Here is a 220,076-nt window from a genome sequence, read left to right on the forward strand (position 1 = left end):
GGTGCGGCCCTCGGCGATCCGCCCGCAGGCCACCCACAGGAACCACAGGGAGACCGCGATCTCGACGGACGTCTCGGCCTCGGCGTTCGGCGAGAGCGGCGCGGTCGTCGGGTCCATGGCGGCGGCCAGGTCGGGGAGTTCGCGCAGCGCGAGGTCCCGGGCGTCGAGCTGACGGCCCCGCTGCCACCAGTCGGCGGCCCGCCGGGCGACCTTCACGCACCACCTGCGGTGGTGCAGGAGGACGGCCCAGCGGTCGCCGCGCGCGGTGAGCCGGCGGGCACCGACGGCCCGCATCGGGTGCGGCATCCAGTACCGGGGCAGGCCGTCCTCGCCGTCGAAGAGGTCGTCGACGGGCAGCAGGGCGAGGGGCGCCAGCCGGTCGAGGACCGCCTCGATCCGCCCCGCGGGCAGCGTGCCGGAGGCGCAGACCTCGCGGACGGCCTCCCGGCCGAAGGCGCCCTCGAAGACGGAGAGCCGCTCCCACAGGAGCCGTTCGGCCGGCCCGCAGCTCTCGTAGCCGCGTTCGGCCGCGGCGATCTGGTCGAGGCCGACCGATTCGCCCCACAGGCGTTCGGTCTCCGGTGGTTCTCCTGTCCACATGTGGTCCAGCCCCCGTGTCACTTCTCCGCCCTTCTCCTGTGACATAGGACGGATTTAATGGAAATCGGCCAGGTTCGCGGCTTGAATGCATGAGCCCTGGTCCACATCCTGGGGCCTTCCCGTGCCCGCACCCAGGGTTTCCCCGGGATCGACCAAGGAGGCACATGCATACCAGGGAATCCGTCCTGGGGGAGGTGGATCTGGCGCTGATCCACGCACTGCAGATAGCGCCCCGCGCCAGCTGGACCCAGCTCTCCACCGTCCTCGCCGTGAGCCCCGACACCCTCGCCCGGCGCTGGGAGACCCTCACCACCGGCGGATACGCGTGGAGTTCGATGCTCAGCGCCCGCCGCGGCACGGAAGCCACCCTCTACGCGTGGGTCGAGCTGGAGTGCGTGGCCGGCGACGCCGAGGCCACCGCGGTCGAGCTCGCGGAGGATCCGTACACCCTAGGCGTCCACCAGGTGACCGGCGACTCCGATCTGATCCTGCTCGTCAACTGCCCCGACCTCCACGCCCTCGACGGCTACCTCGCCGGCCGGGTGCGGCGGCTCCCCGGCGTGCTGAGGGCGCGCACCCAGGTCGTCACCCAGCTGCACAACCGGCCGTACCGCTCGCGGATCGAGCAGCTCACCCCGGGACAGGTGCAGCACCTCGCCGAGCTCACCGGCGGGGAACGGCGGGTCCGGCCCCCCGCGCGCGCGTACCCGCACGTCACGGAGCTCGACCAGCGGATCGTCGCGGAGCTGGCGGGGGACGCCCGGCGCAGCGCCGCCGAACTGGCCCGGCAGTGCGGCACGAGCGAGTCGACCGTGCGCCGCAGGCTGGACGCCCTCGGCGCGGCCGGCGCCTGCCACCACCACTGCCTGCCGGCCCCGCGGTTCTCCGGGCGGCCGGTGTGGGCGCTGGTCACGGCGGACGTACCGCCCCTGGACGTGGCCGAGTCGGTGGCCGCGCTCGGCAGGCTGCGGCAGACCCGGGTGGTCACCTCGGTCACCGGGCGGCACAACCTGGCCCTCGCCATGTGGCTCGGCACCGTCGAGGAACTCCACGACGTGACGGCGGCGCTCGTGCGGGCGGCGCCGGCGCTGCGGATCACGGGCACCGCGGTGTCGTTGCGCACCCACAAGATCGGCGCGCAGGTCCTCGGCGCGGACGGGCGGCGCACCCACCACATCAGGCCCACGACCGCCCCCTGACAGCGCGCCGGGGGCGTGCTCTGATGGAGGCATGGAGTTCGCCGTGTTCGTGACGCTGCCCGGTCTGGTCATCCTGCTGACCGTGATCGCCTTCGCCGACCAGTTCCTCCGCATGACCGGACGCGGCAAGCGCACCGGCCAGCTCTCCTCGACGGGCTTCGAGCAGCTGCACGCCACCTTCTCGCAGGGCAAGCAGAACGAACTCAAGGAACGGCAGAGCGCCCTCGTGCTGCGCGACGACGAGGAGGACGGCGCCCCGCCGCGCCACTCGACGGTGGACCTCGGCGGCGGACGGGCCGTCATCCGCATCCAGCGGTGACGCGGGTGGGGCCGGGCGGGAAGCCCGGCCCTGGCATCAGGCCGGGCGGGTCGCCTTGATCGAGTACATCAGGGGGATGCGGGGGCGGTCCGCCGGGAAGCGGTAGTAGCCGTCCTCGTGCCGCTGGAGGGCTCCGTACCGCGGGAAGAGCGAGGCGTCGTGCTCGTGCAGGAACTCGATGCGCAGGCCCGCCTTCGCGAGCGCCGTGACGACCTCGCCGACCGGGTGCACCCACTCCACGCTGCGGTTGTTCACGGTGACGGCGTCGAGGTCGGCGTACGTCCCCGGGCTGGTGTCCACCCACGGGTCGCGGACGAAGTAGTCGTGCACGACCCGGCTGCCGGTCTCGTCGTCGAGCGAGTCGGTCAGCGGATGGAACTCGGCCACGTAGAGGAAGCCGCCCGGGGCGACGAGGGAGGCCGCGGTCTCCGCCCAGCGGTCGAGGTCGGGGAGCCAGCACAGCGCCCCGAGGCCGGTGTAGACGATGTCGTACGAGGCGTCCGGGACGGCCTCGGCGGCGTCGTACACGTCGGCGGCGACGAAGGCGGCCCGCTCCTGCGGGAGGCCCAGGTCGGCGGCGAGCGCGCGGGCGGTGTCGACGGCCGGCTCGGAGAAGTCCAGGCCGACGACGTGCGAGGCGCCGTGCCGGGCCCAGGAGAGGGTGTCCAGGCCGATGTGGCACTGGAGGTGCAGCAGGGAGCGGCCCGTGACGTCGCCGACCTCCGCGAGCTCGAAGTCCCGCAGGGCGTCCTTGCCCGCGCGGAAGGCGTCGAGGTCGTAGAACTCGCTGGCGGCATGGATCGGGACGCGCTCGTCCCACTTCGCGCGGTTGGCCTCGAGCCAGTCCTCGGGCGTCGGAGAGTACATGCCGGGGAGGTTATCCACAGGCTGCGGACGACGCGACCCGTTTGTCGGCGGCGCGGAGCATGATGGTTGCCATGACTACCGAGAGCAAGCACAGCGACGCCCCCGTCTGGGAGCAGCGCTTCCGGGCACCCCGCGTCTCCCTGCCGGAATGGGCCGAGGAGGCCCCGGACCGCTCACTGTTCGTGTCCAACGCGACGGGGACGTACGAGCTGTACGCCTGGGACCGGGCGAGCGGTGAGCAGCGCCAGGTCACGGACCGGCCGAACGGGACGACGGACGGCACGCTGTCGCCGGACGGCGCCTCGATCTGGTGGTTCGCGGACACCGACGGGGACGAGTTCGGGGTGTGGATGCGCCAGCCGTTCGCGGGCGGCCCCGACGAGCCGGCCGTGCCCGGTCTCGCCGCCTCCTATCCGGCGGGGCTCGCCATCGGCCGGGAGGGCACGCTGGTGGTGGGCCGCTCCACGGACGAGGACGGCTCGACGGTCCATCTCGTACGGCCGGGGGCCGCCGCCCCGGTCGAGATCTACCGGCACCGGGAGTCGGCCGGTGTCGGCGACCTGTCGTACGACGGCTCGCTGATCGCGATCGAGCACACCGAGCACGGGGACGCGATGCACTCGTCGCTGCGGGTGCTGCGCGCCTCGGACGCGGGTGTGGTGGCCGAGCTCGACGACACCAAGGGCGGCACGGAGGAGCTGGGCCTCACCGTCCTCGGTTTCGCGCCGCTGGCCGGGGACACCCGGCTGCTCGTCGGCCACCAGCGGCGGGGCCGCTGGGAGCCGCTGCTGTGGGACGTGGCGACGGGCACCGAGACCGATCTGCGGCTCGATCTGCCGGGCGACGTGTCGGCGGAGTGGTACCCGGACGGCTCGGGGCTGCTGATCGTGCACGGCTTCGAGGCCCGCAGCGAGCTGTGGCGGTACGAGATCGCGACCGGCGCGCTGGTCCGGGTGGAGACCCCGGCCGGTTCGGTGTCGAGCGCGACGGCCCGGCCCGACGGCTCCGTGGAGTACCTGTGGTCCTCGGCCGCCGAGCCGCCGGTGGTGCGGTCCACGGCCGGCGGTGTGGTCCTGGACCCGCCCGGCCCGAAGGCACCGCCGTCCGTGCCCGTGGCGGACGTGTGGGTGGAGGGACCCGGCGGCAGGGTCCACGCGCTCGTGCAGCGCCCGGCGGAGGGCGAGGGCCCCTTCCCGACGATCTTCGAGGTGCACGGCGGCCCGGCCTGGCACGACAGCGACGCCTTCGCCTCGGGCCCGGCGGCCTGGGTGGACCACGGGTACGCGGTGGTGCGGGTCAACTACCGGGGATCCACGGGGTACGGCCGGGAGTGGACGGACGCCCTGAAGCACCGGGTCGGTCTGATCGAGCTGGAGGACATCGCGGCGGTCCGCGCCTGGGCGGTGGCGAGCGGCCTCGCCGACCCGGAGCGCCTGGTCCTGTCCGGCGGCTCCTGGGGCGGGTATCTGACGCTGCTCGGTCTGGGCACGCAGCCGGACGACTGGGCGGTGGGTCTCGCGGCGGTGCCCGTCGCGGACTACGTCACGGCGTACGAGGACGAGATGGAGGCCCTCAAGGCGCTGGACCGGACGCTCCTCGGCGGCTCTCCGGAGGAGGTGCCCGAGCGGTACGCGGCCTCGTCGCCGCTGACGTACGTGGACGCGGTGAAGGCCCCGGTGCACGTGTCGGCCGGCGTCAACGACCCGCGCTGCCCGATCCGCCAGATCGACAACTACGTGGACCGGCTCGCGGCCCGGGGCGCGGTGCACGAGGTCTACCGGTACGACGCGGGCCACGGCTCGCTGGTGGTGGAGGAGCGGATCAAGCAGGTCGCCCTGGACCTGGACTTCGCGGCCAGACACCTGGGGACCCGGCCGTCGGAGGGCTGAGGCGGCTTGCGTACCGTGGGGGGGGTGTACCGGTTCCTGAGAACGCCCCGCTGGTGGGGGATCAACGTCTTCGTCCTCCTCGCGATCCCGTTCTGCGTGTTCATGGGGACCTGGCAGCTCGGCAAGTTCGAGGACCGCGTCGACTCCCACCGGGAGGCCGAGCAGCGGCCCGCGGCGAGCTCGCTGAAGGCCGAGCCGCTGGACTCCCTGCTGCCGGTGGACCAGGAGACCTCGGGCCGTTCGGCTCAGGCGCGCGGCCGGTTCGGGGAGCAGTTCCTCGTGCCGGACCGCGAGCTGGACGGCCGGACCGGCTCGTACGTCCTGACGCTCCTCAGGACCGATGGCGGCCGCTCGCTGCCGGTGGTCCGGGGCTGGCTCCCCACGGGCGCGAAGGCCCCGGCCCCGCCGACCGGCGAGGTCACGGTGGTGGGCGCGCTCCAGGCCTCGGAGAACCCGGGCACGAAGGGCGTCCGCGCGGCGGGCGGGCTGCCCGAGGGGCAGCTCGGGATGATCAGCGCGGCGTCCCTGGTGAACGTGGTGACGGACGACGTCTACGACGCCTGGATCACCCTCGCCGACTCCCCCACCGGTCTCACGCCGGTGCCGGCGGCGGCCGCGGCGGGCACGAGCCTGGACGCCAAGGCCTTCCAGAACCTCGGCTACACGGCGGAGTGGTTCGTCTTCGCGGGCTTCGTGGTCTTCATGTGGTTCCGCCTCGTCCGCCGCGAGGCGGAGGCCTCCCGCGACGAGGCGCTGGGCCTGTAGGACCGGCCGGTAAGACAGAGGGCCCGGAGGACTTCCGTCCCACAGGCCCACCCACCACCCGGTGCCGGCTCAGGAGCCCGCCAGGACTCCCGTCCGGATGATCATGCCCGCGCAGGCGTTCGTCACCACGGCCGAGGCCGTCGCGCCGCCCGGTTCCGCGGTGTGGCTGACCACGACGCTGCCGTCCGCCGGAGCGCCGTCCTCGTGGAGCAGCTGGGGAGCCATGCCGGCGCCCGAGCCCGCCTCCGGACCGGTGCCGGGGTTGGTGCCCGCGCCACCGGAGTCGGTGCCGCCCGCCCCGCTCGTCGGGTCGGTCGTCGGGGTCTGCGTCGGCGTCGGGGTCGGCGAGGGCGGCGGCTCGGTCGGGGTGGTCGGCGTCGGCGTCGGGGTGCCACCGCCGCCCGTCGGGCAGGTCTCGCTGGGGATCCAGACGAACTTCACCTCGTAGCTGGCCTGCGGCTTCAGGACGAGCGCGAAGGATTCCTGCGAGGGGTCGGGGAGCCCGCTGCCGTCGCCCGAGGTGTGCCGGGCGACCGAGATCCGCGCGGGGTCGGCCGCCCCGCGGGCCTCGAAGCCGACCGTGCCCGCGCCGTCGACCAGGCAGGCCTTCTCGGAGAAGTTGGCGATGCGGAAGGTGCCGTAGACCTTGCCCTCGGCATTGGCGGCCTCGGCGCCCTCCCGGCTGACGCCGAGCTGGCCGGCGGTGCACCGGGGGGCGCCGTCGGGGCCCGTGCCCTGGGACTGCTTCGGGCCGTTGCCGCCGGAGCCCGGGCTCTGCGGTCCGCCCGAGGCGCCGATGGCGCCGGGGCTCGGCGAGACGCCGCTCGCGGGGCCCTGGGAGCTCTTGCCGCCCTCGGTGCCGGTCTCGGAGCCGGTGCCGCCCTGGGCCTGCTCGCCGTGGCCCGCGTTCACGGAGTTGGTGGCGGAGAGGCCGCCCGACGCGGCGACGTGCACGAAGGCGGGGACGGCCGTGCCGATGAGGACGGCGGCGGCCGCGGCGCCGACGACGGCCTGCCGCTTGCGGGCGCGCCGCGCGGGCACGGCCCGGCGCAGGTGCTCAAGGGAGCCGAGCGAGGGCTCAAGGCCGCCGACGGCGTCCTGGAACAGCTTCCGCACCGCGAGTTCGTCGTCGCCCTCGTGGGGTCCGGGCTCGATCTTCACCATGCGCTGTCCACTCGGCTCGTCACGTACATCCAGGGCGTCAGGGGTCTCGGAGGCTCCGCCGTCCGTCTCGGCGGCATGCCTCTCGGGGACGTCGTCGCCGTCACGGTTCTCGTGGGCCACGCCGTCCCCGCCGGGTGCCTCGCTCATGTCGTCGCTCCCATCGCGACGCGCAGCGCCGCGATGCCCCGCGAACCGTACGCCTTCACCGAGCCCAGGGATATGCCGAGCGTCTCGGCGACCTGGACCTCGGTCATGTCGGAGAAGTACCGCAGGGCGAGCACCTCGCGCTGGCGCCGCTGGAGGCCGCGCATGGCCTTGATCAGGTCCTCGCGCTCCAGCTGCTCGTACGCCCCCTCCTCCGCGCTGGCCATGTCCGGCATCGGCTTGGACAGCAGCTTCAGGCCGAGGATGCGGCGCCGCAGCGCGGACCGGGAGAGGTTCACCACGGTCTGGCGCAGGTAGGCGAGCGTCTTCTCGGGCTCGCGGACCCGCTTGCGCGCCGAGTGGACGCGGATGAAGGCCTCCTGGACGACGTCCTCGCAGGAGGCCGTGTCGTCGAGGAGCAGCGCGGCGAGACCGAGCAGCGACCGGTAGTGGGCGCGGTAGGTCTCGGTGAGGTGGTCGACGGTGGTTCCGGCGGCCGGGGCGGCCTCGGCGCTCTTACGAGGCGAGGGGATGCCGTCCACGGAGCCGGTGCGGGATCCGGTGGGCACGGGGGCGATCACCGGCAGTCCGCCGAGCGCGCGGGGGCGTCTGAGCGGACGCACAGCGGAGCCGCGTACGGGTGCGCCGGCGGTGCTCCGCACGGGGAGCACCGCCGTGCCCCCGCCGCGCAGCGGGGCGATGGTCGCGATGTCGAGTACCTCTGCCACGCCTGTTGGACACGTTTCCCCCCGACAGGGTTGTACGCGTTCGCCACCCTTTTCGGCGGCGAGTTCTTCGCCCTCATGCGTAACCGTTCTCCCCCGATGCCCCGCTTTGAGCGTGTCCCGTGCCACACGGTCGTGGGTGCACGCAGAGACGCGCCCCGCCCAACTCTGGTTGCAGTACGGGGGAAGTGCATCGTCGACCACCGCATCACCGCAGTTCAAGAGGTATCTGACGCCTTTTTGCTCACAGGTCGTTCACAGATCCCACAAATCCGTGACAAGGGATTCCGCGATCTGAAGGGCATTCAGGGCCGCGCCCTTGCGGAGGTTGTCGGCGCAGACGAAGAAGTCGAGCGCGCGCTCGTCGTCGAGGGAGCGCCTGACCCGGCCGACCCAGGCGGGGTCGGTGCCGACGACGTCGGCGGGGGTGGGGAAGTCGCCGGCGGCCGGGTCGTCGTAGAGCACGACCCCGGGCGAGGTCGCCAGGACCTCGTGGGCGCGGCCGACCGGGACGGGGTGTTCGAAGCGGGCGTGCACGGAGACGGAGTGCCCGGTGACGACGGGGACGCGGACGCAGGTGGCGGCGATCCGGAGGCCGGGCAGGCCGAGGATGCGGCGGGTCTCGTCGCGGACGTGCTCCTCCTCGGAGGAGGCTCCGTCGGCGCCGGGCGTGCCCGACCAGGGGAGGACGTTGAGCGCGAGGGGGCCGGAGAAGGGGCCGGTGTTCTCGCCGACGGCCCGCCGTACGTCGCCGGGGTGGGTGCCCAGGTCGTCGTCGGCGGCGACCAGGCCGAGCTGGGCGCGGAGCGCGTCGACGCCGGCCTGGCCGGCTCCGGCGCCGCTGGCGGCCTGCTGGGCGGTGACGACCAGTTCGGCGAGCCCGAACTCGGCGTGCAGGGAGCCCACGGCGACGATCAGCGCGAGGGTGGTGGAGCCGGGTCCGGCGACGATGCCCCGGGGGCGTACCCGTGCGGCGTGCGCGTTGAGCTCGGGGACGACGAGCGGCACGTCGGGGTCGGCCCGGAAGGCCGCGGAGGTGTCCACGACGACGGCGCCCTTGGAGACGGCGACGGGCGCCCAGCGGGCGGCGACGTCCTCGGGCACCAGGAAGAGCGCCAGGTCGACGCCGTCGAAGACGTCCTCGCCCAGCGCGAGGATCTCGCACTCCTCCCCGCGCACGGAGGCCTTGGAGCCGGCCGAGCGCGGGGAGGAGACGAGGCGGATCTCGCCCCAGACGTCCGCGTGGTGCGTGAGCATCTGGAGCATCACCGAGCCGACCGCCCCGGTCGCTCCCACGACCGCGAGCGTCGGCTTCGGCGTCATCGGCCGGTGCCTCCGTAGACGACGGCCTCGTCCGAGTCGCTGTCCAGACCGAAGGCGGTGTGGACGGCGCGCACGGCCTCGTTGACGTCGTCGGCGCGGGTGACGACCGAGATGCGGATCTCGGAGGTCGAGATGAGCTCGATGTTCACGCCCGCGTCGGAGAGCGCGCGGAAGAAGTCCGCGGTGACGCCCGGGTTGGTCTTCATCCCGGCGCCGACCAGGGAGATCTTGCCGATCTGGTCGTCGTAGCGCAGCGAGTCGAAGCCGATCGCGGTCTTCGCCTTCTCCAGGGCGTCGATGGCCTTGCGGCCCTCGGCCTTGGGGAGGGTGAAGGAGATGTCCGTGAGGCCGGTGGAGGCGGCGGACACGTTCTGCACGATCATGTCGATGTTGATCTCGGCGTCCGCGACGGCGCGGAAGATGGCCGCGGCCTCGCCCGGCTTGTCCGGCACGCCGACGACGGTGATCTTCGCCTCGGAGGTGTCGTGGGCGACGCCCGAGATGATGGCCTGCTCCACCTTGCGGTCCCCTTGCGGCTCGTTGCTGACCCAGGTGCCCTGCAGCCCCGAGAAGGACGAGCGGACGTGGATCGGGATGTTGTAACGGCGTGCGTACTCGACGCAGCGGTGCAGCAGCACCTTGGAGCCGGAGGCGGCGAGCTCCAGCATGTCCTCGAAGGAGATCCAGTCGATCTTCTTCGCCTTCTTCACGACGCGCGGGTCGGCCGTGAACACACCGTCGACGTCGGTGTAGATCTCGCAGACCTCGGCGTCGAGCGCCGCGGCGAGCGCGACGGCGGTGGTGTCGGAGCCGCCGCGGCCCAGCGTGGTGATGTCCTTCTTGTCCTGGGACACACCCTGGAAGCCGGCGACGATGGCGATGTTGCCCTCGTCGAGGGCGGTGCGGATCCGGCCCGGCGTGACATCGATGATGCGCGCTTTGTTGTGGACCGAGTCGGTGATGACACCGGCCTGGCTGCCCGTGAACGACTGGGCCTCGTGGCCCAGGTTTTTGATCGCCATGGCCAGCAGGGCCATGGAGATCCGCTCTCCGGCGGTCAGCAGCATGTCGAACTCACGCCCGGCAGGGATCGGGGATACCTGCTCGGCGAGATCGATCAACTCGTCCGTCGTGTCGCCCATCGCGGAAACCACGACGACCACCTGGTGGCCGTTCTTCTTGGCGTCCACGATCCGCTTGGCGACGCGCTTGATGCCTTCGGCATCGGCAACGGAGGAGCCTCCGTACTTCTGCACGACAAGGCCCACGTGCGCTCCTCGCTCAGTCTGTGCCGCAGCCGGCGCTGCGATCGGCTCAGTCTATCGAGGGACCCGGAAACGCCACCGTGATATCGCATGGTGAGACGAGCGGCTCAGGGAGTGATCATCGGCGGGTTGTCGACCATCGGTCGGCGATCTGTCGGTACGCCCCGCCACGGTGGGACCACAGACAGCACCGAGCAGAGGAGCCGATCATGGACGAGACCCTGGTGGACCGGATGCGCGCCTACCTGGACGCGGGCCTCGCGATGGACGTCGAGGCACTGGACGCGACGTACGACCCCGCCTTCGAGAACGTCCGCTGCGACGAGGAGGGCCGGACCGTGACGCTCACGAAGGACATGTTCATGGGCCGGTTCCGCGCCCTGAAGGCGCGGGGCGTGAGCATCGGGGAGTCCGTCGACGACGCGACGTTCCTCACGACGAGCACGTACGACGCGTACGGCTCGATCGTCATGCGCCGCGTGCAGGACGGCCTGCCCGTGTTCTACACCTTCGTCTGGCGGCGCGCCCCCCACGGCGGCTGGGGGACGCTGCTGCGCGAGTTCACGTACGAGAAGGACATCAGCGCCCTTCTGAAGCTCACTGCCTGAAGCTCACTGCCTGAAGCTCAAGCTCACTTCGCGAGCGGGCGGCCGCGCAGGCCCAGGGGGGTCGCGATCTCCTCCAGCATCACGCGACCCGCCTCCTCGGCGAGGTCGTCCTCGGTGAGGTCCTCGTCCGTGTCGAGGCCGTCGAGGGCCGCGAGGGGCTGGTCGAGGCGGACGTGGGCGACGAGGGACTGAAGGGCGCGGAGGGTGGCCGAGGCGGTCGGGCCCCAGTTGGAGAAGTACGAGAACTGCCACCACCACAGCGCCTCGCTGGTGCGGCCCGCCCGGTAGTGGGCGAGGCCGTGGCGCAGGTCGGTGACGATGTCGGCGAGGTTGTCGGAGATCCGCGCCGGGACGGGGGCCTTGCGCGGCTCGTACGGGTCGAAGACCTCGGAGAACACGTCGACCGGGTCCAGCATCACCGCGAACCGCTCGCGCAGCTCGTCGACGTCCGGCTCCGGGCCCGTGTCCGTCTCGTACCGCTCGTCCGGGACGATGTCCGCGTGCGCGCCGAGCCGGCCGCCCGCCAGGAGCAGCTGGGAGATCTCCAGGAGCAGGAAGGGGACGGCGCTGTCCGGCTCGTCGCCCTTGGCGACCTCGGTCGTGGCGACGATGAAGCTCTCGATCGAGTCGGAGATCTGGACCGCGAAGTCGTCCGGATCCTGCGTGACGGAGTGCAGTGTGGCGTCAGACATCGAGCAGCCTCCCTGAGAGCGCACCGGCCCTGTCGTCATACATCTAGCAGCCTCCGCCCCTCGAAGGCACGGCCGAGGGTCACCTCGTCGGCGTACTCCAGGTCGCCGCCGACCGGGAGGCCGCTCGCGAGCCGGGTCACCCTGAGCCCCATGGGCTTGATCATCCGCGCCAGGTACGTCGCGGTGGCCTCGCCCTCCAGGTTCGGGTCGGTCGCGAGGATCAGCTCGGTGACGGTGCCGTCCGCGAGCCGCGCGAGCAGCTCGCGGATGCGCAGGTCGTCCGGGCCGACGCCCTCGATCGGGCTGATCGCGCCGCCGAGGACGTGGTACCGCCCCCGGAACTCGCGGGTCCGCTCGATCGCGACGACGTCCTTGGGCTCCTCGACCACGCAGATGACGGTCAGGTCGCGGCGCGGGTCGCGGCAGATGTTGCACTGCTCCTGCTGCGCCACGTTCCCGCAGACCGCGCAGAACCGGACCTTCTCCTTGACCTCCAGGAGCGCGTGCGCGAGACGGCGGACGTCCGTGGGCTCCGCCTGGAGGACGTGGAAGGCGATCCGCTGCGCGCTCTTGGGACCGACGCCGGGCAGCCTGCCCAGTTCGTCGATGAGGTCCTGAACCACGCCTTCGTACACCGGAACGCCCTTCTCGGGAGTGCTTGATTCTTACGGTAGTGGCTGGAAGCGAGCCTTAGAAGGGCTTCAGAAGCCCAGGCCCGGCATCCCGCCCATGCCCTGGGTCAGCGGGCCGAGCTTGGCCTGCTGGAGCTGCTGCGCGTTGTCGTTGGCGGCCTGGACGGCGGCGACGATCAGGTCGGCCAGCGTCTCGGTGTCCTCCGGGTCGACGGCCTTCGGGTCGATGACCAGGCCGCGCAGCTCGCCGGAGCCGGTGACCGTCGCCTTGACGAGACCGCCGCCCGCCTGGCCGTCGACCTCGGTCGCGGCGAGCTCCGCCTGCGCCCGGGCCAGGTCCTGCTGCATCTTCTGGGCCTGCTGGAGGAGCTGCTGCATGTTGGGCTGGCCACCACCGGGGATCACGGTCACTCACTCCTGCTGGTCGGAACGTCCTGGTCATCGGAACGTCGGTATGCCGAGCCTACGTGCTCCTCGACCGGGGTGCCGACGCAACTCTTTCGAGTGAGAAACTGCGGGCCTCTCTACCTGATCAAGACCCTCTTGCGGGCGGAAATCCCGGGATTCCGGGCCCATCGCCCACCATTCGGCGGTAGGAAGGGCAGGCACCACGTGCACCGCACGTCACAGAAGGACACGAGCGCTGAGCTGAACAGAGGAGTCCCCCGGTGAGCCAGCAGCCGGAGATGCAGCCGCCGGGGCCCCCCGGGGGAGACGTCACCCGTGATCTGACCGGTACGCCGTTCCCCCTGGGCGACTGGGGCGAGCCGGCCGAACGGCTCGACGAGCTGTACCGCTGGGTCGAGGCGAACGCCCTGCGCACCGCCGAGTGGTACCTCTCCGACCGCGTCTGGAAGCGCCGCGCCGCCCGGATCCTGCGGATCGGCACGGCCGCCGGGGTGATCGCGGGTGCCGCGCTCCCGCTGCTCGACCTGACCGGGGTCGCCGAGGGCACCGCGGGCTGGGGCTATCTGTCGCTGCTGCTCGGCGCCGCCTGCCTGGCCTGCGACCGGTACTTCGGCCTCACGTCCGGCTGGATAAGGGACGTGGCGACCGCCCAGGCCGTGCAGCGCCGCCTCCAGGCGCTCCAGTTCGACTGGGCCTCGGAGAGCGTCCGGGAGGTCCTCGGTCCCACGGAGGGCACGGCCAGCGAGGCGGCCGAACGCTGTCTCGGCGTGCTGCGCCGCTTCTCCGAGGACGTGACGGAGCTGGTACGGGCGGAGACCGCGGACTGGATGGTCGAGTTCCGTTCGGGCCCGGCGCCGCTGGCGCTCCAGTCGGTCGGCGTCGTCCCGGCCAGGGCGGAGAGCTCGCACCCCTCGGGCCGCTTCCCGCTGCCGCCGGGCACCCGCCCGAACATGCCGCGCCAGCGGCCCCCGGAGGCCCGCTAGGGCGATCCGGGGGCCGGACGGACTCAGCTCAGCTCAGCTCAGCTCAGCTCAGCTCAGGATGATCATCGAGCCCTGGGCGAGGCTCCGGGTCGCCGCCGCGTGCAGCCCCAGCCACACGTGCCGCTCCCGGGCGAAGGGGTGGTCCTCGTACGGCACGGCCGCGGCCGGCTCCTCCAGGGTGGTGGGCCGGTCCGGCGGCTGCGGGGCCGCCGGCGGGTTCGCCGGGTCGATGCCGAGGGCGGGCGCCACGAACTCCAGCTCCCGCAGGAGCCCGTACGAGGAGCCGAGCGGCCCGCCGCCTTCCAGCAGCTCGTCGCTGGCCAGCGGCACCGGGAAGTCCACCGGCACGTACGCGCCCGCGTGGTCGTAGTGCCAGACCAGGTGGGACTGCTGGGCGGTCGCCTCGAACATCTCCAGGAGCTGCTCGTAGTCCCCGCCGAGCTCGCCGACCGGCTCGACCGGCAGCCCGCACATCTGGAGCAGGTAGGCGCGGCGCAGGAAGTGCAGGGCCTCGTAGTCGAAGCCGGCGACCGGGGCGACGTCGCCGGACAGCCCCGGCATGTACGCGTAGACGGGCACGGTCGGCAGGCCCGAGGCGGTCAGCACGGCGTCGTAGGCCGCTATCTCTTCGGCGAAGGGGTTGTCGGGGCTGTGGCACAGCACGTCGACGAGGGGGACCAGCCACAGGTCACAGGCCAAGGGAGGCTCGCTCTCCGTCAGTTGCAGGGACGGCCAGGGTAGTCGGCCGGGCCGACGACGCCCACCCGCTGACCACCTGCCCCCGGAGCCCCCGCCTCAACCCGGATCACCGGATCAGCGGACGGTCCGAGCCTCCAGCCTGTCCGCCCATTCCAGCGAGTGCGCGTTGTAGTCCCGTACGACCTGGACGGCGGCCTCCGCGTCGCCGCGGGTGATCGCGTCGACCAGCTCCACGTGTCCGCTCCACAGCCAGCCGAGGACGTCCCGCTCGGAGCGCAGGAAGGGCACCGAGAAGACCCAGGCCTGGACGCGGAGCTTGTGCAGGAAGTCGGCGATGTAGTCGTTGGCGGAGACGAGCCGCCCCAGCTCGCGCCAGTAGCGGATGTCGTAGCCGATGAGGATGTCGAGGTCCCCGGCGCGGGCGGCGCGGGCGGCGGCCTCGCCCCGGCGCCTTATGGAGACGAGCGCGACGCCGATGTTGTGGTCGGGCTCCGGCGGCGGGGTCGTCGCGGGCGCGTGGCGGCGGAAGATGCCGTCGACGACGAGCATCCGGGCCTCGACCATGCCCCGGTAGTCGGCGATCGAGTACTGGTGGACCCGGAAGCCGCGGTGCTGGTCGGAGTCGAGGAGGCCCTGCGCGCACAGGTCGACGAGGGCTTCGCGGACGGGCGTCGCGGAGACGCCGTACTGCTCGGCGATCTGCTTGACGGTGAATTCCTCGCCCGGCTGGAGACGCCCTGCGAGCACCTCGTCACGCAGCGCGTCCGCGATCTGCTGTCGCAAGGTGTTGCGAGTGACAGCTCCGCTCGCGGGCATGGGTCGGGCCCCCTCCGTCCGGTTCCGGACACCCTAGTCCAGACGGAAGGGGCCTCTCCGTTCCGCGGTCAGACGGTGTGTTCGTCGGCCACCGAGAGCGCCGCGTCCAGGGCCGCCAGGCCCTCCTTGGCCTCCGCCTCGGAGACGTTGCAGGCGGGAACGGCGTGGGTGCGGTTCATGTTGATGAAGGGCCACAGGCCCTGCTTCTTCGCCGCGGCACCGAAGGCGGCCATCGGGGCGTTGGCCTCGCCGGCCGCGTTGTACGGGACGAGCGGCTCGCGGGTCTCCTTGTTCTTGACCAGGTCGAGCGCCCAGAAGACGCCCATGCCGCGGACCTCGCCGACGGACGGGTGGCGCTCGGCCAGCTCGCGCAGGCCGGGGCCGAGGACGTTCTCGCCGATGTGGGCGGCGTGCTCGACGACCTTCTCGTCGGCCATCACGTCGATGGTGGCGACGGCGGCGGCGCAGGCCAGCGGGTGACCGGAGTAGGTCAGGCCGCCGGGGTAGGGCCGCTTCTCGAAGGTGGCGGCGATCTCGGCGTTGATGGCGACGCCGCCGAGCGGCACGTAGCCGGAGTTCACGCCCTTGGCGAAGGTCATCAGGTCGGGCACGACGTCGAAGTGCTCGGCGGCGAACCACTTGCCGGTGCGGCCGAAGCCGGCCATGACCTCGTCGAGGACGAAGACGATGCCGTACTTGTCGCAGATCTCGCGGACGCCGGCGAGGTAGCCGGGCGGCGGGGTCATGATGCCGGCGGTGCCGGGCACGGTCTCCAGGATGATCGCGGCGATCGTCGCCGGACCCTCGAAGGCGATCGTGTCCTCCAGGTGCTGGAGGGCCCGCGCGCTCTCCTCCGCCTCGGTGGTGGCGTAGAAGGGCGAGCGGTACAGGAACGGCGCCCAGAAGCGCACGACGCCCGCGGAGCCGGTGTCGGAGGCCCAGCGGCGCGGGTCACCGGTCAGGTTGATCGCGGTCGAGGTCGCGCCGTGGTACGAGCGGAAGGCCGAGAGCACCTTGTGGCGGCCCGTGTGCAGACGGGCCATGCGGACGGCGTTCTCGACGGCCTCGGCGCCGCCGTTGGTGAAGAAGATCTTGTCCAGGTCGCCCGGGGTGCGCTCGGCGATGAGGCGTGCGGCCTCGGAGCGGACGTCCACGGCGAAGGCGGGCGCGAAGGTCGCGAGCTTCCCGGCCTGCTCCTGGATGGCGGCGACGACCTTGGGGTGCTGGTAGCCGATGTTGGTGTAGACGAGGCCGCTGGTGAAGTCGAGGTAGCGGTTGCCGTCGTAGTCCCAGAAGTACGAACCCTCCGCGCCGGCGACGGCGAGCGGGTCGATCAGTCCCTGTGCGGACCAGGAGTGGAAGACGTGCGCGCGGTCGGCGGCCTTGACGGCCGCGCCGGCCTGAGGATCGGGTTCGACATGAGGGGTCATGGGACCGAGGGTAAGGAACCGCAGGTGGGACGGGCCATCACCATCTTGTCCACCGAGACCGTGGCGGACCCGACACGTTGCCGGTCGGGGCGGTGAGCGGCGCGGCGGGCGCTCAGCCGACGATCACGTCCACGGGGCAGCGAATGCCGGACGCACGGGCCAGGCGGCCGTCCGCGGTGACCAGCGCACAGCTGTACGCCTCCGCCGCCGCGGCGTAGGCCGCGTCGTAGGCGGTGAGGTTTCCCCGCAGCTCCCAGATCCGGGGGAGAAGCACCCGCGACAACGGCACGACAGGTTCCAACTTGGCAAGGGCGGCGACGGCGTCCTCCGCGTGCTCCTTGGAGATCTTTCCGCCCAGCAGGTTGCCCCGAATCACCGAGAGCACCTCGATCGTCCAGTGCTCCGGCGCGATCCACCTGCTGTCGGCTGCGAGGGCGGCGCGACACCGGTCCCCGATCGGCCCCTCGTCGAGCAGCGAGAACGCGAAGACGGACGCGTCGACGACGATCACTCGTCATCTCCAGGCACACCGAGTCCCGCATCCCGTTCGGCACGCTCGGCGCGCAGCACCCCCAGAACGTCGGCGGTACCGAGCCGAGTGCCGTACCGCCCACGGGAGAAGCCCTGGAGGACGGCCAGATTGTCCCGGCGCCGCACTTCGTCCGTCAGCACGTCGAACAGGTACGCCTGCAACGACTGGCCGCGCTCACCCGCTATGGCCGCCAGCCGGTCGCGCATCTCCTCCGGCACATCACGAATCTGCAGTGCAACCATGCCCCGATGATTGCATGCATATCTGCATGCATACAATCGAACGACCCGCCCCGTCTAGGCTCCGCGCCATGAGCACGTCAGCGCGCAGTGCCGCCACCGCCTTCACCGGCTGGGGCATGGTCCTCAGCGGGGCGGCCGCCGTCGTGGCCGCCCTCTGGGGGGTCTCCCCGCACCCGCCGCTCGTCCCCGAGCTGGCCCTCGCGGGGCTCGCGGCGCTCTTCGCGGCGGGCTGGGTCCTCGCCTCGTACCGCGCCGGGGCCCGCGAGCGCGACCCGCTCCACAAGCCCCGCCCGGACACCCGGAAGCCGAACCCCGTCCTGCGGTACGTGCTCTGCTTCGGCGTCCCCTTCGCCACCTTCGCCGCCTTCCTGACGGCCTTCACCGTCAGCGGCTCCTACGGCCGCGAGACCGAGCGCCTGGAGCGCGCCGGGTACGCCGAGTACGAGGTCACCGTCGTCCGCCTCGCCGGCGAGCCGGAGTTCCACGAGGGCGACGAGGACCACGATCCGTACTACCTCACCGACCTCACCCTGCGGATCCCGTACGAGGCCGGCCCCCGCGAGGTGACCGTCCGGGGCATGTACACCCGCTTCAAGGCGCCCCGGCCCGGCCGCAAGGTCGACGTCTACTTCGCGCCCCGCGACCCGAACACCCCCGTCGTCGAGGACGGCAGACGCTCCACGGTCCGCCTCTTCCTCGTCGCCTTCCTCGGGCTCTGGATCTGGCCCCTCATCCTGGTCGCGGGCTTCACCATCAAGGCGATGGGCGACGCGAACGACCTGCACCGACTGCGCCGCTTCGACCCCGGCGTCCACCTGCCCGCCCTCGCCGTCCTGCTGACCGGCCTGGTCCTGCTCCTCCCGAAGGCCCTGGACTTCCAGGTGGCGGGCCACGACCAGCTGTACGCCCTCGTCTCCAGCCTGACCCCCGCCCTGGCCCTGACCTGGGTCGTCAAGAGGGTGTGAACAGCTCGCTCACCGCACTCCGCAGCAGCAGCGGATGCACGAAACGGTCCGGGCACGTCGGCGGGAAGCGCCACGCCAGGGGCCAGGTGCGGCCGGTGAGGGCCGGGACCGGTACGTAACTCACATGCGCCGGGCTCGCGTTGAAGCGCGTCACCCCGCGGGGCCAGGGGCGGCGGGCCGTCGAGCCGGGCGGTACGAGGAAATAGACCCCGCGCCGGCCGTTCGCCTCGATGACGACGGGCCCCGGGTCTCCCCCGGTGAGCGCCTCCATCCAGTCGGCGAGCCGGCGCCCTTCGTCACCGTCCACTCGAACGGCGTCGAATTGTACGCCCGCCTTGCGGAGTTGGAATCCGGAAACAGGAATCCAACTCACATCAACTTCCCGATTCTCTGCATTCACAGCACCATGTTCCCGCGTCGGCGCTAGCGTTTTCCACGACTGCGGCGGGCGCGTCGGCAACCCCTTGACCTGCGCCAACACACCCTCAACGCAGTCGAATTCGGCGGGGAGCAGTTGAGACCGGTTGAGATCGGTTGAGTCCGAATGGGGAGCGTGAATGGCGCGAGCCGAGAACAAGGAAACGGTGGGCCCTGCGGCCAGGACGGCGGCCGCCGTGGCGAAGAGAATGCGGCAGAAGAAGGGCTGGACACAGGAGTACCTGGGAAGCCAGACAGGCTTCACGGGAGCGGCGATCAGCGCGATGGAACGGCTCATCCATCCGGTGAGCGACGACATGCTGGTCCAGCTCGAACGGGGCCTCGGCGGCGGCACGGGCTTCTTCGAGGAGCTGAGGGAACTCGTACGCCTGGAGAAGCTGCCGGAGCAGTTCCGGGGGTACGCGCCGATCGAGCAGAAGGCGGTGAGCCTGCGGCTCTATGCGAACCATGTCGTCCACGGACTCTTCCAGACGGAGGCGTACGCGCGGGCGTTGATCGCGGGCGGGTGCCCGGAGCCCACGCAGGAGCGCACTGAGGAGCTCGTCGCGGGTCGAATGGCCCGCAAGGCGTTGTTCGACCGGAAGCCGGTATGCGAGATCGAGCTGGTGCTTGACGAGTCGGTGCTCCTGCGGGCGATCGGGAACGCGGAGATCATGCGGGAGCAGTTGACCTACCTGGCAGAGTGCGCCCGGAGGAGAAACGTGGTTCTTCAGGTACTGCCGTTGGACGCGGGGTTGGGTGGCGAGTACGCAGGTGCGCGAGGGGAAGTGAACGTGGTGGAGACTCCGGCCCACGACCTCGTCACCTACCTGGAGATCGGGGACGAGAGCCTGCTGATCACCGACCGGACGAAGGTCAGTACGTACAGGCAGCGGTATGCGAAGATCCGGGCACAGGCCCTGGATCCGCGCAGGTCGCTGGGCGTCATCGAGGAGTTGGCGGGAGTACGGAGATGAGCGAGACCCTGCACTGGTTCAAGTCCAGCTACAGCGACAGCGGTGGCGGCAACTGCGTCGAGGTCGCCTTCGCCTGGCGCAAGTCCTCCTACAGCAGTGACAGCGGCGGCAATTGCGTAGAGGTCGCCACCTGCGCCCACGCCGTCCACCTCCGGGACTCCAAAGTCAGCGACGGGCCCACGTTCGTCGTGGAGCCCGCCGCCTGGACCGCTTTTGTCGCCGGCCTGACCCTCTAGCAGTACAGGTTCGCCCCCGCGGGCACGCCCAGGATCTGGGTGAACTGCTGGTACTTGGTGACCCGGCTCTGGACCTGGGCCGGGTTGCCGCCGTTGCACTCCAGGCTGCCGTTGATCGCCCAGATGGTCTGGCCGAAGCCGGCGCCGTTGACCATCGCGTTGTGCGCGGTCATCGTGCCCGGGCCGTTCTGCGTGTTCCAGTACCAGAGGCCCGTCTGCATCGCGACGGCCGGATCCTGCTCCACCCGCCACGGGTTGTTCAGCAGGTCGATGCCGAGGGCGTCACCGGCCGCCTTGTAGTTGAAGTTCCACGAGAGCTGGATCGGGCCCCGGCCGTAGTACGCGGCCTGGCCGGCCGGGCAGCCGTAGGGCCGGGTCGTGTCGCAGTAGTGGGGGTAGTTGGCCGTGTTCTGCTCGACGATGTAGTAGAGCCCGCCCGTCTCGTGGGAGACGTTCGCGAGGAACGCCGCCGCCTCCTGCTTCTTCACCGTGTCGCTGCCGGTGGTGGCGAAGCCGGGGTAGGACTTGAGGGCGGCCACGAGGCCCGCGTACGTGTAGAAGGGGTTCCGGTTCGGGAACATCTGGTTGAACTGGGCCTCGGAGACCACGAATCCGGAGGGGTTCGGGTCCGTGCCGCCCCCGCCGGTGCCGCAGGCGCCCTCGTCGCGCCAGACGTCCGAGGAGCCGGGGCGCTCGTTCTGGGTCCACCACTTGGCGTACCAGTTGTGGCCGTTGTACGAGGCGGTCATGCCGCCCGTGTAGACGCTGCCCGAGTTCCAGGCGGCGACGCAGGCGGGGGCGGCGCCCGCCGAGGCGGTGGGGAGGAGGACCGCGAGGCCGACGGCCGTACAGAGCGCGGCCATCAGGGTGACCAACTTGCGCAGCATGGTGCGTACTTCCTTCCGGGTGGGGTCCGGGTGGGAAGCCACAGCGAAGCGCGATTGGTCTGAACCTGTCAAGGTCTAGACCAGAAAACGACCCCACGGCGCCACCGTGGGGTCGTCCTCCGAAGGTGCGGCCTTACGCGGCCACCCGCACCGCCAGTTCCTTCGCCAGGGACTCGGCCGCCGCGATGGACTCCGTGCGGGAGGACTCGAAGAGCGGGACGAGCCCGGCCATCGCCGGGACGTGCGGGGCCAGGGTCAGCTCGGGGGCGATGAAGGTGACGTCCAGGCCGAACATCTCCCCCAGGGCGAGCCGGAGGTAGTTCTCGACGTAGTCGTTGCCGTGCTGGGGCGTGCCCTCACGGTAGGAGCCGCCCCGGCTGGTGACGACGACGGCCCGCTTGCCGGCGAGCGAGGGGTGCTCGGCGATCGAGGTGCGGCCCACGAGGAAGACGTGGTCGAGCCACGCCTTCAGGGTGGAGGGGATCGTGTAGTTGTACATCGGCGCGGCGAGCAGGATCACGTCCGCCCGCTCGGCCTCCTCGATCAGTCTCCCGCGCAGTGCGAAGGCGGGCGCCGTACTGTCCGCGTAGTAGGCGGCGGCCTCCAGGTGGGGGATCGGTTCCTCCGCGAGGTCGCGGTAGATCACCGTCCCCTCGGGGTGCTCCGCCTCCCAGGCCTTGCGGAAGGCGGCGGTGACGGCGCGGGAGTGGGAGTCGTCGCCGTTGAAGGACGTGTCGATGTGCAGCAGCGTGGCCATGGGGATCGTCTCCTGGGGAGTCGCGGGGGCTGGTGAAAGAGATCTTTCTTCCTCAACCAAAGTTGAGGTCCAGCCCCTTCTCCCTGTGACCCCGGTCACCCTCAGATCATCAGGATGATCCGGCCCGGCCGGTGCCCCGCCTCGGCCCTGCGGTGCGCCTCCGCGACCTCCTCCAGGGGCATCACGTCCGCCACCCGGGTGATCAGCTCCCGGTCCGCCACCTTCCGCAGGCTCTCCGTGAGCCCGGCCGCGTCCGGGACGGCCCGTACGGTCTCGACGCGGATGTCCCGCTCGGCGGCCGGCACCCGGTCGGGGGCCAGCGCGGCGAACGCGCCGCCGTCCTTGACCACCGGGAGCAGCTCGGCGCCGATGAGTCCCCCGTCGAAGACGGCGTCGACCCCGTCCGGGTCGCCCGCGTGGACCTTCGCGACGATGTCCTCCGGGATGCCGCGCGGCACGACGTGGTCCGCGCCGATGACCCGCAGTTCGGGCTCGTCGCCCTCGTGGGCGACGCCCACGACACGCAGCCCGGCCGCATGGGCGTACTGGACGGCCAGGCGGCCCACCACCGCGCTCGCGCCGGTCACGAGCACGCTCGCGCCCGCCGGAAGGTTCAGCCGTTCGAGGCCCTGCTGGGCGGTGGCCGAGGCCAGCGGCAGCGACGCGGCCACCGTGAAGTCCACGTCCTCCGGGATCGGGGCCAGCCACTCCGGGTCGGCCCAGATGATCTCGGCGTACGTGCCGTCGCCCGTCAGCATCTCGAACCAGGGCACGAATCCGGCCACACGGGTGCCGACCGTCATCCCCGGCTCTCCGGGCACGGGATCGAGCAGCTTGCCCGCGAAGTCCGTCCCGAGGACGAACGGGGGCCTGAGATCGCCGACCGCGTCGGCGTACCGGCCCGCGCGGATCCGCAGATCGGCCTGGTTCACCCCGGCCGCCCTCAGGGCCACCCGCACCTTGCCCGGGACGGCCCCGGCCTCCGGCTTCGGCCGGCGGGCCATGCGGAGAACCTCGGGTCCGCCGTAGGCGGTCACTTCGACGACGCGCATGGGGTACTCCTCAGACGGAAGGCCCCCTCGTGGCCATTACACCCACGCTCCGCAGCCCCGGGCAACCTCTGTCGGTCCACCTGGGGAGGTGTCCGCGGGAAGGCGTCTGAACGAACGGCGAAGTCCAGGTGGCGGCCCGCTACGCCGCCCCCGCCCTCGTACAGGCGTCCGTACCGTCCCGGCCATGGAGTGGATAACCGCAGAGAACGTCATCGCCGTGGGAACGGCCCTCGTCGGTGTCCTGGTCACGCTCGCCGTCGTCTGGATCGACCGGTTCTCGCCGCAGCGCAAGCGGCTCGGTTACCGCGTGCAGCTCAACACCCCGCTCCACCGGGAGGAGAACCAGGACAGCGAGGTCATGACGGTGCGGGAGGGCCAGGTCGTGGGGATGGCCGCGCCCGCCGACGGTTCCACGCTCGTCCTCCTCCGCATCGAGAACGACCGCGAGCTCGACATCGCCTCCGAGGACTACGGCGCCTCCGCCGACCCCCACGGACTGAAGATCACCTTCGGTGAGCGGACCGTCCAGGGCGTCGTCGCCACCATCCCCTCCGCCTGGGACTCCGTACGGGAGGACCTGGAGCGCTCCCCCAAGCTCGGCCGGAACGGCAGCGCCGTCCTCGTCCCCAAGGTGGCCCTCGAACGCGGCCAGTACTTCAAGCTGCTCGTCCAGCTCTCCGGCGGCGTCGCCGACCGCGACATCAAGATCGACGGAAGCCTCCAGGGCGGCTCCATCCGGCGCAACCGGAGCACCACCCCCGACGAGAAACCGGCCAGGTTCAGCCCCACCGCCCGGACCGTCACCATCGTCCTCACCGCCTGCGTCATGGCCCTCGCCGCGATCATCGTCCGCGAGCAGAACCCGCCGCCCATCGGCTGCGCCCGCGGCACCCTCACCGTCACCGGCTCGACGGCCTTCGCGCCCGCCCTGCGCGAGGCGGCGAAGCGGTACGAGAAGGACTGTGAGGGCTCCACGGTCACCGTCGACGTGCACGGCTCCACCGCCGGCATCCGGGAGCTGGCCGCGGCCGGACCCGACAAGGGCTCCGTCATCGCCTTCTCCGACGGGCGCAAGCCCGGCGGCTTCCCCGAACTGCGGGAGAACATGGTCGCCGTCTCCCTCTTCACCGTCGTCGTGAACGACGGCGTGCCCCTCGACGACCTCACCCTCGACCAGATCCGGCGCGTCTACCGGGGCGACATCCACAACTGGGGCGAGCTCGTCCCCGGCCTCGACCGGCCCGTCCTCCTCGTCAGCCGCGACGCCAACTCCGGGACCCGGCAGGTCTTCCAGCGCCGTGTCCTCGAACGCAACGAGCCCGCCAACTCCTCCCAGGACTGCCAGACCTCCGACGACCCCGAGTCGAAGGTCATCCGCTGCGAACTCGACTCCACCGAACAGGTCCTCGCCACCGTCGCCCAGCTCCCCGGTGCCCTCGGCTACTCCGAACTCCGCGCGACCGACGGGCGCAAGGGCCTGCACCGGGTGGCCGTCGACGGGCGGCGGCCCGTCGTGGCGGAACTGGGCGAGTCCGGCTACCCGTACCGGGAGATCGAGTACGCCTACACCCGGGGCCTGCCCCCGACCGACTCCCTGACCGCCAGCTTCCTCACGTACCTCCGGTCGGGGCGCGGCCAGGACGTCATCAGCGCGCACGGGCACCTGCCCTGCGCGACCCCGAAGGGACTTCCGGTGTGCGGAGAGGGCTGATCGCCGATCTCCTCGTCTGGCATGCTCTGGCGACGTGGAGTCATTGAACGCGGAAGATCCGGTCAGCGTCGGCCCGTTCCGTCTGATCGGCCGCCTCGGGGTCGGCGGGATGGGCCGGGTGTTCCTGGCGCGCTCGGCCGGCGGGCGGACCGTCGCGGTCAAGGTGGTGCACGCGGAACTGGCCGCCCAGGACGAGTTCCGGCGCCGGTTCGCCCGCGAGGTCGCCGCCCTCGAACGGGTCGGCGGCACCGGAACCGCGCCCGTCCTCGGCTCCGACACCACCGCCGAGTCGCCGTGGGTCGCCATCGGCTACGTGCCGGGGCCCTCGCTGCGGACCGTGGTCGGCGACGAGTTCGGGCCGCTGCCGCCCGCGACCGTCCGGGCCCTCGCCTCCGGGCTCGCCCGCGCCCTCGACCACATCCACGCCGCCGGACTCGTCCACCGCGACCTCAAGCCGTCGAACGTGCTGCTCACCGTCGACGGGCCGCGGATCATCGACTTCGGCATCGCCCGCGCCGTCGACCACGTCTCCGACGGCGGCAACCTCACCACCACCGGGGCCGTCGTCGGCTCCCCCGGCTTCATGTCGCCCGAACAGGTCCGCGGCGACCAGGTCTCGCCCGCCTCGGACATCTTCTGCCTCGGGTCCGTGCTCGCGTACGCGGCGACCGGCCGCGCCCCCTTCGGCACCGTGGACAGCGGCGTCCACGCCACCATGTTCCGCATCGCGCACGACGAGCCCGACCTGACGGACCTCCCGCCCGAACTCTCCGGACTCATCCGCGCCTGCCTCGCCAAGGACCCGGCGGCCCGGCCCACGGCCACCGAGATCGTCGAGACGCTCCCGGTCGCCGACCCGTGGCTCCCGGCGGACGTCCTGGCCCGGCTCGGACGGCACGCGGCACAGCTCCTGGAGGCGGAGGGCAGCAGCGCGGAGGCTTCGGAGACTCCCCCGCCGCCCACGGGGACCACCTCCCCCACCGCGCCCGCCGCGCCCCGGCGCCGGGGCCGTACCGCGCTGCTCGCGGCCGTCACGGCGCTCGTGGTGGTGGCGGCGGCCGGCGCCGCCTACACGTACTGGCCCAGGAACGGCGGCACCACCGGCGGCGGGGGCGGGGGCAGGAACGTCACCACCGGCCCCACCCGGCCCGCCGCCGGGATCGTCCCCGCCGCCTTCCTCGGCGCCTGGGAGGGCGTCCTCAAGGGCAAGCCGGACGCCCCGTACGAGACCAGCCGGATCGAGATCACCCAGGGCGCGGCCGGCGCCAAGGCCGCCGTCTACACCCACGTCACCGGGGAACAGCTCTGCATCGGCCGGGCGACCCTGATCTCCGCCACCGACAGCGAACTCGTCCTCGGCGAGGCCGAGATCACCGAGAGCGTGCCCGCCCAGCGCTGCACCCCGGCCGCCCGCCAGACCCTCACACTGCGCTCGACCGACGTCGTCGAATGGGGCTCCGGCGTCGCCAAGAGCACCTTCCAGCGGGTCAGGACCGGCACGAACATCGTCCCCGCCGCGTTCGTCGGCACCTGGAAGCAGGCGCCGGACACGGTGACCCAGCCCGACCCCGACCGCTGGTCCTACGTGGTCACCGTCACCCAGGGCCCGGTCGGCGCGCCGCTCGTACGCTTCGAGCAGGCGTATCCGCGCACGGACGACCAGGGGAACCAGCTCTCCGGCACCATCCGCTGCGCGACCACCGCCCTCGTCGGCGGCGCGGGCTCCCTCCTCGTCATCGGCCCCGAGACCCGCGACCCGGACACCTGGGACCCGGACTGCGCCGAGAACGGCTCCAGCAACCTCCGCATCGTCCGCTACCAGGGCAAGGAACGGCTCCAGGTCTACGGGATGAGCGCGGACGGGGAACCGGCGGAGTTCGTCCGGGACTAGTCACCTCGCGAGCAGCTCCAGGGCCGCCCTGACCGAGTCCAGGAGCGGCTGCCCGATCGCGCCGACCGTGGCCGCGACGGCCGCGAGGGCCATCAGCGAGCGGCGCCGGGACCCTGCCTCGGCGGACGGGCCGGCGGCGAGAACGGGCAGCGCGTCGTCGATGGAGGACCGGTCCTCCTCCGGCACCTCGCCGCGCAGCGCCCGCGCGAGCTCCACGACGGCCCGGAGCGTCTCCTCCAGGCTCGCCTGCGGGGCGTGGTGGTGGACGATGCCGGTGTGGCCCTGGCCGCCGTTGATGTTGACCGCGTCCCCGTAGTAGTGGTGGTTCCCGCTCGTCACTTGGACACTCCCGTGTTGCCGCTGCCGCCGTAGATGTTCACGGCGTCGCCGAAGTAGTAGTTGCTGGGGTTGCTGATCGTGAGCGCCCCCACCGTGACGGTGAGCTCCGCGTCCGGTTCGTCGATCGCGGACGCGATCCGTACGACGAGTTCGTTCAGGTACCGGCGGTCCCCGGAGACCATCGCGGTCGACCGGCCGTTCGTCTCGATGGCCAGCACGTCGTGGGCGGACGCGGTGACGACGGCCAGCATGTCGACCGTGAACCAGATCAGGGCACCGATGACGCCCAGGATGGAGATCTGGTACAGGAATGCGGTGAAGCCGCCCGGCCCCTCTCCCCGGGCGAAGACCTGGCCCAGGAAGGCGACGAGGCCGATCGCGAGCGCCGCGAGCAGCGTGAGCACCACCCGTTTCACGAACACGCGGACGGCATCAGCCTTACGGGGCCGGAGCACGAAGGTGTAGACGCGGACGATGTTCTCCAGCGGATAGGCCGCGCCGCTCACCCAGAGCAGCCGCTTGCTGATGACCAGCGGAAGAGCCGCCGACGCGGCGATTCCGGAATGCGGCGGGTGGGACGGCGGTGGTGGCGGTGTGGGCGGCGGTGCTGGTGTTCCCATGCTTCCCCCTGTGCTGTGGCGGGCCGAAGTGGAGCCCCATTAAGCACTCGACTCTCCCGCAGAACAAGGCGAGTTCAGGCCTCCCGTGAGACGACTTCGGACACCGCACGGGCATAGTCGTGCACCAGGGGGCGGGAGTCGTCGGCGCGCCAGGCGAGGGCGAAGCTGGTCGGGGAGACGCCGTCGACGGGGCGGACGACGACGCCGCCACGGGTGAGCAGCGGGGCGTTGCCCTCGGCGACCAGGCAGATGCCGAGGCCGTCGACGAGGGCTTCGTACGTCTCGTCGGTGGATCCGATCTCGGCGCCGATCCGGGCCGGGCGGCCGTCCCGCGCGTCCAGGGCCAGCCAGTGGTCGCGGAGTTCGGGGGCCACGGCGCCGGGCAGCGCGAGGAAGGGCTCGTCGAGTAGGTCGGCGAACGCGATCCGCTCGCGGCCGGCCAGCGGGTGCCGCTCGGACAGGGCGATCAGACGCGACTCGGTGGCGACGACGACCCAGCGGAAGCGCTCGGCGCCGACCAGCGGGAGCCAGACGAACGCCAGGTCGCTGGTGCGGTCGGCGAGCCCGGCGGTCGGGTCGTCCCAGCCGATCTGGCGCAGCCGGAGCCGGGCCGCCGGGTGCTTCTCGGTGAAGCGGGAGCGGATCGCGGGAAGCAGGCCGCTCCGGCCGGGGCTGGTCGACATGCCGATGCTGAGCGTGGCCTCCCGCTCGGCCCGGGCGGCGCGCACCGCGCCCTCCCCCTCCGCCCACGCGGCGAGCACCGCGTGGGCGTGCGGCAGCAGGGCCGCACCGACCGGCGTGAGGGCCACGCCCTGCCGGTCCCGGTCGAAGAGGGGTGCGCCGAGCTGCCGCTCCAGGGCCCGGATCTGCTTGCTGAGCGCGGGCTGCGAGACGTACAGCCGCTCGGCGGCCCGCGTGAAGTGGAGCTCCTCGGCGACCGCGAGGAAATACCGAAGATCCCGCCCGTGCACGTCCATGCCCTCTGGCTATCACGGCGGATCTTGGACGGACAACGTCCCACTGTCCCAAGCTTGTTGGGACAGCGAGCAATCGAGCAGCAGGGGAACACGCACATGAGCAAGGTCTGGCTGATCACCGGTGCGAACAGCGGATTCGGGCGCGCCTTCACCGAGGCGGCGGTCGCCGCCGGGGACGTGGTGGTCGCCGCCGCGCGCCGCGCGGGCACCCTGGACGACCTGGTCGCCGCCCACCCCGACCAGGTCCACGCCGTCACCCTGGACGTCACCGACCTGGCCGCCGTCGACCGTGTGGTGGCCGAGGTCGCCGAGCGGCACGGCCGCATCGACGTCCTGGTCAACAACGCGGGCCGCACCCACGTCGGTTCGGTCGAGGAGACCGGCGACGACGAACTGCGCTCGCTCTTCGACGTGCACGTCTTCGCGCCCGCGGCCCTCACCCGCGCCGTCCTGCCCCACATGCGGGCCCGCCGCTCCGGCGCGATCGTGCAGCTCAGCAGTGTCGGCGGCCAGGGTTCGATGCCCGGCTTCGGCGCCTACAGCGCGACGAAGTTCGCCCTCGAAGGCCTGTCGGAGGCGCTGGCCGCCGAGGTGAAGCCGCTCGGCATCCACGTCCTCATCGTCGAGCCCGGCGCCTTCCGGACGTCCCTCTTCGGCAACGGCAGCCTCAGCGTGGACACCATCGCCGACTACGCCGACACGGTCGGCGCCACCCGTGCCTTCGTCGAAGGCGGCGACGGCGGCCAGGCCGGCGACCCGGCGAAGGCCGCTGCGGCGGTCCTGACCGCGCTCGCCGCCGACGAGCCGCCGCTGCGGCTGGCCCTCGGCGACGACTCCATCGACATGATCCACGCCCACCTCGACCAGGTCCGGGCGGACCTGAACGCGTGGGACAAGGTCGGCCGGGACACGAAGTTCGACGCCTGACCGGACACACGGAAGGGCCCGCACCCTCCCTCGGGTGCGGGCCCTTCCGGCGTGCCTAGAGGCCTACAGGCCTACAGGAACGAGTTGATCTCGATCGTCTCCGTGCGGCCGGGGCCGACGCCGATCGCGGAGATCGGGGCGCCCGACATCTCCTCCAGCGCCTTCACGTACGCCTGCGCGTTCTTCGGGAGGTCCGCGAAGGTCTTCGCCTTCGTGATGTCCTCCGACCAGCCCGGCAGCATCTCGTAGATCGGCTTCGCGTGGTGGAAGTCGGTCTGCGAGTACGGCAGCTCCTCGACGCGCTTGCCGTCGATCTCGTACGCGACACAGACCGGGATCTGCTCCCAGCCGGTGAGGACGTCGAGCTTGGTGAGGAAGAAGTCCGTCAGGCCGTTCACACGGGTCGCGTAGCGCGCGATGACCGCGTCGAACCAGCCGCAGCGACGGTCACGGCCGGTGGTGACACCGCGCTCGCCACCGATGCGGCGCAGCGCCTCGCCGTCCTCGTCGAAGAGCTCCGTCGGGAACGGGCCGGCGCCGACGCGGGTCGTGTACGCCTTGAGGATGCCGATGACGCGGGAGATCTTCGTCGGGCCCACGCCCGCACCCGTGCAGGCGCCGCCCGCGGTCGGGTTCGAGGAGGTGACGAAGGGGTACGTGCCGTGGTCGACGTCGAGCAGGGTGCCCTGGCCGCCCTCGAAGAGCACGACCTTGTCCTCGTCGAGCGCCTTGTTGAGGATCAGCGTCGTGTCGGCGACGAAGGGCTTGATCTGCTCCGCGTACTGGAGCATCTCCTCGACGATCTGCTCCGCCTCGATCGCGCGGCGGTTGTACAGCTTGGCGAGCAGCTGGTTCTTGCCCTCCAGCGCCGCCTCGACCTTCTGCTCCAGGATCGACTCGTCGTACAGGTCCTGGACCCGGATGCCGACGCGGTTGATCTTGTCGGCGTAGGTCGGGCCGATGCCGCGGCCCGTGGTGCCGATCTTGCGCTTACCGAGGAACCGTTCCGTCACCTTGTCGAGGGTGACGTTGTACGGGGTGATCAGGTGGGCGTTGCCGCTGATCAGGAGCTTCGACGTGTCGACGCCGCGCTCGTTCAGTCCGCTCAGCTCGGAGAGCAGGACCGCCGGGTCGACGACGACACCGTTTCCGATCACCGGGGTGCACCCCGGGGAGAGGATTCCGGAAGGGAGGAGATGCAGCGCGTACTTCTGGTCGCCGACGACGACCGTGTGGCCGGCATTGTTGCCGCCCTGGTAACGCACCACGTAGTCCACGGATCCACCGAGCAGGTCGGTGGCCTTTCCCTTGCCCTCGTCACCCCACTGAGCACCGAGCAGCACAAGTGCGGGCACAGGCGTACACCCCTTCCGGGTGGGGCATGTCCAAGGTCAGGGGGCGTACGCCGCCTCACCGGTGTGCCCCGGAATAGACGAAGCCCCTGGCGCAATAGCGCAAGGGGCTCTTGCACAAAGATGCTACCCGAGGAAGGACCGAGGTGTCGGATCACGACCAGCTGCTGGTCATCGTCGACCCGGTCGCCCGCCGAATGGACGGCGAGTCCGTACGGATCGCGAAAGATGTGCTGTCCGCGGGCGCGGAGGCGAAGATCTGCCTGCCGGACAGCCCGGAAGAATTCTCCCGGGCCCTGGCCCGGCGCGGCTCCCGGCGCCCCGTCGTGCTCGGCGACGACCGTGCGCTGCTCCGCACGGTCGCCCTGCTGCACCGCGAGCGGGAGCTCGCCGAGGGGGCCCTCTCGCTCGTCCCGATCGGCCCCCAGGACGCCCTGGAAGTGGCCCACGCGCTCGGCGTGCCGCGCTCCACGCCGGCAGCGGCCCGGGTCGCCCTGCACGGGGCCGTACGCCGCCTCGACCTGCTCGTCGACGACAGCGACGGCGTCGTCCTCGGCGACCTCCTGGTCCCGGGCGTGCCCCTCCCCGTCGCCGCCGCGCCGTCCGTGTGGGGCACCTGCCGCTCCCTCGTCCGCACCCTGGTCCGCCCGGCTCCCGCGCCCGTCGCCCGGCTGCGGGTAGAGGCGGACGGGATCCTCCTCGCCGACGTCGACGCTCCCCTTGAGGGCCTCACGGTCCGGCCCGTCGGCGGTACGGCCGAGGTGACCGTCCACCCGGCCTCCGCCCCCACGCGGCACGCGACCGCCGGGACGGTCACGGTCTCGGGCCCGGACTTCCGCTACCGCGCGGACGGGCGGCTGACGGGGCCGGTGCGGCGGCGCACCTGGACGGTGCGGGCGGGGGCCTGGGGGCTGACACTGCCCGTCGAGGCCGCATAACCTCACGAGCGGGGACACGTACTCAGGGGTGGGGGAAGTGCGATGACGCGTGCGGAGACGCGTGCGGTGACGTCCGCGCTGGACGTCGAGACGACGGCGCGGGCGCTGGACGAGTACCGGGGGAAGATCTTCGGGCTGATGTGCGCGGGGGTGGTGCTGCTCCTCCTCGCCCTCGCCGCGGGAGAGCTGCTCGGGGAGGAGTGGGCCGAGCAGGTCGCGGCCATGTTCACCGCGTTCGGGATCCTCTCGCTGGGCGCCGGGATCGGCTCGTGGATCATCGCGCGGCGGATGCGGCGGGCCCTCGGCTCGGGCACCTGGTCGGCACACCCCGCCGTGGCGATCGGCCACGGCCGGACCGCGACGACCGTCGTGCTGCGCTCCCCGGACCGCTCCGAGGCGTGGCCGCTGACCGTGATCGCGACCCGGCAGCGCTACGAGCTGGTGCGGCCGGGCCCGGACGGCGTGCTGTGGTGGTGCGGCGACCCGCGCGTGGGCGGGGTCCTGGCGCCGCCCGGCGGCGGCGAGCTGATCTGGGCGAAGCAGATGCGCGGCGGGCACGTGCGACGCCGGGTCGTCGCGCGTGCGGAGGCGGAGGGCCTGATGCACCGGGCGACGCCACGACAGCCGCAGTGGCAGGGGGCGGTGCCGGAGCGGGTGCTGGGTGTGGATTCCGTGGAGGGCCTGGATTCTGTAGAGGGCCTGGATTCGGTACGGGGCCTGGATTCCGCGCAGGCCCCTGATCCCGTACAGGGCCTGGATCCCGTCACCGGCCGCGATTCCGTCACCGACCGCGATTCCGTCACCGGTCCCGGTCCCGGCACCGTCGACGGCTCCCCCGACGGCCCTCCCGTGCGACTCGACAAGGCGCCTCCCGCGCCGGCCCTGCCCACGTACGCCGAGCTCGTCGAGCACGCCCGTCGGCAGGCCGGGCCCAAGGCCGCCCGGGCGCCGCGTCGGGAGGCGGACGTGCGCGAGGTGGCGTGGTGGCGGGTGCGGGGCCTGCGGCGGGCCGCCGGGCTGCACCGGGTGCTGATCGCGCTGACCTTCTGCGCGGCCGTGGGCGCCGTCGCGCTGACCGGGCCGCCGGAGGAGGACCGGCTGAAGCTGTACGCCGTCGGCGCGGTGGTCGTGCTCGCGCTCGTCTACTCCGTCTACCGGTTCCTGGCCTTCGGCAGGCGGTCCGCGCGGGTGCTGGCCCGGGCCGCGACCGCGCCCGTCCACCTACTGCGCCGGTACGTCCTGCTGTACGACCCGCAGGGTGGCGGGCCCGTCCTGGTGCTCTTCCCGATGTACGGCGGCTGGGGCGCCGGGCCCGAGGCGGTGCTCCCGCTGATTCCGCCCGGCCCGCAGAAGGATCCGCGCCGCGGCCTGCCCGCCGCACCCGCCGGCAAGGTCGCGCTGCACGGCTGGCTGGACTTCGTCGAGCGCCGGTCGTTCGTGGTGCCGTGGATCGAAGGGCGCCCGCTGTGGCCGGCGGGGACGTACCACGAGCCGGACGGGCAGGAGTTCGCCGCGCTCCTCGACCGGCTCGCCCCGCCGCTGGAGGCTCAGGCCTCCTGAGGGGCCTCGGCCGCCCGGCCCTGCTTGTGGGCGCGCCAGCGGTCCATGATCCCGGCCATCTCGCCGTGCAGGAAGGCGAAGAACTCCGCCGTCTCGGCCGTCCGGCGCCCCGCCGCGGTGTCGGGGCCCAGGGTCTCCGCGCCGTCCTGGAGGACCTTCTCCCACCGCACCAGTACCTGGTCGCGGCGGGTGAAGGTCTCGTACCAGAGCTCGTTGTGGAGGACGTACCGCTCGCGGCGCGTGCCGGGGTCGCGCTCGCGGCTGACCATGCCGACCCGGGTGAGGTAGCCGATCGCGCCGGAGACCGCCGCGGGGCTGATCCGCAGGCGCTCGGCGAGTTCGGCCGAGGTCAGGGAGGCCGTCTCCGAGGCGAGGAGCGCCGCGAAGACGCGGCTCGCCATGCGCTGCATGCCGGCCGCGGTCATCTCCCCCGCGAAGCGTTCGACGAAGCGGGACACCGCTTCCTCGTCGCCGCCGTCGGTCTTCGTCATCTCGCTCTCACCCATCCTCTGACTCTATCTCCGGCTTTCCGCCGTTCCTTAACTTCACAAATTTGTGAAACTACCGTACGTTCAGAACCATGACGAAGGCAATCAGCGTCGTCGGACTCCACAAGTCCTTCGGGCGCACCCACGCGCTCGACGGCCTCGACCTCACGGTCGAGACCGGCGAGGTCCACGGCTTCCTCGGCCCCAACGGCGCCGGGAAGTCCACCACCATCCGGGTCCTCCTGGGCCTGCTGCGGCCCGACTCCGGCGCCGCCCAGCTCCTCGGCCGCGACCCCTGGCGGGACGCCGTCGAGCTGCACCGCCGCATCGCGTACGTCCCCGGCGACGTCACCCTCTGGCGCAATCTGTCCGGAGGCGAGGTCATCGACCTGTACGGGCGGCTGCGCGGCGGCGGAGGCCTCGACAAGGCTCGGCGCGCCGAGCTCATCGAGCGCTTCGAGCTCGACCCCACCAAGAAGGGCCGCACCTACTCCAAGGGCAACCGGCAGAAGGTCGCCCTGGTCGCCGCGTTCGCCGCCGACGTCGACCTGCTCGTCCTCGACGAACCGACCAGCGGCCTCGACCCCCTGATGGAGGAGGTGTTCCAGGACTGCGTGGAGGAGGCCCGCCGGCAGGGGCGGACGGTGCTGCTGTCCTCGCACATCCTCAGCGAGGTCGAGGCGCTCTGCGACCGGATCAGCATCGTCCGCAAGGGCCGGACCGTCGAGTCGGGCTCGCTCGCGGAGCTGCGGCACCTGACCCGTACCAGCGTCACCGCCGAACTCGCCGGACCGCCCAACGGTCTCGCCCACCTCCCCGGCGTCCACGGCTTCGACCTGCGGGGCGACCGCGTGTCGTTCCAGGTCGACACCGACAAGCTCGACGCCGTCCTGCGCTCCCTGACCGCCTCGGGCGTACGGAGCCTGACCTCCACCCCGCCCACCCTGGAGGAGCTCTTCCTCCGGCACTACACCGACGAGGCGGCGTCATGAGCCTCGCCGGCACCGGACCGCTCACCCGGCTCGCCCTGCACCGCGACCGGCTGATGCTCCCCGTCTGGGCGGTCGTCACCGGCGGCATGGTCGCGAGCGGCGCCGGCTCCCTGGAGGGGCTGTACGGGACAGCCGCCGAACGCGCCGAGGTCGCGGCCTCGATGACCGCCAACAGCTCGATGCGCGCCCTGTACGGGCCGGTCTTCGGCGACTCCCTCGGCGGGCTCGTCGCCTGGCGCTTCGGCACCTTCGGCGCGGTCCTCGCCGCCGTCGCGAGCCTGATCGTGGTCGTCCGGCACACCCGCGAGGAGGAGGAGACGGGCCGTCAGGAGATGCTGTCCGCCGGGGCGGTGGGCCGCAGGGCCCCGCTGACGGCGGCCCTCCTCGCCGCGCTCACCCTCAACACGGCCGTCGCCCTCGTCGTCACCGCCGGCCTCGCCGGACAGGGAGCGGCCGGGGCGCTCGCGCTCGGCCTGGCGATCGGCGGCACCGGCATGGTCTTCGCGACCACGGCCGCGCTCGCCGCCCAGTTCACCGAGAGCGCCCGGCTCGCGAAGGGCCTGTCGGCCGGCGTCCTGGGGCTGGCGTTCGCCCTGCGGGCGGCGGGGGACTCCGGAAGCGCCGACGGCGACTCGGTCCTCACCTGGATCTCGCCGATCGGCTGGGCCGAGCACGTCCGCGCCTTCGCCGGCGAACGCTGGTGGGTGCTGCTCCTGATCGCCGCGGCCGTCCTGGTCCAGACGACGGCGGCGTACGCGCTGACCGCCCGCCGGGACGTCGGCGCGAGCTTCCTCGCGACCCGGCCCGGCCCGGCGGAGGGGCGGCTCGGGTCGGCCGGGGCGCTCGCGTGGCGGCTCCAGCGCGGCACGCTCCTCGGCTGGTCGCTCGGCTTCCTGCTCGCCGGGCTCGTCTTCGGCGGGATGGTCGAGGGCGCGGCCGACATCGTCGGCGACAACGAACGGGCCCGGGAGATCTTCGAGCGGATGGGCGGCCAGAACGCGCTGACCGACGCGTTCCTCGCCACCATGGTGTCCCTCTTCGGGATGCTCGCGGCGCTGTACGCGGTCGGGTCCGTGCTGCGGCCGCACGGCGAGGAGACCTCGGGCCGGGCCGAACCGCTCCTCGCGAACGCCCTGGGCCGGGTCCGCTGGGCCGCCGGGCACCTGGTCATCGCCTTCGGCGGCTCCGTGCTGATCCTGGCCCTCGCCGGGCTCGGCCTCGCCCTGTCGTACGGGCACGACCTCGGGCCCGTCCTGGGCGCCGCGCTCGTCCAGCTCCCGGCCGTGTGGACACTCGCCGGACTCGCGGTCCTGCTCTGGGGCGCGGCCCCGAAGGCGGCGGCCGCCGGGTGGGGCGTGGCCGGTCTCTGCCTGGCCCTCGGCTGGATCGGCCCGGCGCTCGGGCTGCCGCAGGGCGTCCTGGACCTCTCCCCCTTCGGCCACCTGCCGAAGCTGCCGGGCCCGGAGATGGCCTGGGGGCCGGTCCTGGTCCTGACGGCCCTGGCGGCGGCCCTGACGGCGGCGGGGCTTGCGGGGCTGCGGCGGCGGGATGTGGCCGGGGGCTGAGGCTCCCCTCGGCCGATCCGTCAGGAGCGGGCCGGTGAGGCCGGCATGAGCGTGCGGGCCAGTACTTCCAGCGCCTGGGTGACCTCACCCAGGCGCTGCGGGTCGTCGGACCCCAGCGCCGCGGCGAGCGCGCCTTCGATCCGGGTGGCCCGCACCTCCGCCACGCGCTCGGACGCCTCCGCGGCCGGGCGCACGAGCACCCGGCGCCGGTCGGCGGGGTCCGGCACGGCCCGCACCGAGCCGGCCTCCTTCAGCCGGGCCACGGCGGTGGACACCTGACTCTGCGGCAGACCGGTCCGGGCGGCGATCTCGCCGACGGCGCTGTCGGGGTGGGCGGCGATGTCACCGGCGACGATCAGGACCAGCCGGGCGCTGCCGGCGTACCGGCCCTCGCCGCCGGGAGGCTCGGGCAGCGCGTCCTCGCCGATCTTCATCAGGAGGCGGCCCAGCAGGAACAGTTCGGCTCCATTCACCCCGCCAACATACATCGAACTGGATTCATCCGAACTGATGCATCTGAATTGATGCATCGGGATTGATGTATCGAGTTGGATGGAATAACGTTGTTGAGGAGGACGGGGGGCGAGAAGCCCGCCGCACACGAAGGGGGAGCATCATGACCACGACCACTGCCGCCACCACTGCCGTCACCGTCGGCACGCTGGACGTTCCCGGCGCGGTCCTGCACTACCGGGTCGAGGGCGCCGGACCGACGCTGCTGATCTCGCAGAGCGGGGAGGGCGACGCCGACCGCACCACCGACCTCGTCGCCCGGCTCACCGACTCCTACCGCGTGATCACCTACGACCGCCGCGGCCTCTCCCGGAGCCGGCTCGACGACCCGGAGCGGGGGGCGACGCTGGTGGAGCACGCCGACGACGTCCAGCGCCTCCTCGCCGCCCTCGCTGACGGGCCCGCCCTCATGCTGGGCTGCAGCCTGGGAGCGGTCATCGGGCTGCACGCGGCCGTGCGCCACCCCGGCCTCCTTCACACGCTCGTCGCCCACGAGCCCGTCGCCCCGCGCCTGCTGCCCGACGAGGAGCGCGCCCACCACGAGGGCGAACTGGCCGCTCTCCAGGACCTGTACGGCCAGGGAGGTCTCGGCGCCGTGCTGCCGGAGATCGCCCGGACCCTGGGCATCGACACCACCGGCACCGATGCCGAACCCGGCCTCACGCCCCAGCCGATGAACGCGCAGCGGATCGCGAACTTCGACCACTTCATCCGCCGCGACTTCAGCGCGATCGTCCACGACACGCTCGACACCACCGCACTGGCGAGCACCGGCACCCGCATAGTCCCCGCCGTCGGCCGCACCACCCCGCACACCGTCTTCGACCGCCTGTGCGCGGCCTCCCTGGCCGAGCTCGTCGGCGGGGAGCTCGTCGAGTTCCCCGGCGGCCACAACGGCAACACGAGCCACCCGGAGGCGTACGCGGCCCGCCTCCGCCAGGTCCTGGCGGAGACATGCTGAGCCGCAGGGCCGGGTCACACCTCCACGAGCAGCTCCTCGAAGCCCCGGATGACGTAACCGGGTTTCCACACCGGCTCCGCCGAGAGCTTCAGGCCCGGCGCCTGGCGCAGCAACTCGCCGAAGACGGCGGTCAGTTCGAGGCGGGCGAGCGGGGCGCCCAGGCAGTAGTGGATGCCGGCACCGAAGGTGATGTGCGGATTGTCGGCCCGTTCGAGGTCGAGGACGTCGGCGGTGGGGCCGAAGCGGGCGGGGTCACGGTTGGCGGAACCGAAGAGGAGGGCGACCTCGGAGCCGCGCGGGAGGGTGACGCCACCGAGCTCGATGTCGTCGAGGACCCAGCGCTCGAACATCTGGAGCGGGGTGTCGTAGCGCAGAAGTTCTTCCACAGCTGTGGACAACTTTTCGGGATCGGGACGTACGCCCTGCTTGAGGAGCGTCCGGCAGCCGTTGACCGTGGTGTTCACGGTGGCCTCGTGGCCGGCGTTGAGGAGCAGGACACAGGTGGAGATCATCTCCTGTTCCGTCAGCTCCTCCACCGCGATCAGGGACGAGATCAGGTCCTCCCCCGGGGCCTTCCGCCGACGGGCGATCAGTTCCCGCAGGTAGTCCGAGAATTCGACGGAGGCCTGCACCGCGCGCCGGGCCGTCCCCTCAGAGGGGTTCAGCTCGAACATCCCGCAGATCGCCGCCGACCAGGGCCGCAGCCGCGCCCGCTCCTCGTCCTCGGCCGGGATGCCGAGCATCTCGGCGATCACCGCGACCGGGAGCGGCTCGGCGACGGCGGACAGCAGGTCGCCACCGCCCGCCGCGACCAGATCACCGACGAGCCCGGCGGCGAGGCGCCGTACCGTCGGGGCCAGGTTCTCCACGGTCCTCGGCGTGAATGCCTTGGAGACCAGCCGCCGGATCCGGGTGTGGTCGGCGGCCTCCAGATCGAGCAGCCCGTGGTCGTTGAGCGTGTGGAACGGCTCGTACGCGGCGTCCGGCGCCGTCCGCCCGAACTCCTCGTGCGTGAAGCGATGGGTGTACGTCCGGCCGAGCCGCCGGTCCCGCAGCAGCGCGGACACGTCCTCGTAGTGCGGGACGAGCCACTGGCGGGTGGGGGCGTGCCAGTGGGCGCGGCCGGCGGCGCGGAGCCGGGCGTAGGCGGGATAGGGGTCGGCGACGAACTCGGCCGACCAGGGGTCGTACACAGCGTCAACAGCGTCCATGACCGGACGCTACCCCTCCCGCCCCGTCACGCACCGGCTCGGCGGAAGCGGCACCGGCGCCGTCACGGACCGCGGCCGGCCGCCGACGCGCGAGGGCGCCGTCACGGACCGGCTCAGCCGCCGACGCGTACCAGGCCCGCCTCGTACGCGAAGACGGCCGCCTGGGTGCGGTCGCGGAGGCCCAGCTTCACCAGGATCCGGCTGACGTGGGTCTTGATCGTCGACTCGGCGACGACGAGGTGGTCGGCGATCTCGGCGTTCGACAGGCCCTGCGCGATGAGGACCAGGACCTCCGTCTCCCGCTCGGTCAGCTCCCCGATGCGCGCCATCGCCGGCGGGCGCGGAGCGCTCCCCGGGGCCTTCGCGAACTCGGTGATCAGCCGCTTCGTGACGGTCGGCGCGAGCAGCGCCTCGCCCGCCGCGACCACCCGCACCCCGTCCGCGAGCTGGCGGGCCGAGGCGTCCTTCAGGAGGAAGCCGGAGGCCCCGGCGCGCAGTGCCTGGTACACGTACTCGTCGAGGTCGAAGGTCGTCAGGACCAGCACCTTCGCGTCCGCGTCGGCGGCGACGATCTCCCGGGTGGCCTCGATGCCGTTCAGCTCGGGCATCCGAATGTCCATGAGGACCACGTCGGGGTGGAGGGCGGCGACCTGCGTGATCGCCTCCCGGCCGTTGACGGCCTCGCCGACGACCTCGATGTCCGGCATCGCGCCGAGCAGCACGGAGAAGCCCTCACGGACCATCATCTGGTCGTCGACGATCAGTACCCGGATCACGCCTGCTGCTCCTCACGGCTCACGGGGACGAAGGCGGTCACCTCGTAGCCACCGTCCTCGGTCGCCTCCGCCGTCATCTCCCCGCCCAGCATCGTCACACGCTCCCGCATGCCGGTGATGCCGTGCCCAGCGCCCGGGGAGGGCTTGACCAGGCCGCGCGCGGGGCCGTTGGCGACGCGCAGGCCGAGGCCGCCGAGGACATAGCTGACCTCGACCTTCGCGGCCGCGCCCGGGGCGTGCCGCAGGACGTTCGACAGGGCCTCCTGGACGATCCGGTACGCGGAGAGTTCGACGCCCTGCGGCAGCTCGCGCACGGCGCCGGTCACCGTCTTCTCGACGTCGAGCCCGGCCTCACGGACGTTGGCGACGAGCGCGTCGAGGTCGGCGAGGGTCGGCTGCGGGGCGTCGGGGGCCTCGTAGTCCTCGGCCCGGACGACCCCGAGGATGCGGCGCAGCTCGGTCAGCGCGGCGACGGCGTTCTCCCGGATGGTGAGGAAGGCCTGCTCCAGCTCGGGCGGCGGGTTCTCCACCCGGTAGGGCGCGGCCTCCGCCTGGATGGCGACCACGGACATGTGGTGGGCGACGACGTCGTGCAGCTCGCGGGCGATGGTCGTCCGCTCCTCCAGGACCGTCCGCTTCGAGATCTCCTGGGCGGTGACGGTCTGCTGGGCGCTGACGTCGCGGTCGGCCTGGCGGCGGACCTGGAAGACGGTGACGGTGAGCAGGACGAGGGCCGCGACGAACAGCAGCGGTACCGAGTCGGAGCTGCGTCCGACCCCGAGGAACATCTCGGCGAAGAAGGAGTAGGCGGCCGTCACCACCCACATCCACGCGGCGGTACGGGGCCGGGTGCGGGCGGCGACGACGGCGAGGACCACCAGATGGGCGGCGAGCGAGTTCGCCGCCCAGGGCCAGCCGCCGTCGTAGCCGGCGATGTATCCCACGAAGGGGGTCGACGCCAGCGAGGCCCAGAAGGCGAGGACGGGCCGGACCAGGGTGAGCAGCACGATCGCGGCCGGTGCGGCGGCGGTGACGAAGGCCAGGGGGCCGAAGGCGTAGTAGATGCGGTCGTACCCCATGGCGAAGACGATCACCGCGCAGAACGCGACGAAGGCGTGCGGCAGGAGGCCCGCGTAGATCCGTATGCGCTTCGGCAGGAAGCGGGTCGGACCCCGCTCCACGTCCATGCGCGACAGCGGGCGGTAGGCGAAGGCGTCGTGGAAGAGGTCGGCGCGCAGCCCACCGAGCGCGTCCTGCGCCAGGCGGAGCTCGGGGCTGCGGCTCGTGTCGGTGGTCTGCGTCTCGGTCACGCGAACCACCGTACGGGCGGCGGGGGACCCGGTCGTCCCGCTGGATGCGGATCCTTCCGGGTCCCCCTTGAGGACTAGCGTCCTTACAGGACGTGGTTGAACTTCGAGCCCTCGCCCGCGTACAGCGAGGTCGTCTGACGGCTGAAGGGGGCGGTCGCGGAGCCCGTCGAGCGGTAGACGTACGTGGCGTTCGCGCCGTACGCGATCAGGTCCGGGCGGCCGTCGTTGTCGAGGTCGCCGGCGCCGACGAGCTGGGAGAACGCGCCCCAGCCGGCACCGACCTTCACGCGCGTGGCGAAGCCGCCGCGGCCGTTGCCCTGGTACAGCCAGAGGACGCCGGTGGTGTCGCGGGCGATCAGGTCACCCGTGGCCGTGCCGGCGATGTCGCCGACGGCGGTGATGTGGTTGTAGGCCTGCCAGCCGCCGCCGACCTTGGCCCGGGTCCCGAACGGCTTCGTGTAGTCGCCCGTGCCCTTGTAGAACCACAGGTCGCCGGCGCCGTCCGTGGCCACCAGGTCGGCGCGGCCGTCGCCGTCGAGGTCCGAGCCCCCGGCCAGCTTGTTGTAGCCCTGCCACCCCGTGCCGACCTTCACCCGGGTGGCGAACGTGCCGTCGCCCTTGCCGAGGTAGAGCCACAGCACGCCCGAGCCGTCGACCGCGATCAGGTCGCCGGTGGCGGCACCGCCGAGGTTGCCGACGGCCTCGATCTGCTTGTAGATCCCCCAGCCGCTGCCGATCGACGCGCGCTGTGCCCGGGTCACCTGGCCGTTCACCGGCCGGTCCCGCAGGTCGTCGCGCCACAGCACGCCGGAGGCGTCCCGGGCGAGGACGTCGGTGGAGCCGTTGTTCGTGTAGTCGTGCGGGTTGGGGGTGCGGGTGACGTTCAGAAGCCAGCCGTCGTAGGCGGTCACGCCGGTGTCGGCGAGCAGCGTCGCCTCGGCCTCCACACCGTAGGTGCCGTTCGGCGCGTCCACCCCGGCGATGACGCCGTCCCAGTCGAAGGAGAACAGCGTGCCGCTCGCGGGAGCGGTCAGGCGCTTCTTGAACTCCTTGCCGGTGGCGGTGTGCGTGAGGGTGACGTCCACGACGGCGTCGGCACGCGACAGCGTCCAGCCGAGGGTCACCTTGCCGCCGGTCTGGTCGAGGTTCACCGCGTCGGGGACGTGGGTCTGCTCGAACTGCAGCCGCTGCTCGGTCACCGGGGCGCCGATCTCCGCGACCTTGGTGACGGTCGGGGCGCCGTCCGCGCCGGCCACGACGCGGAACAGTCCTTCGCCGTCCGCGGTCCGGGTGCCGCGCAGCACGACGCTGCCGTCGCCCACGGACACCGCGCGCGAGGCCGAGACGCCGAGCTCGATGGTCTCGTCGCTGGTGCTGGTCAGGTTGCGGGCCTTGGCGGGGTGATAGGCGTTGCCGTAGACCAGCCATTCGCCCACGAGCGTGCCGTACCACTCCTCGTCGTGACGGCCCAGGACGGTCTTCTTCTGCTCGCCCGTCTTGCGGTCCACGGACGTGATGTAGTCGCCGGTGCCGGACTCGTAGCCGTACCAGGTCACGTGCGAGGCCGAGAAGCCCAGAGCGCTCATGCCGTACCCGGACTCGGGTGCGGCGTACGTCGCGGTGACCGTCGCGCCCTTCAGGTCGACCATGGCCCGGCCACCGACCCTCTTGTCCGCCGGCCCCGTCTCGTACCCGACGAAGACCTGGTCGTCGTGGGCCTGCGAGCCGAAGAAGTCGGTGGCTTCCGCGGGCAGGCCCGCGATCTTGGTGGTGGTGGTCGTGGCGCCGTCCTTGGTCACGACGTGCAGTTCCGCCGTGCCGTCTTCGTTCTTGATCTGCGCGAGGACGCTCGTCGGGCTCAGCACGGCCACGTAGTTGCCGTTCAGCGCGCCGAGGTCGATGGACACCACGGGCGCGGCGGGGTCGGCCATGTTCCGCAGGGTGATCGCCTTGAACTCGGCGGTCCAGTTGTGGTCGCCGAGGACGACCACGTCACCGGCCCCCAGGTCCCAGCCCGTGGGGTCCTGGAGCGGGATCGCGGCGCTGCCGTCGTACGGCGTCCACAGCAGGTTCCTGTTCAGGTCCTGGTCGAAGGAGTAGCTCAGGAAGCCGGAAGTGGCGGCGCCGCCGAGGTCGGAGCCCTTCGGGAAGACGGGAAGGGCGGTGTCCTGGGTGGCCGAGACGCCCGCCGGGACCGCCGCGAAGGCGGTCGGGGCGGTGGCCAGGGTGCCCGCGCCCAGCGCCGTGACGGCGAGGACGGCCGTGACGGCCGAGGCGAGGCGGATGCCGGTGGTGCGGAACTGCAAGGTGAACCCCCACGAAGAAGATCGGACACGGGAGTGCCGTGCCCGATGAGACTCGTGATCCGTTCGAAGGGTTGTACGGGCGGCGGACGGAATTCCGGTTCACCAGGCGAGCTGGGCGATCTCCTCCGCCACCACCGCGCACGCGTCCGCCGCCGGGTCGATCAGCGGGAAGTGGCCGATCCCCTCCAGGAGCGTCAGGCCGACCTCCTCGCCCGCCTTCGCCGCCGCCTCCGCGTACGCCTCGGCCACCGCGTACGGGACGACGATGTCCTCGCGGCCCTGGACCAGGGTCGTCGCGATGCCGGTCGGCAGGAGGACCGACGGGTCCGTGACCGCCGCGCGCGCCGCGTACTCCGTCTCTCCGCCCAGGAGTTCGGTGACCGCGCCGCCGCACACCCCGAGCTCCACCGACCGGCCGAAGTGGGCGATCGGGGCGAGGGCGACGACCCCGCGCAGCTCCGGCGGGGACGGCAGGCGCCAGGGCGCGTCCGCGGGCAGGACGTGCCGGGCGGCCGCCCACAGCGCGAGGTGGCCGCCCGCCGAGTGGCCGGTGAGGACCGTACGCCGCGGATCGGCCTGCGGAAGGTGCGTCGCGGCCAGCTCCGGTACGGCGTCGAGCGCCGCCGCCACGTCGTCGAAGGTCTCCGGCCAGCGCCCCGCCACCGGAGCCGTACCGCCCTGGTGGGGCAGGCCGGGGCCGCGGCGGTACTCGACGCTCGCCACGGCGAAGCCCCGGCGGGCCAGGAAGTCCACGAACGGGGTCAGGTGCTGCCGGTCGTACGGTGCCCGCCAGGCGCCGCCGTGCAGGGCGACGACGAGCGGGGCCCGGGTGCGCCCGTCACGCGGGGCGTAGAAGTCGACCACCTGGTCCGGGTGGTCGCCGTACGCGGCGGTGGCGTCCGGGGCGACGGCCGGGTGCGAGAAGGCCGACGCCTCTTCGGCGGCATCGCGCGCGGCGGGGTCCGGCATGCTGTTCCAACCTCTCGGGTACGCGGCCGAATTGGCCTGACCTGCGGGGACGGTACCAGCACCGGAACCCCCGCAGATCAGGCGATCATCCGACCTACGCAAGAACCTCCGCGAGGATCCTCGCCGCCCGCTCCGCGTCCGCGAAGCCCACGTACAGCGGCGTGAAGCCGAACCGCAGGATGTCCGGACGGCGCAGGTCCCCGACGATCCCGCGCTTGATCAGCTCGGTCATCACGGCCGGCGCGTCCGCGCAGCGCAGCGCCACCTGGCTGCCGCGCTCCCCGTGCGCCCCGGGGGTCACGGAGGTGACGCGGCCCTCGGGGACGTACGCCTCGACGCACTCCAGGAAGAAGTCCGTCAGCGCGAGGGACTTGGCGCGCACGTCCTCGACGGCGACCCCGTCCCAGACGTCGAGGGCCGCTTCGAGGGCCAGCATGGAGAGGATGTCGGGCGTGCCGACCCGGCCCCGGAGCGCGCCGTCCGCCGCCTCGTAGCCGGGGGTCATGCCGAACGGGTCGGCGTGCGAGTTCCAGCCGGGCAGCGGCGAGTCGAAGGCCCCCTGGTGGCGCTCGGCCACGTAGAGGTAGGCCGGTGAACCCGGGCCGCCGTTCAGGTACTTGTACGTGCAGCCGACCGCCAGGTCCACCCCGTGCGCGTCCAGGCCGACGGGCAGGGCGCCCGCGCTGTGGCACAGGTCCCAGACGGCGAGCGCGCCCGCCGCGTGGAGCGCGGCGGTGATGCCGGGCAGGTCCTGGAGCCGGCCCGTGCGGTAGTCGACGTGGTTGACGAGCGCGAGGGCCGTCCGGTCGCCGGCCGCGGCCGCCATGTCGGCCGGGTCGCAGGGCACGATCTCGTGACCCGTCATCCGCGCGGCGGACTGCGCGATGTACCCGTCCGTGGGAAAGGTCGTCGCGTCGACGAGGATCTCGTCCCGGTCGTCACCGTTCAGCCGGGCCGCGGCGACGACCGCCTTGAAGACGTTCACGCTCGTCGAGTCGCCGACCACGATCTGCCCCGGGGCGGCGCCGACGATCGGGGCGATCCGGTCGCCGATCCGCTCGGGGGCGGTCCACCAGCCGGACTCGTCCCAGGAGCGGATGCGCAGTTCGCCCCACTCCCGGGTGATGACGTCGGCCATGCGGGCCGGGACGTGCGCCGGCAGGGCGCCCAGTGAGTTGCCGTCGAGGTAGACGGTCCCCTCGTCGAGGGCGAACTTCGCGCGGTGCCCGGACAGGGCGTCGGCCGCGTCGAGTCGCGCGGCCCTCTCCTCGTACGACTCAGACATGGCTGCGGGCCGTCCAGAGCTCGGGGAACACGTTCTTCTGGGCCCGCTTCTCCAGCCAGGCCACGCCCGCGGAGCCGCCGGTGCCGGTCTTCGCGCCCATCGCGCGCCGGGTCGCCACCAGGTGGTCGTTGCGCCAGCGCCAGACCAGCTCGGCGACGTCGCTCAGGGCCTCGCCGAGCCGGACGAGCTCGGCGTTCTGGTCGGTGTCCGCGTAGATCCCGGCCCAGACCGCCTCGACCTCGGGCGAGGGCTCGTACCGCTGGGAGAGGTCGCGGGAGAGGGCCGACGCCGGCACGGGCAGACCGCGGCGGGCGAGGAGGCCGAGGACCTCGTCGTACAGGCTCGGCTCCTGGAGCGCCTTCTCCAGCTCGGCGTGGACGCGGGGCGCGCCCCGGTGCGGGACGAGCATCGACGCGGACTTCTCGCCGAGCAGGAACTCCATGCGCCGGTACATCGCCGACTGGAAGCCGGAGCCCTCGCCGAGCGCCGCCCGGTAGGCGTTGAACTGGCCGGGGGTGAGCTGGGCGAGCGGGCGCCAGGAGTGGTTGAGTGCCTCCAGCTCGCGGACGGAGCGCTTGAGCGCGTCCATCGCGACCGGGACCCGGTCCTCGCGCAGGGCGCGGCTCGCGGTCTCCCACTCGTGGACGATCACCGTGAACCACAGCTCCATGACCTGGGTGGTGACCAGGAAGACCATCTCGCCGGGGTCGTCCGAGCGGAGGTGCTGGAGGTGGGTGAGGACGTCCGCCTGGACGTAGTCCTCGTACGGCGTCGTGCCCGCGAAGTCGAGGTTCGGGTCGTCGACGACCGAGCCGGCTCCGGAGGCATCGGGGAAGGTGGACATTTCTGTCTCCTCGATACGTGCTACCGGGTAGCGGTCCGCTCCACCGTGTGCACGCTGCGATGCCCTACGGGAGCTCCGGTCCCCTCGGGAGGCGCGCTCCTTCGCGCGCGTCCCAAGCGCATCATGACACGATCGGGCCCGTGATGTAGCTCCCGTCTTCGTCATACGGAAAAGCGTTCGACCGGCAGCCGTCGAGGCCCTTGATCTGCTGCATCATCGCGGGCGCGAGCCTGCCCGGACCCGGGCAGCCCATGTGCGTGTGGATGCCGATCTCGTGCCCGACCTCGTGGTTGATGATCAGGTGCCGGTACTCCGCGGCCGGCCCCGCGAAGGTCGGCGAGCCGAGCATCCACCGCTTGAGGTTCACGACGACGCCGTCGGCGGTCTCGCAGTTCAGCTCGCCGTGGGTGCGGAGCCCCTGCCGCAGGCAGAGCGCGTCGGCGGTGTCCGGGGTGGCGATCCGGATGACGAAGTCGGCGTTCTCCGAGACCAGCTGGAAGCGGCCCCGGCCGTGCGCGGCCCAGCTGCGCGGATGCGCCAGGATCCGCTGGATCTCGGCGGCCGTCTCGCGCGCCGACAGGTCGATGCCGTCCTCGACCTGGACCCGGTAGCGGCGCAGCGTGCCGGTGTCCCCGACGGGCGATCCGGAGGCCCGCGCGGTGGTGAAGGTGCCGGCCCCGGACTGCGGGACGGTGCCCTTCTTCCTGGTCGCCGTGGGCTTGGGGGCCGGCTTCGTCGTCTTCCTGGGCGTCGGCTTCGGCGCCGGCTTCGCCGTCGTGGGGCGGGGGCGCGGCGCAGCGGTCGTCGGTTCCACCGCGCCGGGTGCCGCCGTCGTCGCCTCGTCGGCGGCCCTGCCCTGGTAGTGCGCGAGGGCGGCCCCGGCACCGAGCGAGACCGTCATCAGGACCAGGGCCGGCAGGACGAGCCCGGACCTGGACCTGGATCTGCGCTGTTTCCTCTTTCCCCGCCTTCCGGCGGGTAAGGCACGTTTCCCCATGGCAGAGTTCCCCCCCCTGGTCCGGTCCCGGGATCGTACCCGCCACTTCGAACACCTTCGAACGGAACGGGGGGATCGCACAGGCCTCCGGGGACGACCGCAGCTCGATCACGCTGATGTCCGGGGCGGCGCCGACCCACGGAACTCGGCACCGAACCGGGCCGCGCCCTGCAGGAGCTCCAACGGCGCGTGCTCCGAATGCCGCAGCTGAAACGGCCCGCCGGCCGCCGGTTCCCTGATGGCAGACTGCAGGCATGGACATTCACCAGAACCTGCTGAGCGGGCCGAACCCGACCTACCTGCCGGAGAACGAGGAGGCGAACCGCCTGCTCGTCGAGGAGTCGAAGCCGGCGGTCGAGGTCGTCGCCGCCCACCCCACCTTCTCCCTGGCCTGGGCGCTGCTCGCCGACGAGGCGTGGGAGGCGGGCCGCGTGGTCGAGTCGTACGCCTACGCCCGCACCGGCTACCACCGGGGCCTCGACGCGCTGCGCCGCGCGGGCTGGAAGGGCCACGGCCCGATCCCCTGGGAGCACGAGGCCAACCGCGGTTTCCTGCGCTGCCTGGCCGCGCTCGCCCGCGCCGCCGAGGCGATCGGTGAGCAGGACGAGGCGGAGCGCTGCGGGCAGTTCCTGAAGGACAGCAGCGCCGAGGCGTACGCCGAGCTCTCGCGGTAACAGCGGCCGGAACCGGTCAGGGAGCCACGTCCCGCCGCCCCGGGTCGAGCGGCGGGGACTGCACCCCGCAGTGGACCTTGCACTCCGGGTGGCAGTCCCCCGCCGCGGCGGGGGTCCGCATCGTCGTCCAGGCGAGGACCGCGCCCACCACCAGGATCCCCGCGCACATCGGCATCGCCCGCCGGAACGTGTCCCCGAACTCTTCCGCCGAGCGGTACGCCTCCGGGCCCATCCCGGCGAGCAGCGGCAGCGCGGCCACCGCGATCAGCCCGGCGGCGCGCGCGGCCGCGTTGTTGATGCCGCTCGCGAGACCCGCCCGGGACACGTCCACGGAGGCGAGGACGGTCGCGGTCAGCGGGGCGACCAGGGTCGTCATGCCGAGCCCGAGGACGAGCATCGCCGGCAGCACGTCGGTCACGTACGAGGCGTCCTCCCCGACCCGCAGCATCAGCAGCATCCCGCCGGCGCACAGCAGCGGCCCCACCGTGAGCGGGATCCTCGGCCCGATCTTCTCCCCCAGCTCCCCGGACTTCGCGGAGAGCAGCAGCATCAGCACGGTCGTCGGCAGCAGCGCCACTCCCGCGCCGAGCGCCGAGTAGCCGGCGACCACCTGGAGCTGGAGCGCCGCCAGGAAGAAGAAACCGGCGAACGCCGCGTACACACAGAGGGTCACCAGGTTGACCGCGGTGAACAGGCGCGAGCGGAAGATCGACGGCGGCACCATCGCCCGCTCCCCGCGCCGCCGCTCCACCACCACGAACCCGGCGCCGGCCACGAACCCGGCCACCCCGGCCCACCAGGCCGCGCCGATCAGCGCGTACGTGACGAGCGCGAGCGCCACCGCGCCCAGGACCGCGCCGAGCACGTCGAAGCGGCCGTGCGCGGTCTCGTCCCGCGACTCCGGCACGTGCCGCAGGGCCACCGGTACGCAGAGCGCGGCGAGCGGCACGTTCAGCAGGAACACCCACCGCCAGCCGGGACCGTCCACCAGCCAGCCGCCCACGAACGGCCCGATCGCCGCGCCCACACCGCCGAAGCCCGACCAGAGCCCGACGGCTCGCGCCCGGTCGTCCGGGTGGAAGCTCGCCTGGATCAGCGCGAGGGAGCCGGGCGTGAGCAGCGCCCCGCCGACACCTTGGAGGGCGCGGGCCGCGATCAGCACCCCGGCGTTCGGGGCGAGCCCGCACAGCAGGGAGGCGAGGGCGAACCAGACCACGCCGAGGACGAAGACCTTCCGCCGCCCGTACCGGTCGCCGAGGGAGCCGCCGAGCAGGATCAGCCCGGCGAGGGTCAGCATGTAGGCGTTGACGGTCCACTGGAGGACGGCGAGGTCGGCGCCCAGGTCCTCGCCGATGTGCGGCAGGGCGACATTGACGACGGTCGAGTCGAGCAGCGCCATCCCGGAGCCGAGGACCGTGGTGAACACGATCCACCGGCCGGTCCCCGTGGCCATCCGCACGTCCCGCACGCCCGTAGCCGCACCCATGTCTGCATGGTCCCGCGAAGCGGGGGCCTCCGCGCGCCGGGACCGGCCCGTACGCAGCGGGTTCGCCGTGCCCCCGCTCAGGCCGTACGCAGCGGGTTCGTCGCGCCGGGACCGGGCCGTACGCAGCCGGTTCGCCGCGCCGGGACCGGGCCGTACGCAGGCCGGTTCGCCACGCCCCCCGCTCAGGCCGTACGCAGCCGGTTCGCCGCCCGGACCAGCGCGTCCACGCCCCGCTCGGCCTTGCCGCGCGGGCAGCCGACGTTCAGCCGGACGAAGCCGGGCGTGCCGTACACCCCGCCCGGCATGATCGCGACCTTCTCCACCGCCACCAGCTCCTCCTGGAGCCGGGTCTCCTCGATCCCGAGCGGCCGCAGGTCGATCCAGGCCAGATAGCCGGCCTGCGGCGGCGCCCAGTCGACCTCGGGCAGCCCGTCCGCGAGGCGCTCCCGGACCAGCCCCATCGTGCCCGCGACGTATCCGCGCAGCTCGTCGAGCCAGGGAGCGCCCTGCCGGTACGCGGCGATGTGGGCCGTCAGGGAGAGCACGGCGGGCGAGGCGAGGCCCTCGCCGGTCTCCATGCGCCGCACGAAGGCCTCGCGCTCGTCGGGGTCGCCGACCATGCCGTACGAACCGGAGAGCGCCGGGAAGTTGAAGGCCTTCGTGCCGGAGGTGACCAGCGCCCAGCGGCGGCCCCGGCCCGGCTCGGCGATCCGGGTCCAGGGGATGTGCCGGTGGCCGTCGGTCGTCAGGTCGGCGTGGATCTCGTCGCTGACGACGGCCGCGCCGTGCCGCTCGGCCAGCTCGGCGAAGCCCCTGAGCTCCTCCTCCGTCCACACCCGGCCGGTCGGGTTGTGCGGGGAGCAGAGCAGCAGCATCCGGCTGTCCGGCCGGGCGAGCTCCCGCTCCAGGGCCTCCGGGTCGCCGACGGGGACGCCCCGCAGCTCGCGCCCGAGCCCGGTGACGGCCTTTCGGAAGCCGTCGTACGTGGGGGTGTGGACGACGACGCCGTCGCCGGGTTCCGTCCACATCTGGAGGAGCTGCGAGAGCTGGGAGAGCACCGAGGGCGCGTACACCAGCGTCTCCGGGTCGATCTCGGTGCCGTACCGGCTCGCGTACCAGTGGCGGATCGCCTCCCGGAACTCGCCGAGCCGCCAGTCGGTGTAGCCGAAGACCCCGTGGTCGACGCGCTCGCGCAGGGCCGCGAGGACCTCCGGCGGGGAGGCGAAGTCCATGTCGGAGATGGTGAAGGGCAGCAGGTCGGAGACGCCGAAGCGGTCCGCGATGCCGTCCCACTGCACGGACCAGGTCCCGTGCCGGTCTATCTCACGGTCGAAGTCGTACATCAGCCCTCCAGGGACGCACGAGGGCCCGGCACCTCGGGAGGTACCGGGCCCCGTCGTGCACGGTCCTACTTCAGCTTCGTGCCGGCCGAGCGCAGCGCGACACAGGCCTCGCCGACGCGCTGGGCCATGCCGGCCTCGGCCAGCTTGCCCCAGGTGCGCGGGTCGTAGGTGGACTTCTTGCCGACCTCGCCGTCGACCTTCAGGACACCGTCGTAGTTGCGGAACATGTGGTCCACGACCGGGCGGGTGAAGGCGTACTGGGTGTCGGTGTCGAGGTTCATCTTCACGACGCCGTTCTCCAGCGCGGTGGCGATCTCCTCGGCCGTCGAGCCCGAGCCGCCGTGGAAGACGAAGTCGAACGGGTCGGCCTTGCCGAACTTGGCGGCGACGCCGGCCTGGAGGTCCTTGAGGAGCTCGGGGCGGAGCACGACGTTGCCCGGCTTGTAGACGCCGTGCACGTTGCCGAAGGACGCGGCGAGCAGGTAGCGGCCCTTCTCGCCCAGGCCGAGCGCCTCGGCGGTGCGGATGGCGTCCTCGACGGTGGTGTACAGCTCGTCGTTGATCTCGTGGCTGACGCCGTCCTCCTCGCCGCCGGTCGGGGTGATCTCGACCTCAAGGATGATCTTGGCGGCGGCGGCCTTCGCGAGCAGCTCCTGGCCGATGGCCAGGTTGTCGGCGAGGGTCTCGGCGGAGCCGTCCCACATGTGCGACTGGAACAGCGGGTTCAGACCCTTGGCGACGCGCTCGGCGGAGACGTCGAGCAGCGGACGGACGTAGCCGTCCAGCTTGTCCTTCGGGCAGTGGTCGGTGTGGAGGGCGACCGTGATGTCGTACTTCGCGGCGACGATGTGCGCGAACTCGGCCAGGGCAACGGCGCCCGTGACCATGTCCTTGTTGTACTGACCGCCCAGGAACTCGGCACCGCCGGTCGAGATCTGGATGATGCCGTCGCTCTCGGCCTCCGCGAAGCCGCGCAGCGCAGCGTGCAGGGTCTGGGACGAGGTCACGTTGATGGCCGGGTAGGCGAACTTGCCTGCCTTCGCCCGGTCGAGCATCTCGGTGTAGACCTCGGGGGTTGCGATGGGCATTCGTCCGCTCCTTGTGATGTGCGGGGTGTGTGCGTTGCTGTCCCTGACCTAGGGGCGACGTCATCGTCGCGGCCCATCTTTCCAGACTCTTGTGCGGGCTCCCACGGGCGCGGCATGACGAAGGGCGGGGTGTTTCACGTGAAACACCCCGCCCTTCGGTGAAATCGCAGGTCAGGACCGTTCTGGCGGGGGTCCGGGACCTAAGTCACGACTTCGCGGCGGTTACGCCAGGCCGAGCTCGTCCAGCGCGTACGCGTAGAGGTACGGAACGCCCGCCGTGCCGCTGATCTTCTCGCCGGCTCCGGTGGCCCGGTCCACGATCGTGGCGACGGCGACGACCTCGGCGCCGGCGGCGCGCGCCGCCTCGACGGCGGTCAGCGGCGAGCCGCCGGTGGTGGAGGTGTCCTCGACGATCAGGACGCGACGGCCCTTGATGTCCGGGCCCTCGACCTGGCGCTGCATCCCGTGGGCCTTGGCGGCCTTGCGGACGACGAAGGCGTCGAGCCGCTCGCCCCGCGCGGCGGCGGCGTGCAGCATCGACGTCGCGACCGGGTCGGCGCCCAGCGTGAGGCCGCCGACCGCGTCGAAGTCGAGGTCCTTGGTCAGTTCGAGCATGACCTGGCCGACCAGCGGCGAAGCCGCACCGTCCAGCGTGATCCGGCGCAGGTCCACGTAGTAGTCGGCTTCCAGACCCGAGGAGAGGGTCACCTTGCCGTGCACCACGGCCTTGTCCTTGATCTGCTGGAGCAGCTCAGCGCGTACGTCAGTCATGCCCCTGAGCTTAAAGCCGCCGCCAGGTCCAGGTGCTCTCGACCTCCAGGGGGTCGATCGGGGTGACCAGGCGCGGATGCGTGTTGAGGCCGTTCGGCGGGCCGGACTGCGGCTCGACGCAGACCGCCTCGGCGGGCTCGTCGTAGATCACGACCCACTCGGCGCGGCTCGCGAGCTTGAGCTCCAGCTCCTCCGGCCAGACGAGGGTGACGTCGACGCCGTCGGGCATGCCGAAGCAGTCGTCCCAGGGGCCCGGGAGGGGGTCGATGCGGTGGCCGGTGGGGAGGTGGTTCTCCCCGCGCTCCTCCTGCCAGGCGGGCGTGAAGTCGATCCGTACGTCCTGACCGCCCTGCCCGAGGTTGCGCAGGAACCAGGGGTGCCAGCCGGCCTGCGCCGGGAAGGAGTCGTCGTAGGTCTCGACGCCGAAGCGGAGGGTGAGGGAGTCCTCGGCCAGCTCGAAGACCTGGGTGACCCGGCCCTTGTACGGCCAGGGGTCGCCGAGCTCGCAGGTGAAGACGGCCTCGGTCGCGGAGGTCCGGGCGGTCTTCCAGGCGAGGTCGCGGACGGTGCCGTGGATGGCGTGCGGGGCGGCGTTGACCGGGAGCTGGTGGGTGGTGGCGCCGTTGCGGAAGCGGCCGTTCTCGGTCCGCCCGCACCAGGGCACCATCGGGAAGCTTCCGTAGCGCTCGCCCTGGCGCAGCACCTCGGTGCCGGCGATGCGCAGGCTCTCGATCCGGCAGCCGTGGTCGGGGTTGATGGTCAACTCGGCGTCGCCCGCCGTCAGTCGCGTCTGCATGCTCACGTCCTGAGCCTAGGGCCTGTCCGACCATTCGCGCCGGATCAGGCCGGGCCGTCCGGTGCGTGCGATCGGCGTGCGGCCGGGGCGCCCTCGTAGCGGAGCTACTTGGGCGTTTCGGCCGTGCGGCGAGCGTGCGTGCCGGACGGGCCGGACCCGGCGGGAATGGTCGGACAGGCCCTGGGGCCTGTCCGACCATTCGCGCCGGATCAGGCCGGGCCGTCCGGGCCGGTCAGCGGCGGCGGCGCAGGGCCCGGCCGACGACGACGGCGGAGGCGAGGGCGAGGGCGGCGGCCGGGGCGATCCACCGAAGGGTGGCGCCGGCGCTCGTCGCCTCGGGGGCGGGGACGGGGGCGTAGCGGCCGCGCGGCGGGGCGTGGTCGACCTCCTCCGCGCTCCGCCCGATCATGGTCCGGCGGGCGTGGGCGGCCTCGGCGGCGGGCTGCGGGGCGGGGAACTCGATCGGGCTGTCGGCGAAGTCCTCGTCGAGGAGCGGGTCGAGGGAGGGCGGCGGTACGGGCACGTCGAAGGCGGCGGTACGGGCGGGCTCCTCCACCCCGTCGTCGACCCCGTCGTCGTCGGTGGCCTCTTCGAGGGCCTCGGGCTCCTCGGCGAGCGCCGCGACCGCCTCCACGAACTTGTCGAGGAGTCGGACGCCGGCCGTGGAGCGTGCCTCGTCCGTGGCGTCGGCGAGCCGGCCGACGGCGGTGAGGGCGCCGGTGAAGCTCAGGCTGGTCCCCTCAGCCACCGGGGTGAGGACGACGGTGAGGGACAGCTCGGCCGAGCCCTTGCCGCGGGCCTCGGTGCCCTCGCCCTCGTAGGTGATGGCACCGTCCCGCTCGACGACCCGCAGGGCGCCCCGGTAGGTGATGGTGTTGCCGCCGACCCGCACCTTCAGCCGGCCCGTGAGGGGGCCCGCCTCCGCGTCGGCGTCCCGCTGGAGACCGGGCACGCAGCGCACCACTCGGGCCGGGTCCGTGAGCGTCGCGCGCAGGGCCTCGGCCGGGACGGGTACGAACACCTCATGCTCCATGGAAGCCGAGCCTACTCAGGGCGGGGCGCGGCGTCGCCTGTTTGCGCCCGGCAGACGGGTCCCGGCAGTCGTCCCGGCAGACGGGTCAGGCTCCGTACCGCGGGTGCACCAGGGTCGAGGGCGGCGGTTCGGCGCCCCGGGTCCGTTCGGCGCGGCGCGCCGCGCTCTCCAGGGTCCCGGCGCCGAGCGAGCGCAGCCGGGGCGCGTCGGCGGCGAGGCGGAGGGCGGGCGGCCGCTCGCCCCGTACGGCCAGGAGGAAGCCCCAGTCCCCCGGCCCGCGCTCCGTGCCGCTGGTGCGGTCGGCGCGGTCGGGTCCCGCGGCGAAGCCGGGGGCGCGGCCGCTCGCGCTGTAGGGCCGGGTCGCGAAGCCGGCGGCGCGCAGGGTGGCGTCGACGGTCCAGTAGGTGCGGGGCCGGTCGGTGACCGATCCGGCGTGCACGGCGAACCGTCCGGACGCGGTGAGCACCCGGGCCACGAGGCCGTAGAACTCCTCCGAGTAGAGCTTGGTGCTGGGGGTGATCCCGGGGTCGGGCAGATCGGAGATCACCACGTCGTACCGTTCCTGCAGGCGATCGGCGGCCCCCCTCAGCCAGCGGAACGCGTCCGCGTAGACCACCCGGACGCGGGGGTCGCGGAAGGCCTGGGCGTTGAGGGCGGCGAGCGCCGGGTCCGTACGGGCGAGGCGGACGACTCCCGGGTCGAGCTCGACGACGGTGACGGAGCGGACCCCGGCGTAGCGCAGGACCTCGCGGGCGGCCATGCCGTCGCCGCCGCCGACGATCAGTACGCGCGCGTGGGCGCCGTTCATCGCGGGGTGGACGAGCGCCTCGTGGTAGCGGTACTCGTCCCGGCCGGCCACCCGGAGGCGTCCGTCGAGGAACAGGTCGGGCAGCTCCTCGACGCCCCCGGTCACCACGACCTCCTGGAGCTCGGTGTGGACGGCGACCCGTACCCGTTCCCCGTAGACGGCCCGGCGCGCGGCCTGTTCGAAGTCGTCGACGAGGACGGTCGCGGTGGCGAGGACGGCGAGGACGCCCACGTTCACGGCCACGAGCAGCGCACGGGACCGACCGGTCAGGTCGCGGCGGAACACCCACAGCACGAGGCCGCCGCCCGCGACGGCGTTGACCGCGCCGGTGACGAGCGCGCCGGTGAGCTGGCCGAGCCAGGGCAGCAGCAGGAAGGGGAAGGCGAGGCCGCCGACGAGCGCGCCGACGTAGTCGGCGGCGAAGAGGTCGGCGACCGTCCCCGCGGCGTCGTCCCGCTCCCCGAGCGAGGTCTGCCGCCCGGCCCGACCGGAGCCGGCGGCGCGCGCGGCCCGATCGGCCCCCGCCGCCTGGCCCCGCTGTATCAGCGACATCAGGAGCGGGATCTCGGCGCCGATGAGCACACCGATCGCGAGCGAGAACGCCACGAGCACGTACCGCGATTCGCCGAGCCAGGCGAAGGACGCGTACAGCACCATCGCCGAGCAGCCGCCGATCAGCGCGAGTCCGGCCTCGACCAGGCCGAAGCCGACGGCGGCGCGGCAGCGCAGCCGCTTGGCGAGGAGCGAGCCCACCCCCATCGCGAAGACCATCACGGAGAGCACGACGGAGGCCTGGGTGACCGAGTCGCCGATCAAGTACGAGGCGAGGGCCACCAGTTCGAGCTCGTAGACCAGGCCGCAGGCGGCGCAGACGAAGACGACCGCGAGGACCGGGAACCGCACCGCCTCGCGCGGCGGCCGCACGGAGCGCCGCGCGGGCGGCCGGCGCACCCGCTTGGGCGGCATGGTCACGGTCGGCTCGATCATGCCCGTAACGCTACGTCACGATTCTCACACCCCTTGTCACCCACACGAGTGCACATGGGGTGCCGGGAGGGCGCATCAGAGCGTTGCGGGCATACGTGCGCCGATACGGGTCCTGGTCACCACCAACTGCCCCTCCTGCGGGTAGGCGTGCCAGGTGCGCCACCGCACCTGACCCTCATGACGCTGCGCCAGCATCGCGGTGAAGGCGTGCGGGGAACCGGGGAAGGTCCCCGCGAGCCCGTTCGGGTGGTCGGCGACGAGCGCGAGGAGCTCCTGCGCACGGCCCGCGAAGGAGCCGTGCGAGAGCGTCTCGACGCGCGCCGCGAATTCGTACTCCCACTCGCCGACGCGCTTGGAGACGCCGAGCGGGAGCGGGGTGCTGCTGCCGGGCATGCAGGCCACGGTCTCCGAGCAGTGGCGCCCCTCCTCCTCCAGGAGGACCTGGTGGGAGGCGCCGAGCAGCCTCAACTGGAGCTTGGCTCCGGAGAGTTCGAGATCGAGCACGGCGAGCGCGGGCAGCGGCTCGCGCCCGAGGGCCCAGGCCAGATCGGCCGCGCGCGTATCGGTGTAGGAGGTCTTCAGGGTGGTGAGCATGGGTCGGCTCCGCAAACACGGTTTGACGGGTGGGCCGGGGGCGCCCCGGAGAAGGGTTCTACGGGAGTGGGGAATCGCCGGCTCGGGTCCACACACGGTCCGAGGGCTGTCTCTGTCAGGAGCGAGAGAACCACGGACCCCGGGCGACTCGCAGCGTTTTTACCCAACTTGCTGTGTTTTCCAACCCCTTCGGGGCCCCAACAGTTCACTTGTTCAGTCAGCTGCCGCCGCCGCAGCCACCACCGCCACAGCCGGACCCGCAGGAGCCGCCCGATCCACAGGAGCTGTTGCTGCCGCAGCCGCCGCCCCCGCCGTCGGCCCAGGAGCTGCCGCCCCGCCGCCCGCCGCGCCGCTTGCCTCCACCGCGCGCCTTCCGGCCTCCTTTGAAGAGCGCGAAGACCACCATCGCGATGACGACGAAGATGAAGATTTCCATCTGTACTACCCCCGTTCTTCTGTGCGAGGGGGATGCCCGGTCCGACACCCCGTCAAAGCCGACTTGAGCGAGTCCAGAGCTTCAGCTGCAGGAGGACGAACTGGAGCAGCTGGAGCACGAGGACGACGAGCAGGAAGAGCTCGAACAGGAGGTGCTGGAGCAGGAGAACGAGGACGAGGAGCAGGAGGTGGAGGACGACGAGGAGGAGGACGAGGAGGACGATCCCGCCCACCAGCTGTCGCCCCCGTTGCCCCCGCGCTTCGCCCCGCCCGTCCCCCTCATCCCGCTCACGATGAGCCACACCCCGAGCGCGAGCACGGCCGCGATCCCGAGAATGAAGAATGCGATGTCCATGCCAGGGCGATCCCCGCCCCGGCCGGCCGTCAAAGCGCACTTGAGCAAGTCCAGAGCTTGGCCCCAGGATGGCGGTCATGACACGACCGCTGCTCAATCGCCGCCTCGCCGAGTTCGGGACGACGATCTTCGCCGAGATGTCCGCGCTCGCCGCCAGGACCGGGTCGATCAACCTCGGCCAGGGCTTCCCCGACACCGACGGCCCGGAGGAGATCCGGGAGGCTGCGGTCCGCGCGCTGCGGGACGGCCTCGGCAACCAGTACCCGCCCGGCCCCGGCATCCCCGAGCTGCGGACGGCGATCGCCGACCACCAGCGGGAGCGGTACGGCCTGGCGTACGACCCCGACACCGAGGTCCTCGTCACGGCGGGCGCCACCGAGGCGATCGCGGCGGCCCTGCTCGCCCTGGTCGAGCCCGGCGACGAGGTCATCGCCCTGGAGCCGTACTACGACTCGTACGCCGCCTGCATCGCGATGGCCGGCGGCACCCGCGTCCCCGTCACCCTCCGCCCCCACGAGGGCAGCTACGTCCTCGACCTCGACGAGCTGCGGGCCGCCGTCACCGACCGGACCCGGCTGATCCTGCTCAACACCCCGCACAACCCCACCGGCACCGTCCTCACCCGCGCCGAACTGACCGCCGTCGCCGAGCTCGCGATCGAGCGGGACCTGCTCGTCGTCACGGACGAGGTGTACGAGCACCTGGTCTTCGACGACGCCGAGCACCTGCCGATCGCGAGCCTCCCGGGCATGCGGGAGCGCACGGTCACCATCGGCTCGGCCGGCAAGACGTTCTCCTTCACCGGCTGGAAGGTCGGCTGGATCACCGCGAGCCCCGGGCTGACCTCCGCCGTCCGCTCGGCCAAGCAGTTCCTCACCTACGTCTCCTCGGGCCCGTTCCAGTACGCGATCGCCGAGGCCCTGCGCCTCCCGGCCGCCTACTTCGACACCCTCAGGGCCGAGCTGCGCGCCAAGCGGGACCTGCTGAGCGAGGGCCTCGCGCAGGCGGGCTTCGAGGTCTACCGCCCGGCCGGCACCTACTTCGTCACCACCGACATCCGCCCCCTCGGCGCCACCGACGGCTTCGCCTTCTGCCGCTCCCTCCCGGAGCGCGCCGGCGTCGTCGCCATCCCCAACGCCGTCTTCTATGACCACCGCGAGGCCGGCGCCCCCTTCGTCCGCTTCGCCTTCTGCAAGCGGACCGAGGTCCTGGAGGAGGCCGTCTCGCGCCTGAAGCGGCTGGGCTGAACGGCGGGGTGTTCGGCCGGGTGGGGTGTGGGCGCCCGCACCCGCGCGCGCCCTCCGGGCGCCGGGACGATCGTCGGGTAGACCGATTTACCGGGTAAGAATCGGTTTCCCGCGCCCGGAGGTGCACCCTGTCCGCCGAGACCCTCGACCGCCCGGCGGCCCCGGCCGCGGTCCGGAGCGGCCCCCGCGACCGCAGGCCGCCCCGGAGCGCACTGCGCCGGGCCGCCCCCGCGCTCGGGCTCTTCGCCGCCGCCCGGCTCACCGGTCTGCTCGTCCTCACCCTGTGGGCCCGGCACACCGGCCGCTCGCCCCGGGCGCTCCTCGCGACCTCCTGGGACTCCGAGTGGTACACCGGGATCGCCGCGCACGGCTACGGGCGCGTCCTTCACGGCGCCCACGGCATGGTCCTGAACGACCTGGCCTTCTTCCCGCTCTACCCGGCGCTCGTCCGGGCCGTGACCACCGTGCTGCCCGTCACCGGGGGCACCGCCGGGCTGCTCCTGTCCTGGCTGGCCGCCGGGGCCGCCGCCTGGGGCGTCTACCTGGTCGGGGAGCGACTGCGCGGGCGCCGGACCGCCACGGTGCTCGTCCTGCTGTGGGGCCTGCTGCCGCACTCGGTCGTGCTGACCATGGCGTACACGGAGCCGGTGATGACCGCGTTCGCCGCCTGGGCGCTGTACGCGCTGCTCACCCGGCGCTGGCTGTGGGCCGCCGCCCTCGCGGCCCTCGCCGGGCTCACCCGGCCGAACGGCGTCGCGGTCGCCGCCGCCGTCCTGACCGCCGTCGCCTGCGAGCTGTGGCGGACCCGGGGCCGGTCCGGGCCGCGCGTATGGGCGGCGGGCCTGCTCGCGCCCACGGGCTGGCTCTCGTACGTCCTCTGGGTCGGCGTCCGCAGCGGCGATCCGCTCGGCGGCTACTTCGCCGTGCAAAAGGGCTGGACGTCCCGGTTCGACTTCGGCAAGGGCGCGCTCGTCTTCGTACGGGACATGCTCGGCGGCCCGACCCAGTTCGGGTTCGCGATGGCGCTGCTCATCACCGGCGCCGGGGTGCTGCTCTTCGCGCTCCTCGTGTGCGGGGAGCGGCTGCCGCTGCCCGTCCTCGCCTACACGGCGGTGCTCGTGGTCATCGCCGTCGGCGGCTCGGGCTTCTTCGAGTCCAAACCGCGCTTCCTGCTGCCGGCCTTCCCGCTTCTGCTCCCGCTCGCGGCGGCACTGACGAAAGCCCGGCCGAGGGCCGCGGTCCTGGTGATCGCGGCCCTGGCCGGGCTCTCGTGCTGCTACGGGGCGTACGCCCTGACGCTCGCACGCATGGCGATCTGAGCGGCAGGGGTACGGGGAGGACTCAGGCCTCGTCGTCGCCCGTGGCCTTCTCCTCGGGAGACTCCAGGCCGAACTGCTCGACGATCCACTTGTCGAACTCGATGGAGGCGCGGACCCAGCTGACCGTGGAGGACACGAAGTGCTCCAGGGCGACGCCGGTGCCGATCAGCATCTGCGCCTCGCCGATGAGGCGGAGGGTGGCGGAGCCGTCCTCCTCCTCGTGCAGGTGCGTGTAGACCTTGGGCCACAGGGTGCGGCGGTTCCAGTCGTCGATCGCGTCGAGGATCTTGGCGCGGTCGTCGGCGGCGTGCGGACGGTCGTAGAACGTCCGCACCGAGAAGACCTGCTGCTCGCCCTCGCCGCGGAACATGAAGTACGTGCGGAACTCCTCCCACGGCGCCGCGAGGTCACCCTCGTCGTCGACGACGTACTTGAGTTCCATCTGCTCGAGGAGCTGCTTGACGAGGTCCTGGTCGGGGACGACGGGGCCCGCCGGTCCTGCGGCCTGAGGCTGGGGCTGGCCCCCGAAATTCGGAATCGAGGACGGGTCGATGCTCACCGTTATTTCCCTTCGTACGGATGCTCGCCATCCTCCCCCATGCCGGGCGGTACGTGGCAAGCCCCGCTGGTCCGGAAGCGGCAAGATCCGCTGCGAGCTGACATGATCTCGTGCCCATGGGGGACGCGAAGAGGAAATCCCGGTGGTGGATCTGGCTGCTCGTGGGGCTCGTCGCCCTCTGCGGTCTGCCGGTCACGCTACTGGCCTGGGGCGCCTACTCCATCAGTGAGAGCGCAAGGACCCAGACGGTGGACTGCGCCAAGGCGATGGAGTTCGCCCACGGCAGGCTTCCGGCGGACGCCGAGGACGCCCGGTGCACCGGGACGCACTGGCAGGACTCGTACATCACCGCGGATTTCCGCATGCCGCGCGCCGACGTCGCCGACTGGCTGAGAACCACCTATCCGGAGGGCAAGCCGTCGATCGGCTGCGACAAGGACCTGTGCGTGTCGGTCGACTACGACCAGGCGCTCTACGTCGACGTGGAGGTGGTGTACGAGGGCTCCACCGCCCTCGTACACCTCAGCTCCTACGACATGTAGCCGGCACGGCTACTGGGCCGCGCCGACGATCAGGCCGTCCTCGAAGCGGTCCACCCGGACCGTGTCGCCGTCCACGACCTCGCCCGCGAGGATCTCCTTCGCGAGCCGGTCGCCGATCGCCGTCTGGATCAGGCGGCGCAGCGGCCGCGCGCCGTACGCGGGGTCGTTGCCCTCCTCGGCGAGCCACTCCAGGGCCGCCGGGGTGACGTCCAGGGTGAGGCGCCGCTCGGCGAGCCGCTTCGCGAGCCGGTCGATCTGGAGCTGCGCGATCCGGCCCAGCTCGGCCCGGTCGAGCGCCGAGAAGACGACCAGGTCGTCCAGACGGTTGAGGAACTCGGGCTTGAAGCTCGCCCGCACGACGTCCAGGACCTGCTGCTTCTTCACGTCCTCCGAGGTCAGCGGCTCCACCAGGAACTGGCTGCCCAGGTTCGAGGTGAGGATCAGGATGGTGTTGCGGAAGTCCACCGTCCGGCCCTGCCCGTCGGTCAGGCGTCCGTCGTCCAGGACCTGGAGCAGGACGTCGAAGACCTCCGGGTGCGCCTTCTCCACCTCGTCGAGCAGGACCACGCTGTACGGGCGGCGGCGGACCGCCTCCGTGAGCTGGCCGCCCTCCTCGTAGCCGACGTAGCCGGGAGGCGCGCCGACGAGGCGGGCGACGGAGTGCTTCTCGCCGTACTCCGACATGTCGATGCGGATCATGGCCCGCTCGTCGTCGAAGAGGAAGTCCGCGAGCGCCTTCGCCAGCTCGGTCTTGCCGACGCCGGTCGGGCCGAGGAAGAGGAAGGAGCCGGTGGGCCGGTCGGGGTCGGCGATCCCGGCGCGGGTGCGGCGCACCGCGTCGGAGACGGCCTGCACGGCCTCGGACTGGCCGATCAGCCGCTTGCCGAGCTCGTCCTCCATGCGGAGCAGCTTCTGCGTCTCGCCCTCCAGGAGGCGGCCGGCGGGGATCCCGGTCCAGGAGCCGACCACGTCCGCGATGTCGTCGGGGCCGACCTCGTCCTTGACCATGGTGTCCTTGGCCGACTCCTGCTGGGCCTCGGCTTCGGAGGCCTCCGCCAGCTCCCGCTCCAGGCCCGGGATCTCCCCGTACAGCAGCTTGGAGGCGGTGTCGAAGTCGCCGTCGCGCTGGGCGCGCTCGGCGCGGCCGCGGGTCTCGTCGAGACGCTCCTTCAGCTCGCCGACCCGGTTGAGGGACTGCTTCTCCTTCTCCCAGCGGGCGGTCAGGCCGCGCAGCTCCTCCTCGCGGTCGGCGAGGTCGCGCCGGAGCTTCTCCAGGCGCTGCTTGCTCGCCGCGTCCGTCTCGTTCTTGAGGGCCAGCTCCTCCATGCGGAGCCGGTCCACGGAGCGCTGGAGCTCGTCGATCTCGACGGGCGAGGAGTCGATCTCCATGCGGAGCCGGGACGCGGCCTCGTCGACGAGGTCGATGGCCTTGTCGGGGAGGAAGCGGGAGGTGATGTACCGGTCGGAGAGGGTCGCGGCGGCCACCAGGGCGGAGTCGTTGATCTGCACCTTGTGGTGGGCCTCGTACCGGCCCTTGAGGCCGCGGAGGATCGCGATGGTGTCCTCGACGGTCGGCTCGGCGACCAGGACCTGCTGGAAGCGGCGCTCCAGGGCGGGGTCCTTCTCGATCCGCTCGCGGTACTCGTCGAGGGTGGTCGCGCCGACCATGCGGAGCTCGCCGCGGGCCAGCATCGGCTTCAGCATGTTGCCGGCGTCCATGGCGGAGTCGCCGCCGGCGCCCGCGCCGACGACGGTGTGCAGCTCGTCGATGAAGGTGATGATCTGGCCGTCGCTCTCCTTGATCTCGGAGAGGACGGTCTTCAGGCGCTCCTCGAACTCGCCGCGGTACTTCGCGCCGGCGACCATCGCGCCGAGGTCGAGCGAGACGAGCCGCTTGTTCTTCAGGGACTCCGGGACGTCGCCCTTCACGATCCGCTGGGCGAGGCCCTCGACGACGGCGGTCTTGCCGACGCCGGGCTCGCCGATGAGGACCGGGTTGTTCTTGGTGCGGCGGGACAGCACCTGGACGACGCGCCGGATCTCGTGGTCGCGGCCGATGACCGGGTCCAGCTTTCCCTCGCGCGCGGCGGCGGTGAAGTCCGTGCCGAACTTCTCCAGCGCCTTGTACTGCCCCTCCGGGTCGGGTGTGGTCACCCGGCGTCCTCCCCTGCTCTTCTCGAACGCGTCGAGCAGCTTCGATGCGCTCGCGCCCTGCGCGTCGAGGATCTCACCGGTCTGGCCGCCCTTGGCGGCGATCGCGGCGAGAAGGTGCTCGGTCGACAGGTAGTCGTCGCCGAGCTCCTTGGCGCGCTTGTCGGCGTCGGCGATGACGGCGAGGAACTCACGGTTGGGCTGCGGGGGCGCGACCGTGGACCCGGTGACGCTCGGCAGGGCGGCGAGCAGCCGCTCCGCGCCGCCGCGGACGACGGCCTGGTCGGCGCCGACGGCGGCCAGCAGGTCGATGATGTTCTCGTTGTCCTGACCGGCCAGGAGGGCGAGCAGGAGATGGGCCGGGGTCAGGTCGGCGTGTCCCTCGGACACGGCGCGGCTGCTCGCCGCGTTGATCGCGTCCCGGCTCCTGTTGGTCAGTTCGGCGTCCACGTGCGGTGCTCCTCCTCGAACGTCGTGGGTCGTCTCTCTCTATGACCCTTCCAACGTACACAAAGTTGAGTCCATTCCGCTCAAGGTATCGGAGGGAGTCCCGTCACAGGTAGTTTCCGGGCATGGCCACAGACCCCAGGAACCCCTCCGACTCGTACCTGAGCTTCTGGCGCGAGTACCACATGTGCACCCTGACCACCCCGCGCGCGGACGGCACGCCGCACGTCGTCGCGGTCGGCGTGACGTACGACCCCGAGGGCGGGTACGCGCGCGTGATCACCAACAAGAACAGCCGGAAGGTCGCCAACGTCCTGGCGGCGGGCGCGGACGGCGCGCGGGTCGCGGTCTGCCAGGTCGACAAGGGGCGCTGGGCCACCCTGGAGGGCGTCGCCCGCATCCGTACGGAGGCCGAGACCGTCGCGGACGCCGTCGCCCGCTACGCCGAGCGGTACGGGCGCACGCCGGCCCCGAACCCGGACCGGGTCGTCATCGAGATCGCCCTCACCCGGGCGATGGGCCGCGCCTGAGCGACCCGCACGCAGACGCACAGCGGCGCCATCGCGTTTCAGGTCCGCGATGGCGCCGCTGTGTGGGGGAAGTGCCGGAGCGATCTACAACGACGGGGGAATCGCTCAGGCACTGCGGGGGGTGGCGGTGATGGCCTCTGGTTCGATCAGCTGGTGGTCCCGCTGATCGAGATTGACGAAGATCATGCCGTACCGGATGGCACAGCGGATGGGCTGCGGAGCGCCGCGGGGACGGCGCAGACAGCGGTACGCGCGGACGTCTTCGTCCTGCTCACGGGCGACGACGATCGGCTCTCCGAAGAGCGTGACCTTCAGCGAGTCACCACGGTGGGGGATGGCCGTGGCGAGATCGACGAAGTGCCAGCCGGAGCGATAGGCCGAGGCCATCTCCCGGCGGAACCTGGGGTCATCGGGAACATTCATGCGCCCGACTAGCTCCAGCCGGGGTCCTGCGCGGGGGCCACGCTCCAGCCCGGGTCATCGAGGAGCGTGGGGGCAGAGAAGTGCCAGCCCGGGTCGAGCGGAGCAGCCTGCACATGGGCCGGCTCCGAGTGCCAGCCCGGGTCCGGAACCACTCCCACCGCGCCCACTGTGGCGGCCGCGATGAAGGCGACTCCGGCCGCCGCGCGTATGAGCTTCTTCATCATCACCGAGCAACCTCACTTGAAGGCAACGTCTACTTCCAACCCCCGCGAGTAAGACGATGGCTTACTCTCTGCGCCTGCACCACCAAACCCAGGCATCATGTTCCTGAGATGCAGGAGCCTGGGGGTGTACATATGCGGAAACAAGCGGACGAAACAGGTCACCCTCATTCGCATGCCGAACTGTGCGCAGCGGGCTCCGAGCTGTACGCGGCCGCTCTGCGGACCGGGCGAATACCCCGGTCAGAGGCGGTCGAGGCACCGTGCCTCCTCGATCTGTCGCTGCTCCACCCCGACCCCGACGACGCGCAGTGGCTCCGCCCGGTTCCCCCCTCCGCGGCGCTCGCCCAGCTGCTCCAGCCGATCGAGCGGGAGATACTCGACCGCCGGCGGCGCACCGTCGCCCTGTCGGACGCCTTCGAGCCCTTCATGGCCCTCAGCGCCCACGACTCGCCCGCCACACACGCCATCACCGTGCTCGAGGGCATCGACCGCATCAACTCGACCCTCGACCGCGTCGTGGCCGACTGCCGCAGCGAACTCCTCACCGTCCAGCCGGGCGGCGGCCGCCCCGCACAGGCCCTCAGCGAGGCCCTGGACCGCGTCTCCCCGCTGCTCGGGCGCGGCATCAGCATGCGCACGCTCTACCAGCACACCGCGCGCCACACCGAACTCACGCTGACCTATCTGGAGCACGTCGGCCCCGAGGTCCAGGTCCGCACCCTCGAAGAGATCATCGACCGGCTGATCATCGTCGACCGCGAGGTCGCCTTCATCCCGGCCCGCAGCGACCGCCAGGTCGCCCTGGAGCTGCGCCACCCCGGCCTGGTCGCCTACCTCGGCGGCGTCTTCGACCAGTTCTGGCAGCTGGCGGTGCCGATACGGGAGGAGATCCCGTACGACATCAAGACCGACGGCATCGGCGGCGTCCAGCGCTCCATCGCCAAGCTCCTCGTCGAAGGACACGTCGACGAGGCCATCGCCCGCCGGCTCGGGATGAACGTGCGGACCTGCCGCGCGCACATCGCCAAGCTCGCCGCCGCCCTCGGCAGCGGGAGCCGGGCCCAGCTCGGCTATCTGATCGCCCAGTCCGGGATCCTCGAACGGGACAGCTGAACGACGAGGCCCCCTCCACCGCGGTGGAGGGGGCCTCATGGCTCTGCGTGTACCCGGGGATGCACCAGGAGCTACTCGCCGCGCTTCGGGCGCCACACCACGAGGGCGCTCGCCTGCTGCACGTCGGTGTACGGCACCAGGTCCCGGCGGTACGAGGCGTGCACCTGGGCCTCGCGCTGGCGCAGCGTCGCCGCCGCGCCCTCGACCGCCGCCGACAGCTCGGACACCCGTGCCTGGAGCGCCGCGACCTGGTTCTCCAGTTCGATGATCCGCTTGATTCCGGCCAGGTTGATGCCCTCGTCCTGCGACAGCTGCTGCACCTGACGGAGCAGCTCGATGTCACGGGCCGAGTAGCGCCGTCCGCGGCCTGCCGTGCGGTCCGGGGAGACCAGACCGAGCCGGTCGTACTGCCGGAGGGTCTGCGGGTGCAGACCGGAGAGCTGGGCCGCCACCGAGATGACGTACACGGGGCTCTCGTCGGTCAGCTCGTACGGATTGCGTCTCACCGGGTCACGCTCCCTTCGCGGCCTGGAACAGCTCGGCCCGCGGGTCCTCGGAGGCGGTCGCCTCGCGGAAGGTCTCCAGGGCCTCGCGTGCCTTGTCGTCCAGCTCCTTCGGCACCGCCACCTCGACCGTCACGAGGAGGTCGCCGCGCGTGCCGTCCTTGCGGACCGCGCCCTTGCCCCGGGCGCGCATCGTCCGGCCGTTCGGGGTGCCCGCGGGCAGCTTGAGCGTGACCGCGGGGCCGCCGAGGGTCGGCACCTTGATCTCGCCGCCGAGCGCCGCCTCCGAGAAGGAGACCGGCACCGTGACGGTGAGGTTGTCGTCCCTGCGGCCGAAGACCGGGTGGTCGTCGACGTGCACGACGACGTACAGGTCGCCGTTCTGCCCGCCGCGCTCGCCCGGCGCTCCCTTGCCGCGGAGACGGATCTTCTGGTTGTCGCTGACGCCCGCGGGGATGCGGACCTGCATGGTGCGGGAGGACTTGGCCCGGCCGCTGCCCTTGCAGACCTCGCAGGGGTTCTCGGCGATCAGGCCGCGGCCCTTGCAGTCCACGCAGGGGTCGGTGAGCGAGAAGGAGCCGCTGCCGCCGCGCGAGACCTGCCCGGTGCCGACGCAGGTCGGGCACACCCGGGGGGTGCCGTTCTTGTCGCCGGTGCCCGAGCACGCCGTGCACGGCTGCTGGCTGGACATCCGCAGCGGTACGGTCGCGCCCTCGATGGCCTCGGTGAAGCTGAGCGTCACCTCGGACTCGATGTCCTGGCCGCGCCGCGGCTGGGTGCGGGTGCCCGCGCTCCCGCCGCGGTTGAACAGGCCGCCGAAGACGTCCCCGATCCCGCCGCCGCTCCCGAAGCCGCCACCCGCCCCGCCCTGGGCGCCGCCGAAGAGGTCGCCCAGGTCGAAGTTGAACGAGCCGCCGCCGGGGCCGCCGGCCCGGAAGCCGCCGTTCCCGAAGAGGGCGCGGGCGTCGTCGTACTCCTTGCGCTTCTTGGGGTCGCCGATGACGTCATTCGCCTCGGAGATCTCCTTGAAGCGCGCCTCGGCGCTCGCGTCACCCTTGTTGGCGTCCGGATGGTTCTCGCGTGCGAGCTTCCGGTACGCCTTCTTGATCTCGGCCTCGGTGGCGTCCTTGGGGACGCCGAGAACCTTGTAGTAGTCCTTCTCGACGAAGTCCTTCGTGTTCATCGACGTCCCTCCTCCCGCGTACGGGTACGGCTGTTACTCGCTGTCCTTCTCGGACGTGTCGGACTTGTTGGGGTCTTCCGACTCCTCGGCCTTGCCCTGCGCCCCGGGCTGGGGCTCGGCGACGGCCACGCGGGCGGGCCGGATGGTCCGCTCGCCGATCCGGTACCCCGGCTGCAGGATCGCCACGCAGGTCGTCTCGGTGACGTCCGGCGCGTACGAGTGCATCAGGGCCTCGTGGATCGTCGGGTCGAAGGGCTCGCCCTCCTTGCCGAACTGCTGCAGACCCATCTTGGCGACGACGGTCTCCAGCGATTCGGCCACCGACTTGAACCCGCCCACGAGCTCTCCGTGGTCCCGGGCCCGGCCGACGTCGTCGAGGACGGGCAGGAGCTCGGACAGGAGGCTCGCAACGGCGATCTCCTTGACCGTGACCCGGTCCCGCTCCACGCGGCGGCGGTAGTTCTGGTACTCGGCCTGGAGCCGCTGGAGGTCGCCCGTGCGCTCGGTGAGCGCGGTGCGGGCCTGGTCCAGCTGCGCCAGCATGGCTACGTCCGTAGCGTCCCCGGCCGGGGCCGTCGAGTCCTCCTCGGGGGAGTTCTCGACGGCCTCGGCGGCGTCGTCAGCGGTGGCGCCGGAGGGGACGTCGGGCTTCTCCTCGAAGCCCGGGGTCTCCTCGGTCACGCCTGGCCACCCTTCGGCTTGTCCTCGTCGACGATCTCGGCGTCGACGACGTCGTCGTCCTGGGCCTGGGCCTGGCCGGCGTCGCCGGCGGCCGGGGCGCCCTGGGCGTCGGCGTACAGCGCCTGACCGAGCTTCTGCGAGACGGCCGCGACCTTCTCGGTGGCGGTGCGGATCTCGGCGGTGTCCTCGCCCTTGAGCTTCTCCTTCAGCTCGACGAGCGCGGCCTCGACCTCGGCCTTGACGTCACCGGGGAGCTTGTCCTCGTTGTCCTTGATGAACTTCTCCGTCTGGTAGACGAGCTGCTCACCCTGGTTGCGGGACTCGGCGGCCTCGCGGCGACGGTGGTCCTCGTCCGCGTACTGCTCGGCCTCCTGGCGCATCCGGTCGACCTCGTCCTTCGGCAGCGAGGAGCCGCCGGTGACGGTCATCTTCTGCTCCTTGCCCGTGCCCAGGTCCTTCGCGGTCACGTGCATGATGCCGTTGGCGTCGATGTCGAAGGCGACCTCGATCTGCGGGACGCCACGCGGGGCCGGCGGCAGACCGGTCAGCTCGAACATGCCGAGCTTCTTGTTGTACGCCGCGATCTCGCGCTCGCCCTGGTAGACCTGGATCTGCACGGACGGCTGGTTGTCCTCGGCCGTCGTGAAGATCTCGGACCGCTTGGTCGGGATCGTGGTGTTGCGCTCGATGAGCTTGGTCATGATGCCGCCCTTGGTCTCGATGCCGAGGGACAGCGGGGTCACGTCGAGGAGCAGGACGTCCTTGACCTCACCCTTGAGGACACCGGCCTGGAGGGCGGCGCCGATGGCGACGACCTCGTCCGGGTTGACGCCCTTGTTGGCGTCCTGACCGCCGGTCAGCTCCTTGACGAGCTCGGCGACGGCCGGCATACGGGTCGAGCCACCGACGAGGACGACGTGGTCGATCTCGGAGAGCTGGATGCCCGCGTCCTTGATGACGTTGTGGAACGGCACCTTGCAGCGGTCGAGCAGGTCGGAGGTGAGCTGCTGGAACTGGGCGCGCGTGAGCTTCTCGTCCAGGTGCAGCGGGCCCTCGGCGGAGGCCGTGATGTAGGGCAGGTTGATCGAGGTCTCCGTGGAGGAGGACAGCTCGATCTTCGCCTTCTCGGCGGCCTCGCGCAGACGCTGGAGGGCCATCTTGTCCTTGGCCAGGTCCACGCCGTGACCGTTCTGGAACTGCGTCACCAGGTAGTCGACGACGCGCTGGTCCCAGTCGTCACCACCGAGGTGGTTGTCACCGTTGGTGGCCTTCACCTCGACGACGCCGTCGCCGATCTCCAGGAGGGACACGTCGAAGGTGCCGCCACCGAGGTCGAAGACGAGGATCGTCTGGTCGTCCTTGTCCAGGCCGTAGGCCAGGGCGGCCGCGGTCGGCTCGTTGACGATGCGCAGGACGTTGAGGCCCGCGATCTCACCGGCCTCCTTGGTGGCCTGACGCTCGGAGTCGTTGAAGTACGCCGGGACGGTGATGACCGCGTCGACGACCTTCTCGCCCAGGTACGCCTCGGCGTCACGCTTGAGCTTCTGCAGGATGAAGGCGCTCATCTGCTGCGGGTTGAAGTTCTTGCCGTCGATCTCGATCTTCCAGTCGGTGCCCATGTGGCGCTTGACCGACCGGATGGTCCTGTCGACGTTGGTGACGGCCTGACGCTTGGCCACCTCGCCGACGAGCACCTCGCCGTTCTTCGCGAAGGCGACGACGGACGGCGTGGTCCTGGCGCCCTCGGCGTTGGTGATGACGGTGGGCTCGCCGCCTTCCAGAACGCTGACGACGGAGTTAGTCGTGCCCAGGTCGATGCCGACCGCACGTGCCATTTCGATTCCTCCAGCTGACTGACTTGAGTGGAACTGACTCAAGGATGCACGAGGAGGTCTCTCGCGTCAACAGACCTGAGCGGGGTCGACTCAACTCTTCGTCGGCCAGGCCACTCAAAGGGCGTGCCGCTCCCCCGTTTGACCAGGTTCGCATGAGAGGGTCCGGACATACTCAGGACATGTCCGGGATTCCCGATCCCAGGATTCCCGCCGAAGGGTGTGAGCGCATGACGGCGAAGCGCGCGTTCGACGTGGCGGGCGGGCTCGTCCTGCTCCTCGCCCTCGCGCCCCTGATCGCCGGGACCGCCCTGTCCGTCTCCCTCGGCGGCAGCGGGGCGGTGCTGCGCCGCCGGACGGTGGCCGGCCTTGAGGGGCGGCCCTTCACGATGCTGACCTTCCGCACCAGGAGCCCGCTGGCCGCGCTGCCGCTGCTGCTGCACGTCGTCGCGGGCCGGATGTCGCTGGTCGGACCGTGCCCGCTGACCCCGGCCCACCGCGAGTGCGCGGGCGAGGGCCGCCGCCGGCTCTCCGTACGCCCGGGGGTGACCGGACCGTGGCAGATCAGCGGCCGCTCGGACCTGCCGTGGGAGGAGCGCGAGCTGCTCGATCTCCACTATGTGGACCACCACTGGCTGGGGATGGATCTGCTGATCCTTGCGCGTACGCTTCCAGCTGTACGCAGGCGTCGCGCGGCAAGGTTTACCTGAGAGGGCAAGGTTTGCCTGAGCGACACATATCACCGCGAGCGCCGCTACAGCGCGGCGCCGTGACCGGGTAATCTCAGCAGGAACTCAATAAGTTACCGCTTAGTAGGCCCGCCCGAGGAGCCCGTCATGCAACTCGCCGCGATCATCGTGTCGATCGCCATCACGGTGGTGGCCGTCGCGCTGTTCGGCCGCGCCATCGTGCAGATCTACCGCTTCGTGCAGCTCGGCCAGCCGGTCCCCGCCGGCACGCGCACCGGAGACCCCAAGGCCCGCACCATCACGCTGGTCAAGGAATTCCTCGGCCACACCCGCATGAACCGCTGGGGCATCGTCGGCTTCGCGCACTGGTTCGTCGCGGTGGGCTTCTTCTCGCTGCTCCTCACGATCGTCAACGCCTTCGGCCAGCTCTTCCAGGCCGACTGGCTCATCCCGATCATCGGCGACTGGCTGCCGTACGAGATCTTCACCGAGTTCCTCGGCCTGATGACGGTCCTCGGCATCGTGACCCTCATCGTCATCCGCCAGCTGAGCAAGCCGACCAAGGCCGGCCGCAAGTCCCGCTTCGCCGGCTCCAAGACCGGCCAGGCGTACTTCGTCGAGGCCGTCATCCTGATCGTCGGCGTCTGCATCATGACGCTCCGCGCCCTCGAAGGCGTCCAGCACCACGTGACGAGCTGGGAGCCGGGCTTCTTCGCCTCGTACCCGCTGATCGCGCTCCTGGACGGCCTGGACCTGAGCACGATCCAGTACCTCACCTACTTCTTCGCGTGCCTCAAGATCGTCACGTCCTTCACCTGGATGATCACGGTCTCGCTCAACACCAACATGGGCGTCGCCTGGCACCGCTTCCTCGGCTTCCCGAACATCTGGTTCAAGCGCAACGCCGACGGCTCCACCGCCCTGGGCGCGCTCCAGCCGATGAGCACCGGCGGCAAGGAGATCGACTGGGAGGACCCGGCCGAGGACGCCGTCTTCGGTGTCTCCCAGGTCGAGCAGTTCTCCTGGAAGGGCATCCTCGACTTCTCCACCTGCACCGAGTGCGGCCGCTGCCAGTCGCAGTGCCCCGCCTGGAACACCGGCAAGCCGCTCTCCCCGAAGCTCCTCATCATGTCGCTGCGCGACCACGCGCACGCCAAGGCGCCGTACCTGCTCGCGGGCGGCGGCAAGGACATGGAGGGCAACGAGAAGGCTTCCGAGGAGCAGCTCAAGGACGTCCCCGCCGCCGCCCTCGCCGAGGCCGAGCGCCCCCTCATCGGCACCGCCGAGGAGAACGGCGTCATCGACCCGGACGTCCTGTGGTCCTGCACCACCTGCGGCGCCTGCGTCGAGCAGTGCCCGGTCGACATCGAGCACATCGACCACATCGTCGACATGCGCCGCTACCAGGTGATGATCGAGTCCGCGTTCCCGTCCGAGGCGGGCACGATGCTCAAGAACCTGGAGAAGAAGGGCAACCCCTGGGGTCTCGCCAAGAAGCAGCGCGTCGAGTGGACCAAGGAGGTCGACTTCGAGGTCCCGATCATCGGGAAGGACGCGGAGGACCTCTCCGAGTTCGACTACCTCTACTGGGTCGGCTGCGCCGGCGCCCTGGAGGACCGGGCCAAGAAGACCACCAAGGCCTTCGCGGAGCTCCTCCACATCGCGGGCGTCAAGTTCGCGATCATGGGCGGCGACGAGAAGTGCACCGGTGACTCCCCCCGCCGCCTGGGCAACGAGCCGCTGTTCCAGCAGCTCGCCGCGGAGAACGTCGCGATGCTGAACATGGCGTTCGGCGAGGACGACGAGGACGAGTCGACGAAGAAGCCGAAGTCGGCCAAGAAGATCGTCTCGACCTGCCCGCACTGCTTCAACACCATCGCCAACGAGTACCCGCAGCTCGGCGGCGAGTACGAGGTCATCCACCACACCCAGCTGCTCCAGCACCTCATCGACGAGGGCAAGCTGATCCCGGTGACCCCGGTCGAGGGCCTCATCACCTACCACGACCCCTGCTACCTGGGCCGTCACAACAAGGTCTACACGCCGCCGCGCGAGATCATGTCCGCCGTCCCCGGCCTGCGCCAGCAGGAGATGCACCGCCACAAGGAGCGCGGCTTCTGCTGCGGCGCCGGTGGTGCCCGGATGTGGATGGAGGAGCGGATCGGCAAGCGCATCAACAACGAGCGCGTCGACGAGGCCCTGTCCCTCAACCCGGACATCGTCTCCACCGCCTGCCCGTTCTGCCTCGTCATGCTCACGGACTCCGTGAACGGCAAGAAGAACGAGGGCAAGGCCAAGGAGTCGGTCACGGTCGTCGACGTCGCCCAGCTCCTCCTCGACTCGGTGAAGACCCCGGTCGAGCCGGAGGAGCAGCCGGCGGCCGAGGAGCCGGAGCCGGCCGTCTGATCCCGGACACCTGAAAGGGCCGCCCCGCGCGAGAAGCGCGAGGCGGCCCTTTTCGCTACTTCTGGCCCACGAGAACGCCATGGAAGTCGTAGGTCCAGCTCGTGCCGCCGGGGACGGAGAGCTTGACGTAGGGCCGCCCGTCCTTGCCGGCGAAGAAGGTGGCGGTGTGCCCGTCGGGCAGCTTGACGACCTTGGCGGCCTTGGCGAGGGACCCGTCGGCGAGGTCGACGTTCCGCCAGAAGACCGCCTGGTCGCTCGCGGTCTGGTCGCTCGTGGTCTGGCCGCTGCCGGAATCGGCGGCGAAGGCGGCCCCGGTGGCCGGCAGGAGGAGGGCGGCGGCCCCGGTGGCGACGGCGGCGGTACGGACGGAACGACGGGTGACACGCATCGGAAGAACTCCTTGCTCGGGTCGCTGAGATCTCCGAAGCTACGAGTACGACATTCAGGTGATATGTCGGATTCGTAACAGCGCTCCCGCGCCTCCCCCACAGCCACGTCACGCCCGTCGGGTCCCCTAGGGGATGTCACAGCTCAGTGGCAAGCACCGGCCTGTGGAGCAACCACCCGGCAGAACCGGGTACGTTCGACGACGTGGCTGGATTCAGGAACGGACGCGGCCGGGACAACCGCCCCCCGCAACAACAACCGCAGCAGGCGCCGTACGGGTACAACGCGGCCCCGCCGCCCTACCCGCAGCAGCAGTGGCAGCAGCCGCCGCAGGGGCAGTCGTACGGGCAGCAGGGGCAGCAGGGGCAGCAGCCCTACGGGGAGCCGGAGTACTTCGGCGAGCCGTACGGCGGGCAGCAGCACGCGGCGGCGGCGAACAACCCGGGCCACACCCAGATGTTCAGCGTCGACGACCCGTACGGGCAGCAGGGGCCGGCCCCCGCCCCCGTACCGACGGGCCCCCGGCTCCCGTGGAAGGCGCTCCTGAGCGGCATCGTGCTCCGCCCGGCGGACACGTTCCTGCGGATGCGGGACCACGCCGTCTGGGGACCGGCGCTCATCGTCACGTTCCTCTACGGACTCCTCGCGATCTTCGGCTTCGAGAAGGCCCGCGAAGAGGCGATCAACGCGACGCTGTCGACGGCGATCCCGTACGTCCTGATGACCGCCCTCGGCTTCGTGCTCGGCGGCCTGATCCTGGGCGCGGTCACCCACACCCTGGCGCGCCAGCTGGGCGGCGACGGCGCCTGGCAGCCCACGGTCGGCCTGTCGATGCTGATCATGTCGATCACGGACGCGCCGCGCCTGCTCTTCGCCCTCTTCCTGGGCGGCGAGAACGGCCTGGTGCAGGTCCTCGGCTGGGCGACCTGGCTGGCGGCGGGCGCCCTGTTCACCGTGATGGTGAGCCGCTCGCACGACCTGCCGTGGCCGAAGGCGCTGGGAGCGTCGGCGATCCAGCTGGTGGCACTGCTGAGCCTGATCAAGCTGGGCATGCTGTAGACGACGTACGCAGACGGAAAAGGCCCCCACCGGGGACGGTGGGGGCCTTCTCCTTTGCGCATATGGGGGGCTCAGGCGTCGAGAACCTGACCCTCGCGCTTCACGACGGGCGGTTCGACCGACCAGGGGAAGTTGATCCACTCGTCGGTCTTCTTCCACACGTACTCGCACTTCACGAGGGAGTGGGACTTCTCGTAGATGACGGCGGAGCGGACCTCGGCGACGTGGTCGACGCAGAAGTCGTGGACGAGCTTCAGGGTCTTGCCGGTGTCGGCGACGTCGTCGGTGATCAGCACCTTCTTGTCGCTGAAGTCGATCGCGTTGGGCACGGGCGCCAGCATGACCGGCATCTCCAGCGTCGTCCCCACACCGGTGTAGAACTCCACGTTCACCAGGTGGATGTTCTTGCAGTCGAGGGCGTAGGCGAGCCCGCCGGCGACGAACACCCCGCCACGGGCGATGGAGAGCACGAGGTCGGGCTCGTAGCCGTCGTCGGCGATGGTCTGCGCGAGCTCGCGGATGGCGGTCCCGAAGCCCTCGTACGTCAGGTTCTCGCGTACTTCACTCATGCCTGCGACCGCCTCACACCTGGGTCCGATGGAAGTTCATGTAGGAACGGGAGGCCGTCGGCCCCCGCTGACCCTGGTACCGCGAGCCGTACCGCTCGCTCCCGTACGGGAACTCGGCGGGCGAGCTCAGCCGGAACATGCACAGCTGGCCGATCTTCATGCCGGGCCAGAGCTTGATCGGCAGGGTGGCGAGGTTCGACAGCTCCAGGGTCACGTGCCCCGAGAAACCGGGGTCGATGAACCCGGCGGTCGAGTGCGTGACGAGCCCGAGCCGCCCGAGGGAACTCTTCCCCTCCAGACGCGACGCGATGTCGTCCGGCAGGGTGATGACCTCGTAGGTCGAGGCGAGCACGAACTCGCCCGGATGCAGGATGAACGCCTCGTCGCCCTCCGGCTCGACCTCACGGGTGAGGTCCAGCTGCTCGACGGCGGGGTCGATGTGGGGGTAGCGGTGGTTCTCGAACACCCGGAAAAAGCGGTCGAGACGCACGTCGATGCTCGACGGCTGCACCATGGATTCGTCGTACGGGTCGATGCGCACCCGTCCGGCGTCGATCTCGGCCCGGATGTCCTTGTCTGAGAGAAGCACGCCCCCACGATACGCAGAGGGCGCGGACCTGCCCCAATCGGCAGCCGTCCGCGCCCGGCACCGCACGGCTCAGCGCCGCCCGACCTCCACCGGCACCGCGTGCCGCAACCGCGCACACCGCGGACAGCGGATGAGCCGCCCGGGCCCGATGCGCCCGGCACCGAGCTGCTGAAGCGGGAACGAGGCGGTACTGAACACATGCCCTTCGGCACAACGGACGACGGTGCGCTCCATCGAAGCCATCAAGTCCCTTCCCCTACACATGTGGTGGACGATCAGCCACATTAGGGGATGAAGGGGGCGCCCTCCACGCGGCACTCCGCACGGCCGAAGCGGTGAGCTTCGCCTCAAGTGGCGCATGGGGTACAGTGTGCAACGATGCGGCACGGATCATCCGGCCGCTGTGCGGATGTAGTTTAATGGTAGAACATGAGCTTCCCAAGCTTATAGCGCGGGTTCGATTCCCGTCATCCGCTCCACAGTAAAGCCCCAGGTCAGCGACCTGGGGCTTGTTTGTTGTCTAGACCTCTCGGGGCCTGCGTGCCATTCGCGTGCCATAAGTGCCGTAACGGTGCGTCAGATTGGGCCCCGAACCGTCACTCGCGGCCACCGCACGCCGAGTGGTCTTGAATCCCGAGACGGATTTCGAGTGACCTGCACCACACGCCGCAGGGAGTGCGGCCCGGGTAGGTTCCGGGACCGCACCCCCTGTGCGTCACCTCCGCCGGGCCACTCCGGCAGGAGCCGCGAGCGGGGGAACGATCCGGTGGACGGTGGCGGTCGCGCTGTTGCCCGACTCGCGGTCCGCCGACGCGAGCTGGCTCCGGACGGTGGCGTCGATGTCACCGGCGAGCTTGCGCTGGTGCTCCTTGGTGGAGTGCTGGTAGATCAGCTGCGCACGCTCGGACGACTGACCCGCGCGGACCATCAGGTCCTTGAGCTTGGCGCCGGTGTCGGCGGCGAGGGTGTTTCCGGTGTGCCGGAGGTCGTAGAAGCGGAACTCCTTCGGCATGCCGACCGCGTCACGGGCCTTGCGCCACTTCCGACCGAAGGTGGTGCCACGGAGGGCGGCACCCCTCTCCCCTACGAAGACGAGGCCGTCGGGTCCGTCCTGGGCGAACCACTCCAGGTGCCGGCGGACGTCGAGGAGGATGAAGCCGGGCAGCATGATCTCCCGTTTGCCCGCTCGGGACTTGGGGTCGCCGATGACCCTTCTGCCGGTGTTGAGTTCCGGAGCGGCTCGCCGCACCCGAACCGAACCGGTGTCGAGGTCGATGTCGCCTCGGCGTAGCTCGGCCAGTTCCTCGGGCCGCATGGAGGCGAAGGCGCCGAGCAGAACCATCAGCCGCCAGCGGATGCCGATGGCCTCGGCGAGAGCGAAGACCTGCCCGACGGTGGCCACGGGGCGTTCGTCCGCATCCTCGCGCCCTGCCCCGCGGATCGAGCAGGGGTTCCGCCGGATCAGGTCGTCCTCGACTGCCGTCTGCATGATGGCCTTCAGCAGCCGGTACGACTTGGCGGTCGTCGTGGCACCGGTCGCGTTCCGCCGTTCCGCGCGCCAGGTCCTGACCTTGGCGGGGCTGATGGCGTTGACGTACTGGCTGCCAAACGTCGGCTCCAGGTGGAGGCGGAGCAGCCGCCGGTACAGCTCGTCGGTCGTGGCCGCGACGCCGCGCTCGTCGATCCAGCGCGTGGCGTACTCGGCGAACAGGACCTCGCCAGCGGCCGGGTCGATCCAGTCGCCCCGGGCCTGTTCGGCCTGGATCTGAGCGAGGAACAGCTCGGCTTCGCGCTTGGTCTCGTAGGTCTGCGGCGCCGCGCGCAGTACGCCGCCCGCTCCGGGATAGCGGGCCTGGTAGCGGCCCGAGGGCAGCTTGCGGATCGCGCCGAAGCTGCGGCGCGGGGCCTTCCTGCGAGATCGCGTCATGTCAGGCCACCAGCCCGAAGCCCGTGCGGCGGGCGCGGACGGGTTCGACCGTGCGCTCCTCTACATACGCGGTCAGGACGCTGTCGGCGATGCGGACGTGCTTGCCGAGCTTGACGTAGCGGATGCGGCGCTCGGAGATGAGGCGTCGGATGAAGCGGACGCCGGTGCCGAGGCGTTCGGCGGCCTCGTCGACCGTGAGCAGGCGGTCGTTGTTGTTCACCTCCTTCGCCGTGCGGGGCCGGGTGGAGGCGTGGGGTATCGCCGTGTGGCGCAAGCGGGGTCCTCTCCTGGCCTCGGCTGGTGGGGCGGCAACCCCCGGCCGGGCCGGTGTCGTTCAGGGATGGGATGGGCGTGTGACTGGCCGGGTCCTGGGGTTTGCGGTCCAGGGGCGGCCGGAGGAGCCGGCTACGGCTCGGGCGGCAGGCCGAACTCCTCCTGGTTGATCTTCATGGTGCTCTCGGCGATGGCGTTGCTGACCACCGCGTTGGCCTCCTCGCGGATGTCCGGGTGCTCGTCGAGGTAGGCGATGAGTTCGGCGTTGACCCGGCGGTACGTGTGCTGAGCGCGCTGGGCGGCCGCGCTGGCGGCCACCACGGTGTCGATCAGCTCCATGGCGCGGCCGGCGGCGGCCAGGGCGGGCGGGCCGACGAGGTTGGACAGGGAGACCCCGAAGACCTCGGCGAAGCCGATGGCCTCGTCGAGGTTGATGCGGCGCTTGCCGTTCTCGATCCGCCACACCCCTGACGGGTTCATCTCGTAGCCGGCCTCGTTGAGGCGGTCGGAGAGCGTGGTGGTGCTCCAGCCGCGCTGCTCGCGCTCGGCCTTGATCCGCTTGGCGGCGTTGTCCTCGCCCTTGAGCAGGACGCCCTCGGACGCGTTCTCGTGGTCGTCGTCGGACATTCCCCCTCCTTCCTGTCGCAGCACGTTCCTGCAATTCGCAGCAGCCTAAACAGTACACCATGCTCTGCCGCTTGCATAGTCGCTCTGCGTGTGGCATGGTTGTTGTGCTGGACCGCTGCTGTCCGCAGGAGACCGCCAGCACCTAGCCAGACATGCAAAAAGCCCCCCAGTGCTTGCGACACCGAGGGGCTCAAAGCGCAAACCTCACGCCGCCCATCCCTGAACGACTAGCTGCAAGGCCGGGATTGCCGTCCCGTATGGCCCGCAGATTGAGGAGCTCGATGTCCAGTATGGACGAAGCCACCCCGAACACGCCATCGCTTCCCGTCGAGTGGCCGCCGACAGCGATCCCCGGCCAGCCGACCGCCCCGCCGCCCGCCGCAGACCCCGAGGGCGTAGAGGTCCTGGACCTGCTCCGGGACGCGATCCGGCGCTACGTCGTGATGCCGAGCGACGAAGCCCTGACCGCGACCACGCTCTGGGCCGCGGCGACCCACCTGCAGACGGTGTGGCAGCACGCACCGCGCCTGGCGGTGGTCGGGCCCGCCAAGCGCTGCGGGAAATCGCGGCTGCTCGAAGTCCTGATCGAGGCGGTCCACGAGCCGCTGATCACGGTCAACGCCTCCGCCGCGGCGATCTTCCGGTCGATCGGCGAGGGCAACCCGCCCACGCTCCTGGTCGACGAAGTCGACACGATCTTCGGCAGCGCGAAGGTCGCGGAGAAGAACGAGGAGATGCGCGGCCTGCTCAACGCCGGCCACCAGCGCAACCGGCCCACCCTGCGCGTCACCGGCCCCAACCACGAGGTGGTCAAGTTCGACACCTTCGCCATGGCCGCCCTCGCCGGAATCGGCGACCTCCCCGACACGATCATGGACCGGTCGGTCGTCATCCGCATGCGCCGCCGAGCCGAGACCGAGAAGGTCAGCGCCTGGCGCTACGGCCGCGACGACCTGACCGTACGCGAGCTCCGGACCCGGCTGGCGGCCTGGCTCGCCTCCGTACGCGAGAAGGCACTCGCCCTGGAACCGAAGATGCCGGTCGAGGACCGCGCCGCCGACACCTGGGCGCCGCTGATCAGCGTCGCCGACCTCGCGGGCGGACACTGGCCCGTCCTCGCCCGCACCGCGTGCACGGCCATGACCGACTACGAGGCCGGGCGCGACGAGGACGGCGGACTGAAGATCCGCATCCTCGCCGACATCCGCCGCGCCTTCGCCTCCGAAGGAGACCAGCCGGCGATCCGCACCGGCCGCCTCCTGGAGATCCTCAACGCCGACCCAGAGGCGCCCTGGGCCGAGCACAGCCCCAACGGGCTCACGCCGCGCGGCCTGCAGATCCTGCTCCAGGACTACGGCATCAAGTCGGCCAACCGCCGCTTCCCCGGCGGCCACCAGGCCAAGGGCTTCACCCGCGCCCAGTTCACCGACGCCTGGACCCGCTACTGCCCGCCCGAGGCAACCGCGACCCTCCCGGTCGAGCCCGGCGCCTGACCCTCCCCGACTCGTCCCACTCGTCCCCGCGCAGGTCAGCGCGGGGACGAGTCAGCGACCCGCAACGAGTCGACTCGACATCACCGCCCCACCCGTACCAGCCCTGACCAGCAGCGGGACGGGTGGGACGAGTCCCCACCGCTCACGGCCGCCCACGCCGGCGGCCACACCCAGCCCTGGAGCCCTCCACCTTGCACCTCCCTGCTCCAAGCGCCCCGGCAGCCATGCGCAGCATCCGCGCCGGTATCGCGCGGTTCGCCTCCGGCGCCAAGAACGACGACCTCAAGCGGCGTGCCGACCCTGGCAACACTCGCCGAGCACCCACACCCGCTGGGAGTCGGCGCGTGAACCGCACGGGACGCATCGCCCTCGTCATCGGCCTGGTGGCCGTCGTCCTCATGGCCTTCCGAGTCTCGTGGAACGCGCTGTCCGACGTGGCCCGCGCCATCGGCGCCGACTCCACCGCCGCCCTGCTCTACCCGATCGTGGTCGACGGGCTCATGGCCCTCGCGCTGATCGCCACGCTCGTGCTGACCGGGGCCGACCGGAAGTTCGCGCTACGGGTCCTGGCGACCTACACGATCGCCAGCCTCCTACTGAACTACGTGCACGGCCTCGTACCGGCCCTGCACACCGACTCGATCCAGTGGGGCCGACTGACCGACTTGGACTACGCGAACTGGGCCCTCGTCCTGCTGGCGACCTCACTGCCGGTCGGGTCGATCTACTTCGGGTCGGACCTCGTGGCCAAGGTGCTGCACCACAACCCCGAGTCGGCCGACTCCTCCGAACTGGCCTCTGGCCAGTCGGCTGGCGAGCAGGCCCCGCAGTCGACGCCTGACCGGGCCGAATCGGTCCCCCAGCAGTTGCCCGAGTCGACCCGCATGGAGGTCACCGAAGCGCCCGTGACGGGGCCGGCCGAGGGAGCCGAATCGTCCCCCGCCACCCGGCCGCCCCGATCGGCCGCAGTGGCGGAGTCGACCGGAGCCTCCCCACGTCGGGCGACCGGTCAGGTCCCCGCTCCCGCCAAGTCGACCACCGACCAGACCGGCATCTCGCCCGAACTCCTCGATCGGGCCCGACTCCTGACCGCCGACTGGACCGACGAACAGCTCACCGCCGTGCGGCTGCGTACCGAACTACGGATCGGCCAGAAACCCTCCCGACTCCTGCGCGACCAACTGCAGGCCGACCGCACCGGTCAGGTCCAACCCGTCACGTACAACGCCTTCGAGGCCGGGTCGCTCGACGAAGGCGCCTCCCCCGCGCGCACCGTCTGATCCTGCCCTTCGGCGCATCCCGTGTCCCCGTGCAGCCGAGCACGGGGACACGGGGCCTCGCACAGCCAAGCCCCAGGCACTATCACCCCACGGAGAACCGACCCATGCACGACCCGCACCACGAACTCCCCACCACCCAGCAGGAGACGATCACCGGCCTCAACAGCGCAGCAAGTTGTCGGGTAAGGAGTCCTTACCCGGCCTCCGCCCCAGGGGAGGCGGAGGCGTCCGGCGCTGAGGGGACGCCGCTGTCGGCCGGCCCGGGGGAGCCGACTCAGGGAGAAGCCACACAGCCGTCCGCGCCGCGCCGCCGTCTTCGCGAACCCACGCTGCGCGAGAAGCGCGTCCACCCCCGTTACAGCCACGATGAGTTCGCCCTCCTCGCAACCGCCGCTCACCTCAGCCGCATGCAGATCGGCGGCTACGTCGCCGAGACCTCGCTCGCCGCCGCCCGCTCCGACGACCCCACCGCCGCGGTCGCCGACTACCGCGCCATGGTCAAGGCGCTGATGGCCGCCAATCGCCAGCTCGCACTGATCGGCAACAACCTCAACCAGCTCGCCTGCCACCTCAACAAGGACGGCGCCTGGCCCGCGCCGGACATCGTGGCGAGGCTGCTGGACCGGGTCGAGACATCGGTCGACGATGTGGACCTGGCCGTCGCCCAGGTGATCTCGGGGCGGTGACCGCGTGATACCGAAGATCATCCTTGGCAAGGGTGCGCGTGCCACCCGCCGCCTGATCGGCTACCTCTACGGCCCGGGCTCCGCCAACGAGCACACCGACCCGCACCTGGTGGCGTCCTGGAACGGCTTCGCCCCCGACCCCGGCCGCAGCCCCCGCCGCAATCCCAGGGACGTCGAGGACCAGCTCGCCGCGCAGCTCGACCAGCCCGTGAAGATGCTCGGCGACAAGGCCCCGACGACCACGGTGTGGCACTGCCCCATGCGTGCCGCGCCCGAGGACCCGATCCTGACCGACGCCCAGTGGGCGGACATCGCCCGCCGGATCGTGGCCGTCGCCGGCATCGCCCCCGAAGGCGACGAGGAAGCCTGCCGCTGGGTCGCGGTCCGCCACGCCGACGACCACATCCACATCGCCGCCACCCTCGTACGCCAGGACGGACGCCGCCCCCGCCGCGACCACGACATCCGCGCCGTCCAGCGCGAAGCCCGCCAGATCGAAGCCGACCTCGGCCTGCGCCGCCTCAACCCCGGCGACGGCACCGCCGCCAAACGCCCCACCAGCAAGGAGCACTTCAAGGCCAAGCGCCAGGGCCAGGACACCACCACCCGCGAGATCCTGCGCATGCGCGTCCGCCGCGCCGTGGCAGCCGCCTCCAGCGAGACCGAGTTCTTCGCCCTGCTGGAGGCGACCGGCGTAGACGTCCGGCCCAAGGTCGGACCGTCCGGCGACATCCTCGGCTACAGCGTCGCCCTGGCCGGCGACCTCAACAAACACGGGGAACCGGTGTGGTTCTCCGGCTCCACCCTTGCCGGCGACCTCTCCCTGCCCAAGATCCGCCACCGCCTCACCGACACCACACCCGAACCGGTCACCGCCCGGCCGGCCGACCCCTGGCACCAGGCCACCGCCGCCACCGAACGCATCCCCCACCGCCTCACGCACAGCAGCGACCACATCGCCCAAGGCCAGCTCGTCGCCCTCGGTGGAGCCCTCGACCTGCTGCCACTCACCGCACCAGCCGCGGCGAGGACCGAACTCGAACGGGCCGCCGCCCTCTTCGAGCGCGCCACCCGCTCCCGCCTCACCGCCGACCTCGACAGCGCCCGCGTCCTGCGCCGCAGCGTCCAGGCGATCCTGCGCACCCCCGCCGCGACGCGCGACGGGGCCGGGCTGGCGATGTTGCTGGACGCCGCCCTCATCGCCGTGGCCTTCGCGAAGCATTGGCACCGCACCCACCAGCACGCCCAGCAGGAGGCGGCAGCCCAGCAGGCCCTCGTCCACCTCCAGACCGCCTATGCCCAGGTCGCCGTCCCGGTCCTGGACGGCCTCGCCCGCCGCACCCCCGGCATCCAGACCAAACAGCGCTACGCCCGTCACCTCCAGCAGGCCGCCCCCGAGCACGCCGACCGCATCCTGAAGGACCCCGCCTGGGACGCCCTCGCCACCGTCCTCGCCGACGCGGAAACGGCGGGCCACAACCCGACCACTCTCCTCGACCAGGCCCTCGGCCAACGCACCCTCGACGACGCCCGCAACCCCGCCCGCGCCCTGACCTGGCGCATCCACCGCCTCGGCCAACGCCACGCACCCGGCCCTCTCGCCCAGGCAGCCATGTCCCGCAGCACCACACGCCGTCCCAGCGCCCAGATCCACCCGCCGACGGCCACACCAGCCGCTGCACCGCAGCAGCCACACGTGCGGCGACGTTGACCGGCCGATGTGTTCCCCGAAGGAACATCGAATGCGTTCCCTTGGGGAACAGCCGTCGCGTTCCCCAAGGGAACGGCGATCACCGTCCGGAAGAGCCTGCGATCTTGCCGTCCAGCAGCTCCAGCGCCTCCTCCCAACGGAAGCGGTCCGCTCCACCGCCTGCCTTGGGGCGGTGAGGCTCGTACGACCCGACCAGCACACCCATCTCGCGCAGCTGGTCCAGGCTCCGGCCGTAGGCCGGGTGTGCGGCCATGGCGGCGTTCACGTACGGCAGGACGGCAATCGGAATGCCCATCCCGTACGCCTCGCACAGGATGCCGAGGGCGAGGGTGTCGGCGATGCCTGCCGCCCACTTGTTGATCGTGTTGAACGTAGCCGGCGCGACAGCGATGGCGTCGGCCGGCGGGAGCGGGCGCGGGTCACCCGGGCTGCGCCAGGCCGAGCGGATCGGGTAGCCGGTCTGGGCCTCGATCGCCTCGGTGTCGAGGAAGCCGAGCCCTTGGGGTGTGGCTATGACGCCGACGCCCCAGCCCTGCTCCTGCGCGGCGGTGATCAGCTTGTGGGCGTCGCCCGCGATGCCGGCGGCGCAGACGACGACGTACAGGAACGGCTGTGCGGTCACGCGGGGACTCCCAGTCGGCGGCTGAAGTGGTGGAGCTCGGGCAGCGTACGTCGCCGGTCGCGGGCGGCCATGTCGGCGACCAGGTCGCGGACGGCGGGGCGGCGTACGTCCTGGGCGGCGCAGGTCTCGGCGATGCGGAGGGCCTGGTAGCCCTCGGCAAGGCGGCCCTGCTGGTTGTAGGCACGCGCGGCTTCGACCCAGAGCGCTGCTCGTCGTTCGGGCGCGGGAATGTGTCGGCGCATAAGGGGTGCCGCGGCGTTCAGGGCGATACCGGCGTCGCCGAAGGACACCGAGGCGCTGACGGCATGGATCGCGACGTTGGTCGGGCTGAAGTTGGCCCAGGCGTCGGGCTGGTCGAGCGCGACGTACCGGGCGACCTCCCGTGCCTCGTCGAGGAACTCCCGGGTGGCGGCGCGGTCACCGCCGCGGCTGGCCGCGGTCGCTCCCCGTAGAAGCAGCAGACCGACGGCGGCGAGGTATCGGGGCGGGTGCCGATCGTAGGAGCCGGCGAGCTGGCCCGCGGTGTGGCGGACGAGGGTGACGGCCTGGGCGGTGTGTTTCTCGCGGGTCAGGACGTGGGCGTGAAGGCGGACGCTGGAGGCGAGGACGACGGGATCACCGGAGCGCTCGGCCTCTGCCATGGCACGTCCCACCGCCAACCAGGCGTTGCCCTGGTCGCCCTGCTTGAGCAGCAGGCTCGTCGAGGTCCGGTAAGCGGTGGCCAGAAGCCCGGCCGTCTCCTCGGCGTTGCGGTGATCGCCTGTCGCCTCCCGCAGATCGGCGATGAGACCAGGCAGCATCGCCTCCAGCTCCGCGTAGTCGCAGGTGCAGAAGAGGCGGCGGGCGGTGGTGAGTCTGTCCCGCAGGGGCTGCATCTCTCCGTTCCACGAAGAGGCGGAGCCTGCTCTGGGGCCAGGGAGAAGTGCGCGTACAAGGTCGTCATGGGCGGCGGTGGCGGGCGTCGCCGGGGCCGTGAGGGAGGCGATGCTCGCGGCGAGGAAGGTTCGGCGGCGCATGTCTTCTGTCTCGGGATCGTCGGTCGTTTCTACGGACGGGCCGGGGCCGCTCAGGCCAAGAAGATGGAGGGCGATGCCCAGTTCGGAGGCGACAGCACGTAAGACCCGGGTGTCTTCCGTACCCCGTCCGTTCTCCAGGCGGCTGAGCTTCGACTGGTGGTAGCCCAGCGCGGTGGCAACGTCCGTCTGCGAGCGGCCGGTGCGCTGTCGGGCGTGTTTGATCGTCTCGCCGATCTTCTCGGCCTCGGTCTTCACTTCTGCCATCCATGCCCTTCCGTCCGCGTCGAGCATGCCCCTGCGGTCGAGCGTAGGCGAGCGACGCAGGGGCTTCATGCAGCTTCTGCATAGAAGATGCGGGACGGGCACACGGCGTCGCGAACGAGGCTGACCGCGCGGTTCCTTGGGGTGGTCGATCCGACTCCTGGAGGCCGCTCGTGGAAGCGCACCAGCTCACCTTGACTCTCCCTCCCGCACCGGTCGCCGTGCCCACGGCACGACGCCAGGTGCGGGAGGCCATAACCGCCTGCCCCACGGTGACAGCGGCGTCGGAAGCCATCCAGACGGCCGAGCTGGTCGTCAGCGAGCTCGTCACGAACGCGGTCCGATACGCCGGCCACCAGCCGATCAGCTTCGTCATCCAATTCTGCGCCACGGCCTTGCGGGTGGAGGTCAGCGACGCGAGCCGCACTCTGCCGAGACCGGCGCTACCTGACGAAGACAGCGAGGGCGGACGTGGTCTCTTCCTCGTCGGTGTCCTCGCAGACCGCTTCGGCACGACGCCGACCGACTCCGGCAAGTGCTGCTGGGCCGAGATCGACTTGGCCGCCCCGCCTCCGGCCGGGGCTGCTGCCGCCTTGTCCCTTCCCACGCAGAGGAGTTGTACGTGAGTACCCGCGTCCCCGCCGTCATGTCCCAGGTGATCGCGATCCGGCCCGGCCGGCCCCTCACCGGTGCCGTGACGGTCGATGGTTCGAAGAACGCCGCGCTCCCGCTCGTAGCCGCTGCGGCAGCCCTCCTTCGCCCCGTCCGTCTCGACAACGTGCCCGCCAGCTCGGACGTCCAGACCCTTCTGGATCTGCTGCGGCAGTCGGGCTGGAACACCGCCCATCCGGTCGGTGACGACCACACCGTCCTTGTCCTTCCCCGCGAGACGGCCCCGATGCCCGACGGCCTGCGCGAGGCCGCGTCCAGCATCCGGGCCTCGTACTACCTCGTCCCCGCTCTGATCGCCCTGTGCGGCCAGGCCCGGCTTCCCTGGCCAGGCGGTTGCCGGATCGGCGACCGCGGGATGGAGCAGCACTTCAAGGTGTACGAAGCCTTCGGCGATCGCGTCCGCGTAGATGACAACGGGTACGTCGTCGAAGCCGGCAAGGCCGTCCGTGGCACGGTGTCGCTGGTCCTGCCGTTCCGGTCGCGCGGGGCGACGATCGCCGCGGTCCTGCGCGCTGTGGTTGCCGGTACGCCGCTGCGGCTCGGGCAGCCGAACCTCTCCCCGGAGGTCCTCGGCGTCCTGAACGCGCTGATGGCCGTGGGGTACGAGTGCCGTGCCCGCGAGCGCGTCCTGACTCTCGTGCCGCCGTCTTCCGTCCCGGAAGAGGATGTACCCGTCTGGAAGGTGCCTGGAGACAAGATCGAGGCCGGGACCTTGGCCTGCGCCGTGGCCGCAACCGGCGGAACCGCGCGGGTCGAGGGCGTCCACGGACCCGATGTCGCGCCGCTGGTCGGCGCCCTCCACCGGATGGGCATCCCCACGACCAACGAACCGGAGACCCTGGTCGTCCACGGACGGGACACCCAGCCGACCGGCCGCCCCCTGCGGGCCATGGCCACCCTCGCCCCCAACGGCCTCGACGCCGACTTCGAGCCGCCGCTCCTCGGGCTCGCCCTGGGCTTCCCCGGCACCCACCTCTTCTCGGACCCGATCAACCCCGGGCGCCACAGCAACCTCATTCCCCAGCTCGTCCGCATGGGCGGCGAGATCACCGAACTGTCCTCCACCGAATGCCGGTTCACTGGCCCGCAGCGGCTGACGGGTGCAGGAGTGGAGGCAACCGACATCCGCACGGGTTCAGCGCTGATGGTCGCCGGCCTCACCGCCCGCGGCGTCACGACGCTCGGCGGGGTCAACCAAATCCGCCGCGGCCACGCCGACCTGCCCGGAAAGCTCCTCGCTCTGGGAGCCGACATCTGCGAGGTCACCCCATGACCGCGACCGGGCGCTTCGAGCGCATCATCGCTACCACCGATGTCCACTCGGCCTTCGACGACGCCCTGCCGATGCTCGCGTACCTGCACACGATGAGGCACGACAGCCTCGTCGTCGACTGTGGGGACTTCTTCGAGGGCACGGGCTACTACCGCCTGGGCAAGGGCGCCATCGAGCGGGAGATCGTCACGACGCTGTACGACGTGCTCGCTCCCGGCAACCACGGCTGGCCCCACTACTTCGAGCCCGGCCTGCGCGAGATGACGGTCTGCGCCAACGTCGTCGACGACGCCACCGGACGACCGCTGTTCGACCGTCTCCGTGTCGTCGAGGTACACGGCCGCCGGGTCGCCGTCACCGCGGTCATCGGCGTGAGCGCGTTCCACACCGTCCCTGCCGTCCAGCGGGCCGGACACCACGTCACCGACCCCGTGACCGCGCTGCGCGAGCTGATGCTGGAACACCATCACCACGTGGACTCGTGGATCGTGCTGTCCCACTCCGGCTTCGACGAGGACCTCAAGCTCGCCGAGGCTTGTCCGTTCGTGGACGTCATCTTCGCCGGTCACTGCCACAGCGACACCTACGGTCCGGTGCACGTCGGCGACACCCTCGTGGTCAAGGGCCGTGAGCTGGCCGCCGGATACGCCGCCGCCGAACCCGTCGGCTCCGGCTGGGCCGCCCGTACCGCCGTCTTCCCCACCCCACCGGACGTCCCGAACGACCTCGCAGCCCTGGACGAGAGGGTCAGCTCCACCTGCCGGATGCTCGCCACTCCCCTCGGCACCCTCGACGAGCCCTACCGCGACACCGTCCTCGACCGCCGCCAGCTCCTCCAGGACATCACCGCCCGGCTGCACACGGGCCTCGGCGCCGACGCCGTCCTCCTCAACGAAACCGCCCTGCGCTCCACCCGCCTGGGCGACGTCCTGACGCTCGGGGACCTGCTGGCCATCGAGCCGTTCGACAACCAGCTCGTCCACGCCTACCTCCCCAACGGGTACGCGGAGGATCCGGACAGCCTGCTCAAGCACCTGACCCAGCAGACCGGCCCACTGGCCCTCGCCCCCCGGCCGCTGCCGCAGGGCATCCGGTCCGTCCTGACCACGGACTACCTCGCCGACACCTACCTCGGCGGACGCACCCACCAGGCCGGCCTCCGCCTCGGCGAGGCCGTCCGCGGAACCATCGCCACGCCCTTACCCCGGAGCGAGAACAAGGACGGTGCCCGATGATCCTCACCGGCCCCGAGATCACTGCCGCCGCCCACGACGGCCGCCTGACGATCAGCCCGTTCGAACCCGGGCAGGTCAACCCCAACAGCTACAACGTCCGCCTCGGCCCCACCCTGCTGACCTACACGACCGCCGTCATCGACGCCCACCAGCCCAACCCGACCGCCACGGTCGAGATCGGCGAGGACGGGTACGTCCTGCAGCCCGGCGAGCTCTACCTCGGCCACACCCTCGAACAGGTCGGCTCCGACACCTTCGTCCCGCTGCTGTTCGGCCGCTCCTCCGTCGGCCGACTCGGCCTGTTCGTCGAGATCACCGCCCCCATCGGCGACATCGGCTTCCACGGCCAGTGGACCCTGATGCTCTCCCCGATCCGGCCTCTGCGCGTGTACGCGGGCATGAAGATCGGGCAGATCATGTTCTTCGTCTCCACCGGCGACATCGACCTGTACGCGGGCAAGTACCAGGCCGCCGACGGCCCCCAGCCCTCCCGCTACTGGCGGGACACCGCCCGCGTCGGGGCGGTCGCCTCGTGATCCTCACCGGCCCCGCGATCACCGCCGCCATCCGAGTCGGCGCGATCACCATCGCCCCGTACGACCCCACCCGTGTCTCCCCGAACGCCTACGACTGGCGCCTCGGCGACACCCTCCGCGTGTGCGACGGCGACCTCGACGCCGCCGCCCCCACCGCCTACACCGAGCAGACGATCCCCAGCACCGGCCTGGTCCTCCAGCCCGGACTGCTCTACCTCGGCGTCACCCACGAGCGCACCGGCTCGGAGACGTACGCGCAGATGCTCAACGGTGACCGCACCATCGGCGCCCTCGGCATCTGGGTCCACGTCTCCGCCCCGCTCGGGCACCAGGGACACGCGATCCGCTGGACCCTGGAGATCCGCGCCGCCCGCCCCGTCCGCGTATATCCGGGCATGACGTTCGGCAAGCTGGTCTTCCTAGCCACCCAGGGCACACCGGCCAGCTACCAGCAGCAGCTGGCGAAGTACGCCGCCACCGAGGGCATCGACATCTCCCGCCTCTACGAGGAGATCGCCGGAGGCAGCCGATGAACTCCCTCGCCAGTCCCGCCCAGGAACCGATGACCGCCACCTTCCTGGACCTGCCTGCCGGCAGCCCCGGCGGCAGCGTCGAACTCTTCCTCGACCTCTACACCGGCGAAAAGCCCCTCATCCCTGCGAGGGCCTTCATGCTCACCCCGGCCGGACCCGGCCCCCGAACGCCAGCCGGCCTCGAACTGCTCAGCGCGGGCGGCAAGTGCCTGGAGGGGCCGGCCTTCGGCCGCTACGTCGCCGCCCTGCGCAGGGCTCTGACGGCCGCGCTCGACCCCTCCCAGATCGACGTCCTCCACCTGCACCACCTCGCCTTCGGTGCCACCCCCGCCTTGATCCGGGCCCTGCCCGCGCACCCCCGCATCGCCCTGGTCCACGGCACCGACCTGATCTTCGCCGAAGCCCACCGCGACCAGCTCCAGGCCCTGCGGGCGACTGCCCGGGCCGCCGACGCCATCGTCGTCCCCACCGGCGCCATGGCCGACCACCTCCTCAAGCTCGCCCCGCAGACCGACCGCCGCAAGATCACCCACATCCCCTGGGGCATCCCCGACCGGCTCCTCACTCACCCGCCCAGCCGCACCGCCCGCACGTCCAAGAGCCACCTCCGCCTGCTGTACGCGGGTCGGCTGACCGCGGAGAAGGGCGCCGAGGCCCTGCTCCGGGGCGTGGCCCCGCTCCAGGGCGTCGAGCTGTCGATCGCCGCCCCCGGCGCCCAGTTCCGCGCGCTGGCCCCAAGGCTGCAACGAGCCGGGGTGAGGGCCCGTTATCTCGGCTGGCTCCGCCGTCCCCAGCTGTGGAAAACGTTCGCCGAGCACGACGTGCTCGTCATGCCATCCACGACCCTGGAGGCCATGGGCCTGGTCGCCCTGGAAGCCCAAGCCTGCGGCCTCCCCGTCCTCTACCAGCCCGTCCCCGGCCTCAGCGAAGCTCTCGCCCGCTCTGGGTTGGCCACGGACTTCACCCATCCCACCGCCCTCGCCCGGGACCTCGACCGCCTGCGAACCGAACCCGGCCTCCTCCCCACCCTGCAGCAGGCGGGATACGCCAACGCCGCCCGGTACCCCCTGTCGAAGACCGCCCGAGAACTGGCCGGCCTCGGCCACCAGCTCACCTGAACACCAGTCGGGGCCGGGCAACGCCCCCACGACCAGCGGCACGCCGTTGCCCGGCCCACCCGTCTCACGTCATTACGCTGGCCGCTGGGATACCCAGACGAAGAGGGAGACCATGGCGTACCGCACCGACCGCATCGAGAACCTTCTGAGCGAAGGCGTCCGCGACAAGGTCTACCCGGGTGCGGTGTGGGCCGTCGGCGACTCCGGCGGAGTCCGGGCGTCGGGTGCCACCGGGGTCCTGGAGCCCGACGAACCGGACGTGAGGATGCGGCCGGACACTGTCTTCGACGCTGCCAGCCTCACCAAGATCCTCGCTGTCTGGGCCTCCATCGGCGCCCTGTGGGAGGACAGCGTCCTCGACCTCGACGCCCCGCTCGGCACCTTCTGGGACGAGGTCACCGGCCACCCCCTCGGGGCCGTAAGCGCCCGCCAGCTCCTGACCCACACCGCCGGCCTCCCCCTCCGGGCCCAGCTGAAGAACCTCTACGGCACCGACCCCGCCGGCATCCGCCGCGGAGTCCTGCACGAAGCCCTCAACCAGCCACCCGGCGAAGCCGTCGAGTACACCGACCGGGCCGCCCTCATCCTCGGCTACCTCGCCGAGCACCTCTCCGGCCAACCTCTCGATCAGCTCTGCGAGACGAGGACCTGGCACCCACTGGGCATGGACTCGACCCGGTTCGGCCCGCTGCCGGCCGACATCGCGTCCCGATGCGCTCCCACCGAACTGGACCAGGACACCGGCACCCACCTCAAGGGCACCGCACACGACTTCTCCGCCCGGCTCCTCGGCGGAGTCTGCGGCATCGCCGGCACCTTCACCGTCCTCGACGACTTGGCCGTCTTCCTGCGCTACATGCTCGACCACACCACGGCCCCCGGCGAGGCCGGCTTCGGTGCCGAGTGGAGCGCCCACTCCGTCACCGTGCAGACCGGCGGCCTCCAGCCCGAGCGCGGCCTGTTCTGGCATCCGGCGCCCGGCACCACCGACGAACAGGACGTCTGGGTCCACTACGGCTTCACCGGCACCGGCATGTGGATCTCCCCCACCCAGGACCGGTGGGCGGTGCTACTGACCAACAAGCTCTACTACACCCGCGACCGCCAGCCGCTGACCGATGTCCGCAACGCCTTCCGCGAGTTGGCGTTCGCCTGAGGCAGCCCTGGCATGTTCCCCAAGGGAACAGCAGCCTGTTTCCTCAGGAAACACCCCCTCTATCCCCCGAGGAAACGGCGGATCCTCTCCGTCTCGGAACACCGATCCCGTTCCGTCTTGGAACGCTCCTGCCGTTCCGAGACGGAACGGCAGGAACAGCCGGCCTCGCCCCGTCTCCCAACAGGGAGCCTTTGTCGGTGCCCTCGTACACAGTCAACTCATGCCCTTGATCGAAGGTCCAGGTCAGCGACTTGGACCTTCTTCGTTGTCCAGGGCGGTGCCGATCGACGGGGCTGCGGCGTGGGGGAGTTCGGCGAGGAGGATCTCGGCGGCCTGGGTGACGTTGTCGGCGTGGACGGCGCGTGCCATGGCCCTGCGGGCGGCCTCGGGCGTGGTGGCGGGCGGGACGACCATGAGGGAGAAGTGGTCGTTGTCGCCGCGGGTGATCAGGACGGTGTCGTCGCCGACGGGGAAGGAGTCGAGGTGCACGACCCGGTCGTCGACGGTCAGGCGAGTGGGGATGTCGTTCCAGGCGGAGGCGTCCAGGCCGACTCGGGTGATGGGCCCGAGGTGTTCGGTCAGGGCGGTGATCAGCGGGGGGATCTCCCGCTCGACGTCACGCGAGCGCGGCCACCAGGCGCCGTCGAGGAGGCTCTGCCGGGACCCCGTCGTCTCCAGCCGGAGCAGCGCGGTGCCCGGTCCGACGGCCCGGTGGACCTCGTCCGGCAGGAGGCGTGACGGCGTGTGGGGAATGCCTGTGTCGGTCATGGTCGGTCCGCCCGTCCACGGATGGTGCCGCTGCCGCCCGAACCGGTGCCACGGCGGACGCCGGGCCGGTGAGCGGGGCGACGGCCCCGTTCTTTCACCGTACTCCGGGAGAACCCGCGGACGCGCCGCTCCCCGCTGCGGAGCCGATCGGCACCGGCGGCTTCGGACGTACCGTGGACGTACCGAGGCATGCCCGCTCCGGGCGTGCGCGGGCGGGTCGCCGATGGGAAAGGACGGTGCCGCCTTGGACCGCAACGAGCCGGAAGCCGAAGCCCTGCCGCCGCCGGGGTACGCCGAAGTCCGCATCGTCGCCGCCACCCCGGACGCCGCCCGGATGGTGACCGATGTCCTCCGTCACTGCTTCGCCGGTGACGAGCAGCGCAGCTACCCCGCCCCCGGCGGAGGCACCCGCCTCCACCTCACCGTCGACACCGCCCACACCGCCGAACCGGCCCGGTCCTGGCTGGCCACCAGCAGGCCCCCGAGCGGCACGGGGCCCCACTCCCAGGAACCCTGACCAGGGGGCGGAGCCTACGGCGCGCGTGGCGGCCCCGGTCGCCGCGGAGCATCCTGGAAGCCGCACCGCGATACCGACGGATCGGCCCGTCGGCACCGGACCAGGGCGTTGCCCCGCCGCCCGCCTGGAGGCCCCCGGATGACCGTCGGACCGCACGAGGACGGGGACCCCGACCGCTCGGAGAGCTTCGGGGAGATGCTGCTGGGCGGGCTCCTGGACCACGCCCACGCGTTGCCGCCCGACCGGGTCGGATCGGCCCTCGCCGACGCGATCGCCCGAATCGGGGGCCGCGAGGTACAGATCCTGCTCCAGGACTACGGGCAGCAGAGCCTGGTCCCCCTCGCCGGGGGCGGACTGGAGGACGGCGAGCCCCTGCCCATCGACGGTTCGGCGGCCGGCCGCTGCTTTCTCACCTCGCGCCCGGTCGAGGTGCCGCTGGCCGACGGGGTGCGGGTCCACGTCCCGCTGCTGGACGGCGGCGACCAGGCCGGCGTCCTGGCCGTCACCCTGGAGGCGGTCGACGACGACGCCCGCCGTATCCTGCGCAGGCTCGCGGCCCTGGCCGCCGACACGATGCGGACCAAGAACGGCTACACCGACCTCTTCTTCCGCACCCGTCGCAGCGAACCGATGAGCGTCGCCGCCGAGATCCAGTGGTCGCTCCTGCCGCCCCTGGCCATGACGATGCCCCACGTCGCGGTCGCCGGAGTCCTGGAACCCGCCTACGACGTGGCCGGCGACAGCTTCGACTACGCCCTGAACGGCGACGTCCTCCACCTCGCCATGATCGACGCCATGGGCCACGGCCTGGACGCGGCGACCATGGCGACCGTGGCCATCGGCGCGTACCGGCACGCCCGCCGGACCAGCGTCGAACTGTCGGAGATCTACCTCTTCATGGACCGGGCCGTCGCCGAGCAGTTCGCCCCCGACCACTTCGTCACTGCGCAGATGATGCGGCTCGACACCGGCACCGGCCGCCTCCAGTGGGTCAACGCCGGACACCCCGCCCCCATGCTGATCCGCGACCACCGCGTCGTACGCCGCCTCGACAGCCCCACCACCCTCCCCGTCGGCTTCGGCGGAGACCAGCCGCAGGTCAGCGAAGTGACGCTCGCGCCCGGGGACCGGATCCTCTGCTTCACCGACGGACTGATCGAGGAACACGAGACCGGGCAGGAGGAGTTCGGCGAGGACCAGCTGATCGACTGGGTCCACCGGTTGGACCGGGCCGACCGGGGCGTACGGGCCGTGGCACGCGACCTGTCCCACACGCTCAGACGGGCCCGCGGCGAGACCACCACCGACGACGCCACCCTCGTCCTCGTCGAGTGGCGCGGACGAAGGTGACGGGGCCTCCGGGCGTCCGGCGGCCCGGCCCACCGGAAGAACCGGCCCGGCCCACCGCCCCCGTCCAGCTACGGCACGGAGTACGTTGGAGGTACCGGGAGCACTTCGTACACCCGCCGTCACGCGGACGTCGTTCCTGGCGATCACTAAGCCGGGGTGCCCGCAGGCGCCCCGGGGACAGGTCCCGGTCTCATGACCAGCACCACCGCTCCCACCCGCCAGGCGCGCCTGGCACTCACACCGCGCACCTCCATGGCCGGGCTGCTGGACGGCGCCTGGTGGCCCTACTCACGCGATCTCGCCACCGAGCTGCCGCCCCTGGTGAACGCGCTGCGGGACCGCTTCGGACGCGTCACGCGCATCACCGCGAACCCCATGCCCTGGCCCGTCGCCCCGTACCAGGTCCCCGTCGGCGGATACGCCGTGCACGTCGGCTGGTTCACCGACCAGGCTCCCGACACGATGATCCTGCTCTCGTACAACCTCGGCCGCTGCGACCTGCTCGTGATTCCCCCGGAGACCGAACCCTCCTCCGCCGCGCGTCTGATGGCTGCCGCGTCCGCCCCGGGCAACGTCCACACCACCGGCACCCTGATGTCCGAGGAGCACGAGACCGGTCGTCTCCTGCGGGGGGCAGGGGCCGGTGAGGACGCCTGGGAAACGGACGGCGGCGCCTCCCGGCAGCCCCAGCCCCGATCCCACCCCCGACCCGTCGTCGGGGCACGCATGATCTACCTGCCCCAGGGCATGCGGAGATGACACCTGCCGTTCCCGCGACCACGCTGATCCCTTGTCTCGTCCAGGAAGTGCCGCCGCTGCGCCCCGCCCTCCGCTCCCGTGCCCGGGGGGCGGTGAACAGCCGTCAACACGGTTGTCGCCGAGCCGACAAGAAGCCCCGCAACTGAGGCCGTTTTCGCAGGTCAGGAACCTGATTCTCCAGCTGGGCGCCGGTGGTTCCACAGCTCATAGCGCGGGTTCGATTGCCGCCATCCGCTCCACAGCAAAGCCCCAGGTCAGCGACCTGGGGCTGCTGCTTTTCGGCGAGACGCTTCTCAGCTACCGCGCGCTGCGGACGGGAACGGCCGTAGCGGATATGCGTGGGCGCATACTGGCAGCAATGACAAAGCCACGTGCACCGAAGCGCTTTTTGCCCACCAGCCCCTTCAAAGCCCCGGTCACGCCGCCTCCTAAGCAGTTCGCCGTAGGCGACCAGGTCACACACGACGTGCACGGCCTCGGCCGGGTCATCGGCATCGAGGACGGGATCGCGGCGTTCGTGGATTTCGGCTCGACGCAAGAGCGGATCTTGAGTCCGTACGCCAAGATGAGCAAGCTGTAGGACCGCCGTGCCCGGTCATGGCACACCAGATCCGTTCATGGACCCGCAATGAAGAGGACTCCTCTCATCGACTTGACCTCGCCGTTCTCCGCTCCGGAAGGGGCGTCCCCCCGCACCGCTGCAGCATCACCGCATCCCACCACAAATCCCTTCCAGGAGCCCGACTTCGGAGAGACCGAAGCCTTCCTGCTCGACGAGGATGCGTAAGCGTCCGCCTCTGGCACGAGTGCGGCTCGACGCGAGGCAGGCCGACTCCCACTCGTGACGATGGCTTCGGCATCGGGTCACGAGGCGTATCCGTTTCCGTCTCCCTCCACGGCGTGCGCCGACCAGCTCCGTGCGGGTGCGACGGACTCTGATCCGTCACCGGACGAGGCGGCGGTGAGCGGGCGCATCCGCATGGCGGCATGGATGAGGTCGGCCACGAACAGCACGATGCCGATGAAGAGCAGGAAGAGGAGCCCGTCGACGACGGCGCCGATGGTGCCGAGCGCGATCGCGATCGCGACGATGATCAGGGCCCGGAAAAGGCGGCACGAGGGGCGCCTCCTCGGCCGGACGGGAAGCTCAGCGGCAGGCTGGCCGGCCCGGTCCCACCGTCGCACCGTCCAGGTGAACGAACACCAGACGGTGGCGCGTGGGCAGACCGACCCGGATCGCGGCCATGGCCGGCTCGTCGGTGCTGGTGTCGACGTAGATCGCTTCCAGGCTCTGGCAGCGTGCCCCGGCCGTGCCCTTCAGGGCGGTGCGCAGCGGTCAACACGGGCGTCTCGGGATCGGCGAGGAATGCCATACCAAGGAGCGTTTCCGCAGGTCAGGCCACAGATGATCGAGACGGGCGTCGGTGATTCCCAAGCTTATGGCGCGGGTTCGATTCCCGTCATCCGCTCTTCTGCGAAGCCCCAGGTCGGCGACCTGGGGCTTCGTCGTTGTCCGGACGGCCCGCAGCGCGCGACGGCTACGGCCGGGTGCCGGTGCGCGCCGAGCCGATGAAGATGAACGGCATCACCATGCGGGCGGCGATGGCCCTATCGACGCTGAGCTCCCTCGCTCTCGCGACCCGCCGCAAACCACCCCAGCCCGGGAACTCGTCGACCAGGGCACTCCCATCGAGGCCGCCTGCCGCATCATCATCCTCGAGGACCAGCTCGAAGAAGCCCAGCGCATCAACGCCGAGTACCGCCGCGCAGCAGCCGAGGGCCGGCCTCCCGCCGCGGACTGACCGGGGCGAAAGGCTGGCCGGCCCCGATGCCGAGGCCGGCCAGGCCGCAGCCGCCAAGCGCCCCTGGGGCAACCGGCGATGGGTCACCGGCGGGCTCCGCATCCTTGGGCGTGCGGCGGGGCGCGAAGAGGCTTTCCCCGGGGCCCGCAACCGTTGGTCGTCAGGGTTGCTGCCGCGCCCGGGGGGACGGAGGGAGGGCGAGGTCGGCCCAGACGGTCTTGCCGGAACCGTCGGGCCGGGTGCCCCACTGGCGGGCGAGGTGTTCGACGAGGAAGACGCCGTGGCCGCCGATGCCCTCGGGCCGGTGCATGTCGCGGCGTGGTGGTGCCGGGTCGGAGTCGGTGACGGCGATCCGCAGGAGGTCGCCGGTGTGGTCGACGGCCAGGTGCAGCGGGCCGCCGGCGTGTTTGGCGGCGTTGGAGAGGAGTTCCGCAGCGACCAGCGTCACGTCCCCGGCGGCCTCGGCGGCGCCGGTCAAGTCCCAGTCGGCGAGGGCCTGGCGTACGCACGTCAGACCCTGGCGGCACGCCCAGGTGTCCCCGGGCTGGAAGTCGAGCTCACGGTGGTGTGACAGGCCGGACGGGGCAAACCCCATGACGGTTCCCTTGGGCGGGGTTGGGGTCCTTGGACGGACCGCATGTCCCGCGCCTGCCCGCCTCTCGCGGGTCCATACCCAGCGGGCCCGCCCAGTTACGGCTCGTACGCCGCAAGGGCCTCTTCGACCGTGCCGAAGGCGTGGAAGAGGGCGTCGGCACCGGTCAGCTCCAGTACGCGCAGCACGGGCCGGCTCGGGGAGAGCAGCGCCGGCGGGACACCCCGTGCGCGGGCGTCCTGTCGCAGGGCCGGCAGGACGTCGAGCCCCTCGGCGGTATGGAGGGTGGCAGCGGCGAGGTCGACGGCCAGCAGGGCCGGCTTCCGCTCCAGGGTCGAGGCGAGATCCCGGGCGGCGGCGCCGGCGGTGTCCCCGTACGGGTCGCCGGCCGGCACGCAGACCACCGCATCGCCCGCGACGGCCTTAGCGATCTTCGGTTCCGGTGCCGGGGATGGCAGAGCCCCGGCCTGCAACAGGTCCTTGTCTCCTGCGCAGTAACCCGCAACGGCCCGATGACGGGATCGTGATTCCGGTCTGGCGAAACCGGAATCGCAAATCGTATAATTTCGGGCATGGAGTCCATGGAGCCTCGGAGCAGCTGGACGTTCGTCACGAACCACGCCCGGATCCTCGCCATGATCCTGCGTGATCCGGAGGTCCGGCTGCGCGATCTGGCCGCAAGCTGCCTGGTCACCGAACGGGCGGCCCAGGCCATCGTCGGTGATCTCGAGAGCGCGGGATACCTCACCCGGGGGCGCCACGGCCGCCGCAACCACTACGAAGTCACGCCGGGGACGCTCTTCCGCCACCCGGCCGAGGGGCACCACGAGATCGCGAGCCTCCTGAACCTGCTGGTCGACCTCGACCCGCCTGGCCGAGGTCCCTCACCCCCCGCCGACCGTGATCGCGATGAACGCGACCCAGGCGCCTGACCGGGATCACCCCGTCGCTGCCCTTTCCAAGCCTTCTTTCCCCGCGTTTGGGGGTTGTGAAGGGAGCAAGGCCATGACTTCTCTTCCCAACGGCCTCCCCGCCACTGCGGAACCTCTCGACGTCGCCCTTCGCCTTCCCGTTGTCGCCGTGCTGTTCGAGCCGGGTCCGGACCGGGTGCTGGCGCGCGTGAGCGGCGAGATCGACATGGACGACGCCGGCAGCCTGCGTCAGGACCTCACCACGGCTCTGGACTCCAGCAGCCTGGGCCTCGACATCGACCTGTCCGCCGTGACCTTCATGGACAGCTCGGGCCTGCACCTCCTCGTGGACCTGAACCGGCTGGCCCTCAAGAACGGGAAATCCCTCGTGCTGACCGCCCTCAGCCGCCCCGTCGCCCGCCTCCTGGAACTGACCGGAGCCGACCACGTAGTCACCGTCCGCGGCTGGACCGCGTTGAAACCCCCTCCGATCGGTGGCGGCCGGCACCCGCGGCCATGACGCCCGCCCGCATACGGCGGCCGGCCGCTCGCTCGGCGCGACTCACGGCGCCGGGTCGGAACGGCGACGCCACCGCAGCGATCCGACGCGAAGGACGACTGCCGGGGATGGCGGCTCACAACGGTTCGGGCCGATTCGATCTTCATTTGACGGGTCAGCGTGACGGGCGTGCCCCAGCCGTGCCCTTGAGGGCGGTCAACAGCGGTCAGCGGCGGGCTCCGAAGCCTCCTCCAGAGGGGCCGACCAGGGCACGTTTACACAGGTCAGGCGTAGTGCGGTCCTGTTCCGCACAGTGGATTCCAACCGCCGGCACCACCGCTGCCGGGGCAGCGGTCACGCATGTCGATCACCGGCAGCCGCTGCCACGCTTCCATCCGATGCACGACGAGCGGTTACCTCGGCACCTTCGGGCCCGTCATGACCATGACGGAGTACGAGCGAGGAAGGTAACAACATGACCGGATCAGGTCCGCACGAAACGCTGGCGGGAGCCTTCGAAGAGCAGCGTGAGCGCCTGGTAGCGGTCGCCTATCGGATGCTCGGGTCGCGGGGCGACGCCGAGGACGCGGTGCAGGAGGCGTGGATCCGGCTGGCGCGACAGGACGCGGCCGCGATCGACAACCTGGCCGGCTGGCTGACCACCGTGGTCGGCCGGGTCTGCATCGACGTGCTGCGCTCACGCAAGACCCGGGCCGAGCTGTCATACGACGACCGCCTGCCCGAGCTGGTGGTGACCGTGGACGGCGGACGCTGTTGGTCAATTCGGGTTCCGCTCCCCGGCTGATCCCCTGAACCACGGCAGGGGACACGATCGACTGGAACCGCACCTTCCGTGCACGACTGCCCGGGCCGGGGGCGGAATGACAAGGGCCGTGCCACAACGTGCCAGTAGGGGCGGTAAACAGCGGTCAACGAGGGATCGAAAGAGGCCGACCGGACTGGATAGCCAGCAGCCGTTTTCGCAGGTCAGCGGCTACATCGACATCCAAGTACCGGGTGATTCCCAAGCTTATAGCGCGGGTTCGATTCCCGTCATCCGCTCTTCTACGAAGCCCCAGGTCAGCGACCTGGGGCTTCGTCGTTGTCTAGACATGCCAGGGCACGCCATGCCCTCCGCGTGCTCCATCCCGCACAAGCTCCCTGCCCGGAGGGCACGCGGTGCACCACCTCGCACCACGCCGACGTGGAGGCCGGGCTCGCGGCGCAAAGTGATCACAGTTAGCGATCTTCCTGTGACAGGTTGTCAGTGGCGGGTGCTTTCATGGGCCGGTCACGCAGGGAGGCGTGACTCGACTGGTGAGGGGGACACGGCTGTGCCCGTGATCGAGGAGTACGAGAGGTCCGACGGGACCGTGGTGAGGAGACACGTCCGTCTGCCGGCAGGCGCCCGTCGGCAGACGGCGATCGCGGGGATGATCGTGGTGGGGGTGTTCCTCTTCGGCAGTGGCAACACGACCACCGGCGTCGGGACCCAGCCGGGGCAGCACCGGTTACCCCAGCCACAGTCGACGGTGGTCTATCCGATCAAGTGGCCCGGATGGGACAAGCCAGTGGTCCGCCCCACGCCAACGGTCTCGTATCCGATCACCTTCCCCACCACGGGGAGTGGACGATGAGCCGCCGCCCGACCCGTCGCCGGCCCAACCAGAAGCGTGGTTCCGACGGGAAGCTCCTGTTGATGCTGGGTCTGATCGGCGTAGTGGCTCAGGGGCTCTTGGCAGCCACGCTGTCCTGGCTGGCCGAGCACCCCTGGACCCTCGCCCTTCCGGTCCTGGCAGTGGCCGGGGCAGGTATCGCCCTTGTACTTCTGCGGCGGGAGGCGACTCGCCGGGAGCAGGTCCGTTTGCGGGGTCTTCGATACCTGGTTGAGCACCTTGACGGCCTGCACTACACCCAGTTCGAGTACGCCGTCCGCGATTTGATGCGACGCGACGGCTATCAGGACGCCCAACAGGTCGGCGGAAGCGGCGACAACGGAGCCGATGTGAAGGCTACCGATCCGTTCGGGAGACGCTGGGTGATCCAATGCAAGCATCGCAAGGCCGGCTGGTCGGGGGCGGCCGTCGGCACCCCCGACCTCCAACGCCTCAATGGCACCGGCCGCCAGATCCACGACGGCGATGTCATCGTCATGCTCACCAACGGTCGCTTCTCCAAGAAGGCCCCCGACTTCGCCAAGTCCCAGCGCCTCCACCTGGTCGATCGCCACCTCCTGGCCCGATGGGCCGCCGGCTCCACCCCACTGTGGGAATTGCTGCGAGCCGTACCGCCACCGCGGAGACCCGCCTCACTGTCCTGATCCGCCACCGTGGACGTCCAGGCGACGAAAGCCACGCCGCCCCCTGAGGAGAGCGAGGCCCCTCGGAGAGTGAGGCAGTCCGCCCACGATGCGCTTCAATCTGCCCCGTCACCCATGTAGGTGATGGGCCCCGCAGAAACCGCATGGCCTGCAGGGAAGCCGCTATTGCCTGGCTCAAGGGCCCACCCCCGCCGTCCGACGGCGACGTCAAGTCGTTCTATGCGACGACGCCCGATGGTGAGCCCAGCGGCAGGAGCGTGAGCAAGAAGCTGGATGGCAATCCAGACGACCTGTCGGATTACAAGCGGGGCGGCATGAAGGCCAAGGCGTACGACGTGAACGGCATCGACACGCGGATCCGGTACGACAGCAGCAGGAACCCGCCGTTCACCGTCATGACGTCGATGCCTTCCAAGTCCTAGCGTCCCGCCGAGAAAGGCCAGCACCACATGTCCGTCGACCAAGCCGCCTGGGAAGCCGCAGTGCACCACCTGTACGAGGACGCGTCCCCGTACGACGCCACGGGCCCGCGCCGGCACGAGGACTGGGTCCTCGACGTCCTGGCCCTGATGGCACGGGTCCCTGACCCTCGGGGCTGGGCCGGTCTCGACGACGAGGCACATGACCCGGAGCGCACGGTTTCCCCCATGTACCCCTTCGTCGACCACCCTCCGGAGTACGTCGCCGTACGTCTCCAGGAGATCGACCGGGGCAGCGCCGAGAACCTGCTCCTGGCCCTCACGGACGACCGCTGCACCTTGTCCAACCTGCGGCGCTTCAGGGAGAGCGAGGAGGAACTGCGGGCCATGGCACGCACGATCCTCGCCCGTTACGGGGACAGGGCCACCTATCACACCAACGTCCAGAAGCCCGGACACATGCGCGGCACACTCGATTTCACAGCGTCGGGCTGGGCGTACAGCCCGCTCAGCGTCTACTCGGAGGACTACGGCCTGATCGTCGTCTCGGAAACCGAGGTCGGCATGTTCTGGAACTTCTCCGACTACTGAGCCGTACGAGCCTCGACCAGGTGCTTTGAGAGGATGCCCCCGTGCTGACCCGTTCCGCTGCCTACCCCGACCGGGACACCGCCCACTGGGCCACCCAGCAGGTGGTGAACGCCAACGAGCAGGCCATCCACCGCTGGCTCGCCCAGAACACCCGGGCCCGCCTCACCATCGAGGCCGCCTGGCCCTCCCGCGAAGAGCCCGTAGGACGGGTCCAGCTGGAAGCCGAGCTGCTGGCAGGCCGCGGGCCCGTCGACGTCCGCGCGGCGCGTGTGGTCCTGCGCCGCGAGCCGTCGAGCCCGCACGGCTTCGTCGTCCACACCACCGTCCCGTTCTACCTGTAGGGGCCGCACGCACATGTCCATGAAGCCCCTCGAACACGACCGCCGGTACGGCGAGCTGGACCAGGTGATGCGCGCGTACCTGGGGCAGCCGGCCGACGACACCCCGGAGCGACGCAGCCGCGCCCTCGACGCGTACCTCCGTCACACCTGGCACACCCGCCCCTCGGCCATCGCGGAGGCGGAGCGCCAGCTGCGCGAGTACAGCCGCAACCCTCCGGGACGCATCCGGCAGGAACTGGGCGAGTTCTACGCGATCCCCGATACCGGGATGCCCCAGTCGGAGATCGGCGGCTGGCTGACGGTGCTGGCCGACCACCTGAAGAAGAGCATCGAGGAAGGCGACGTCCCGGAGCCGGCATCCCCGCAGACGCACTGGGAGTGGCACGCGCGCTTCCCGGAGACCGCGCAACTGCTCGGCGGCTGGTTCTCGCAGGACATCGTCGACGAGTTCCCCGACCACGAGGCCGCCGTCGCCGACTACGCCGCCACCACCCACCCCCAACTGGTCGCCCGCCTCGTGGGCGAACTCCACGAACTGCTCGCCCTCCCCCTGGACGAGGGCGACTACGCCCTGGCCGCCGCCGAACTCGGCATGGAGGTCGGCCCGCCCGAGCCGTTCTCCCATGGTGCCTGGTTCCAGTCGGTGGCGACGACGCTCTCCGGCTGATTCAACCCTGCGGCCGGCCTCCCTCTCCTCTCGGTACGAGAGGGGCCCGTGCCACAACGTGCCAGTAGGGGCGGTGAACAGCGGTCAACAGCAGACGCCGGAAGGCAATCGAGAGCCCTACCGAGAGTGCCCGTTTCCGCAGGTCAGATGCCTTTTTCAGGTCCAAGTGCCGGGTGATTCCCCAGCTTATGGCGCGGGTTCGATTCCCGTCATCCGCTCTTGAACGAAGCCCCAGGTCAGCGACCTGGGGCTTCGTCGTTGTCCCGACCTTTCGGGGCCTGCGATGGCGCGCCCTGACGCCGAAGCGCATCCTGGTGGCGAGATCGCCGGTAACGGGCCCGGCTCCCGTGTCCGCAGGACAGCGGCGCAGGCGCCGCAGCCCGTCCGTCGCCCTGTGGGAGGGAGCGGGATGAAAGTCCGATCGGCCGGTGATCCTGATCGCTCGGAGAGCTTCGGAGAGGGGTTGCTGGGCGGGCTCCTGGACCGGGCCCACGAGCTGCCACCACATCTGGTCGGGCCGGTGCTCGCCGACACGGTGGCGCGGCTGGGGGGCCGGGATCCGCAGATCCTGCTCCAGGACTACGGGCAGCAGAGGCTGGTCCCCCTGCCGGGCGAAGGGCTGGCGGGCGGGGAACCGCAGGTCATCGACGGCTCCGAGGCCGGCCGGTGCTTCCTCACCTCGCGCCCGGTGGAACTCGTGCTGGCCGACGGCGTACGGGTCCTGCTGCCCTTGCTGGACGGGGGCGACCAGTCGGGCGTTCTGGCGGTCACGCTGGACGCCGTCGATGACGACGACCGCCGCCTGCTGCGCAGGATCGCCGAGCTGATCGCCGACATGATGCAGACCAAGAACGGCTACACCGACCTCTTCTTCCGCACCCGTCGCAGCGAACCGATGAGCGTCGCCGCCGAGATCCAGTGGTCACTGCTGCCGCCGCTGTCGATGGTGACGCCGCGCGTCACCATCGCCGGCGTCCTGGAGCCCGCCTACGACGTGGCGGGCGACAGCTTCGACTACGCCCTGAACGGGGACACCTTCCACCTCGCCATGATCGATGCCATGGGCCATGGCCTGGACGCGGCCACGATGGCCACCGTGGCCATCGGCGCGTACCGGCACGCCCGCCGGATCAGCATCGAGCTGTCCGAGATCTACCTCTTCATGGACCGGGCCATTGCCGAGCAGTTCGCCCCCGACCACTTCGTGACCGCGCAGATGATGCGGCTGGACACGAACACCGGCCGCCTCCAGTGGGTCAACGCCGGGCACCCCGCCCCCCTTCTGATCCGCAGCCACCGCGTCGTAGGCCGCCTGGACAGCCCCACGACCCTGCCCGTCGGCTTCGGAGGAGCACAGCCGCAGATCAGCGAAGTCACCCTCGACGCGGGGGATCGCGTCCTCTGCTTCACCGACGGTTTGATCGAGGAACACGAGAGCGGACAGGAGGAGTTCGGGGAGGACCAGCTGATCGACTGGGTGAACCAACTGGAGCGGGCGGACCGAGAGGTCCGAGCAGTGGTGCGGGACCTCTCCCACACCCTCAAGCGGGCACGGGGCGAAGCCACTTCGGACGACGCCACGCTGGTCCTGGTCGAGTGGCGCGGGTGACGGAGGAGCGTGCCGGGAGGTGCCGGTGAAGCGTCTCGGCGGCCTGGGTGACGTTGCCGGCGTCGACCGCACGGGCCTGGCGCCCCGTGCCGCGTCGGATGTCATGTCCGGGGGTGCCACCAGGAGGGCCAAGTGGTCTTTGTCGCCACGGGTGGTGAGCCGCCGATGCCTCATGGCCGGCGGAACACCGCCGTGGTCACACCGCACTCCGCGGGCCTGCGGTCATGCCCGCGGCCATCGGCCGGGCGGCGTGCCCGGTGGGAAATGACCTGGTCAGAGCGGCTCGTCCGGCCGCTGGGCGGAGTACGCTGAAAGTACCGGGAGTAAGTCGAGCACCCGCTCCCACGCGGACGTCGTTTCCGGCGATCAAGACACTGGGCCGCCCTGCAGGGCGGCCCGGAGACGGGTCCGCGATCATGAACGCCACCGTCGCACCCCTGCTTTCGGCACGCCTTTCACTGACACCGAAGACCACCCTCGCCGGCCTCCTGGACGGTGCCTGGTGGCCTCGTACGCATGACCTGGCCGTCGAACTTCCGCCTCTGGTCGACGCGCTGGAGGAGCACTTCGGACGCATCACGCGCGTCGCGGTGAACCCCACCCGCTGGCCCGTCGTCCCGCACAAGGTCGCCGTCGCCGGGCACACCCTGCACATCGGCTGGTTCACCGAACAGGATCCCGACAAGATGATCCTGCTCTCCTACACCGTAGGCCGCTGCGATCTCCTGGTGATCCCGCCCGAGACCGAACCCGCCGCAGCCGCCCGGCTGATGACCGCCGCCGCCCTCCCCGGCAGTGTCCTGGCCGCCGGTGTCCTGATGTCCGACGAGGCCGCGACCGACCGCCGCATGCGGGACGCCCGAAGCAGTGAGGACGCCTGGGAGACCGATGGCGGGGCCGCCCCGGCGCCCCCGCGACACCCACTCATCGGTGCGCGGATGATCCCGCTGCCGAGGAACATGCGGAGGTGACGTCGTGGAGACCCTGATCGCACTCGCGGCGGTCACCCTGCTGATCGCGCTCGGCACACGCCTGATCCACCGGCTCAACGACCAGCACGACGCACGCATCGCCGCCCACCACTTCGGCGACCCCTTCCCGGCCATTCGCCGGCCGCCCGGCCACAGCCACCCCACGCCGACGGAACGAGCCACCCGTCGCCGGCTCACGGGCACCTGGCCCTGACCACCTCAGACCATTCCTCCGACCGAAGGCGGCGGGTGGGGCACCCGACACCCGGGACAACCCGCCCGCCGGCCTCTCGCCCGCCCGTGAAGGGACCACACACCTTGCACCCCACCGACACCGCGATGCCGCCCTCGGCCGGACACGCCGAGATCCGCATCGTCGCCGCCACCCCCGAAGCCGCCCGCGCGGTCGCCCAGGTGATCCGCCGCTCCTTCGCCGGGGCGGAACAGCGCAGCTACCCCGTACCCGAAGGCGGCACACGGCTCCACCTCACCGTCGACACCGGATCCGGCGCGGAACCCGCCCTCTCCTGGCTCGCCACCAGCAGACCGTCCTCTCGCACCGGCACCCACGACGACGAGGTGTGAGGAGCGTCGGCCGTTCCTCACACGCATGAAAGGACTCGGTCATGGCGACGCTCCGCGAGCGACAGGTCTACCGCGAACGGGTCCTGACCGCCCTCTACGAAGCCACCGAAGGCAACCGTCTCCTCGGAGTCCCGGGGCGGAAGCTGCGGAACGACCTGCGCATCCCGGAGGAGGACCTGGCCGCCGCCTGCACCTACCTCGCCGGCGAGGGCCTGATCACCGTCGACTGGGAACCGGGCAACACACCCGAGATGGTCTCCCTGACCCACCAGGGAATCCGCCGTATGGAGGCCGAAGAGGAAGAACGCGGCTGAGCCGGACTGCCCGATGGCCCGCCCCCCGACGTCATGTCGCCGCCCGGTGCTGGTGACCCACCTCGCGCGCGAGGTCCAGTCCGAGGACGCGGTCGAGAAACGCGAACGTCTCGAACCTGGCACCGGCCGGTACGTCGGCGCGCGTCGCCACGGTGACCAGCTCGTCCAGGACGGCGGGGACATCGAGATCATCAGCCAGCACGGCATGGGCGTGTCGCAGCACATCGGCGGGGATCGGCCTGGACGGCTCCTGCGCCCAGTCGGCCACCAGCTGCCGCCAGTCCCCCAGCATCCGCCGGGCCTCTTCGAGCGCAGTACCGGTGACCGTGATCGGCGCCCGGTGAGCGTGCCCGAGCATCAGCATCCTCACGGCCAGCGGATCGGTCCCCTCCGGGGCGACGGCGTCCAGGAGGCGGGAACGGTCCGGGACACCCCTCTCCCTGGATGCCGGGCCGAACTGGCCCACGTCGATACGGACCCCGCCGACCGCGTCCTGTGCCGCGGTCCCGTACGCGTGGACGTGTACGTCGGCAGCCGCGCAGAGCGTTCCGCTCGAATGGTGCACACCGACGGTGGCGGGCGGGTGGATGCCAAGGGCGGACATGGCGTGATCAAGCGCCTCGGCCTGCTCGTGCGGCAGGTCCGACGTGGTGAGGAACGTGCGGGACTGCAGGCCGTGCAGCTCCGCCGTGCGCGCCAGTACGTCACCGACGAGGAGCGCCCGCAGGTCCACCAGGCCGATCCCGGCCTGGTGGACCGACAGGTGGACGCAGATGCTCAGCAGATGCCGGCGTACGGAGGGAATCTCCACGAGGTGGCCGGTACGGGTGTCGACGATACGCAGCATGATGCGGAGGCTAGTCGCGGAAGCCGCCGGCACCGGGGAGGACCTGACCAGGCGCTCGACATCGGCAAGGCAGCGGGCGCGTGCCCCATCCGTGCTCTCAGCGGCGGTGAACAGCGGTCGACACGGGAGCGTCAGAGTCCTCGTCACGAGTCGCCCGACAGTCGATATGCGCAGGTCAGAGGGCACATCGCTACCCCTGGGCGTCGGTGATTCCCAAGCTTATAGCGCGGGTTCGATTCCCGTCATCCGCTCCCCAGCAAAGCCCCAGGTCAGCGACCTGGGGCTGCTGCTTTTCGGCGAGACGCTTCTCAGCTACCGCGCGCTGCGGACGGGAACGGCCGTAGCGGATATGCGTGGGCGCATACTGGCAGCAATGACAAAGCCACGTGCACCGAAGCGCTTTTTGCCCACCAGCCCCTTCAAAGCCCCGGTCACGCCGCCTCCTAAGCAGTTCGCCGTAGGCGACCAGGTCACACACGACGTGCACGGCCTCGGCCGGGTCATCGGCATCGAGGACGGGATCGCGGCGTTCGTGGATTTCGGCTCGACGCAAGAGCGGATCTTGAGTCCGTACGCCAAGATGAGCAAGCTGTAGGACCGCCGTGCCCGGTCACGGCACACCAGATCCGTTCATGGACCCGCAATGAAGAGGACTCCTCTCATCGACCTGACCTCGCCGTTCTCCGCTCCGGAAGGGGCGTCCCCCCGCACCGCTGCAGCATCACCGCATCCCACCACAAATCCCTTCCAGGAGCCCGACTTCGGAGAGACCGAAGCCTTCCTGCTCGACGAGGATGCGTAAGCGTCCGCCTCTGGCACGAGTGCGGCTCGACGCGAGGCAGGCCGACTCCCACTCGTGACGATGGCTTCGGCATCGGGTCACGAGGCGTATCCGTTTCCGTCTCCCTCCACGGCCTGCGCCGACCAGCTCCGTGCGGGTGCGACGGACTCTGATCCGTCACCAGACGAGGCGGCGGTGAGCGGGCGCATCCGCATGGCGGCATGGATGAGGTCGGCCACGAACAGCACGATGCCGATGAAGAGCAGGAAGAGGAGCCCGTCGACGACGGCGCCGATGATGCCGAGCGCGATCGCGACGATGATCAGGGCCAGGAAAAGGCGGCACGAGGGGCGCCTCCTCGGTCGGACGGGAAGCTCAACGGCAGGCTAGCGAGCCCGGTCCCACCGTCCCACCGTCGCACCGTCCAGGTGAGCGAACACCAGACGGTGGCGCGTGGGCAGACCGACCCGGATCGCGGCCATGGCCGGCTCGTCGGTGCTGGTGTCGACGTAGATCGCTTCCAGGCTCTGGCAGCGTGCGCGGCGTCGGGGTTGTCGATGAAGGGCTGGGCGGCCAGCGCCCCGTCGGTCACGGAGGATCGCGTAGGAGCTGTACAGCAGTACGGCTCTCCTCGGTCGGCAGCGAGGCCAGCAGCAGCGCCTCCACCGTGGCGCGCGGGCCCGGGTCCGGGCCGACAGCGGCCGGCCGGGCGCCCACCCTCGCGGTGAAGCGTCGGTCAGGTGCCGGAGGCCGTAGAAGAGCAGCTTCTCCTTGGTCTCGAGTAGTACTGCACGAGCCGGAGCGACACACCGGCCTCCGCGGCCACGTCCCGCATGCCGACCGCATGCAGCCCGCGCCGCCCCGCGACCCGCCGCGAGCCCATGTGGCAGCCCGAGCGTGCCGCCCAGTGGATGGACGAGGCCCTCGACGTGCTCGGTCTCGACCGGGTCCACCTCGTCGGCTCGTCGTACGGCGGCCGGCTGGTGCTCAACCAGGCCCACGTCCGACCCCGACGACTCGCCTCCGTCACCGCCCTCGACCCCGGCGGCCTGGAGAAGGTCGGCCTGCGCTTCTTCGCCTGGGTCTTCGCGAGTCTCTTCGCCACCTTGGCCCCCGAGGCCCGGCGCCCGCGCATACCAGATCCGTCGCCCCGCTCCCCTGCCGCTGACCGAGGACGAGCTGCGGTCCATCCGGAGCCCGCGCGGAGATCATCGCCGCGACCGGACACGGCTCGCAGATCGACCACCGGGACGTGGTCAACGCCCGGATGCTGTCCTTCATGGGGGACGTCGATTCCCTCGGCCCTGCCGGGTCGACGCAGAGAACTGTGGCGGGGAGAAACGGCCGTCGGCGGTCCGCACTCCGTGCCTCGACGTGCCGTCCCGTGCGGATGACCGGGGCTCAGCGTGGTGACAGCCGGACCGGCGCCTCCCGTGCGTCGGGGCCTTCTTCGGCGAGGGACGGAGGAGAACGGCATGAGGACATCGAGGCACGCGTGAGCGTGGAGGAGTCGGAGAGTTCCGGGGGACGCCCTCCCCGGCTCCGGCCCACAGGCACAGGGCCCGCCGGCCGCCGACGCCGCGTCGACCGTCCCGCTTCCGGGAACGCCGCATTCGGGGAGCACGAATACCTGTGTTCGCGGCCTGAGATTTTAGCGGCCATCGCAGACAGAATCTTTACCGGTGACACGGAGGGAGAAATTTTCGCAGCACACAGGCTGCGGTGACGTGCTACTGTCGAAGTCAGTTGCAGTTTTGGTACCCAAAAATTTCAAGCGCATCCCGTCGGCCGCGCGCCACAAGGAAACGCTTCGTATTTCCGGTCACCTTCCGGGCAGGGCATCATCGCGGCGACACGGCGTCCGTACGGTACGGATTCCGTCGTACTGCCCAGAGGAGAAATGACATGGCTACTGGCACCGTGAAGTGGTTCAACGCGGAAAAGGGTTTCGGCTTCATCGAGCAGGACGGTGGCGGCCCTGACGTGTTCGCCCACTACTCGAACATCGCCGCGCAGGGCTTCCGCGAGCTCCAGGAGGGCCAGAAGGTCTCCTTCGACATCGCGCAGGGCCAGAAGGGCCCGACGGCCGAGAACATCGTTCCCGCCTGACGCTGACGCGCAATAAGCAGCTGGGGCCCGCATCCCTCGGGGTGCGGGCCCCAGCTTTCTTCGTTTTGCTTGACTCTCGCCTCCCCTGCCTCGCCGATATCAATTTCGCGACCCGGTGAGTTGCCGTCGATTATCCCCTGCCGAGGCGCTCTCCTCCTCATTCCATTCGGCCGTCCCCGTGATTCCAGAGGCTGTTCACCTGCTGCCGGAATTCCTCGATACGCGCCGTTTCCAGGAAGGTTCTGAATGAACCCCGCACGCACGGACGGCCGCACCTCCCGCACCCGCCGCAACGGCGGTCACGCGTACGAATTCTCCGCCGGAACGGGCCGGGGTGGTCGCCCCGGTTCGTCCGCGAGCCGATCGGGCGGCCCGAGCCGGTCGGGCGGATACGGCAGGCGTTTCACCTCCGTACAGGGGGAGTTCGCCCCGCCGAAGACGATCACTCCGGCGCTGCCCGCCGTCGAGACCTTCGCCGACCTGGCCCTGGACCGGCGCCTCCTGACCGAGCTCACCGCACAGGGCCTGTCCGTCCCGTTCCCCATCCAGGGCGCGACCCTGCCGAACTCCCTGGCGGGCCGCGACGTCCTGGGCCGCGGCCGGACCGGCTCCGGCAAGACCCTCGCCTTCGGCCTGGCCCTGCTGGCCCGCACCGCCGGACAGCTCGCCGAGCCCCGCCTGCCGTTGGCGCTGGTGCTGGTCCCCACCCGGGAACTCGCCCAGCAGGTCACCGACGCCCTCACTCCCTACGCCCGCGCCGTGAAGCTGCGCCTGGCCACCGTCGTCGGCGGAATGCCGATCGGCCGACAGGCGAACGCGCTGCGCGGGGGCGCCGAGGTCGTCGTGGCCACACCCGGCCGCCTCAAGGACCTCATCGACCGCGGTGACTGCCGGCTGAACCAGGTCGCGATCACCGTCCTCGACGAGGCCGACCAGATGGCCGACATGGGCTTCATGCCCCAGGTCACCGCGCTCCTGAACCAGGTCCGTCCCGAGGGCCAGCGCATGCTGTTCTCCGCGACCCTGGACCGCAACGTCGACCTCCTGGTCCGCCGCTACCTCATCGACCCCGTCGTCCACTCCGTGGACCCCTCACAGGGCGCGGTCACCACGATGGAGCACCACATCCTGCACGTGCACGGCGCCGACAAGCAGCGGCTGACGACCGAGATCGCGGCGCGCGACGGCCGGGTGATCATGTTCCTGGACACCAAGCACGCCGTGGACCGCCTCACCGAGGACCTCCTCCGCTGCGGTGTCCGGGCCGCCGCCCTGCACGGCGGGAAGTCGCAGCCGCAGCGCACCCGTACCCTCGACCGGTTCAAGGCCGGGCACGTCACCGTCCTGGTCGCCACGAACGTCGCGGCCCGCGGCATCCACGTCGACAACCTCGACCTCGTCGTCAACGTGGACCCGCCCACCGATCACAAGGACTACCTCCACCGCGGCGGCCGGACCGCCCGGGCCGGCGAGTCCGGCAGCGTCGTCACCCTGGTCACCACCAACCAGCGGCGCGACATGACCCGCCTCATGTCGGCCGCCGGCATCGTGCCCACGACCACCCAGGTCCGCTCCGGCGAGGAGGCGCTGCGCCGGATCACGGGCGCCCGGACCCCTTCCGGCATCCCCGTGACGATCACCGCGCCGCCGGCCGAGCAGCGCAAACGCGGCTCGGCCCCCCGCGGTCGGCGCGGTCCCGCCTCGGCGACGAGGCGCGCCGGCGGACGGCGTTCCGCCGGCGACGTGGCGGCCTGAGCCGTACACCGTCCGGAAGCCGACCCATCTCAGCAGGAGGCACGTTGTGACGCCGGTACAGATCCAGCCCCGCCCCACGCACCCCGCCCCAGCGCACCTCACGCCGGCCGACACCGTGGACACGGCACCACGGGTCTGCGACGACATGACCGTCGAGGTGGCCCTGTCGGTCATGGCCGGCGCCCGCACCGGTCACCTGCTCGTCTGCGACGACGACGGCCTGTGCACCGGCCTGGTCACCCGGGCCCAGCTGACCACCGTCCGCGAGAGCGCCACCTACACGGACCGGCTCCAGCTGCGCGACCTCTCCGGCGACGGCGAGCCGCTCACCCCGGCCACCCCCCTGACGCCCGGGCGGGCCGTACGTCCCCGGGTCGTCACCTCGTCCGGCGCGGGCGGACAGGACGACACTCCGGGCGCGCTCACTCCCGCCCTCGTCCTCGCGTGAACCGCCTCACCCCGGCGGAACCATCCCCTTCCTCTCCCTGTGAGGCATCGTGCGCTGTGTCATCGCCCGCTACCCCTTCGACCTCACCAAGAGCGGCGTCCTGGACTCCATGAAGGGCGTCAAGCCCGAGGAGATCACCGGCGAGTCCGTGATCATCGGCCGCCGCGCCTACCCCGTCATGCAGGTCGGCCAGGTCATCACCCGCCAGGACCGCCGCGACTTCAGCGCGGGTGAAGTCCTCCGTGCCATGACCAAGCTCGGCTTCACCTGCCGCGGCCTGCCCGAGAACACCACGCCCACCTGTGCCTCCGACGCGTTCCAGCAGGCCTCCGCGATGCACGGCGCCCCGGCTGCGGCCTGACCGTGACCCACGGGCGAACGTGAGCCGACACCCGAACAGCCAACCCAAGAGGGCCCGACCGGCACCCGCCGGTCGGGCCCTCTCGCGTATCGGTGGGCAGGTTTCTCCCCGGGCGCCGGGTCAGTGATCGGAGTAGCTGAAGTCCCCATGGTCCAGGCGCCGACGTCCGCGATCGAAACGCGGTGCATCCCGCCCGTATTCAAGGATCCCCCGACCGAGGCGTGTGCCCGGAAACGCGGCGGTCAACCTGGCGGTGACCGCCCCGCGACCCTCCGCGTCACCGCTGGAGGTCGATTATCTGCTCACCAGACACTCAAAAATCTATATCGGCCGAGGTAGACATTGAGCAGTGGCCTGGTTATGGTTTCTCTCGTAGCCCATGGAGAAAGCAGGGCCTGGCAGAGACGAACTGCCGGCCGGCAGTACAGGTAGGTGCAGTGAGCAGGACGGTGCGGCGGTGGAGTTTCGAAGCCAGGGCTTTCGCAGGACGGCGACGGGACTGACGGCCGGACCGGGTGGCCCGCAGTGATCAGGGGCCGCCGCAAGCGGGACGGTGGCCATGCCAGGCGCGGTACCCGTGAGTGCAGTACGCAGTACCCAGCAGTGAAGTCAGTGAGCGGTACGCGTTCCCCGTAGTAGGCAGTTCGATCACCGAGGAAGAACGGAGGAACCCGCGCCATCAGGATCGCCCGGGCGTAAGCCTGAGCCCGGGTACCGCAGGACATCGCGACAGTGAGGTGGTCTCCGGTCAAGCAACCGCGATCCCCGCGAACCCGACAGCCACTGGGTCGGTTCAGCGGACATAGAAGGCCGGCGCAGTATCAGGGCCGGCAGGTGGTGTAGTAGTTCCTTCGGGGCCCTGGTGCCGGTACGGCGCCAGGGCCCCTCAACGCGTTTCCCGGAGAGGTGCAAATGACAGCAGATGACTCGTACGACCGTCTCGACGACGACGACTACCCCGCCTATACCATGGGCAGGGCTGCCGAAATGCTCGGCACCACCCAGGGTTTCCTCCGCGCCATCGGCGAAGCCCGCCTCATCACCCCGCTCCGCTCCGCGGGCGGCCACCGCCGCTACTCCCGCTACCAGTTGCGGATCGCCGCACGTGCCCGGGAACTCGTCGACCAGGGCACCCCCATCGAAGCCGCCTGCCGCATCATCATCCTCGAAGACCAACTCGAAGAAGCCCAGCGCATCAACGCCGAGTACCGCCGCGCCGCGGAATCAGCCGCGCCACCGGCCTCGGACTGAGACGGGGTCGCCTGCCGGCGATTCCGCCGGAGCTTGACGGAGAACCACCCAAGCGCGCATGCGCGGGCGAGGCCCCCTTCAGTATCCGTGCCGCGGGGCCCAGGGCCGTCCATTCGGCGAGCCATCCAACGCTGCCGGTGCTGCTCGGACCGGCACGCACGGATCCGGTGCCGGGGCGCGAGCCGGGCCGACTCCTCCGACGGACCCGTGACACCACCGGGTCCACCTCGGTGGTCGGGGGTGTCGAGCGACCGTCCACGGCGACGCGCGGCCCACCCCGTCCGTCGGACGGCCCTGCACATCGCTGTCCGTACCGGCGCCGGGAGCCCGCCGAGACCGCGCGGGCCGGAAAACGGGCGGGGCCACGTCGTCGATCCGGGGCGGGGGTCTGGTCGACGTCACCTCTTCGGGCAGAGCCACGGACGCCTCGGCCGCCGCCGGGTGCGGGAAGCGCAGAACGGCCTCGGTGACCTCCGGGTCGCCCCCCTGCGGCCGCCGCCCCTGGCCCGTACCGTACCGAAACTCGGAAAACAGCTGGTCAGCGACCTGGATCTGTTGTTTTCGTCGAGCCCCTTCTCGGCTGCCTCGCGCTGCGGACGTGAACGGCCACAGCGAACGGATGTGCGTGGGGCGCATACTGGCGGCAATGACAAAGCCCAGTGCACCGAAGCGCTATCTGCCCACCAGCCCCTTCAAGGCCCCGGTCACGCTGCCTCCCCGGCACTTCGCCGTAGGCGACCAGGTCACGCACGACGTGTACGGCCTCGGCAGGGTCATCGGCATCGAGGGCGGGATCGCGGCGCTCGTGGATTTCGGCTCGACGCAAGAGCGGATCCTGAGTCCGTACGCCAAGATGAGCAAGTTGTAGGGCCGCCGCCGTGCCCGGTCACGGCGTACCGGAGCCAGACAGCCCTTGCAGACGGCCAAGTGCCGGGTGATTCCCAAGCGCCGGTTCGATTCCCGTCATCCGCTCTTGAACGAAGGCCCTGGTCAGAGACCAGGGCCTTCGTCGTCGTCCTCCTGATCGGCCGGCCGACGTCCGGCGTCGAGCGGACCGTCCCCGTGCGAGGGAGGCCGAGCGTGTGGCAACCGAGCCCGCACAACGGTTGGACGGTTGGTCGCCGTCCCGATCCCGTCGCGTCCGCCTGCTGATCACCACGATCGTCGCGAAGGGGGTTGGTCTAGGTTGCCCGGCGGTCCGTACAGGCGGAGGACAGGGGGACAGAGCGGTGACATGGGACGGCCGTGCGGCCGGCGAGCAGGACCCGTGGTGGGATCCGGAGGCCACCGAGCTCCTCCCGCACATCGCGCCCGGCCCGGCGGAGGCGGAACCGTGGCGTGCCGATGGGGATGTCGCGGACACCCGTCCGCTCGCTCGGATCGACGCTGCCCCGGGCACACCGCTGCCGCCCGCCCCGGCCTCACGCCGGGCACCGCGTGGCAGACCCCGGCGCGGCACCTGGGTCGTCGCCGCGCTCGCGGCCTCCGCCGTGGGCGGTCTCGCGGTCGGCGCCGTGCTGACCGCCGCGACCGGACGCAGCGCCGCGACACCTCCGCCGGGCCCCACCTCTCCCGACCAGGCTGTCCCCCAGCCGACGCGGACGGGCCCGGCCGCCTACGAGGTGACCGTGGCAACGGCGAACGCCGCGGGGGCGGGGACGGACAGCGACGTCCAGGCACGGCTCACCGACGAGTCGGGCCGCACGTCCCCGTGGACCGCACTGGACACGCCCGACCACAACGACTTCGAGGCAGGCAGCCGGGACACGTACGTCGTGGGCGTGCCCGCGGGCTTCGGTCGCCCGGCCTCCCTCCAGCTGTGGAAGGACGGCACCGACGCCTGGGCCGTCGAGGCGGACGTACGCGTCACCGGACCTGACGGGTACGCAGCGCTGTGGCACCCCGCCGAAAGCGCGTCCCGCCTCTGGATCACCGGAAGCGATCCCGTCCCCGAGGACGCCGCACCCCGGTTCACGCAGTACAGCCCGAACGGCACACTCGCGCCCGCCGGGCAGTGAGCGACGGCACGCCCCTGCCCGCTGAAGAGGGCGGCCTTTCCGCCCGGATCGGCTGCCCCAGGTCAGAGAGCTGGGGCTTTGTCGCTGCCGAGACCTGCGGGGGGTACTCCCTTCGAGTGAGGCGGTTTCGAGGACCGCACAGGAGTTGTGCTGAACATGTCCGCACCCGTCGTCGACGTCTGGGGCCCGGTCGCCCCCGGTACCCGCTCCTCGATCCCCTCCGCGCCGGAGCCGCATGACACATGGCCCCTCGCCGGCGGAACGGCCTGGGTCTACTACAGCCCGCTGAACCGCAGGCAGCTCGTCCGGCCCGTCATCCTCTCCGACGGCTTCTCCGGCGGATCGAGCAGCCTCGACCAGCTCTGGAACGGCCTGGAGGAGAACGGAAACTTCCGCTTCATCTCCGAACTCCACGCGGCCGGCCGGGACGTGATCATCCTGGGCTACGACGACCGTACGGCCTCGATCACGGCCAACGCGGACACCGCCGTCGACTGCATCCGCCGGGCCGTCAACGAGCGCATCGGCCGGGCGAAGCTGGTCGTGGGCGGATTCAGCATGGGCGGCCTGGTCACCCGCTACGCGCTGGCCAAGATGGAGAACGACCCCTCGCTCCCCGACCACGAGACGTCCCTCTACCTCTCCTACGACACCCCCCACGGGGGCGCGTGGTTCCCCGTCGCCCTCCAGGCGTTCACCCACTTCGCGACGGACCACTGGGGTGACGACCCCGACCTCGGGCAGGCCCTGCGCCAGCTCTCCGGGCTGCTCAACAGCCCGGCCGCCAAGCAGATGGCACGATGGCACATCGGCAAGGTCGGCGACACCCCGGCGCAGGCGTCGGAACGGGTGGCCTTCCTCGAGGCGCTCGACGAGGTCGGCGGCTGGCCTCGTACCCTCCGCACGATCGGCGTCGCCAACGGCGTGGACACCGGCACCGGCAACGGCATCAAGGCCGACACGACCGCGGTGAGGTCCGACGGCGGCACTCTGCGGGACACCGATCACCCCGGGCACCGGCTGGCTCGACACCTTCCGCTGCGCCAACCGCAACGAAGGACACACCACCATCACCGAAGAACTCGGCGCATGGATCGTGAACGAGATCGTCGCGACCGACTGACCACCGGTGGGCGGGCCTCGGACGATGCCCGCCCACCGAGGAGCTCACCGGGCTGCCGTGCCAAGCAGCGCGCTCCACCCGCTCGTGCACGCCTTCCGTCCGGACCGGCTCTACCGCACGCGAACGCCGCAACTCCATAATGGGGGCCCTGGTTTCCGGGTGGGGGAGTCTTGGGTGTCCTCGAAACGTAGTGCCGCACGGGTCCCGGACGCGTTACGTGTCGCAGCGCAGGAGCACGGGCTGGGGGCCCGCAAGGGGCTGGTGCAGAACGAGCCGAAGCGCTTCCCGTGGGGTGGTGTGCTGCCCGTGGGCGTGCTCGGCGCGTTCCTGGGGTGGCTGGCCCTGTCGTACGCGATCGAGGACCAGCGGGAGCAGGGCGCCTGGTACTACTCGCTTCCGCTGCTCGTTCTCGCGGCGATCCCGCTGGGGTTCGTCGGGTTCTTCCTCTTCGCCTGGCTGTTCCGTCCCCGGCCGCCCCAGGTCTGGGTGGCCTGGTACGAGCACGGTGCCCTCTGGCACATCGACCGCGGGGAGACGCGGGCATACACCTGGGACGAGATCGCCTCTGTCACCCGGCAGGACATCAAGGTGACCAACGGGGTCACCAGCGCCACCACGCACCGGCTGACCATCACGTCCGAGCAAGGTGCCGCGATCGTGGTGGGGGACGAGTTCAGCGGGATGGTCCCGTTCGCCGAGGGCCTCGGCGACGCGTTCAGCCGCGCACGGGTGCCGCGGGACGCTGCCCGGCTGGAAGCCGGTGAACGGATCGACTTCGGCGTGGTCGACATCAACATCTCCGGCATCGGGCAGGGCAGCAACCGCATCGGCTGGCGGGAGGTGGAACGGGTCGATGTGAAGCAGGGCCGCGTGGAGATCCGCCGTCACGGCGACCGCAAGCCGTGGATGACGCTTGCGGCTCCCGGCTTCCCCAACCTGCCCGTCTTCCTGACCCTCGCCGACGCGCTGCGGCGGCAGCACGAGTCCTGAGGAGCTTAGGCCGGGGGCCTGAGCGGCCGCGGGTCTGCCGTTCAGGAGAGTGCCCGGCGGAGTGCGTGCTTGTCGGGCTTGCCGATGCCGCTGAGCGGGATGGCCTTCAAGATGTGGAACGTGTGCGGGACATGGAGAGCGCTCCTACGGGCGGCGACGAAGTCGCGCAGCTCGTCGATGTCGGCGCGGTGACCGCGGGCGGGCACGATGGCGGCGTGGACGCGCTCGAACTCGTCGTCATGGCGCATGCCGAAGACGGCGCACTGGGCGACGGCGGGGTGGGCCGTCAGCACCTCCTCGATCTCGCTGGGGTAGACCCGGGTGCCGTCGACGGTGATCGTGTCGTGGCCCCGGTCGGCGAGGAAGAGGTAGCCGTCGTCGTCGAGGTAGCCGATGTCGCCGGTGCGCACCCAGCCGTCGTGCAGCACGCGGGCGGTCAGCTCGGGCTGCTTCCAGTAGCCGCTCATGGCGCTGTGCGCGCGGGCGTGGATCTCGCCTTCGCTGCCGGTCGGGAGAGCACGGCCGTCCGGGTCGACGATGCGGAGTTCGACGCCGGGCATGGCGCGGCCGACGGTGATCTGCCCGTGCCGGCCGACGCGGTCGTGTTCCTCGGGCAGGACTTCGGTGAGCCCGAGCGTCTCGTTCTGCCCGTACCAGCTCTGCAGCACCTTGCCGAAGACGCTTTCGGCCTGCCGCAGCCTGGCCGTCGACGCGGGGCTGCCGCCATAGGTGACCCGCCGGACGCTGGACGTGTCCGTGGCGGGCAGCGCGGGATGGTCGAGGAGCTGGTGCAGGAGGGGCGGCTGGAGGAACAGCCGGGTGATCCGCTCGCGCTCGATCGCCGCGAGGGCCTCGCCGGGTTCGAAGGCGGGCTGCAGGACGACGGATCCGCCCTGCAGGAGCGCCAGGTCCGCCCAGAGACCCGCGATGTGGGTGAGCGGCGTGCATGCCAGGTAGCGGAGCGGGGTGTCCGTGGGGGAAGACAGGTCGGCCAGGGTGCGGCGGTACGGGCCGTGCTTCATCTGCAGGCTTTTCGGCAGCCCGGTCGTGGTGCCGCCGGTGTGGCGGATGCACCAGTCGTCATCGGCGCCGACGGGCACGGCGACGGGCGCCGGCGGCTGCCCGGCCGCCGCCGCGCAGATGTCGTCGGCGTGCGGGTGCGGGCCCAGGGTCGCCAGCATCGGCACGTGGAGAAGCGGCTTCAGCCGGTCCAGGTCCGCGTACCGGGTCGGGTCGGCCAGCAGCAGCTCGGTGTCGGCGACGTCCACCAGGTGCGCCAGGGCGTCCGGGTTCAGCCCGTCGTACAGGGGTGTCACGCGCGCACCGGCCAGGTTGGCCGCGTAGCGCGCGACGAGCGCCTGAGGGGTGTTGCCGGTGAGCAGGGAGACGGTCTGCCCGGGCCGGACGCCGCGCGCGATCAGCTCTCGGGCGAGCCGGTGGATGCTGTCGCGCAGCTCGCCCGCGGTGATCCGCCGGCGGTCGGGGCAGATGATCACGGGCAGGGCGGGATGGCGGGCCAGGGTGTGGAGGATGGATTCCGCGTAGGTGACGAAGCCCTGGTCGGCGGACTCGGGCGTCACGGCCGTCTCGGGCCGGAGGTCGGACATCGGTGTCCCTTGGGAGGTGGGGCGAGAGGTGTGCGGTGGCGGACTGCTGGTCGTGGGGCGCCGGGGAGCCGTCACGGGACCAGGGCGGCCGGCCTGACATGGCGTTCGAGGGGCGTGAGGTACGGCAGGTCGTCGAGGGGCTGATCGGTGAAGAAGCGATCCAGCAACTCGGACATCTCCAACGGTCGTTCGAGATGACAGATGTGGTCGGCGCCCCGGATCAGGGTGAAGACGCTTCCGGCGATGGTGGCGGCGACCTCGCGCCCGAGGTCGGGGTGGGTGAGGCTGTCGTGTTCACCGGTGAAGACCAGCGCCGGAACGTCCCGGACACCGCCGGGACGTAGCCCCTGCCAGTCGATGACACGGTAGGTGGAGGCCAGATGCCGGGGGATGTCGGCCCGCGTGACCGACCCCATCGTGCGGGCGAGGACGCGGGTGACGACCGTGCGCTTGTGGACGTCCCGCTCGCCGGGGGACAGCAGGGCCGCGATGCTCATACGGGCGTAGGCGCCGGCGTCACCGGACTCCAGGGCGTCGGCCATCGTCCGCAGCGCGGCGCGTTGGTCCGGCGGGTAGACGGGAGCGGCGCCCACCAGGGCCAGGCGGGCGACGCGCTCGGGATGCTCCTGGGCGAGACCGTAGGCGATCGGCATGGCGTAGGAGGCCCCGAAGAGGTTCACCCGTCCCAGGCCCAGCCGGTCCAGCAGGTCCGCCAGCGCGCCGGTGAGGAAGTCGAAGCCGTACGAGGCGGGCAGCACGTCGGCCGCACCCGATCCCGGCAGGTCCACGCTGATGACGGTCGCGGACGCCCCCCAGCGCGCTTCGAGCCGCTGGTAGGCGTACATGTCCTGGAAAGCGCCGCCGAGTACGACGACGGGCTCGGTGGCGGGAGCGGCGTTCTCGACGATCCGGCACCGGTAGCCGAAGCCGTCGAAGGTGAGGTGACGGATCCTCTCAATGTTCATGCCGGGTCAACAGGGACGCGCGGGCATAAGTCACGCGATGGGTGATCATCTGACCGGTCCTGAGGGCCGTCAGGACCGTCCTTCCGCCGTCGCCAGAGGTGCTGAGGCCGCGGCTCGGTGGCCGGGCAGCAGGGCTGCCGCGATGACGGCGCAGAGGGTGAGGGCGGCCGTCAGGCCGAAGGCGTGGGCGAAGGCCGTGGCCGTGTGGCCGCCGCGCTGGAGCAGGACGGCGAGGGCGGCGATGCCGAAGGAGCCGCCGAGCTGCTGGAGGATGCGCGTCGTGGTGCTGGCGTCCGCGACCTGGGAGTCGTCCAGTCCCTGATAGGCACCGACCGTGACGGCGAGGTTGACGGCGCTCGTACCGAGACCACGGAAGAACAGTGCGACAGCGATGACCGAGCCCTCACCCACCGAGCCGGCGAAGGGCCACGTCGCGACCGCGCTCAGCAGCAGGCCGGTCACCACGACCGGACGCGGCCCGATCCTGTCGGTGAGCACGCCGGCCACCCGCGCCGCCAGCGCGCCGATGCCCTGCGGAACGAGCAGGAGACCGGTGGCGACGACGCCCTTGTCGAGTACGAGCTGGCAGTACAGGGGCAGCAGGAACATCCCGCCGTACATGGTCGAACCGCCGACGAACATCAGCACCGACGTCGCGGCGAAGGAGCGCAGCCGAAACAGACGCATGTCGATGAGGGGCGCGCCGCTCCGCAGGCTCCGTCCGACGAACGCGGCGACCAGGACCACCCCGGCCGCCATCGGCAGGAGTACCCGCCCTCCTGCCGCACCGTCCTGGCCGCCGCACTGCGAGAGCCCGTACACGAGCGCGGTCAGGCCCGGACAGACCAGCACCAGCCCCACGACATCGAGGCGGGAGGCACGCTGCCGACGATCCCTGGGCACGCCCCGCCAGGCGAGGAACAGCGCGAGCGCGCAGACGGGCAGATTGACGTAGAAGATCCAGCGCCAGTCGAGATGCCCGAGCAGCAGCCCGCCGAACACCGGCCCCAGGACCGGGCCGAGGAGAGCCGGCAACGAGACGACCGCGATGAGCCGCCCGACCTGTCGGCCGCCGCAGGCGCGGATGACGATGGTCTGCAGGACCGGCATCATCAGCCCACCGCCGGCCCCCTGCACCGTTCGGAACACGATCAGCGAGCCGGCGCTCCAGGCGCAGGCGCACAGCAGCGAGCCGACGGAGAACAGGGCCAGCGCGCCCAGCCAGACCCGCCGCGTCCCGAGCCGGTCACCGGCCCAGCCGCTCACCGGCATGACCATCGCGAACGCCAGCAGGTAGGCGGTACTCACCCACTGCACGGTCGTCGTCGGGACACCGAGGTCGTCGGCGAGGGCGTCGACCGCGACGGAGACGATGGTGCTGTCGAGCAGCGGAGCGAAGGCACCCACAGCGAGAACGCCGCACAGCCTGAGCAGGGCGGGATCAAGACGTTCCCTGGGCATGTGGCCCCCTCGGTCGACACGGATGCGCCCCGACAACGATCAGAAGACCGATGCCGTCACGGGCCGCCCGCCCCGACGGCCCTCGCCGTCCTCTCGGTCCCTCGGTCGATGGGGTCCAACGGCCCCCTGGCCTACCCCTTCCGGCCTCTGTCGGTCCGTGCGCGCCGCACCGAGGATCGGAGGTGAAGGTGAGGTCACCTCACCGCCCAGGAGGCGAGAACGATGGACGAGATCGGGCGGGCGGAATGGTTCGGCATCGGTGTCATCGGCATGGCGCTCGCCGGAACCGCCCATGCCGCGGTCGGCGCGATGCACATCGCCAGGGACATGCTGCGTGCGCCGACCGAGAACCCTGCGTCGGGTGTTTCGGACCTCGAGGTGATGAGTGGGCCGGGCGGGTGGATCCTCTTCGGCGCCCTGATCCTGACGGGCGGAGCCATCTACCACTTCGTGTCCGGTGCCGGGGCGATCGTCAAGGAGGTCGTGCACGTGGTGGAACGCTGACGACCGCACGCCCGGACGCCGGCCGTGAGACGACACGGCGGCTCGGGCGAGTGCGCTACCAGGCCGGTCGCGGATCCTGGCGCTCGGTCGAGAGGCGTGCCGGCACGTCGAACGCTCCGTCCGTCCGCCAGAGAAATCCCGGGCTCGGCGAATGTTCGGCGGTCGGCGGTGCCGGGGCGTGGAATCGCTGGACCTGCGGGAGCGGCACCTCGACCAGCGCGCCGTCGTACATCATCCACAGACCGAAGCAGTCGTCCTCCTCGTCATGGATCAGCACTTGTACCTGCCGGGGATCGGGCCACGGAAGTGATTCCAGGTGCTTCAGCAGACCCGAGCGCGTCCACTGCCGGTAGAACTCGATGACCCAGCCACCGACGAACAGGTTGAGCGGCGTGAACACGCCCCTCCAACTGCGTGATGCGTCGGGGCGGGTGAGCGGCTCCATGACCTCGTCCGCGTAGGTGGCCAACACGATGACCTGGGCGATCCTGCTCATGCCGGGATACCACCGCACACCACGGGTCGGCGGCAAGCGAATAAGGGAGCGCCGATCCGCCCGTCGGCCACGGCCGAGGGACGACGGGCCGCCCTCAGCTCCGTTGCGCGGGTCCGATGACCGTGAGTCCCACCCGCGCGGCGAGCCAGTGGGCGTCCGGCTCCCTTCTCTGGCGACCGTCGATGTCGGCGCTGAGGACGTGGACGAGGACGGTGTGGTCGTCGGCGGGCTCGTCCAGCTCGCGGGTGTGGGTGTTGAAGAGGAGTGTCACCTCGGCGTGGTTGGACTCGCCGGGCAATCCCGCCTCGGGCACGCTCGGCCATTGCAGCGACCGCCAGTTGATCAGGCCCACGTTCTGGCCGATCGTCGCGGTGAGGGCGTCCTCGATGCTGCCGACCGGCAGGCCCCACACCTCCCACTCCACCGGCAGCCGCCCCTCGAACGCAGCCGCCTCGGCCGGCAGGCCGGCCGCCCGGACTCCGACGACCAGAGCGGGCTGGTCCTCGGACGGCACTCCGTCGAACTCCTCCAGCTCGGACGCTCCGCGGAACAATCCCTCGGGCATGACCTTCGCCACCCGCCGCACCTCGGCGACCGAGGACAGCTCCGCGTACGCGGAGACATCGGAGTACGCGCAGCGGCCGAACTCCATGAGACGGCGCGCGGTGCGCAGGGCGAGTACCGGATCGGGGGTACGGAAGACGGGATAGGCAACGTCGTTGGACATCCGGTGACTGTGCCACGGCCCGTCATCACGGTTCCTCGCGTTTTCCGCACTTCCGGCGTGCCGAGCGGCCGTTCCTTCGGTGCGGTGCGCGCATCGCCTGCTTGCGCCTATGAACGCCCTGCCTCGGCGAGGGTGTGGGCGACGAGGGCGTTGGCGTGGCCGTGGCCGAGGCCGTGCTCGGACTTGAGCCAGTTGACCAGCTCCATGTGCTTGGTCAGCGGCGAGGAGCGGATGAGGTCCTTCCATTCGGCGATCGGGCGGCCGTACTTCTTCTCGATGGACGGGAAGTAGCTGGCAGGACCCTTCACAGCATCGGTCATGATTGCCCCGTTTCGTATCGTGATGATCTTGGTCGTTTCGATGATGCCCGAGGGAACGGCGGTCGGCTAGCGGTCGGCCAGGCGGGCCGTCACCGCGCTCAGCCACAGCAGGCCGAGGCCCGCGCCGGCGGTGAACGCCAGGACCGAGGCGGCCGAGGCCATGAACCCGGCGAGGACGGCCACCGGCACGACGCGGGACGCGACGGCCCAGCCCCGCAGGCCCCGGGCGGCGAGCGGGCGGGCCAGGACGAGGAACGCGGCACACAGGGCCAGGTAGCCGATCATCCCGCCGAACATGTGGGCGGCGCCGTGCCCGCTCATCACGGTCGCCTCGGGCGCCCCGACGGGAAAGCCCGCACCGGCATCGGCCGGGAAGGCCGCCGCACCCCAGAAGGAGACGCCGAAGACACCGACGAGGGCCGGACCCCACGTCCCGCCGGGGCCACCGCGCAGCGCCCGCCGCAGCCCGGTCGCGCCGACGAGCAGCAGCGCACCCGTGAGCAGGAAGCTCGCCGTCTGGATCCAGCCCGCCTCGCCGAGGGCGAGCTGGCTGATCGCGTTCCGGGTGAAGTCGAAGCCGTCCCGGGTGAAACCCTGGGCGAGTCCGACCGCCAGGAACAGCGGACCGGCCACCACAGCGCCGGCCGCGATCCGCCGTACCGCCGAGCGCGGCGCGGGCGCAGCGGAACGGACCTGGTGGGGCGCGGTGAGCATGTCGGTCATGGCAGGGCCTTCCTCGCTTCGGTGTTGTCGCTCATATGACCGACGACGAGGAGAAGACTCATCGACCCGTCGATGTGCCCTGGGTCACACGTCGGCCCCGCTCGCACGCGCCGCCCGGTGGGGCAGAGGGTCAGACCCTGGCCTCTTCCCTGCCCGCGGTCGGTGCGGTCGAGGTCGTCTTCGGTGTCCGGCGGCCGGGCATCCACCAGTTGGCCCTGCCGCACAGTTCCATCACCGCGGGGACGAAGACCAACCGGACGACGGTGGCGTCGATCAGTACGGCGACGGCCATGCCCAGGCCTCCCTGCTTGACGGCGACATCGGGGCCGAGCAGCGAGGTGGTGAAGACCGCGATCATGATGGCGGCCGCGGCCGTGATCACCTTGGCGGTCCGCGCCAGCCCCGTCGCGACGGCCGTGCGGGTGTCGCCGGTCCGCTCGTACTCCTCACGGACCCGCGAGATCAGGAAGACCTGGTGTCCCAGCCGCTCGGCACCGGTGCCGGGGCGGGGCTCGAAGAGCTGACCGGCCGCGAACGCGAGGCCGTCGCCCTCGTCGCGCGGGGCCTGTCCAACGACGAGATCGCCGACCGCATGGTGATCAGCCCGATGACCGCGAAAACCCACATCAACCGGGCCATGACGAAACTCCACGCCCGCGACCGGGCCCAACTCGTGGTCCTCGCCTATGAATCCGGCCTGGTCGTCCCGCACACCTCCTGACCCCCCGGGCCGCCGCCACCGTCCGACCCCGGGCTCACCGGGAGGACGGACCGGCGCGGGCCGCGGTCATGAACGCGGTCCGCCCATCACCGTGCGCATGGTCTCGTACCCGTGGAATCCCGGCGTCCCTCCGGGGCCGGGACACCTATGCTGCCGCGGTGACCACTCCCGCCGAACCCTCGCGTCGCGCCGTCATCGCGCTGATCGCACTGATCGTCATGGCCTTCGCCGCCTTCGGAGCCTGGCGGTGGTGGGACCGCGCGCAGGACGGCGACTTCAGCGCCGATCCGGAGCTCTGCCGGCTCGTCACCCCCGGGACGATCCACCGGCTCGTGCCCGAGGCGTACGGCGGACGGGAGGACGCGGCGTCCTGCACCTGGTCCGCCCCGCGCGAGAAGGGTAAGTACCGGGCCAACGTCCATCTCTTCGCCAGCCGCCTCAACGTCGAACTGGCCCGGAACGACCTGCGCGAGGAGCGCGCCGACGGCGGACCGGGCTGGGAGAAGGACACCCAGGAAGACCTGATCGGCCTCGGCGACGAGGCCTTCCTCCGCTTCCGGCCGCCCACCCCCGGCAAGAACATCACCGCACAGGTCGTCTTCCGCCGCAGCAACATGGTGATCTCCCTCGCCTACGCTCGCAGCGACGACGACCGGCAGGCCGCCCGCGCCGGAGCCATCGACGCCGCCCGCGAGGCAGCCGGCCTCCTCCGGCCCTGACCCACCCTTCCCAGCGGCCAGGTCAGCCCAGGGCGAGCCAGTGGATGCCGAGTTGTTCGACCCGCGCGGCCTCCGCCTCGGTCAGTGGGTCTCGGCCGGTGGCCTTGCGCAGGAAGCGGGGGCGGCTCCACTCCAGCTCTTCGGCCGCCGGGGCGTGCTCCGCGCCGAGGAGCAGCTCCGTCACGGCGTCACCGGCCTCCGGGGTGAGCCAGGCTTCGCGTCCGAGGGCGTCGGCCAGGTCGAGGCCGTGGACGGCGACCTCCACGACGCGGGTGAGGAGGAACTCCGACAGGAGCATGGCGTCGCCGTGGCGTGTCCGCACGGTCCGGCCGCCGGGCTGGGCCCGGCACAGCCGGTCGGCTCGCCGCCACGTCGCGGCGAAGTCCCCGGCGAAGGCGGCGCCGTCGGCCGGCCCCGCCGCACGGCCCTGGGCCAGGGCGATCCGCTTGCCGTTGGTCCCGGGCGAGAAACGGTCGTCCGGGCGGTAGTACTCCACCGCGGAGATCTCCGCCTCGCCGGGTGCCGGCGCGTCCAGCATGGCGGGAAGCCAGTCGATGACCACGCACACGTGCCCGAGCAGGTCGCGTACGGTCCAGGGGGTGCAGCGCGTCGGGAGGTCCCACTCGGCCTCCGACAGTGCGGCCACGGCGCCGCCGAGGGCCTCGCACTCCCGCCGGAAGGCTTCGAGGACCTGGTCGTGGTCCCCGCCGCGTCGCCCTCCGTCCGTCCGCCGTCCCGCGCTCACTTCGCCGTCCCCCCGGTCCGCTCCGCGCGCAGCACGGAGTAGATCACCAGGTCGTTCCACTGCCCGCCGCGCCAGGCCGCGGACCGCAGCACGCCCTCCTCGACGAAGCCCGCCTTGTCGAGGGCGCGCCGCTCGGCGACGTTGTCCCGTTCCGTCCACGCCTGGATCCGATCGGCCCTGGTGTGCTCGAAGAGGTACTCCACCAGGAGTTCCTGGGCGCGGGTGCCTATGCCCCGGCCGCGGGCGGAGGGCACCAGGCCGATCGCCAGGCTCCAGTTGGTCAGGTCCGCGGGCCCCCAGGTGCCGGGGAACCACTTCACCCGGCCCACCGTACGGCCGCCCTCGGCGACGGAGAGCAGACCGCCGTCGGAACCGAGCAGGCCGTTCTCGGCGAAGCGGCGACGCAGGTCGGCCGTCGACTGGAAACCGAACCACTGATGGGCGCCCCAGCCCTCCGGCCCGCTGAACTCCCGCTCGTACACGTCGAGATCGTCGGCGGTGACGGGACGAAGGGTGATCTCATCCGGCATGGAACGGCTCCAGATCCTCTCGGCCGAACGGCTCGAACCCCCGTGACGGCCCTACGGACAACGACTTCCGGCGTCGCGCTACTCAGATCATCGACACGCGGGCCGAAGCGGTCCCGGTTGCAGTCCCCCCGCAAAAAGATCGCCGGGCGGGAGCCGCACTTCTCCGCCGGTCGGCCCCGCGGGGCGTGCGGTAGGTTCCCCGCCATGACCGAACCCGGAACCTCCGCCTGGCCGCCCGCCCCGATACCGACCGACCGGCTCGTGCTCCGCGAGTCCGAGGCCCGGGACCGTGCGGCGTTCGTCGAGCTGTTCGCCTCGCCGGAGGTGGGCACCTACATCGGCGGCGCCCGGCCTCGCGACGAAGTCGAGCGCGCGGTGCCCGAAGTTCCCGGCCGGCGCCCCGGCTGCTTCGTCGTCGAACGCGACGGAACGGCGATCGGCGTGATCACGCTCGACCCGCGCGGCGCCGAGCGCCGGGGGCACGTCCGCCCCGAGGCCGGAGAGGCCGAACTCGGTTACCTGTTCCTGCCCGAGGCGTGGGGACACGGTTACGCCTTCGAGGCGTGCGCGGCGGCACTCGACTGGTTCTCCGGCGCGCGCCCCGGCGAGCCCGTGGTGCTCTCCACCCAGACCGCCAACGACCGCGCGATGCGCCTCGCGGCGAAGCTGGGCTTCACCGAGGTCGAGCGGTTCGAGGAGTACGGCGCCGAGCAGTGGTTCGGCGTACGCACCCCGGCCACGCAGGCCTGAGGAAGCGACGGCGCCCTCGGCGCGCGGCATCGGCCCTACGCGCGCCATCGGCGCTACTCGCCGATGCCGATCAGCGCGAGCGTGATGTTGTCGGGGCCTCCCGCTTCGATGGCGGCCTTCCACAGCTCGAAGGCGGCCCTGCCGTCGCCGTGGACCCGCAGCACGTCACCGAGCGCCTCCTCCGGCACGGGGTCGGTCAGGCCGTCGGTGCACACCAGGTAGCGATCGCCGGCGGAGAGCGGCGCCGTCGTGACGTGGGGCGTGATGGCGCTGAACCGGTGAGCGCCGCCGAGCGCCTGCGTGACGAGTGAGGTGGTGCGCCGTCCCGGCGGCAGCGGCGGGCTGTCGTCCACGCTGACCTGACGGAGTCCGTCCCGAGTGGCGTCGAAGACTCTGCTGTCGCCGACGTTGAACACCATCAGTGACTCGGCGAGCAGGACGGCACCCGCGACCGTGGTCCCCATGGTGTTCAGCTCCGGATCACGGCCGGCGGCCGCGTACACCGCGTGGTTGCAGAGGTCCAGAGCGTCACGTACGGCTTCCTCGCTGTCCAGCGAAGGGCCGAACGACGCCAGCTGCCGGACGGTCAGGGCACTGGCCACCTCGCCGGCCGGCTGCCCGCCGATGCCGTCGGCGACCGCGACGACCAGCGGTGTGCCGAGGGGGAACACGAGCGTCTGCGGGTTCTCGGTCACGGTGCCGCAGAGCGTCCACGGACCGGCCACGAGGCTGTCCTCGTTGTGATCACGAACCAGCCCCGAATGGCTCAGGGCGGTCACCTTTATGTACGGCATCGATGTGTCCCGCCTCTCCGCGACGGAAGGCGCGTCCCGCACCACCCATTGTGGCGCCGCGAGCAGGCGGGTGCCCTGGTCGGCCGGGAGACGGGCGAGGAGCGGGCGAGGAGCGGGCGAGGAACGGGTGCGCGTCACGCGCCGCAGGCGCCGACCGGCAGGAGCGCCGCCACCTCGCCCAGGGGGATGTCCACGGACTGCCCGGCGTCCGCGACCTCCAGGCCCAGGATGCCCTCGCCGCTCGCCCGCAGGGTGCCGCACCAGGTGCCCGAGGCGGTGGACACCTCGACCAGCGCCCCCGTCTTCGAGGCCCCTTCCTCCGGCCACCACCCCGTACTGGCCGCGACGGCGACCAGCAGCACGGTGAGGAAGGTGAGGCTGATGCCGAGCCGGAGCCGCCGCCCGGCGCGCACCGCGTCCGTCGCCGGCAGCACGTGCACCGGCCAGGCGATCCGCGCGACGAGGTAGATCGCCACGCACGCGACACCGAGAGCGAGCAGCACCAGCGCCCCGGCCACCGCCTGCACGGCCCGCGGCGCACCCGAGCCGCCCGTGCCGCCGCTCTTGATCGCCCCGCACAGCCCCGCGAATCCCAGCACGGCGAGCTGGAGGGTCAGCCAGCCGCGCGCGGAGGTCTGCAGTCGGTCGCCCGCGTCATCCGTCATCCCGTCAGGATGACGAACGCCGGGCCGAGTCGGCGGTGGGCACGCGGGCAGGGTCCCCGTGCGGCGGCCTGCGCTTGCGCTGAACGAAGCCCCGGGTCGGTGGTGGCCCGGGGCTTCGTCGCTGCCGGCCCCGGATCACGCAGGGGTGGAGGCCCACCAGGTCGAGGGCGCCGCGACGGTGTAGCCCAGGGACTCGTACAGCGGCCTGCCCAGCTTCGAGGCGGTGAGGGTGACCGGCAGGTGCGCCAGGTGGGCGAGGGAGCCGAGCATGACGGCCCGGCCCGCGCCGCGCGACCGGAACGCCGAGGACGTACCGACCCAGTAGTGGCTGCCGACGCCGTCGGCGACGACCGTGACGCCGGCTCCCGCGGCCACGCCGTCGTACAGGGCGACGAAGACGTCCACGCCCGGCTGCTCGACGAACGTCATCGGGAACAGCTCGCCGGGGCGGTGGGGCTCGAATCCGGTCAGCTCGAAGCTCTCGATCACGATCCGCTCGGCCGCCTGGAGGTCCTCGGGCCGCCGCACCTTGATCACGTCGAGCGCCGGCGCGTCGACGGGCGCGGGCGGGCGCAGCATGACCGGCATCTGCCAGCTGCGCATGCCGAGGTGAGCCAGGTCGGTCGAGCTGAACGGATCCTCGGCGTTCACCGGGCCCGCCGCCCGGCGCACCAGCTCGCTCAACTCGTCCCGTTCGCCCTGGTCGAGGTCGGGCTCCTGGATCAGGATCCGCATGCCGACCCGCTCGCCGCCGTCGACCGCGACGAATCCGCGGCGCCGGACGACCTCGTGCCCCCGGCTGCGGCCGGTCGCGGTCCACAGGGCGGCGGAGTTACGGGCCTGACGCAGCGGCGCCTCGGCCAGGTCCACGGAAGCGGGCCGGTCGGCCGCAGGAGATCTTGTTGTCATTACGCCTACGCTAGTGCGCAATTGGCCGCCCACGCAGGCCAATTGCGTGCGATCTGACTGGGCCCCCGCAGCCGCGCGCCCAACCCCTGAAGCGATATGACGCAGGTCACGTTCCGATCCTGTCAGGGAACGGGCGGCTGTCCGGTTCAAGGGGCGACACCACGCCGGACAACGGCAGCCCCGCCCAGACAGGAGCACGGACATGCAGCACCGCATCGTCGTCCTCGGAGCCGGCTACACCGGCGCCGTCGCCGCCGGACGCCTCGCCAAGCGGCTGCACCACGAGGACGTCACCATCACCCTCGTCAATCCCGAGCCCGACTTCGTCGAGCGCGTCCGGCTGCACCAGCTCGCCGTCGGCCAGGACCTCACGCCCCGGCGGTTCGACGCGATGTTCGCGGGCACCGGCGTGGAGCTGAAGCTCGCGAAGGTCACCGCCGTGGACGTGGACCGCAGGACGGTGACGGTCGCCGCCGCGAGCGGCCCCGGGCGCGAGGAGCTGGCGTACGACACCCTGGTCTACGCCCTCGGCAGCGGCTGGGACTCCCAGGGCGTCCCGGGCACGGCCGAGCACGCCCACGAGGTCTCCAGCCGCCCCGGAGCGCTCCGGCTGCGCGAGCGCCTGGCCGCCCTGGAGGCCGGGCGGTCCGTGGTCGTCGTCGGCGGCGGCCTCACCGGCCTGGAGGCCGCGACCGAGATCGCCGAGGCCCGCCCGGACCTCGACGTCGCCCTGGCCGCCCGGGGCGCCCTCGGCGACTGGCTCTCCGAGAAGGGCGGCGCCCACCTGCGGAAGGTGGTGGACGGGCTCGGCATCACCGTTCACGAACACGCCGCGGTCGACGCCGTGTCGGCCGACCGCGTCACGACCGCCGACGGCCGGACCGTCCCCGCCGACGTCACGGTCTGGACCGCCGGCTTCGCCGTCCACCCGATCGCCCGGGCCACCTCCCTGGAGCTCACCGACGGCCGGATCGTGGTCGACGGCACGATGCGGTCGGTCTCCCACCCGGACGTGTACGCCGTGGGCGACGCGGCGATGGCGGTCGGCCCGGGCGACAAGCCCCTCCGCATGTCCTGCGCCTCGGGCGTCCCCATGGCCTGGCAGGCCGCCGACGCCATCGCCGCCCGCCTCACCGGCGCCAAGGTCCCCCACGTCTCGATCAGTTACTCCCAGCAGTGCGTCTCCCTCGGCCGCAGGGAAGGCCTGATCCAGTTCGTCACCGCCGACGACCAGGCCGTCGAGAAGGCCATGACGGGCCGCATGGCCGCCCGCTACAAGGAGCTGATCTGCAAGGGCGCGGCCTGGAGCGTCTCCCACCCGACCCTGGGCCTGCCGGCCCGGCGCCGCCGTGTCGTACAGCCCGTCGTGGGGCAGGAGCCCCCGAGCCGCGCACGGGCGGAGGCGGCGGCCTGACGGCCGACCGCCCGTCAGCCCGCCGCCTGGGCGATGAGGGCGGCGATGCGCTTCTCCGTGGCCGGGGTCAGGGACGTCAGGGCGTACGAGGTGGGCCACATGGTGTCCTCGTCCAGCGCGGCCTGGTCGCTGAAGCCGAGGGTGGCGTAGCGGGACTTGAACTTCTGGGCGCTCTGGAAGAAGAGGACGACCTTGCCGTCCCGGGCGTAGGCGGGCATGCCGTACCAGGTCTTGGCGGTGAGGTTCGGGGCGTTCTCCTTGACGAGGGCGTGGACGCGCTCGGCGAGGACGCGGTCCGCGTCGTCCATCTCGGCGATCTTCGCCAGGACCTCGGGCTCGGTGTCGGCCTTCGCGCCGCGCCGCTTCGCCGCCTTCAGCTCCTTGGCGTGGTCCTTCATCGCGGCCCGCTCGTCGTCCGTGAAGCCGTCGTGGGACTTCTCGTTCGTGGTCATCGTGGTTCCCCTCGTGGTCGTCTGGTGGTCAGGACGCGGTGCCGTGCAGCCGCAGCGTGCTGGCGCGTTCGGCGCGGCGGGTCAGGAGGTAGTCGTACGGGGAGGCTCCGTACGCCCGGCGGAACTGGCGCGTCAGGAAGCGCGGCGGCAGGTCGGCGTCGCGGGCCAGTTCCAGGACGTCCAGCGGGCGTGCGTACTCGCGGTCGATGCGGTCACGGACCCGGCGCATGCGGGTGAACTCGTTCAGGCGCTGTGCCGTGACGCGGGCGCGTGCCCAGCCCGGGCGGCACATCTAGCGGAGTTCCTGGATGCGGATCAGGTTGCCCGCCGGGTCCCGGAAGGCGCAGTCGCGGATGCCGTACGGCTGCTCCGTCGGCTCCTGGACGACCTCGGCGTCGGCCGCCCTGACCTTGTCGAAGACGGCGTCGAGGTCGCGGGTGGCCAGGAGGATCCAGCCGTACGTGCCCTTCGCCATCATCTCGGCGATCGTGCGGCGCTCGTCCTCGGTGATGCCCGGGTCGACGGCCGGCGGCGCGAGGAGGATCGAGGTGTCCGGCTGTCCCGCCGGGCCGACCGTGATCCACCGCATCTTCCCCTGGCCGACGTCGCTGCGGACCTCGAAGCCCAGGGCGTCCCGGTAGAAGGCGAGGGACGCGTCCGGGTCCTCGTGCGGAAGCGCGCTGGTGTGAATCGTGATGTCCATGCCCATCACGCTAGTTCCAGGCCCCGGGTGCGCGCTTCTCGAATCCTGATCGGTCTCCGCCGGAAGGCTTTTTCAGTGGTGGAAGCCCGCGCGGTCGGCGTCCGAAGGCACGCCCTTCTCCAGGCGTTCCAGGCAGCGGCGGATGTCCTGGGCCAGGAGGTCGACCTCGTCGCGGCCGATGCCGTGCCGGACCAGGACGCGCTGGATGACGGTCTCCTGCCGGTCGGGCGGCAGCGGGTAGGAGGGGACCTGCCAGCCGCGCATCCGGAGCTGGTCGGAGAGGTCGTACAGGCTGAAGCCCGCGCCCTCCGGGTCGGTGAGCGTGTACGAGACGGCGGGCAGCCCGCCCTGCCCGTCGTAGAGCAGCGTGAACGGGCCCATCTCCGCGATCTGTTCGGCGAGGTACTGGGCGGTCAGCGCGCAGGCCTCCTGGACGAGCCGGTAGCCGGCCCGGCCCAGGCGCAGGAAGTTGTAGTACTGGGCGACGATCTCGCCGCCGGGGCGGGAGAAGTTCAGGGCGAACGTCGGCATGTCGCCGCCCAGGTAGGTCACCCGGAAGACGAGGTCCTCCGGCAGGAGGTCGGCGGTGCGCCAGAGCGCCCAGCCCACGCCGAGGGGCGCGAGGCCGTACTTGTGGCCCGAGGCGTTGATGGAGGCGACCCTCGGCAGCCGGAAGTCCCAGACGAGGTCCCGGTGGAGAAACGGGGCGACGAAGCCGCCGCTCGCCGCGTCGACGTGGATCGGGATGTCGAGCCCCGTCTCCTGCTGGATCCGGTCGAGTTCCGCGGCCAGCTCGGCGACCGGCTCGTAGTCGCAGGTGTAGGTGACGCCGAGGATCGCGACGACGCCGATGGTGTTCTCGTCGACGTACTCCTTCAGCTGGTGCGGTCGGAGCCCGGTGGCGCCCGGCTCCACCGGGACCTGGCGCAGCTCCACGTCGAAGTAGCGGGCGAACTTGTCCCAGCAGATCTGCACGGGCCCGCAGACGAGGTTGGGCCGGTCCGTCGGCTTGCCCTCCTTGCGGCGCTTCTCGCGCCACCGCCACTTCAGGGCGAGGCCGCCGAGCATCGCGGCCTCGCTGGAGCCGGTGGTGGAGCAGCCGAGCGCCGTGCCCTCGCCGGTCGCGCTCCCGGGGGCGTTCCACAGGTCGGCCAGGATGTTCACGCACCGCGACTCGATCTCGGCCGTCTGCGGGTACTCGTCCTTGTCGATCATGTTCTTGTCGAGGCACTCGTCCATCAGCCTGCGGACCTCGTCGTCGGTCCACGTCGTGCAGAACGTGGCCAGGTTCTGCGCCGAGTTGCCGTCGAGCAGCAGCTCGTTGTGGAGCATCGCGTAGACGACCGCGGGGATGTTCGACTCCTCCGGCATCCGGTGCTTCGGCAGGACCCTCTCGCTGAGGGCGGAAGCGAACACGTCGGTCGCCGCATCGGCGACGCTCTTCGGGCCCTTCATCTCGTGGAGCGCCACAGTTTCCCCTTCGATCAGCGATGTCGTCGACAGTCCTCTCATCAACCCACGGGGCCGGGCGGGTCGCCCGGCGGCGGTCGCGATCGTTGACCCACCCGGGTGAGGGGGCCGCCGTGGCCCTGTCCTGCGGCTTCCCCGACCAGTACGTTCCGGACGAAATGGATCATCAGCGGAAGGCCCCCACCACATGACCCCATACGTGATCACCGGTGTCGACCAGCAGGACGCCGACACGCACGCCGACACGCACGCCGACACCCAGGCCGGCACGCACACCGACGCCCCCGCCGGCACCCACGCCGACGCGTACGCCGACACCCAGGCCGGCACCCACGCCGACGCCTTCGACTCCTACGACGACCTTCCCGAGCGCCTCATCGGCTACCCGGCCGTCTTCCACGCCCTCGGCATCGGCTCCTCCGCCGTCCGTACGGTCCTGGACTACGGCTGCGGGCCCGGCAAGGTCGCCACCCGCGTCGTCGAGGCCTCCGACGCGCGCGTGGTGGCCGTCGACATCGCGCCCCGGATGCTGGAGATCGCCCGGACGCGCCGCCCGCACCCCCGGATCGACTACCGGCGGAGCGAGGACGGCGGCCTCGGCTTCCTCGCCGACGGCTCCCTCGACGCCGCCATGGCCTGCTTCGTCTTCACCACCTCCGGGGACATCGCCGCCCTGCACGACATCGCCGCCGAGGCGCACCGGGTGCTGCGCGCCGGCGGCCGGTTCGCCGTACTGGACGCCAACCCGCGCACCGCGGGCATCCGGTTCTCCACCTTCCGCAGCGGCGAGCCCGGCCGGGTCTACACCAAGGGCGAGCGGCGGCGGTCGCGCCGGGAGCTGCCCGGTGGCGGCGCGCCGCTGGAGCTGGTCGACCACCACTGGCCGTGCCAGACGTACCTCGATGTGCTCGGCAAGGCCGGGTTCACGGACCTGGACGTGCACGAGCCCGTCCTCACGCATCAGTCGGCGCAGCTGGGATCCGATCCGGCGGAGGCCGGGCACCCGCCGTTCCTGGTGGTCTCCGGCGTCAGGTGACGGGTGTGGGGGTCAGCTGTCGGAGTAGCTGAAGTCCCCCACGGTCCAGGCGCTGACGTCCGCGATCGCGACGCGGTACATGCCGCCGGTCTCGGGCATGCCCACCGTCCCCTGGAGGATGCGGGCGAGGTGGAAGTGGAGGTGGGTGGGGGGCTCCACGGTCTTCAGCTCGTTCCGTACGGGAGAGAAGACGCCGGAGAACTCGCCGAGCCGGGGCGAGTCCGTGAGGACCTCCGACACGCGCTGTCTCCACAGGGCTTCCGGCGCGAGCCGCCCGGTGATGACCACTCCCCCCGCGACCACGGTCAGGGACATCTGGTTGCTCCGCCCGGCTTCCACGGTGGCGGCGACGTCGACGAGCAGTTCGTCAGGGATCGACATGGAAGCCGATTCTAGAGGCGGGGCCCCCGGGGGTGGGTTTCAGAGCGGTGCGGTGTCGTCCGCCGGGAACGCGGGGCCGTGGCCGGGGACGATGACGTCGGCGGCGGCGAGGACGCGGAGGCGCGAGTCGCGCAGGACCGTGTGGTCGGGGGCCACCGGGTCCTCGACGGGGCCGTTCGGCCGCCACCAGAGGTCGCCCACGAAGGCGACGACGCCGTCGCCGGTGCCCGCGAGGAGGGTGATGTCCTCGGCGCTGTGGCCGGGGGTACGGATCAGCCGCAGCGACGGGGTGAGCTCGTGGCCCTCGGCGTCGCGGTCGGTCCACTGGTCGTTCTCGTAGATCGCCTTGTGGTCGTGGACGCGGGCCCGGCCGAAGAGGCCGACGTTCATGGTGTTGTCGGGGTGGTGGTGGCTGAGCACCACGTCGGTGATGTCGTCGGGGCCGAGGCCGAGTTCGGCGAGCGGGCCGAGGATCCGGTCGCGGCCGGCGACCATGCCGGGGTCGACGATCACGTGCCGGTCGCCGTCGTGGACGTACGAGACGGTGGCGGCGACGCCGGGCCCGGTGGAGAGCGTGTAGCCGGTGGTCAGGATCGTGTGGGTGGCCGTGTGGCTGCGGGGGGCGTCGATGCGGGGGTTCTTCGTCGTCGTCATGCCTCAAGTCTTCTGTGGGGCACGGTTCTTCACGAGTGGCCGTGCTGCCACCGATCGCGGGAATCGTGCCACACCGTGCCACACTCGGCGTGTGCCTTTTCCGACCGTCGCCGCCTACGCCCCGCACGGCGTCGGCATGCTCGGCGCCGGGATCGTCTCCGAGGTGTTCGACGCGCGCGGACAGGGCCTGCCCGCCTTCGAGTTCGCGCTCTGCACCGACCGGCCCGGCCGGGTCCGTACCGATGTCGGGCTGCCGCTGGTGGTCGACCACGGCCTCGACCGGCTCGCCGCCGCCGATCTGGTGATCGCCCTGCCGTGGGCGGATTTCCGTACGCCCCCGGGCCCCGCCGTGCTCGACGCGCTGAGCGCCGCCCACGCGCGCGGGGCGCTGGTCGCGGCCCACTGCGTCGGCGCCTTCGCGCTGGCCGCGGCCGGGCTGCTCGACGGGCGGCGGGCCACCACCCACTGGCGGTTCGCGGGGCTCCTCGCCGAGCGGCACCCGGAGGTCACCGTCGAGCCCGACTCCCTCTACGTCGACCAGGGCACGGTGGTCACCGGCGCGGGCGCCGCCGCCGGCTTCGACCTCTGCCTGCACCTGCTGCGGCGGGAGTACGGGGCGACCACGGCCAACGCGATCGCGCGGGACCTGGTGCTGCCGTCCCACCGCGACGGCGGCCAGGCCCAGTACCTGGCGACGCCCGTCCCCGAGGACAGCCGGGACGAGCGGCTCACCGACGTCCTCGCCTGGGCCCGGGAGAACCTCCACGAGCCGCTGCCGGTGGCGGAGCTGGCCCGCAGGGCGCTGATGAGCCGGCGTTCCTTCGCCCGGCGTTTCGCGGCCTCGACCGGCACGACCCCGCACGCGTGGCTGCTCGGTCTGCGCCTCAGCCGCGCCGAGGAGCTCCTGGAGACCACGGAGCTCCCGGTGGAGGAGATCGCGCGCGCGGTCGGCTTCGGCAGCGCGGCGGTGCTCCGCGCCCAGTTCGTCCGCCGCCGGGGCGTGCCCCCGCGCGCGTACCGCCGCTCCTTCAGCCGTACGACCTGAGGCGGTCACAGGGCGAGGAGGGCGACGGCCAGGGCCGAGCCGGCGAAGACGACGGTGTGGCGGACGTTCTGGAGGGTGCGGGTCCAGGCCGGGAAGGCGCCCTCGGCGGCCGCGAGGAAGGCGGGGACGTCGACCCGGAGGAGCTCGGGGTCGCCCTTGCGCCGGAAGGCGGCCCGGACGGACTTCACCGCGCCCAGCTGGCTCTGCAGGATCGCGAGGTTGGCCAGGAAGGCGATCGAGGAGAAGACCCAGGTCAGGGTGGCCCCCCAGCCGCTTCCGGCCAGGTTGAGCACGGCGGCGGCGAGGGAGGCGGCGGCGAAGGAGCCGGGCGCCCACCACTCGTGGCCGCTCGCGTCGAAGCGCCTCCACTCCGCCGCCACCGCCATGGCCGGCGACCTGTACGCGATGTTCACCCGCCATCCCTGGCTCGTGCAGGCCTTCGCGACCCACCTCTTCCACGGCGAGGGCAAGGCCCGCCACGACGACCACAACCTCGCGGTCTACGAGACCGCCGGGTTCGCCGGGCCCGCGGCCGACCGGGCCGCCGCCGCCGTCTTCACGTACGTCCTCGGCAACGCCTCCTCCGCCGCCGCCACGGCCGCGCTCACCCGCCGGATCGAGCGCGACGGCCGGGACGCCGAGGAGGTGTTCGCCACCACGATGAAGGAGGCCGCCGAGGTGGCCGGGCGGTTCCCGCGCCTGCGCAGCCGGATCGACGCGGGGGCGGCCGGCGCGTACGCCGAAGGCCCCGGCGACACCTTCGCGTTCGGACTCGGCGCACTGCTCGACGGGCTGGAGGCGAGCCTGCGGGCGGACGCGACGGAGGGGTGACCCCGGCGCGGGTGAAGAAGGAGCTCCCGGCGGGCCCTCGGGGTCGGGTCGGCTCGAACGGGTCGGAGCAGACGGCCCGGGCGGGACCGCAGATCTCGGCGTCCGTCGCCCACGTGCACGCAACCCCGCGGCTTCCCCTCGGCCGCGAGGCCGAAGCACTCGCAGCCGGTCACGACGGCCAGCAGTCCGCCCACACCCACGCTCGCGAGAAGCCCACGCCTCATCCGGGAGGAGGGTGGTTCTGTCGCTCTGGGCAGCGCACCGGGGTGTACGCGATCATGCGGTCATGAAGCTGCGCTGCGCCGTACTCGACGACTACCAGGGCGTCGCCCTCGCCTCCGCCGACTGGAGCCCGCTCGCGGACCGCGTGGACGTCCGCGTGCTGCGCGAACACCTGACGGACCGCGACGCGCTCGTCGCCGCCGTCGGAGACTGCGAGATCCTCGTGGTGATGCGGGAGCGGACCCCGGTCGACGCGGAACTCCTCGCCCGGCTCCCCCGGCTCCGGCTCCTGATCACCTCCGGCATGCGCAACGCCTCGATCGACCTCGCCGCCTGCCGGGCGCGCGGCGTCACCGTCTGCGGCACCGCCAGCAGTTCCGAACCGCCCACCGAACTGACCTGGGCGCTCCTCCTCGGCCTGGCCCGCCACGTGCCGGCGGAGGCGCGGGCCGTACGGGAGGGCGGGCCGTGGCAGTCGACGGTCGGCGCCGACCTGGCGGGCCGGACGCTCGGCCTCGTCGGCCTCGGCAAGATCGGCGCCCGGGTGGCCCGGATCGGGCTCGCCTTCGGCATGGACGTGACGGCCTGGAGCCCGAACCTGACGGAGGAGCGGGCCGCGGAGCACGGCGTACGGCTCGCGAAGGACCGGCGGGACCTGCTCGCGGGCAGCGACTTCGTCTCGCTGCACCTGGTGCTCTCCGACCGCACCCGGAGTCTGATCGGGGAACCCGAACTGCGGGCGATGCGCCCGTCCGCGTACCTCGTCAACACCTCCCGGGCGGGTCTCGTCGACGGCGGGGCGCTGGTGCGGGCGCTGCGCGAGGGATGGATCGCGGGGGCGGGCCTGGACGTGTACGAGACGGAGCCGCTGCCGGCGGACGACCCGCTGCGTTCGCTGCCGAACGTCCTGGCGCTCCCGCATCTGGGCTATGTGACGGAGGGGAACTACGGGCGGTACTTCGGGGAGGCGGTGGAGGACATCGAGGCGTTTCTCGCGGGGGCGGTGGTGCGGGAGTTGGGGTGAGCGGGGCGCCCCCGTTGTGGGGATGCGTCCCGCCGGGGCGGCGCCCCCCGTTGTGGGCGTGCTAGCCCAGGCTCGTGCGGGCCAGGTCCAGGAACTCCGTCTCCGTCAGGCCCAGTTCGCGGGCCTCCGCCGCCGCCTCCCGCAGGCGGGCGATCAGGCGGGCGCGGTCCGGTGCCGTGGCCCCGGGGACGATCAGGGCGCCGCGGCCCCGCCGGAGTTCGATGAGGCCCTCCTCGCGGAGCCGCTGGTAGCCGCGGAGGACGGTGTGGACGTTGACGCCGAGGGATTCGGCGAGTTCCCGGGCGGCCGGGAGGCGTTCACCCGGCGCGGCGGAGCCGTCGGCCAGGGCCCCCCGGACGCAGGCGGCGATCTGGTCGCCGAGGGGCACGGCGGAGGCGGGGTCGACACGGAAGAGCACGGTCAGACCTTCCCATGCCGTTCGGCGAGGGTGTTGAGGAGCGCGGCCGCGGTCCGCGCGTCCGGCACGGTCACGGCGAACTCCCGCCCGCCGGTGCGCCGTACGACGAGGGCCTCGCCGGACCGCAGCACCACTCCAGTCCGGTGGGCCCGGACCCGGTAGCCCCAGCCGCCGAATTCGTCCATGGCGACGATGTCCCGGACATCGGCGCCCGCGACCTCGTCGAGCGGGATCCGGACGCGGGGCCAGGAGAGGAAGGCCGGGCGGACGGTGAGGCCGCGGCGGTCGACGCTGACCCGGATGCGGGCCAGGGCGAGCCCGGGGACGAAGACGGCGACGTCGAGGAAAGCGAACAGGTTCCAGGGCCAGGGCACGAGGACGAGGGCGACCGGCGCCGCCGCGAGGGCGAGCACCGCGATACCGGCGAGCGGCCAGGATTCAGCGGTGCGCGTCCAGCCGGCCACCTCGCTCGCCCCGAGGGGGAGCAGCGGGCCGTCCACGACGGGGGCCTCGACCTCCGGCACGGGGACGAACCGGGTCAGGGCCAGGCCGACAAGAGCGCAGAGGCCGCCCACCGCCGCGGCGACGGTGAGGTTGGCCAGGGGCGATACGACCCCGGCGGCGTCGCCGGCGTCCAGGTTGTCCCGTACGAGAAGGAAGAGGAGCGTGCCGGTGAAGCCGGCGGTCGCCCAGGCTCCCCACAGGGCGTTGCGGCGGACGAGGAGCGTCCAGCCGAAGCGGAGGCCGATCAGCAGAGCCGTGGCGACGAAGCCGTATGTCGCCCGGCCGGTGAAGCCGTTGGCTTCGCCCCCGCCGCCGAAGTGGGTGGCGAGGGGGTCGGGAAGCCGGTCGTACCAGAGGACGAACGCCACCAGACAGGCGGCGAACGCGAGGTCGAAGGGCAGCGCGACGAGCGTGCGGAGACGAGGCGTGGAATGGTTCATGGAAAACCCCCTTTGTTCGCACTCTACTAGAACAATGAGAGTTGCGGTCGAGAGATCTTCGAGATGCGACACACCCGAACGGGCTGTTCACTGGGCCGAACGCAGACAAATGGGGAGATTTTCATGCGCCGTAGGCCCGCCACGCTCGCCGCCTTCACCGCGTTCACCGCCCTCACCGCCGGGCTCGTCACCGGCTGCGGCGACGACAGCGAGCCGGACCCGTTGCGCGGTCAGCAGTGGGGCCTGGACTCGCTGAAACTGTCGGACGCATGGAAGACCTCCAAGGGCGAGGACACCGTCATCGCGGTCGTCGACACCGGCGTCGACCTCGACCACCCCGACCTCAAGGGCCGACTCGTCGACGGCTACGACTTCGTCGACGGCGACGACGAGCCGCAGGACCTCAACGGCCACGGCACCCACGTCTCCGGCATCGCCGCCGCCCACACCGACAACGGCATCGGGGTCGCGGGCGGCGCGCCCGGCGCCAGGATCATGCCGGTCCGGGTGCTCGGCGCCGACGGCAGCGGCAGCGACGCGAACATCACCGAGGGCATCGTCTGGGCCGCCGACCACGGCGCCCACGTCATCAACCTCTCCCTGGGCGAGTCCGGCCTGATGGCCCGTCTCCTCAAGGGCGGCATCCTCAACCAGGCCATCACGCACGCCAACGGCAAGGGCGCGGTCGTCGTCGCCGCCGCGGGCAACGACTCCACCGCCCTCCAGCCGTACCGGGTCGACACCCCGGTCCTCGTCGTGAACGCCGCCGACGGGAGCGGGAACCCCGCCTCCTTCACCAACTTCGGCGCGCAGAACGCCGTTTCGGCCCCGGGCGTGGACATCCTCTCGACCCTCCCGACGTACACGACGAAGGAGACCCTGAAGAACACCTCGACATACGGGAGGCTGTCCGGCACCTCGATGGCCTCGCCGTACGTCTCCGCCGTGGCCGCGCTCCTGCACCAGCAGGGCCTGGACGCGGCCGCGATCATGCGGACGATCCGCGACACGGCCGCCAACCCGGGCCAGGCACCCAAGCTGGGCCTCGGGAACGTCGACGCGGCGGCCGCCGTGAAGGCGGCCGCCGGCGCCGGGAAGCAGGGGAATCAGGCCAGCGCGGCCCGCAGCGCCTCGGCGAACTCCGCCGGGGCGCCGTGCTGTCCGAACTCGCCGCCCAGGAAGCCGCCGTGGTGGCTCGGGAAGACGGTGACCGGGATGCCGAGCCCCTCGGCGACACCGACCGCCGCGCGCGCGGCGAAGGTGCCCTCGGACTCCTTGCCCGCGGCGACGACGATCCGGGTCGGCGCGGCGCTCAGGGCGGTGAAGTCGGGACGGTAGGAGGTGCAGCCGCGCATGTTCTGTCCGAGCAGCGGGTCGCCGCGCGAGCCGTCGTCCTCGGCCGGCAGGCCGAACGCGGCCGGGTCGGGCGCGGGCTCCGAGGCCCAGTCCGCCGGGAACTCGCCCTGCCGCATCGTCAGCGCCAGGAACTTGGCCATGGCCGGGCCCCAGCCCTCCCGCAGATAGGTCGCGTGCACGTCCGCGCAGACCCCGAGGGCGGCCTCCCGGTCCGGGACGACCTGGGCGGTCGGCGGCTCGTGGGCGACGAGGGTGTGCACCAGGTCGCCGCGGCGGGCCACGAGCGCGAGGGCGTTGACCGCGCCGCCGCTGCTCGCGAAGACGTCGACGGGACCGGCGCCGAGCGCCTCGATCAGCCGGGCCAGGTCGTCGGCGTGCTCCTCGGGCCGCGTCTCCGCGGCGCCGTCGGTGCGCTCGCTGCGGGCCACCCCGCGCGGGTCGTACGTCACGACGGTCCGGTCGGCGAAGTGGGAGGCGAGCGTGGTGAAGCCGCTCGCGTCCATGGGGGAGCCGATCAGGAGCAGGGGGCGCTCGTCGGTCCCGCTGCCGGGGCGCACGTCGTAGCGCAGGGTCGCGCCGACGGCGTCCAGGGTCCGGGTGTCGGTCTCGGCCATGGTGATCTCCTCGGTGGTGGGTCGTTCAGGGGGTAGACCCCCGGCCCCACCGGAACTCATCGGAGTTCACCGGCCTTCGCCGGACTTTTTTCTACTCTCCGCACTCGTGGGCCGCCGGGTCGACCACGACCCGGTCCAACAGCCCGCGCAGCACCGCCTGTTCGGCCTCGGTCAGGTCGCCGAAGATCTCGCGCTCGGCCGCGCCCACCGCCGCGTCGACCCGCCCCAGGGCGGTCGCGCCCGCCTCGGTGATCTCCACGATGTGGCGGCGCCGGTCGGCCGGGTCGCGCCGTCGCTCGGCGAGCCCGTCGGCCTCCAACTCGTTGAGGATCGCCACCAGTTGGCTGGGGTCGATCTCCATCGCGGCGGCCAGGTCCCGCTGGCTCATCGCCCCGGGCGCGAGCTGCATCAGCGTCATCGCGTTCCGCGGGTGGAGTCCGGCGACGCCCAGGGCGGCGCGGATGCGCGCGCCGGTGAGCTCCCCGCGGAAGGAGAGGAGGAAGCCGAGGCGGTCGGACGGGAGAGCTGCCATGCCGTCCACGGTAACAAGAACATCTCGATTGTGGAGCGGAGTAAATCGTTGTTACGCTTCAATGGTTTTCATCCCCAGACTGTTGGAGCACCTCCATGTTCATCGCCTACGCCGTCGTCGCGAGCCTGCTCGCCCTCGCCTCACTCGGCTCCGCCTTCCTGACGTTCACCAAGAACCCGCAGGTCACCGGCAGCATGACCAAGGTGGGCGTGACGGAGAGCGCGCTGCCGTGGCTCGCGACCGCGAAGGCGGCCGGGGCGCTCGGCCTGCTCGCGGGGCTCTTCGTCCCGCTCCTCGGCCAGGCCGCGGCGGTGGGCCTGGTGCTCTACTTCACCGGCGCCGTGATCGCCCACCTGCGCGTGAAGGACTTCGAGCTGGCGCCGGCGGCGGTGCTCACCCTGATCGCGGCGGCGGCGCTGGTGCTGCGCATAGCCTCCGCCTGATCGGCCAACCAACAACACGAGACGTATCGTCTTGTCAGACCTCCGAGTGTGCCGTACCGTCATCCAGACGAGACGCCACGTCTCGCGTCCATGTCCCCGAGGTCAGGAGGTCGCCCTTGTTCCGTGCCCTACTCATCGACGTCACCAAGCGCTACGACGACCGGTACGTGCAGAACCGGACCGTGCTCGACCGGGTCTCCCTCACCGTCCGCCCCGGCGAACGCCTCGGCGTCGTCGGCGACAACGGCTCCGGGAAGTCCACGCTCCTCCGGCTGCTCGCCGGCCTGGAGACCCCCGACAACGGCACCGTGACCGTCGAAGCCCCCGGCGGCCTCGGCCACCTCGCCCAGACCCTCGACCTCCCCGCGGACGCGACCGTCGGCGACGCCGTCGACCACGCGCTCGCGGAGATCCGGGACCTGGAGCGGGCCATCCGTACGGCCGAGGCAAAGCTCGACTCCACCGGCGACCTCGCCGGATACGCCGGGCTGCTCGCCGCCTACGAGGCCCGGGGCGGCGCCGGGGCCGACCGGCGCGTCGAGACCACCCTGCGGCGGCTCGGCGAGCCCGGCCCGCTCGACCGCGACCGGCCCCTCGGGACGCACTCCGGCGGACAGCGCTCCCGGCTCGCCCTCGCCGCCGTCCTGGCCGCCGAGCCCGAACTGCTGCTGCTCGACGAGCCGACCAACGACCTCGACGACGAGGCCGTCGCCTGGCTGGAGGAACGGCTGCGCGCCCACCGGGGCACCGTCGTCGCCGTCTCCCACGACCGGGTCTTCCTCGACCGGGTCACCACCGCCGTCCTGGAGGTCGACGAGGACCGCCACACCGTGCGGCGGTACGGCGACGGCTACGCCGGCTACCTCACCGGCCGCGCCGCCGAACGGGCCCGCAGACAGCGGGAGCACGAGGAGTGGAAGGCCGAACTCGCCCGCCACCGGGCCCTCGCCGACACCCACATCGACCGCTTCTCCGCGATCCCCCGCAAGGCCCCGGCCGCGTTCAGCGGGGCCGGCGCCTTCCGCGCCCGGTCACGGGCGCACGGCGCGATGAGCCGCATCCGCTCCGCCCGCGAGAAACTCGCCCGGCTCACCGCCCACCCCGTGCCCGCGCCGCCGGAACCCCTCCGGTTCCGCACGGACATCGCGGGCGAAGGCGCACCCGTCGACCTCACGGGGATCCGCGTCGACGGCCGGCTCCGCCTCGACGCGCTCCACCTCGAACCGGGCGAACGCCTGCTGCTCACCGGGCCCAACGGGGCGGGAAAGACCACCCTCCTCCGGGTCCTGGCGGGCGAGCTCGACCCGGACGCGGGCACGGTGACCGTACCCGCCCGGGTCGGGCTGCTCCGCCAGGACACTGCCTCACCCCTCGACCCCCGTACGGTGGGCGAGGCCTTCGGAGAGGGCCGCGAGGACGAACTGCTCGCCCTCGGGCTCTTCGCGGCCCGGGATCTGACGACCCCGGTCCGGCTGCTTTCGACGGGCCAGCGCCGCAAGCTGGAACTGGCCCGGTTGGTGACCTCCCCCGCCGATCTGCTCCTCCTGGACGAGCCGACCAACCACCTGGCCCCGGGCCTGGTGGAGGAGATCGAGGCCGCACTGGCCTCCTACGCGGGCACGCTGGTGATCGTCAGCCACGACCGGCGGCTGAGGGAGGGGTACCGGGGCCGTGTCCTCGCACTCGAACCGGCCCCGGACCTCGTGACGCACTAGTCGTCCGAGGAACCCTCCAGGTCGCCCTCCGTCTCCAGGAACACCTGGCGCAGGGCGGCCAGGGTCTCCGGGTCCGGCTTCTCCCACATGCCGCGCGACTCGGCCTCCAGGAGCCGCTCGGCGATGCCGTGCAGGGCCCAGGGGTTGGCCTCCTTGAGGAAGGCCTGGTTCGTCTCGTCGAGGACGTACTCCTGGGTCAGCTTGTCGTACATCCAGTCGGCGACGACACCCGTCGTCGCGTCGTACCCGAAGAGGTAGTCGACGGTCGCCGCCAGCTCGAACGCGCCCTTGTAGCCGTGGCGGCGCATCGCCTCGATCCAGCGCGGGTTGACCACGCGGGCCCGGAAGACCCGGGAGGTCTCCTCGACGAGCGTGCGGGTGCGGACGGTCTCCGGGCGGGTCGAGTCGCCGATGTACGCCTCGGGGGCCGTGCCCGTCAGCGCGCGGACGGTCGCGACCATGCCGCCGTGGTACTGGAAGTAGTCGTCGGAGTCGGCGATGTCGTGCTCGCGGGTGTCCGTGTTCTTCGCGGCGACCGCGATCCGCTTGTACGCGGTCTCCATCTCGGCGCGCGCCGGGCGGCCCTCGAGCCCGCGCCCGTACGCGTACCCGCCCCACACCGTGTACACCTCGGCGAGGTCGGCGTCCGTGCGCCAGTCCCGCGAGTCGATCAGCTGCAGGATGCCGGCGCCGTACGTGCCGGGCCGGGAACCGAAGATACGGGTGGTGGCGCGCCGCTCGTCGCCGTGCTCGGCGAGGTCGGCCTGCGCGTGCGCCCGTACGTAGTTGTCCTCGGCGGACTCGCCCTCCAGGCCCGCGACGAGCCGTACGGCATCGTCGAGGAGGCCGATGACGTGCGGGAACGCGTCACGGAAGAAGCCCGAGATGCGCAGCGTCACATCCACGCGCGGGCGGCCGAGCTCGGCGAGCGGGATCGGCTCCAGGCCGTTCACCCGGCGCGAGGCCTCGTCCCACAGCGGGCGGACACCGAGCAGGGCGAGCGCCTCGGCGACGTCGTCGCCGGCGGTGCGCATCGCGCTCGTGCCCCACAGGGACAGGCCGACGGAGGTCGGCCACGTGCCGTTGTCGTCGCGGTAGCGCGTGAGCAGCGAGTCGGCGAGCGCCTGCCCGGTCTCCCAGGCGAGCCGGGACGGCACGGCCTTCGGGTCGACGGAGTAGAAGTTGCGGCCCGTCGGCAGCACGTTGACCAGGCCGCGGAGCGGGGAGCCGGACGGACCGGCCGGCACGAAGCCGCCGTTCAGGGCGTGCACGGCGTGGGCGAGTTCGTCGGTGGTGGCGGCGAGCCGCGGCACGACCTGCTCGCAGGCGAAGCGGAGGACGGCGTGCACCTCGGGACCGTGGGCGGCGGCGACCGTCGGGACGGCGTCCACGGACCAGCCGGCCGCCTCCATCGCCTCCACCAGCTCGCGGGCCTTCGCCTCCGCCGCGTCGGCGGTGGTACGGGTCGCGGCCGACTCGTCCAGGCCCAGCGCCTCGCGCAGACCCGGCAGCGCCTGCGTACCGCCCCAGATCTGGCGGGCGCGCAGGATCGAGAGGACCAGGTTGACCCGGGCCTCGCCCTCCGGGGCGCCGCCCAGGACGTGCAGGCCGTCGCGGATCTGGGCGTCCTTGACCTCGCACAGCCAGCCGTCGACGTGCAGCAGGAAGTCGTCGAAGCCGTCGTCCTCCGGGCGCTCCTCCAGACCGAGGTCGTGGTCGAGCTTCGCGGCCTGGATCAGGGTCCAGATCTGCGCGCGGATGGCCGGGAGCTTCGCCGGGTCCATCGAGCTGATCTGCGCGTACTCGTCGAGCAGCTGCTCCAGGCGCGCGATGTCGCCGTACGAGTCGGCGCGGGCCATCGGCGGCACCAGGTGGTCGACGAGGGTCGCGTGGACGCGCCGCTTGGCCTGGGTGCCCTCGCCCGGGTCGTTAACGAGGAACGGGTAGATCAGCGGGATGTCGCCGAGGGCCGCGTCGGGGCCGCAGGCGGCGGACAGGCCGGCGTTCTTGCCGGGCAGCCACTCCAGGTTGCCGTGCTTGCCCAGGTGGACCATGGCGTCGGCGCCGAAGCCGCCGTCCTCGGCGCGGGCGGCGATCCAGCGGTAGGCGGCCAGGTAGTGGTGGGACGGCGGGAGATCGGGGTCGTGGTAGATCGCGATCGGGTTCTCGCCGAAGCCGCGCGGCGGCTGGATGAGGACCAGGAGGTTCCCCCGCCGCAGGGCGGCGAGGACGATGTCGCCCTCCGGATTGCGGGAGCGGTCGAGGAACATCTCACCGGGCGCCGGGCCCCAGTGCTCCTCCACCTGCTCGCGGAGCTCGGCGGGCAGCGTCGCGTACCAGCGCTTGTAGTCGGCGGCCGGGATGCGGACCGGGTTCTTCGCGAGCTGCTCCTCGGTCAGCCAGTCCTGGTCGTGGCCGCCGGCCTCGATGAGGGCGTAGATCAGCTCGTCGCCGTCGCCGGAGACGAGACCGGGGAGGTCCTCGACCGGCCCGAAGTCGTAGCCCTCGGCGATGAGGCGACGCAGGAGGGAGACGGCGGAGGCGGGGGTGTCGAGACCGACCGCGTTGCCGATGCGGGAGTGCTTCGTCGGGTACGCGGAGAGGACGAGCGCCAGCCTCTTCTCGGCGTTCGGGATGTGGCGCAGCCGGGCGTGCCGGACGGCGATCCCGGCGACGCGCGCCGCGCGCTCGGCGTCGGCGACGTACGCGGGCAGACCGTCCGCGTCGATCTCCTTGAAGGAGAAGGGGACGGTGATGAGGCGGCCGTCGAACTCGGGCACGGCGACCTGGCTGGCGGCGTCCAGCGGCGAGAGGCCCTCGTCGTTCTCCTCCCAGGCGGACCGCGAGCCCGTCAGGCACAGGGCCTGGAGGATCGGCACGTCGAGCGCGGCGAGCGCGCCCGCGTCCCAGGCCTCCTCGTCGCCGCCGGCCTGCGCCTCGGCGGGCTTGGTGCCGCCGGCCGCGAGGACGGTCGTGACGATGGCGTCGGCCGTGCGCAGGGTCTCGACGAGCTCCGCCTCGGGGGCGCGCAGGGACGCCACGTACAGCGGGAGGGCGCGGGCGCCGGCGTCCTCGATGGCGCCGCACAGGGCGTCGACGAAGGCGGTGTTCCCGCTCATGTGGTGGGCGCGGTAGTAGAGCACGGCGACGGTCGGGCCGGTCTCGTTGCGTACGGTCCGCTCCAGGGGGCCCCAGGTGGGGGCGGCGGCCGGGGCCTCGAAGCCGTGGCCGGTGAGCAGGACGGTGTCGGAGAGGAACCGGGCCAGCTGCTCCAGGTTGGCCGGGCCGCCGTGCGCCAGATAGGCGTGCGCCTCGGTGGCGACGCCGACGGGGACCGTGGAGGCCTCCATCAGCTGGGCGTCGGGGGCCTGTTCGCCGCTGAGCACGACGACCGGCTTTCCGGCGGCGCGGATCGCGTCGAGCCCCTCCTGCCAGGAGCGGAGCCCGCCGAGGAGCCGGACGACGACCAGGTCGACGCCGTCGAGGAGGGCCGGGAGGTCGGCGAGGGGGAGACGGGAGGGGTTGGCGAAGCGGTACTCGACCGCTCCCTCGGCCTGGGCGGCATTGGCCGCGCGGGCGCTGAGCAGGTCGGTGTCGGAGTGCGACAGCAGCAGGAGCATGGCGAGCTCAGGCCCTTCCTCGGGGTTGTCCGCGCCCCGGGTGGTCGTATGGACGGCGGGAGTTCCTGACTCACCCGTGGGTACGGGCTCACAGTGGCGGGACCGCGCCGGATTCTCACCGGGCTTCCTCCCCGGGGTCCTGGGACCCCATGCCGATCTGCATCCTAGATCGTGCCGTCTCCGGGCCGGAGAAGGCGGGAGAGTCGGCCGGATCACACTCGGTGGCCGCCCGGTTCCCCGTGGGTATGCTCGCCGCCATGCCGCCCACCCCACCCCCGACGCCCGAACCGGGCGAAGCTCGCGTACGGGACCGTGGCGACGCCTGCCCCGGGGCGCTGCGCCTGCACCCCGCCGACGACGGACGCCTGGCCCGACTGCGCCTGCCCGCAGGTCGTCTGACGGCGCATCAGGCGGAGGTGCTGGCCCGCGTCGCCGAGAGCCTCGGCGACGGCCGGATCAGCGTCACCTCGCGCGGCAACGCGGAGCTGCGCGGCCTCGGCGAGGGCTGCGGGGCGGAGCTGGCCGAGCTCCTGGCCGGGGCGGGGCTGCTGCCCTCCCCGACCCACGAGCGCGTCCGCAACATCGTGGCCTCCCCGGCCGCCGGGCTCGACGGACTCGGCCACGGCGCCGTCCAGTTGTGGGCCCGCGCGCTGGACGCCCTCCTCTGCGCCACCCCCGCGGCGGCGGCCCTCTCGGGCCGTTTCCTCTTCGTCCTCGACGACGGCCGCGGGGACGTGGCCGGTCTCGGCGGCGATGTGACCTTGATCGCAGTGGACGGGGAGACCCCGGCGTCCGCCGGGCACCCGGCGGTCGCGGTCGACGCCGAAACCTCCGCGGTCGTGCACCCGGCCGGTGCCGCCGACGCGCTCCTGCACGTCGGCGGCCAGGTCCTCCGGATCGCGGGCGCCGACGCGCCCCGTGCCGCGCTCGCCGCCGCCGACGCCTTCCTGGAGGCCGCCCGCACGGCCGGTACCGGCGCCTGGCGGGTCCGCGAACTGCCCCCGGGGCACCCGCTCGACCTGGTGGACGCGCTGGCCCGGGCCGGGATCGCGGCAGAACCCGTACCCGTACCCGTACCGCCGCTTCCCGCGTCCCCGCCGCCCGCACCCGGCCCGCTCGGCGCGCACGCCCTGCACGTCCTCGCCCCGCTCGGCCGGCTCACCGCCGCCCAGCTGCGGGCCCTGGCGGACGGGGCCGACGAGCTGCGGCTCACGCCCTGGCGCGGAGCGGTCGTCGTCGGGGCCCGCCCCGGCCGGCTGCCCGAACTGGAGACGTACGGCCTGGTCACCCGGCCCGATCTGCCCTCCGTCGGGGTCAGCGCCTGCACCGGACGCCCCGGCTGCGCCAAGTCCCTCGCCGACGTACGGACGGACGCCGGCCTCGTCCGCCACGGGGGCCTGCCCGTCCACTACTCCGGGTGCGAGCGCCGCTGCGGCCACCCGCACGGCACCTGGGTCGACGTCCTCGCCACCGGCGACGACTCCTACCTGGTGGACGGCGTCCCCACCCCCCGTACCGCCCTGCCCGAAGCAGTGACCACGGCCCGCAGCCTGCCGACCCACACGAGATGAGCGAGAGCACCAGGATGTTCGACTACGAGAAGGACGGGACGGAGATCTACCGCCGGTCCTTTGCCACGATCCGTGCCGAGGCGGACCTCGCGGGCCTGCCCGCCGACGTCGCCCAGGTGGCGGTCCGGATGATCCACGCGTGCGGCATGACCGACCTCGTGCAGGACATCGCGTACTCGCCGCAGGTCGTCGCGAGCGCCCGCGCCGCGCTCCGGGCCGGCGCGCCCATCCTCTGCGACGCGCAGATGGTCGCCAGCGGTGTCACCCGCAAGCGGCTGCCCGCCGACAACGAGGTGCTCTGCGCGCTCTCCGACCCGGCCGTCCCCGGCCTCGCCGCCGAGCTCGGCACCACCCGCTCGGCCGCCGCCCTCGAACTGTGGCGGGACCGCCTCGAAGGCTCCGTCGTCGCCATCGGCAACGCGCCGACCGCCCTCTTCCACCTCCTGGAGATGATCGCGAAGGGCGCCGGGAAGCCCGCCGCCGTCCTCGGCATCCCCGTCGGCTTCATCGGCGCCGCCGAGTCCAAGGACGCCCTGGCCGAGAACACCCTCGGCCTCGACTACCTGGTCGTCCGGGGCCGCCGCGGCGGCAGCGCGATGACGGCCGCCGCGATCAACGCCCTCGCCCACGAAGCGGAGATCCAGAAGTGAGCACCGGCAAGCTGTACGGGGTCGGCCTCGGCCCCGGCGACCCGAACCTGATGACGGTCGCCGCCGTGAAGGCCATCGCCTCCGCCGACGTCATCGCCTACCACTCGGCCCGCCACGGCCGCTCCATAGCGCGCTCCATCGCCGCCGAGCACATCCGCGAGGACCACATCGAGGAGCGGCTGATGTACCCGCTCACGGTGGAGACCACGGACCACCCCGGCGGCTACCGGGGCGCCCTGAACGACTTCTACGAGGAGGCCTCGGCTCGCCTCGCCGCCCACCTGGACGCCGGGCGCACCGTCGCCGTCCTCGCCGAGGGCGACCCGCTGTTCTACGGCTCGTACCAGCACATGCACAAGCGGCTCGCGGACCGCTACGACACGACCGTCATCCCCGGCGTGACCTCGGTCAGCGCCGCCGCCGCCCGGCTCGGCGAGCCGCTGTGCGAGGCGGAGGAGGTCCTCACGATCATCCCCGGCACGCTGCCGGAGGACGAGCTGACGGCCCGTCTGGCGGGCACGGACTCGGCGGTCGTGATGAAGCTGGGCCGCACCTTCCCGACGGTGAGGCGGGCCCTGGAGCGGGCGGGCCGCCTGGACGACGCGCGGTACGTGGAGCGGGCGTTCATGTCGGGCGAGCGCACGGAGAAGCTCACCGACGTGGACCCCTCCTCGGTCCCGTACTTCTCGGTGGCCGTCCTCCCCTCCCGTATCGACCAGGAGCCTCCCGTACGGGAGACGGGCGAGGTCACCGTCGTCGGCACCGGCCCGGCCGGGGCCCCCTGGCTGACCCCCGAGTCGCGGGGCGCGCTCGTCAACGCCGACGTCCTCGTCGGCTACACGACGTACCTCGACCGGGTCCCCGTCCTCCGCCCCGGTCAGATCCGGCACGGCTCCGACAACAAGGTCGAGTCGGAGCGCGCCGAGTTCGCCCTCGACCTGGCCCGGCGGGGCCGGAAGGTCGCGGTCGTCTCGGGCGGCGACCCGGGCGTCTTCGCCATGGCGACGGCGGTCCTTGAGGTGGCCTGCGAACCGGAGTACGCGGCCGTTCCCGTACGGGTCCTCCCGGGGGTGACGGCGGCGAACGCGGCAGCGGCGGCGGCGGGCGCCCCCCTCGGCCACGACTACGCCACGATCTCCCTCTCCGACCGGCTCAAGCCCTGGGACGTCATCGAGGCCCGGCTCCGCGCGGCCGCGGGCGCCGACCTGGTCATCGCCCTCTACAACCCGGGCTCCAGGTCCCGCACCCACCAGGTGGCCGCCGCCCGCGACCTCCTCCTCGAACTCCGCGCCCCGGAGACCCCGGTGGTCGTCGCCCGCGACGTGGGCGGCCCGGAGCAGTCGGTCCGGGTCCTGACCCTGAAGACCCTGGACCCCGCGGAGGTCGACATGCGCACCCTCCTCCTGATCGGCTCCTCGCAGACGCGGGCGGTCGAACGGGGCGACGGGCGCACGATCACGTGGACGCCGCGGCGTTACGGCTGAGATCCGGGGCGGGGGGCAACCCTCCCCCCGCCCCGTGAGTCACACAGGCGATACCCGCTTCACATGCTTCCCGCAGGTCCGGAAAGGGCCCTCCCTCTGTGACGACTCGTACCCGGCTGAGCGCGCTGGCCACCACGGCCGCCCTCGCCGCATCCGGCGGTCTGCTGACCGCCACCCCCGCCACCGCGGCCGTCAGCTGCGCGTCCCCGGCGTGGAAGGCGGAGTACTTCGCCAACACCACCCTCACCGGCACGCCGAAGCTGACCGTCTGCGACAACGCGATCTCCGAGAACTACGGCCTCGGTGACCCGCCCGGGGTCACCCTGCCCAAGGACAACTTCTCCGTCCGCTGGTCGGTGACACGGGACTTCGGCTCGGGCGGCCCGTTCACCTTCGCCGCCGAGGCCCAGGACGGAGTCCGCGTCACCCTCGACGGCGTCCGCAAGATCGACCTGTGGCGGAACGTCTCCACCACCCAGAAGAAGACGGTCGGCCTCGCCGTCCCGGCCGGGCGGCACAGCATCGTCGTGTCCTACGCGACGTGGACGGGCGCGGCCAACGTCAAGTTCGGCTACACGCCCGTCACTTCGGCGACCTACGACAAGGTCCGCCCGCTGGCGCCGGCCGGCGCCTCCGTCACGTACGACAGGACGCTCAACAAGGCGACCCTGAAGTGGGCGCCGAACAAGGAGATGGACCTCGCCGGCTACCGCGTCTACCGCCGCCTCGGCACGTCGACCACCTGGACGAAGGTGAGCAGCGCCACCACCCTGGTCACGACCGGCCCGTACGTGGACTCCCCGGCACCGACCGGCCAGACGTACCTCTACGAGCTCCGCGCCGTCGACAAGGCCGGCAACGAGTCTCCCGGCGGTGCCGACCTGACGGTCGTCTCCGTGGACAGGACCCCGACCGCCGCCCCGGCCGCCGTGACCGCGACCGACGGGGCCCCCGGCGTCGCCCTCGCGTGGCAGCCGGTCACGGACGCGGTGAGGTACACCGTGCACCGGCAGCGGACCGGCACCACCGACCCCGTCGCCCAGGTCGCGACCGGCGTCACGGCCACCGCGTGGACGGACACCGCCGCAGCCGAGCGCACCGGCTACACCTACTGGGTCGCGGCCGTCGACGCCGCCGGCAACACCTCGCCCCGCACCGCCGTCACCGCCACGCACGGCGACTACGCGCCCGGGGCTCCGACGGGCCTGACGGTGGTGGACAGCTCCAACGCCGTACGGCAGCACACCCTGAGGTGGACGGCTCCGGCGGACACCGACGTGGTCTCGTACAAGATCTACCGCAACGGCGGCGTCCTCGGCACCGCGTCCGGCACCGGCTACACGGACATGCACGCCGTCTGGCACGGCACGACGTACCGGTACGCGGTCACGGCGGTCGACCGGGCCGGCAACGAGTCCCCCCTCTCCGCCGAGGCCGTCATCACCACCGAGGGCGACCTGATCGCCCCGGCGGCCGTCACCGGTGTCAGGGCGACGCCCCGCGAGGACGGCGTGCTGGTCGAGTGGGACGCGAGCACGGAGCCCGACCTCAAGCGGTACGAGGTCTACCGGGCCGAGAAGTACGACGACGGCGACGGCGGCTTCGTCTGGCTCGCCCACCGCGTCGCGTACCTCTCCAAGGACGCCACCTCGTTCCTCCATCCCGCCGACGCGGACGGCGAGACCGTGATGTACGGCGTGATCGCCGTGGACACGTGGGAGAACCTGCTCCGGGTGGACGATCCGAGCCTGACCTGGGCCGAGGTCACCGAGCTGGGGACGCCCCCGGCCGAGTAGCCACCCAGGCGGCGGCCTCCTCGGGGGTCGCCGCCGTTCGGACGCCCTCCGGGACCGGGGGGCGGCGGACGAGCACCACCGGGACGCCCGCCTCGCGGGCCGCCGTCAGCTTCGGGGACGTCGCCGCGCCGCCGCTGTCCTTCGTCACCACGACGTCGATCCGGTGCCGGGCGAGGAGTTCGCGCTCGCCGGCCAGGGTGAACGGGCCCCGGTCGAGGAGGATCTCGGTGCGGGTCGGCATCGGGGTGTCCGGGGCGTCCACCGAGCGGACCAGGAACCACTGCGGGCAGTCGGCGAAGGCCGCGAGGCCCATGCGCCCGGTGGTGAGGAAGACGCGGTCGCCGAGGCCGGCCAGGGCCCCGGCGGCCTCCGAAAGTGACGCGACCGGGTGCCAGTCGTCGCCGTCCACCGGGACCCAGCCGGGGCGGCGCAGGGCCAGCAGGGGAACATGGGCGGTGGCGGCCGCCCGGGCCGCGTTGAAGCTGATCCGCTCGGCGAAGGGATGGGTGGCGTCGATGACCGCGTCCACGGCGTGCTCCCGCAGCCAGGCCGCGAGCCCCTCCGGCCCGCCGAAGCCGCCGATCCTGACCTCCCCGGCCGGCAGCCGCGGGCTCGCCACCCGCCCCGCGAGGGAGCTGGTGACCCGGACCCGGCCGTACAGCAGTCCGGCGAGGGCGCGGGCCTCGGTGGTCCCGCCGAGAATGAGTACGTGCACAGGAGCCTCTTCGTGAGTACAGGCGGCGGGCGTGAGGCCCAACTCAAGCACACCGGCCTCCGCCCGGGCTGGACGACCGGTGCCTGCGCGACGGCGGCCACCACCGCCGCGTACACCGCGCTGCTCACCGGCGACTTCCCCGACCCGGTGACGATCACCCTGCCGAAGGGCCAGACGCCGGCCTTCGCGCTGACCGCCGAGTCCCTGACGGGCGGCTCCGCGATGGCCGCCGTCGTCAAGGACGCGGGCGACGACCCCGACGTCACGCACGGGGCCGTGATCCGCTCGACGGTACGGCTCCTGCCGGCCGGTTCCGGCGTCGTCTTCCGCGCCGGCGAGGGCGTCGGCACCGTCACCCTCCCCGGCCTCCCCCTCGACGTCGGCGAACCCGCCATCAACCCCGTCCCCCGGCAGCTGATGCGCGAGCACGTGGCGCAGGTCGCCGCCCGGCACGGCGGCAGCGGCGACGTCGAGATCACCGTCTCCGTCGACAACGGCGCCGAGATCGCCCGCTCCACCTGGAACCCCCGCATCGGCATCCTCGGCGGCCTGTCGATCCTCGGCACGACCGGCGTCGTCGTCCCGTACTCCTGCTCCGCCTGGATCGACTCCATCCGCCGGGGCGTCGACGTGGCCCGCGCGGGCGGCCTCACCCATGTCGCGGGCTGCACGGGCTCGACGTCCGAGCGCACGGTCGCCGGGATCTACGACCTCCCCGAGATCGCCCTCCTCGACATGGGCGACTTCGCGGGCGCCGTCCTCAAGTACATCCGCCGCCACCCCGTCGACCGGCTCACGATCTGCGGCGGCTTCGCCAAGCTGTCCAAACTGGCCGCCGGCCACCTGGACCTCCACTCGGCCCGCTCCCAGGTCGACAAGGCCTTCCTCGCCGACCTGGCCCGCACCGGCGGCGCGCCGGAGTCCCTGGCCGCCGAGATCGCCGAGGCCAACACGGGCCTCGCCGCCCTCCGCCTCTGCGAGGCCGCCGCCGTCCCTCTGGGCGACCTGGTCGCCGCCCGCGCCCGCGACGAGGCCCTCGCCGTGCTGCGCGGCGCACCGGTCGCGGTGGACGTGATCTGCATCGACCGGGCGGGGACGGTGGTCGGGCGGTCGTCGGTGGCGGGGCCGGCGGCACCGTAATACGCGCGACAGCGCCGCGCCCGCCCGTCGAGAATCCCGGGATGACCGACTTCTCGCACAAGCCCACCCTCACCGGTGACCTGGTCGTCCTCCGTCCCGTCACCGAGGCGGACGTGCCCGCGCTGCTGCCGCTGTTCAAGGACGCGGAGGTCACCCGGCTGACCGGCAGCCACACCCGGTTCGACGAGGCGGCGCTCCGGACGTGGTACGGCTCGCGGGCCGCGCAGGACGACCGGCTCGACCTGGCCGTGGTCGAGCGGGCGACCGGGCGGGTCGTCGGCGAGGCCGTCCTCCTGGAATGGGATCCCGGCAACGAGAGCTGCGCCTTCCGGATCGCCTTCGTCCCGGACGCCGTCGGCCGGGGCCTCGGCACGGAGGCGACCCGGCTGATCGTCGGCCACGGCTTCGAGGCGCTCGGCCTGTACCGGATCTGGCTGGAGGTCTACGCCTTCAACCCCCGCGCCCGCCGCGCCTACGAGAAGGCCGGCTTCCGCGCGGAGGGCGTCCTGCGGGGCGCGCTCCTCTGGGAGGGGGAGCGGGTGGACGCGACGGTGATGTCGGCGCTGGCGCCCGAGTGGGACGCGGCCCGTCAGGCGGTCGGGTAGCCGATCTCCGCCAGGTCCTCCGCCAGGTCGGCGAGCGTCACCTCCGGGTTGAGGGCCGCGACGACCCCGGGCGTGAGAGGCCGCAGGGCCAGGACGTGACGCACGGCGTCCAGGTCGACCGGCTGCTCGTAGTAGTCCTCGGCGAACTCGGCGTACGCCTCCGCCGAGCGGTCGACGAGCAGGTGCAGGAAGCGGCCGGAGCCGTCGGGGTCCTCGCGGCCGTCCAGGTCGGGGAACTCGACGGGGCCCGTGTGCCAGGCCGTGTCCTTCGCCTCGCGCCACAGGCAGGCGGTGGTCACGTGCACCCCGTCCTCGTCCGTGAACGCGGGCTCCGCCAGGTACTCGCGGAAGGCCTCGGGGACGCCGTCGAGGACCCCGGGCCAGGTCTGCCCGTCCGCGAGCGGCCCGAAGGGGCTCAGCGGCGACTCGTGGTCGAAGACGCGCGCGAACGCCCCCGCGGCGGAGAGGACGATCGTGTACTCACCGCCCGAGCCGTCCTTCATGGACGCCAGCTGCTCGGTCTCCGACCAGTGCGCGTCGAAGGAGTAGTACCGGCTCTCCCACTCCGGGCTCAGGACGGCGTCCAGCATCGCGAGCCCCCGGGAGTGGTCGCGCAGTTCCTCGATGCCCGGCAGCGCCCGGGCCACGTCGTAGACGGTCACGGGGCCCATTCAAGCCCCTGGCACCGACATGCGGCACCACGGCCCCGCTCCTAGGCTGGCCACGGCAGAGTTCCCCGTCCCGAGCGAGAGGAAGTCCCATGGCGAAGCGCGGCAACAAGAAGCGGGCCCGCAAGAAGAAGAAGGCCAACCACGGGAAGCGGCCCAACGCCTGAATCCCGACCGGCCCCGGGCCCGGGAACCGCTCAGCAGGTGTGGCGGTCCCGGGCCGGGTCGTACAGGTGGCTGTCACGGAACTCCGAGGCCGCCAGCGTGCGGCCCACGATGATGACGGCGGTCTTGGTGATGCCCGCCGTCTTCACCTGCTCCGCGATGTCGTCGAGCGTGCCGCGCAGGATCACCTCGTCCGGCCGGCTCGCCATCGCGACCACGGCCACCGGGCAGTCGGCGCCGTAGTGCGGCACCAGCTCGGAGACGATCCGGTCGACGTAGCGGGCGCCCAGGTGGAGGACGAGCAGGGCGCCGCTGCGCCCGAGGGTCGCGAGGTCCTCGCCCTCCGGCATCGGGGTGGCCTGCTGCGCGATGCGGGTGAGGATCACCGTCTGGCCGACCGTCGGGACCGTCAGCTCCCGCTTCAGCGCCGCCGCGGCCGCCGCGAACGCCGGGACGCCCGGCACGACCTCGTACGGAATCCCGGCCGCGTCCAGGCGCCGCATCTGCTCCGCGACCGCGCTGAACACCGACGGGTCGCCGGAGTGCAGCCGGGCCACGTCCTGCCCGGCCTCGTGGGCGGCGGCGATCTCGGCGACGATCTGGTCGAGGTCCAGCTTCGCCGTGTCGACGAGCTTCGCGTCCGGCGGGCACTCCGCGAGGAGCTCGGTGGGGACGAGGGAGCCCGCGTACAGGCAGACCCCGCACCGCGCGAGGGTCCGCGCGCCGCGCACGGTGATCAGGTCGGCCGCGCCGGGGCCCGCGCCGATGAAGTAGACGGTCATTCCTCTGTACAACCCTTCGTTACGGACCATTGCGTGACGGGCATGGCCTGGCGCCAGCCGGTGAAGCCGCCCACGGGCACGGCGGTGGAGACGGCGAGCCGGATCAGCTCGCCGCCGTGGCGGCCGTACCACTGAGCGAGCAGCGCCTCGGATTCGAGGGTCACCGTGTTGGCGACGAGCCGGCCGCCGGGCGCCAGTGCCTCCCAGCAGGTGTCGAGCAGGCCGGGCGCGGTGAGGCCGCCGCCGATGAAGATCGCGTCCGGGGCGGGGAGGCCGGTCAGCGAGGCGGGGGCGGGGCCGGTGACGACCTTCAGGCCCGGTACGCCGAGGGCGTCGGCGTTGCGGGCGATGCGGGCGGCCCGTTCCGGGGACTTCTCGACCGTGATCGCCCGGCAGGAGCGGTGCGTCCGCATCCACTCGACGCCGATGGAGCCGGAGCCGCCGCCGACGTCCCAGAGGAGCTCGCCGGGGGCGGGGGCGAGGGCGGCGAGGGTGGCGGCGCGCACGTACCGCTTGGTGAGCTGGCCGTCGTGCTCGTACGCCTCGTCCGGGAGTCCGGGCACGGCGCCGAGCCGGAGGGTGTCCGGGTCGCGTACGCAGTCGAGGGCGAGGACGTTGAGGGCGTCGGTCCGCTCGTGGGGCCAGTCGGCGGCGGTCCCGTCGAGGAGCCGCTCGGCGGGGCCGCCGAGCTGTTCGAGGACGCGGATCCGGGTGCCGCCCCAGCCGGTCGCGCGCAGCAGTTCCGCGACGCGCGCGGCGGTGTCGGCGCCTTCGCTGAGGACGAGGAGGCGGCGGCCGTCGTGCAGGGCGGCGGAGAGCCCGGCGAGGGGGCGGGCGACGAGGGAGACCGTCTCGGTGGCGTCCAGGGGCCAGCCGAGGCGGGCGCAGGCGTACGAGACGGAGGACGGGTGCGGGTGGACGCGGAGGCGCTCGGCGCCGGCGGTCTCCGCGAGGGTGCGGGCGATGCCGTGGAAGCTGGGGTCTCCGCTGGCGAGGACGGCGATCGCGCGGCCCTCGTGGGCGGCGAGCAGTCCGGGGACGGCGGGGCGGAGGGGGGAGGGCCAGGTGATCCGCTCGCCGGGGCAGTCGGCGGCGGGCAGGAGGCCCAGCTGGCGGGGGGCGCCGATGAGGACCTCGGCGGCGCGCAGGACACGGCGGGAGCTCTCGGGGAGCCCGTCCCAGCCGTCCGCGCCGATCCCGACGACCGACACCACCGATATCGCAGCGTTCACGTCGGGGACTCTACTTGACTGCTTCCCTCCTGAAAGGAGGGAATTCCTGGCTCAGGCGGCCTGGTGGGGCAGCGCCTCACCAGGTCTTATGCCCTCGGCACCAGCAGGGCACAGCCCAGCCCTGACGAGCATCACGCGGGCGGAGTTCTTGTCCCGAGGGGACACGGCTCCGCACGCGGTGCAGGTGTAGACGCGCATCCCCAGCGGCAGTACGTGCTTGGCTCTCGCTCCGCACTGCGCGCAGTCCATCGTGGTGTGCGCGGGGTGAACAAGGTGCACGGCACGACCGTGCTTACGACCCATCTCGATCAGGATCCGTTTGGTGGCGCCGATGGCGGCGTCAGCGGCCTTCCGGGCCATGGTGGTCTTGGCAAGGAATTTCGGCCGGAAGTCCTCCACGGCGATGGCGTCATGGTCGCGGACCACACGCTTGGCCCACTTGCGTGCGGTGTCCTCTCTCCGACGGGCGACCGTCTTGTGCTGCTTGGCGCGCAGTTGTTTCGCCTCGCGGTATCCCTTCGAGGCAGCCTGGCCCTTCTTCGGCTTGCGCCGGGCCGTCATCCGGTCGTACCGACGCAACCTCGACCGGGCCTTCTTACCGTGCTCGGCGTGCGCCAGATCATGCGCATCGGACGTGGTTGTCGCTGTCTCCCTCACACCCCAGTCGACACCGATCACCCGACCGGTCGCCGGCAGCGGTTCGACCTGGGCGGGGACGACGAACGAGCAGTACCAGTGCCCGATGCCGTCGCGGTACACCCGCACGCTGGACGGGGCGGCCGGAAGCTCCCTCGACCACACCACCCTCAGCACGATCCCGCCCGCCAGGCACAGCCGACCGTTCTTGATGCGGAATCCGCGTCGGGTGTAGTTCAGGCTCGGGTCGGTCTCCCGCTTCCTCTTGTATCTGGGCATCCCGGCTCGCCGCTGCGTCGGCAGCCGATCCTTGACGTCCTTCTGCGCTTTGGCGCGGGAGGTGCCGAAGTCACGGACGGTCTGCTGCTGTGGAACGGAAGATCCCTCGCGCAGCCAAGGAGTACGCAGGCGGGCCTGCGTCAGCAGTCTGTCGAGCTGCGCCGGACCACACGTCTCCCTCTCGCCCGTGGCCTTGTTGCGCTCGTACACGTGCTTGGATTTGGCGACGCACTCGTTCCAGACCCAGCGGCACCGGTCCCACTCCGCCAGCAACGCGGCCAGTGCAGTGGACGACACGCGAAGCCGGTACGTGTACCGGGCCACGTCCATGATCGCCCCCATCCCGCAGGTGCCCGCCTCGACTCGGCCCGGATGCCATCACGTCCCGGCCCTTCCGCGAGCACCATACGTACGAGCACCGCACACTCGTACCCCGATCACCCAGCCGCCACCCCACCCAGCGACCAAGGGCACACGCGTTCACATCGCGCAGCCGATCAGGCGCCACAAGCAACCCGGCTTCGCGTGGGACGAGGTCGAGCGTGCCCTACTTCTGGGCGTTCTGTCCGACGTAGAAGAGCAGCCAGACGAAGCCGGCGAAGGCGTGGGTGGCGAAGACGTACACGAAGACGCGGAGCATCACGCCCCGCTCTTTCCAGCGTTCGTGGTCGTGCGTCTTCTCGGTCATGGGGTCCAGGGTACGGGCGCCCGGGGGCCCTCGGCGCGGGCCGGAATAGGGGAGGGGGTCGCATCGTTGGAGCGGATAGTTTAAGCTTCAACCATTAGGCCGCAAGGCAGACACCGCGAGAGGTGAGCACGATGCAGTTCGGGATCTTCACCGTCGGCGACGTGACGACCGACCCCACCACCGGCCGCACCCCCACCGAGCACGAGCGCATCAAGAACACCGTCGCGATCGCGCTCAAGGCCGAGGAGGTCGGACTCGACGTCTTCGCGACCGGCGAGCACCACAACCCGCCGTTCGTCCCGTCCTCCCCGACGACCCTCCTCGGGCACATAGCCGCCCGCACGGAGAACCTGATCCTGTCCACGTCCACGACGCTGATCACCACCAACGACCCGGTGAAGATCGCCGAGGACTACGCCACCCTCCAGCACCTCGCCGACGGCCGCGTCGACCTGATGATGGGCCGCGGCAACACCGGCCCGGTCTACCCGTGGTTCGGCCAGGACATCCGCCAGGGCATCCCGCTCGCCATCGAGAACTACGCGCTCCTCCACAAGCTGTGGAGGGAGGACGTCGTCGACTGGGAGGGCAAGTTCCGCAGCGCCCTCCAGGGCTTCACGTCCACGCCGCGCCCGCTCGACGGCGTCCCGCCGTTCGTCTGGCACGGCTCCATCCGCTCCCCCGAGATCGCCGAACAGGCCGCCTACTACGGCGACGGCTTCTTCGCGAACCACATCTTCTGGCCCAAGCAGCACACCGAGAAGATGGTCCGGCTCTACCGCCAGCGGTATGCGCACTACGGCCACGGCACGGAGGAGCAGGCCATCGTCGGCCTCGGCGGCCAGGTCTTCCTGCGCAAGAACTCCCAGGACGCCGTACGGGAGTTCCGCCCGTACTTCGACAACGCGCCGGTCTACGGCCACGGTCCGAGCCTGGAGGAGTTCAGCCGCGAGACCCCGCTGACCGTCGGCTCCCCGCAGGAGGTCATCGAACGCACCCTGTCCTTCCGCGAGTACGTCGGCGACTACCAGCGCCAGCTGTTCCTCGTCGACCACGCCGGACTGCCCCTCAAGACGGTCCTGGAGCAGCTCGACCTCCTCGGCGAGGAGGTCGTCCCGGTGCTGCGCAAGGAGTTCGCGAACCTGCGGCCCGCCGGCGTACCGGAGACCGCCCCGCTCCACCCCGCCGTCGTCTCGAACGCCTCGAACGCCTCGAAGGAGGTCTGACGCCATGCAGACGTTGAAGCTGGTCGCCGTGTCCGCCGGACTCAGCGCGCCCTCCTCCACCCGGCTGCTCGCCGACCGGCTCCTCCAGGCGGCCCGCTACCGGCTCGCCGAGCAGGAGTACGCCGTCGACGTCGAGGTCGTCGAACTGCGCGACCTGGCCGTCGACATCGCGAAGAACTTCGTGACGGGCTTTCCGTCGGCGGCGCTGGAGGAGGCGATCGAGAAGGTGACGTCGGCGGACGGCGTCATCGCGGTGACCCCGGTCTTCACCGCCTCCTACAGCGGCCTGTTCAAGTCCTTCTTCGACCTGATCGACCCGACCGCGCTGAGCGGCACCCCCGTCCTCATCGGGGCGACCGGCGGCACCGCCCGCCACTCCCTGGTCCTGGACCACGCCCTGCGCCCGCTCTTCGCCTACCTCCGCGCCTCCGTCTCCCCCACCGCCGTCTACGCGGCCTCGGAGGACTGGGGATCGGGCGGCGACGAGTACACCGAGGGGCTGCCGGCGCGGATCACCCGGGCCGGGAACGAGTTCGCGGACACGGTCGCGGCACGGCCGGCCCGGCGGGCGGAGGACGAGGAGATCGTCCCGTTCGAGAAGCAGCTGGCGGATCTGCGCCTGGACTGACCTGTTTTGTTACGTTAGGTCCACTGGCAGCGACGAAACGGAGGTCGGCCATGGCCGGCGGCAGGATCGTGGTGGGCGTGGACGGATCGGAGCCTTCCCTGAAGGCCCTGAAGTGGGCGGCCGCACAGGCCGCCCTCACCGGGGGCCCGCTCCAGGCGGTGATCAGCTGGGACTACCCGGCGGTGTGGGCGCCGGTGATGCCCGGCGTTCCGCTCCAGTTCGACCCGGAGCAACTCGCCAAGCAGATCCTCGACCAGGCGATCGACGCGACCCTCACGCCCGAGGAGGGCGCCGCCGTCACCCGGACGGTGGTCGGCGCCAACGCCACCCAGGCCCTCATCGACGCGGCCGCCGGCGCGAGCCTCCTCGTCGTCGGCGACCGCGGCTACAGCGGGTTCAAGGCGGCGGTCCTCGGCTCGGTCTCCGCCCACGTCACCCAGCACGCGCCGTGCCCGGTCGTGGTCGTACGGGGCGAGGTGACGTCCTGACCATGGACATCAAGCTCGAACTGATCGGCGTGCCCGTCACCGACATCGACCGGGCGAAGGCCTTCTACGAACGGGTCGGCTTCCACGCCGACCACGACGTCACCGTCAATGAGGAGATCCGCTTCGTCCAGCTGACGCCGCCCGGCTCCGCGTGCTCGATCGCCCTGGGCAAGGGGATCACCTCGATGACGCCGGGGTCGCTGGACAACCTGCAGGTGGTCGTCACCGACATCGAGGCGGCGCATGCGGAGCTCACGGCGCGGGGGATCGAGGTCACGGAGATCTCCGACCAGCCGTGGGGGTCCTTCGTCTACTTCGCCGACCCGGACGGCAACCGCTGGTCGGTCCAACAGACGACCCCGCGCGGGGCGGCCTAGCCCCCGCCCGTGTGGGCAATCGTCCCGCAGGGCGGGACGGGTGGGCACACGGGACGGCGCCTTCTCGCGGCGCCTCCGCGTTCCGCGCCTGGACCCGCACCACCGGCTCGGTGCACGGGGTGCGGGTCCAGGCTCGGGAGCCTCTGGCGCCGGCAGGGCGCGGGTCCGTTGTGCCCACCCGTTCCGCCCCGGCGGAACGCATGCCCACAACGGGGGCGGGCCGGTCAGTACGGGGCCGGGTGGCCCGTCGCGTCCTCGTGTGTGTAGAAGAGATAGAACGCCGCGCCGCCCGACACCCCTCCCACCACCAACCCGAGCACCGTCGACGAGTAGATGCTCGCGCCGGTCAGGCTGTACAGGAAGCCGACCGCGATGCCGCAGAGGGCGCCCCAGGCGGCCCCGCGGGCCTCGCGGGGCAAGGTGTGGCCGTAGCGCCGGAGGGCGTACAGCGCGACGGCGAGGACGATCGCCGAGACGAGGCCCAGCCAGAACTGTCCCCAGCTGAGCGCGCCGCCGCCGCGGGCGTTCACCTCCGCGTACAAGCCGTACAGGACGCCGACCGTGACCGGGAGTCCCCAGCCGTGCGTGCTGATCCGGCGCCTGGTGGGCGCCGCTGCGTGTGCGGCCATGGCAGGAGCTCCTCGTCTCTCGCCCCCCTGGTTCCGGGTCCCGCACCCTCCAGGGCACACCCGCGCCCGGTGCCCCGCAACTGGATCAAGGCCCTTCGGCGGCCACGGTCGCGAGGCGGTCCAGGGCCGCGTCGAGTACCGGTCGCGGCGGGGACGCGAGGCCCAGCCGGACCGCGTCGAACGCCACCCCGGGGCCCACGGCGAAGGCGCTGCCGGGGGTGACGGCCACGCCCGCGCGTGCGGCGGCCGCTGCCGTGAAGGTCTCCGCGCGCCAGGGCGCGGGCAGCAACCACCAGCAGTAGTACGCGTGCGGAGAGGTGCGGAGGGTGTGGCCGGCGAGCCGGTCCCGCACCAGGGCGTGCCGGGCCTCCGTGTCCGCCCGCTTGAGCGCCACCGCCTCGGCGACCGTCCCGTCCCCGGTCCAGCGGGTGGCGGCGGCGAGCGCGAGCCCGCCGGCCGTCCAGGCGCCGGAGCGCAGGGCGTCGGCCACGGGCACCCGGAGTCCCGACGGCACGACGAGGTAGCCGACGGTCAGTCCGGGGGCGAGCCGCTTGGAGAGGCTGTCGACGAGGAGGACCCGCTCGGGGGCGTGGGCGGCGAGCGGCGCGGGCGCGCCGGGGAGGAGGAAGGCCCAGGTGGTGTCCTCGACGGCCGTGAGGTCGAGGCGGCGCAGCAGCTCGGCGAGTTCGGCCCGCCGTCCTTCCCCGGCGGTGGTGGAGAGCGGGTTGTGGAGGGTGGGCTGGAGGTAGACGGCGGAGAGGGGCGCGCTCCGGTGAGCGGCCTCCAGGGCCTCCGGCCGTACTCCTTCCTCGTCCAGGGCGAGCGGTACCAGGCGGATGCCGAGGCGTTCCGCGACCGCCTTGACCAGGGGGTAGGTGAGTGCCTCGACGCCGAGGCGGCCGCCGGGCGGTACGAGGGCGGAGAGGGCGGCGGCGATGGCCTGGCGGCCGTTCCCGGCGAAGAGGACGCCGTCGGGGTCGGGTGCCCAGCCGGGCCGGGCGAGTACGGTCACCGCCGCGTCCCGGGCCTCGGCCGTACCGGTCGCGGCGGCCGGCCGGGACACGGCCTCGGCGAGCACGTCGGGCCGGGCGAGCGCCGCGAGGGCGCGGGCCATCAGCTCCGACTGGCCGTCGGCCGCGGGGTAGTTGAGCTGGAGGTCGACGGGCGCGGCGCCGGTCGCCTCGGCGAGGGCGGGCCCGGGCAGCGGGGGCGCGGCCCGGACGAAGGTGCCGCGTCCGACCTCGCCGACGACCAGGCCGCGGCGGGCCAGCTCCCCGTACACCCGTATCGCCGTCGAGTTCGCGATCCCGTGCCGGCGGGCGAAGACCCGCTGCGGCGGCAGCCGGTCGCCGGGGCGCAGCCGCCCGTCCCGTACGGCCGCCTCGACCCGGTCGGCGATCCTCCGGTACTCCTCCACGAGCCCCACCCCCTTCATTGCACCGAGAGCAAAGATCTTATTGCACCGAGGAGTTGGGGCTGCCTAGCCTGCCGTCATGCCCACCTTCTTCGAGGACCGGGGCACCGGCCCCGCTCTCCTCCTCGTCCACGGCCACCCCTTCGACCACACGATGTGGCAGCCGCAGATCGACCGCTTCTCCCGCACCCACCGCGTCATCACCCCCGACCTGCGGGGTTACGGCGCCACGCCGCTCGGTCCGACGAGCGGCTCCACCGGCCTCGGCGACTTCGCCGAGGACCTCATCGACCTCCTCGACGGCCTCGGCGTCGAGGAGTGCGTCCTCGCCGGCCTCTCCATGGGCGGCCAGATCGCCATGGAGCTCGTCCGCCGCCACCCCGAGCGCGTCCGGGGCCTCGTCCTCGCCGACACCTTCCCCGCCGCCGAGACCGAGGACGGCAAGAAGGCCCGGAACGCCATGGCCGAGCGGCTCCTGCGAGAGGGCATGCGCGGGTACGCCGACGAGGTGCTCGACCGGATGGTCGCCCCGTACAACACGCACGCCGCACCGCACGTCCACCGCATGATGTGCGCCACCGACCCGGTCGCCGCGGCCGCCGCCCTGCGCGGGCGGGCCGAGCGCCCCGACTACCGCAAGACGCTCACCACGGTCGCGGTGCCCGCGCTCGTCGTCGTCGGCCGGGACGACACGTACACCCCGGTGGCGGACGCCGAGGAGATGCACGCCCTGCTCCCCCACTCCACGCTCACCGTGATCGAACGGGCCGCGCACCTGCCGAACCTGGAGCGGCCCGAGGAGTTCGACGCGGCCCTCGACACCTTCCTCCGCTCACTCGTTCGGCCCCTTTGAAAGTTCGGAATCGTACGAACGCTCCGACGATGGGGCCATGAGCCAGAACACCGCACCCCGCCCGTCGGGCACCAAGCCGAGCAGCACCTCCGGCGCCTGGGCCGCCGGCGGCACCCTCTTCGCCGGCGTCCTCATGCTGGTCACCGGCTTCATGGACATCTTCCAGGGCATCGCAGGCATCGCCGAGGACGACGTCTACACCCGCATCGGCGACTACGTCTTCAAGTTCAACCTCACCACCTGGGGCTGGATCCATCTGATCCTCGGCGTCATCGTCGCCATCGCCGGCTTCGGCATCCTCAGGGGCGCGGAGTGGGGCCGGGTCGCCGGTATCGCCCTGGCCTCCCTCAACGTCCTCTTCCAGTTCCTCTTCCTGCCCTACCAGCCGTGGTGGGCGCTCTTCTCCATGGCCATCTCGATCTTCGTGATCTGGGCACTGGCCACGGACGACCGGTACGGCCCGGGCGAGACGTTCTGAGGCGCGGCCAGATGCGACGCACCAGACGTACGACCGGAGCCGTACTCGCCGCCGCCGCCCTCCTCGTCCCCCTCACCGGCTGCGACTCCGCCAAGGACAAGGCCGGCGAGATCGTCTCCTCCGCCACCGCGGCCGTCGCCTCGGCCGCCCAGGAGCAGATGAACAAGGTCAAGGACGGGGTGAACGCCGGCGGCGACGTCAAGGCCGGGCCGACGAGCACCGACGGGGACCGCACGGTCGCGGACATCACCGCGACCAACCCCAAGGACAAGACGGCCGACTACACGATCATGGTCAACTTCCGTGACGGGGACGGCAATCTGCTCGACTCCGTCGTCATGAACATCGACGGCGTCGAACCCGGACAGTCCAAGACCGGTACGGCACGCAGCAACCGGAGCCTGTCCGGTGCGACGAAGGCGGAGATCGCGCAGGCCCTGCGACACTGAGGCGCGTGGACGCACCGCAGCCCCTCCGGCCCAGGCGCCGATCCGCCGCCTGGGCCGCGGGGCTGCTCCTGGCCGTGCCCGCCGATCTCGACCTGCGGGACGGGCGCTGATCGGCCACGCTGGTAGGCATGGAGAACGAGGAGATCCTGGACGACATCGGCGCCCTCGTCGAGGAGGAACGCGCCCTGCGGGAGCGCGCGGGCACCGGCGGCCTCGTCCCCGAGGAACGCGCCCGCCTCGCCGACCTCGAGGTACGGCTCGACCAGTGCTGGGACCTGCTGCGACAGCGGCGCGCGAAGGCCGAATTCGGGGAGGACCCGGACGAGGCGACCCTCCGCCCGGCCACCGAGGTCGAGTCCTACCGCAACTAGCCGCCCCCCGTTGTGGGCCCGCGCCCCGCCGCCGTGTGGGCAATCGTCCCGCAGGGCGGGACGGGTGGGCACACGGGACGGCGCCCTCCCGCGGCGCCTCCGCGTTCCGCGCCTGGACCCGCGCCCCATGGTGCCGAGCGGGTGGTGCGGGTTCAGGCGCGTAAGCCTCTGGCGCCGGCAGGGGCGCCGTCCGTTGTGCCCACCCGTTCCGCCCCTTGCGGAACGCCTGCCCACAACGCGCGGAACGCCCGCCCACAACGCGCGGAACGCCCGCCCACAACGCCGCGCACCGCAGGCCCGCGGCGCCCCGTCGTACTTTGGTCGCATGGCACGGACCGCAGGACCCGTACGGATCGCCCCGCCCGTCTGGCTGACCACCGGGCTCAGGCCCGCCCCCGCGCCCGTCCCCTGGGCCGCCGTCCTCCGCGCCTCCGTCGCGATGTCGGCGCCGCTCGCCGTCGGGATGGCCACGGGCCGGCCCGCGTACGGCGCCCTCGTCTCCATGGGCGCCCTCTCCGGTGTCATCGGCGACACCGCCGACGCCTACCGCATGCGGGTGTTCAACATCGCCGTGCCGCAGCTGTTCGGCGCCCTCGGGGTGACCCTCGGGACCCTCGTCTTCGGGGAGGGTTGGCTCGCGGTCATCGCGCTCACCCTCGTCGCCCTCGTCTCCGGGATGATCTCCTCGATCGGCGCCGTCGCCTCCGTCTCCGGCCTCCTCCTGCTCCTCAACGCCGTCGTCGGCGCCGGCCTCCCCATGCCCGATCCCTGGTGGAAGGCGCCGCTGCTCCTCACCCTCGGCGGACTGTTCGTCCTCGTCCTCACGCTCCTCGGCTGGCCCATGCGCCGCGCCGCGCCCGAGCGGGAGGCCGTCGCCGCCACCTACCGCGCCGTCGCCGAGCTGTACGAGGCCACCGGTACCGGCTCGTACGACGAGAAGCGCCAGGCCGTCACCGCCTCCCTCAACCAGTCCTACGACCTGGTCCTCGCCCGCCGGGCCCGCCAGCACGGCCGCACCCCCTCCCTCGTGCGGATCCTCGCGCAGCTCAACGTCGTCATCCCGCTCGTCGAGGCCGCGCCCGCCGCCCATCTGCGGGCGCAGCTCTTCGGGCCGCTGTCCCCCGCGATCCCGGCGGCGGTGCGCGACCTCGCCGACGCCGTCGAGGAGGGCCGCACCGGGGCCCCGGTGCTCGATCTGCCGACGCCCGAGCGGCCCGCCGAGAAGGCCGTGGACCACGCCCTGCGGCACGCGGCGGCCGTCGTCCTTCCCCAAGCTCTCGGCTTCGCGCGAGCAGGGGAGACCCCATCGGCCGACCCCGATCCGTACAACGTCGACGACCGCCTCGGCCGCCCCGCCGCGCTCCGCGTCCGCGCCCGCCGGGCGACCCGCGCCGTCCTGCTCTCCGAGGCGTCCTGGCGGTACGGCCTGCGGCTCGCGCTCTGCATCGGTCTGGCGCAGGCCCTGGTGTCGCTGATCGCCGTGCCCCGCTCGTACTGGGTCGCGCTCACCGTCACCTTCGTGATGAAGCCCGACTTCGGCTCGGTCTTCTCCCGCGCCGTGCTCCGCGCCGCGGGCACCGCCGCCGGACTCGTCCTCGCCGCCCTCGTGCTCTCCGAGGTGCCGCGCGGCTGGTGGGACGTGCCGGTCATGTTCGTGCTCGCGGCCCTGATCCCGGCCTCCTCCGCGAAGGGGTACGCCTTCCAGACGGCGGCCATCACCCCGGTCATCCTGCTCCTCTCCGACCTGCTCAACCACCAGGGCTTCGACCTCGTCCTGCCCCGCCTGTACGACTCGCTCATCGGCTGCGGGATCGCCCTGGTCGCCGGCTATCTGCTCTGGCCCGAGTCCTGGCACGCCCGGGTCGGGGACCGGCTCGCGGACGCGGTCGCCGACACCGCCGCGTACGTGGCGCGGGCCTTCGGCGGCGACACGGACCAGGCCGGCCGGCTGCGGGCCCGGCGGAAGCTCTACCGCGATCTGTCCACCGTCCGCTCCGAGTTCCAGCGGGCCCTGACCGAACCGCCGCCCACCGGCACCCGCGCCGCCGCCTGGTGGCCGCTCGTCGTGGCCGTGGAGCGGATCGTGGACGCGACGACCGCGGCCAGGATCCGGGTCGACCACGGCGCCCCCGCACCCGACCCGGCGGAGGTCGCCGACGTGGAGCGCGAGTTGCGGGAGCTCGCGGACGGACTGCGCGGCACCGACACCCTCGTGGAGGTCCGCACGGAGCTCCCCGGCGACGAGAACGGAGTCCTCGCACCCCTCCGCCAGGAGGTCGGCGCGGCCCGCGCCATCGCCGGTCCCGACCTGCGGTAAACCTTCCTCAGGGGGCGTACGGGAGAACTTACCGGCGGTCACGGAACGGAACCCTCCCCACCGCCGTTACCGGAAGCCACTCGGGCGACTACGATGCGCTCGATTCACCGTGATCCGCGCCCGCCGCCGTCGGCAACCGGCCCGGCGAGCACGCCACTTAGCCGTGCCCTGCCCCGCCTCGCCTCCCCGCCCCCCGAGGACCCGCCATGCGCACCACCACGAACAGAGGGCTCCAGCCCAACGTCCTCGGTACCTTCGACACGATCGTGATGGCCGTCGCCGGCAGCGCCCCCGCCTATTCGCTGGCCGCGACCACCGCCGTCCTCTTCGGCGCGGTCGGCCTCGCAGGACCCGCCGCCCTGCTCTACTGCGCGATACCGATGCTCGGCATCGTCCTCGCGTACGCCCGCCTCGGCCGCATCGACGTCAACGCCGGAGCCGGCTACTCCTGGGTGGGCCGCACCCTCCACCCCTTCCTCGGCTTCCTCTCCGGCTGGGCGCTCGTCTTCGCCGCCACCGTGTTCATGGTGGCCGGGTCGCTGCCCGCCGGCACCCTCACGCTCTCGCTGATCAGCCCCGGGCTCGCCGACTCGACCCCGCTCGCGGCGGCCGTCGGCGCCGGCTGGTTCCTGATGATGCTGCTCGTCGTCCTGGGCGGCGCCCGGCTCACCGTACGGGCGCAGCTTGTGATGTCCGGCGTCGAGATGCTGATCCTGCTCGGCTTCGTCCTCGCCGCCGTCGCGCACCGCGGCCGGGCCACCGCCTTCGACTGGTCCTGGTTCGCCCTGGACCGCTTCCACGGGCCCGAGGGCTTCGCCGCCGGGGCGCTGATCGCCGCGTTCTACTACTGGGGCTGGGACGTCACCAGCAACCTCAGCGAGGAGACCCGCGACAGCCGCCGCACCGCCGGACTCGCCGCGCTCGTCGGCGTCGGCTTCGTCTTCCTCCTCTTCGAGGCCTTCACCGTCGCCGTCAACGTCCTCCTGACCGCCGACGAGATCCGGGACGCCGGACCCAACGTCCTCGCCGTCCTCGGCCAGGAGATCTGGCCCGGCGTCGGCGGCAAGCTCCTCGTCGTCGCCGTCCTCCTGTCCACGGTCGCCACCCTGGAGACCACCCTCCTCCAGGTCACCCGCTCCCTCTTCGCGATGGGCCGCGACCGGACCTTGCCCTCCGCGCTCGGCCTCGTGCACCGCCGCTGGAACACCCCGTGGGTCGCGATCGCCGCCGTCGGCGGCGCCGCCCTCCTGATGTTCTGCGCGGCCGCGGCCGCCGGCTCCGTGCAGCGCATCCTCAGCGACGCCGTCGCCGCGATCGGCCTCCAGATCGCCTTCTACTACGGCCTCGCGGGCATCGCCGCCGTCGTCGCGTACAAGGCGGTCCTGTTCCGCTCCGCACGGAACCTGATCCTCGGCGGGCTGTGGCCGCTGCTCGGCTCCGCGTTCATGCTGTGGGCCTTCGTCGAATCGCTCGGCGAACTCTCCACGACCGCCGTCATCATCGGCCTCGGCGGACTGCTCCTCGGCGTGGTCCCGCTGCTCGTGTACTGGCGCAAGGGCAGCGACTACTACCGCCCGGCCCGCCTGGACGCCGTCCGCGCCCTGGAGGCGGCGGAGGGCTCGGCCCCGGCCACGCGCCCGCGTACCGGAACCCGCGACAAGAGCTACGCGACGGACTTCTGACGCCCGCACCTGCGGACCCAGCGACTTCTTCCTACGGCAGCCGAACCCGAAGGAGGCCCCCGATGGCCGTACGCCGCCGCTCCGCGCGCCCGGCACGTCCGGAGCGCTTCGCGCCCGACTTCGACCCGGACTTCGGGGACCGGGCGCTGACCGACGCGCGCCACGACATCGTCATCGGCCGCTGGCAGGGCGTACGGGATCTGCTCGCCGCCACCGGTACGGACTGGGCGCGCCGCACGCACCGGCTGCGGCTCCTGTCGCACGCCGCCGCCGGCAGCTCCACCGTCGAGACCTGGCGGGCCGCCGAACCGGGCAACCCCGACGCGGCCGTGCTGCGGGCGGCGACCGAGGTGGTACGGGTCTTCGACGCGGCCATCGCGGCCGGCCGGGGCGCCAGCATGGAACGGGGCCGGATCGACGCGGCCGTCGACGCCTGCCGGGGCGCGGCCGAGGCGGCACCGGCCGACCCGATGCCCTGGGTCTCGCTGCTCTCCGTGGCGCGTCTGTACGAGGGCGGGGTGCCGCGCCGGGAACTGCGGCACTGGTTCGACGAGTTGCGGCGCCGCGACCCGTACAACACCGAGGGACACATCCAGGTCCTTCGCTACTGGTCGGCGCGGTGGCACGGCACGCACGGCAGCATGTACGACTTCGCCCGCGACGCGGCGGGCGTGGCGCCGCCCGGCTCCCCGCTGCCGGTCCTGGTGCAGGTGGCCCGCGTCGAGGAGTACCGCTACATCGCGGACGGGGCACTCGGCCGGGGGCCGGTGCGCGGCTTCGACCAGCACTGGAAGCACGAGCTCGCGGTGACGGAGCTGCGCCGCACCCACGCGCGCTGGATCGGCGGCAGGGACCCGGAGCAGCCGGTGGCGCCGGAGGAGGTCGCGGACCTCAACTTCCTCGCGCACGCGGCCTGCTACGCGGGGCAGGTGGAGATCGCGCGAGAGCTCCTCGGGATGCTCGGGACGCGCGCGGCATGGGTGCCGTGGGCGTACACCGGGGATCCCGAGGAGCAGTTCGTCCGCTTCAGGGACGGCCTGGACGTGAGCTGATCGCCTCAGGCTCGGGGGCTCACACGCCGATGTCGCGCCCGTCCGCACGCCACACGGAGACGACGGCCGGGCGGACGATCCTGCCGGGTCCGTCGGGCCAGACGGAGGCGGGCTTCTCGACGGAGGCGCCGTCGATCTCGCCCGGGTGCTGCACGGAGACCAGGACGCGGCGGTCCTGGACGAGCGGGCCGCAGGTCTCGGCGCCGGTCGGCACGGTCAGGAACTGCTTGAGCTCACCGCGCCGCTCGCCGCGCGTGGCCACGCCGAACAGGCCGTCGTGCGAGCCGAGCTGGTTGCCGTCGGTGGAGATCCACAGGTTGCCGTGCGGGTCGAAGGCGACGTTGTCCGGGCAGGAGATCGGGGAGACCTTCTCCTTCGGGAAGCCGCCGAAGTAGGTGGCCGGGTCGTTCGGGTCGCCGGCGACGAGGAACAGACGCCAGGCGAAGCCGTCGGAGGACGGGTCGTCCCAGTGCTCGGAGAGTTCCAGGATGTGGCCGTGCTTGTTGACGTTGCGCGGGTTGGCCTCGTCGGCGGGGGCGTTGCCGGTGGTGCCGCGCTTGGAGTTGTTGGTGAGCGCGACGTAGACGCGGCCGCTGCGCGGGGACGGCTCGACGTCCTCGGGCCGGTCCATCTTGGTGGCGCCGACCTTGTCACCGGCGAGACGGGAGAAGACGTACACCTCCTCGGCGGTCATGCCGGGCACGTGCGAGACGGCACCGTCGGGACCGGCGGTCGCGAGCGGGATCCAGACGCCGGAGCCGTCGAACTCGCCGTCGCTCGGAAGCTTCCCGGTGCCGTCGATCTCCGCGGCCGGCGAGTCGCCGGTGAACTTGGCGACGTAGAGGGTGCCCTCGTCGAGGAGGGTGAGGTTGTGCTCGTGGGCGGACCGGGAGGACCCCTTCTTCATCCGCTTCGAGGAGACGAACTTGTAGAGGTAGTCGAACCGCTCGTCGTCACCCATGTAGACGACGGGACGGCCGTCCTCGGTGAGGCGGGGCTGCGCGGCCTCGTGCTTGAAGCGGCCGAGGGCGGTGCGCTTGCGGGGCGTGGACTCGGGGTCGTACGGGTCGAGCTCGACGACCCAGCCGAAGCGGTGCGACTCGTTCGGCTCCTGCTTGAGGTCGAAGCGCTTGTCGAACCGCTCCCACTTGCGCTCGGAGGCGCCGGTGCCGATGCCGTACCGCTTGTCGGTGGCGCTCGACCCGTTGGCGAAGTACTGGTTGAAGTTCTCCTCGCCGTGGAGCGTGGTGCCCCAGGGGGTGGTGCCGCCGGAACAGTTGTTGAGCGTGCCGAGGACGGTACGGCCCTCCGGGTCGGCGGAGGTCCTGACGAGGTCGCTGCCGGCGACGGGCCCGGTCAGCTCGAACTCGCTGGTCGCGGTGAGACGCCGGTTGAGCCGATGGCGGGTGACGGCGGTCAGCTTGCCCGTCCGGTACTCCTCCTGGACCACGACGACACCGAGGCCGTGGGCGGCCCAGGCGATCTCGACCTGCTCGCGGGTCGGGTTCTCGGGGTCGTACCCCCGGAACATCAGCACCTCGTCGGTGTACTCGTGGTTGGCGACGAGGACCTGGCGGTGCGGCTCGTGGCGCAGCGGCAGGAGGGAGAGGAAGTCGTTGTTGTAACCGAACTGGCCGGCCTGGGCGGCGGCGGTCTGGTTCTCGGAGTCGAAGGCGGGCGCGCCGCGGAGGATGGGCTCGCCCCAGCGGATGACCACGTTCTGCTCGTACCCGGCGGGGACGGTGACCCGGTCGTCGGTGTTGGGCGCGACGGGCGCGAAGCGCAGGCCGCGGGCGCCGTCGACGGGCTGCGGCTTCTGCGCGCTCGCCGCCTCGGCCGCGGGCGCGTTCCCGAGGGTGACGGCCCCGCCGACGGCGGAGGCGACGGTCACGACGGCGGCGGCGCGGAGGGCGGAACGGCGGGAGAGGGCGCCGGCTATGACGTCGCCGACGTACTCGTTGTCGCTGGTGTTGGGCACCTCGTGGAAGCAGGCGTCACCGCAGCGGAACCGGCAGGTGAGAGCGGAACGGCCGCCGCCGTGGGGGTTCGTGCTCAGCAGGGGCAGCAGTTTGCGCACTTCGTCCTCCTGTTATCGGATTCCTTCGGCGGCGACGCTATGTGCGTAGATCTGCACAGGGACGGCGTGGGAGTGAACGCCGAATGAATGCGCGGCATCCGGGGGCGACCGGGTCATCGGAGGAGGAGGGGGTGGCCGCTAACCTTACGTGTCCGCCCTGGCCAGGGATGAACGTCCCGAAACGCCCAGTACGGACATTCACACTGCACCCCCACTCATGCGAAAGGGTTCGCCCATGGGTATTCGGAGCATGCTGCGCAAGGTGTTCGGCCGGGACCGCGAGGAATCCCCGGCAACCTCCGTCCCGCCCCAGACGCGTGAGACCCCGGAGGCCACGACCGCGCCGGACGCCCCGGCGACCCCGGAAGCGGCGGCGCGCCGCGCGGCGGACGACCTGGTGGCGGCGTCGTTCGACAACCCGCAGATCCCGAAGGCACGGACGGCGGAGGCGGGCGAGCCGGAAGCGGCCGCGGCTTCCGTCACCGAGCCGGCCGAGGCGGCCCCGGCGGAGCCGGAGCCGACCACGGAGGCGGCCGAGCCGGAGGCCGAGGCCGTCGAGGCGGCCGAGCCGGAGGCGCCTGTCGCCGCGGAGGAGCCCGAACTCGCCGCGGAGGTGCAGGAGGAGGCGGCGGAGCCCGCTCCCGCTGCCGAGGCCACCGAGGCGGACGCCCCCGAAGCTGCTGCGGAGCAGCAGCAAGAGGCGCCCGCCGCCGAAGCAACCGACGAGGCGGCGGAGCCGGAGGCTGACGCCGCGGACGAGCCGCAGGCCGAGGCCGTCGAGGCGGCCGAGCCGGAGGCGCCTGTCGCCGCGGAGGAGCCCGAACTCGCCGCGGAGGTGCGGGAGGAGGCGGCGGAGCCCGCCGCCGAGGCCACCGAGCCGGAGGAGGAGGCCACGGAGGAACCGCAGGCCGAGGCCACCGAGGCCGACGCCCCCGAAGCTGCTGCGGAGCAGCAGCAGGAGGAGGCGCCCGCCGCCGAAGCCACCGACGAGGCGGCGGAGCCCGAGACGGACGCCGACGACGAGCCGCAGGCCGAGGTCACCACCCCGGCGGAGCCGGTCGCCGTCGCGGCCGCGGAGCCCGAGGCCGAGGTCGCCCCCGAGCCCGAGGCTCAGGCCGACGAGGTCACGGCCGCCCCCGCGCTCCCCCTCGCCGCCCTCAAGGCCTCCGCCCCGCACCTCGCCGACGCGTACAAGGCCGCCGGAGCGCAGCTCAAGAAGCAGGGGCTCACGGGCGCGCGGGCCGCCGTGTATCTCGTCGTCGACCGGTCCGGGTCGATGCGCGGGTACTTCAAGGACGGTTCCGTGCAGCGTCTCGCCGAGCAGGTCACCGCGCTCGCGGCGCACCTCGACGAGGCCGCCACCGTCACGACCGTGTTCTTCTCGACGGACATCGACGGCACCGTCGACCTGGCGCCCGCCGACCTCACCCCCACCCGCATCGACGAGGTCAACGCCACCCTCGGCCGCCTGGGCCGTACCAACTACCACCGGGCGGTCGAAGAGGTCCTCGCGCACCACGAGAAGCACGACCCGGCCCGCCCGGCGCTCGTCGTGTTCCAGACGGACGGCGCCCCGGAGTCGAAGACGGCCGCCACGCAGGCGCTCGCCGAGGCCGCCGACCGCCCGCTGCACTGGCGGTTCGTGGCCTGGGGCGAGGAGGACAACAAGGCCTTCGACTTCCTCCGGAAGCTCGACGGCACCCCCCGTACCGGCACGTACTTCGCGGGCGTGACCCCCGTCGAGACGGCGCACACGGCGTTCTACCGGGGTCTGCTCGCCGGCCTGGAGTTCTAGGAACGAGCGGCGGGGGTGACGGTGACCGGCAGGGTCACCGTCACCACCAGCCCGCCGCCCTCGCCCGCGCCCCGGGCCACGGCCCGCACCGCGCCCCCGTGCGCGACGGCGATCGACCGCACGATGGAGAGCCCGAGCCCCGCGCCGGGCCCCATCCGGTCCCGCCCCTCCCCGCGCCGGAAGGGCTCGAAGAGCCCGTCGACCTCGCCCTCCGGGACGACCGGGCCCGTGTTGACGACGGTCAGGACCCCGGGCTCCTCGACCCGTACCGCCACCTCACCGCCCCCACCGGGCAGGTTGTACGCCTCCGCGTTCGCGACGAGGTTCCGTACGAGGTGCGCGAGCAGCACCCGGCTGCCCCGTACGACACCCCCGTCACCCGCCACGCACGCGTGCGCGTACTCGTCCGAGACGACCTCGCCGAGAGACACGTCCTCCCGTTCGGAGAGCCCGCGCTCGCTGCGGGCGAGGAGCAGCAGCCCGTCGATGAGGCGCTCGCTGCGAAGGTTGCTGTCGAGCAGGATCTGTCGCACGTCGCAACGGTCGTCGAGACCCACCTGGATCGCGGCGCGCTGGGTGGCGAGCGGGGTCCGCAGCTCGTGGGAGGCGTTGGCGATGAACCGGCGCTGGCTGTCGAAGGCGGTCTCCAGGCGTCCGAGCAGCGCGTCGATCGTGTCGCCGAGCTCCTTGAGCTCGTCGTCGGGCCCGCGCACGTCGAGCCTCTCGTCGAGGCCGGAGAGCCGCCGGGCCCGCGCGGTCATCTCGTGGACGGGCCGCAGGACGCGCCCTGCGGTCCACCACCCCACCACGACCGCGCCGCAGGCCATGACGAGCAGGGCCATGCAGGACCACATGAGCATCTGCTCGCCGGCGGCCCGGCTGACGTCGTCGCCGATCCGGTACGCCTCGACGACGGCGACGTCGTCCGCACGCGCGACGATGGCGTCCGCGTCGGCGTCCGTACCGGCCCTGACCAGCAGGTTCACCACGAGCAACAGAAGGGCGCCGAGGACCAGGAACACGCCTCCGTAGACGAGCGCGATCCGGGTGCGGATGGTGGAACCGGCGCCGAGGACGGACTCGCTCACAGCACGTACCCCACGCCCTGCACGGTCCGGACGAGCCCCGGCTCGCCGAGCTTCCCGCGCAGCTTGCTCATGCAGACGCGTACGGCCCCGGTGAAGGGGTCGGCGTGGGCGTCCCAGGCGCGTTCGAGGAGCTCCTCGGCGGAGACGACGGCGCCGTCGGCCTCCAGGAGGATCTGGAGGACGGAGAACTCCTTGGGGGAGAGGTCGAGGTCCCGCCCGTCACGGACGGCGGTCCGCCGGACGGTGTCCATGACCAGCCCGTCGCGTGCGAGGAGGGGCGGCAGGGCGGGCCGGGCGGAGCGCCGCCGGAGGGCGCGGACGCGGGAGACCAGCTCGGGGAAGTCGAAGGGCTTGCCGAGGTAGTCGTCGGCGCCGAGGTCGAGGCCTTCGACCCGGTCCTCGACGGCGGAGGAGGCGGTGAGCATGAGGATCCGGGTGGGGGACCCGGCGGCGAGGAGCCGCCGGGCCACGTCGTCGCCGTGGACACGGGGCAGGTCACGATCGAGGACGAGCACGTCGTACGGACCGAGGGCGGCGCCGCCGTACGTGGAAGGCCCCGGTGGCTCCACGGCGCCGCCGTACGAAGGCGGCCCCGGGGGCTCCACGGCACCGCCGTCCCCGTGCAGGCCCAGCCGTTCCAGGGCGTCGTCGCCCGCGTGGACGGTGTCGACGGCGAAGCCCGCCCGCCGGAGGCCGGTGGCGAGGAGCGCGGCGAGGTCCCGCTCGTCCTCGGCTACGAGTACACGCATGCGGCCCATCCTTCCCGAGGAGGGCCACGGGGCCCGCCCCCGCCCCACCCCGCCTTATCGATGTGAGTGGATCTTCGTCGGGCCGTTAGGATTTCGACCATGGCGGCCACTGGATCCGAGAAGCAGGGGGCGAAGGCGTTCTACGTCACGACCCCCATCTACTACGTCAACGACGCTCCTCACCTGGGCCACGCCTACACGACCGTCGCAGGCGACGTGCTCACGCGCTGGCACCGTCAGCGCGGCGAGAAGGTGTGGTACCTCACCGGCACGGACGAGCACGGTCAGAAGATCATGCGCACGGCCGAGGCGAACAACGTCACGCCCCAGGCCTGGTGCGACAAGCTCGTCGAGGAGGCGTGGAAGCCCCTCTGGGAGCACCTGAACATCGCGAACGACGACTTCATCCGCACCACGCAGAAGCGTCACACCGACCGCGTCCAGGAGTTCGTGCAGGACCTGTACGACAAGGACGAGATCTACAAGGGCGGGTACGAAGGCCCGTACTGCGTGGGCTGCGAGGAGTACAAGCTCCCGGGCGATCTCATCGAGGCCGAGGACGGCACGAAGCTGTGCCCGATCCACAAGAAGCCGGTGGAGATCCTCAAGGAGGAGAACTACTTCTTCAAGCTGAGCGAGTACGGCCCGAAGCTGCTGGAGTTCTACGAGGCGAACCCGGGCTTCATCCAGCCGGAGTCGGCCCGCAACGAGGTCGTGAACTTCGTCAAGCAGGGCCTGCAGGACCTCTCCATCTCGCGGTCGACGTTCGACTGGGGCATCCCGATCCCGTGGGACGAGAAGCACGTCATCTACGTGTGGGTCGACGCGCTCCTGAACTACGCGACGGCCGTCGGCTACAACGAGAACCCGGCGAAGTTCGAGGAGACCTTCCCGGCGAACGTGCACCTGGTCGGCAAGGACATCCTGCGGTTCCACGCGGTGATCTGGCCGGCGATGCTGATGGCACAGGGCCTCCCGGTGCCGGGCAAGGTCGCGGCCAACGGCTGGCTGATGGTCGGCGGCGAGAAGATGTCGAAGTCGAACCTGACGGGCATCAAGCCGCAGGACCTGACCTCGCACTTCGGTGTGGACGCGTACCGCTGGTACTTCCTGCGGGCGATCGCGTTCGGCAGCGACGGCTCGTTCTCGTGGGAGGACTTCACCGCCCGCTACACGTCCGAGCTGGCGAACGACTACGGCAACCTGGCGTCCCGTGTCGCGGCGATGGTCGGCAAGTACTTCGGAGGCGAGCTGCCGGCGTCGACGGCCGACGGCGACGCGGAGAAGGCGGTCCACGAGGGCCTGGCGAAGGCCGTGGCGACGGCCGACGCGAAGATCGGCGAGGAGCTGGACTTCCAGGGCGGCATCCTGGCGATCTTCGACTTCGTGAAGCAGGTCAACGGCTACATCACGGAGCAGGAGCCGTGGAAGGTCGCGAAGGACGACTCGCCGGAGGGCAGGGCCCGCCTGGCGACCATCCTCTACACGGCCGCCGAGTCGCTCCGCGCCGTCGCCGTCCTCCTCAACCCGATCATGCCGGAGACCTCGCAGGCCCTCTGGGAGTCCCTGGGCGCGGAGGCGTCCCTGGGCGCCCTGGCGGCGCAGCCGGTCCAGTCCTCGGGCACGTGGGGGCAGCTGCCGGCCGGTGCGACGGTGACGAAGGGCGCGGTGCTGTTCCCGCGCCTGGAGGACCCGAAGAAGGACTGACACCACGCTGAAGGCCGCCGTTCCCCTGTTCGCAGGGGGCCGGCGGCCTTCGTCGTACGCGCACCGCGTCACCAGGTCAGCGCCAGGGCGGCGACGGCGGGCGCCATGTAGACGACCGGGAAGGCGGCGTGGCCGTAGGCGCGGGCGCGGATCACGGTGATCACGGCACCGAGGAAGTACAGGATGAGCCCGATCGCGGCGAGGGTCCCGATGACCGGGACGTAGAACCCGACGATGAGTCCGACGGCCCCGGCGGCCTTGGCGGCCCCGAGCCAGTTCCACCAGGCCTGCGGAACCCCGTACTGGGCGAGGGGCTCGACGGTGAACTTGGCCTTGAAGAAGATCGATGCCCCGGAGAACCCGGCCATGAACGCGGCGACGGCGGTGACGACGATGGCGGTGGTGGACATCTCGGCGAACATCTCGGCTCCTTAGGCCTTTCCCGTGTCCGCCTCGTTCGAGCCGGACACTGCACTGACGGAGGCCGGGCGGGATGTGTGACAGCGGCCGGAGAATTTCTTCGTAGGCCGCCTCGCACAGGGCGCGAAACGCTTTGCGAGCCCTGGTGTCCCGACGTCAGTCTGGTGTCGACCGCAGCCGAGATCCACCGACCGGGAAGGCCGCCATGCCTGCCTCCGAGCGTCCAGGCCTCTTCAGCAGGCTCCAGATCCACGAGGTGGTGGGAGCGGGCGACGCCGACGGAGGAATCTGCGTCATCCGCTGCATCGGGGGCCTCGCCCGCGTCGGGCAGGTCTTCGTCCTGGAGCGGGACCAGGACACGATCGACCCCGAGGTCACGCTCACGCTGCACGTCATCGAGAAGTTCAGGCGGTCCCTGGAATCGATCGGCCCCCCGCACAGCGCCGCGGTCCTCCTCTCCGGCGGGCCGCTCGAAGGGCTTCGGGAAGGCGACGTCCTCGTGTCCCACCCCCTGCCCGACTGGTACCGGAAGCTCGAAGCGAGCGGCCTCCAGGTCCTGGACTTCGACAGATCACCCCTTCTGCCCGAGGCCCGCCGGGCCCACTTCGCCTTCGCGGGGTATGAAGTGAAGCCGACCACCACGGTCAGCCATGCGCGACCCGATGCCGCGACGGAACTGGACCGCCGGTGGAACGCGCTGGCGATGTCCGCTCACCTCGTGGACGAGGACGGTGAGTTCTGCATGCTGGTCCCGGGCAACGGCTGTTTCGAGCGCGGCTGGGTGCGCATCAAGGACCCCGTCGGAGTCGACCTGCCCTCCCGCATCCTGGCAGGCGCCGGACACCCGGAGTTCCTGGCCGTGTCCGTGGACGGGCGGACGATGTGCGCCGTGTCCGACGAGGAGTACGACAAGTGGATCATCGTGCATCACTTCACCGAGGAGAGCTGAGAAGCCCGGCCGCCCGGCGCGGCCGGCCGGGTACGCGCGGCCATGGGGTCAGGGCCCGCTGGTCGTTCGCGGAGGCGGGGCACAGCAGTGGGGCCCGGAACCGCCGTGCGGTTCCGGGCCCCTCCTTGGCGTGCGGGGGCGCTTAGCGGCCCGCCTCCGGGTGGACCGATTCCGTCACCGGGCGGTCCTCCGTCTTCTTCTCGACCGGCTTGCGGAGCTGGATGTTCAGCTCGCGCAGGCGGGACTCGTCCAGCTCGGTCGGGGCGCCCATCAGGAGGTCCTGGCCGTTGCCGTTGAGCGGGAAGGCGATGATCTCGCGGATGTTCGGCTCGTCGGCGAGGAGCATGACGATGCGGTCGACGCCCGGGGCGATGCCACCGTGCGGCGGGGCGCCGAACTCGAAGGCGCGGAGCATACCGGCGAACTCGGACTCGACGGTCTCGCGGGAGTAGCCCGCGATCTCGAAGGCCTTGAACATGATCTCGGGCTCGTGGTTCCGGATGGCGCCGGAGGAGAGCTCGATGCCGTTGCAGACGATGTCGTACTGCCAGCCGAGGACGTCCAGCGGGTCCTGGGTCTCCAGGGCCTCAAGGCCGCCCTGCGGCATGGAGAACGGGTTGTGCGAGAAGTCGATCTTGCCGGTCTCCTCGTCCCGCTCGTACATCGGGAAGTCGACGATCCACGCGAAGCGGAAGACGTTCTCCTCGAACTGGCCGGCGCGCTTGGCGGCCTCGACCCGGACCGGGCCCATGATCTTGGAGACCTCGTCGAACTCGCCCGCGCCGAAGAAGATCGCGTGGCCGGGGGCGAGGCCGAGGCGCTCGGTGAGGACCTTGACGTTCTCCTCGGTGAGGAACTTGGCGATGGGGCCGGTGAGGGCGTTCTCCTCGCCGACGCGGACCCAGGCCAGGCCCTTCGCGCCGAGGGAGACCGCGAAGTCGCCGAGCGAGTCGAAGAACTTGCGCGGCTGGTCGCCGGTGTTCGGGACGGCGAGCGCGCGGACGTGCTTGCCGGCGAAGGCCTTGAACTCGGAGTTCTCGAAGACGTCCGAGATGTCGACGAGTTCGAGGTCGGTGCGCAGGTCCGGCTTGTCGTTGCCGTACTTCAGCATCGACTCGCGGAACGGGATGCGCGGGAAGGGCGACGTGACGTGGCGGCCGCCGCCGAACTCCTCGAAGAGCTCCGTCATGAGCTTCTCGATCGGCTGGAAGACGTCCTCCTGCTCGACGAACGACATCTCGACGTCGAGCTGGTAGAACTCGCCCGGCGAGCGGTCGGCGCGGGCGTCCTCGTCGCGGAAGCAGGGCGCGATCTGGAAGTACCGGTCGAAGCCGGAGATCATCAGCAGCTGCTTGAACTGCTGCGGCGCCTGCGGCAGCGCGTAGAACTTGCCCGGGTTCAGACGGGACGGGACGACGAAGTCGCGGGCGCCCTCGGGGGAGGTCGCGGCGAGGATCGGGGTCGCCATCTCGTTGAAGCCGAGGGCCACCATCTTGGAGCGGATGGAGGCGATGACGGCGGAGCGCAGCATGATGTTGCGGTGCATGCGCTCGCGGCGCAGGTCGAGGAAGCGGTACTCCAGGCGCCGCTCCTCGTTGACGCCGTCGTCGGCGTTGATGGTGAAGGGGATCTGCTTCGCGGCACCCAGGACCTCGACCTCGGCGGCCTCGATCTCGATCTCGCCGGTCGCGAGCTCCGGGTTGACGTTGTCGGCACCACGGGAGACGACCTTGCCGTCCACGCGGACGACGGTCTCCTTGGTGAGCTTGTCGAGGACCTCGGCGGCGGGGGTGCCGGGCCGGGCGACGAGCTGCGTGATGCCGTAGTGGTCGCGCAGATCGATGAAGAGGATGCCGCCCAGGTCGCGCCGATTGTGCAGCCAGCCGCTCAGCCGGACGTCGGTGCCGACGTCAGAGGCGCGGAGCTCGCCGCAGGTGTGGGACCTGTACCGATGCATCGTCGTTCATCCAGTCTTCGGGATCTTGGGTCGTGGGGCGCCGGCCGGTCGTGACCGCTGTCACAGATGTCACAGGACACGAGGGCAGACCCACCCAGAGTACCGGCCAGGCCAAGATCGCATTTCGAATAGTGTCGGTGGCGACCTGCTGTCCGATATTCATAAAGTGGGGCAATGCGCACCGAGGACGTCCTGGCCGCGATCGCGACCGGCCTGTGGCGCTGGGACAACGCGTCCGGGATCGTCTCGCTCGACGCCGAGGCCGCCCGGCTGCTCGGGCTGCCCGCCGAGCCCATGCGGCTCACCGAGGCGGCCGTGCGGTCGCGTTTTCATCCGGTCGACTGGAACGAGATCGACGGGGTGGTCAACCTCGCCGTCGCCGAGGGCACCCTCGCCGAGGCCCGGCTGCGGATCATGGACGGGCACGGCCGGGTCATCCGTACCGTACGGAGCAGGTCGAAGCCGCTCATCGACGGCAACGACTACCAGCTGGTCGGCACGCTCCAGGAGGTCGCCGAGCAGCTGCCGGGCACCGCGGCCCGCACCCCCATCACGGGAGACTGGCGCCGCTCCCGGGAGGCCTTCCTGCTCGACGCGGGGCGGGCGCTCGCCGAGGCGCGGTCGACGGCCGAGGTGCTGCGGGTGGCGGCCTCGCTGTCCATGCCGGGCTTCTCGCCGGACGGGCTCGCCGTCTTCGGCGTGGCGGGCGACCGGCTGACGGTGATCGGCCACCACGGGCACAGCGAGGGGGACGAGGGGCCGTTCTCGTCGATGTCGCTGGACACGGACTATCCGGCGGCGGAGGTCGTACGGACCGGGCGGGCGATCTATCTGCCGACGCCGGAGGAGTACCTGCGGCGGTTCCCCATGACGTGGCCGCTCGCGCAGCGCTTCGGGCGCCGCTCCTGGGCCTTCGTGCCGCTGGTCGTCGCCGGGCGGACGATGGGGGCCTGGATGGCGGCCTTCAAGCACCCGGTGGCGTTCACGCCCGACGAGCGTTCGGTGCTCACGACGGTGGCGCGGATGCTCGCGCAGGCCCTCGCACGCGCGGGCGTGGCCGAGTCCGAGCGCGAGCTGTCGCTCGGACTGCAGCGGACGATGATGCCGGTCCTCGGTCCCGGCATCCCCGGCATCCAGGTCGCCGCGCGGTACGTCCCGACCGGCGGCGGGCTCCAGGTCGGCGGCGACTGGTACGACATGATCCGGCTGCCCGGCGGCTCCACCCGCACCGGCGGGCACGGCCCGGGCCGGATCGCGCTCGTCATCGGCGACGTGCAGGGACACGACGTGCGGGCGGCCGGTCTGATGGGGCAGCTGCGGATCGCCCTGCGCGCGTACGCCTCCGAGGGCCACCGGCCGGACGCGGTGCTCTCCCGGGCCTCGCGCTTCCTGTACGGGATCACGGACGGGGACGACGCCGAGGAGAACGGCGGTCCGCGCTTCGCGACCTGCCTCTACCTGGAGGTCGACCTGGAGACGGGGTCGGTCGACATCGCGCGGGCCGGGCATCCGGATCCGGCGGTACGGATGAACGACGGAACGGTTCTCCTCAGGCCGACGGCCGGGGGGCTGCCGCTCGGGATCGACCCCGACACCGACTACCCGACGACCCGGCTCACCCTGGACCCCGGCGAGACGCTCATGATCTGCACCGACGGGCTCCTGGAGACCGGCGGGCACGACCTGGACAGCGGCTGGGAGCGGGTACGGGAGCTTCTGGAGTCCCACGACGGCGAGGACCTGGAGCGACTCGCCGACGCCCTCGTGGAGGCCGTCCACGGGCCCGGCTCGCACCACACGACGGGCCCGCTCGCCGACCGCCGCGAGGACGACATCGCCGTCCTGCTGCTCTCCCGCCGGCCCGCCGGCACCGTGCGGGAGGCCCCCCGCCGCACCCTGATGTCGATCGCCCAGGCGGAGCCGGAGCGGATCGCCGAGGCCCGCGAGCAGGTCCGGCAGCTGCTGCACGACTGGTCGGACGAGGACCAGCTGGACGCGGCGGTCCTGATGGTCTCCGAGATGGTCACGAACGTCCTCGTCCACACCGACGGCGACGCGCTCCTGGTCGCCGAGGTGGCGTGCGGCGAGAAGTCCCGGCGGCTGCGGGTGGAGGTCTCCGACGGCAGCGACGAACTGCCGCACAAGCGGCACCCGGGCGAGATGGCGTCGAGCGGGCGCGGGCTGGTCCTGATGGAGATGCTCGCGGACGCGTGGGGGGTCGATCCGCGGGGCGAGGGCAAGGCGATCTGGTTCGAACTGAACGAACCGGAGTCGGGGGAAGGCTGCTGCCGCTAGCCCCACCCCGTTGTGGGCATGCGTTCCGCCGGGGCGGTGCCCACCCCGTTGTGGGCCTGCGTTCCCCCGGGGGCGGTGCCCACGCCGTTGTGGGCATGCGTTCCGCCGGGGCGGAACGGGTGGGCACAACGGACCCGCGCCTTGCCGGCGCCCGAGGCTCCCGCGCCCTGACCCGCACCTCTGGTGACGGCGAGGTCGTGGTGCGGGTCAGGGCACGGAACGCGGAGGCGCCGCAGAAGGGCGCCGTCCCGTGTGCCCACCCGTCCCGCCCCAGCGGGACGATTGCCCACACGGAGGTGGGCGCCGGCCGACAGGGCGCGGGCGCGTCAGCGCAGCGCCCCGCCAGGCGCCGCCGCGGCTCCCGGCGCAGACTGGTGCCATACGGTCGCGTGGGGGACCACGGAGCGCGCCATGGACACCCACAAGGTCGGCAGCGACACCACGGTGATCGCCGACAGTCTCGACATCCCGGGCATCGGGCACATCCCCGTCAACGCCTACGTCCTCACCGCCGCCGAACCCGTCGTCGTCGACACCGGGCTCTCGGTCGAGGACCGCGACTTCGTCGCCACGCTCGGCGGGATCATGGACCCGGCCGACGTCCGCTGGATCTGGCTCACCCACCCCGACCGGGACCACACCGGCGGCATCTTCGACCTGCTCGACGCCGCCCCACGCGCGCGCGTGGTCACGACCTTCCTCGGCTTCGGGATCATGACGACCGAGCGGCCGCTGCCGATGGACCGGGTGTACTTCCTCAACCCGGGCCAGTCCCTCGACGTCGGCGACCGGACGCTGCACGCCTTCCGGCCGCCGCTCTTCGACAACCCGGCCACGGTCGGCTTCTACGACGACCGGACCCGGATCTGCTTCAGCTCCGACTGCTTCGGCGGCCCGATGCCGAGCGCCGAGATCGCCGAGAGCGGGCACGCGAGCGACCTCAAGCCGGAGGAGCTGCGCCGGGCCCAGCTGCTGTGGGCGACGCTCGACAGCCCGTGGGTGCACCTGGTGGACCCGGAGAAGTACCGGGCGACGCTCGCGCCGCTGGCGGAGCTGAACCCGGAGATCCTGCTGTGCACGCATCTGCCGCCGGCCGTGCGGATGACGGACCGGATGCTGGAGACGATCGCGGCCGCCCCGGACTCCGACCCGTTCGTGGGCCCCGACCAGGCGGCGCTCGAACGGCTCCTGGCCTCGTTCCAGCCGGGCGGCCTCGCGCCGGCCTAGGAGGACGCGTCCGGCGGCGTCCCGTACCGCGTGCGCAGCTCCCCCAGGATCCCCGTCGCCGCCGCCGTCAGCGGTACGGCGAGGAGCATGCCGAGCACGCCCGCGACGGACGCCCCCGCGGTGATCGCCAGCATCACCACCGCCGGGTGCATCTGCACGGTCCGGCTCTGGACCATGGGCTGGAGGACGTTCCCCTCGATGACCTGGACGGCCAGGACGATGCCGAGCACCCACAGCGCGATGACGAAGCCCCGGTCGGCGAGGGCGACGAGGACGGCGACCGCGCCGGAGAGGAAGGCGCCGAGGTACGGGATGTAGGCGGTGACGAAGACGAGCGCGGCGAGCCCGACCGCGCCGGGCACGTCGAGGACGACCAGGCCGATGCCGATGAGGACGGCGTCGACGAGGGCGACGAGCGTCGTGCCGCGCATGAAGCCCTCGACGGCCTCGAAGGCGCGGCGCGCCATGGCCTCGACGAGGTCGCCGGTGGCGCGCGGGGCGAGGGAGCGCAGGGCGCCGGCGACCCGGTCGGAGTCCTTCAGGAAGAAGAAGATGAGGAGCAGGGCGAGGACGGCGGTGGCGAGCATCTGGCCGACGACGCTGAGCCCGCTGATGACTCCGGAGGCGGCGGTGCCGCCGAACTCCTTGAGGAGCTTCTCGGCGTTGCGGGCGAGGTCGTCGAGGGAGGTGCCGGCCGCGCCGAGGTGCTTCGCGATGTCGCCGGCGGCCTGCCGGAGCGAGGCGATGATCTGGCCGCCGGTGTCGATGAGGGCGACGACGACGATGTACGTGGCGCCGCCGACGACCACGAGGACGGCGACGACCGTGAGCGCGGCGGCGAGCCCCTCGCGGACCTTCATCCGCACCAGGCGCCGGTGGAGCGGCCCGAGGAGGGCGGTGCCGAGGATCGCGAGGAGGACGGGGGTGACGGCCGTCTTGAAGACGACGCAGAGCCAGACGAAGACGGCGGCGACCCCGGCGGCGAGGAGCAGGACCACGCACCAGGCGGCGAACCGGCGGGCGGGTTCGGGGAGGAGCGGCGCTCGGCTGGTCTGCACCTCCTCACCGGACCACGCCGGCCGGCGTGTCGTCGCCTGCTGACGGGCCGTACGGGTGACGGCCCGTCATCGGGCGTTGCGTACCTACTCGCCCATTCCGTGGACGGCCGGGATCGTGCCGAGGCGGCCCGCCTGGAAGTCCTCGAAGGCCTGGCGGAGTTCGGCCTGGGTGTTCATCACGAAGGGGCCGTAGTGGGCCATCGGCTCACGGATCGGCTGCCCGCCGAGGAGCACGACCTCCAGGTCCGGGGTGTTCCCGTCCTGCTTCTCGTCCGCGCGGACGGTGAGCGCGCCGCCCTTGCCGAAGACGGCGGTCTGGCCCATGTGGATCGGGCGCCGTTCGGCACCGGCCGTGCCGCGGCCGGCGAGCACGTACGCGAGTCCGTTGAAGTCCTCGCGCCACGGCAGGCTGATCTCGGCGCCGGGGCGCAGGGTGGCGTGGATCATCGTGATCGGGGTGTGGGTGATGCCGGGCCCCTGGTGGCCGTCGAGCTCGCCGGCGATGACGCGGAGCAGCGCGCCGCCGTCGGGGGAGGTGAGGAGCTGGACCTGGCCGCCGCGGATGTCCTGGTAGCGGGGGGCCATCATCTTGTCGCTCGCGGGCAGGTTCACCCACAGCTGGAGGCCGTGGAAGAGGCCGCCGCTGACGACGAGGGACTCCGGCGGGGCCTCGATGTGGAGGAGGCCGGAGCCGGCGGTCATCCACTGGGTGTCGCCGTTGGTGATGGTGCCGCCGCCACCGTTGGAGTCCTGGTGGTCGAAGGTCCCGTCGATGATGTAGGTGACGGTCTCGAAGCCGCGGTGGGGGTGCCAGGGCGTGCCCTTGGGCTCTCCGGGCGCGTACTCCACCTCACCCATCTGGTCCATCATGATGAACGGGTCGAGGTACTGGTAGTTGATCCCGGCGAACGCGCGGCGCACCGGGAATCCTTCGCCCTCGAAGCCCGAGGGGGCCGTGGTGACGGCGAGCACGGGGCGGGAGACGGCGTCGGCGGTGGCGGCGACGCGCGGCAGGGTGAGCGGGTTCTCGACAGTCACAGCGGGCATGACCGGACCTCCTAGGTGCGACCTTGTACGTCCACTTTAGTTGAACGCTGAACTTCTTGCCACCCGGAACGCGAAACGCCCGGGAGGAATTCCCCCCGGGCGCCCCGGACCTGCGACCGGCCTGCGTCAGCCGTACATCCGCCGCATCGCGAAGTCGACCATCTGCTCCACGGCCTTCGCGTCGAAGACCATGCGGTGATCGCCCTCCATGTCGAGGACGAAGCCGTAGCCGGTCGGCAGCAGGTCGATCACCTCGGCACCGGTGATCACGAAGTACTTCGACTCCTTGCCCGCGTACCGCCGCAGTTCCTTGAGCGAGGTGAACATCGGGATGACCGGCTGCTGGGTGTTGTGCAGGGCCAGGAAGCCGGGGTTGTCGCCGCGCGGGCAGTAGACCTTGGAGGTGGCGAAGATCTGCTGGAAGTCCTCGGCGGCGAGGGTGCCGGTCGTGAAGGCGCGTACGGCGTCCGCGAGGGAGGGCGGCGAGGGCTCCGGGTAGAGCGGGGGCTGCTGCTGGGCGTACCCGCCGCCCTGCATCCCGGCCTGCATGCCGCCCGGCATTCCGGCCTGCGGCGGGGCGTACTGCCCCTGCTGGGGCGGTGCGTACTGCTGCTGGGCACCCGGGTTCTGCTCGTAGCCGTACATGAGCCCAAGCCTATCGAGACGCGTTCGCACACCTCTACAAGTCGGGGCATGGAGGGAGCTCCAGGAGGGGGGTGGCCGCCCGCCGGCACACGGGACGGGCGCTCGATCACCTACCGTAGCCGACCGGTTACGCATCATGGCCCGCTCGCCAGGTTTCTTCACCCGCACGCCGGCGAGCCCCTCACCAGAGTTGACGGCGGCGATTGACGTCACGGACGTCACAGATGGCCGGATAGGGGTTGCTTCTTATTACCGGTGGGTAGCATCATCGGAGAGAGCGTGTTGCTACTCGCTGGTACGTGTACGAGGAACCTGCCTCCCCGAGCCTTACGGAGCCGTCGCCATGGGGCACTACAAGTCGAATCTCCGCGACATCGAGTTCAACCTCTTCGAGGTCCTCGGCCGCGACAAGGTGTACGGCACCGGTCCGTTCGAGGAGATGGACGTCGACACCGCCAAGAGCATCCTCGACGAGATCCGCCGTCTCGCCGAGAACGAGCTGGCCGAGTCCTTCGCCGACGCCGACCGCAACCCGCCGGTCTTCGACCCGGAGACCAACACCGCCCCGGTCCCCGCCACCTTCAAGAAGTCGTACAACGCCTTCATGGAGTCCGAGTACTGGCGCCTGGGCATCCCCGAGGAGATCGGCGGCACCGTCTCCCCGCGCTCCCTCATCTGGGCCTACGCGGAGCTCCTCCTCGGCTCCAACCCGGCCATCTGGATGTACTCCTCCGGCCCGGCCTTCGCCGGCATCCTCTACAACGAGGGCAACGAGGCGCAGAAGAAGGTCGCGCAGATCGCCGTCGAGAAGCGCTGGGGCTCCACCATGGTCCTCACCGAGCCCGACGCGGGCTCGGACGTCGGCGCCGGCCGCACCAAGGCCATCCAGCAGGAGGACGGCTCCTGGCACATCGAGGGCGTCAAGCGCTTCATCACCTCCGGTGAGCACGACATGGAGGAGAACATCCTCCACTACGTCCTCGCCCGCCCCGAGGGCGCCGGCCCCGGCACCAAGGGCCTGAGCCTCTTCCTCGTCCCGAAGTACGAGTTCGACTGGGAGACCGGCGAGCTGGGCGCCCGCAACGGCGCCTACGCCACCAACGTCGAGCACAAGATGGGCCTCAAGGCCTCCAACACCTGCGAGATGACCTTCGGCGACCAGCACCCCGCCAAGGGCTGGCTGATCGGCGACAAGCACGACGGCATCCGCCAGATGTTCCTCATCATCGAGTTCGCCCGCATGATGGTCGGCACGAAGGCGATCTCCACCCTCTCCACGGGCTACCTCAACGCCCTGGAGTACGCCAAGGAGCGCGTCCAGGGCACCGACCTGGCCAACTTCATGGACAAGGCCGCGCCCAAGGTCACCATCACGCACCACCCCGACGTCCGCCGCTCGCTCATGACGCAGAAGGCGTACGCCGAGGGCATGCGCTCCCTCGTCCTCTACACGGCCTCCGTGCAGGACTCGATCGCGATCAAGGAAGCGGCCGGCGAGGACGCCAAGGCGCTCCACGGCCTGAACGACCTGCTCCTGCCGATCGTGAAGGGCTACGGCTCCGAGAAGGGCTACGAGCAGCTCGCGCAGTCGCTCCAGACCTTCGGCGGCTCCGGCTTCCTCCAGGAGTACCCGATCGAGCAGTACATCCGGGACGCCAAGATCGACACCCTCTACGAGGGCACCACGGCCATCCAGGGCCAGGACTTCTTCTTCCGCAAGATCGTCCGCGACCAGGGCGCCTCCCTGAACGCGCTGTCCGAGGAGATCAAGAAGTTCCTCGCGGTCGGCACCGGCGGCGAGGAGCTGGCCGGCGCCCGCGACGCGCTCGCCAAGGCCGCCGTCGACCTGGAGGGCATCGTCGGCAAGATGATCACCGACCTCACCGCCACCGGCGAGGACGTCAAGAACATCTACAAGGTCGGCCTCAACACCACCCGTCTGCTGCTCGCCTCCGGCGACGTCGTCGTCGGCTACCTGCTCCTCAAGGGCGCGGCCGTCGCCGCCGAGAAGCTGGCCGAGGGCGCCACCGGCAAGGATGTCGCCTTCTACCAGGGCAAGATCGCGGCCGCGAAGTTCTTCGCCGCCAACGTCCTGCCCGGCGTCTCCGCCGAGCGCGCGCTGGCCGAGGCCGTCGACGGCTCGCTGATGGACCTGGACGAGGCCGCGTTCTAAGACGCACCTCGCTCCGCAGGCACGGCCCGTCCCCGGGGAGGGGGGCGGGCCGTTCTGCTGCCCCGGGCGATTCCGACGGCCCGGTTCACCTTTTTCCGGGGTCCCATATTCGAATTCCGGTCCCTGCGTAAGGTGAACCCATGAGCAGCGCAGCTTCCCGTCCCACCGCCGGCCCCTTCGACCGCGGACACACCGACGACCTCATGGCATTCCTGACGGCCTCCCCCTCGCCGTACCACGCGGTCGCGAGCGCCGCGGAGCGCCTGGAGAAGGTCGGCTTCCGCCGGGTCGAGGAGACCGCGGCCTGGGACGGGACGAGCGGCGGGAAGTACGTGATCCGCGGCGGCGCGATCATCGCCTGGTACGTGCCGGAGGGCGCCGCCGCCCACACCCCGTACCGGATCGTCGGCGCCCACACCGACTCCCCCAACCTGCGCGTCAAGCCGCAGCCCGACATGGGCGCCCAGGGCTGGCGCCAGGTCGCCGTCGAGATCTACGGCGGAACGCTCCTCAACACCTGGCTCGACCGCGACCTCGGCCTCGCCGGCCGCCTCACCCTCCGCGACGGCAGCCACCACCTCGTCAACGTCGACCGGCCGCTGCTGCGCGTCCCGCAGCTCGCCATCCACCTCGACCGCCAGGTCAACGACGGCCTCAAGCTCGACCGCCAGCGCCACATGCAGCCCATCTGGGGCATCGGCCAGGTCCACGAGGGCGACCTGATCGAGTTCGTCGCCGCCGAGGCCGGCGTCGACGCCGAGGACGTCACCGGCTGGGACCTCATGGTCCACGCCGTCGATGCCCCCGCCTACCTCGGCCGCGACCGCGAGCTCCTCGCCGGCCCGCGCATGGACAACCTGCTGTCCGTCCACGCCGCCACCGCCGCGCTCGCCTCCCTCGCCGGCCGCGACGACCTCCCGTACATCCCGGTCCTCGCCGCCTTCGACCACGAGGAGAACGGCTCCGAGGCCGACACCGGCGCCCAGGGCCCCCTCCTCGGCAACGTCCTGGAGCGCTCCGTCTACGCCCGCGGCGGCTCCTACGAGGACCGGGCCCGCGCCTTCGCCGGCACCGTCTGCCTCTCCTCCGACACCGGCCACGCCGTGCACCCCAACTACGCGGAGCGCCACGACCCGACGCACCACCCGCGCGTCAACGGCGGCCCGATCCTCAAGGTGAACGTCAACCAGCGCTACGCCACCGACGGCAGCGGCCGCGCGGTCTTCGCCGCCGCCTGCGAGAAGGCGGGGGTGCCCTGGCAGTCCTTCGTCTCCAGCAACGACATGCCCTGCGGCACCACGATCGGCCCGATCACCGCGGCCCGCCACGGCATCTCGACGGTCGACATCGGCGTCGCGATCCTCTCCATGCACAGCGCCCGCGAACTCTGCGGCGCCGACGACCCGTACCTCCTGGCGAACGCCCTGGTCGCCTTCCTGGAGGGCTGAGGCCCACGCCGCTCGCGCGAAACATCCGCGAAAGGTCCCGCCTGGCAGCGTCGTCCCCATGCACCGTCATGAGGGTCCACCGCTGCGGAAGTTCGTCACCGTCGCCGCCGTCGCCGTGCTCATGGGCACGGCGGCGGCCGGCGTCCTGATCGGCCGGTACCACGAACGGCCCCCGTGGGGCACGGACATCGCGTACGAGGGCGGGTACGTCCAGGCGAGCCGGATCCGCGGCTACGACACCGACGGCTCCCGGACCAGGTCCCTGCTCGCCGGGGAGTGCGCGCTCATGGAGCGGCAGGGGATGGGCGGCGACCGGGCCGTGCACGACCCGGCGGCCTGGGTGGAGGGGTGCCTGGACGGGGCCGCGGGGCGCCCGTCCAGGAATCAGGGGATCGTCCGCTGACTAGGGCCTGTCTGACAATTCACGTCGGATCAGGCCGGGCCGTCCGGTGCGTGCGATCGGCGTGCGGCCGGGGCGCCCTCGTAGCGGAGCTACTTGGGCGTTTCGGCCGTGCGGCGAGCGTGCGTGCCGGACGGCCCGGACCCGGCGGGAATTGTCAGACAGGCCCTAGCCGTCCATGCCGGCGAGGATCAGCGGAAGCCGGGCGACGCCCTCGGCCGTGACCTTCACCGGGACGCCCCAGTCCTGCTGGTGGACGTGGCAGGCCGGGTACTCGTTGGCCGGGTCGTCGTCGCAGGACGCGGCCATCGCGGACACGTGCAGCACGCCCTCGGTGACCTCGGGGTTCAGATCGAGCTCGCGGAAGAGATCCGTCCCGGTCCCTTCCCCTCCGAGGAGCAGCTCCGGCGGGGTGGAGGAGACCAGGAGGCGGGTCGAGGGGCCGTAGCGCTCGTCCAGCTTCTGCCCGGTCGGCGCCTGGAAGACGACGTCGAGGCGGAGGCGGCCGGGGGCGACCTCGGTGGCCTCCCGCTGCGTCCGGTAGGCGGCGGACTCGACCTGGACGGCCTCCTCGGGCAGCCGCAGCCGGGTCAGCCGGTGCCGGGCGGACTCGACGACCACGATGTCGCCGCCGACGAGCACGGCGTCGCTCGGCTCGCGCAGATCGGTGGCGAGCGTGGTGACCTCACCCGTCGCCGGATCGAAGCGGCGCAGGGCGTGGTTGTACGTGTCGGAGACGGCGACCGAGCCGTCGGGCAGGGCGGTCACGCCCAGCGGGTGCTGGAGCAGGGCCTGGTCGGCGGCGCCGTCGCGGTGCCCGAAGTCGAAGAGCCCGGTCCCGACGGCCGTGTGCACGACCCCCTCGGCGTCGATCCACCGCAGGGCGCTGGTCTCGGAGTCGGCGATCCACAGCCGGTCCTCGGTGGCGGCGAGCCCGGAGGGCTGCGCGAACCAGGCCTCGGCGGCCGGGCCGTCGACGAGCCCCTCGTTCGTCGTCCCGGCGGCGACCTCGACGGTCCCGCTCTCCGGGTCGTACGTCCACAGCTGGTGCACACCGGCCATGGCGATCCACACCTTGCCCTGCCACCAGGCGACGTCCCACGGCGAGGACAGGTCGACGTCGAGCGCGGGCCCGGAGGTCGGGGAGCCCTGCCACCACTGCTTCCCGGTACCGGCGACGAGCGCGATGGTCCCCGTCTCCGGGTCGTACGTCCGCAGGGCGTGGTTCACGGTGTCGGCGACGACGACCTTGCCACCGGGGAGCAGGGCAAGCCCCTGGGGCTCCCGGAAGACCCCCTCGCCGATCCGCCGCACGACGGTCTCGCCGTCCTCGGCGAGCTCGACGAGCTGGTGCCGGGTGGTGTCGGAGACGAGGAAGTTCCCCGACGGCAGGATGACCGCCTTCCCGGGAAAACGGAGATCGGTCGCGACGGGCTCGGGCGCCACGTAGGGCCCGTCGCCGCGCCGCAGCGTCCCCTTGGCCTCGTGCTCGGCCTCCAGCTCCTCGACGAGCGTCCGGATGGCGTTGGCGTGCCCCTCACCGGCGTGCTGGGCGACGACGTACCCCTCGGGGTCGATCACGACGAGCGTCGGCCACGCGCGCACGGCGTACTGCTTCCAGGTCGCGAGCTCCGGGTCGTCGAGCACGGGGTGGTGCACCTCGTACCGCTCGACGGCGTCGACGACGGCCTGATGCTCGGCCTCGTGCACGAACTTCGGCGAGTGCACCCCGACGATCACGAGCGTGTCGCGGTGCTTCTCCTCCAGGTCCCGGAGCTCGTCGAGGACGTGCAGGCAGTTCACGCAGCAAAACGTCCAGAAATCGAGCAGAACAATCTTTCCTCGCAGGTCGGCGAGGGTCAGTTCTTCTCCACCCGTGTTCAGCCAGCCGCCCTTGCCGATCAGCTCGGGGGCACGGACACGGGCACGTCGGGGCGCGGGCGCGGGGTGGGGCGCCGGGGCGGCATCGTTCATGGTTCAAGCTTGCCATCCTGGCCACGTCGACGACGCGCGGCGGGGGCGGGAGGCGTTCACCCGGTGCTTCGGGTGAGAAACCCACGGCGCCGGGCAGACATAGGGCCGTGAAATATCTCGTACGGGACAAGATCTTCGCGATCGGCGACGACTACTGGATCGAGGACGAGCAGGGCCGCCACGCCTTCCTCGTCGACGGCAAGGCGCTGCGGCTGCGCGACACCCTGGAGCTGAAGGATCCCGACGGGCGGGTCCTGGTCACCCTGCGGCAGAAGATGTTCAGCCTCCGGGACGCGATGACGATCGAGCGGGACGAGCGGCCGCTCGCGACCGTCCGCCGCAAGCGGCTCTCCCTGCTCCGCAACCACTACCGGGTGACGCTCGTCGACGGCACCGGACTGGACGTCAGCGGCCGGATCCTGGACCGGGAGTTCACCGTCGAGTACGAGGGGGAGCTCCTGGCGCACATCTCCCGGCAGTGGTTCCACGTCCGTGAGACGTACGCGGTGAACGTGGTCCGTGAGGACGCGGACGCGGCGCTGCAGATCGCGGTCGCCGTGTGCGTGATCCGGATGGCGGAGCGGGAGAGGGAGGACTGACCCCCCCAAGTCCTCAGGCGGCCTTCTCCAGCGCCTGTTCCAGGTCCGCCCACAGGTCCTCCACGTGCTCGATGCCGACCGACAGCCGGACCGTGCCCGCGCCGATGCCGGCCGCCGCGAGCGCGGTCGCGTCGAGCTGGTGGTGGGAGGTGGACGCCGGGTGCATCACCAGGGTCTTCACATCGCCGAGGGAGACGCTGAGGGAGGCGAGCCGTACCGCCTCGACGAAGGCGCGGCCCGCGTCCCGGCCGCCCGCGAGGTCGAGCGAGATCACCCCGCCGCCCCCGGCCGGCAGCAGGCGCGCGGCGATGTCGCGGTCCGGGTGGCTCGCGAGGGCCGGGTGGCGGACGGCCTCGACCGCCGGGTGCGCTTCGAGCCGGGCGGCGAGCTCGGCGGCGCTCGCGCACTGGCGCTCCATGCGCAGGGAGAGGGTCTGCATGCCGCGCAGGGTGAGCCAGGCGGCGAACGGGTCGGTGGACGCGCCCTGTTCGACGGCGTGGTGGCGGACGCGCCCGTACAGCTCCGCGTCCTTGAAGACGGCGATGCCGCCGAGGACGTCCGCGTGCCCGGCCAGGTACTTGGTGGCGGAGTGGACGACGATGTCGGCGCCGTGGTCGAGGGGGCGGCAGAGCAGCGGGGAGGCGAAGGTGTTGTCGACGGCGACGGGGACGCCGGCCTCGGCGGCGACGGCGGCGAGCGCGGGGACGTCGGCGACGCGGGTGGTGGGGTTGGCGATGGTCTCCAGGTAGAGGAGCCGGGTCTCGGGGCGCAGGGCGGCCCGCACCTCGTCCGGGTCGGTGCCGGAGACGTAGGTGACGTCGACGCCCCAGCGGGCGGCGAGGTCGGTGAGGACGGCGTACGTGCCGCCGTACAGGCAGGTCTGGGCGATGACGTGGTCGCCGCTGCCGAGCAGGCCGAGGAGGACGGCGTTGATGGCGCCCATGCCGGAGGCGAAGGACCGGGCGGCGGCGCCGCCCTCCAGGCGGGTGACGGCCTCCTCCAGGGCGCGGACGGTGGGGTTGCCGAGGCGGGCGTAGAGGAAGGCGTCCGGGGAGGTGAAGCCGGCGGCGAGGGCGTCGGCCGAGTCGAAGGCGAAGACGTGCCCCTGGTGGAGGGGGATGCCGAGGGGCCTGCTGCCGGTGATCTCGACGTGGGGCGGGTGGACGGCGAGGGTCTCGGGACGCGGGGTCGCGGAGTCGGCGTGGGTCATGAACTCAGTCTGGGAAGAAGCCGGTTGCCTTCACAGGTCCAATCCCGGCAGATTGGTTCGGTGATGGAGCCAATCCACTTGTCCCCGGCGTCCCCGCCGTCCCCGGCGTCCCCGCCGTCCCCGGCGTCCCCGCCGTCCCCCGATGAGCTCGTCGGCCGGCTCGGCCGCTGGTCCGCCGGGCGCGGGCCGCTGTACGTGCTGCTCGCCGCCCGGCTGCGGCGGCTGATCGACGAGGGCGCGTTGCCGCCGGGCGCACTCCTGCCGCCGGACCGGTGGCTCGCGCGGGCCCTGGCCGTGGGCCGTACGACGGTGGTCGCCGCGTACGAGACGCTCCGTCAGGAGGGCCGGGTGGTACGGCGCCAGGGCAGCGGGACCCGGGTGGCGGCGGCCGCGCTGACGCTGGAAGAACCCCGGGTGAAGGAGACCTCCAACCCGCTCTTCCTGCACCTCCTCGAAGCTCCGGACGACGTGATCCTGCTGAGCTGCGCCGCCCCGGACCGGCCGCCGGCCGAGCTGGCGGAGGCGTACCGCGGTCTCGTGCTCCCGGACGGAGACCTCGGCTACCACCCGGCGGGGATCGGGGCCCTGCGGGCGGCGGTCGCGGCGCGGTACGCGGCGCGGGGCGTGCCGACCGCACCGGGGCAGATCCTGGTCACCACCGGTGCGCAGCAGGCCCTCTCGCTGCTCGCCCGGCTGCTCGTCGCGCCCGGTGACGGGGTGCTCGTGGAGGCGCCGACGTATCCGGGGGCGCTCGATCTGTTCCGGGAGGCGGCCGCCGTGCCGCTGCCGGTGGCGGTGGGTCCTGACGGGGTGGACGTGGCGGAGGCGGTGCGGGTGATGGAGCGTCACCGTCCGGCTCTGGCGTATGTGATCAGCCGGTTCCAGAACCCGACGGGGGCGGTCCTGCCGCCGCTCGCCGGGCGCCGGCTCGTCGAGGCGGCGAACGCGCTGGGGGTGCCGCTGGTGGACGACGAGGTCCTCGCCGACCTCGCCTTCGACGCGGCCGCCGGGTGGTCTCCCCTCTCCTCGTACGGCGAGGTCATCGGCGTCGGTTCGCTGAGCAAGGTGGTGTGGGGCGGGCTGCGGATCGGCTGGGTGCGCGGCCCCGCGCCGCTGATCGCCCGCCTCGCCCGGCTGAAGGCCCTGCACGACCTGGGCTGCGACGTGCCGTCCCAGCTGGCGGCGGTGCGGCTGCTCGACGGGTACGGGCCGCTCCTCGCGGACCGGCTGCGGGCGGTCCGCGCGGGCCACGACCATCTGCGGGCCGAGCTGGCCCGGCTGCTGCCGTCCTGGTCGTGCGCCCCGGCGACCGGCGGGCAGACCCTGTGGGTGCGGCTTCCCCACGGCGACGGCGTCTCCTTCGCGCAGCTCGCCCTCCGGCACGGGGTGGCCGTCCTCCCGGGTGCCACGACCGACGCGCTCGGCGGCAGCGTGCGCCGTCTGCGCCTGCACTTCCTGGCGGCCCCTGAGGTGCTGACGGAGGCGGTACGGAGACTGGCGGCGGCCTGGGCCGAGTACACACCGGGGCCTGAGGCGGGGCGGGAAGCGGGACGGGCGGCGCTGCGGGGGATCACGGTCTGACCTCGCGGCCCCCGAACCTTCGACTGTGTTTCGACGGAGTAGGAATCCTTCATGCACCTCCACGTCACCCCCTTCGACCTGCGGGCCTGGAAGGCGGGGAACCGGCACGACCACCGGGCCGGCTGGCAGGGGGTCTCGCCGGAGTTCGGCGAGATCACGCTGACCTGTCCCCTCCCCCGCACCTCTCCGGGGTCGCTCGTCTCGGAGGTACGCGGCGGGCTGCTGCCGACCGCCTCCTTCGAGGCGCGCGGGGCGCACGTCGAGGGGATGAGGCTGCCGGGCCTGAACCGGTCCACGCTGCGCGTCGGCGACCGGGTCGTGTATGTGACGCGGAACCGTTTCGGCGCCACCCTGGAGCAGCGCGCCCTGGAGATGCGGTACGCGGGCGACCGCTTCCGGCTCGCGGCCCTCGACAGGCGGGGCTACGTCCTGACCCGCGCCGCGGACGGCGAGGACCCCGGTGTCCGGATCACCGTCCGCGAGACGGGTCGCGGCAAGGGCCGCAGGCTGTCCGTGCGGGTCGACGGGCGTGCCGAGGGCGGGGACCTGGCGCTCGGTCTGGTCTTCGCGGGGGTCGACCGCTCCGCGCTGACGCGGACCGGCGCGGTGCGGGCGGGCCTCTCCCGCGCCACCCATTTCTGGACCGAGTCCCAGTACTGAGCCGGGCTAGTCGGTCTTCGGGCCGTACGCCTCGAAGCCGATGACGTCCAGCGGGTCCTCGTGGGGGCGTACGAGGCCGGGGAGGCCTTCCGTGCGGAGTTCGCCGCGCAGCCAGGCGAGGAGGGTGGCGGTGAGCGTGCCGGTGAGCGGCGGGCCCTGGTCGGCGTGGCGCGGAATGACGATCAGCGGCCAGTCGTCGGGGGTGGCGCCCTCGGTGAGCCAGCACAGCTCGTCGCCGTCGATGGAGTCGGCGAAGGGCAGGAAGCCGCCGGGTTCGGGCCAGACGGCCAGCGGGTGGTACTCGGGGTGGTCGGCGCGCAGGCCCCGGTAGGCGGCGCCGTACCACTCCTCGGTGCCCGCCAGGTCGTACCGCTCGGTGCCCAGCGGGGTGCGGAGGCGGAGCCACTGGCACCAGGCGCCGCCGCCGTACGTCTCCATCAGGCGGACGTACTCGGTGGGGAGGCGGGTGCCGAGGCGTTCGTACAGCCACTCCCAGCTCTCCGAACCGAGGTACGGCTCGGCGGGCGGCGGGATCAGCGCGGTGAGCGTGTCGAGGCCGGTGCCGCCGGAGGCGAGCGCGGCGCGCTGTCCGGGGGTCGGTTCGGGGCGCCGGGGCGGCGGGGTCCAGGGGGACAGTTCGCCTCCGGCGAGGCCGCTGCGGGCGAGGTGCGGGCGCAGGCCGTCGGAGACGAAGCCGGTGAGGGTCGGCAGGAGGGTGGTGCCGGGGCGGACCCACGGGTCCTTGCCGGCGTTCGCGAGGTCCCGCACGTGGACGACGACCGGCCACCGGTCCGGGTCGTCGGAGGCGGTGGTGTCCCAGTAGAGGGTGTCGGACATGCGGGTCTCGCCGAAGGGGAGGACGCCGGGGGCGTCCCGGCGGCCCTCCTCGACGAAGCTCCCGTAGGAGAAGAGGCGCGCGTCGCTGGCGAAGGGCGTGTGCAGCCAGAGCCGTTCGCCGATGTCGAGGGGGCCGTAGGCGGTGGCTATCGCCTTGTAGTCGGCGGGCAGGCGCAGGCCGAGCCATTCCTCGACCGCGTCCCAGTCGACGGGAACCGCGGGGCCCTCCGGCGGCGGGCCGAAGAGCTCCGCGAAGGCGGCGACGGCCGCGGCGTCGACCGCGGCTGCGGTGTCTGCGTCGGCTGCGGCTGCGGCTGCGGCTGCGGCGTCGGCCGTGTCCGGGTGGGGCATCAGGCCCGCCTCGGCGCCGCGATCCCCAGCACCCGGTCCTTGAGCGCCGGGAACTCCTCCCGGGTGGTGCGGACCTTCGCCGGGTCGAGGACGACCCGGAGGATCTCCTCGTCCGGGCCGGCCTCCGCGAGGGTCTCGCCCCAGGGGTCGACGACGATCGAGTGCCCGGCCTGCTCCACGCCCGCGTGGGTGCCGGCGGTGCCGCAGGCGAGGACGTACGCCTGGTTCTCGACGGCCCGGGCCTTGGCGAAGAGGGTCCAGTGGGCGCGGCGCCGGGCGGGCCAGCCGGCCGGGACGACGAAGGCCTGGGCGCCCGCGTCGACGAGGCCGCGGAAGAGTTCGGGGAACCGCAGGTCGTAGCAGGTGCCGACACCGACGGTGAGGGTCGGCAGGTCGACGGTGACGAGGTCCTCGCCGGCCGCCATGAGGACGGCCTCGCCCTTGTCGAAGCCGAAGCGGTGGATCTTGCGGTAGGAGGCGGCGAGCTCTCCGTCGGGGGAGAGGACGAGCGAGGTGTTGTAGAGGGCGCCGCCCTCCGCCTCGACGAAGGATCCGGCGTGCAGCCAGACGCCGGCGTCGCGGGCGGCGGCCGCCATCGCGCGGTGGGTGGGGCCGTTCAGCGGTTCGGACTCGGCGGCGAAGAGGTCGGACGCGAACGCGCCGACGGTCCACAGTTCCGGCAGGACGACGAGGTCCGCGCGGCCGGATTCCTCCCGTACGAGACGCGCCACGCGGGCGCGACGGGCATCGACCGGTTCGTCCGGGTCTACCGCGATCTGGATCAGCGAGGCGCGCACACTACCACCGTCCTGGCATTCGAGCCGTCAACACCGGCCTACGATCGTCACACGAAAGCACTGCCGGGGTGCCTTCGGGCAGCGTAACTTAGCGTCCGAGCCTCCCACCCAGTCGTGTTTTCAGCCCGCGCACCGAAGAACCGCCGAGGGGTCCCGTGACCGTCCATCCCAGCCTCCAGAACTACGCCGACGCCTGGACCCATTCCATCGAGGCGATAGCCGAGCTGGTCCAGCCGCTCGTGGAGGGCGAGTGGAACCGGCCGACCCCGTGCATCGGCTGGTCGGTGCGGGACATCGTGTCCCATGTGATCGGCATGGAGACGGAGATGCTCGGCGATCCGCGGCCGATCCACTCCCTGCCCCGCGACCTGTACCACGTACGCAGTGACTTCGCGCGCTACATGGAGGTCCAGGTCGATGTGCGGCGGCACCACACGGCGCCGGAGATGACCTCGGAGCTGGAGTACATCCTGATCCGCCGGGCCCGGCAGCTCCGCAACGAGAACCGCTCCCCCGAGCATCTGATCCGCGCTCCCCTCGGCGCCGAGCAGTCCCTCGAACTGGCCTACCGGGACCGTGCCTTCGACGTGTGGGTGCACGAGCAGGACCTGCGGACGGCCCTCGGCGTGCCGGGGAACCTGGACTCGGCGGGTGCGCTGGTGGCCCGGGACGTGCTCCTGGAGGCGCTGCCGGACGTGGTCGCGAAGGACGCCGGGGCGCCCGCGTCCTCGGCGGTGGTGCTCGACGTGACCGGTCCGGTGGAGTTCCTGCGGACGGTGCGGGTGGACGCGGAGGGCCGCGGTTCGATCGACGGCGCGCCGTCCCTGGGTCCCGCGGTGACGCTGGCGACGGACTGGGAGACGTTCGTACGGCTCGCCTGCGGCCGGGTCCGGCCGGCCGAGGTGGCCGACCGGGTCAAGATCGAGGGCGACGCGGAGCTCGCGGCGGCGATCCTGGACAACTTCGCGGTGACGCCCCGGTAGACCGCTACACCGGTACGTGCACGGCCTCGACGCGGCTCGCGACGAGCCGTTCCCGTTCCCTGCGGTGGGTGCGGGCCTTGAGGCGGAGGATCTGCACGATGCCGAGGGTCTCCAGGACGAAGACCGAGGAGAACGCGATCCGGTAGTTGTCGCCGGTCGCGTCGAGCAGCACGCCCACGGCGAGCAGCGTCGTCATCGAGGCGACGAAACCGCCCATGTTGACGATGCCGGAGGCGGTGCCCTGACGCTCCGGCGGGTTGGCCGGGCGGGCGAAGTCGAAGCCGATCATCGAGGCCGGTCCGCAGGCGCCGAGGACCAGGCAGAGGGTGACGAGCAGCCACATCGGGGCGTGGCCGGGGTACGCGAGGGTGGTCCCCCACAGCAGGGCGGTGGCCGCGACCGTGCCGAGGGCGAGCGGGGCGCGGGCCGCGTGGTGGCGGGCGATGATCTGCCCGTACGCGAGGCCGATGACCATGTTCGAGAGCACGACCAGGGTGAGCAGGGTCCCGGCGGTGGAGCGGGAGAGGCCCTGCGCCTCGACGAGGTAGGGCAGGCCCCAGAGCAGCAGGAACACCATGGCCGGGAACTGGGTGGTGAAGTGCACCCAGAGGCCGAGCCGGGTGCCGGGCTCGCGCCAGGACTCGGCGATCTGGCGGCGGACGAAGGCCGCGCCCGCGTGGGAGGAGGGCTCCGGCTCGTACCCCTCGGGGTGGTCCTTGAGGAAGAGCAGCATCAGGACGAGGACGAGGACGCCGGCGAGGGAGCTGCCGACGAAGGTGGTCGTCCAGCCGAGGCCGTGCAGGGCGCGGGCGATGAAGACGGTGGAGACGAGGTTGCCGGCCATGCCGATGAGCCCGGCGAGCTGGGCGATGAGCGGGCCGCGGCGGGCCGGGAACCAGCGGCTGCCGAGGCGCAGGACGCTGATGAAGGTCATGGCGTCGCCGCAGCCGAGGAGGGCGCGGGAGGCGAGGGCCGTGCCGTACGAGGGGGAGAGCGCGAAGCCCAGCTGGCCGATGGTGAAGAGGACGACGCCGAGGGTCAGGACCTTCTTGGTGCCGAGCCGGTCGACGAGGAGGCCGACGGGTATCTGCATGCCCGCGTAGACGAGCAGCTGGAGTATGGAGAAGGTGGACAGGGCGGAGGCGTTGACGTCGAAGCGGTCGGCGGCGTCGAGTCCGGCGACGCCCAGGGACGTGCGGAAGATGACGGCGACGAAGTAGACGGCGACGCCGACGCCCCAGACGAGGGCGGCGCGGCGGCCGCCGGGCGGGTCTCCGGGGAGGGTGACGGCGGATCCGTAGGAGCTGTTCACCGCTCCTCACCCCGGACCAGGACCTTGACCCAGCTGAGGTGCTGGCGGACGCAGTGCGCGGCGCCCTCGACGTCGCCGGCCTTGATGCGGTCGAGGATCTCGGCGTGTTCGGTGATGTTCTTGGCGACGCGGTCGGGCTGGGACTGCATCACGGCGACGCCCATGCGCAACTGGCGGTCGCGGAGCTGGTCGTAGAGGCGGGAGAGGATCTGGTTGCCGGCGTGCCGGACGATCTCGGCGTGGAAGCAGCGGTCGGTGACGGCGACCTCGGCGAGGTCCCCGGCCTCGGCGCGCCGCTTCTGCTCCTCCAGGAGCTCTTCGAGACGGGCGATCAGGCCGGCGGGGGCGGGCACGGCCCGGCGGACGGCGAACTCCTCGACGAGGAGCCGGGTCTCGACGACGTCGGCGATCTCCTGGGCGGAGACGGCGAGGACGAGGGCGCCCTTCTTCGGGTAGAGCTTGAGGAGGCCTTCCATCTCCAGCTTGAGCAGCGCCTCGCGGACGGGGGTCCTGGACACCCCGACGGCCTGGGCGAGTTCGCCCTCGGTCAGGAGGGTGCCTCCCTCGTAGCGCCGGTCGAGTACGGCCTGCTTCACGTGCATGTAGACGCGGTCGGCGGCAGGGGGCTGCCTGGTGGGCTGCGGGGCGGGACCGGCGGGCGCTGATGGCATGCGCACAGCATAGATACAAGAGAGGTGCAAGAAAGAGCCCCGTCCACATCGTGGACGGGGCGGCCGCTGCGGACGGCGGACTCAGCCCGCGTTCTCGTAGCGGTAGTCGTAGTACTTCTCACCCGCGACGAGAACGGAGGTGAAATGGACCGGAATTCCGTCCGCATTCCGCGGGACCTCCTGCGAGGTCTGCCGCGTGAAACCGAGCGAGACCCCCGGGACCACCGGGTTCTCCGGATTCTCCGCGTCGACCGTCCAGCCGCGCTCCACCGCCCGGGCCAGGAGCTCGTCGGCCGGGACGCGGAACACGTCCTCGCCGTCGAGCAGGACCCGGGTCGAGGTCTCCCGCCCCTCGCCCGGCCACCACAGCTCGATCGCCGTGACGGTGTTCTCCTCCTCCAGGAGCACCTCCACGCCCACCTTGTCGCACTTCGCCGAGATGGTCACCAGGACACGGTTGGGGCGGGTGCGGACCCGGGGCTCGCCCCAGGGCGACACGGCCGCGACCGCCTCGTCGAGCGTCATCCCGAGCCGCACCGGCCCGACACCGTGCGGGGGTTCGAGCAGCAGGTCCATTCCCCACCCACGCCTTTCTCTTTCAGGAGGTTCTATTTCAGGATGTCGTAGTCGATCGTCCAGCCGCGGTCGGCCAGCATTTTCTGGAATTTACGGTTGTGTTTGAGGCTATCGATCATATCGGCGATATGGGTGTCGTACTTGTCGCCGTAGAGGTCACGGATCTCGTTGATGTCCATCATCATCGCCTCGTCCCAGCGCCCCGCGTCGATGAGCGCCCGCTGGTCCGCGCGCCACTGGTCGGCCTCCTTGCTGGAGCCGGTGCTCGTGACGCCGCGGTGGTCGTCGTACTCCATGCGGATCGCCGGGCCCATGCCCGCGCCGCCGCTCTTCGTCTTCCGGAAGCCGGCCTGGTCGAGATGGGCGTAGGAGTCCTTCGCCGGGATGTGGTTGATCTCCATGTCGACGTCGGTGCGCCGCGTCCCGTCGTCGTTCTTGAGGTTCGCCGGCTGGAGTCCGCTGTACCAGCCGCCGTCCTCCGTGCACCCCTTGGCGATCAGGCCCTCGGGGTCCATCCGGACGTGCGGGTTGAGCACATAGGCGACCGGGTTGGGCGCCGGGCCGAGACCGAGCGGGTCGGGGCTCGTGTAGCGGGCGGTCGCCGGGTCGTAGTGGCGGTGCAGGTTGTAGTGGAGGCCCGTCTCCGGGTCGTCGTACTGGCCGGGGAACCGCAGCGGCGTGTACGCGACGGCGTCCCGGTTCCAGGTGGTGTGGCCCCACACGGTGGTCCGGCTGTGCCAGGCCACCTCCCCGTCCTCGTCGACGAGTTCGCTCGGGGTGCCGATGAGGTCCGTGACGATCGCGAAGAAGCGGCTCTCCTCGGTGTCCGTGCGCCGCTCCAGCTGGGCGAGCGGGCGGCGGCCGTCGTAGTCCCAGGTGAGCGCGGTGCCCTGGGCCGAGTCCGTCTGCTCGACGAGCCGGCTGCCGTCCCAGGTGAACCGGACCGACTGCACGACCGTCCGGCCGTCCTCCGCCATCCGGTGCTTGGCCGTGCGCCGGCCCAGCGGGTCGTAGGCGTACGTCCACAGCGTCCCGTCCGGCGTCCGGCAGGCCGTCAGCCGGTCCTCGGCGTCCCAGGTGTAGTGCCAGGTCTCCGGCTTGCGGGAGAGCCGGGTGCGCTGCCGCAGCACCACCCGGCCCGCGTCGTCGTACTCGTAGCGGACCGCGCCGGCGGCGAGCACCCGGGTGCCCCCGTAGCTGCGCGCGCCCCGGCCCTCGTCCCGCAGCGCCCGGTCCGGCCACTCGGCGTGGGTCTGGTTGCCCATGGCGTCGTAGGTGTAGCGCTCCGACCAGTCGTCCGCGGTCACCTCGGTCGGGCGGCCCACGACGTCGAGGCCGAAGAGGGTGACGCGGCCGGTCAGCCGGTCGGTCACCTCCTCCGGGCAGCCGTCGGCCCGGTAGGCGTAGCCGCGGGAGCGCAGCTCGCCGCGGGGGCCCGTGAGGGTCTGGCCGGCCAGCCGTCCGGCGGCGTTCCACTCGGAGGCCAGCGTCACGGGCCGGTCGGCCTCGCCGAAGACCCGGCTGAGCTCACGGCCCCGGGCGTCCCGGCCGAAGCGCAGCGCGTGCCCGCCGCTGACCAGCTCGGTGCGCTGCCCGGTGGCGTCGTAGGCGAAGGTCGACACCGCGCCCGTCGGCGTGGTGCGGGACACCACCCGGCCCGCCGCGTCCCGCTCGTAGCGGAGGGTGCGTCCGTCGACGGTCTCGGCGAGGACCCGGCCGAGGGCGTCCCGTTCCAGGGTGAGGGTGGAGTCGGGGGACGTGACCGAGGTGATCCGGCCGGCCGCGTCGTAGACGTAGCGGGTCGTGCGGCCCGCGATCTCCTTGGTGAGGAGCCGGCCGCACACGTCGTACGTGAGGGTGGTGGTGTCGCCGAGCGGGCCGGTGCGGGCGACGAGCCGGCCGCAGGCGTCGTAGGCGTAGCGGACGGTGCGGTCGTCGAAGTCGGTCTCGGAGACCAGCCGGCCGGCCGCGTCGTAGACGTACGTCCAGGTCAGGCCCTGCGGGCCGAGCACCTCGGTGAGCCGGAGCTCGGTGTCGTAGCGGAACGCGTAGCGGGCCCCGTCCGCGCCCGTCCGGGCCGTGAGCAGGTCGAAGTGGCCGTACTCGAAGCGGGTGGTGGCGCCGGTCGCGTCGGTGTGGGAGGCGCAGTTGCCCTCCTCGTCCCAGGTCCAGCTCTCGGTGCTGCCGTCCGGGCCGGTCAGGCGGGAGAGCCAGCCCTCCGGCGTCCACTCCATGGCGGTGACGGCGCCGGTGGGGTCGGTGCCGCGCACCGGGCGGCCGTAGGCGTCCCGGGCGACGGCGTAGGTGTGGCCGAGGGCGTCGGTGGTGGTGAGGGTGACGCCGGCGTCGTCGGTCGTGAAGCGCTCGGTGGCCCCGTCGGGGCCGGTGCGTGCGGTGAGCGCGCCGAAGGCGTCGTGGGTGAAGCGGGTCACCGCGCCGTCCGGGGCGAGGAGTTCGGTGCGGTTGCCGCGGGCGTCGAAGGTCTGGCGCCAGGTCGTGCCGTCGGGGCCGGTGACCGCCACCGGCAGGTGCAGGGCGTCGTAGGCGGTGGTGGCCTCGGTGCCGTCGGGGAAGCGGATGCGGGTGAGGTCGGCGTGGTCGTCCCAGGTGAAGTGGGCCTCGTTGCCGAGCGGGTCGGTGCGGGAGAGCAGGTTGTCGTGGCGGTCCCAGCTGCGCAGCACCGTGTTGCCGAGCGGGTCGGTCTCGGCGACGACCTGGCCGAGCTCGTTGAGCCGGACGACCGCGACGGCCCCGGTGGAGTCGGTGAAGCGGGTCAGGCGGTGTCCGGTGGCGGCGTCGGTCTCGTAGGCGAAGCGGGAGGAGAGGAAGCCGTCGGGTCCGATGGTCTCGACGACCCGGCCGGCGGAGTCGTACACGTACCGGTAGACGGCACCCTTGCGGTCGGTCCAGGAGGTGACGCGGGCCTGGTCGTCGTAGGTGAACCGGAGCGGGCGGCCGGAGCAGTTGGTGACGGTGTCGAGGTTGCCGAAGGGGTCGTACCCGAACGAGGCGAGGGTCCTCGCCCCCTCCGGGGCGTACAGGGAGAGGCCGGTGACCCGGCCCGCCTCCGGGTCGGTGAGGACGAGGGCGCGGTAGCCGCCCTCGTGGACGACCGAGGAGGGCAGGCCGTCGTCGCCGCGCTGGATGTGGACGACGTTGCCGTGCCGGTCCTCGATGGAGCGGAGCCAGTAGTAGAGCGTGCCGCGGAACGGGTTGCCGGTGTAGTGGCGGGTGATCCCGGCGTGCGGGTCGCGCATCGCGTACGTGACCTCGCCGAGCGCGCCCGCGTCGGCGAGCGAGAGCGGCAGCCGGGCGCCCTCGACCGGCCACACCTCGTCGTCCTCGGCCTGCGGGAGCCTCGGGTAGACGAGGACGGAGCCGTCCTCGCGGGCCAGGAGCGCCCCGCCGCGGGGGTCGAGTTCGATGCGTTCGTCGAGGGTGGAGGCCCAGCTGCGGCCGAAGAGCTGGCCGTAGCGGTAGCCGGAGAGGTGGGTGCGGCGCAGGATCAGGGGCAGGACGCCGGGCAGGGCCAGGTCGGTCTGGGCGAGGATCATCTCGCCGGAGGCGATGTCGACCGGGTCGGTCGCGCAGCGGCGGGTGTTGACGGGGGTTCCCTTGCCCCGAGGGTCGTCCTTCGCGTCCTTCATCGAGTCGGGCTTCACGGCGGACGGGCCGCGCTTGTCGTTCGGGCCGCCCCCGGGGCCCTTGCCGCCGCCGTCCTCGTGCTTGCGGCGCTCGTTGGCGAGGCGGACGCGCACGTCGTCGTCGTGGTTCTTGTGGTCGACGGAGATCTGCTTGACGGCCTTGGGGAGCGTCTTGCCGACGTGGTCCCCCATGGTCGTGGCGGACTTGGCGAGGGCGTCCATCGCCTTGTCGAGGACCGGGTCGAGGGCCTGGGCGATGGAGTCACGGCCCCGGGTGCGGCCGTGGTGCGACCGGGCCCTGGTGAGCTTCCCGCTGGTCTTGCCGTGGATGGCGACGCTGACGCCGTTGAGCTGGGTGCCGGCGTGGTCGTGCTCGGCATGGTCGATGGAGAAGCCCTTGCCGCCGCCGGGGCCGCCGCCCGAGCCGCCCGCGGAGGCGAGTTTCAGGGCGTCCTTGGAGGACTGCACGCCGTCCTTGAAGCCGTCCGCGCCCGCCTGCTTGGCCTGGTCGAGGTTCACCCCGTCCTGGAGGCCGAGGGCGGTGGCGCCGAGCTGGACGACGAGGTCGGCGGCGAGGTTCTCCAGGGCGGCGACGGCCGGCTCGGTCATGGCCGAGACGATGTAGGAGACCGCCTCCTCCATGCACTCCTTGATGAGGCGCTTGACCACCTCCTGGGTGGCCCGCATGGCGCCCGCGCCGATCAGCGCGGAGAGCCCGCCGGTGACCGGGATGAGGGAGAGGGCGATCCCGGCCTCCGAGGCCAGATAGCCGAGTTGGACGAGGGCCGCGCCCTTCATGACCTCGACGGCCGTCGCGGCGGCGTCGACACCGCCGGCGATGGTGCGCGCCGCCGAGGCGATGTCCTTGATGTGCTTGTCCTTGACTTTGCCCCAGTGACCGTTGAGGGCGTCGAGGGCCTCGCCGTGCCCCGAGGAGAGCAGCCGCTGCACATGGTTGTTGGCGAGCTGCCCGTCGTCCTCCAGGTCGGAGGCGAATTCCCGCAGGGCGTCCGCCATGTCCCGGTAGGCGTCCTCGTCCACATTGGGCCAGGCCACGCCTATGAGATCGAGGAGCGTGTCCGCCCAACCGGGCACCGTGACCGCCATGCTTCCCCCTGTGCGTCCGTGTGCTTCGTCTCGTTCGCGAAGCGGAACAGTCCTACCACGGAGAAGGACGCGGAAACGCATCCGGCGGTGGCAGGAGCCACCGCCGGATGTTTCACGTGAAACGGACGAACCTCGGCACTACGCCCAGGTGATGAGCCTCTTCGGGTTCTCCAGGATCGCGGCGACGTCCGCCAGGAACTTGGAGCCGAGCTCGCCGTCGACCAGGCGGTGGTCGAAGGAGAGGGCCAGCGTGGTGACCTGACGCGGCTTCACCTTGCCCTTGTGGACCCACGGCTGGAGCTTGATGGCACCGACCGCGAGGATCGCGGACTCGCCGGGGTTCAGGATGGGCGTACCGGTGTCGACGCCGAAGACGCCGACGTTGGTGATGGTGAAGGTGCCGCCCTGCATCGCCGCCGGGGTCGTCTTGCCCTCGCGGGCGGTGGCGACGAGCTCGCTCAGGGACTGCGAGAGCTGGGGCAGGGTCTGGGCGTGCGCGTCCTTGATGTTCGGCACGATCAGACCGCGCGGGGTGGCCGCGGCGATGCCCAGGTTCACGTAGTGCTTGAGGACGATCTCCTGCGCCGCCTCGTCCCAGGCCGCGTTGATGTCCGGGTTGCGCTTGGCCGCGACCAGGACGGCCTTGGCGATGAGGAGGAGCGGGTTGACCCGCAGGCCCGCCATGTCCTTGTCGGACTTGAGCTCCTCGACCAGCTTCATCGTGCGCGTGATGTCGAAGGTCACGAACTCGGTGACGTGCGGCGCGGTGAAGGCCGAGCCGACCATCGCCGCCGCCGTGGCCTTCCGTACGCCCTTGATGGGGATACGGGTCTCCCGGGCGTCCGACGGGACGGCGGGGGCCGCCTGGACCGGAGCCGCGACCGGCGCGGGGGCCGCCACGGGGGCCGGGGCCTCGACGACCGGAGCGGGCGCCGGGGCGGCCGCGCGGTGGACGTCCTCGCGGGTGATGATCCCGTCCGGGCCGGTCGGGGTGACCGACGCCAGGTCGACGCCGAGGTCCTTGGCGAGCTTGCGCACCGGCGGCTTGGCCAGCGGGCGGGCGCCCGCGGGGGCGTGACCGTTCAGCTGCTCGGGGACCACCGGGGCGGCCTGGGCGGCGGCCGGAGCGGCCGCCGTCCTGCGGGCCCGGCGCTTCGTGGAGCTCGCGGCCACGCCGTAGCCGACGAGGACCGGCTGGCGGCCCTCCGGCTCCGGCTCGGCCACCGGCTCCTGCGCGGGGGCGGCGGCCACGGCCGGCGCCGCCGGCGCCTCGGGCTCGGCGCCGCCGCCGACGTTCACCGAGATGATGACCTGGCCGACGTCGACCGTCGTGCCCTCGGGGAACAGCAGCTCGTGGACCGTGCCGTCGAAGGGGATCGGCAGCTCGACCGCGGCCTTGGCGGTCTCGACCTCGCAGACGACCTGCCCGTCGGTGACGGTGTCACCGGGCTGGACGTACCACTTGAGGATCTCGGCCTCGGTCAGGCCCTCGCCCACGTCGGGCATCTTGAATTCGCGGATCGTCATGGTCGTGCTCTCCTCAGTACGCCAGCGAGCGGTCGACGGCGTCGAGCACGCGGTCCAGGCCCGGCAGGTACTCCTCCTCCAGGCGCGCCGGCGGGTACGGCGCGTGGTAGCCGCCGACCCGCAGGACGGGGGCCTCCAGGTGGTAGAAGCAGCGCTCGGTGATCCGGGCGGCGATCTCCGCGCCGGAGCCGAAGAACACCGGGGCCTCGTGGACGACCACCAGGCGGCGGGTCTTCTCGACCGAGGCCTGGATGGTGTCGAAGTCGAGCGGCGAGATCGAGCGCAGGTCCACGACCTCGACCGACTTGCCCTCCTCGGCCGCGACGGCGGCCGCCTCGAGACAGGTCTTCACCATCGGGCCGTAGGCGACGAGGGTGAGGTCCGTGCCCTCGCGGGCGACGCGGGCCTTGTGCAGCTCGCCGGGGATGGCCTCGGTGTCGACCTCGCCCTTGTCCCAGTAACGGCGCTTGGGCTCGAAGAAGATGACCGGGTCGTCGCTCTGGATCGCCTGCTGGAGCATCCAGTAGGCGTCGGAGGAGTTCGCCGGGGTGACGACCTTGAGGCCCGCGACGTGCGCGAAGAGCGACTCGGGGGACTCGGAGTGGTGCTCGACGGCGCCGATGCCGCCGCCGTACGGGATGCGGATGACGACCGGCATCTTCACCGTGCCGAGCGAACGGGCCCGCATCTTCGCCAGCTGGGTGACGATCTGGTCGTACGCCGGGAAGACGAAGCCGTCGAACTGGATCTCCACGACCGGCCGGTAGCCGCGCAGGGCGAGGCCGATCGCGGTGCCGACGATGCCGGACTCGGCGAGCGGGGTGTCGACCACCCGGTCCTCGCCGAAGTCCTTCTGCAGACCGTCGGTGATCCGGAAGACACCGCCGAGCTTGCCGACGTCCAGGCCCATGATGACGACCTTCGGGTCGGTCTCCAGGGCCTTGCGCAGCGACTCGTTGAGCGCCTTCGCGAGGGGAAGGTTCTGAACAGCCATGATTACTCGGCCTCTCCGCCCTCGAAGGACGCCTGGTAGGCGGCGTACTGCGCGCGCTCCTCGTCGACGAGCGCGTGCCCGTCCGCGTACGTGTGGTCGAACATCGCCATGTGCTCCGGGACGGGCATGGCGCGGACGACCTCACGGACGCTCTTGCCGAGGGCCTCGCTCTCGGCCTCCAGCGCCTCGAAGAAGGCCGCGTCGGCGTGGCCCTCGTTCTCCAGGTACACCTTGAGGCGCAGGATCGGGTCCTTGGCCTCCCAGGCCTCGCGCTCCGCGTCGCGGCGGTAGCGCGTCGGGTCGTCGGAGGTGGTGTGGGCGGCCATCCGGTAGGTGAAGGCCTCGATGAGCGTCGGGCCCTCGCCGCGGCGGGCGCGCTCCAGGGCGGAGCGGGTCACGGCCAGGCAGGCCAGGACGTCGTTGCCGTCGACGCGGACGCCGGGGAAGCCGAAGCCGCGGGCGCGCTGGTAGAGCGGGACGCGGGTCTGCTTCTCGATGGGCTCGGAGATGGCCCACTGGTTGTTCTGGCAGAAGAAGACGACCGGGGCGTTGTAGACCGCGGAGAACACGAACGACTCGTTGACGTCGCCCTGGCTGGAGGCGCCGTCGCCGAAGTACGCGAGCACGGCGGAGTCCGCGCCGTCCTTGGCGATGCCCATGGCATAGCCGGTGGCGTGCAGGGTCTGCGAGCCGAGGACGATCGTGTACAGGTGGAAATTGTTGCTGCTGGGGTCCCACCCGCCGTTGTTCACGCCGCGGAACATTCCCAGCAGATTCGTCGGGTCGACCCCGCGGCACCAGGCGACGCCGTGCTCGCGGTAGGTCGGGAAGACGTAGTCGTCGTCGCGCAGGGCCCGGCCGGAACCGATCTGTGCGGCCTCCTGGCCGAGCAGCGAGGCCCACAGGCCCAGCTCGCCCTGACGCTGCAGGGCGGTCGCCTCGGCGTCGAAGCGGCGGGTGAGGACCATGTCGCGGTAGAGACCGCGCAGCTCCTCGGCGCTCAGATCGATGTCGTAGTCGGGGTGCTGGACGCGCTCCCCTTCGGGCGTCAGCAGCTGAACGAGCTCGGGCTCCGAGGCCGTGGCAGGCTTCGTGGTCGCCTTCTTGGTGGTGCTCGTGCTCGCGCTTGCGGTGCGCTTGGTGCCGCTGCTGCGTCGCGTCGTCTTGCGCGCGGCAGTGCTCTCCACGGTCACGTGCGTGCTCCTCCGTCGGTCCGGCCCCCGGGTTCGCCGGTGAGGCCAGTGCGGCTCCGCCTTGTCCGTACCTTCGCACGGGGTGGGTGCGACGCGGCCGGAGTGGGGCGTGACAGGTGCTCCGGCGAGCGCCGTCATAGGCACGTTACCCATTACGCGGCATTCCCGCGAAACCCCACTTGACCTGCGATTTTGCTTGGATTTCCAAGTAAATCGAGAAATGGGGGAAGCGCTGCTGGTCAGCGGCATGGACAACGACCCGACGCCGTCGTCGGAACACCCGGGAGGTTATCCCGCGCACCCCGGGCGCCGGAAGACCCAATATGTGAGACTGACCGCGTGCGCGAAGAAGGAAAAATCCGGGTATTTCTGCTGGACGACCACGAAGTCGTGCGGCGCGGCGTCCACGAGCTGCTCTCCGTGGAGGACGACATCGAGGTGGTCGGCGAGGCCGGCACGGCGGCGGACGCGCTGGTCAGGATCCCCGCGACCCGCCCCGACGTCGCCGTGCTCGACGTGCGACTGCCGGACGGCAGCGGAGTGGAGGTGTGCCGGGAGATCCGCTCGCAGGACGAGTCGATCAAGTGCCTGATGCTGACCTCGTACGCGGACGACGAGGCGCTCTTCGACGCGATCATGGCCGGGGCCTCGGGTTATGTGCTCAAGGCGATCCGGGGGAACGAACTCCTCAACGCCGTGCGGGACGTGGCGGCCGGCAAGTCCCTGCTCGACCCGGTGGCCACCGCCCGGGTCCTGGAGCGGCTGCGCGACGGCAACAACCCGAAGCGCGACGACAAGCTCGCCAACCTGACGGAGCAGGAGCGGAAGATCCTGGACCTGATCGGCGAGGGCCTGACCAACCGGGTCATCGGCGAGCGCCTCCACCTCGCGGAGAAGACCATCAAGAACTACGTCTCCAGCCTGCTGTCGAAGCTGGGCATGGAGCGGCGCTCGCAGGCCGCGGCGTACGTGGCGAGGCTCCAGGCCGAGCGTCACTGAGGAGCCGGCCGGCCCCGGTCCCACCCGTACGGGCCAGGCCGGGGCCGACGGCCCGGTTTCGGGACCTACGTCCCCGTCGAACCGGGGCAGGGGCCCCTTTTCCGACACGGTGCCGGTGGCGGAGAGTGGAGACCATGTCCACCGACGAGATCCGCGCCATCGAGTTGCTCAGCCGTGTGTCGTACGGCCGGGTGGCGACGAGCATGCGGGCGATGCCGTTCGTCGCCCCCGCCCGCCACATCGTGGCCGAAGGCCGTGTCCTGCTCCGGATGCACCGGGGTCTCGGCTACCACCGCGCGTGCAACGGCAGCGTCGTCGCGTACGGTGCGGACAACTGCGACTCCGGCGCCGAGCGCATCTGGTCCGTGCAGTTCACCGGCACCGCGGAGATCGTCGAGCCGACGGAGGAGGAGCTGGCGGCCTTCGGCCCCGAGCCGGTGCGGGTGGACGGCGAGCCCTTCACCCCGGTGTTCATGCGGATCGAACCGCAGTTCGTGACGGTCCACGAGCTCGACTACAGCGGGCAGCCGGAATCCCACCCCGAGGCCCCTTCCGACGACCGCCCCGAGAGCCGCCCCGAGCACCGCCCCGAGCCCCCTTCCGGGGAGCGACATCTGCACCACGCAGCGTGATCTAACATCTGCGGAGTGCCGCGCTCATCTGTACCCCTCGCTCCGCCCGTCGGCCCCCTCCTGCGCCGCTACAGGGACGTCGGCGAGCCCCTCTCCTGCGTCCCCGTGACCGAGGGCCTCCTCAACCGCGGCTACCGGCTCTCCACCACCCGCGGCGCCTACTTCCTCAAGCAGCACCTGGACGCCCCCACCTCCGACCGGGCCACCATCACCCGCCAGCACCGGGCCACCCAGCGCCTGCACGCGCTCGGCCTGCCCGTGGCCCCGCCGCTCCCCGACGGCCGCGGCCGCACGGTCGCCCTCGTCGGCGGCCACTGCTACGCCCTGCACCCCTGGGTCGACGGCCGACACCGCGACGGCGCCCAGCTCTCCACCGGCTGCTCACGGCGGCTCGGGACCCTCCTCGGCCGCGTCCACACCTGCCTGGAGCAGGTCATGGAGTCCCCGCCGCCGGGCGGCGAGCACGAGAGCGCCCGCCCCGAGGACACCTTCCGGGCCATCGAGGAGCTACTCCGGCTCGCCCGCGCGCACCGCCCCCGCGACAGCTTCGACGCGCTCGCCGAGCACCGGCTCAGGGAGCGGCGCCGGCTGCTCGCCCAGCACGCCCACCACCGGCCGCCGGCCGCCTCCGCCGCCGGCTGGGTGCACGGCGACTTCCATCCGCTGAACCTGCTGTACCGGGGCGCGGAGCCCGCCGCCATCGTCGACTGGGACCGGCTGGGGGTCCGCCCCAGGGCCGAGGAGGCGGTCAGGGCCGCCGCGATCTTCTTCGTACGGCCCGAGGGGCAGCTGGCCCTGGAGAAGGTACGGGCGTACGCGCGCGCGTACCGGCGCGAGACGGGCGCGGACGGCGCCGAGCTGGCGGCGGCGGCGCACCGGGTGTGGTGGGAGCGGCTCAACGACTTCTGGACCCTGCGCTGGCGCTACCAGCTGCACGACCGCAGGGCCGACCCGCAGTTTCCCGCGGTGTCGGCCCTGGCGGTGTGGTGGACGCGTGAGTACGCGGCGGTCCGCGACGCCTTCGCCGGCTGAGCTCGCCGGCGGGGCGTCACCGGGGTCAGCCGCCCTGGGTGCCCGTGCCCGTGGTCGGGGTGCCCGGGTTGCCGTTGCCGCCGGAGGAGTCGTCGGTCGGGTCGCCGGTCGGCTGGGTCGGGTTGTCGGTCGGCGGCGCGCTCGTCTTCGTCTGCGTGTCCGTGGGCTCGGTCGTCGGCGTGTCCGTGGTCTCGGTCGGCGGCGCGGTCGTCGGCGTGCTCGTGGGCTCGGTCGTCGTGTGCGTCGACGGCGGGGTCCACGGCTGGTCGGTCGAGCCGCCGGTCGACGTGCCCTGCTCGTCGGTGGGCTCCTGGGAGGGCTCCTCCGAGGCGGTGGGCTCCTGGGAGACGGTGGACGGCGAGTTGCTGACGGTCGTCGGCGGCTTCACCGTGCCGCCGGCGTCGTTCGCCTTGTTCACCGCGTACACGACGCCGGCGACGACCGCGACCAGCGCGAGCGCGGCGAACAGCAACACCTTGCCGCGGCCGCCCTTGCCGCCGTTGCCCGCGTTGTATCCGCCCTGGCCGTAGCCGCCGGTGCCGCCCGTGCCGCCGTCGTAGCCGCCGTAACCGCCGTCGTCCGGGTTCATCGGCGGGAGGATCGGGCCCTGCGCGGTCTCGCCGTGCATCGGGTGGCCCAACGCGGTCGTCGCGGCCATGCCGCCGCCCGGGGTGTGCCCGCCCTCGTAGACCGCGACCGGCCCGGTGTTCCACGTGCCGATGTGGCCGCCCTGCTGCTGGAGCATCTGCAGGCCGTACTGGATGAGCCCGCGCATCTCCTCGGCGCTCTGGAACCGGTCGTCCGGGTCCTTCGCGAGGGAGCGCATGACGAGGCCGTCGAGCTCCGGCGGCACGGACCCCGTGACCTCGGACGGCGGGACCGGCGCGTCCTGCACGTGCTGGTACACGACGGACAGCGGGGTCTCGCCGGTGAAGGGGGGACGCAGCGCGAGGAGTTCGTAGAGCAGGCAGCCGGTCGCGTACAGGTCGGAGCGGTGGTCGACCGCCTTGCCGAGGGCCTGCTCGGGGGAGAGGTACTGCGGCGTGCCCATGACCATGCCGGTCTGGGTCATCGTCGACTGCGCGCCGTGCAGGGCGCGCGCGATGCCGAAGTCCATGACCTTCACCGCACCCGTGTGCGTGATGATCACGTTCGCCGGCTTGATGTCGCGGTGCACGATGCCGTGCTGGTGCGAGTAGGCCAGCGCCTCCAGGACCCCGGAGACGATGATGAGCGCCTGCTCGGGACCGGGCGCCTCGGCGCTGAGCAGCAGGTCGCGGATGGTGCGGCCCTCGACCAGCTCCATCACGATGTACGGCACGGGCCGGCCGCCCACGAGGTCCTCGCCGGAGTCGTACACGGCGACGATGGCGTGGTGGTTGAGCCCGGCGACGGACTGCGCCTCGCGGGTG

At 71.9% G+C, this 220,076-nt stretch carries 222 protein-coding genes, 1 tRNA gene, 7 pseudogenes and 1 riboswitch (2 of these 231 only partly in view); of the genes and pseudogenes, 112 read left to right on the forward strand and 118 right to left on the reverse strand.

Features of this window, described 5'->3' with window-relative positions:
* Window positions 1-645, reverse strand: partial view of a tetratricopeptide repeat protein gene (locus AB5J54_RS18670; protein ID WP_369145047.1) — the beginning only. Its footprint begins 792 nt before the window's first position; 645 of the gene's 1,437 nt are visible here — the first part of the coding sequence; its start codon is at window positions 643-645; its stop codon lies beyond the left edge, outside the window.
* A 119-nt stretch (window positions 646-764) separates the two neighbouring features.
* On the opposite strand from AB5J54_RS18670, the gene AB5J54_RS18675 reads away from it, so the two are divergent.
* Together AB5J54_RS18675 and AB5J54_RS18680 are read left to right on the forward strand one after the other, a co-directional pair.
* The gene (locus AB5J54_RS18675; protein WP_369145048.1) at window positions 765-1,799 is read left to right on the forward strand and encodes an Lrp/AsnC family transcriptional regulator; all 1,035 of its coding nucleotides are present in this window, start codon (window positions 765-767) and stop codon (window positions 1,797-1,799) included.
* A gap of 31 nt (window positions 1,800-1,830) precedes the next feature.
* Window positions 1,831-2,118: a DUF6191 domain-containing protein gene (locus AB5J54_RS18680; RefSeq protein WP_369145049.1), complete on the forward strand. Its 288-nt coding sequence runs from the start codon at window positions 1,831-1,833 to the stop codon at window positions 2,116-2,118.
* Between the two features lie 36 nt (window positions 2,119-2,154).
* Here AB5J54_RS18680 and AB5J54_RS18685 read toward each other — a convergent pair whose 3' ends face one another.
* Entirely contained in the window at window positions 2,155-2,985 is an 831-nt protein-coding gene (locus tag AB5J54_RS18685; protein WP_369145050.1) for a class I SAM-dependent methyltransferase, read from the reverse strand.
* A 71-nt stretch (window positions 2,986-3,056) separates the two neighbouring features.
* Between AB5J54_RS18685 and AB5J54_RS18690 the strand changes: the two genes are divergently transcribed.
* Window positions 3,057-4,874: a prolyl oligopeptidase family serine peptidase gene (locus AB5J54_RS18690; RefSeq protein WP_369145051.1), complete on the forward strand. Its 1,818-nt coding sequence runs from the start codon at window positions 3,057-3,059 to the stop codon at window positions 4,872-4,874.
* 24 nt (window positions 4,875-4,898) lie between these two features.
* A complete protein-coding gene (locus tag AB5J54_RS18695) occupies window positions 4,899-5,639 on the forward strand; it encodes an SURF1 family protein (RefSeq protein ID WP_369145052.1) in 741 nt (246 codons plus the stop codon).
* Window positions 5,640-5,708: 69 nt separating this feature from the next.
* Here the strand turns inward: AB5J54_RS18695 and AB5J54_RS18700 are convergent, their stop codons facing one another.
* The 4 genes from AB5J54_RS18700 to AB5J54_RS18715 form a co-directional block, all read right to left on the reverse strand.
* Entirely contained in the window at window positions 5,709-6,950 is a 1,242-nt protein-coding gene (locus tag AB5J54_RS18700; RefSeq protein WP_369145053.1) for a hypothetical protein, read from the reverse strand.
* Window positions 6,947-7,675, reverse strand: a complete 729-nt coding sequence (locus AB5J54_RS18705; RefSeq protein WP_369145054.1) for a SigE family RNA polymerase sigma factor — start codon at window positions 7,673-7,675, stop codon at window positions 6,947-6,949. The genes AB5J54_RS18700 and AB5J54_RS18705 overlap by 4 nt, the downstream gene beginning before the upstream one ends.
* 252 nt (window positions 7,676-7,927) lie before the next feature.
* Window positions 7,928-8,995 (reverse strand): aspartate-semialdehyde dehydrogenase, encoded by a 1,068-nt coding sequence (locus AB5J54_RS18710; RefSeq protein ID WP_369145055.1) that lies wholly within the window; start codon window positions 8,993-8,995, stop codon window positions 7,928-7,930.
* The gene (locus AB5J54_RS18715) at window positions 8,992-10,263 is read right to left on the reverse strand and encodes an aspartate kinase (protein ID WP_030323500.1); all 1,272 of its coding nucleotides are present in this window, start codon (window positions 10,261-10,263) and stop codon (window positions 8,992-8,994) included. The genes AB5J54_RS18710 and AB5J54_RS18715 overlap by 4 nt, the downstream gene beginning before the upstream one ends.
* 206 nt (window positions 10,264-10,469) lie before the next feature.
* On the opposite strand from AB5J54_RS18715, the gene AB5J54_RS18720 reads away from it, so the two are divergent.
* A complete protein-coding gene (locus AB5J54_RS18720; protein WP_369145056.1) occupies window positions 10,470-10,868 on the forward strand; it encodes a hypothetical protein in 399 nt (132 codons plus the stop codon).
* Window positions 10,869-10,891: 23 nt separating this feature from the next.
* On the opposite strand, the gene AB5J54_RS18725 is transcribed toward AB5J54_RS18720, so the two are convergent.
* The 3 genes from AB5J54_RS18725 to AB5J54_RS18735 form a co-directional block, all read right to left on the reverse strand.
* Window positions 10,892-11,560, reverse strand: a complete 669-nt coding sequence (locus AB5J54_RS18725; protein ID WP_369145057.1) for a DUF5063 domain-containing protein — start codon at window positions 11,558-11,560, stop codon at window positions 10,892-10,894.
* A gap of 35 nt (window positions 11,561-11,595) precedes the next feature.
* On the reverse strand, window positions 11,596-12,195 hold the full coding sequence (gene recR, locus AB5J54_RS18730) for a recombination mediator RecR (RefSeq protein ID WP_188271073.1): 600 nt from the start codon (window positions 12,193-12,195) through the stop codon (window positions 11,596-11,598).
* Between the two features lie 66 nt (window positions 12,196-12,261).
* Window positions 12,262-12,597 (reverse strand): YbaB/EbfC family nucleoid-associated protein, encoded by a 336-nt coding sequence (locus tag AB5J54_RS18735; protein WP_369149388.1) that lies wholly within the window; start codon window positions 12,595-12,597, stop codon window positions 12,262-12,264.
* A gap of 281 nt (window positions 12,598-12,878) precedes the next feature.
* On the opposite strand from AB5J54_RS18735, the gene AB5J54_RS18740 reads away from it, so the two are divergent.
* Complete coding sequence (locus AB5J54_RS18740; RefSeq protein ID WP_369149389.1) at window positions 12,879-13,583, forward strand: SLATT domain-containing protein; 705 nt, start codon at window positions 12,879-12,881, stop codon at window positions 13,581-13,583.
* A 48-nt stretch (window positions 13,584-13,631) separates the two neighbouring features.
* Here AB5J54_RS18740 and AB5J54_RS18745 read toward each other — a convergent pair whose 3' ends face one another.
* The 5 genes from AB5J54_RS18745 to AB5J54_RS18765 form a co-directional block, all read right to left on the reverse strand.
* Window positions 13,632-14,282, reverse strand: coding sequence for a hypothetical protein (locus tag AB5J54_RS18745; protein WP_369145058.1), 651 nt, complete (start codon window positions 14,280-14,282; stop codon window positions 13,632-13,634).
* A gap of 114 nt (window positions 14,283-14,396) precedes the next feature.
* A complete protein-coding gene (locus tag AB5J54_RS18750; protein ID WP_369145059.1) occupies window positions 14,397-15,098 on the reverse strand; it encodes a GntR family transcriptional regulator in 702 nt (233 codons plus the stop codon).
* Between the two features lie 68 nt (window positions 15,099-15,166).
* Complete coding sequence (locus AB5J54_RS18755) at window positions 15,167-16,528, reverse strand: aspartate aminotransferase family protein (protein ID WP_369145061.1); 1,362 nt, start codon at window positions 16,526-16,528, stop codon at window positions 15,167-15,169.
* 112 nt (window positions 16,529-16,640) lie between these two features.
* The gene (locus AB5J54_RS18760; RefSeq protein WP_369145062.1) at window positions 16,641-17,039 is read right to left on the reverse strand and encodes a type II toxin-antitoxin system VapC family toxin; all 399 of its coding nucleotides are present in this window, start codon (window positions 17,037-17,039) and stop codon (window positions 16,641-16,643) included.
* Complete coding sequence (locus tag AB5J54_RS18765) at window positions 17,036-17,302, reverse strand: hypothetical protein (RefSeq protein WP_369145063.1); 267 nt, start codon at window positions 17,300-17,302, stop codon at window positions 17,036-17,038. The genes AB5J54_RS18760 and AB5J54_RS18765 overlap by 4 nt, the downstream gene beginning before the upstream one ends.
* Window positions 17,303-17,370: 68 nt before the next feature.
* Here AB5J54_RS18765 and AB5J54_RS18770 point away from each other — a divergent pair, with 68 nt between their 5' ends.
* On the forward strand, window positions 17,371-18,267 hold the full coding sequence (locus tag AB5J54_RS18770; protein ID WP_369145064.1) for a DUF3592 domain-containing protein: 897 nt from the start codon (window positions 17,371-17,373) through the stop codon (window positions 18,265-18,267).
* On the opposite strand, the gene AB5J54_RS18775 is transcribed toward AB5J54_RS18770, so the two are convergent.
* Complete coding sequence (locus AB5J54_RS18775) at window positions 18,254-18,667, reverse strand: hypothetical protein (RefSeq protein WP_369145065.1); 414 nt, start codon at window positions 18,665-18,667, stop codon at window positions 18,254-18,256. The two genes, AB5J54_RS18770 and AB5J54_RS18775, sit on opposite strands and share 14 nt — an antisense overlap.
* 157 nt (window positions 18,668-18,824) lie before the next feature.
* Here AB5J54_RS18775 and AB5J54_RS18780 point away from each other — a divergent pair, with 157 nt between their 5' ends.
* Complete coding sequence (locus AB5J54_RS18780) at window positions 18,825-19,661, forward strand: helix-turn-helix transcriptional regulator (RefSeq protein ID WP_369145066.1); 837 nt, start codon at window positions 18,825-18,827, stop codon at window positions 19,659-19,661.
* The gene (locus AB5J54_RS18785) at window positions 19,658-19,897 is read left to right on the forward strand and encodes a DUF397 domain-containing protein (RefSeq protein ID WP_369145067.1); all 240 of its coding nucleotides are present in this window, start codon (window positions 19,658-19,660) and stop codon (window positions 19,895-19,897) included. Before AB5J54_RS18780 ends, AB5J54_RS18785 begins: the two co-directional genes overlap by 4 nt.
* On the opposite strand, the gene AB5J54_RS18790 is transcribed toward AB5J54_RS18785, so the two are convergent.
* The 3 genes from AB5J54_RS18790 to AB5J54_RS18800 form a co-directional block, all read right to left on the reverse strand.
* The gene (locus tag AB5J54_RS18790) at window positions 19,894-20,784 is read right to left on the reverse strand and encodes a glycoside hydrolase family 19 protein (protein WP_369145068.1); all 891 of its coding nucleotides are present in this window, start codon (window positions 20,782-20,784) and stop codon (window positions 19,894-19,896) included. The genes AB5J54_RS18785 and AB5J54_RS18790 overlap by 4 nt on opposite strands.
* 133 nt (window positions 20,785-20,917) lie before the next feature.
* Window positions 20,918-21,541: an FMN-dependent NADH-azoreductase gene (locus AB5J54_RS18795; protein ID WP_369145069.1), complete on the reverse strand. Its 624-nt coding sequence runs from the start codon at window positions 21,539-21,541 to the stop codon at window positions 20,918-20,920.
* A 101-nt stretch (window positions 21,542-21,642) separates the two neighbouring features.
* Window positions 21,643-22,593 carry an NADP-dependent oxidoreductase gene (locus tag AB5J54_RS18800; protein ID WP_369145070.1) on the reverse strand — a complete coding sequence of 317 codons (951 nt, stop codon included), beginning with the start codon at window positions 22,591-22,593 and terminating at the stop codon, window positions 21,643-21,645.
* 184 nt (window positions 22,594-22,777) lie between these two features.
* Here AB5J54_RS18800 and AB5J54_RS18805 point away from each other — a divergent pair, with 184 nt between their 5' ends.
* The gene (locus AB5J54_RS18805) at window positions 22,778-24,304 is read left to right on the forward strand and encodes a substrate-binding domain-containing protein (RefSeq protein ID WP_369145071.1); all 1,527 of its coding nucleotides are present in this window, start codon (window positions 22,778-22,780) and stop codon (window positions 24,302-24,304) included.
* Window positions 24,305-24,338: 34 nt separating this feature from the next.
* Window positions 24,339-26,195 carry a serine/threonine-protein kinase gene (locus AB5J54_RS18810; protein ID WP_369145072.1) on the forward strand — a complete coding sequence of 619 codons (1,857 nt, stop codon included), beginning with the start codon at window positions 24,339-24,341 and terminating at the stop codon, window positions 26,193-26,195.
* Here AB5J54_RS18810 and AB5J54_RS18815 read toward each other — a convergent pair whose 3' ends face one another.
* From AB5J54_RS18815 to AB5J54_RS18825, 3 genes are all read right to left on the reverse strand, one after another.
* Window positions 26,196-26,534, reverse strand: a complete 339-nt coding sequence (locus AB5J54_RS18815) for a hypothetical protein (protein ID WP_369145073.1) — start codon at window positions 26,532-26,534, stop codon at window positions 26,196-26,198. It lies immediately after the preceding gene.
* A complete protein-coding gene (locus tag AB5J54_RS18820) occupies window positions 26,531-27,154 on the reverse strand; it encodes a DUF6232 family protein (RefSeq protein ID WP_369145074.1) in 624 nt (207 codons plus the stop codon). Before AB5J54_RS18820 ends, AB5J54_RS18815 begins: the two co-directional genes overlap by 4 nt.
* Before the next feature lie 74 nt (window positions 27,155-27,228).
* On the reverse strand, window positions 27,229-28,131 hold the full coding sequence (locus AB5J54_RS18825; protein ID WP_369145075.1) for a LysR family transcriptional regulator: 903 nt from the start codon (window positions 28,129-28,131) through the stop codon (window positions 27,229-27,231).
* 96 nt (window positions 28,132-28,227) lie between these two features.
* Here AB5J54_RS18825 and AB5J54_RS18830 point away from each other — a divergent pair, with 96 nt between their 5' ends.
* Entirely contained in the window at window positions 28,228-29,058 is an 831-nt protein-coding gene (locus tag AB5J54_RS18830) for an oxidoreductase (protein ID WP_369145076.1), read from the forward strand.
* A gap of 71 nt (window positions 29,059-29,129) precedes the next feature.
* On the opposite strand, the gene AB5J54_RS18835 is transcribed toward AB5J54_RS18830, so the two are convergent.
* Window positions 29,130-30,413, reverse strand: coding sequence for an adenylosuccinate synthase (locus AB5J54_RS18835; protein ID WP_369145077.1), 1,284 nt, complete (start codon window positions 30,411-30,413; stop codon window positions 29,130-29,132).
* 194 nt (window positions 30,414-30,607) lie between these two features.
* Here AB5J54_RS18835 and AB5J54_RS18840 point away from each other — a divergent pair, with 194 nt between their 5' ends.
* Both AB5J54_RS18840 and AB5J54_RS18845 read left to right on the forward strand, forming a co-directional pair.
* On the forward strand, window positions 30,608-31,348 hold the full coding sequence (locus AB5J54_RS18840) for a diacylglycerol kinase (protein WP_369149390.1): 741 nt from the start codon (window positions 30,608-30,610) through the stop codon (window positions 31,346-31,348).
* Window positions 31,349-31,390: 42 nt separating this feature from the next.
* Window positions 31,391-32,908 (forward strand): hypothetical protein, encoded by a 1,518-nt coding sequence (locus AB5J54_RS18845; RefSeq protein WP_369145078.1) that lies wholly within the window; start codon window positions 31,391-31,393, stop codon window positions 32,906-32,908.
* Here AB5J54_RS18845 and AB5J54_RS18850 read toward each other — a convergent pair.
* The gene (locus AB5J54_RS18850) at window positions 32,896-33,414 is read right to left on the reverse strand and encodes a GbsR/MarR family transcriptional regulator (protein ID WP_369145079.1); all 519 of its coding nucleotides are present in this window, start codon (window positions 33,412-33,414) and stop codon (window positions 32,896-32,898) included. The two genes, AB5J54_RS18845 and AB5J54_RS18850, sit on opposite strands and share 13 nt — an antisense overlap.
* Before the next feature lie 74 nt (window positions 33,415-33,488).
* On the opposite strand from AB5J54_RS18850, the gene AB5J54_RS18855 reads away from it, so the two are divergent.
* On the forward strand, window positions 33,489-34,388 hold the full coding sequence (locus AB5J54_RS18855; protein WP_369145080.1) for an ATP-binding cassette domain-containing protein: 900 nt from the start codon (window positions 33,489-33,491) through the stop codon (window positions 34,386-34,388).
* Complete coding sequence (locus tag AB5J54_RS18860; protein ID WP_369145081.1) at window positions 34,385-35,953, forward strand: ABC transporter permease; 1,569 nt, start codon at window positions 34,385-34,387, stop codon at window positions 35,951-35,953. Before AB5J54_RS18855 ends, AB5J54_RS18860 begins: the two co-directional genes overlap by 4 nt.
* A 20-nt stretch (window positions 35,954-35,973) precedes the next feature.
* Here AB5J54_RS18860 and AB5J54_RS18865 read toward each other — a convergent pair whose 3' ends face one another.
* Window positions 35,974-36,426, reverse strand: a complete 453-nt coding sequence (locus AB5J54_RS18865) for a MarR family winged helix-turn-helix transcriptional regulator (RefSeq protein ID WP_369145082.1) — start codon at window positions 36,424-36,426, stop codon at window positions 35,974-35,976.
* A 143-nt stretch (window positions 36,427-36,569) separates the two neighbouring features.
* Between AB5J54_RS18865 and AB5J54_RS18870 the strand changes: the two genes are divergently transcribed.
* The gene (locus AB5J54_RS18870; RefSeq protein ID WP_369145083.1) at window positions 36,570-37,427 is read left to right on the forward strand and encodes an alpha/beta fold hydrolase; all 858 of its coding nucleotides are present in this window, start codon (window positions 36,570-36,572) and stop codon (window positions 37,425-37,427) included.
* A gap of 14 nt (window positions 37,428-37,441) precedes the next feature.
* Here the strand turns inward: AB5J54_RS18870 and AB5J54_RS18875 are convergent, their stop codons facing one another.
* From AB5J54_RS18875 to AB5J54_RS18910, 8 genes are all read right to left on the reverse strand, one after another.
* Window positions 37,442-38,638: a cytochrome P450 gene (locus AB5J54_RS18875; RefSeq protein ID WP_369145084.1), complete on the reverse strand. Its 1,197-nt coding sequence runs from the start codon at window positions 38,636-38,638 to the stop codon at window positions 37,442-37,444.
* A 113-nt stretch (window positions 38,639-38,751) separates the two neighbouring features.
* The gene (locus AB5J54_RS18880; protein ID WP_369145085.1) at window positions 38,752-39,414 is read right to left on the reverse strand and encodes a response regulator; all 663 of its coding nucleotides are present in this window, start codon (window positions 39,412-39,414) and stop codon (window positions 38,752-38,754) included.
* The gene (locus AB5J54_RS18885; protein ID WP_369145086.1) at window positions 39,411-40,733 is read right to left on the reverse strand and encodes a sensor histidine kinase; all 1,323 of its coding nucleotides are present in this window, start codon (window positions 40,731-40,733) and stop codon (window positions 39,411-39,413) included. Before AB5J54_RS18885 ends, AB5J54_RS18880 begins: the two co-directional genes overlap by 4 nt.
* Before the next feature lie 74 nt (window positions 40,734-40,807).
* A complete protein-coding gene (locus tag AB5J54_RS18890; protein ID WP_369145087.1) occupies window positions 40,808-43,030 on the reverse strand; it encodes an FG-GAP repeat domain-containing protein in 2,223 nt (740 codons plus the stop codon).
* A 99-nt stretch (window positions 43,031-43,129) separates the two neighbouring features.
* The gene (locus AB5J54_RS18895; RefSeq protein ID WP_369145088.1) at window positions 43,130-43,999 is read right to left on the reverse strand and encodes an alpha/beta hydrolase; all 870 of its coding nucleotides are present in this window, start codon (window positions 43,997-43,999) and stop codon (window positions 43,130-43,132) included.
* A gap of 94 nt (window positions 44,000-44,093) precedes the next feature.
* The gene (gene kynU / locus AB5J54_RS18900) at window positions 44,094-45,284 is read right to left on the reverse strand and encodes a kynureninase (RefSeq protein ID WP_369145089.1); all 1,191 of its coding nucleotides are present in this window, start codon (window positions 45,282-45,284) and stop codon (window positions 44,094-44,096) included.
* A complete protein-coding gene (locus tag AB5J54_RS18905) occupies window positions 45,277-46,128 on the reverse strand; it encodes a tryptophan 2,3-dioxygenase family protein (RefSeq protein WP_369145090.1) in 852 nt (283 codons plus the stop codon). The genes kynU and AB5J54_RS18905 overlap by 8 nt, the downstream gene beginning before the upstream one ends.
* Window positions 46,129-46,249: 121 nt before the next feature.
* A complete protein-coding gene (locus AB5J54_RS18910) occupies window positions 46,250-47,125 on the reverse strand; it encodes a DUF3152 domain-containing protein (RefSeq protein ID WP_369145091.1) in 876 nt (291 codons plus the stop codon).
* Window positions 47,126-47,379: 254 nt separating this feature from the next.
* Between AB5J54_RS18910 and AB5J54_RS18915 the strand changes: the two genes are divergently transcribed.
* On the forward strand, window positions 47,380-47,799 hold the full coding sequence (locus AB5J54_RS18915; protein WP_369145092.1) for a DUF3151 domain-containing protein: 420 nt from the start codon (window positions 47,380-47,382) through the stop codon (window positions 47,797-47,799).
* A gap of 16 nt (window positions 47,800-47,815) precedes the next feature.
* On the opposite strand, the gene AB5J54_RS18920 is transcribed toward AB5J54_RS18915, so the two are convergent.
* The 10 genes from AB5J54_RS18920 to AB5J54_RS18965 form a co-directional block, all read right to left on the reverse strand.
* Window positions 47,816-49,285 carry an MFS transporter gene (locus tag AB5J54_RS18920; RefSeq protein WP_369145093.1) on the reverse strand — a complete coding sequence of 490 codons (1,470 nt, stop codon included), beginning with the start codon at window positions 49,283-49,285 and terminating at the stop codon, window positions 47,816-47,818.
* Between the two features lie 182 nt (window positions 49,286-49,467).
* Entirely contained in the window at window positions 49,468-50,628 is a 1,161-nt protein-coding gene (locus AB5J54_RS18925; RefSeq protein ID WP_369145094.1) for a MalY/PatB family protein, read from the reverse strand.
* Between the two features lie 65 nt (window positions 50,629-50,693).
* Window positions 50,694-51,716 (reverse strand): class II fructose-bisphosphate aldolase, encoded by a 1,023-nt coding sequence (fbaA, locus tag AB5J54_RS18930; RefSeq protein ID WP_369145095.1) that lies wholly within the window; start codon window positions 51,714-51,716, stop codon window positions 50,694-50,696.
* Window positions 51,717-51,938: 222 nt separating this feature from the next.
* Window positions 51,939-52,487, reverse strand: coding sequence for an orotate phosphoribosyltransferase (pyrE, locus tag AB5J54_RS18935; protein ID WP_041129971.1), 549 nt, complete (start codon window positions 52,485-52,487; stop codon window positions 51,939-51,941).
* A 10-nt stretch (window positions 52,488-52,497) separates the two neighbouring features.
* The gene (locus tag AB5J54_RS18940) at window positions 52,498-53,283 is read right to left on the reverse strand and encodes an aldose 1-epimerase (RefSeq protein WP_369149391.1); all 786 of its coding nucleotides are present in this window, start codon (window positions 53,281-53,283) and stop codon (window positions 52,498-52,500) included.
* 232 nt (window positions 53,284-53,515) lie between these two features.
* Window positions 53,516-54,316, reverse strand: coding sequence for an SRPBCC family protein (locus tag AB5J54_RS18945; protein ID WP_369145096.1), 801 nt, complete (start codon window positions 54,314-54,316; stop codon window positions 53,516-53,518).
* Between the two features lie 85 nt (window positions 54,317-54,401).
* Window positions 54,402-56,111, reverse strand: coding sequence for a polyamine aminopropyltransferase (locus AB5J54_RS18950; protein ID WP_369145097.1), 1,710 nt, complete (start codon window positions 56,109-56,111; stop codon window positions 54,402-54,404).
* 75 nt (window positions 56,112-56,186) lie between these two features.
* Window positions 56,187-56,705 (reverse strand): DUF2617 family protein, encoded by a 519-nt coding sequence (locus tag AB5J54_RS18955; RefSeq protein ID WP_189803144.1) that lies wholly within the window; start codon window positions 56,703-56,705, stop codon window positions 56,187-56,189.
* A 217-nt stretch (window positions 56,706-56,922) separates the two neighbouring features.
* Entirely contained in the window at window positions 56,923-57,141 is a 219-nt protein-coding gene (locus AB5J54_RS18960) for a hypothetical protein (protein ID WP_369145098.1), read from the reverse strand.
* Between the two features lie 52 nt (window positions 57,142-57,193).
* Complete coding sequence (locus tag AB5J54_RS18965) at window positions 57,194-57,373, reverse strand: hypothetical protein (protein ID WP_369145099.1); 180 nt, start codon at window positions 57,371-57,373, stop codon at window positions 57,194-57,196.
* A 199-nt stretch (window positions 57,374-57,572) separates the two neighbouring features.
* Here AB5J54_RS18965 and AB5J54_RS18970 point away from each other — a divergent pair, with 199 nt between their 5' ends.
* Together AB5J54_RS18970 and AB5J54_RS18975 are read left to right on the forward strand one after the other, a co-directional pair.
* On the forward strand, window positions 57,573-58,742 hold the full coding sequence (locus AB5J54_RS18970; RefSeq protein ID WP_369145100.1) for a pyridoxal phosphate-dependent aminotransferase: 1,170 nt from the start codon (window positions 57,573-57,575) through the stop codon (window positions 58,740-58,742).
* Window positions 58,743-58,954: 212 nt separating this feature from the next.
* Window positions 58,955-60,061 carry a glycosyltransferase family 39 protein gene (locus tag AB5J54_RS18975; protein ID WP_369149392.1) on the forward strand — a complete coding sequence of 369 codons (1,107 nt, stop codon included), beginning with the start codon at window positions 58,955-58,957 and terminating at the stop codon, window positions 60,059-60,061.
* Between the two features lie 22 nt (window positions 60,062-60,083).
* Here the strand turns inward: AB5J54_RS18975 and AB5J54_RS18980 are convergent, their stop codons facing one another.
* Window positions 60,084-60,620, reverse strand: a complete 537-nt coding sequence (locus AB5J54_RS18980) for a YbjN domain-containing protein (RefSeq protein ID WP_369145101.1) — start codon at window positions 60,618-60,620, stop codon at window positions 60,084-60,086.
* A gap of 116 nt (window positions 60,621-60,736) precedes the next feature.
* Between AB5J54_RS18980 and AB5J54_RS18985 the strand changes: the two genes are divergently transcribed.
* A complete protein-coding gene (locus AB5J54_RS18985) occupies window positions 60,737-61,162 on the forward strand; it encodes a hypothetical protein (protein ID WP_369145102.1) in 426 nt (141 codons plus the stop codon).
* Window positions 61,163-61,171: 9 nt separating this feature from the next.
* On the opposite strand, the gene clpB is transcribed toward AB5J54_RS18985, so the two are convergent.
* A complete protein-coding gene (gene clpB, locus AB5J54_RS18990) occupies window positions 61,172-63,763 on the reverse strand; it encodes an ATP-dependent chaperone ClpB (protein WP_369145103.1) in 2,592 nt (863 codons plus the stop codon).
* Between the two features lie 122 nt (window positions 63,764-63,885).
* On the opposite strand from clpB, the gene AB5J54_RS18995 reads away from it, so the two are divergent.
* Complete coding sequence (locus AB5J54_RS18995; RefSeq protein ID WP_369145104.1) at window positions 63,886-64,290, forward strand: pyridoxamine 5'-phosphate oxidase family protein; 405 nt, start codon at window positions 63,886-63,888, stop codon at window positions 64,288-64,290.
* A gap of 105 nt (window positions 64,291-64,395) precedes the next feature.
* On the opposite strand, the gene AB5J54_RS19000 is transcribed toward AB5J54_RS18995, so the two are convergent.
* Both AB5J54_RS19000 and AB5J54_RS19005 read right to left on the reverse strand, forming a co-directional pair.
* Window positions 64,396-64,713, reverse strand: a complete 318-nt coding sequence (locus AB5J54_RS19000) for a (2Fe-2S)-binding protein (RefSeq protein ID WP_041129982.1) — start codon at window positions 64,711-64,713, stop codon at window positions 64,396-64,398.
* An 8-nt stretch (window positions 64,714-64,721) separates the two neighbouring features.
* Window positions 64,722-64,937 carry a hypothetical protein gene (locus AB5J54_RS19005; RefSeq protein ID WP_369145105.1) on the reverse strand — a complete coding sequence of 72 codons (216 nt, stop codon included), beginning with the start codon at window positions 64,935-64,937 and terminating at the stop codon, window positions 64,722-64,724.
* Between the two features lie 132 nt (window positions 64,938-65,069).
* Here AB5J54_RS19005 and AB5J54_RS19010 point away from each other — a divergent pair, with 132 nt between their 5' ends.
* Complete coding sequence (locus AB5J54_RS19010) at window positions 65,070-66,050, forward strand: helix-turn-helix transcriptional regulator (protein WP_369145106.1); 981 nt, start codon at window positions 65,070-65,072, stop codon at window positions 66,048-66,050.
* A 71-nt stretch (window positions 66,051-66,121) separates the two neighbouring features.
* On the opposite strand, the gene AB5J54_RS19015 is transcribed toward AB5J54_RS19010, so the two are convergent.
* The 4 genes from AB5J54_RS19015 to dnaK are packed head-to-tail and all read right to left on the reverse strand — an operon-like array spanning window position 66,122 to window position 70,252.
* Complete coding sequence (locus AB5J54_RS19015; protein ID WP_086825514.1) at window positions 66,122-66,556, reverse strand: heat shock protein transcriptional repressor HspR; 435 nt, start codon at window positions 66,554-66,556, stop codon at window positions 66,122-66,124.
* Window positions 66,557-66,560: 4 nt separating this feature from the next.
* On the reverse strand, window positions 66,561-67,736 hold the full coding sequence (dnaJ, locus tag AB5J54_RS19020) for a molecular chaperone DnaJ (protein ID WP_369145107.1): 1,176 nt from the start codon (window positions 67,734-67,736) through the stop codon (window positions 66,561-66,563).
* Between the two features lie 33 nt (window positions 67,737-67,769).
* Window positions 67,770-68,417: a nucleotide exchange factor GrpE gene (gene grpE / locus AB5J54_RS19025; RefSeq protein ID WP_369145108.1), complete on the reverse strand. Its 648-nt coding sequence runs from the start codon at window positions 68,415-68,417 to the stop codon at window positions 67,770-67,772.
* On the reverse strand, window positions 68,414-70,252 hold the full coding sequence (gene dnaK, locus AB5J54_RS19030; protein ID WP_369145109.1) for a molecular chaperone DnaK: 1,839 nt from the start codon (window positions 70,250-70,252) through the stop codon (window positions 68,414-68,416). Before dnaK ends, grpE begins: the two co-directional genes overlap by 4 nt.
* A gap of 227 nt (window positions 70,253-70,479) precedes the next feature.
* Here dnaK and AB5J54_RS19035 point away from each other — a divergent pair, with 227 nt between their 5' ends.
* Together AB5J54_RS19035 and AB5J54_RS19040 are read left to right on the forward strand one after the other, a co-directional pair.
* Window positions 70,480-70,959 (forward strand): sugar transferase, encoded by a 480-nt coding sequence (locus AB5J54_RS19035; protein WP_369145110.1) that lies wholly within the window; start codon window positions 70,480-70,482, stop codon window positions 70,957-70,959.
* Between the two features lie 126 nt (window positions 70,960-71,085).
* Window positions 71,086-73,344: a (Fe-S)-binding protein gene (locus AB5J54_RS19040; protein WP_369145111.1), complete on the forward strand. Its 2,259-nt coding sequence runs from the start codon at window positions 71,086-71,088 to the stop codon at window positions 73,342-73,344.
* A 55-nt stretch (window positions 73,345-73,399) separates the two neighbouring features.
* Here AB5J54_RS19040 and AB5J54_RS19045 read toward each other — a convergent pair whose 3' ends face one another.
* Window positions 73,400-73,732 (reverse strand): hypothetical protein, encoded by a 333-nt coding sequence (locus AB5J54_RS19045; RefSeq protein WP_369145112.1) that lies wholly within the window; start codon window positions 73,730-73,732, stop codon window positions 73,400-73,402.
* Window positions 73,733-73,935: 203 nt separating this feature from the next.
* Here AB5J54_RS19045 and AB5J54_RS19050 point away from each other — a divergent pair, with 203 nt between their 5' ends.
* A complete protein-coding gene (locus AB5J54_RS19050; protein WP_369145113.1) occupies window positions 73,936-74,790 on the forward strand; it encodes a Yip1 family protein in 855 nt (284 codons plus the stop codon).
* Between the two features lie 71 nt (window positions 74,791-74,861).
* Here AB5J54_RS19050 and AB5J54_RS19055 read toward each other — a convergent pair whose 3' ends face one another.
* A complete protein-coding gene (locus tag AB5J54_RS19055; protein ID WP_369145114.1) occupies window positions 74,862-75,359 on the reverse strand; it encodes a phosphoribosyltransferase in 498 nt (165 codons plus the stop codon).
* Window positions 75,360-75,372: 13 nt separating this feature from the next.
* A complete protein-coding gene (gene dcd / locus AB5J54_RS19060; RefSeq protein WP_030690788.1) occupies window positions 75,373-75,948 on the reverse strand; it encodes a dCTP deaminase in 576 nt (191 codons plus the stop codon).
* Window positions 75,949-76,353: 405 nt separating this feature from the next.
* Between dcd (AB5J54_RS19060) and AB5J54_RS19065 the strand changes: the two genes are divergently transcribed.
* Window positions 76,354-76,427: transfer RNA gene (locus AB5J54_RS19065), tRNA-Gly, on the forward strand.
* A 236-nt stretch (window positions 76,428-76,663) separates the two neighbouring features.
* On the opposite strand, the gene AB5J54_RS19070 is transcribed toward AB5J54_RS19065, so the two are convergent.
* The 3 genes from AB5J54_RS19070 to AB5J54_RS19080 all read right to left on the reverse strand — a co-directional run bounded on the left by AB5J54_RS19070 (window position 76,664) and on the right by AB5J54_RS19080 (window position 78,775).
* Window positions 76,664-77,875, reverse strand: a complete 1,212-nt coding sequence (locus AB5J54_RS19070) for a tyrosine-type recombinase/integrase (protein WP_369145115.1) — start codon at window positions 77,873-77,875, stop codon at window positions 76,664-76,666.
* A gap of 1 nt (window position 77,876) precedes the next feature.
* Window positions 77,877-78,095, reverse strand: coding sequence for an excisionase family DNA-binding protein (locus AB5J54_RS19075; protein WP_369149393.1), 219 nt, complete (start codon window positions 78,093-78,095; stop codon window positions 77,877-77,879).
* A gap of 185 nt (window positions 78,096-78,280) precedes the next feature.
* Window positions 78,281-78,775: a helix-turn-helix domain-containing protein gene (locus AB5J54_RS19080; RefSeq protein WP_369145116.1), complete on the reverse strand. Its 495-nt coding sequence runs from the start codon at window positions 78,773-78,775 to the stop codon at window positions 78,281-78,283.
* Window positions 78,776-79,065: 290 nt separating this feature from the next.
* On the opposite strand from AB5J54_RS19080, the gene AB5J54_RS19085 reads away from it, so the two are divergent.
* From AB5J54_RS19085 to AB5J54_RS19100, 4 genes are all read left to right on the forward strand, one after another.
* Window positions 79,066-80,268 carry a DUF3631 domain-containing protein gene (locus AB5J54_RS19085; protein WP_369149394.1) on the forward strand — a complete coding sequence of 401 codons (1,203 nt, stop codon included), beginning with the start codon at window positions 79,066-79,068 and terminating at the stop codon, window positions 80,266-80,268.
* A 344-nt stretch (window positions 80,269-80,612) separates the two neighbouring features.
* Window positions 80,613-81,548 carry a DUF2637 domain-containing protein gene (locus AB5J54_RS19090; protein WP_369145117.1) on the forward strand — a complete coding sequence of 312 codons (936 nt, stop codon included), beginning with the start codon at window positions 80,613-80,615 and terminating at the stop codon, window positions 81,546-81,548.
* Window positions 81,549-81,652: 104 nt separating this feature from the next.
* Window positions 81,653-82,234 carry a plasmid mobilization relaxosome protein MobC gene (mobC, locus tag AB5J54_RS19095; protein ID WP_369145118.1) on the forward strand — a complete coding sequence of 194 codons (582 nt, stop codon included), beginning with the start codon at window positions 81,653-81,655 and terminating at the stop codon, window positions 82,232-82,234.
* Between the two features lie 4 nt (window positions 82,235-82,238).
* A complete protein-coding gene (locus AB5J54_RS19100) occupies window positions 82,239-83,945 on the forward strand; it encodes a relaxase/mobilization nuclease domain-containing protein (RefSeq protein ID WP_369145119.1) in 1,707 nt (568 codons plus the stop codon).
* 79 nt (window positions 83,946-84,024) lie between these two features.
* Here AB5J54_RS19100 and AB5J54_RS19105 read toward each other — a convergent pair whose 3' ends face one another.
* Both AB5J54_RS19105 and AB5J54_RS19110 read right to left on the reverse strand, forming a co-directional pair.
* Window positions 84,025-84,567, reverse strand: coding sequence for a flavoprotein (locus tag AB5J54_RS19105; protein WP_369145120.1), 543 nt, complete (start codon window positions 84,565-84,567; stop codon window positions 84,025-84,027).
* The gene (locus tag AB5J54_RS19110; protein WP_369145121.1) at window positions 84,564-85,847 is read right to left on the reverse strand and encodes a helix-turn-helix domain-containing protein; all 1,284 of its coding nucleotides are present in this window, start codon (window positions 85,845-85,847) and stop codon (window positions 84,564-84,566) included. Before AB5J54_RS19110 ends, AB5J54_RS19105 begins: the two co-directional genes overlap by 4 nt.
* A gap of 170 nt (window positions 85,848-86,017) precedes the next feature.
* Between AB5J54_RS19110 and AB5J54_RS19115 the strand changes: the two genes are divergently transcribed.
* The 7 genes from AB5J54_RS19115 to AB5J54_RS19145 all read left to right on the forward strand — a co-directional run bounded on the left by AB5J54_RS19115 (window position 86,018) and on the right by AB5J54_RS19145 (window position 92,367).
* Complete coding sequence (locus AB5J54_RS19115; RefSeq protein WP_369145122.1) at window positions 86,018-86,470, forward strand: ATP-binding protein; 453 nt, start codon at window positions 86,018-86,020, stop codon at window positions 86,468-86,470.
* Window positions 86,467-87,789, forward strand: coding sequence for a UDP-N-acetylglucosamine 1-carboxyvinyltransferase (locus tag AB5J54_RS19120; RefSeq protein WP_369145123.1), 1,323 nt, complete (start codon window positions 86,467-86,469; stop codon window positions 87,787-87,789). Before AB5J54_RS19115 ends, AB5J54_RS19120 begins: the two co-directional genes overlap by 4 nt.
* Window positions 87,786-89,024 carry a metallophosphoesterase gene (locus tag AB5J54_RS19125; protein ID WP_369145124.1) on the forward strand — a complete coding sequence of 413 codons (1,239 nt, stop codon included), beginning with the start codon at window positions 87,786-87,788 and terminating at the stop codon, window positions 89,022-89,024. The genes AB5J54_RS19120 and AB5J54_RS19125 overlap by 4 nt, the downstream gene beginning before the upstream one ends.
* Window positions 89,021-89,560, forward strand: coding sequence for a dCTP deaminase (gene dcd / locus AB5J54_RS19130; RefSeq protein ID WP_369145125.1), 540 nt, complete (start codon window positions 89,021-89,023; stop codon window positions 89,558-89,560). The genes AB5J54_RS19125 and dcd (AB5J54_RS19130) overlap by 4 nt, the downstream gene beginning before the upstream one ends.
* Window positions 89,557-90,093, forward strand: coding sequence for a deoxycytidine triphosphate deaminase (locus AB5J54_RS19135; protein ID WP_369145126.1), 537 nt, complete (start codon window positions 89,557-89,559; stop codon window positions 90,091-90,093). Before dcd (AB5J54_RS19130) ends, AB5J54_RS19135 begins: the two co-directional genes overlap by 4 nt.
* Window positions 90,090-91,211, forward strand: coding sequence for a glycosyltransferase family 4 protein (locus AB5J54_RS19140; RefSeq protein WP_369145127.1), 1,122 nt, complete (start codon window positions 90,090-90,092; stop codon window positions 91,209-91,211). The genes AB5J54_RS19135 and AB5J54_RS19140 overlap by 4 nt, the downstream gene beginning before the upstream one ends.
* A gap of 112 nt (window positions 91,212-91,323) precedes the next feature.
* Entirely contained in the window at window positions 91,324-92,367 is a 1,044-nt protein-coding gene (locus tag AB5J54_RS19145; RefSeq protein ID WP_369145128.1) for a serine hydrolase domain-containing protein, read from the forward strand.
* Between the two features lie 243 nt (window positions 92,368-92,610).
* Here the strand turns inward: AB5J54_RS19145 and AB5J54_RS19150 are convergent, their stop codons facing one another.
* Window positions 92,611-93,135, reverse strand: coding sequence for a DUF5994 family protein (locus AB5J54_RS19150; RefSeq protein ID WP_369145129.1), 525 nt, complete (start codon window positions 93,133-93,135; stop codon window positions 92,611-92,613).
* A 244-nt stretch (window positions 93,136-93,379) separates the two neighbouring features.
* Between AB5J54_RS19150 and AB5J54_RS19155 the strand changes: the two genes are divergently transcribed.
* The 4 genes from AB5J54_RS19155 (at window position 93,380) to AB5J54_RS19170 (ending at window position 96,341) form a co-directional block, all read left to right on the forward strand.
* Window positions 93,380-93,652, forward strand: a complete 273-nt coding sequence (locus AB5J54_RS19155) for a hypothetical protein (RefSeq protein ID WP_369145130.1) — start codon at window positions 93,380-93,382, stop codon at window positions 93,650-93,652.
* Between the two features lie 138 nt (window positions 93,653-93,790).
* The gene (locus AB5J54_RS19160; RefSeq protein ID WP_369145131.1) at window positions 93,791-95,002 is read left to right on the forward strand and encodes a PP2C family protein-serine/threonine phosphatase; all 1,212 of its coding nucleotides are present in this window, start codon (window positions 93,791-93,793) and stop codon (window positions 95,000-95,002) included.
* 192 nt (window positions 95,003-95,194) lie between these two features.
* Window positions 95,195-95,761 carry a DUF5994 family protein gene (locus AB5J54_RS19165; RefSeq protein ID WP_369145132.1) on the forward strand — a complete coding sequence of 189 codons (567 nt, stop codon included), beginning with the start codon at window positions 95,195-95,197 and terminating at the stop codon, window positions 95,759-95,761.
* 358 nt (window positions 95,762-96,119) lie between these two features.
* Window positions 96,120-96,341, forward strand: coding sequence for a hypothetical protein (locus AB5J54_RS19170; protein ID WP_369145133.1), 222 nt, complete (start codon window positions 96,120-96,122; stop codon window positions 96,339-96,341).
* A 284-nt stretch (window positions 96,342-96,625) separates the two neighbouring features.
* Here AB5J54_RS19170 and AB5J54_RS19175 read toward each other — a convergent pair whose 3' ends face one another.
* Window positions 96,626-96,946, reverse strand: a complete 321-nt coding sequence (locus tag AB5J54_RS19175; protein WP_369145134.1) for a hypothetical protein — start codon at window positions 96,944-96,946, stop codon at window positions 96,626-96,628.
* Between the two features lie 473 nt (window positions 96,947-97,419).
* On the opposite strand from AB5J54_RS19175, the pseudogene AB5J54_RS19180 reads away from it, so the two are divergent.
* Window positions 97,420-97,563 (forward strand): annotated as a pseudogene (locus tag AB5J54_RS19180) (MerR family transcriptional regulator); the annotation flags it as partial.
* A 160-nt stretch (window positions 97,564-97,723) separates the two neighbouring features.
* Here the strand turns inward: AB5J54_RS19180 and AB5J54_RS19185 are convergent.
* Window positions 97,724-98,158 (reverse strand): ATP-binding protein, encoded by a 435-nt coding sequence (locus AB5J54_RS19185; protein ID WP_369145135.1) that lies wholly within the window; start codon window positions 98,156-98,158, stop codon window positions 97,724-97,726.
* 95 nt (window positions 98,159-98,253) lie between these two features.
* The gene (locus AB5J54_RS19190) at window positions 98,254-98,775 is read right to left on the reverse strand and encodes an STAS domain-containing protein (protein WP_369145136.1); all 522 of its coding nucleotides are present in this window, start codon (window positions 98,773-98,775) and stop codon (window positions 98,254-98,256) included.
* Between AB5J54_RS19190 and AB5J54_RS19195 the strand changes: the two genes are divergently transcribed.
* The 14 genes and pseudogenes from AB5J54_RS19195 to AB5J54_RS19260 all read left to right on the forward strand — a co-directional run bounded on the left by AB5J54_RS19195 (window position 98,728) and on the right by AB5J54_RS19260 (window position 107,382).
* A complete protein-coding gene (locus AB5J54_RS19195; protein ID WP_369145137.1) occupies window positions 98,728-99,087 on the forward strand; it encodes a MarR family transcriptional regulator in 360 nt (119 codons plus the stop codon). The genes AB5J54_RS19190 and AB5J54_RS19195 overlap by 48 nt on opposite strands.
* A gap of 73 nt (window positions 99,088-99,160) precedes the next feature.
* The gene (locus AB5J54_RS19200) at window positions 99,161-99,586 is read left to right on the forward strand and encodes an STAS domain-containing protein (RefSeq protein WP_369145138.1); all 426 of its coding nucleotides are present in this window, start codon (window positions 99,161-99,163) and stop codon (window positions 99,584-99,586) included.
* Between the two features lie 454 nt (window positions 99,587-100,040).
* Window positions 100,041-100,328 (forward strand): annotated as a pseudogene (locus tag AB5J54_RS19205) (sigma factor); the annotation flags it as partial.
* Between the two features lie 577 nt (window positions 100,329-100,905).
* Window positions 100,906-101,202, forward strand: a complete 297-nt coding sequence (locus AB5J54_RS19210) for a hypothetical protein (RefSeq protein ID WP_369145139.1) — start codon at window positions 100,906-100,908, stop codon at window positions 101,200-101,202.
* Window positions 101,199-101,885, forward strand: a complete 687-nt coding sequence (locus AB5J54_RS19215) for a restriction endonuclease (protein ID WP_369145141.1) — start codon at window positions 101,199-101,201, stop codon at window positions 101,883-101,885. Before AB5J54_RS19210 ends, AB5J54_RS19215 begins: the two co-directional genes overlap by 4 nt.
* Window positions 101,886-102,142: 257 nt before the next feature.
* Window positions 102,143-102,307 carry a hypothetical protein gene (locus AB5J54_RS19220; protein ID WP_369145142.1) on the forward strand — a complete coding sequence of 55 codons (165 nt, stop codon included), beginning with the start codon at window positions 102,143-102,145 and terminating at the stop codon, window positions 102,305-102,307.
* 27 nt (window positions 102,308-102,334) lie between these two features.
* Window positions 102,335-102,895, forward strand: a complete 561-nt coding sequence (locus tag AB5J54_RS19225) for a hypothetical protein (RefSeq protein WP_369145143.1) — start codon at window positions 102,335-102,337, stop codon at window positions 102,893-102,895.
* A 41-nt stretch (window positions 102,896-102,936) separates the two neighbouring features.
* Entirely contained in the window at window positions 102,937-103,236 is a 300-nt protein-coding gene (locus tag AB5J54_RS19230) for an RNase A-like domain-containing protein (RefSeq protein ID WP_369145144.1), read from the forward strand.
* A 13-nt stretch (window positions 103,237-103,249) separates the two neighbouring features.
* The gene (locus tag AB5J54_RS19235; protein WP_369145145.1) at window positions 103,250-103,903 is read left to right on the forward strand and encodes a contact-dependent growth inhibition system immunity protein; all 654 of its coding nucleotides are present in this window, start codon (window positions 103,250-103,252) and stop codon (window positions 103,901-103,903) included.
* Window positions 103,904-104,312: 409 nt separating this feature from the next.
* The gene (locus tag AB5J54_RS19240; protein ID WP_369145146.1) at window positions 104,313-105,512 is read left to right on the forward strand and encodes a PP2C family protein-serine/threonine phosphatase; all 1,200 of its coding nucleotides are present in this window, start codon (window positions 104,313-104,315) and stop codon (window positions 105,510-105,512) included.
* A 416-nt stretch (window positions 105,513-105,928) separates the two neighbouring features.
* Entirely contained in the window at window positions 105,929-106,483 is a 555-nt protein-coding gene (locus tag AB5J54_RS19245; RefSeq protein ID WP_369145147.1) for a DUF5994 family protein, read from the forward strand.
* Between the two features lie 4 nt (window positions 106,484-106,487).
* Window positions 106,488-106,697: a hypothetical protein gene (locus AB5J54_RS19250; protein ID WP_369145148.1), complete on the forward strand. Its 210-nt coding sequence runs from the start codon at window positions 106,488-106,490 to the stop codon at window positions 106,695-106,697.
* A 125-nt stretch (window positions 106,698-106,822) separates the two neighbouring features.
* Entirely contained in the window at window positions 106,823-107,068 is a 246-nt protein-coding gene (locus AB5J54_RS19255) for a hypothetical protein (RefSeq protein ID WP_369149395.1), read from the forward strand.
* A gap of 41 nt (window positions 107,069-107,109) precedes the next feature.
* Entirely contained in the window at window positions 107,110-107,382 is a 273-nt protein-coding gene (locus tag AB5J54_RS19260; RefSeq protein ID WP_369145149.1) for a hypothetical protein, read from the forward strand.
* A gap of 31 nt (window positions 107,383-107,413) precedes the next feature.
* Here AB5J54_RS19260 and AB5J54_RS19265 read toward each other — a convergent pair whose 3' ends face one another.
* On the reverse strand, window positions 107,414-108,229 hold the full coding sequence (locus AB5J54_RS19265) for a hypothetical protein (RefSeq protein ID WP_369145150.1): 816 nt from the start codon (window positions 108,227-108,229) through the stop codon (window positions 107,414-107,416).
* Between the two features lie 373 nt (window positions 108,230-108,602).
* On the opposite strand from AB5J54_RS19265, the gene AB5J54_RS19270 reads away from it, so the two are divergent.
* Entirely contained in the window at window positions 108,603-108,824 is a 222-nt protein-coding gene (locus AB5J54_RS19270; RefSeq protein WP_369145133.1) for a hypothetical protein, read from the forward strand.
* Window positions 108,825-109,417: 593 nt separating this feature from the next.
* Here the strand turns inward: AB5J54_RS19270 and AB5J54_RS19275 are convergent.
* Window positions 109,418-109,534 (reverse strand): annotated as a pseudogene (locus AB5J54_RS19275) (PRC-barrel domain containing protein); the annotation flags it as partial.
* A gap of 14 nt (window positions 109,535-109,548) precedes the next feature.
* Window positions 109,549-109,893: pseudogene (locus AB5J54_RS19280) on the reverse strand (TetR/AcrR family transcriptional regulator); the annotation flags it as partial.
* Here AB5J54_RS19280 and AB5J54_RS19285 point away from each other — a divergent pair.
* From AB5J54_RS19285 to AB5J54_RS19330, 10 genes and pseudogenes are all read left to right on the forward strand, one after another.
* Window positions 109,883-110,304: pseudogene (locus tag AB5J54_RS19285) on the forward strand (alpha/beta fold hydrolase); the annotation flags it as partial. The pseudogenes AB5J54_RS19280 and AB5J54_RS19285 overlap by 11 nt on opposite strands.
* 611 nt (window positions 110,305-110,915) lie before the next feature.
* A complete protein-coding gene (locus tag AB5J54_RS19290; protein WP_030939356.1) occupies window positions 110,916-111,119 on the forward strand; it encodes a cold-shock protein in 204 nt (67 codons plus the stop codon).
* A gap of 246 nt (window positions 111,120-111,365) precedes the next feature.
* Window positions 111,366-112,874: a DEAD/DEAH box helicase gene (locus AB5J54_RS19295; protein ID WP_369145151.1), complete on the forward strand. Its 1,509-nt coding sequence runs from the start codon at window positions 111,366-111,368 to the stop codon at window positions 112,872-112,874.
* Between the two features lie 46 nt (window positions 112,875-112,920).
* The gene (locus tag AB5J54_RS19300; RefSeq protein WP_369145152.1) at window positions 112,921-113,322 is read left to right on the forward strand and encodes a CBS domain-containing protein; all 402 of its coding nucleotides are present in this window, start codon (window positions 112,921-112,923) and stop codon (window positions 113,320-113,322) included.
* A gap of 49 nt (window positions 113,323-113,371) precedes the next feature.
* Window positions 113,372-113,683: an SCO5918 family protein gene (locus AB5J54_RS19305; RefSeq protein ID WP_369145153.1), complete on the forward strand. Its 312-nt coding sequence runs from the start codon at window positions 113,372-113,374 to the stop codon at window positions 113,681-113,683.
* A 912-nt stretch (window positions 113,684-114,595) separates the two neighbouring features.
* Window positions 114,596-114,934: a MerR family transcriptional regulator gene (locus AB5J54_RS19310; RefSeq protein WP_369145154.1), complete on the forward strand. Its 339-nt coding sequence runs from the start codon at window positions 114,596-114,598 to the stop codon at window positions 114,932-114,934.
* Window positions 114,935-115,580: 646 nt separating this feature from the next.
* Window positions 115,581-115,802 carry a hypothetical protein gene (locus AB5J54_RS19315; protein ID WP_369145155.1) on the forward strand — a complete coding sequence of 74 codons (222 nt, stop codon included), beginning with the start codon at window positions 115,581-115,583 and terminating at the stop codon, window positions 115,800-115,802.
* Window positions 115,803-116,163: 361 nt separating this feature from the next.
* Entirely contained in the window at window positions 116,164-116,952 is a 789-nt protein-coding gene (locus AB5J54_RS19320) for a PLAT/LH2 domain-containing protein (RefSeq protein ID WP_369145156.1), read from the forward strand.
* Window positions 116,953-117,108: 156 nt separating this feature from the next.
* The gene (locus tag AB5J54_RS19325) at window positions 117,109-118,215 is read left to right on the forward strand and encodes an esterase/lipase family protein (RefSeq protein ID WP_369145157.1); all 1,107 of its coding nucleotides are present in this window, start codon (window positions 117,109-117,111) and stop codon (window positions 118,213-118,215) included.
* A 121-nt stretch (window positions 118,216-118,336) separates the two neighbouring features.
* Entirely contained in the window at window positions 118,337-119,065 is a 729-nt protein-coding gene (locus tag AB5J54_RS19330; RefSeq protein WP_369145158.1) for a DUF6585 family protein, read from the forward strand.
* 41 nt (window positions 119,066-119,106) lie between these two features.
* Here AB5J54_RS19330 and AB5J54_RS19335 read toward each other — a convergent pair whose 3' ends face one another.
* From AB5J54_RS19335 to AB5J54_RS19345, 3 genes are all read right to left on the reverse strand, one after another.
* Window positions 119,107-120,672: an AMP-binding protein gene (locus tag AB5J54_RS19335; protein ID WP_369145159.1), complete on the reverse strand. Its 1,566-nt coding sequence runs from the start codon at window positions 120,670-120,672 to the stop codon at window positions 119,107-119,109.
* A gap of 71 nt (window positions 120,673-120,743) precedes the next feature.
* Window positions 120,744-121,637, reverse strand: a complete 894-nt coding sequence (locus AB5J54_RS19340; protein WP_369145160.1) for an alpha/beta fold hydrolase — start codon at window positions 121,635-121,637, stop codon at window positions 120,744-120,746.
* 69 nt (window positions 121,638-121,706) lie between these two features.
* A complete protein-coding gene (locus tag AB5J54_RS19345) occupies window positions 121,707-123,098 on the reverse strand; it encodes a DHA2 family efflux MFS transporter permease subunit (RefSeq protein WP_369145161.1) in 1,392 nt (463 codons plus the stop codon).
* Window positions 123,099-123,320: 222 nt separating this feature from the next.
* On the opposite strand from AB5J54_RS19345, the gene AB5J54_RS19350 reads away from it, so the two are divergent.
* Window positions 123,321-123,602 carry a hypothetical protein gene (locus tag AB5J54_RS19350; RefSeq protein ID WP_369145162.1) on the forward strand — a complete coding sequence of 94 codons (282 nt, stop codon included), beginning with the start codon at window positions 123,321-123,323 and terminating at the stop codon, window positions 123,600-123,602.
* A gap of 55 nt (window positions 123,603-123,657) precedes the next feature.
* On the opposite strand, the gene AB5J54_RS19355 is transcribed toward AB5J54_RS19350, so the two are convergent.
* From AB5J54_RS19355 to AB5J54_RS19375, 5 genes are all read right to left on the reverse strand, one after another.
* On the reverse strand, window positions 123,658-124,098 hold the full coding sequence (locus AB5J54_RS19355) for a hypothetical protein (protein ID WP_369145163.1): 441 nt from the start codon (window positions 124,096-124,098) through the stop codon (window positions 123,658-123,660).
* 94 nt (window positions 124,099-124,192) lie between these two features.
* Window positions 124,193-124,825, reverse strand: coding sequence for a hypothetical protein (locus AB5J54_RS19360; protein ID WP_369145164.1), 633 nt, complete (start codon window positions 124,823-124,825; stop codon window positions 124,193-124,195).
* 107 nt (window positions 124,826-124,932) lie between these two features.
* Complete coding sequence (locus AB5J54_RS19365) at window positions 124,933-125,145, reverse strand: DUF4287 domain-containing protein (RefSeq protein ID WP_369145165.1); 213 nt, start codon at window positions 125,143-125,145, stop codon at window positions 124,933-124,935.
* Between the two features lie 66 nt (window positions 125,146-125,211).
* Complete coding sequence (locus AB5J54_RS19370) at window positions 125,212-125,868, reverse strand: DUF998 domain-containing protein (RefSeq protein WP_369145166.1); 657 nt, start codon at window positions 125,866-125,868, stop codon at window positions 125,212-125,214.
* A 130-nt stretch (window positions 125,869-125,998) separates the two neighbouring features.
* Window positions 125,999-126,352 carry an MMPL family transporter gene (locus AB5J54_RS19375; RefSeq protein ID WP_369149396.1) on the reverse strand — a complete coding sequence of 118 codons (354 nt, stop codon included), beginning with the start codon at window positions 126,350-126,352 and terminating at the stop codon, window positions 125,999-126,001.
* Here AB5J54_RS19375 and AB5J54_RS19380 point away from each other — a divergent pair.
* Window positions 126,344-126,589: pseudogene (locus tag AB5J54_RS19380) on the forward strand (response regulator transcription factor); the annotation flags it as partial. The gene AB5J54_RS19375 and the pseudogene AB5J54_RS19380 sit on opposite strands and share 9 nt — an antisense overlap.
* Before the next feature lie 158 nt (window positions 126,590-126,747).
* Entirely contained in the window at window positions 126,748-127,308 is a 561-nt protein-coding gene (locus AB5J54_RS19385) for a hypothetical protein (protein WP_369145167.1), read from the forward strand.
* Between the two features lie 22 nt (window positions 127,309-127,330).
* Here AB5J54_RS19385 and AB5J54_RS19390 read toward each other — a convergent pair whose 3' ends face one another.
* Both AB5J54_RS19390 and AB5J54_RS19395 read right to left on the reverse strand, forming a co-directional pair.
* A complete protein-coding gene (locus tag AB5J54_RS19390; protein ID WP_369145168.1) occupies window positions 127,331-128,053 on the reverse strand; it encodes a maleylpyruvate isomerase family mycothiol-dependent enzyme in 723 nt (240 codons plus the stop codon).
* On the reverse strand, window positions 128,050-128,583 hold the full coding sequence (locus AB5J54_RS19395; protein ID WP_369145169.1) for a GNAT family N-acetyltransferase: 534 nt from the start codon (window positions 128,581-128,583) through the stop codon (window positions 128,050-128,052). Before AB5J54_RS19395 ends, AB5J54_RS19390 begins: the two co-directional genes overlap by 4 nt.
* A 204-nt stretch (window positions 128,584-128,787) precedes the next feature.
* On the opposite strand from AB5J54_RS19395, the gene AB5J54_RS19400 reads away from it, so the two are divergent.
* Window positions 128,788-129,333: a GNAT family N-acetyltransferase gene (locus AB5J54_RS19400; RefSeq protein WP_369145170.1), complete on the forward strand. Its 546-nt coding sequence runs from the start codon at window positions 128,788-128,790 to the stop codon at window positions 129,331-129,333.
* A 53-nt stretch (window positions 129,334-129,386) separates the two neighbouring features.
* Here AB5J54_RS19400 and AB5J54_RS19405 read toward each other — a convergent pair whose 3' ends face one another.
* The 3 genes from AB5J54_RS19405 to AB5J54_RS19415 form a co-directional block, all read right to left on the reverse strand.
* Window positions 129,387-130,127, reverse strand: coding sequence for a PP2C family serine/threonine-protein phosphatase (locus AB5J54_RS19405; protein WP_369145171.1), 741 nt, complete (start codon window positions 130,125-130,127; stop codon window positions 129,387-129,389).
* 134 nt (window positions 130,128-130,261) lie between these two features.
* Window positions 130,262-130,792, reverse strand: a complete 531-nt coding sequence (locus AB5J54_RS19410; RefSeq protein WP_369145172.1) for a hypothetical protein — start codon at window positions 130,790-130,792, stop codon at window positions 130,262-130,264.
* Window positions 130,793-130,927: 135 nt separating this feature from the next.
* The gene (locus AB5J54_RS19415; protein WP_369145173.1) at window positions 130,928-131,701 is read right to left on the reverse strand and encodes a GNAT family N-acetyltransferase; all 774 of its coding nucleotides are present in this window, start codon (window positions 131,699-131,701) and stop codon (window positions 130,928-130,930) included.
* 202 nt (window positions 131,702-131,903) lie between these two features.
* Here AB5J54_RS19415 and AB5J54_RS19420 point away from each other — a divergent pair, with 202 nt between their 5' ends.
* Entirely contained in the window at window positions 131,904-133,115 is a 1,212-nt protein-coding gene (locus tag AB5J54_RS19420) for an NAD(P)/FAD-dependent oxidoreductase (RefSeq protein WP_369145174.1), read from the forward strand.
* Window positions 133,116-133,129: 14 nt separating this feature from the next.
* Here AB5J54_RS19420 and AB5J54_RS19425 read toward each other — a convergent pair whose 3' ends face one another.
* The 4 genes from AB5J54_RS19425 to AB5J54_RS19440 all read right to left on the reverse strand — a co-directional run bounded on the left by AB5J54_RS19425 (window position 133,130) and on the right by AB5J54_RS19440 (window position 135,725).
* The gene (locus AB5J54_RS19425; RefSeq protein WP_369145175.1) at window positions 133,130-133,567 is read right to left on the reverse strand and encodes an iron chaperone; all 438 of its coding nucleotides are present in this window, start codon (window positions 133,565-133,567) and stop codon (window positions 133,130-133,132) included.
* A gap of 28 nt (window positions 133,568-133,595) precedes the next feature.
* A complete protein-coding gene (locus tag AB5J54_RS19430; protein WP_369145176.1) occupies window positions 133,596-133,859 on the reverse strand; it encodes a hypothetical protein in 264 nt (87 codons plus the stop codon).
* Entirely contained in the window at window positions 133,860-134,270 is a 411-nt protein-coding gene (locus AB5J54_RS19435) for a VOC family protein (protein ID WP_369145177.1), read from the reverse strand.
* 72 nt (window positions 134,271-134,342) lie between these two features.
* Entirely contained in the window at window positions 134,343-135,725 is a 1,383-nt protein-coding gene (locus AB5J54_RS19440; RefSeq protein WP_369149397.1) for a glutamate decarboxylase, read from the reverse strand.
* Window positions 135,726-135,927: 202 nt separating this feature from the next.
* Here AB5J54_RS19440 and AB5J54_RS19445 point away from each other — a divergent pair, with 202 nt between their 5' ends.
* Entirely contained in the window at window positions 135,928-136,776 is an 849-nt protein-coding gene (locus tag AB5J54_RS19445) for a class I SAM-dependent methyltransferase (RefSeq protein ID WP_369145179.1), read from the forward strand.
* A gap of 12 nt (window positions 136,777-136,788) precedes the next feature.
* Here AB5J54_RS19445 and AB5J54_RS19450 read toward each other — a convergent pair whose 3' ends face one another.
* Both AB5J54_RS19450 and AB5J54_RS19455 read right to left on the reverse strand, forming a co-directional pair.
* Window positions 136,789-137,157 (reverse strand): hypothetical protein, encoded by a 369-nt coding sequence (locus AB5J54_RS19450; RefSeq protein ID WP_369145180.1) that lies wholly within the window; start codon window positions 137,155-137,157, stop codon window positions 136,789-136,791.
* A gap of 39 nt (window positions 137,158-137,196) precedes the next feature.
* Window positions 137,197-137,811, reverse strand: a complete 615-nt coding sequence (locus AB5J54_RS19455; protein ID WP_369145181.1) for an MBL fold metallo-hydrolase — start codon at window positions 137,809-137,811, stop codon at window positions 137,197-137,199.
* A gap of 136 nt (window positions 137,812-137,947) precedes the next feature.
* Here AB5J54_RS19455 and AB5J54_RS19460 point away from each other — a divergent pair, with 136 nt between their 5' ends.
* Complete coding sequence (locus tag AB5J54_RS19460) at window positions 137,948-138,856, forward strand: GlxA family transcriptional regulator (protein ID WP_369149398.1); 909 nt, start codon at window positions 137,948-137,950, stop codon at window positions 138,854-138,856.
* 5 nt (window positions 138,857-138,861) lie between these two features.
* Here AB5J54_RS19460 and AB5J54_RS19465 read toward each other — a convergent pair whose 3' ends face one another.
* Window positions 138,862-139,269 carry a hypothetical protein gene (locus AB5J54_RS19465; protein ID WP_369145182.1) on the reverse strand — a complete coding sequence of 136 codons (408 nt, stop codon included), beginning with the start codon at window positions 139,267-139,269 and terminating at the stop codon, window positions 138,862-138,864.
* Here AB5J54_RS19465 and AB5J54_RS19470 point away from each other — a divergent pair.
* Entirely contained in the window at window positions 139,241-139,687 is a 447-nt protein-coding gene (locus tag AB5J54_RS19470; RefSeq protein ID WP_369145183.1) for a TetR/AcrR family transcriptional regulator C-terminal domain-containing protein, read from the forward strand. The two genes, AB5J54_RS19465 and AB5J54_RS19470, sit on opposite strands and share 29 nt — an antisense overlap.
* A gap of 286 nt (window positions 139,688-139,973) precedes the next feature.
* Window positions 139,974-140,933 (forward strand): D-2-hydroxyacid dehydrogenase family protein, encoded by a 960-nt coding sequence (locus AB5J54_RS19475; protein WP_369145185.1) that lies wholly within the window; start codon window positions 139,974-139,976, stop codon window positions 140,931-140,933.
* A gap of 61 nt (window positions 140,934-140,994) precedes the next feature.
* Here the strand turns inward: AB5J54_RS19475 and AB5J54_RS19480 are convergent, their stop codons facing one another.
* Both AB5J54_RS19480 and AB5J54_RS19485 read right to left on the reverse strand, forming a co-directional pair.
* Window positions 140,995-141,351 (reverse strand): GntR family transcriptional regulator, encoded by a 357-nt coding sequence (locus AB5J54_RS19480; protein ID WP_369145186.1) that lies wholly within the window; start codon window positions 141,349-141,351, stop codon window positions 140,995-140,997.
* Between the two features lie 2 nt (window positions 141,352-141,353).
* Window positions 141,354-142,295, reverse strand: coding sequence for a DUF1648 domain-containing protein (locus AB5J54_RS19485; protein WP_369145187.1), 942 nt, complete (start codon window positions 142,293-142,295; stop codon window positions 141,354-141,356).
* A 123-nt stretch (window positions 142,296-142,418) separates the two neighbouring features.
* On the opposite strand from AB5J54_RS19485, the pseudogene AB5J54_RS19490 reads away from it, so the two are divergent.
* Window positions 142,419-143,321: pseudogene (locus AB5J54_RS19490) on the forward strand (S8 family peptidase); the annotation flags it as partial.
* A gap of 80 nt (window positions 143,322-143,401) precedes the next feature.
* On the opposite strand, the gene AB5J54_RS19495 reads toward AB5J54_RS19490, so the two are convergent.
* Together AB5J54_RS19495 and AB5J54_RS19500 are read right to left on the reverse strand one after the other, a co-directional pair.
* Entirely contained in the window at window positions 143,402-144,265 is an 864-nt protein-coding gene (locus AB5J54_RS19495; protein WP_369145188.1) for an alpha/beta fold hydrolase, read from the reverse strand.
* Window positions 144,266-144,356: 91 nt separating this feature from the next.
* Window positions 144,357-144,797 (reverse strand): MarR family winged helix-turn-helix transcriptional regulator, encoded by a 441-nt coding sequence (locus AB5J54_RS19500; protein ID WP_369145189.1) that lies wholly within the window; start codon window positions 144,795-144,797, stop codon window positions 144,357-144,359.
* A 95-nt stretch (window positions 144,798-144,892) separates the two neighbouring features.
* Here AB5J54_RS19500 and AB5J54_RS19505 point away from each other — a divergent pair, with 95 nt between their 5' ends.
* Window positions 144,893-145,240: a DoxX family protein gene (locus AB5J54_RS19505; RefSeq protein WP_369145190.1), complete on the forward strand. Its 348-nt coding sequence runs from the start codon at window positions 144,893-144,895 to the stop codon at window positions 145,238-145,240.
* A 134-nt stretch (window positions 145,241-145,374) separates the two neighbouring features.
* The gene (abc-f, locus tag AB5J54_RS19510; RefSeq protein WP_369149399.1) at window positions 145,375-146,955 is read left to right on the forward strand and encodes a ribosomal protection-like ABC-F family protein; all 1,581 of its coding nucleotides are present in this window, start codon (window positions 145,375-145,377) and stop codon (window positions 146,953-146,955) included.
* Here abc-f and cobN read toward each other — a convergent pair.
* On the reverse strand, window positions 146,952-150,575 hold the full coding sequence (gene cobN / locus AB5J54_RS19515; protein WP_369145191.1) for a cobaltochelatase subunit CobN: 3,624 nt from the start codon (window positions 150,573-150,575) through the stop codon (window positions 146,952-146,954). The two genes, abc-f and cobN, sit on opposite strands and share 4 nt — an antisense overlap.
* A 40-nt stretch (window positions 150,576-150,615) precedes the next feature.
* Window positions 150,616-150,741: riboswitch (cobalamin riboswitch) on the reverse strand.
* A 79-nt stretch (window positions 150,742-150,820) separates the two neighbouring features.
* Here cobN and AB5J54_RS19520 point away from each other — a divergent pair.
* The 4 genes from AB5J54_RS19520 to AB5J54_RS19535 all read left to right on the forward strand — a co-directional run bounded on the left by AB5J54_RS19520 (window position 150,821) and on the right by AB5J54_RS19535 (window position 156,076).
* Complete coding sequence (locus AB5J54_RS19520; protein WP_369145192.1) at window positions 150,821-152,146, forward strand: cobalamin biosynthesis protein CobG; 1,326 nt, start codon at window positions 150,821-150,823, stop codon at window positions 152,144-152,146.
* 14 nt (window positions 152,147-152,160) lie between these two features.
* Window positions 152,161-152,796 carry a precorrin-8X methylmutase gene (locus tag AB5J54_RS19525; RefSeq protein WP_369149401.1) on the forward strand — a complete coding sequence of 212 codons (636 nt, stop codon included), beginning with the start codon at window positions 152,161-152,163 and terminating at the stop codon, window positions 152,794-152,796.
* Window positions 152,793-154,280: a precorrin-2 C(20)-methyltransferase gene (locus AB5J54_RS19530; protein WP_369145193.1), complete on the forward strand. Its 1,488-nt coding sequence runs from the start codon at window positions 152,793-152,795 to the stop codon at window positions 154,278-154,280. Before AB5J54_RS19525 ends, AB5J54_RS19530 begins: the two co-directional genes overlap by 4 nt.
* A 98-nt stretch (window positions 154,281-154,378) precedes the next feature.
* Complete coding sequence (locus AB5J54_RS19535) at window positions 154,379-156,076, forward strand: fibronectin type III domain-containing protein (RefSeq protein ID WP_369145194.1); 1,698 nt, start codon at window positions 154,379-154,381, stop codon at window positions 156,074-156,076.
* Here AB5J54_RS19535 and AB5J54_RS19540 read toward each other — a convergent pair.
* Complete coding sequence (locus AB5J54_RS19540) at window positions 156,045-156,791, reverse strand: cobalt-precorrin-6A reductase (protein WP_369145195.1); 747 nt, start codon at window positions 156,789-156,791, stop codon at window positions 156,045-156,047. The genes AB5J54_RS19535 and AB5J54_RS19540 overlap by 32 nt on opposite strands.
* A 12-nt stretch (window positions 156,792-156,803) precedes the next feature.
* Between AB5J54_RS19540 and AB5J54_RS19545 the strand changes: the two genes are divergently transcribed.
* The gene (locus AB5J54_RS19545) at window positions 156,804-157,931 is read left to right on the forward strand and encodes a cobalt-precorrin-5B (C(1))-methyltransferase (RefSeq protein WP_369145196.1); all 1,128 of its coding nucleotides are present in this window, start codon (window positions 156,804-156,806) and stop codon (window positions 157,929-157,931) included.
* 41 nt (window positions 157,932-157,972) lie between these two features.
* Window positions 157,973-158,536 (forward strand): GNAT family N-acetyltransferase, encoded by a 564-nt coding sequence (locus AB5J54_RS19550; RefSeq protein ID WP_369145197.1) that lies wholly within the window; start codon window positions 157,973-157,975, stop codon window positions 158,534-158,536.
* Here AB5J54_RS19550 and AB5J54_RS19555 read toward each other — a convergent pair.
* The 5 genes from AB5J54_RS19555 to AB5J54_RS19575 all read right to left on the reverse strand — a co-directional run bounded on the left by AB5J54_RS19555 (window position 158,521) and on the right by AB5J54_RS19575 (window position 162,986).
* Window positions 158,521-159,207: a hypothetical protein gene (locus AB5J54_RS19555; protein WP_369145198.1), complete on the reverse strand. Its 687-nt coding sequence runs from the start codon at window positions 159,205-159,207 to the stop codon at window positions 158,521-158,523. The genes AB5J54_RS19550 and AB5J54_RS19555 overlap by 16 nt on opposite strands.
* A gap of 194 nt (window positions 159,208-159,401) precedes the next feature.
* Window positions 159,402-160,151, reverse strand: coding sequence for a precorrin-4 C(11)-methyltransferase (gene cobM / locus AB5J54_RS19560; RefSeq protein WP_369145199.1), 750 nt, complete (start codon window positions 160,149-160,151; stop codon window positions 159,402-159,404).
* Window positions 160,148-161,383 (reverse strand): precorrin-6y C5,15-methyltransferase (decarboxylating) subunit CbiE, encoded by a 1,236-nt coding sequence (gene cbiE, locus AB5J54_RS19565; RefSeq protein WP_369145200.1) that lies wholly within the window; start codon window positions 161,381-161,383, stop codon window positions 160,148-160,150. Before cbiE ends, cobM begins: the two co-directional genes overlap by 4 nt.
* 51 nt (window positions 161,384-161,434) lie before the next feature.
* On the reverse strand, window positions 161,435-162,628 hold the full coding sequence (locus AB5J54_RS19570) for an RNA-guided endonuclease InsQ/TnpB family protein (protein ID WP_369145201.1): 1,194 nt from the start codon (window positions 162,626-162,628) through the stop codon (window positions 161,435-161,437).
* 217 nt (window positions 162,629-162,845) lie between these two features.
* Window positions 162,846-162,986, reverse strand: a complete 141-nt coding sequence (locus AB5J54_RS19575) for a DUF6126 family protein (RefSeq protein WP_369145202.1) — start codon at window positions 162,984-162,986, stop codon at window positions 162,846-162,848.
* Between the two features lie 131 nt (window positions 162,987-163,117).
* On the opposite strand from AB5J54_RS19575, the gene AB5J54_RS19580 reads away from it, so the two are divergent.
* The 4 genes from AB5J54_RS19580 to AB5J54_RS19595 are packed head-to-tail and all read left to right on the forward strand — an operon-like array spanning window position 163,118 to window position 165,705.
* Complete coding sequence (locus AB5J54_RS19580) at window positions 163,118-164,212, forward strand: LLM class flavin-dependent oxidoreductase (RefSeq protein WP_369145203.1); 1,095 nt, start codon at window positions 163,118-163,120, stop codon at window positions 164,210-164,212.
* A 4-nt stretch (window positions 164,213-164,216) separates the two neighbouring features.
* Window positions 164,217-164,840 carry an FMN reductase gene (locus AB5J54_RS19585; RefSeq protein WP_369145204.1) on the forward strand — a complete coding sequence of 208 codons (624 nt, stop codon included), beginning with the start codon at window positions 164,217-164,219 and terminating at the stop codon, window positions 164,838-164,840.
* A 50-nt stretch (window positions 164,841-164,890) separates the two neighbouring features.
* Window positions 164,891-165,328, forward strand: coding sequence for a universal stress protein (locus tag AB5J54_RS19590; protein ID WP_369145205.1), 438 nt, complete (start codon window positions 164,891-164,893; stop codon window positions 165,326-165,328).
* A gap of 2 nt (window positions 165,329-165,330) precedes the next feature.
* Window positions 165,331-165,705, forward strand: a complete 375-nt coding sequence (locus AB5J54_RS19595) for a VOC family protein (RefSeq protein ID WP_369145207.1) — start codon at window positions 165,331-165,333, stop codon at window positions 165,703-165,705.
* A 224-nt stretch (window positions 165,706-165,929) separates the two neighbouring features.
* Here the strand turns inward: AB5J54_RS19595 and AB5J54_RS19600 are convergent, their stop codons facing one another.
* The gene (locus AB5J54_RS19600; RefSeq protein ID WP_369145208.1) at window positions 165,930-166,334 is read right to left on the reverse strand and encodes a hypothetical protein; all 405 of its coding nucleotides are present in this window, start codon (window positions 166,332-166,334) and stop codon (window positions 165,930-165,932) included.
* An 85-nt stretch (window positions 166,335-166,419) separates the two neighbouring features.
* Entirely contained in the window at window positions 166,420-167,751 is a 1,332-nt protein-coding gene (locus AB5J54_RS19605) for a PLP-dependent aminotransferase family protein (RefSeq protein WP_369145209.1), read from the reverse strand.
* 76 nt (window positions 167,752-167,827) lie between these two features.
* Between AB5J54_RS19605 and AB5J54_RS19610 the strand changes: the two genes are divergently transcribed.
* The 7 genes from AB5J54_RS19610 to AB5J54_RS19640 all read left to right on the forward strand — a co-directional run bounded on the left by AB5J54_RS19610 (window position 167,828) and on the right by AB5J54_RS19640 (window position 174,950).
* Window positions 167,828-168,601 (forward strand): alpha/beta fold hydrolase, encoded by a 774-nt coding sequence (locus tag AB5J54_RS19610; RefSeq protein WP_369145210.1) that lies wholly within the window; start codon window positions 167,828-167,830, stop codon window positions 168,599-168,601.
* A gap of 37 nt (window positions 168,602-168,638) precedes the next feature.
* Entirely contained in the window at window positions 168,639-169,079 is a 441-nt protein-coding gene (locus AB5J54_RS19615; protein WP_369145211.1) for a hypothetical protein, read from the forward strand.
* Window positions 169,080-169,090: 11 nt separating this feature from the next.
* Window positions 169,091-169,528, forward strand: a complete 438-nt coding sequence (locus AB5J54_RS19620; protein WP_369145212.1) for a hypothetical protein — start codon at window positions 169,091-169,093, stop codon at window positions 169,526-169,528.
* A gap of 128 nt (window positions 169,529-169,656) precedes the next feature.
* Entirely contained in the window at window positions 169,657-169,899 is a 243-nt protein-coding gene (locus AB5J54_RS19625) for a DUF2630 family protein (RefSeq protein ID WP_369145213.1), read from the forward strand.
* Between the two features lie 325 nt (window positions 169,900-170,224).
* Window positions 170,225-172,216: an FUSC family protein gene (locus tag AB5J54_RS19630; protein WP_369145214.1), complete on the forward strand. Its 1,992-nt coding sequence runs from the start codon at window positions 170,225-170,227 to the stop codon at window positions 172,214-172,216.
* 206 nt (window positions 172,217-172,422) lie between these two features.
* Window positions 172,423-173,898 carry an APC family permease gene (locus AB5J54_RS19635; protein ID WP_369145215.1) on the forward strand — a complete coding sequence of 492 codons (1,476 nt, stop codon included), beginning with the start codon at window positions 172,423-172,425 and terminating at the stop codon, window positions 173,896-173,898.
* A 62-nt stretch (window positions 173,899-173,960) separates the two neighbouring features.
* The gene (locus AB5J54_RS19640; RefSeq protein ID WP_369145216.1) at window positions 173,961-174,950 is read left to right on the forward strand and encodes a hypothetical protein; all 990 of its coding nucleotides are present in this window, start codon (window positions 173,961-173,963) and stop codon (window positions 174,948-174,950) included.
* Window positions 174,951-174,969: 19 nt separating this feature from the next.
* On the opposite strand, the gene AB5J54_RS19645 is transcribed toward AB5J54_RS19640, so the two are convergent.
* Window positions 174,970-177,027, reverse strand: a complete 2,058-nt coding sequence (locus tag AB5J54_RS19645) for a PhoX family phosphatase (RefSeq protein ID WP_369145217.1) — start codon at window positions 177,025-177,027, stop codon at window positions 174,970-174,972.
* Between the two features lie 235 nt (window positions 177,028-177,262).
* Here AB5J54_RS19645 and AB5J54_RS19650 point away from each other — a divergent pair, with 235 nt between their 5' ends.
* Window positions 177,263-178,822, forward strand: a complete 1,560-nt coding sequence (locus AB5J54_RS19650; RefSeq protein WP_369145218.1) for a VWA domain-containing protein — start codon at window positions 177,263-177,265, stop codon at window positions 178,820-178,822.
* Here the strand turns inward: AB5J54_RS19650 and AB5J54_RS19655 are convergent.
* Both AB5J54_RS19655 and AB5J54_RS19660 read right to left on the reverse strand, forming a co-directional pair.
* Window positions 178,819-179,910, reverse strand: coding sequence for an ATP-binding protein (locus tag AB5J54_RS19655; RefSeq protein WP_369145220.1), 1,092 nt, complete (start codon window positions 179,908-179,910; stop codon window positions 178,819-178,821). The two genes, AB5J54_RS19650 and AB5J54_RS19655, sit on opposite strands and share 4 nt — an antisense overlap.
* Window positions 179,907-180,659 carry a response regulator transcription factor gene (locus AB5J54_RS19660; RefSeq protein ID WP_369145221.1) on the reverse strand — a complete coding sequence of 251 codons (753 nt, stop codon included), beginning with the start codon at window positions 180,657-180,659 and terminating at the stop codon, window positions 179,907-179,909. Before AB5J54_RS19660 ends, AB5J54_RS19655 begins: the two co-directional genes overlap by 4 nt.
* 99 nt (window positions 180,660-180,758) lie before the next feature.
* On the opposite strand from AB5J54_RS19660, the gene metG reads away from it, so the two are divergent.
* Entirely contained in the window at window positions 180,759-182,366 is a 1,608-nt protein-coding gene (gene metG / locus AB5J54_RS19665; protein WP_369145222.1) for a methionine--tRNA ligase, read from the forward strand.
* Window positions 182,367-182,434: 68 nt separating this feature from the next.
* Here metG and AB5J54_RS19670 read toward each other — a convergent pair whose 3' ends face one another.
* On the reverse strand, window positions 182,435-182,788 hold the full coding sequence (locus AB5J54_RS19670) for a DoxX family protein (RefSeq protein WP_369145223.1): 354 nt from the start codon (window positions 182,786-182,788) through the stop codon (window positions 182,435-182,437).
* Window positions 182,789-182,991: 203 nt separating this feature from the next.
* On the opposite strand from AB5J54_RS19670, the gene AB5J54_RS19675 reads away from it, so the two are divergent.
* Window positions 182,992-183,735 (forward strand): hypothetical protein, encoded by a 744-nt coding sequence (locus AB5J54_RS19675; RefSeq protein WP_369145224.1) that lies wholly within the window; start codon window positions 182,992-182,994, stop codon window positions 183,733-183,735.
* Window positions 183,736-183,877: 142 nt separating this feature from the next.
* On the opposite strand, the gene aspS is transcribed toward AB5J54_RS19675, so the two are convergent.
* Entirely contained in the window at window positions 183,878-185,692 is a 1,815-nt protein-coding gene (gene aspS / locus AB5J54_RS19680) for an aspartate--tRNA ligase (protein ID WP_369145225.1), read from the reverse strand.
* A 174-nt stretch (window positions 185,693-185,866) separates the two neighbouring features.
* Between aspS and AB5J54_RS19685 the strand changes: the two genes are divergently transcribed.
* Window positions 185,867-187,987: a SpoIIE family protein phosphatase gene (locus AB5J54_RS19685; protein ID WP_369145226.1), complete on the forward strand. Its 2,121-nt coding sequence runs from the start codon at window positions 185,867-185,869 to the stop codon at window positions 187,985-187,987.
* 411 nt (window positions 187,988-188,398) lie between these two features.
* Window positions 188,399-189,214, forward strand: a complete 816-nt coding sequence (locus AB5J54_RS19690; RefSeq protein ID WP_369145227.1) for an MBL fold metallo-hydrolase — start codon at window positions 188,399-188,401, stop codon at window positions 189,212-189,214.
* Here AB5J54_RS19690 and AB5J54_RS19695 read toward each other — a convergent pair.
* The 3 genes from AB5J54_RS19695 to AB5J54_RS19705 all read right to left on the reverse strand — a co-directional run bounded on the left by AB5J54_RS19695 (window position 189,211) and on the right by AB5J54_RS19705 (window position 191,964).
* Window positions 189,211-190,272: an AI-2E family transporter gene (locus tag AB5J54_RS19695; RefSeq protein ID WP_369145228.1), complete on the reverse strand. Its 1,062-nt coding sequence runs from the start codon at window positions 190,270-190,272 to the stop codon at window positions 189,211-189,213. The two genes, AB5J54_RS19690 and AB5J54_RS19695, sit on opposite strands and share 4 nt — an antisense overlap.
* Window positions 190,273-190,356: 84 nt before the next feature.
* Window positions 190,357-191,319, reverse strand: coding sequence for a pirin family protein (locus tag AB5J54_RS19700; RefSeq protein WP_369145229.1), 963 nt, complete (start codon window positions 191,317-191,319; stop codon window positions 190,357-190,359).
* A 126-nt stretch (window positions 191,320-191,445) separates the two neighbouring features.
* Window positions 191,446-191,964, reverse strand: a complete 519-nt coding sequence (locus AB5J54_RS19705; protein ID WP_369145230.1) for an SseB family protein — start codon at window positions 191,962-191,964, stop codon at window positions 191,446-191,448.
* A 343-nt stretch (window positions 191,965-192,307) separates the two neighbouring features.
* On the opposite strand from AB5J54_RS19705, the gene AB5J54_RS19710 reads away from it, so the two are divergent.
* The 3 genes from AB5J54_RS19710 to AB5J54_RS19720 all read left to right on the forward strand — a co-directional run bounded on the left by AB5J54_RS19710 (window position 192,308) and on the right by AB5J54_RS19720 (window position 195,988).
* Window positions 192,308-194,137: an acyl-CoA dehydrogenase gene (locus AB5J54_RS19710; RefSeq protein ID WP_369145231.1), complete on the forward strand. Its 1,830-nt coding sequence runs from the start codon at window positions 192,308-192,310 to the stop codon at window positions 194,135-194,137.
* Window positions 194,138-194,277: 140 nt separating this feature from the next.
* Complete coding sequence (locus AB5J54_RS19715) at window positions 194,278-195,585, forward strand: M18 family aminopeptidase (protein WP_369145232.1); 1,308 nt, start codon at window positions 194,278-194,280, stop codon at window positions 195,583-195,585.
* Between the two features lie 58 nt (window positions 195,586-195,643).
* Complete coding sequence (locus tag AB5J54_RS19720) at window positions 195,644-195,988, forward strand: hypothetical protein (protein ID WP_369145233.1); 345 nt, start codon at window positions 195,644-195,646, stop codon at window positions 195,986-195,988.
* 165 nt (window positions 195,989-196,153) lie between these two features.
* Here AB5J54_RS19720 and AB5J54_RS19725 read toward each other — a convergent pair whose 3' ends face one another.
* Window positions 196,154-197,959, reverse strand: coding sequence for an NHL domain-containing thioredoxin family protein (locus AB5J54_RS19725; protein ID WP_369145234.1), 1,806 nt, complete (start codon window positions 197,957-197,959; stop codon window positions 196,154-196,156).
* Window positions 197,960-198,066: 107 nt separating this feature from the next.
* Between AB5J54_RS19725 and AB5J54_RS19730 the strand changes: the two genes are divergently transcribed.
* Window positions 198,067-198,558: an LURP-one-related/scramblase family protein gene (locus AB5J54_RS19730; RefSeq protein WP_369145235.1), complete on the forward strand. Its 492-nt coding sequence runs from the start codon at window positions 198,067-198,069 to the stop codon at window positions 198,556-198,558.
* Window positions 198,559-198,571: 13 nt separating this feature from the next.
* Here AB5J54_RS19730 and AB5J54_RS19735 read toward each other — a convergent pair whose 3' ends face one another.
* Entirely contained in the window at window positions 198,572-199,768 is a 1,197-nt protein-coding gene (locus AB5J54_RS19735) for a PLP-dependent aspartate aminotransferase family protein (RefSeq protein ID WP_369145236.1), read from the reverse strand.
* A 78-nt stretch (window positions 199,769-199,846) separates the two neighbouring features.
* Here AB5J54_RS19735 and AB5J54_RS19740 point away from each other — a divergent pair, with 78 nt between their 5' ends.
* On the forward strand, window positions 199,847-201,349 hold the full coding sequence (locus AB5J54_RS19740; protein ID WP_369145237.1) for a PLP-dependent aminotransferase family protein: 1,503 nt from the start codon (window positions 199,847-199,849) through the stop codon (window positions 201,347-201,349).
* 51 nt (window positions 201,350-201,400) lie between these two features.
* Window positions 201,401-202,009 (forward strand): hypothetical protein, encoded by a 609-nt coding sequence (locus tag AB5J54_RS19745; protein ID WP_369145238.1) that lies wholly within the window; start codon window positions 201,401-201,403, stop codon window positions 202,007-202,009.
* A gap of 6 nt (window positions 202,010-202,015) precedes the next feature.
* On the opposite strand, the gene AB5J54_RS19750 is transcribed toward AB5J54_RS19745, so the two are convergent.
* Both AB5J54_RS19750 and AB5J54_RS19755 read right to left on the reverse strand, forming a co-directional pair.
* The gene (locus AB5J54_RS19750) at window positions 202,016-203,197 is read right to left on the reverse strand and encodes an SMI1/KNR4 family protein (RefSeq protein WP_369145239.1); all 1,182 of its coding nucleotides are present in this window, start codon (window positions 203,195-203,197) and stop codon (window positions 202,016-202,018) included.
* Window positions 203,197-203,994 (reverse strand): carbon-nitrogen family hydrolase, encoded by a 798-nt coding sequence (locus tag AB5J54_RS19755; protein ID WP_369145240.1) that lies wholly within the window; start codon window positions 203,992-203,994, stop codon window positions 203,197-203,199. The genes AB5J54_RS19750 and AB5J54_RS19755 overlap by 1 nt, the downstream gene beginning before the upstream one ends.
* Window positions 203,995-204,149: 155 nt before the next feature.
* On the opposite strand from AB5J54_RS19755, the gene AB5J54_RS19760 reads away from it, so the two are divergent.
* A complete protein-coding gene (locus tag AB5J54_RS19760) occupies window positions 204,150-204,977 on the forward strand; it encodes a maleylpyruvate isomerase family mycothiol-dependent enzyme (protein ID WP_369145241.1) in 828 nt (275 codons plus the stop codon).
* Window positions 204,978-204,981: 4 nt separating this feature from the next.
* Here AB5J54_RS19760 and AB5J54_RS19765 read toward each other — a convergent pair whose 3' ends face one another.
* From AB5J54_RS19765 to pdhA, 7 genes are all read right to left on the reverse strand, one after another.
* Complete coding sequence (locus tag AB5J54_RS19765) at window positions 204,982-206,289, reverse strand: nitrate/nitrite transporter (protein ID WP_369145242.1); 1,308 nt, start codon at window positions 206,287-206,289, stop codon at window positions 204,982-204,984.
* Window positions 206,286-206,960 (reverse strand): GntR family transcriptional regulator, encoded by a 675-nt coding sequence (locus tag AB5J54_RS19770; protein WP_369145243.1) that lies wholly within the window; start codon window positions 206,958-206,960, stop codon window positions 206,286-206,288. Before AB5J54_RS19770 ends, AB5J54_RS19765 begins: the two co-directional genes overlap by 4 nt.
* Before the next feature lie 81 nt (window positions 206,961-207,041).
* A complete protein-coding gene (locus AB5J54_RS19775; protein WP_369145244.1) occupies window positions 207,042-207,536 on the reverse strand; it encodes a hypothetical protein in 495 nt (164 codons plus the stop codon).
* A gap of 32 nt (window positions 207,537-207,568) precedes the next feature.
* Window positions 207,569-212,287, reverse strand: a complete 4,719-nt coding sequence (locus AB5J54_RS19780; protein WP_369145245.1) for a DUF6531 domain-containing protein — start codon at window positions 212,285-212,287, stop codon at window positions 207,569-207,571.
* A 138-nt stretch (window positions 212,288-212,425) separates the two neighbouring features.
* Window positions 212,426-213,814, reverse strand: a complete 1,389-nt coding sequence (locus AB5J54_RS19785; RefSeq protein ID WP_369145246.1) for a dihydrolipoamide acetyltransferase family protein — start codon at window positions 213,812-213,814, stop codon at window positions 212,426-212,428.
* 13 nt (window positions 213,815-213,827) lie between these two features.
* A complete protein-coding gene (locus AB5J54_RS19790) occupies window positions 213,828-214,808 on the reverse strand; it encodes an alpha-ketoacid dehydrogenase subunit beta (RefSeq protein WP_369145247.1) in 981 nt (326 codons plus the stop codon).
* A gap of 2 nt (window positions 214,809-214,810) precedes the next feature.
* Window positions 214,811-216,001, reverse strand: a complete 1,191-nt coding sequence (gene pdhA, locus AB5J54_RS19795) for a pyruvate dehydrogenase (acetyl-transferring) E1 component subunit alpha (RefSeq protein ID WP_369145248.1) — start codon at window positions 215,999-216,001, stop codon at window positions 214,811-214,813.
* Window positions 216,002-216,340: 339 nt separating this feature from the next.
* Here pdhA and AB5J54_RS19800 point away from each other — a divergent pair, with 339 nt between their 5' ends.
* From AB5J54_RS19800 to AB5J54_RS19810, 3 genes are all read left to right on the forward strand, one after another.
* Window positions 216,341-217,000, forward strand: a complete 660-nt coding sequence (locus AB5J54_RS19800; protein WP_190104357.1) for a response regulator transcription factor — start codon at window positions 216,341-216,343, stop codon at window positions 216,998-217,000.
* A 134-nt stretch (window positions 217,001-217,134) separates the two neighbouring features.
* On the forward strand, window positions 217,135-217,632 hold the full coding sequence (locus tag AB5J54_RS19805; protein ID WP_369145249.1) for a pyridoxamine 5'-phosphate oxidase family protein: 498 nt from the start codon (window positions 217,135-217,137) through the stop codon (window positions 217,630-217,632).
* Between the two features lie 15 nt (window positions 217,633-217,647).
* Complete coding sequence (locus AB5J54_RS19810) at window positions 217,648-218,664, forward strand: phosphotransferase (protein ID WP_369145250.1); 1,017 nt, start codon at window positions 217,648-217,650, stop codon at window positions 218,662-218,664.
* 25 nt (window positions 218,665-218,689) lie between these two features.
* On the opposite strand, the gene AB5J54_RS19815 is transcribed toward AB5J54_RS19810, so the two are convergent.
* Window positions 218,690-220,076: the 3' portion of a protein kinase gene (locus tag AB5J54_RS19815; RefSeq protein WP_369145251.1), read on the reverse strand. The gene runs 224 nt beyond the window's last position; 1,387 of the gene's 1,611 nt are visible here — the last part of the coding sequence; its start codon lies beyond the right edge, outside the window; the stop codon is at window positions 218,690-218,692.

Origin of the sequence: Streptomyces sp. R44 (assembly GCF_041053105.1) — a bacterium.
Lineage (GTDB): Bacteria > Actinomycetota > Actinomycetes > Streptomycetales > Streptomycetaceae > Streptomyces.

Excerpts from the sequence above, each read along its gene's own strand:
- AB5J54_RS19555 (WP_369145198.1), bottom strand. The coding sequence starts at position 159,207 with ATGGGCCCCGTGACCGTCTACGACGTGGCCCGGGCGCTGCCGGGCATC.
- AB5J54_RS19045 (WP_369145112.1), bottom strand. The coding sequence starts at position 73,732 with ATGCGTGTCACCCGTCGTTCCGTCCGTACCGCCGCCGTCGCCACCGGG.
- AB5J54_RS18780 (WP_369145066.1), top strand. The coding sequence starts at position 18,825 with ATGGCGCGAGCCGAGAACAAGGAAACGGTGGGCCCTGCGGCCAGGACG.
- AB5J54_RS18855 (WP_369145080.1), top strand. The coding sequence starts at position 33,489 with ATGACGAAGGCAATCAGCGTCGTCGGACTCCACAAGTCCTTCGGGCGC.
- AB5J54_RS19255 (WP_369149395.1), top strand. The coding sequence starts at position 106,823 with ATGCCGCCCTCGGCCGGACACGCCGAGATCCGCATCGTCGCCGCCACC.
- AB5J54_RS19400 (WP_369145170.1), top strand. The coding sequence starts at position 128,788 with ATGACCGAACCCGGAACCTCCGCCTGGCCGCCCGCCCCGATACCGACC.
- AB5J54_RS18750 (WP_369145059.1), bottom strand. The coding sequence starts at position 15,098 with ATGCCCGCGAGCGGAGCTGTCACTCGCAACACCTTGCGACAGCAGATC.
- AB5J54_RS18755 (WP_369145061.1), bottom strand. The coding sequence starts at position 16,528 with ATGACCCCTCATGTCGAACCCGATCCTCAGGCCGGCGCGGCCGTCAAG.
- AB5J54_RS18770 (WP_369145064.1), top strand. The coding sequence starts at position 17,371 with ATGAGCACGTCAGCGCGCAGTGCCGCCACCGCCTTCACCGGCTGGGGC.
- AB5J54_RS19225 (WP_369145143.1), top strand. The coding sequence starts at position 102,335 with ATGTCCGTCGACCAAGCCGCCTGGGAAGCCGCAGTGCACCACCTGTAC.
- AB5J54_RS19485 (WP_369145187.1), bottom strand. The coding sequence starts at position 142,295 with ATGAACCATTCCACGCCTCGTCTCCGCACGCTCGTCGCGCTGCCCTTC.
- AB5J54_RS19725 (WP_369145234.1), bottom strand. The coding sequence starts at position 197,959 with ATGAACGATGCCGCCCCGGCGCCCCACCCCGCGCCCGCGCCCCGACGT.
- AB5J54_RS19070 (WP_369145115.1), bottom strand. The coding sequence starts at position 77,875 with ATGACGCGATCTCGCAGGAAGGCCCCGCGCCGCAGCTTCGGCGCGATC.
- AB5J54_RS18830 (WP_369145076.1), top strand. The coding sequence starts at position 28,228 with ATGAGCAAGGTCTGGCTGATCACCGGTGCGAACAGCGGATTCGGGCGC.
- AB5J54_RS19505 (WP_369145190.1), top strand. The coding sequence starts at position 144,893 with ATGTTCATCGCCTACGCCGTCGTCGCGAGCCTGCTCGCCCTCGCCTCA.
- AB5J54_RS19590 (WP_369145205.1), top strand. The coding sequence starts at position 164,891 with ATGGCCGGCGGCAGGATCGTGGTGGGCGTGGACGGATCGGAGCCTTCC.
- AB5J54_RS18860 (WP_369145081.1), top strand. The coding sequence starts at position 34,385 with ATGAGCCTCGCCGGCACCGGACCGCTCACCCGGCTCGCCCTGCACCGC.
- AB5J54_RS19635 (WP_369145215.1), top strand. The coding sequence starts at position 172,423 with ATGCGCACCACCACGAACAGAGGGCTCCAGCCCAACGTCCTCGGTACC.
- AB5J54_RS19165 (WP_369145132.1), top strand. The coding sequence starts at position 95,195 with ATGACCAGCACCACCGCTCCCACCCGCCAGGCGCGCCTGGCACTCACA.
- AB5J54_RS18940 (WP_369149391.1), bottom strand. The coding sequence starts at position 53,283 with ATGCAGACGCGACTGACGGCGGGCGACGCCGAGTTGACCATCAACCCC.
- AB5J54_RS19570 (WP_369145201.1), bottom strand. The coding sequence starts at position 162,628 with ATGGACGTGGCCCGGTACACGTACCGGCTTCGCGTGTCGTCCACTGCA.
- AB5J54_RS19335 (WP_369145159.1), bottom strand. The coding sequence starts at position 120,672 with ATGTCCGACCTCCGGCCCGAGACGGCCGTGACGCCCGAGTCCGCCGAC.
- AB5J54_RS19445 (WP_369145179.1), top strand. The coding sequence starts at position 135,928 with ATGACCCCATACGTGATCACCGGTGTCGACCAGCAGGACGCCGACACG.
- AB5J54_RS18870 (WP_369145083.1), top strand. The coding sequence starts at position 36,570 with ATGACCACGACCACTGCCGCCACCACTGCCGTCACCGTCGGCACGCTG.
- AB5J54_RS19435 (WP_369145177.1), bottom strand. The coding sequence starts at position 134,270 with ATGGACATCACGATTCACACCAGCGCGCTTCCGCACGAGGACCCGGAC.
- AB5J54_RS18675 (WP_369145048.1), top strand. The coding sequence starts at position 765 with ATGCATACCAGGGAATCCGTCCTGGGGGAGGTGGATCTGGCGCTGATC.
- AB5J54_RS19160 (WP_369145131.1), top strand. The coding sequence starts at position 93,791 with ATGACCGTCGGACCGCACGAGGACGGGGACCCCGACCGCTCGGAGAGC.
- AB5J54_RS19145 (WP_369145128.1), top strand. The coding sequence starts at position 91,324 with ATGGCGTACCGCACCGACCGCATCGAGAACCTTCTGAGCGAAGGCGTC.
- AB5J54_RS19140 (WP_369145127.1), top strand. The coding sequence starts at position 90,090 with ATGAACTCCCTCGCCAGTCCCGCCCAGGAACCGATGACCGCCACCTTC.
- AB5J54_RS19310 (WP_369145154.1), top strand. The coding sequence starts at position 114,596 with ATGACAGCAGATGACTCGTACGACCGTCTCGACGACGACGACTACCCC.
- AB5J54_RS19420 (WP_369145174.1), top strand. The coding sequence starts at position 131,904 with ATGCAGCACCGCATCGTCGTCCTCGGAGCCGGCTACACCGGCGCCGTC.
- AB5J54_RS19525 (WP_369149401.1), top strand. The coding sequence starts at position 152,161 with ATGTTCGACTACGAGAAGGACGGGACGGAGATCTACCGCCGGTCCTTT.
- AB5J54_RS18840 (WP_369149390.1), top strand. The coding sequence starts at position 30,608 with ATGGACGGCGAGTCCGTACGGATCGCGAAAGATGTGCTGTCCGCGGGC.
- AB5J54_RS18920 (WP_369145093.1), bottom strand. The coding sequence starts at position 49,285 with ATGGGTGCGGCTACGGGCGTGCGGGACGTGCGGATGGCCACGGGGACC.
- AB5J54_RS19700 (WP_369145229.1), bottom strand. The coding sequence starts at position 191,319 with ATGCCCGCTGTGACTGTCGAGAACCCGCTCACCCTGCCGCGCGTCGCC.
- AB5J54_RS19805 (WP_369145249.1), top strand. The coding sequence starts at position 217,135 with ATGTCCACCGACGAGATCCGCGCCATCGAGTTGCTCAGCCGTGTGTCG.
- AB5J54_RS18955 (WP_189803144.1), bottom strand. The coding sequence starts at position 56,705 with ATGCTCACCACCCTGAAGACCTCCTACACCGATACGCGCGCGGCCGAT.
- AB5J54_RS18710 (WP_369145055.1), bottom strand. The coding sequence starts at position 8,995 with ATGACGCCGAAGCCGACGCTCGCGGTCGTGGGAGCGACCGGGGCGGTC.
- AB5J54_RS19615 (WP_369145211.1), top strand. The coding sequence starts at position 168,639 with ATGAGCCAGAACACCGCACCCCGCCCGTCGGGCACCAAGCCGAGCAGC.
- AB5J54_RS19790 (WP_369145247.1), bottom strand. The coding sequence starts at position 214,808 with ATGGCTGTTCAGAACCTTCCCCTCGCGAAGGCGCTCAACGAGTCGCTG.
- AB5J54_RS19575 (WP_369145202.1), bottom strand. The coding sequence starts at position 162,986 with ATGACCGAGAAGACGCACGACCACGAACGCTGGAAAGAGCGGGGCGTG.
- AB5J54_RS19660 (WP_369145221.1), bottom strand. The coding sequence starts at position 180,659 with ATGCGTGTACTCGTAGCCGAGGACGAGCGGGACCTCGCCGCGCTCCTC.
- AB5J54_RS19735 (WP_369145236.1), bottom strand. The coding sequence starts at position 199,768 with ATGACCCACGCCGACTCCGCGACCCCGCGTCCCGAGACCCTCGCCGTC.
- AB5J54_RS18915 (WP_369145092.1), top strand. The coding sequence starts at position 47,380 with ATGGACATTCACCAGAACCTGCTGAGCGGGCCGAACCCGACCTACCTG.
- cobN (WP_369145191.1), bottom strand. The coding sequence starts at position 150,575 with ATGCTCCTGCTGCTGTCGCACTCCGACACCGACCTGCTCAGCGCCCGC.
- AB5J54_RS19440 (WP_369149397.1), bottom strand. The coding sequence starts at position 135,725 with ATGAAGGGCCCGAAGAGCGTCGCCGATGCGGCGACCGACGTGTTCGCT.
- AB5J54_RS19195 (WP_369145137.1), top strand. The coding sequence starts at position 98,728 with ATGGAGTCCATGGAGCCTCGGAGCAGCTGGACGTTCGTCACGAACCAC.
- AB5J54_RS19710 (WP_369145231.1), top strand. The coding sequence starts at position 192,308 with ATGGGGCACTACAAGTCGAATCTCCGCGACATCGAGTTCAACCTCTTC.
- AB5J54_RS19215 (WP_369145141.1), top strand. The coding sequence starts at position 101,199 with ATGAGCCGCCGCCCGACCCGTCGCCGGCCCAACCAGAAGCGTGGTTCC.
- AB5J54_RS19630 (WP_369145214.1), top strand. The coding sequence starts at position 170,225 with ATGGCACGGACCGCAGGACCCGTACGGATCGCCCCGCCCGTCTGGCTG.
- AB5J54_RS18950 (WP_369145097.1), bottom strand. The coding sequence starts at position 56,111 with ATGATCGAGCCGACCGTGACCATGCCGCCCAAGCGGGTGCGCCGGCCG.
- AB5J54_RS19345 (WP_369145161.1), bottom strand. The coding sequence starts at position 123,098 with ATGCCCAGGGAACGTCTTGATCCCGCCCTGCTCAGGCTGTGCGGCGTT.
- AB5J54_RS18785 (WP_369145067.1), top strand. The coding sequence starts at position 19,658 with ATGAGCGAGACCCTGCACTGGTTCAAGTCCAGCTACAGCGACAGCGGT.
- AB5J54_RS19500 (WP_369145189.1), bottom strand. The coding sequence starts at position 144,797 with ATGGCAGCTCTCCCGTCCGACCGCCTCGGCTTCCTCCTCTCCTTCCGC.
- AB5J54_RS19035 (WP_369145110.1), top strand. The coding sequence starts at position 70,480 with ATGACGGCGAAGCGCGCGTTCGACGTGGCGGGCGGGCTCGTCCTGCTC.
- AB5J54_RS19240 (WP_369145146.1), top strand. The coding sequence starts at position 104,313 with ATGAAAGTCCGATCGGCCGGTGATCCTGATCGCTCGGAGAGCTTCGGA.
- AB5J54_RS19170 (WP_369145133.1), top strand. The coding sequence starts at position 96,120 with ATGACAAAGCCACGTGCACCGAAGCGCTTTTTGCCCACCAGCCCCTTC.
- AB5J54_RS19715 (WP_369145232.1), top strand. The coding sequence starts at position 194,278 with ATGAGCAGCGCAGCTTCCCGTCCCACCGCCGGCCCCTTCGACCGCGGA.
- AB5J54_RS19720 (WP_369145233.1), top strand. The coding sequence starts at position 195,644 with ATGCACCGTCATGAGGGTCCACCGCTGCGGAAGTTCGTCACCGTCGCC.
- AB5J54_RS19405 (WP_369145171.1), bottom strand. The coding sequence starts at position 130,127 with ATGCCGTACATAAAGGTGACCGCCCTGAGCCATTCGGGGCTGGTTCGT.
- AB5J54_RS18925 (WP_369145094.1), bottom strand. The coding sequence starts at position 50,628 with ATGTACGACTTCGACCGTGAGATAGACCGGCACGGGACCTGGTCCGTG.
- AB5J54_RS19770 (WP_369145243.1), bottom strand. The coding sequence starts at position 206,960 with ATGCCATCAGCGCCCGCCGGTCCCGCCCCGCAGCCCACCAGGCAGCCC.
- AB5J54_RS19395 (WP_369145169.1), bottom strand. The coding sequence starts at position 128,583 with ATGCCGGATGAGATCACCCTTCGTCCCGTCACCGCCGACGATCTCGAC.
- AB5J54_RS19595 (WP_369145207.1), top strand. The coding sequence starts at position 165,331 with ATGGACATCAAGCTCGAACTGATCGGCGTGCCCGTCACCGACATCGAC.
- AB5J54_RS18895 (WP_369145088.1), bottom strand. The coding sequence starts at position 43,999 with ATGCCGGACCCCGCCGCGCGCGATGCCGCCGAAGAGGCGTCGGCCTTC.
- AB5J54_RS19430 (WP_369145176.1), bottom strand. The coding sequence starts at position 133,859 with ATGTGCCGCCCGGGCTGGGCACGCGCCCGCGTCACGGCACAGCGCCTG.
- AB5J54_RS19625 (WP_369145213.1), top strand. The coding sequence starts at position 169,657 with ATGGAGAACGAGGAGATCCTGGACGACATCGGCGCCCTCGTCGAGGAG.
- AB5J54_RS18825 (WP_369145075.1), bottom strand. The coding sequence starts at position 28,131 with ATGGACGTGCACGGGCGGGATCTTCGGTATTTCCTCGCGGTCGCCGAG.
- pyrE (WP_041129971.1), bottom strand. The coding sequence starts at position 52,487 with ATGACTGACGTACGCGCTGAGCTGCTCCAGCAGATCAAGGACAAGGCC.
- AB5J54_RS18805 (WP_369145071.1), top strand. The coding sequence starts at position 22,778 with ATGGAGTGGATAACCGCAGAGAACGTCATCGCCGTGGGAACGGCCCTC.
- AB5J54_RS19460 (WP_369149398.1), top strand. The coding sequence starts at position 137,948 with ATGCTCGGCGCCGGGATCGTCTCCGAGGTGTTCGACGCGCGCGGACAG.
- kynU (WP_369145089.1), bottom strand. The coding sequence starts at position 45,284 with ATGTCTGAGTCGTACGAGGAGAGGGCCGCGCGACTCGACGCGGCCGAC.
- cobM (WP_369145199.1), bottom strand. The coding sequence starts at position 160,151 with ATGACCGTCTACTTCATCGGCGCGGGCCCCGGCGCGGCCGACCTGATC.
- AB5J54_RS19185 (WP_369145135.1), bottom strand. The coding sequence starts at position 98,158 with ATGGGGTTTGCCCCGTCCGGCCTGTCACACCACCGTGAGCTCGACTTC.
- AB5J54_RS18875 (WP_369145084.1), bottom strand. The coding sequence starts at position 38,638 with ATGGACGCTGTTGACGCTGTGTACGACCCCTGGTCGGCCGAGTTCGTC.
- AB5J54_RS19150 (WP_369145129.1), bottom strand. The coding sequence starts at position 93,135 with ATGACCGACACAGGCATTCCCCACACGCCGTCACGCCTCCTGCCGGAC.
- AB5J54_RS19245 (WP_369145147.1), top strand. The coding sequence starts at position 105,929 with ATGAACGCCACCGTCGCACCCCTGCTTTCGGCACGCCTTTCACTGACA.
- AB5J54_RS19350 (WP_369145162.1), top strand. The coding sequence starts at position 123,321 with ATGGACGAGATCGGGCGGGCGGAATGGTTCGGCATCGGTGTCATCGGC.
- AB5J54_RS18845 (WP_369145078.1), top strand. The coding sequence starts at position 31,391 with ATGACGCGTGCGGAGACGCGTGCGGTGACGTCCGCGCTGGACGTCGAG.
- mobC (WP_369145118.1), top strand. The coding sequence starts at position 81,653 with ATGCACGACCCGCACCACGAACTCCCCACCACCCAGCAGGAGACGATC.
- AB5J54_RS19000 (WP_041129982.1), bottom strand. The coding sequence starts at position 64,713 with ATGAATGTTCCCGATGACCCCAGGTTCCGCCGGGAGATGGCCTCGGCC.
- AB5J54_RS19580 (WP_369145203.1), top strand. The coding sequence starts at position 163,118 with ATGCAGTTCGGGATCTTCACCGTCGGCGACGTGACGACCGACCCCACC.
- AB5J54_RS18740 (WP_369149389.1), top strand. The coding sequence starts at position 12,879 with ATGCAGCCGCCGGGGCCCCCCGGGGGAGACGTCACCCGTGATCTGACC.
- AB5J54_RS18800 (WP_369145070.1), bottom strand. The coding sequence starts at position 22,593 with ATGCGCGTCGTCGAAGTGACCGCCTACGGCGGACCCGAGGTTCTCCGC.
- AB5J54_RS18995 (WP_369145104.1), top strand. The coding sequence starts at position 63,886 with ATGGCCACAGACCCCAGGAACCCCTCCGACTCGTACCTGAGCTTCTGG.
- AB5J54_RS19470 (WP_369145183.1), top strand. The coding sequence starts at position 139,241 with ATGGCCGGCGACCTGTACGCGATGTTCACCCGCCATCCCTGGCTCGTG.
- AB5J54_RS19690 (WP_369145227.1), top strand. The coding sequence starts at position 188,399 with ATGGACACCCACAAGGTCGGCAGCGACACCACGGTGATCGCCGACAGT.
- AB5J54_RS18765 (WP_369145063.1), bottom strand. The coding sequence starts at position 17,302 with ATGGTTGCACTGCAGATTCGTGATGTGCCGGAGGAGATGCGCGACCGG.
- AB5J54_RS19295 (WP_369145151.1), top strand. The coding sequence starts at position 111,366 with ATGAACCCCGCACGCACGGACGGCCGCACCTCCCGCACCCGCCGCAAC.
- aspS (WP_369145225.1), bottom strand. The coding sequence starts at position 185,692 with ATGCATCGGTACAGGTCCCACACCTGCGGCGAGCTCCGCGCCTCTGAC.
- fbaA (WP_369145095.1), bottom strand. The coding sequence starts at position 51,716 with ATGCCCATCGCAACCCCCGAGGTCTACACCGAGATGCTCGACCGGGCG.
- AB5J54_RS19055 (WP_369145114.1), bottom strand. The coding sequence starts at position 75,359 with ATGAGTGAAGTACGCGAGAACCTGACGTACGAGGGCTTCGGGACCGCC.
- AB5J54_RS19620 (WP_369145212.1), top strand. The coding sequence starts at position 169,091 with ATGCGACGCACCAGACGTACGACCGGAGCCGTACTCGCCGCCGCCGCC.
- AB5J54_RS19360 (WP_369145164.1), bottom strand. The coding sequence starts at position 124,825 with ATGTCCAACGACGTTGCCTATCCCGTCTTCCGTACCCCCGATCCGGTA.
- AB5J54_RS19410 (WP_369145172.1), bottom strand. The coding sequence starts at position 130,792 with ATGACGGATGACGCGGGCGACCGACTGCAGACCTCCGCGCGCGGCTGG.
- AB5J54_RS19585 (WP_369145204.1), top strand. The coding sequence starts at position 164,217 with ATGCAGACGTTGAAGCTGGTCGCCGTGTCCGCCGGACTCAGCGCGCCC.
- AB5J54_RS19325 (WP_369145157.1), top strand. The coding sequence starts at position 117,109 with ATGTCCGCACCCGTCGTCGACGTCTGGGGCCCGGTCGCCCCCGGTACC.
- dnaJ (WP_369145107.1), bottom strand. The coding sequence starts at position 67,736 with ATGAACACGAAGGACTTCGTCGAGAAGGACTACTACAAGGTTCTCGGC.
- AB5J54_RS18690 (WP_369145051.1), top strand. The coding sequence starts at position 3,057 with ATGACTACCGAGAGCAAGCACAGCGACGCCCCCGTCTGGGAGCAGCGC.
- dnaK (WP_369145109.1), bottom strand. The coding sequence starts at position 70,252 with ATGGCACGTGCGGTCGGCATCGACCTGGGCACGACTAACTCCGTCGTC.
- AB5J54_RS19415 (WP_369145173.1), bottom strand. The coding sequence starts at position 131,701 with ATGACAACAAGATCTCCTGCGGCCGACCGGCCCGCTTCCGTGGACCTG.
- AB5J54_RS18945 (WP_369145096.1), bottom strand. The coding sequence starts at position 54,316 with ATGGAGCATGAGGTGTTCGTACCCGTCCCGGCCGAGGCCCTGCGCGCG.
- AB5J54_RS19010 (WP_369145106.1), top strand. The coding sequence starts at position 65,070 with ATGCGGAAACAAGCGGACGAAACAGGTCACCCTCATTCGCATGCCGAA.
- AB5J54_RS19685 (WP_369145226.1), top strand. The coding sequence starts at position 185,867 with ATGCGCACCGAGGACGTCCTGGCCGCGATCGCGACCGGCCTGTGGCGC.
- AB5J54_RS18680 (WP_369145049.1), top strand. The coding sequence starts at position 1,831 with ATGGAGTTCGCCGTGTTCGTGACGCTGCCCGGTCTGGTCATCCTGCTG.
- AB5J54_RS19200 (WP_369145138.1), top strand. The coding sequence starts at position 99,161 with ATGACTTCTCTTCCCAACGGCCTCCCCGCCACTGCGGAACCTCTCGAC.
- AB5J54_RS19125 (WP_369145124.1), top strand. The coding sequence starts at position 87,786 with ATGACCGCGACCGGGCGCTTCGAGCGCATCATCGCTACCACCGATGTC.
- AB5J54_RS19080 (WP_369145116.1), bottom strand. The coding sequence starts at position 78,775 with ATGTCCGACGACGACCACGAGAACGCGTCCGAGGGCGTCCTGCTCAAG.
- AB5J54_RS19235 (WP_369145145.1), top strand. The coding sequence starts at position 103,250 with ATGTCCATGAAGCCCCTCGAACACGACCGCCGGTACGGCGAGCTGGAC.
- AB5J54_RS18960 (WP_369145098.1), bottom strand. The coding sequence starts at position 57,141 with ATGGAAATCTTCATCTTCGTCGTCATCGCGATGGTGGTCTTCGCGCTC.
- AB5J54_RS19340 (WP_369145160.1), bottom strand. The coding sequence starts at position 121,637 with ATGAACATTGAGAGGATCCGTCACCTCACCTTCGACGGCTTCGGCTAC.
- dcd (WP_369145125.1), top strand. The coding sequence starts at position 89,021 with ATGATCCTCACCGGCCCCGAGATCACTGCCGCCGCCCACGACGGCCGC.
- AB5J54_RS18970 (WP_369145100.1), top strand. The coding sequence starts at position 57,573 with ATGACACGACCGCTGCTCAATCGCCGCCTCGCCGAGTTCGGGACGACG.
- AB5J54_RS19780 (WP_369145245.1), bottom strand. The coding sequence starts at position 212,287 with ATGGCGGTCACGGTGCCCGGTTGGGCGGACACGCTCCTCGATCTCATA.
- AB5J54_RS19650 (WP_369145218.1), top strand. The coding sequence starts at position 177,263 with ATGGGTATTCGGAGCATGCTGCGCAAGGTGTTCGGCCGGGACCGCGAG.
- AB5J54_RS19260 (WP_369145149.1), top strand. The coding sequence starts at position 107,110 with ATGGCGACGCTCCGCGAGCGACAGGTCTACCGCGAACGGGTCCTGACC.
- AB5J54_RS19670 (WP_369145223.1), bottom strand. The coding sequence starts at position 182,788 with ATGTTCGCCGAGATGTCCACCACCGCCATCGTCGTCACCGCCGTCGCC.
- AB5J54_RS19450 (WP_369145180.1), bottom strand. The coding sequence starts at position 137,157 with ATGTCGATCCCTGACGAACTGCTCGTCGACGTCGCCGCCACCGTGGAA.
- AB5J54_RS18905 (WP_369145090.1), bottom strand. The coding sequence starts at position 46,128 with ATGTCCACCTTCCCCGATGCCTCCGGAGCCGGCTCGGTCGTCGACGAC.
- AB5J54_RS18720 (WP_369145056.1), top strand. The coding sequence starts at position 10,470 with ATGGACGAGACCCTGGTGGACCGGATGCGCGCCTACCTGGACGCGGGC.
- AB5J54_RS19610 (WP_369145210.1), top strand. The coding sequence starts at position 167,828 with ATGCCCACCTTCTTCGAGGACCGGGGCACCGGCCCCGCTCTCCTCCTC.
- AB5J54_RS19750 (WP_369145239.1), bottom strand. The coding sequence starts at position 203,197 with ATGCCCCACCCGGACACGGCCGACGCCGCAGCCGCAGCCGCAGCCGCA.
- AB5J54_RS18820 (WP_369145074.1), bottom strand. The coding sequence starts at position 27,154 with ATGGGAACACCAGCACCGCCGCCCACACCGCCACCACCGCCGTCCCAC.
- AB5J54_RS19705 (WP_369145230.1), bottom strand. The coding sequence starts at position 191,964 with ATGTACGGCTACGAGCAGAACCCGGGTGCCCAGCAGCAGTACGCACCG.
- AB5J54_RS19675 (WP_369145224.1), top strand. The coding sequence starts at position 182,992 with ATGCCTGCCTCCGAGCGTCCAGGCCTCTTCAGCAGGCTCCAGATCCAC.
- AB5J54_RS18790 (WP_369145068.1), bottom strand. The coding sequence starts at position 20,784 with ATGCTGCGCAAGTTGGTCACCCTGATGGCCGCGCTCTGTACGGCCGTC.
- AB5J54_RS19455 (WP_369145181.1), bottom strand. The coding sequence starts at position 137,811 with ATGACGACGACGAAGAACCCCCGCATCGACGCCCCCCGCAGCCACACG.
- AB5J54_RS19745 (WP_369145238.1), top strand. The coding sequence starts at position 201,401 with ATGCACCTCCACGTCACCCCCTTCGACCTGCGGGCCTGGAAGGCGGGG.
- AB5J54_RS19520 (WP_369145192.1), top strand. The coding sequence starts at position 150,821 with ATGCTCGCCGCCATGCCGCCCACCCCACCCCCGACGCCCGAACCGGGC.
- AB5J54_RS19425 (WP_369145175.1), bottom strand. The coding sequence starts at position 133,567 with ATGACCACGAACGAGAAGTCCCACGACGGCTTCACGGACGACGAGCGG.
- AB5J54_RS18725 (WP_369145057.1), bottom strand. The coding sequence starts at position 11,560 with ATGTCTGACGCCACACTGCACTCCGTCACGCAGGATCCGGACGACTTC.
- AB5J54_RS19775 (WP_369145244.1), bottom strand. The coding sequence starts at position 207,536 with ATGGACCTGCTGCTCGAACCCCCGCACGGTGTCGGGCCGGTGCGGCTC.
- AB5J54_RS19640 (WP_369145216.1), top strand. The coding sequence starts at position 173,961 with ATGGCCGTACGCCGCCGCTCCGCGCGCCCGGCACGTCCGGAGCGCTTC.
- AB5J54_RS18685 (WP_369145050.1), bottom strand. The coding sequence starts at position 2,985 with ATGTACTCTCCGACGCCCGAGGACTGGCTCGAGGCCAACCGCGCGAAG.
- AB5J54_RS18850 (WP_369145079.1), bottom strand. The coding sequence starts at position 33,414 with ATGGGTGAGAGCGAGATGACGAAGACCGACGGCGGCGACGAGGAAGCG.
- AB5J54_RS19365 (WP_369145165.1), bottom strand. The coding sequence starts at position 125,145 with ATGACCGATGCTGTGAAGGGTCCTGCCAGCTACTTCCCGTCCATCGAG.
- AB5J54_RS18795 (WP_369145069.1), bottom strand. The coding sequence starts at position 21,541 with ATGGCCACGCTGCTGCACATCGACACGTCCTTCAACGGCGACGACTCC.
- AB5J54_RS18700 (WP_369145053.1), bottom strand. The coding sequence starts at position 6,950 with ATGAGCGAGGCACCCGGCGGGGACGGCGTGGCCCACGAGAACCGTGAC.
- AB5J54_RS19005 (WP_369145105.1), bottom strand. The coding sequence starts at position 64,937 with ATGATGAAGAAGCTCATACGCGCGGCGGCCGGAGTCGCCTTCATCGCG.
- AB5J54_RS19495 (WP_369145188.1), bottom strand. The coding sequence starts at position 144,265 with ATGGCCGAGACCGACACCCGGACCCTGGACGCCGTCGGCGCGACCCTG.
- AB5J54_RS18985 (WP_369145102.1), top strand. The coding sequence starts at position 60,737 with ATGGGGGACGCGAAGAGGAAATCCCGGTGGTGGATCTGGCTGCTCGTG.
- AB5J54_RS19315 (WP_369145155.1), top strand. The coding sequence starts at position 115,581 with ATGACAAAGCCCAGTGCACCGAAGCGCTATCTGCCCACCAGCCCCTTC.
- AB5J54_RS19370 (WP_369145166.1), bottom strand. The coding sequence starts at position 125,868 with ATGACCGACATGCTCACCGCGCCCCACCAGGTCCGTTCCGCTGCGCCC.
- AB5J54_RS19785 (WP_369145246.1), bottom strand. The coding sequence starts at position 213,814 with ATGACGATCCGCGAATTCAAGATGCCCGACGTGGGCGAGGGCCTGACC.
- AB5J54_RS19265 (WP_369145150.1), bottom strand. The coding sequence starts at position 108,229 with ATGCTGCGTATCGTCGACACCCGTACCGGCCACCTCGTGGAGATTCCC.
- AB5J54_RS19600 (WP_369145208.1), bottom strand. The coding sequence starts at position 166,334 with ATGGCCGCACACGCAGCGGCGCCCACCAGGCGCCGGATCAGCACGCAC.
- AB5J54_RS19290 (WP_030939356.1), top strand. The coding sequence starts at position 110,916 with ATGGCTACTGGCACCGTGAAGTGGTTCAACGCGGAAAAGGGTTTCGGC.
- AB5J54_RS19085 (WP_369149394.1), top strand. The coding sequence starts at position 79,066 with ATGGACGAAGCCACCCCGAACACGCCATCGCTTCCCGTCGAGTGGCCG.
- AB5J54_RS19110 (WP_369145121.1), bottom strand. The coding sequence starts at position 85,847 with ATGGCAGAAGTGAAGACCGAGGCCGAGAAGATCGGCGAGACGATCAAA.
- AB5J54_RS18910 (WP_369145091.1), bottom strand. The coding sequence starts at position 47,125 with ATGGGGAAACGTGCCTTACCCGCCGGAAGGCGGGGAAAGAGGAAACAG.
- AB5J54_RS19550 (WP_369145197.1), top strand. The coding sequence starts at position 157,973 with ATGACCGACTTCTCGCACAAGCCCACCCTCACCGGTGACCTGGTCGTC.
- AB5J54_RS19270 (WP_369145133.1), top strand. The coding sequence starts at position 108,603 with ATGACAAAGCCACGTGCACCGAAGCGCTTTTTGCCCACCAGCCCCTTC.
- AB5J54_RS19040 (WP_369145111.1), top strand. The coding sequence starts at position 71,086 with ATGCAACTCGCCGCGATCATCGTGTCGATCGCCATCACGGTGGTGGCC.
- metG (WP_369145222.1), top strand. The coding sequence starts at position 180,759 with ATGGCGGCCACTGGATCCGAGAAGCAGGGGGCGAAGGCGTTCTACGTC.
- AB5J54_RS19475 (WP_369145185.1), top strand. The coding sequence starts at position 139,974 with ATGAAGCTGCGCTGCGCCGTACTCGACGACTACCAGGGCGTCGCCCTC.
- AB5J54_RS19355 (WP_369145163.1), bottom strand. The coding sequence starts at position 124,098 with ATGAGCAGGATCGCCCAGGTCATCGTGTTGGCCACCTACGCGGACGAG.